We start from the raw sequence: 228,611 nt of genomic DNA, 5'->3' as shown, positions 1-228,611 counted from the left end.
TGACCCGTTTTACCCGTTACCGCTCTGAAAACTCAGTGCTCAACGATGAGCGACTTGGCCGAGAAACTTCTTTTACAGGCGATAAGCCGTGGTTGTCATCACCTTGGACATCATGCGCATCAAGGTTTTTACCGGAGGCGGCAAACCGGCTGCACCATGATTCTCGGCGGTACGACGATGTTCAATTTCGTCATCGCGCATTTTTTCTACAATGCGGCGCGAGCGATTATCGGTGGCAGGCAAGGACTGCAGATGACTTTCCAGATGCTCTTCAACCTGACGTTCAGTCTCGGCCATAAAACCCAGGTTATACGGCACCCCTGCCCGGCTGGCGAGCAAGCCCAGCGCAAAGGATCCGGCATACCACAAAGGGTTGAATACGCTGGGACGGCTGTCCAGTTCACGCAGCCGGTCATCGCACCAGGCCAGATGATCAACCTCTTCCTGCGCGGCTTGCAACAGCACTTCCGTCGCCTGCGGATCTTTACACAGCATGGCCTGGCTACGGTACAAGGCTTGGGCACAAATCTCGCCCACATGGTTCACACGCATCAAACCTGCCGCATGACGGGCTTCGTCCGCCGTGATCTCGGACACTTCCTTACCCGCGGGATTCGGGCGCGAAGCACGTGCGGAACGTCCCAATACTTCCAAAGCCCGATTCGTCTCGCTCAGAATCTGGTCAAAAAAGCTGTTGCGCCGGTACAGGCGATTATCGCTATTGGAAACGGTATGGCTCATGAGGACACCTGCAAAACAAAATGGATGGGTATTATTGCCGCAAAAAGGCGATCACGGCCTTGCTCTCGGACAAGAGCCAAAGCAATGGCAGCACACAAGCCATGATAACCAGCCCTATGCCGGCAATCTCTTGGTCGGACTGTAGGTAGAAATTACAGAGCCGAACCGGATTGTCGTAATACAGCAAACCCACAATGGCCATCATCCAACTGAAGTTGCCAAAGAAAAACAGGCGAAACACCAAGTGGGCACGTCGCCAGGACTCCATAAACAACATGCCCATCAGCACTAGACCAATATATTTGGCAGTGGCCATCGAAGGCGATACCAGAACATCATCCAGCGCCTTGGGAACCATCCAGTAAGCCGCAGCAAAACTGACCAGGATCAGGCCGGGCAAACCATATTCATTCATGGCGTAATAAGGGCGCAGCAAGGCCTTCATGGCAGGCGAACGGCCTACCCCCTGATAGCGCAATGCCAGTTGCAAGGCAACGCCCGAGAGCACCAGCAGCGGAATATGCACCAGCATGTGCAGACTCATGGATACCGTCAGGGGACGATCCCAAAAAGCAGCACACGCAAACAGCACGGCAGCCAGCAAGGCCAGCGCGCTACCTAAATAGGGACGTACCGTGGAGGGCGCAACAACACGTTTCAACGACATTACAGCCCCTCCGTCTTGTTCAGGTTCTCTAAGGCCCGTTTGGCGTAGGCCAGGGCCAGCATAGGCTCACCATAATCCACGATACGCCCCAGGCGCGGCTCGGGGCTGACGACGTGGTAGGCCGCGTTATGCTCGTACTCGTCAAAGGGGGCAGGAATCACGATGATGCCAAAATCATCCAGTACACGCTGGCGCTGGTCCCCCGGCATCATGGTGACAAACTGCCAGACGTCGGGATTGGCCTTCATGGTTTTGCTGTAACGGCGCAAGTGATCGGGCGAGTCGGTGGGATCGAAGCTGATGCTCAGCAGACGTATGCGATCCTGCAAACCTTCGTCCACAATGGCTTTTTGCAGTTGCTGATACTCCGAGCCCATCGCCAGACATAGCGTGACGCAGCGGGTATAGATGAAATTGACGATGGTGATGCGGCCATCATTTTGCAGCAGAGAACTTAGCTGGGTACTGCCCCCGGCTGGGAGCAGTACTTCGACATCGGATATCAGACGCGGCGAAGCGGCGACATCATTGCGACGGGCCGTCTCGGCGGTCAGGGCAGTGAACCCTTGTGTCAGATGAGCCAGAGCCCCAATACCCAGGGCAAAAACCAGGAGAATACTTATAAATAGTCTCATCGCTGGCCCATCATTTCAGTCCTACTGTTCCATGGGAGCCAAGTCGGCGTCCCCATTCCAAGGATCGGTTTTATCAGCTGTTTTTTCACGTTCGGCTTTGACAAAGGCCACGTCTACAGGATCGGCGCTATTGCCACCCAACTCTGTACGCAGGTAATTAACAACAGCCGTCATTTCCTCGTCGTTGAACTTCTCGCGGAACTCAGGCATTGCACCATTGTACTTATTACCCTTGACGGTAAGCTCACCGGTAATACCATGCAGCATGATCTGGACCAAAACTTCTGGCTTGCGCAGCACCCACTCGGAACCAACTAGTGGAGGGAACACGCCTGGAACACCTGCGCCCGTTGCCTGGTGACAGGCGGAACATTGGGCTACGAACAACTGCTGACCATCAACCGCGCCTTCAGGCAATTCGAAGTCGGCAACGATACGGTTGTCACCTACGGTTGAGTCATGGCTCAAGTCGCTGCTGAAAATATAGTAGATGCCCCACAGGAACAGACCCGCAATGATCAGCAGAACTACCCAAGGAATCGGCGCTGCATTTTCTTCCGGATCAGCATTCTCACGCAGCTGCGCGTCATATTTACGTTTGTCGCTCATTCTAATTCTCCGAGGCGCCCCGCCTTGCGGGGCGCGCTAGCTCAGCAATGCCTGTTTATTTGATAACGCTGGCTGGCGATACGGGATACGTACGATCCAGCGCCAACAGGTATTGAACCAGGTCCAGGGCCTCTTGCTTGGCCACAACCACCTTACCCTCAGGCGCAAATTCACCGGGTAGATTGACAACTTTATCGCCTTCCTCTGCCTTGTCCTTGAGCTCGAACATGAAGGGGTAAGAAGGCATATTGCTGCCAGGGGTGTAGGCGCGAGGCTGATACAAGTGACCCAGGTGCCAGTCCACGCTAGGCTGACGAGCACCAATATTGAGCAGGTCAGGACCGGTACGCATGGTGCCGAGCAAGTGAGGTGTGTCGTAGTAGTAGTCGCCTGCCACCGAGGCACGACCCCAGCCACGCTGGAAGTCGGGAGCCTGGTTTTGGCTGCGTGGCTGCTGCGAGTGACAGTAGACACAGCCCATATCGATATATTCCTGACGGCCGCGCAGTTCTACCTCGGTGTAAGGCTTGAGCCCTGGAGAGGGCTCCACCCTTTTCACCTGCAGATAAGGGACAACGACCAGAGCCGATGTGGCCAGGGCCAGCGTCACCATGGCGCCGCCCAATAGTTTGTATTCGCTTTCCATGACTAAATCATGCCTCCACTACATTGCGAGTTGCCGAGCGCTGGTGAAACAGGGCTGGACCAATACGACGGCTGCCATAGCGCAAAGCCATTGCCACAAAGTGGAAGGCAAACACAAGGTGACCCAAAGTCATCAAACCGCCACCAATCGAGCGCGACTTCAGGTAAGGCATCGTGACAAACACCGACTCCATGAAAGACTTAGCCGGATCAAGCATGGCCACACCTTGCAACCAGCCGCCAATGCTCAAACCGATGGCGTAAATGGAGAAACCAATCACGACCAGCCAGAAGTGCAGGGAGATCAGTTTGGGGTAAGGCCATTCCCAGGACATCACACGTGGCATCACATAGTAGATGGCGCCGAACATCACGATGGTAAAGAAGCCATACAAGCCGATATGGGCGTGGGCAACCGTGAAGTGCGTGAAGTGGGTAATCGTGTTGATGCTGCGCAGCGCTTCAAAAGAACCTTGAATGGAGCTGACGGTGTACATCATGCCACCCAGCACGATAAAGCGCAGAGTAGGCGAGTGAATCAGGGTACGGAAGTGCCCTTTCATGGTGTAGTGCTGGTTAATCGAGAACGCCAGCACAGGGATGATCATCATCATGCTTTGCACGATGGACAGCGTGATCATCCACTGCGGCACAGGACCACCGACCAGGTGGTGACCACCGACCTGACCGTAGAAAAATGCCAGGCCCCAGAAACCCACCAGAGACAGGTTGTAAGAGCTGATGGGCTGGCCAATGATCTTGGGCAGGAAGTAATACACCGTAGCCAGGGCCATCGGCGTGTAGAACAGACCCAGCACGTTGTGACCAAACCACCAGTTCATGGTTGCTTGCTCAACACCCACGTGCACGGCAGGCAGGTTACCGACCAGGAACAGGATGGGGAACCAGAACAGGGCTGCGCCCATGTACCACACCGACACATACAGGTGGTGAGCACGACGGTTTTGCAAGGTGAAGACCAAAGGCAAGGCAGCCAGAGCACCACCGATAACCATCAGGATATCAACCTGCCAGGGCATCTCCAGCCATTCCATACCGTCGGTGATACCCATTGCGATACATGTCAGACCGATAGCCAAGCCGATATTCCACAAGATCCCGCCCGTAATGGCATAACGCGCACCGATCAAAGGAGTCTTGAGCAAACGCGGCAACATCCACATGGCAACGCCGAAAGCGGCCATTGGCGCCCAGCCATACGCCACACCGTTCAGGTGCAGCGTACGCATGCGCCCGAAAGTCATCCAGGCGTGCTGCGTCAGAAATTCGGGATCGTGCAACTTGATCGAGCTGATCAAACCTGCCGTCGAGGCAAACAGCAGCCAAAAGACCGAACAGGCCAGCAAAATGAACGTGACCGAAGCGGTGGAGCGGTCAGCTTCAACGCGTTCTGCCAACTCAAGACTGAGCGCCTGACGGTCTTCAGCAGAAATCGTCTTGCGACCCATTTCTTCTTGAAGTGCCTGACGTTGTTCAGGGGTGGCGGAAGGGTCATCTACCTGCCCGATTTCGCCTTTGGAGAAGATCTCACGCGAGGCAGCGGGACTGTGGTCAAAGAAGTTACGTCGTAACGACCAGATGAAAACAAAGAGTCCTGTAACGGACAATATGAAAGCTAGTAGCAGTATTGAAACGGTATTCACAATGATCCAGGCCTGGTTAATGTGAAGCTGCCAAGCAGCTCGGCGGCACTTGACGCGTCGCAGATCGAAAGAGCATGGACGCAAAAAATCTGCGACTGCCTAGGTCGCGAGAGCCGTCATGTTAAAACACCCGTCTGTTACGTCTGAATAAAGCCCCCATTGAAAGCAGGGTTTATTGAGGCAGAACAAATACGAGCACGACATTTTTTGGTATACGGGCGACAGTCATTATAGGCGAGGGTAAACCCCTGTGACATATCTGTTTCAAAATGCCGTGTACCGAACAGCAGTTTATCCTAGGACAAATAACAAAACCAGTCCAAATCTTACAAAGAGCACCGTTCTGTTCTGATTTGTCTATATGGAATTTCTTATACGGGCACGGAACACACGCCACAAAATCGCAAGCAGCTGTAACAGAGTCAGCCCGTAGGCATCGCCCCACAGACTATCTACAGACGCTGCACGCAAGCGCGTCAAAAAGTACAATCAGCGCTATCTATCTACTGACGAGTCTTGGCTCGCACTGCAAACAAAGGAATTCTTATGGAATGCACAATCGACTGGGGCGGCAAAGACGGCATGTTGTTCCTTGCCCGTACCGGCAGCGGTCATGTGACGGCCATGGACGGTGCACCCGAAGGCGGCGGCAATAACCTGGCTCCCCGACCCATGGAAATGTTGCTGACCGGCGCGGGTGGCTGCGCGGCCTACGACGTGGTGCTGATTCTCAAACGCGGCCGTCACGCCATTACCGGCTGCCAAGTCAAGCTGACCGCCGAACGCGCCGACACCGATCCCAAAGTCTTTACCAAGATTCATTTCACCTTTGTGGTCACTGGCAAAGACTTGCCCCAGGCGGCCGTGGAACGTGCCGTACAACTGTCGCACGACAAATACTGCTCGGCTTCGGCCATGCTGGGCAAAACTGCCGAAATCACCTACTCCGTCGACATTCAGCAAGCCTGAGGCCACACACATGTCCCTTTATCCCTACGAAGACCTGCTGCGCCTGGTCTACACCCAAGGTACCCCCAAAGGGGATCGCACCGGCACCGGCACAAACTCGGTATTTGGTCACCAAATGCGCTTCGATCTGTCGCAGGGTTTTCCGCTGATCACCACCAAGAAGCTGCATACCCGCAGTATCTTTATTGAATTACTGTGGTTTTTACGCGGTGAGTCCAATGTACGCTGGCTCCAGGAACGCGGCGTATCCATCTGGGACGAATGGGCCGACGAGAACGGCAATCTGGGCCCGGTCTATGGGGTGCAATGGCGCTCCTGGCCTACGCCCGATGGTCGTCACATCGACCAGATCAGCCAGTTGGTGGAACAGATCCGCAAAAATCCCGATTCGCGTCGCCTGATCGTCTCGGCCTGGAACGTGGCCGATGTCGGCCAGATGGCCCTGCCTCCTTGCCACGCCCTGTTCCAGTTCTATGTCGCCGACGGCAAACTCTCCTGCCAGCTCTACCAGCGCAGTGCGGATATTTTCCTGGGAGTGCCCTTCAATATTGCCAGCTACGCCTTGCTGACCCACATGATGGCCCAGCAATGCGATCTGGAGGTAGGCGACTTCATCTGGACAGGCGGCGACTGCCACCTGTACTCCAACCACTTCGAGCAGGCCGAACTGCAGTTGTCACGTGAACCGCGACCCTACCCCAAGCTGACGATCAAACGCAAACCTGCCAGTCTGTTTGATTACGAGTACGAAGACTTCGAAATCACCGACTACGACCCACATCCCCATATCAAGGCGCCTGTTGCCGTATGAGTTCCAGCCCTATTATTCGTCTGGTCGTTGCCTATGCCGCTAATCGCTGCATAGGCAAGGATAACGACCTGCCCTGGCGTCTGCCTTCAGACTTGCAGCACTTCAAGCGCGTGACTATGGGTTTGCCCATCATCATGGGTCGCAAGACCTGGGAGTCGCTGGGCCGTCCCCTGCCCGGCCGCCCGAACCTGGTGATCAGCCGCAATGCGGATTACCAGGCAGAAGGCGCACAGGTATTCAGCAATCTAGACGACGCGCTGGCCGCCTGCCCTGGCTTCGACGCCGCTTGCGTGATTGGTGGCGAGCAGCTCTTCCGTCTGGCCCTGCCTATGGCGCAAGAGCTGATCGCAACCGAGATCAAGGCTGAGGTGGACGGCGACACCTTCTTTCCAGAGCTACCCGTTGGCCAATGGCAGGAAGTAGAACGTCTGCCCCAGCCCGAGGAAAATGGCTTCACTTACGACTATGTGACCTATCGCCGCCGTCGTTAGGAGCAAGAGCGACGCCGAAACCCCACCAATCTGGAGATCAATGGACACGGGAACTCAAGCCCACCCGTGGCTAAGTTTCAGGTTCTCTGACAGAAGTCAGGCACGTGTTTCAAGCAGCCATCTGCCCCGTCCCAAGCTCAGACTCGCAGGCTAGAACCACATAAAAGGCCTGAATCCGTGAAATCGGATTCAGGCCTTTTTGTACGATCAGCCCGACTGGAACAAGCAGGGCCAACACGCCTTCCTGTCAGATCAATATCTGAACTTACTCGGCCACAGCCGCATAGGCGGGGCCATCCAGCAAGCCTTGCAGATCGGCTGGATTGTCAGCCTTGAGCTTGAAAATCCAGGTATCAAACGGAGCTTCGTTGATCAGATGCGGGGCATCGGATAAGGCTTGGTTGAACTCCACCAGCTCGCCCGCCACAGGCGCATAAATATCCGAGGCCGCTTTCACCGACTCCACCACACCCGCCGTTGCACCCGCAGCCAAACGCGTACCTGGAGTGAAGTCACCCACAAATACCAAATCGCCCAACTGATCCTGAGCAAAATCGGTAATGCCAACCAGCACAATACCGTCCTCATCCTTGGCCCACTCATGGCTTACTACGTACTTTCTATCTCCTGGCAACTGCATATCGCCTCCCAGACTCACCAGCCCACAATCCTGTTAATGTCAGAAGCGACCGCAAAGACTGCGTCTTGCCGCTTCCACTCGCTTCCCTAGCTCTGACCTGCCTGCGCCTTCAGTGCGCGTGCACACGCTGCTGCAGACGCCCAGGCCCATTGGAAGTTATACCCACCCAGCCAACCGGTGACATCCACCGCTTCACCAATAAAGAACAGGCCAGGTACTTTACGTGCTTCCATGCTTTTCTGATTAAGCTCGCGTGTATCCACGCCACCGCTCATCACTTCCGCCTTTTTATAGCCTGCGGTGCCACTGGGTTTCAACTGCCAAGCGTTAATAACCTGCCCCACCGCACGCAATACGCGATCGGGCAGATCCGCCAGACGTTGTTGCCCCACGCCTTTGGGCAACAAGTCCGAGGTATCCAACCATTGCTCGACCAGACGGCGTGGCCACAAAGTGGACAAGACCGTGACCAGTTGCTGGCGGTTACCCGCCTTCAAATCCAATAACTGCTGCGCAATATCCTGACCGGGGGCCAGATCTACACTAATACTTTCACCCGATTGCCAGTAGCTGGAAATCTGCAAGATACCCGGCCCAGACAGGCCGCGGTGCGTGAACAGCAAATCTTCCAAAAAGGCTTGACGCTGCTTGCCCTGCCCTGTGCTGACTTCCACTTCCAAAGCCATACCGCTCAAGGCCGAAAAAGGTTTCCAATCCCGGCCATCAAAGGTCAAGGGAACCAAGGCCGGATGCGGTTCAATCACTTTCAAACCAAAGTGACGTGCCATACGCAAAGCGTAGTCCGTGGCACCGAGCTGCGGAATCGCCATGCCGCCTGTGGCAATCACCACCTGCAAAGCATTCAAATCGCCCTGGCTGGTACGCAGCACAAAACCTTCTTGCGTGCGGCCAATGGACTGCACCGAACAGGGCATGCGCCAGGATACCTGCCCTTTCAAACACTCCTGACGCAGCATCTGGATGATGGACTCGCTGGAATCATCACAGAACAACTGGCCTTTATGCTTTTCATGAAAACCGATGCGGTACTCTCGCACCAGTTGCAGAAAATCCTGGGGGGTATAGCCCGCCAAGGCGGAACGGCAAAAATGCGGATTCTTGGACAGGAAATTCTCTGGCGAAGTCCCCGTATTAGTGAAGTTGCAACGCCCTCCACCTGAAATACGGATTTTCTCGGCCAGCTTCTCAGCGTGATCAATCAATACCACTCGCAGACCACGCTGGCCTGCGATACTGGCAGCCATCATACCGGCCGCACCTGCGCCGATGACGGCAACATCAAAAAAAGGAATCACGCGGGTTTACTCGTTGGTTTCAGACTCAAGCACGCAATCTACGTAGTAGCGCGGCAGTCCATCGGGGCCAATATCCTGCGCCAGTCCATGCACATAGGTTTCAAAGCCAGGGAAGCGGGCATTGAACTCGCGCGCAAATTGCAGATATTCCACAATACGCGAGTTAAAGCGTTCGCCAGGAATCAGCAAAGGAATGCCGGGTGGGTAAGGCGTCAATAAAACACCCGTCACACGACCTTCCAGCTCGTCAATACCAACACGCTCAATGTCGCCATGCGCCATCTTGGCATAGGCGTCCGAGGGTTTCAGAGCGGGAATCATGTCGCTCAGGTAGACCTCGGTGGTCAGGCGGGCCAGATCGTACTTGCGGTAAGCCTGGTGAATCTGCTGACACAGGTCACGCAAGCCCATCCGCTCGTAGGTGGGCTGGGTTTTGCAAAAGTCCGGCAAAATACGCCACATGGGCTGGTTGCGGTCGTAATCATCCTTGAACTGTTGCAAGGCCGTCAGCAAGGTATTCCAGCGACCCTTGGTAATGCCAATGGTGAACAGAATAAAGAAGGAGTACAGGCCGGTTTTCTCGACCACCACGCCGTGCTCGGCCAGATACTTGGAAACCAGAGCCGCAGGAATACCCTGCTCGGCAAAGGTGCCGGAAATATCCAGGCCGGGAGTCACGACTGTGGCTTTGACCGGATCCAGCATGTTGAAGTTGGTCGACAACTTGCCAAAACCATGCCATTGCGCGTCAGAGCGCAAAATCCAGTCATCGCGCTCGCCTATGCCCTCTTCGGGCAGATTGTCCGGCCCCCAGACCTTGAACCACCAGTCGCTCTCGCCATATTCCTTGGAGACCTTGCGCATCGCACGACGGAAGTCCATGGCCTCGCAAATGCTTTCCTCAACCAGCGCGGTGCCACCGGGCGGCTCCATCATGGCCGCAGCCACATCACAGGACGCAATAATCGCGTACTGCGGGCTGGTGCTGGTATGCATCAGGTAGGCTTCGTTGAATACGTTGCGGTCCAAAGGGCGGTTTTCCGCATCCTGCACCGTAATTTGGGACGCCTGCGACAAACCAGCCAGCATTTTGTGCGTGGAATGCGTGGCGTAAATCATGGTGTCTTTGGTGCGTGGACGATCGGCACCAATAGCATGCATGTCGTGATAGAAGTCGTGGAAAGCCGCATGCGGCAACCAGGCTTCATCAAAGTGCAGCGTGGGGATCTTGGAATCCAGGGTTTCCTTGATCATTTCCACGTTGTAGATCACGCCATCGTAGGTACTTTGCGTTAGCGTCAGAATACGAGGTTTCTTGTTCCTGGCCTTGCTGGCAAAGGGGTTGGCCTCGATCTTGCGCGCAATGTTTTCTGGCAAGAACTCTTCTTGCGGGATAGGCCCAATAATGCCCAAGTGGTTGCGCGTGGGACGCAGAAAAACCGGGATAGCGCCCGTCATGGTGATGGCGTGCAGAATCGACTTATGGCAGTTGCGATCTACAACCACCACATCGTTATTGGCCACATTGGCGTGCCAGACAATCTTATTAGAGGTGGACGTGCCGTTGGTCACGAAAAAACAGTGATCGGCATGAAAGATACGGGCCGCGTTGCGCTCGGCATCGGCAACCGGGCCAGTGTGGTCCAGCAGTTGCCCCAGCTCGTCGACCGCATTACAGACATCGGCACGCAGCATATTTTCACCAAAGAACTGGTGGAACATCTGACCTACCGGGCTTTTCAGAAAAGCGACGCCACCCGAGTGCCCTGGACAGTGCCAGGAGTAGGAACCATCAGACGCGTATTTGACCAGTTCGCGGAAAAACGGCGGTGCCAGGCTTTCCAGATAGGAACGGGCCTCACGGATGATATGGCGCGCCACGAACTCGGGCGTGTCCTCGAACATATGAATAAAGCCGTGCAGCTCGCGCAGAATATCGTTGGGGATATGCTGCGAGGTGCGTGTCTCGCCATACAAATAAATAGGGATGTCCTCGTTGCGAAACCGCAGCTCACCAATAAAGGAGCGCAGGTTCTTGATCGCGTTGGCAACATCCTCCGGGGAATCCACATCGAATTCCTCATCATCAATCGACAAAATGAAGGCGCTCGCGCGGCTTTGCTGTTGCGCAAAAGAACTAAGGTCACCATAACTGGTGACCCCGAGAACCTCTACGCCTTCGGCCTCTATCGCCGAGGCCAGGGCTCGAATGCCCAGGCCCGACGTATTTTCGGAACGGTAGTCTTCGTCGATGATGACGATAGGAAAACGAAACTTCATCCAGAACTCCTAGGTACGGGGCAAGGTAACGCCCTGTTGACCCTGATATTTGCCGCCGCGGTCGCGGTACGACACTTCGCACACTTCATCGCTTTCAAAGAACAGCATCTGTGCGCACCCTTCACCGGCGTAAATCTTGGCTGGCAGCGGGGTGGTGTTGGAAAACTCCAAGGTGACATGGCCTTCCCACTCGGGTTCCAGCGGAGTCACGTTCACGATAATGCCGCAACGGGCATAGGTGCTTTTGCCCAGACACATGGTCAGCACACTGCGAGGAATACGGAAGTACTCAACCGTACGGGCCAGCGCAAAAGAATTGGGCGGAATAATGCACACATCACCGACGAAATCCACAAAGGACTTTTCATCGAAGGCCTTGGGGTCCACGATGGTCGAATTGATGTTGGTAAAAATCTTGAATTCGCTGGCACAACGCACATCGTAACCATAGCTGCTGGTGCCGTAGCTGACGATACGTTGTCCGTCTACATTGCGCACTTGGCCTGGCTCGAAAGGTTCGATCATGCCTTGGGCAGCAGCCCGCCGAATCCAACGGTCGCTTTTGATACTCATAAGAAATTAGCCGCCTTAAATCAGTAACCGGTTATTTTATCGTTTAGATACACACACAAGCCAATTGCGGCGCAAATATATCATTTGCACCACAATTGGCTGCCCGTTTGAAGCCGGGCAGCCTGCATCAATCTTTCGAGAACCAGCGGTAAATCAGGGCCAGACCGTTTACCGTACCCGCGCTGACTTCAGCGGTCAGGCCCCGCGCCAAGCGGTAGCTGGCCCGACCTACCGTGCCGGTATCGGCCATGGCCTGCTCCAGGCTGACCGAAAAATCGGCCGTTAACGCCTTGGTAATTGCAATGAACTTACGCTCTTCATTGCTGGTGCCACTGTTCAGGGATTTGACCACACTTTCGACTGGCAAGATGCTACCAGCACTACCCAGGTCGCCTGAGCGCATGGCCACCTCATCAATACCGAACTTGCGGTAAAAGGGCTCGCCGTCCCCTAGAAAAGAGGTGCCCACACTGAGCAACAAGGCCATATCGCCACCGGAGTCATCCGGGCCATGGCCCAACAAAAGCCAGGACAGCTTTTCAACTTCACTGACTTCCGGATAGGACACCAAATCGATTCGGGGTCTGCGCGCCGTGCCAACCACCTTAACACCTGCTTCTACCGCCAGCCCGGTACGCACGGCTTCAATATCCAGGATGGGCGAGGTGATGTCGCCCTGAAACGTCACCGTACCGCGCTTGAGCAAGAGCTTCTGCCCATACAGTTCGATACGACCACCACGAGTACGCAAGGCGCCAATGCCGGTTAACTTGCCACCGGCCATGGTGATCCGCAGATTGCCGACCAAGCCCGAGTTCACACCATAACCGGTCAGATAAAAGCGTCGGCCCAAATCCACATCAATGTCCATACTCATATCAGTGGCGGCCTGAGATGGCTCGGCAGCAGGCTCATCGCCAGCCCGCACAATCACCACGTCGCTATCTACCGTGGGAATGCCGCCCAACATATCCAGATTGAACCATCCTGCATCAGCCACTACCTTGCCGGTAATCGCAATACGAGGCAGCTCCATGTCCAGATTGATCTTGCCGGACATCATGGCGTAACGGTCAGAGCGTTGCAAAATGGGGAAACGGAAAATATCGACGCCAAATGCCCCTTGCTGAGTACTCAAGTTCCACTGCCCGGACACTGTCAGCTTGCCATCCTTGGCATCCGGACTCTCTTTCAGCCACGTAGCCGTACGCCACTCTTGCGGCTCTACCCGCAGACGGGCCGGGAAAGTCAGCGAATCCAAGCGGAAAATATCGCCATCAAAACTGGCATCCAACTGCCCGTCAATCAAACGGATACCGTCATCGAGACGAGTAAAGCGCAACTCGCGGCCCGTTACCGTGCCTCGGCTGGTCCAGGCCCATTTCGCGCCCACATCAATATTCACGTCCGCATTCAGACGGCCGCCCAATTCCATGGCATCCCCCAGGAAAAGGCGCGTCCAGCTCAGGTCATCAATATTGGCTTGAATGCTGACCGTTTTGCGATCGTTCTCGTCCAGGGTCAGCCCGTGAATGGGGGTTTGAGCCTTGGCAGTGACGTAGCCCATGTCCTTGGTACGCACATCCATCTGAGCATCCAGACGGCTGGTAGTACCCGAGGTAGGTTTCGCATCAATGACGATGCTCAGATCCTCCAGGCCCAGAGACATGGGAGGTTCGGCAAAAACCTGGACATCACCCGCGACACGATCCACACGCACTTGCCCAGCCAAGGCGCCATTGAACTTCAGGTCCCAACGGGCTTTGATATCAATTTCAGGCGGCTGGGTTTTCTTGTTCCTGGCAATCTTGACCCCGCCCCCTTTGGCTTTCTCCGAATCTTCCCGCACCCCCACCTTGCGCAACAAACGCGCAATGCGGGGTTCGGACAAGACCAGATCCAGCAATTCACCCCGGCTGGCCCACTGTCCCGGCTGATACGTGGATTCCTGATGACGCAGATTGATCCAAGGCTCGCTATCGACGGAGGTGCTCAAGGTAGCCGCACCCACGCGAACCGACCAGGGTTCCAGAGGTGGCTGGGCAGCGCGCACTGCGGCTGCACCACCCTCCATCGATGCCGCTTTGTCAGTTTGTGCCGCTCCGCTACCATCTGCCGCATTGACTACCGAGTCAGTACCCGCACCCTGTTGTACTTCGTCGACCGGCCTGGCTCCTTCATTCGCCAAAGCCGGGGCCGGAGCCACGCCAGGCTCTACCCCCGGCTGTTCTGCAGATGTCGCATCTGTCTTGGCAAGGGATTCTTTCCGCGCTGGCTCGGGTGCACGCAGTGCATCCGTAAAACGCAGTGGCATAGCCGACTGCAAACGCACAGCCAGACCTGCATGGTCAGCCTGCAAACGGCTTAGCTGGCCATCCCAGTAGGCTGCCTTGCCTTGATCGGCGAAATGCCAGCCGCCTTCCAAGGCCAGATCCGCTTGCGCGATGCCCTGGCCCAGCTGAGTACTGTCTTTGCCACCCAGATCGTATTGGCCTTGTAGCTGTAAGGTGTGGCGCGACACGTCGCCACGCAGTTGGCCTTGCGCCGATGCCACACCCAACTCCAGGCCGGGCCACAATTGTTCTGCTTTGGGCATCTTGACTTGCAAATCCAGCGCCGCCGTGCCGCTTATACCCAAATCGCCCTTTAAGAGCACCTGGTTATCGCCCACTTTCAAATCAGTCAGCACATCGCTCAAGTGCAGTTGACGCCACCAGGTCGGCTCACCCGGCTGCGCTGGTGCGGCCGCTTTCGCCTTGATCTGCCCAATCGCCGGTTGTTTGTTCCAACGGCTGCCTTGCAGCAGTTGAATATCGACATCCGCAGAAAGTATTTGTTCTTTATCCGCCAGCACCACATCAAACTTGCCCTGACTATTGAGCAAAGCGTCAGGCAAGACATCGCCTAATAATGCATGCAAGTCCAGCTTGTTGCTGCTGAACTGACCTTTGAAATGATCCTGAACGTGCACACCTTCCTGTGTGGCATCCCAGGCAAAGTCTGCATCCAGCAAGGACTCGTCTGGCAATTTCACGGCCAGCTTGGCCTGACGCACGGGTACGGAATCCAACGGGCTCAATTCTGCACTGGCGTCCAGGCTATAACCTTGACCATGCCCCTTAAGTAGCAAGGTGGCTTGTTCCAAAGAGCCATTCAAGGTGATTTGCGCATTGACCACACAATCAGGCAAAGGCTCGGGCTCAGGAACAGCAACCGGCTCCTGAATACGTTCTTCATCAACAAGACCTGCACTGCCCCCAGGTTCGGAGCTGATGACTCCGGCGACACTATGGGCATCTACAGGCTGGTCGGCTGGCTGGCTGGCAGGAGTTTCATGACTCGGTGCGCTGGCCTCAGATTGACCTTGCTGTGTTGTCGCACTCTGTGCAGGTTCGGCACTTTGCTTTGCTGCCTTTTCCGACGTTTTTTCTGATGATTTTTCTGCTGCTTTATCTGCAGTCTGCTTGTCCGCTTGCGCAGCCGCGGGAGCTGCAGCAGCCTTGTCACTGGACTTGACCGTTTCAGCAGCGGCTGTTTGTCTGGACTGATCCACCACTACCTTCGCGGCAGGTTTGTCGGACTTCGATTGCTCTGCGTAAGCCGGCAAATACTGCTTCGCGCAAATGGGCGAATCCGCCGTCAAGCCACGGGCGATGATTTGTATATCGGCTCGCGCCGGATAAGGCGCTTCCAGACCGGCCAGCTCCACTTCGCCCTGAAAACCAGCGCGGATGGACTCATTGGCCACCATCAAATCGTAAAGGCGCAGCTGTGCGCTGTCGGAATCCACAGCCAGGGCCGAGGACAAATCCGCAATGGCTACCGGCAAGGGAGTGCCATCTTGCGTGAGCAAGAACTGGCCCAAGGCCAGCTTGTCCACGGCAATACTGATGGGCAGCTCAGGCATCTTGAAGGGTTCGTCAGATTTGGGCTCGTCCGAGGAGGTCAAGGCCACATCCACTTTATGGGCGCTTAATTCCACCACATGCAAACGGCGCTCCCAGAGCTCTTTCCAGTTGGCCTGCAAGCGCAAACGCTCGATATCGACATGGGTATCCGGCAAGCTCAGGACCAAGTGGTCGATACTCAGACCGTCCCAGATTGTTCCGCGCACGCCTTGTGCACTACCCTGCGCATACGGCAAGGCCGTGCGCAGCGCCCAACTGGTCCCGGCCTGACTGGCCAGCACCCAATACACAAAACCACACACAAGCAGCAGGGCCACCACCACAAAGGGGATGCCCCACAATGCAAAATATCGGAACCAGCGCCGAACCCAAGCCATTAAAATGCGATTCCCAAAGAAAAGCTCAAACGTAAACGTTTGTCCCGCTGACCATAGGCCAGATCAAGATTGAAGGGCCCGGCAGGGGTTCGGACCACCGCTCCCAAACCGTAACCCCAGGCCAAGTCCATATCACCAAAGCTGGACGCCGCATCGCCCACGTCCACAAAAGCACGCATGCCGTACATGCTGGTGAAAAAATGCGTGTACTCCACACTAGCAACCGCCATGGCCGGCGCGCCCACCACGGCGTCGCTGCGTTCAAGACCAATACTTTGATATTTATAGCCCCGGATACTGCGCGCGCCCCCAGTGCGATAACCGAAATCAGGCGGCGTCCGATCCGTCATCCCCCACACTTTGCCGACTTCCCCGCGTACGGACAAGACGTCCCGATCCCCAACCGGCCACCATTGTTGGAGTCGCAAATTGCTGCGGTAGAACCTTTCGCCCCGATCCAGCGTGACACCGGCACCGACACCAAAATCAATCAAATTGCCTTCACGCGGATCATATTTCTTGTCCACGTCCCGACGCAGCCATTGCCAGGTTGCAATCGCGGAAGGCGTTTCACGGGTGGGCAAACCAGAAATCTTGGTCTTGTCCCAGGCACCCAGCACACCCCATTCGGTTTCGTACTCCACCCGGCTATTGCCAGCAGCCTGCCGTTCCTGGCGCAGCTTCCAACCCAAGGCGGCACGTTCGGTGTCCAGGCCTTCAATGTCGGAGCGATCGTACAAAACCCCAAAACTGTTCTTGTAGCCACTAAGTGTGGGTGGCAAGTGAATGTCATAAAAAGCACGTTGGCGCTTTTTATCCACGCCGATACCGGCCTCGGACCAGATCGGCAGTCCAAACACAATGTTTTTACGGTAAAGGGCTTCAGCACGAACACCGTGATCGCTATCAAAGCCCAAAGAGCCGGTGAACTGGCGGGCCGGTGCCTCTGTGACCCGCACCCGCACGGGCAGCTCCACATCTCCGTCAGGAAGCTCTTTCTTTTTGCCGTCCCCTTCGTCCAGCGTGACAAAGGCACCCCGGAAAAACGTAGTGGCCGCCAAGGATTGCTGCCACTCGTCCAGCTTGTCCTGATCGTAAGGATCACCAGGGGTATAGCGCACGTAGCGATCCACCAGTGACTGGGGAACACGCTTCAGGCCGGTGGTTTCCAGAGGCCCCATGCGCACCCGCGGCCCACTATCCACTTTCAGGGACAGATCGGCCACCCCCTCATCAGCCAGTACCGTCGCCCGCGTGTCTATATAACGAGCGTAGTAAAAATCCTGACGCTGTACGCTTTCCAGCAAATCCGCCTTGGCCGACGACCAGACTGAATTTAAAAAAGGATCGTCCACTTTCAGGGGAAAACTGGCCTTGATCCCTTCCAGACGCACTTGGTATTCCGGTTCCTGGATCTTGCCTTTGAAGTCCAAGGCAATGTCGCGCACACGCGTGATTTCACCCGGCTGAATAATAATGTCCCAATATTCCCCGCTGGAATCTTCACCCACCTCCAGCGTAACCACAGAGTCAAAATAACCCTGAGTCTGCAAGGCGGAAACGGTCGCATCATGGGCCCGGCGCCGCAGGCGCGAAACCTCTCCCAAGTCCTGATCTTCCGCCAAACGCGTAATGGCACTGACCGCACGCTGAATTTCTTTCAACGCCTGGGGGGGCACGCCCCCCGGATCAATAATGACATCAGGAACGGAAGACTGAGCCCACACGGCAGGGCTCAGGACTATCGAGAACAACAGGCAAAAGCCGGATTTGCGCATACGTACTCAAAGAGGACGAGGAACAACCTTGGGGCGCTGCCCCGACGTGTCTGGAGGTAGTTGCGACACGTTAGCCGAAACGCGATTGGCAATCTCATGATAGAGCCGAGCCTCGGGGCTGTCTGCGCTGGCAATCACGGTAGGGGTACCGGAGTCGGTCTGAGCCCGAATGCTCATTGCCAGCGGCAAGGCACCCAGCCAAGGCACGTTGAATTGGCTGGCCATATCGCGGCCACCGTGTTGGCCAAAGACCGGGTCAGCGTGACCACAGTTCGAGCAAATGTGAACCGACATGTTCTCCACGATACCCAAGACTGGCACATTGACCTTCTGGAACATGTTCAAGCCACGCTTGGCATCGATCAGCGCCAGATCCTGCGGAGTGGTCACAATCACAGCGCCCGTCAACGGGACTTTCTGCGACAGGGTCAAGGCAATGTCGCCCGTGCCCGGAGGCATGTCGATGATCAGGTAATCCAGATTGTCCCAACGCGTTTGTGTAAGCAACTGTGTCAGCGCCTGGGTTGCCATCGGGCCGCGCCAGATCGCCGGAGCGTCCTCATCCAACAAGAAACCAATCGAGTTCGCTTGCAGACCGTGGCCAATCAGCGGCTCCATCATCTTGCCGTCTGCACTGCGCGGACGCTCGTGCAGGCCCAGCATGGTGGGCACGCTAGGGCCGTAAATATCCGCGTCCAGCAAACCGACACGCGCGCCTTGCATATGCAGGGCCAAGGCCAGGTTCACCGAGGTTGTACTCTTGCCTACACCGCCCTTGCCCGAGGACACCGCAATAATGTTGCGGATATTGGGCATGGGGCGCAAGCCTTCCTGCACGGCATGTATGCCGATGCGAGGACTCAAATGCAGCTTGGACAGGGTGGCACCCACGCCCGCCAAGGCTTGCTCGATACGTTCGCGCAGCTGCCCCTGAATGTCATAAGCCGTGTAGGGCAGATGCAAAGTCAGCTCAACCTGGTTCTGGTCAATGCTCAGTTCGCATCGACCCGCATCGACCGATAACTTCTTTAACGTGTTGGGATCGGTCACACTCGCCAGGGCTTGCAACACGCGCTCGGAACTCACTGTCATTTATCCAAAACCTTGATATAAAGAAACATCACCATACCTTTAAACCAGAAAATTAGCGGTTCAAGAGGAATTTTTTTACACTTATGATGTCATACTAACCCTATGAACACATTTAACCAGATTATCCGCACAGCCCTCTTTGTCTTGCTGACAATTTTCGGTGCAATCATGGCGTTTATCTTCATGGTTTCTACCGCTATTGCGATCGGCATTTTATACATTGTGGCGCGTATTAGTGGCCGTCCTTTCGGCGTCAAAGCCTATTGGGACCAGCGCCGCCGCCCTGCCGCTGCCAGCAAACAGTCGACTGCACCACGTTCGCGTGATGTTACCGACATCGAGATGCGCGAGATTCCTTAACAGTTCTTGACTGTGCGCCACGTCTTTGGCGAGCAGCAACGCTGATTAGGCATTGCCCCCGAACACCCTGAGTCGTCAAAGGCTCAGGGTGTATGCATTTGTATCATTCGCAATGGCCGATCAGCACTTTGCCCGTGGACATTCCTCTGTCTGGCGCAGCACAAGTGCGCAATAGACCGTAGAATCCTTGTTCCCTTTCTCTTTTATTTTGTTAAGTCATGTCACGAACGATATTTGTTACGACCGCCCTGCCGTATGCCAATGGCTCGTTTCACATCGGCCACATCATGGAATATATCCAGGCCGACATCTGGGTTCGGTCCATGCGAATGTCGGGACATACGGTACATTTTGTGTGTGCGGACGACGCCCATGGCGCCCCCATCATGCTCAAGGCAGAAAGCGCTGGCATTACCCCCGCCCAACTGGTGGACAAGATTGCGGCCGAACGCCCCACCTACCTGAACGGCTTTAACATCAAGTTCGACCACTGGCACCGTACGGACTCGCCTGACAACGTCGAGCTGGCCCAGGATATCTACCGTACGCTCAAAAGCGCCGGTTTCATCGATACACGCACCATCGAACAGTTCTATGACCCGGTCAAAGGCATGTTCCTGCCCGATCGTTACATCAAGGGCGAGTGCCCAAAGTGTCACGCCAAGGACCAGTACGGCGACAGCTGCGAGGTCTGTAGCGCGGTTTACGCCCCGACCGAGCTGATCGAACCCTACTCCACCCTGACCAATGCGCGTCCGGTGTTAAAGACCTCGGAACACTTCTTCTTCCGTCTGTCCGACCCGCGCTGCGTGGCCTTCCTGCAAGAGTGGACCACAGGCAAGAACGCCCAGGGCAAGCCACGTCTGCAATCGGAAGTGCTGGGCAAAACCCGCGAATGGCTGGGTACAGGCGAAGGGGCCGAAGCGTCCCTGAACGACTGGGATATTTCGCGCGACGAACCTTACTACGGCATTCCGATTCCCGATGCGCCCGGCAAGTACTTCTACGTCTGGCTGGACGCGCCTGTTGGTTACCTGGCTTCCTTGAAAGCCTACTGCACCAAGGCCGGTCTGGACTTTGATGCCTTGCTGGATCCGGAAGGCAGCACCGAGCAGGTGCACTTTATCGGCAAGGACATCGTGTACTTTCACGCCCTGTTCTGGCCGGCCATGCTGAAATTCTCCGGCCGTAAAGTGCCTGATGCACTGAACGTACACGGTTTCATCACGGTTAGCGGCGAAAAAATGTCCAAGAGCCGTGGCACAGGCATTTCACCCCTGCGCTACCTGGAACTGGGTATGGATGCCGAGTGGATGCGCTACTACATGGCCGCCAAGCTGAACTCGCACGTTGAGGACATGGACTTCAACCCTGACGACTTCATTGCCCGCGTCAACAGCGACCTGATTGGCAAATACGTCAACATCGCCAGCCGTGCCGCCAACTTCATCAGCAAGCATTTTGATGGCGAGCTGGCCTACCAGGGTGACACCTCCGAGCTGCAAAACCAGCTCAAGGAAGTCGCCGAGAAAGTCCGTGCCGATCTGGAAAGCCGCGAGTACGGCCGTGCTGTGCGCCAGATCATGGCTCAAGCCGACATCATCAACCAGGCTTTCGATACAGCCCAGCCCTGGGTCATGGCCAAAGGCATTGCAACTGCCGAGCAAGCCCAGAAAGATGCGCTGCAAGACATTTGCTCGCGCACCCTGGCTGGCTTCAAGGGCCTGTCTGTCATGCTGACCGCCATTTTGCCTACCCTGACCGATCGCGTTGCCCGCGAGCTATTCGGTCTGGATCGCAGCTTTGTCTGGGATGACGTGGCTGCCTTGCCTGATCACATCGCTCCATTCAAACACCTGATGCAGCGGGTAGACAGCGCCATGGTGGACGAACTGCTGGCCCCCCCGCCAGCCCCAGTCGTCCTGCCCGGTGGCGAAGCGATTGCCGACACCATCGACATCAAGGACTTCATCAAGGTTGATCTGCGCATTGCCAAGATCGTCAGCTGTGAAGCCGTAGAAGGGTCGGACAAGCTGCTGCGCCTGAGCCTGGATGCTGGCGAAGGTCGTTTGCGCCAAGTGTTCTCTGGCATCAAGTCGGCTTACCAACCCGACGACCTGATCGGCAAGCTGACGGTTCTGGTAGCTAACCTGGCTCCTCGCAAGATGCGTTTTGGTGTGTCCGAAGGGATGGTTCTGGCTGCCAGCCATGCTGATGACGCCGTGGACCAAGGTATCTATATTCTAGAGCCCTTCCCTGGCGCCCAGCCCGGCATGCGCATCAATTAAGACGCATTCCTGATACGCCCAAAAGCCTCGCTCAAAAGCGAGGCTTTTTTGTATCCACATATCAAAGAATAGGCTCAAAACAGCCTGCCAAGCCCCTTTCAGCACCCTACAGACCGGGAAAGTCGATACACTCTTTATCTTGAAACTGCTGTATTGATACACAGCCTGCCGCTTTGCTTGCAAGGACCGTTTGGCATGAAAAATACCCCCCCTTCTGATCTGGACCGGCACCGCGGCGCTCAACGCTCCACCTGGGTCAGCGTCCTTGTCAATATTGGTTTGAGCGTGCTGCAACTTGTGGTGGGCCTGTTTGCCCATTCTCAAGCCCTGATTGCCGACGCCATTCACTCTTTATCTGACCTGCTGTCGGACTTTGTAGTGCTGATTGCCAACCGCCATAGCCGCCAAGGCCCAGATGCAGACCACCCCTACGGTCACTTGCGCTACGAAACGGTCGCTACCTTGGCCATTGGAGGCCTTTTGCTGGCCGTGGGTGCCGGGATGTTGTGGAATGCCGTCTCTGCCTTGCGCGACCCCAGCAGCATCGAGGCTGTGCACCCCATTGCCTTGGCCATTGCCTTGACTGCGCTCTGTAGCAAAGAACTCCTGTTTCGCTACATGTTGCGTGTAGCAAAACGGTTACGCTCGACCATGCTGGCTGCCAATGCCTGGCATGCACGCTCGGATGCCGCATCCTCCTTGGTTGTCAGTGTCGGAGTCATGGCGAACTTGGCAGGCCTGCCCTTGGGCGACCCCTTGGCTGCCAGCATTGTGGGCTTGATGATTCTGCGCACGGGCTGGAAGTTTGCGATAGGCGCCTTCCACGATCTGACAGATAAAGCGGTCGATCAGGAAACGGAAGAGCGCATTGCCAAACTCTTGCGCGAGACGCCCGGCGTAGAAGGGATACACCAGTTACGCACCCGCAAGCTGGGCGACATGATCTGGGTAGAGGTAGACCTGGAAATGGATGGCAAGCTGACCATCAGTCAGGGACACGAGATTGCCGTGGCTGCACGGGCGCGTGTGATGGCCGAAGAACCCGTGCTGGATGTAATGACGCACTTTGATCCAGTCACGCCCAAGCACTAAAGCCTGACGCGTCTTTGTCACTCTCGCAGGCCGAACACCCAGGTATCAAACGCGGTGCTCACTCTCGGGAGCCAACATTTCTACCAGCACACGGGATAAGGCCGTCACCATCTCATTGGCGTGGGGCCTATGCAAAATCGCCAGCTCAAAAGCATCAATCCGGGGCAGGCCTTGTGCTTGCCCCAGCTCAATATGGTCGTCCCGCACAGCACGCCGTGGCAACAGGCTGATGCCCATCCCGTCTGCCACCGCTCCTTGAATGCCGCTCAAGCTGGAACTGGTAAAACTGATGCGCCAACGCCGCCCCAAGGACTCCACTGCACTGATAATCTCCTCACGGTAAACACCACGGCGTGGGAAAGTAACCAGGGGGATAGGGTCCAGATGAAAGACCGGATCGGTCGCGCTATCGACCCAGGCCGTCTGCTCGGGTAAACAGACCACCGCTTCGCGGGCATTATGACGCTGCTTGACCAGCACCAGATCCAGCTCACCCTGATCGTAGGCGGCCAGCAAATCGCTACTTAAACCGCTGCTGACTTCCAGCCGCACCTGCGGAAACTGCCGATTGAAACCCGCCAGGGCCCGCATGGTCTGGCCGTTAGTAAAATCCTCTGGCACACCCAGCCGTACCGAGATAGTCACCAACGAACCCGACAAGGCTTCTGACAACTGATGATTCAGGGCCAGCATCTGGCGGGCGTAACCCAGCAAGGTCTGCCCCGCTTCGGTCGTGCTGACTCCCCGGCTGGCCCGATCCAGCAGACGCAGTCCGGCCAGCTCTTCCAGACGTCGCACCTTCTGGCTGATCGTGGACTGGGTGGAATGCAAACGCGTCGCTGCTGCCGTAAAGCTGCCGCAATCGACCACCGTCAACAAGGCCAGCAACAGGTCCAGGTCGTACAAGGGCCGATTCAGGCTGGGACTGCTCGATAGTTGATGATCCATATCTTCAAAATCCTTCTGACATCACGCCTTTGGCCCAAGCAAAGTGCTGGCTATCGCCTGTGGATACTAGCTGTGCATCAAAGATGGCTCGTGAGGCCCCAAGCTACTGGGTGTGGGCACGGAGCGTAGATCAACCGCTGTTCCAAGACAGACGCGACATCAATGAGCATCAATATAGGTAGTAACACTGCTGCCTGCTTCGGCATTGGTATTAAAGCACTTGCAGCAGTTGTTGCTGTTGCTGTTGCTGTTGCTGTTGCTGTTGCTGCCAACAGGCTCCACAGCTCAATACATTCAAAAAACAAATACTAGAGATTTATACATTTAATTTGTAAATATCACCAGCAATCGTTACTGTGTATTGGTCCCGCGCATTACAACGACATCCCGCCTGTGCCTTTTGCCAACCGCCGGGATTGCGCCATGCCGTTCGACAGATTTTTCCTTACTGAATGTCAATGGGAATCAACATGTCCAAAGTCAATTACTACGCCCCTCCCGGTGGCCATCCTCCTCAGACTCAGTTGCTGACAGATCGCGCCATGTTCACCGAGGCCTATGCCGTGCTGCCCAAAGGCGTGCTGCAAGACATCGTGACCAGCTTCCTGCCCGGTTGGGAAAATACCCGCTTATGGGTATTGGCTCGTCCTCTGTCCGGCTTTGCCGAAACCTTCTCCCAATACATCATGGAAGTGGGTCCTCAAGGCGGCAGCAACAACCCTGAGTCCGATCCCGAAGCCGAAGGCGTGATTTTTGTCGTCAAGGGTCAATTGGAACTGGTTCTGGAAGGCACCAAGCACATCCTGGAAGAAGGCGGCTATGCCTTTATTCCTCCTTCCACCAACTGGACCTTGCACAACCGCACGGGCGAGTTGGCCAACTTCCACTGGATCCGCAAGCGTTATCAGCGTGTGGAAGGCCTGGAAGCACCTGAAGCCTTCGTGACTAACGAGAAAGACGTCACCCCCATGGTGATGCCCGACACCGAAGGCCGCTGGAGCACCACGCGCTTTACCGATATGTCCGATCTGCGTCACGACATGCACGTGAACATCGTGAACTTTGAACCCGGTGGCGTCATCCCCTTTGCTGAAACGCACGTCATGGAACACGGTCTGTACGTTCTGGAAGGTAAGGCCGTTTACCGTCTGAACCAGGACTGGGTTGAAGTGGAAGCTGGTGACTTCATGTGGCTGCGCGCCTTCTGCCCACAAGCGTGCTACGCGGGCGGCCCAAGCCGTTTCCGCTACTTGCTGTATAAAGATGTGAACCGTCATGCCAACCTGACTATTGGCGGCCATCGCTAATAGGACCCGAAACAAAACAGCCGCTGCCCGTCAGCGGCTGTTTTGCATTACCAACACGCCCAACCAGAACCCCCCCCCTTATGCCACCTGCACCCGCAGGCCTGCCACAAGGCACAAACACAGACTCTGGTTTCAAGGCTCATTCCCACCCTGCTTCTCTACAGGAGAAAAACATGAACGATAAACACTATCTGCTGCGCTCGATCCAGATTGCAGCAGAGAATGTCGCCCGTGGCGGCCAGCCTTTTGGTGCCGTGCTTGTGCGTGACGGCCAGGTTCTGGCCGAAGGGGTCAATGAGACCTACCTCGCCCACGACCCGACCGCCCATGCCGAGATCCAGGCACTGCGCCACGCCAGCCAGGCGGTAAAAAGCAGCCACCATGCAGGCAGCACCATGTATGCCAGTGGCATCCCCTGCCCCATGTGTATGGCCGCCATGATCGCCTCAGGCGTAGAGCGTGTGGTGTATTGCGCCGACGACGAACAAGGCGAACCCTTTGGCTGGTCCACCGAATCCTTCTACAAAAAAATGCAGCAGGATTTTGGCAAGCAGGGCGTGAAAATGGAACACCTGCCTTTGCCTGAAAAACGCCAAGTGTATGAAGCCTGGCAAGCCCGTTTTGGACAAGGCTCCCAGCAAGACTGAAAACGTCATTCAAAACCCTGCGATCAAGCAGGGTTCTACGTATTTACATAGACAGGCAGGTCAGAAAAGTTTATAAAACAGAGCAGTTATAGTAACGATTCTCATTTATTGAATCCCAAAGGAAATACATGATTGCGTCCCGCCCTGCCTCTTTAAAAATGATTGTTGCCTCCGTAATGGGGGCCTTGCTGCTCAGCGCATGCCAGACCGCACCGCAATCGCAACAAGTGGGCCAAACATCGTCTTTCAATGCAACTGCCCCTCAAGCACAAGTCACTTTCCGTCAGGACACCATTGAGGGTGCCTACGAGATTCTGGCCGCCAAGGACAGCAAGCAATTATTCGTTGCCGCCACCCCCTTGTTTGAAGACCGTGCGGCCGGCTTTCTGCATGTTCTGGACCAGGACACTCTGCGTGAGTCGCAGCGCATCCAATTGCCACGCCGTGCTTTCGCACTGGGCCTGAACCAGAAAACTCACACTCTGTACGTGGGTAACACTCTGGACGGCTCGCTGCTGGCGATCAACAGCCTGAACGGCACCGTCAAGCAACTGATTCAACTGGGCCAGAAAGAAGGCAAGGACGGCTGGGAACACACCCGTAAAGTCGTGATTGACGAACAGGACAACCGCATCTTCGTGACCAACCCCTCTGAAGGTGGCCGCGTATGGATTGTGGACGGTGCCCAAGGCCGCATCCTGCACAATATCGACAACGTTGGCCTGTGGCCTGCCGGCGCTGCCTACGATGCCAACACCAAACGCCTGTTCGTGGGCCACGGCGGCAAGGACGAAATTGCTGTCATCAACCCGGCTACAGGCACTATCGAACAGCGCTTCACGACAGGCGATGCGAAAAGTGACAAGCGGGAAGATTCTCGTCACTTCTTCGTGAACATCACCCTGAGCGCAGATGGCAAGAAACTGTTTGGAGCTGACGCCAACACCGGCAAGATTTACGTATTCGACACCACCTCCGGCAAAGTGGAAAACACGGTTGAAGTCGGCCTGGGGCTGCTGGATATCGTGTACAACGATGCCCGTAAAGAGCTGATCGCCACCAACCGTGGCGTGGATCGTCAAACGCCTGCCGGTACCGGCTCGATAACCATTCTGGATGCCAACACCCTGGCTGTGAAACACCGCATTAGCGCTCCTGTACACCCCAACAGCGTGACGCTGAGCGCTGACGGCCAGACCGCTTTTGTCACCATCAAGATTCCTCACGGTGACAAGAGCCCGCACTACCTGAAAGGTGCCAAAGACAGCGTTCTGCGTCTGAACCTCAACCAGCTCTAAGCCTCTGGCCTCAAGCCTGGACCCAAGCCGAGACTACCCACCAGGTAGCTCGGCTTTTTTGATGCCTGCCACTTTGGTCTGCCCAACCGACGCTACGGCATCTGTGCTTAGCGCTCAGGATAGTTGTGTCTGCCGCTCAAATCCAACGCCAAGACCCGCCAGGGCCGGCTCCGTCACGTTTCACGGCCATCTTCTCAATGTGGTCTGGGAGCAAGCAAAAAAGCGGATTGCTGTAACCGGCCACTTGCTCAATAGAATCAATTAGTGGCCTAGCACAACACCTGTTGTCCCCCAGCCCCGCCCTCCCCTTTCCCGCCTCCCGATGTGCCACGAACTGGCATTTCAGGAGCGTTTTCTATTGAAGACATCTCATGGTTCAGTTGAACGATTATCACCAGCCTATTGGCCCCTCGCTCCCTCATTGGCAAGCCCGCCCGCGACCCACCCGCTGTGTTTTGCACGGTAAGTACTGCCGACTGGAAGCAGTGAACCCGGAGCAACACGGCGACAGCCTGTACGAGGCCTACAGCAGCGCCAACGATGGCCGTGACTGGACCTACTTGTCCGTAGGGCCCTTTACCAGCCGAGGGCAATTCGATCAGCATCTGCATACCATCAGTCAGGCCGACAACGCCGTGCATTACGCCGTCGTAGAACAAGCCACAGGGCGGGCATTGGGCACCTTGTCCCTGATGCGGATTGACCCGCAAAACGGCTGCATTGAAGTGGGTTTTGTAGCCTGGTCACCCGCTCTGAAGCAAACCCGCATGGCCACCGAAGCCCACTATCTGTTGATGGCCTATGCCATTGACGGCTTGGGCTACCGCCGCTACGAATGGAAGTGCGATACGCACAATGCTCCTTCACAAGCGGCTGCACGACGACTGGGCTTTCGTTATGAAGGCATTTTCCGCCAAGCGATTGTCTACAAAGGGCGCTCACGCGATACAGCCTGGTTCTCGATTACCGACACAGAATGGCCTGCCCTGAAAGCAAATTTCCAGGCCTGGCTGGCACCCGAGAACTTTGATGAACAAGGCCGTCAAAAGCACCGCCTCGGGCAACAAGAGACGATTATCCCAGCCGGCTCTGGGGCCCGCCGCCTGAAGCAGATGCTGACCCTGCAAACCGAGCTGAATCACCTGATCGACCCCAACTGGCGAGTGGCCAAACAGGACTACTACCGGGCGATCTGGCTGGAGTGTGCAGAGCTGGCCAACTACCTGGATTGGAAGTGGTGGCAACACCGCGAACGCAATCTGCCGCAACTACAGCTAGAGCTTATCGACATCCTGCATTTTGGTCTGTGCGATGTATTGCGCGCCAACGACCTGCTGCGCGAGCAAGAGGCCGCCACCGCACTGGATCAGCTTGAGCAGGCCCCTGCAAACGCCAGCGACTCTGCAACCCTCATGACGGCGCTGGAACACTTTGCTTTGCGGGTGCTGCAGACGCGTCAGTTCGACTTCAGCAGCTTTGTTCAACTGGCCCGCCTCAGTGGTCTGACGCTGGACACGCTTTACCACTCCTACGCGGGCAAAAACGCCTTGAACCGCTTGCGTCAGCTACGCGGCTATCAGCATGGTCACTATCACAAACAGTGGGGTGACCAGCAGGACAACGAGCATCTGGCACGGCTGCAATCGCAACTGCCCGCCGAGCAGGACAACTACCCCGAACTGATCCTGCATGCCCTGCAAGACAGCTACAACTCGTTTTTCTCGGGAGGCACCCAGGCCCAGAACAGTGCCTCGCTACCACCTCCCCTTTCTTTACGTTGACAAAGGACTGTCCATGTACATCGACTGCGATTGTGCCACTAGTGTCTTTCTAGACTCGCCCAAGCCGGACTCCAATCCCGTGGAAAACCATGACACACGTCATCCACCTGATCCCCGGCCACAACCGCATAAGGTGCAACATCCCTGGTCCCGCTCTCGACGCCGCGAACGCTCTCGCTGGCGCCAAAGCTGAACCCGGCCCCGATTGTCTCCTAGCCCGGCACTCGAGCCGGGTTTGCATGGGTGACACCGTCTTGCAAGCAAATGGAATAGGAGCTATGAGCCACCGAACATAGCTCCTATTGATTTAAATCAAGACAATGAATCCCATCGTCGGCACAAGGATCGACGAGGCATACCAAAGGAGACAAATCACATGGATACCCCACTCAGAGACAAATCCTATTTTGATGAACGTGCCACCAAAGAGATGGCCTCTCATCTGCAGCACGTGCAACGCGACACCCGCGAAACCATGGCATTTGCCTGTCGCATCCTGGCCATGACCGAGCAGGAGGCCGGTCTGGCAGGCCAGATCAGTGTCCGTTCCGAACGCCCTGGTGCCTACTGGACCTTGCGCTTCGGTCTGGGTTTTGACGAAGCCACCCCTGAAGACTTCATTGAAGTTGACCGCGACTTAAATACCCTGAGCGGCCAAGGCATGGCCAACCCGGCCACCCGCTTTCATTTGTGGGTCTATGAGGCTCGCCCGGACGTCAACTCCATCATCCACACGCACTCGCCCTGGGCTACCGTGCTGGCCACCGCCCGTCAGCCTTTGGTGATTTCGCAAATGGACATGACTCCCCTGCACAATGACTGTGCCTTTTTGGGCGAATGGCCAGGTGTCCCCATTGCCGACCAGGAAGGCGTCATCATTTCCAAAGCTCTGGGCGACAAGCGGGCCATTATCCTGGCCCACCACGGTTATCTGACCGCAGGCCAAAGCTGTCAGGAAGCCACGTATCTGTCCGTGTATCTGGAGCGTGCTGCACGCCTGCAAGTGCGCGCACAGGCGGCCTTTGGCCCGCTTACCCCCGTGGACGACACCCTGGCAGCCGAAGCGCACGACTACCTGCTCAAGCCCTCCATTGTGAACGCGACCTTTGATTACTGGTCCCGTCAGACCCAAGGCATTGCGCCCTTAACTAAAACTCGCTGACGCCCACACTCAACACCCCGCTTCCACCAGGAGGTCGCTATGACGATGCCTAATCATGGACAGGCGCGTTCGTCGCGCCAGTACGTTACCGCTGGCCTGGCCAGCATGATGGGAACCACCATAGAGTGGTATGACTTTTTCCTGTACGGCACCGCTGCCGCACTGATTTTCAACAAGATCTTTTTCCCCGCCTTTGACCCGATTACGGGCACACTGGCGGCCTTTGCCACCTACTCCGTGGGCTTTTTTGCCCGTCCCTTGGGAGGATTTGTTTTCGGCCATTTCGGTGACAAGCTGGGCCGAAAATCCATGTTGTTGATCACGCTCTTTCTAATGGGGATTCCCACTATCCTGATCGGCCTGATCCCCTCTTATGAAAGCATTGGCTATTGGGCCGCCGTCCTGCTGGTCCTGATGCGTTTTCTGCAAGGCATTGCGGTAGGCGGCGAATGGGGCGGCGCCGTGCTCATGGCGGTTGAACATGCCCCGGAAGGCAAGAAAGGCTTTTTCGGCAGCTTGCCACAAACAGGCGTTGCCCCCGGTCTGATCCTGTCTTCTCTGGCCATGGGAGCGGTCGCCAGCTTGCCTGAAGAAGACATGCTCTCCTGGGGCTGGCGTCTCCCCTTTCTGGCCAGTGTTGTCTTGCTGCTGGTGGGCTGGTGGATACGCGCCAAAGTGGCCGAGTCACCTGACTTCGAGCAGATGAGCAAGAAAGGCAAACAAGTGGCGATTCCCGCCCTGGAAGTCCTGCGTCATTACCCGCGTGAAGTCCTGCTGGTCGTGGGGGGCCGTCTAGCTGAAGTGACCTGGTTCTATACCGTAGTGACCTTTGCCCTGGCCTATGCCACCACCACCTTGGGAGTTGATCGCGGCGTGATGCTCGATGCCACCGTCTGGGGAGCATTTGCCGCCCTGTTCACCATGCCTTTATTTGGCGTACTGGGAGACAGGATCGGCTTCAAATGGGTATTCATGGCCGGCACGGTCTGCATGCTGGCGTTCTCGTCCACCTTCTTTTCCATGTTGGGAAGCCTGGACTCCAACACCATTACCCTGGCTTTGGTGATTGCGATTGGCCTGGTCTACGCCGCACTGTATGGCCCGCAAGGGGGCCTGTTCTCCACGCAATTTCCACCTGAAGTGCGCTACAGCGGCATCTCCATTGCCGTGCAGGTATCCGGTGCCATCGGTGGCGGCCTGGCTCCCTTGGTGGCCACCTCCTTGCTGGCCTATGGCGATGGCCAACCCGACTACATCGTCTGGTATCTCAGCGTGCTGGGTCTGATCGCCTTTGCCAGTACCTGGTTCATGCACGGGCCGACGCATTTCTCCCTTCCCGCCTTATCCAGCCCAAAGGTACGCACATGAACAGGCCCGGCATTCACTACTACTTCTGGATGAATTCAGACTGGGCTTACCTGGGGGCCGACCGGCTGGAGGCGATCGCCCGCCAACAGGGCGTGCCGATCCACTACAAACCTGTGGACCTGCCTCAGATCTATGCCCGTACGGGCGGTGTTCTACTAGGACAGCGCTCGCCCGAACGGCAGGCTTATCGCATTACAGAGTTGCAGCGCTGGTGTCGCAAGCTGGACCTACACGTCAATCCCACACCACGCTTCATGTGCCCAGACGCCACGCTGGCCTCCCTCCTGGTGATCGCCATCAACCAGGCTGGCTTGCCGGTGCGGGATTTGTACAAAGCCATTTTGCGAGCGCAATGGTGCGAGGACCAGAATATTGCCGATCCCGTGCTACTGGCCGGGATCTTGCAAGCTCACCAATTAGATGCAGACTACTGGCTTGAACAAGCACCGCTGATGCAAGCGCAGTATCAAGCCCACACCGAAGAGGCCATTGCAGCCGGTGTCTTCGGTTCACCCTCCTATGTGTACCAGGGTGAGCTGTTCTGGGGTCAGGACAGGCTGGACATGCTGGACCAGGCCATCACCGGACACCCTGCACCAGCTTGAGCCAGGCTCCACACCAAGCCTGGGTATGGTGAAAGCAAGGGCGGGACAAGGAAAATAAACCTTGTCCCGCCCTTCTTGTTTTTTGCTTCGTCAACCGGCTCAGGCCCTGCCCCGGGCCCACCAAAATGATTTAACCGCCCTATACCAAACTCGCTCTAACAAGCATAACAATCTGTAAAAACTGAACGCCCAAACTAGATCAAAATCCAACAAAAAAACGGCAAATAAACGCCTTGCCTCGGGCCGTGCTTCCTGCACCTGCGAGTCATCATAAAAAGAGCTTCACACACTTCCCCGACAACATCTGTCCAGATGCACACTAATGCGGGCAAAACCACGGCAAACCTATCTGGACATGGTCTTTTGTTCAGAGGTAAAAGCCGTAGAATCACGCCTTTTCCTATCAGGAAAATTCACCGATACGCCAGCGTAGCATTCCGGATATTGGACTTTTTAGGTCCTGCTTACGGCACGGGTTTCGGGCTTTCGGCATGCCGCCTGCCAAAAATGAAATGCAATGAGCAATTTTGAAAATTTACTTTTCCCACTAATACAGAATGTTATGTCTGCCGTACGAATCATATCGATAGATTTTATCTATTCATTGAGTCTGTATTCTGAGGAAATTGGCTACTTGAGCAATGTCAGTAAAGGTAGCCGTCTTCATCAGAAGAAGGGCGCGGGGCTTTATATTGAACAAATACGCCACTATAAAGTATCAGCCAGATCAAAAAATCAGGATTCTGCTGATCTCCAATAACACTCGACAGCACGAACAACTTCTTCAGGCGCTGCTGGCTGGTGCGTTTCGAGTTTCTGTTGCTGCTGACGGAGTGCAAGGATATACCAAGGCCCAATTAACCCTGCCGGAACTTATCCTGGTGGATAAGCAATTGACAGGGATAGATGCTTTGTCCTTAACCCATATGCTCCAAGGATTAAAAGCCACAGCCCAAATCCCCCTCATCATTCTGGATTCGCGCATGGACGGCAGCAGTGAGGAATGCGTCACTTTTTTAAAAGCAGGGGCGGTGGACTACATTGGCAATCCATACGCCGTCGACGAGGTCAAAGAGCGTATCAACGTGCCTTTGCGTTGCCCAAAAAAAATATGGCCAGCCATGGTTTCAGGCAAGGTGCAAAGCCCGCAGCCCAGCACGACCGCTGAAACCAGCATGCTGATCCATGCCATTCAGAAAACGATAGAGGCCAACCTGGGCTCTCCACCCAGCCAAAAAGAACTGTGCGATATGTTCAAGATTTCACGGCGCAAAATCATGAATATATTTCAACGTAATTTTGGCTTGAGCGTCAGTAGCTACATCCGATTGCAACGTATGTATCGGGCCGAGTACTTGCTAAGAACCACAGCCTTGAAAATTGACGTCATTGCGACTGACTTAGGATTCTCCAGCCCGGCCAATTTCTCTACCGCATTCAAAACCTATGCGGGTGTAGCCCCTGGAAAGTTTCGACAAGCTATTGAAAGGAACAAACCCTATACGGATAACAAACCGTGTATGCGCTCCATGGGGCCACCTGTTTTTTCATCGGGCTGGTGTCCACCGTAGCGAGCAACAGGAAAAGAATCATTCCCACAGCAGGCTTGCCCCAAAACTCCATCAGAAAAATAAAACCGCTGGCTGACAACGCCTGAAAGAGGATAAAGGCCCTTGCCCTTCACACCTTCATCGTGGCCAGACGAGCAGGAATACGGCTCCAAACCACAAAGGGCCGCTTACGAACGAACCGTAGTTGCCACCTGAGGTTCAGGTGATAAAATTGTGGCTACTTGAATTGTTCAATTCAAAACAGATCCGGGACGACCTGGATCTGCTTTTTCAGCACAGGGACGGCCCTAGCTTTTAGCGGAGCATTCACAATGGCCTACCCTGCATCTCCCTCTCCTGAACTCATTACCCCTGTCACCTGGCTGCGTCTGCTCGGTTCCTGGTCTATGGTTGTCCTGTTCATGATTTTTGGCGGGCAATGGCTGGGAGATTCTTTGAACGGCACCACCGCGGCCATCGTCTTTCTGGCCCTGTTTGTGACCATTCTGGCCGCCTCCTTTGGGGTGGTGCGTGAAGCAGACCACCTGGCCCATCAACTGGGCGAGCCTTACGGCACCCTGATTCTGACTCTGTCCATTGTGCTGATCGAAGTCATCCTGATTGCTTCGGTACTGCTGGGACCGGGGGACTTCCCCAGCATTGGTCGGGACTCGATCTATGCCGTGATGATGATCATCCTGAACCTGATTATGGGCCTTTGTCTGATTGCCGGCGCCGCGCGCAATGGCGATCAGGAGTTCAACCGCCAAGGCACCCACACCTACTTGTCCATGATTGTGCTGCTGACCAGTGTGGGCCTGATTCTGCCCAACTACACCCGCAGTGCAGGCGAATTCAGCACAACCCAGGCCATCGGCATTTCGGTGCTCACGGGGCTGATTTATGCCATCTTTCTGTATCTGCAAATGGGCAGTCGCCGCCATGACTATGTACAACCCAATCAGGTGGTGCAGAGCGCTAAAGATAAGGCACCCACACCACGCGATCCTCAGGCGACCCGCGCCATGCTGATACGCAGCCTGGTGCTGATCGCCCTGATCCTGCCTATCGTCTTGCTGGCCCACGATCTGGCTATCGTGACGGACTACGGTATCGCTGCCTCGGGCGCCCCCGTCGCCGTCGGCGGTGTACTGATCGCGATTATCGTGTTCACCCCCGAGTCCATTACCGCCATCAAGGCAGCGATGAACAATGAGATGCAACGGGCCATCAACCTGTGCCTGGGCGCCTTTGTCTCTACCGTAGGACTAACGGTGCCAGTGGTGTTGATGATTGGCCTGATTACCGGCAAACAGGTGATCATGGGCATCAGCAATACAGAAACCGTTCTGTTTCTGATCACTGCCCTGCTCAGCATCTTGAGCTTTAGCGGCAAGCGAACCTCCCCCATTCAGGGTTATCTGCACCTGATGGTTTTCGTGGTGTTTGGGCTGCTGCTGTTTTACCCCTAACTGCTTTGCCTTGCTGCGTGACTCTGCGCTACAACGCACAGTCGCGCAGCAAGGTTTCCAACCAATCCGCAAACACCTGAAAACGGCGCGACAAGTGCTGGCGATGCAAGTACAACAAAGACATAGGCATAGGGGCTGCGCGATGCTCCGGCAACACCTCCAGCAACTCACCTGCCTGCAGGTGTGCCTGCACGTCATAGGCAGGAATCTGGATCAACCCCAAGCCGGACAAGCAACAAGCGATATACGCTTCGGCATTATTCACGGTCACGCGACCTGGTAAGTCCAACACCTGCCGCTTGTCCTGCTCCATCCATTCCCAAGGGGCGACGCGCTCACTGGTGGGCGAGGCGTAGCGCACCATTTGATGGTTCTCCAGATCCGCAGGCGTCTGAGGCATACCATAACGGGCAAGATAAGCGGGACTGGCTACATTGATCAAAGGCAGGCTGCCCATTTTTCTGGCGATCAAGCCCGAATCGCCTAAGGCGCCCACCCGCAGCACGCAATCCACCTGCTCCTCGATCAAATTCACCTCGCGGTCAGTCACGCCCAAATGCACATGGACATGCGGATAGCGCTCCAGAAACTGCGGCAAGGCAGGCGCCACAATCAAGCGGCCTACCCGCGCGGGCACATCCACCTTGATCGTGCCTATTGGCCCGACACTGACTTGGCGAAACAGGTTCTCGGTTTCCTGCACATCGGCAATCACGCGCAGGCAACGTTCATAAAACGCCGCGCCATCTTGCGTGACAGTCACTTTGCGCGTGGTGCGATTGAGCAAGCGAGCACCAACTCGGCCCTCCAGCTCCTGAATGGCCATCGACACCGAAGAGCGCGGCATACCCAAGGTATCGGCCGCGCGGGTGAAATTGGCACACTCCACGACCCGCGTAAAGATGCGAAACAGGTCAATGCGATCCATGGCCTTCTCCAGATAAGCAGCCGCAACTCGCAGCTTGAACTGCCAACCCGAGTCTGCTCAAGCAGCAACGATTATTGTTCGTTTTTTTTGACAAATGATGTCAGAAATAGGGGATTTAAACAATTTCAGCGACTTATATCATGAAAAAACGAAACGGCTTGCACGTCGCAGCCCACACTAGCAAGGAGTCATCATGGCAAAGCACAGCATCAAAGGTAAAACCGTTCTGATTGCAGGCGGAGCAAAGAATCTGGGTGGCCTGATCGCCCGCGACCTGGCAGAACAAGGCGCACGCGCCATTGCCATTCACTACAACAGCGACAGTTCCAAAGCAGAGGCCGACGCCACCGTCAAAGCCATCCAGGCAACTGGCGCACAAGCCGTCGCCTTCCAGGCTGACTTGCGCTTGGCCAGCGCCATGGAAAAACTGTTTAGCGATACCGTCGCCGCAATTGGCCGCCCCGATATCGCCATCAATACGGTCGGCAAGGTACTGAAAAAACCACTGACCGAGGTCAGCGAAGCCGAGTACGAGGAGATGAGCGACATCAACTCCAAAACTGCCTTTTTCTTCCTGAAAGAAGCCGGCAAGCACGTGCAGGACAATGGCAAAGTCTGCACCCTGGTGACGTCCCTGTTGGGGGCCTTCACCCCGTTTTACGCCGCGTATGCGGGCACCAAAGCGCCGGTAGAACACTACACTCGCGCCGCCGCCAAAGAATATGGCGCACGCGGTATTTCCGTCACGGCAGTGGGCCCTGGCCCCATGGATACGCCCTTCTTCTACCCCGCCGAGGGCGAGGACGCTGTGGCCTATCACAAGACGGCTGCCGCGCTGTCCCCCTACTCCAAGACCGGACTGACAGACATTGAAGATGTCGTGCCCTTTATTCGTCATCTGGTCAGCGACGGCTGGTGGATTACCGGCCAGACTATTCTGATCAACGGTGGCTACACCACCAAATAAGCCAATAAGAAGCAGACAAGGCAATGCTTGCGTCGAGTCCGCAAGATCACAGCTTCGGATTGGAATAATGGCGCTCTTTCGACACTTGCCTGCTGACTCCAAAAAGGAATTAGCAGGCAAGTGTGCCTTCCAGGCCGTCATCCCCGATTAGGCCCGAGGTCCCCGATACGGATTCTCGAAAATCTCTTCTACGGTCTGCCCGAACACAGCACTGATCTTGAAGGCCAGATCCAGGGACGGTGCATGTTTACCCGTTTCCAGCGCATTGACCGCCTGCCGGGACACGCCCAAGCGCTCTGCCAAATCGGCCTGCGTCCAATTCGCTTCAGCCCGCAATACACGCAATCGGTTTTTCATTTAATCGCTAGTCCGGACAAAGGGTGAAACCAGGGCAAACACAGCCCAAAAGAAGGGGTAAATCAACCAGGCGGGAATATGGGGCGCAGCGGCATAGGTTTCCCCAAAACCCCAGGCTGTCCACAAGGTCAGTGTCGCTCCCGAAGCCAGCACAAAGCACTTGGCCACAATCACCCGCACGAACTCATCGCTTTGCGCCATCAAACCCAAGGTGGCCCACACTTGTCCGGCAACCGGCAAGGCGACGGCAATGGCAATCAGCCAGCCAACAGGTCGACCAAGCAGGCTGTCGAACAGCCCCACAATGGTCAAGGCATTGACCAGGATATACACGCCCATAAAGAGCAAAGTGCGAATCAGATAGCGGCGGCCTGCTGATGGCGCAGAAGAGGAATTGCTGTTGGTGAGCATGTTTGAGCACCTGAATGTAAAGTAAACCTGACTTTATAGAAGTCAAAAATACCTGTCAATAAGTAAAGCAAACCTTACATATATTGAGTAAATCTGGCAGCAAAGACAAGGTCTGCATGCCGCACATTTCTTTCAATTCAGTCCCCAGCCCAGCACAAGCCACAACACAGACGCTGTGAACAGTCCACCATTCACAAGACCCGTTTTTACTTTTCTTGTGCCACAACAAGTTGCGCCAGCCGCTGAATGGAAAGCGGCGCGCAGCCTTCCGCATCATTGCTGATCGTCACATACGCCGCCTGCCCCGCCCCCGTAATTCCGCGAATCGTACGCGCCAATACCGTGCGGGTATGCAAGTCCTCGCTGACGATGGCATCGAAGGGGGTATGCTTTTTTTGAGCATCGGCGTAGCCGTAAGCACCAAACTCCCGGTTCAAATTCCAGCGGCACACCAAGGGGCCCGGCCACAAGGCGCGCAATACAGGCAACTGCTCCTCAATCGGCGGCATCTTGCCGTGCAAACCCAGACAAAACGTCGCGCCATTGACCTTGAGCGTATCGATAAGACTTTGGGTCAGCAGCTCCGGATCTCGGACTTCTACAGCAAGCACCACTTGTGACCCCTGAGGCAAAGCCTCACGCGCCGCCGCCAGCATCTGCCCCAACTTGTCGAACATCTCTGCCGGGCGATTCAACCAGCCCCAGGACAGTGGGCTTAACTGGAAGACCAGCACGCCCAGCTTGTCACGCAAACCCTCGAGCGCAGGCTGCACAAACTGCTCTACAGCCAAACGGATATCCAGAAAGTCAGGATTGGACTTGCGCACCTTGCCCTGCTCATCACGAACTTGAGCATCCGTAATCATGGACGGGCATTTCACAACGAAGCGGAAATCGTCATCCACCTGCGCGGCGTAGGCGGAATACTGCGTGACCGTCAAAGGACGCCAGAAGGTGCGATCGACACAGACTGTACGCATCAAAGGATGCTGGTGATAGGCCTGCAGGCCATGCTTAGAGAGGATATTCGACTCGTACTCGCCATCCCAGATCAAGCCCTCCCAACCGGGGTAAGACCAGGTGGAGACACCGAAACGCAGGGTTTCAGGAAGCTGGGCCGCCAGATCGCTTAGCTCCAGCGCGGAAGCAGCAAGGCTGACTTTGGTGATTTTGCGTCGGGAGGGAGCGGCGGGCTTTGAAGCGGGTGGCTGAGCAATGGCATCGCCGAAAAGATCTTCTTGCATGCTGGGTATAGTGCCATGGGAATGAAGTTAAGCAAATGCCGGCTCAAAATCCACCAGATCCGTACTTTGCATGCCTAACCCTTTGGCGACGCTGCGCCAACGACTGACAGCCTGAACAAGCTCCGCCCAGATTGCTTCTGCTTCCCCCACCGTTAACCTGAAGTATGGTGCCCCACAATATGCGCACTCGAACCCAGGTGCACCTCCAGGTCTGAGCGCTTGGCAGATCGTGTCGTCATCAGAAACCTTCCAACTTGTCAGGATCCACAGAGTCCGAATCATCTTGCGACTTGGCCCCCGCGGTTTGACCCGCTTTAATACGCCGTGGGCGCCTGACGCGCTGGGGTAACTGCTCACGCAGCAAGTCCATCCCCAAGGCATCATTTTCCATGGCCATGACTTTGGTCACATCATTCAAGCGTCCCAACACATGCAAAGCGCTTAAAAAGGTATGCAAGGCAGTACCGGCATTACCATCCTCCATACGCCGGACTGTGCTCAATGACGTACCGATACGCTGAGCCAAATCCTCTTGGCTTAATCGTCGCGTACGACGAGCAGCAGAGATATCCCGCCCCAGCCGCAGCAAGGCACGGTCTACAGGACGAGAGATGACACTACGAGGAGCGTTTTTATTCTCTGAATCAGTCATATTGATATCCATTCATATATGAACAAATATAAATCATAAAAACTCAAATATGAACATATATCAGATTTAGGCCAGAACCCATAAAACTCTCATATTTGAACTTTTAATTAACAGATATATTCAAATATGAACAATAAACACACAGTACATGCTTTCAGTAAAACTCTCCATACCCAAGTGGGTACAGCCGGAAACACCGAAAAGCAGGATCTCAAAATAAGAAGTCTTTCCAGCTCACTCTTGGGAGACAAAGTGAGTAACTGCGCATCAAGCTGACCCGGATTCCAAGCCGTAGCAAGAGCCATGATTCAACATTCCGATTTCGTCGACACGTCAATAAAACGTGTACCCAATTTCGATAAATAGCGACATGTATCAAGTTTCGCTTGAAGGATCAGCGGCTACCACCGTCTAAGAAGTAGAAATGCAGTAGTGTTGCAGGCCAACACACCCAGCTCCCGAGAGCAGCAAAGCCTGACTTGGGAAATCGTTGCAGAAAAACGGGGGAGTTGGAAACAAAGCAGAACTGGAGCGGGTGATGGGAATCGAACCCACGACGGATGCTTGGGAAGCATCAGTTTTACCATTAAACTACACCCGCCCTGATGGAGAAGTCTGCGTCAAAAGCAGACGATCCCGCGAATGGGGAAGCGAAAATTATAGCGCGATCTCCGGCTCATGCGTTGCCCCCACCCTATATTTTTCGCACGCCATCCCATGAATTCAGCGGCAAGACTCACTACAATAGAGCTTTCCCGCTTTTAGCTAATACGCGAGCCATTCCTGATGCCCGCGCCCCAACCATGACCACCAGCAACGAAAAACCATCCCTGCTCTCGCCCAATGTCGCGAACAGCAACTCCGGCGAGACCCATATCCGTAGCTTTGTTCATCGGCGCGCGCACATTACGCCCAGCCAGGAACAAGCCTTGGCGCGCCTCTTGCCTCTGTGGTCGATCAGCTACCGCGACAGCATTCTGAAACCGGAAACCGTGTTTGGCAACGACCATCCCCTGATTTTGGAAATCGGTTTTGGCATGGGTGAAACCACTCAGAAAATTGCTCAGGCCCGCCCCAACGACAACTTCCTAGGTGTGGAAGTGTTTAACGCCGGTGTCGGCGCCTTGCTCAAGCGTATTGATGACAACCAGATCAGCAATATCCGCATCATCCAGCATGACGCGGTGGAAGTGGTGCGCGACATGATCGCCCCTGCCTCGCTGGCCGGTATTCACATCTACTTCCCGGACCCCTGGCCAAAAAAGCGCCATCACAAGCGTCGTCTGGTGCAGTCTCCCTTTATCCAACTGCTGACCAGCCGTCTGAAACCCGGTGGCTACATTCACTGCGCGACCGACTGGGAAAACTACGCCGAACAAATGCTGGAAGTGCTGTCGGCCGAGCCCATGCTCAGCAACACGCAGGAAGGCTACGCACCCCGCCCCGACTTCCGTCCCCTAACCAAGTTCGAGAACCGTGGGCTGCGTCTGGGTCATGGCGTGTGGGATCTGATCTTCACCCGCAATGACACCCCGACCCCTGAACTGAACTGGCCCAAGAAAGAACAATGAGCGCTACCCTGTTCCCGCCTATAGAGCCTTACGCCCAAGGCACCTTGCACACCGAGGATGGGCATCATATCTACTGGGAATGCTGCGGCAACCCGGCAGGTAAACCGGCTATTTTCTTGCATGGTGGGCCGGGATCAGGATGTTCTACCGATCACCGCCGCTTGTTCGACCCGCAAAAATATAATGTGCTGCTGTTTGATCAGCGCGGTTGCGGGCGTTCCTACCCTCATGCCAGCCTGGAGAACAACACCACCTGGCATCTGGTTCAGGACATGGAGCGGCTGCGCCAGGAAAAGCTCAAAGCCGACAAGATGCTGGTCTTTGGCGGCTCCTGGGGTTCGACCCTGGCGCTGGCCTATGCCCAGACCCACCCCGAACACGTCAGTGAATTGATTGTGCGCGGTATCTTCATGGCCCGCCCTGAAGAGTTGCGCTGGTTTTATCAGGAAGGTGCCTCGCGCTTGTTCCCGGACATCTGGGAACAATATTTGGCCCCTATCCCCAAAGAAGAGCATGGTGACCTGATTACCGCCTATCACAAGCGTTTGACGGGCGATGACCCCGCTGTACAGCTACGCGCCGCACATGCCTGGTCGCAGTGGGAAAGCAATACGATCACGCTCTTGCCCAGCCAGAATCACCTGGATGCCAAATCCAGTGATAAAGCCGCCCTGGCCTTTGCGCGTATTGAAAACCACTACTTCATGAATCAGGGCTTTTTGGAGCCGGATCAGTTACTTAAAAACGCCCACCGCTTGCATGGCATTCCAGGCGTGATTGTGCAGGGACGCTATGATGTGTGCACTCCGGCGCATACAGCCTGGCAACTGCATCGCGCCTGGCCACAAGCAGAGTTTCACATGGTTGCAGACGCAGGCCACGCCTACGACGAACCCGGCATTCTGGCTCGGCTGCTGGCCGCCACCCAGAAATTTGCCATCTGAATCACTCGTCCGGCACTATCCGGACCATATCCAGAGACAAGAATGAACATTACCCTGAACGGCCAGAGCAAGACTCTGGCAAACTCCGACACGGTTGGCACACTGATTATCGAGCTGGGCTATGAGAACAAGCGCATTGCCGTAGAGCTGAACGGCGACATCGTGCCCAAAAGCCAGCACGCCAGTACCCCTATTCAAGAAGGCGACACCATCGAGATCGTGGTTGCCGTCGGTGGCGGCTGAGACTCACCCTTTAAAATGCACAATTGCTGACATTCGAGTACGGCTTTACGGCTAAAAATAAGGTCATAATGAACCGTCTCGCCTGCCATCACGCAGGTAGCAGCCATAGAACCCTAACTTCAGGAGCAAAGCGATGGGCGTATTCAGTTTTCTTAAAGATGTCGGCGAAAAACTCTTTGGTGCCAACGAAGCCAACGCAGCCACAGCAGACGAACTCCAGAAAGAACTGGCCAAACACCAACTTTCCGCCGACGGTCTGAATCTGGCGGTTGATGGCGACAAAGTCACGGTTAGCGGCCAAGCTGCCTCCACTGAACAAGCCGAAAAAATTGTGCTGGCTCTGGGTAACACCCTGGGGGTGTCTCAAGTCGACAACCAGCTCAGCGTTGCTCAGCCTTCCGCCGAAGCCACCATGTACACCGTACAGAAAGGCGACACACTGTGGAAAATTGCTGAAACCAATTACGGCAAGGCAAACGGTGCAAAATACACCGTTATCTTCGAAGCTAACCAACCCATGCTTAGCCATCCTGACAAAATCTACCCTGGTCAGGTACTACGTATTCCGGCGCTGTAATTCTCGCCTCTGCCGGCCATGATCCCTAGGTGCCAAACCTGTGGGATTACGGCCCAGCCAAAATGAAACGCCCGATGCAATGCATCGGGCGTTTTTTATTTACACAAAGATCTGCTGACAAAGCTGCATTAAGACTACATGGCAAACTTACTCGCAACGGGTTCCGTAAAAGTGCAGCGTGCCATCGCAAGGCAACAGACTCTCCAACTTGTCTCGCCCACTATTCCAAAACATCCCATTTCACTTTTTTTTGCCTTGGCTACTTTTCCTACAAAATACGATTAGCAAGCTAAGTATTTGATAAATAATAAATTTCAGACAAACCACGACATTTGTATAGTAAAGTTACTTTTATTCCATTTAGTAACCAATAGATCGACTTGAACTTTGAGATACCGGTACGAATAAAAGAACAAGAACGTAGCAAGCTCAGCCATACCCAGAATAAAAGCACATATATTGCTCAATACAGTCTCGCTGCCTTAATCAAGATTTATCGGTCTACTTCTATCAGCAACCGCCTTAATCAGGCCAGGAGATCGATTCATGCTTGTCAAAACATCGTCACGCGCTGTTGTTGCAACCGTAGTCATGCTTAGCAGCATGACGGCTTATGCCGGCCCCTTAGTGACGGTTACCTTCAAGAATCTGAGCGATAAAGATGCTCATCACACCATCATCTCTGTCAATGACTCCAACACTTACCTCTATGCATCTCCTAAACCTAAAGCAGTGGTGACTCCAGGTACGCAAGTTTTACACCGTCTATAGAGATGTCCCCCCTTCCTCCGGGCTTAAACCTCATACAGTAGACGCCACTCCCTCTGGAGGCGCAATTTGCACCGCCAACATTACATCCATTAATGCCGTCACCAAAGCCTGGAGCGTCGAATTCACGATGCGTTGATTGACCCTTGCTACGCTTCATCCCCAGTGGCGTAGCCCCCCTTCTCCACAGCACGCCACTATGAATACTCTGAATCAACTGAACCCAGTGCCTGAAGTGATCGCTAATTGGCCTGCGAATACCTCGTTGAAACAATCATCCCCTACACCGGACGCTCCGCCTGAAGCCGGGGTAAGTAAAACGAACAGCGTCAGCGTTTCCTCGCTTGCCCAACAGCTCAGTGAAGCAGCACAGCGATCTGCTGAACGGGAAGCCAATCTGACTCGTCAGGAGCTGGCCCAAAAAGGCCAGGCGCTTTTAAAGGTTTTTACAAGTGACAGCTACTATGACAACAAAAAAGTCCATGATGCGCAGGTCCCTGATACAGAGGACCCTGCACATCTAGCCAGGGCACGACAAGCCACTGCCTTTCTCAATGCCCCCAACAAACCCAACCCTTTCAAGGGCTTGAGCCAGGAACAACTAGCCCTGATTGCCTACGATGAAAGCAGCACCTTTACCGTGAATGAACGGCGTGCAGCCTGGATCGAATCCAATGCCCAAGACCAAGTCCAACGACGGATACTCTGCAAAAAAATGGAGGATGAGTACAACCGCACGGGAAAGGTCGCCAATACCTTGCTGGACGTCTACAAGCACTACCAATCTCTACCCAGTATAGAAAGAGCAGTACAGATTCCAGCCGCCTATGAAGATCAACTACTGGCCCGTATTAACGCAGGCGCAAACTTCCAAACCCGTCAGGAGCTATGGTTCCTGAATGCAGAGTTAGGTTGGAATCTTTCCTTGCCTGCACTGGGCACCTAAAGCGATCAGCATCATAGGCAAACAAAAAATCCAGCCCAAATAAACAGTCCCCCGAAGGTTGGATCTGAATCCAACTTTCGGGGGACTGTCCATGAAGCACGTTTGTCATCTGGTCAGCGTGTAATGCTACAGCCAGACTCCGTTCATCCGGGTCCAGAATCAACTTGCTGCTTAGCGAAAGCCCTTGAAGCCTTTACCAGCCAGACCTTTCAAGGCGCCCATACCGCCCAGGCCGCGCATCATTTTGGCCATGCCGCCTTTTTTCATCTGCTTCATCATGCCTTGCATTTGCTCGAACTGATTCAGCAGGCGGTTAACCTCTTGCACCGGCACACCCGAACCCGCCGCAATACGGCGCTTGCGCGAGGCCTTCAACAATTCAGGCTTGGCGCGCTCGGCTGGCGTCATGGAGTTCAAGATGCCTTCGGTACGACGCAATTGCTGCTCGGCTTGGCCGCCTTGCAACTGAGACGCCGCCTGGGAGAACTGCGCGGGCAGTTTTTCCAGCAGTGAACCCATATCACCCAGCTTCTTAACCTGCTGCAACTGGTCGCGGAAGTCGTTCAAATCGAACTTGTCGCCCGCCTTGATCTTGTCGGTAATCTTTTGCGCATCGGCAATGTCGATATTGCGCTGGGCTTGTTCAACCAGAGAAACAATGTCGCCCATACCCAGCACGCGCTGAGCCATACGCTCGGGGTGGAATGGTTCCAGACCGTCCAGCTTTTCCGACACACCCACAAACTTCAGCGGTTTGCCGGTGACATGGCGCACCGACAAGGCGGCACCACCACGGGCGTCACCGTCCAGCTTGGTCAACACCACACCGGTCAGCGGCAAGGCGTCTGCAAAGGCTTTGGCGACGTTCACCGCGTCCTGACCCTGCATGGCATCGACCACAAACAAAGTCTCGATGGGGTTCAGCAGGTCGTACAGAGCGCGAATCTCGCGCATCATTTCTTCATCAATACCCAGGCGACCGGCCGTGTCGACAATCAGCACATCAAAGTGGTGACGCTTGGCGTGGTCCAGGGCATTGCGGGCAATGTCGGCCGGTTTCTGGCTGGGATCGGAAGGCAGGAACTCGACGCCCACTTGGGCGGCAACGGTTTTCAACTGCTCGATAGCGGCGGGACGGTAAACGTCAGCACTGACCACCAGCACTTTTTTCTTGCCCGTTTTACGACCATGCTGAACATGACCGCCTTCACTTAACCACTTGGCCAGCTTACCGGTAGTGGTGGTTTTACCCGCCCCTTGCAAACCCGCCATCAGAATAATGGCCGGTGGCTGCGCCGCCAGGGACAACTCGCTGGCGTCATCGCCCAGGTCTGCCCCCATCAGATTGGTCAGTTCCTGGTGGACAACCCCCACCAGCGCCTGACCAGGATTCAAACTGTCGGCCACTTCAACGCCAAGTGCCTTTTCTTTGACCCGTGCAACAAAATCGCGCACGACAGGCAAGGCCACGTCCGCCTCCAACAGCGCCAGACGCACTTCCCTCAACATCTCCTGAGTATTGGATTCGGTCAGACGAGCCTGTCCGCGCATGGTTTTCACCACACGCGACATACGCTGGGTCAGATTTTCAAACATAGGACTGGGTTCGCTTAAACTAGGTTATCGTGTGGTCTACGAATAAGAATAAAATGGCCACTTGAGGTACGCCCCGTACCGTTTTTCAGGAAATCCGGGACTTATGTCTGCAAGTATTGTATTTCACTTGCTCGCCGCACTGGCGTACATCGTGCTGTCGATCTCGCTATGGCGTCCGTTGACTCGCGGCAGCACCCGAACCGTACTGAACGCCCCTAGCCGGGTGGCTTTGCTCTGCGCCATTATTGTGCACGGAGCGGGCCTATTGCTGACGATTGTACTGCCCCAAGGGCTGCATCTGAGCTGGGCACTGGCCCTGTCGGCGGCAATCTGGCTGGGCATGGTGGTGTTCTGGTTCCAAAGCCTGTATCTGCGTCTGGACGGCCTGTTGCTCATTCTACTGCCTGCGGCCACAATCGTCAGCCTGCTGGCCATGGCCTTTCCCAATGGCCATATCGTCCACCATGCAGGCAATGAATGGCTACGCATCCACTTGCTGATTGCACTGGTCGCCTACGGGCTGAGCACCGTGGCCGCCCTGCACGCCGTCTTGATGACAGCGCTGGACCGCCAGTTGCACCGCCCTATTTTGCATCAGGAACAACGTGGTTTATTCAGCCGGGTGCTGGACACCATGCCGCCCCTGCTGGTGCAGGAAGAACTGCTGTTTCGCCTGATCCGCGTCTCTTTTGTCATTCTGACCTTCACGATCCTGAGCGGTGCCGCCGTCTCCATGGCAATAGACGGTAAATTTTTACCCGCTGACCATAAAACTGTCTTTACTTTACTATCCTGGGTTACATTTGGTGGCTTACTATGGGGCCGGAAACAGTATGGATGGCGGGGTCGCGTTGCTTTGCGCTGGACCTTGGCCGGTTTTGCCTTCCTGCTGCTGGCCTATACAGGCAGCCACTTTGTACTGGACGTCATCTTGCAACGAGGGAAAATTGGGTAAAGTCTTATTCTGGGTTGTCGCTATCCTGGTGGCCATGATCATTGCCCGCATCGTGTCACAAAACAAGGCCCGCAAACGCAACCCACCCAACCCGACCATGCGCCCGCCACGCAAACCAGGCAAGGCAGAAGAGATGGTTCGTTGCGCGCACTGTGGCATTTTTCTACCTCGCTCCGAAGCCCTGATGAGCAATCATCACACTTGGTGCAGCCTGGAACACGCCAAGCGCGGCCCGCGCAGTTAAGCTCATGGCCCGCATGCACCACGCCTATGACCTGGACCGCCAGGGCTGGCTTAAACCCCATGCCAATGTCCTGCGTGCCTTGTCACCCAATCAGGATGACCGCCCCGAGGGCGACACCCCAACCCTGCTGGTGCTGCACAATATCAGCCTGCCACCGCAAGAATTTGGCGGGCCGTATATCCGGGATTTCTTCCAGAACAAGCTGGATATCAGTGCACACCCCTGGTTCGAGAACATCCGGGACCTGAAGGTTTCAGCCCACTTTCTGATCCAGCGTACCGGCCACATCATCCAGTTTGTCCCTACTACCCGCCGCGCCTGGCACGCAGGTGTGTCGCGTTTTAAAGACCGCGAACGCTGCAACGACTTCTCTATTGGTATCGAGCTGGAAGGCAGCGATTTCGAACCCTTTACTGAAGCGCAGTACCGGGAACTGTCCCGTTTGAGCCGCGCCTTGCGCATGCGCCATAACCTGAACGCAGTACGAGGCCACGAACATATCGCTCCAGGACGCAAGACAGATCCGGGGCCGTTCTTTGACTGGGAACGGGTAAAACGCGAGCACGGCTGGCCCAAAGAAACCTTGCCGGAACAAGAACTGGATCAGGGCCGATAAAGTACGTCGGGGCTGATATCGGCCAAAGCATTACAGCCGGTCAGTGCCATGGCCACTTCCAGCTCCGCCCGCAGAATATGCAATACATGGGCCACGCCAGCGGCTCCGGCAGTCGCCAAACCATAAATATAGGGACGGCCAATCATCACCGCCGTCGCCCCCAAAGCCAGAGCCTTGAGTACATCGGTACCGCGTCGAATACCGCCATCCATCAATACCGGCACCCTCTCCCCCACGACCTGACAAACCTGTGACAGGACGTCCACAGAGGCGGGAGCACCATCCAAAGTGCGCCCACCATGATTGGACACAACCATTCCGGCGACCCCTACATCAAGCGCTCGCTGAGCGTCACGGGGGCGCATGATTCCCTTGACCCAAACAGGCAAAGGACTGTGCTGCACCAGCCAGGCAAGATCATCCCAGGTGGGAGCACTATTTAATAGGCCACTGCCAAATAAAGGGCTGGTGCCTGCTGCACCTAAAACCGCCTGCTGCCTGGGAGCGCCCCGCAGATTCACGGCGTCCACACCCTCGGGCAAAGCAAACCCCGCACGCTGCTCCTGATTACGCAAGCCATTGACAGCAGCATCCACCGTCAACATCAAAGCGGCATAACCCGCTGCCTTGAGCCGTCCCAACAAATCCAACGTAAATGCGCGATCCGTTTGCCAATACCACTGTGCCCACAACGGGGCATGCGCCTGTGCGGCAATATCTTCAAAGGAATGACTGGCCTGCATGCTGATTACGCTGGTCGCGCCCATCGCACCCGCGCCCAGCACACTGGCCAATTCACCTTCAGGATGAGCCAAGCATTGATAAGCCACGGGCGCCAGAAGAATCGGGTAGTCCATAGACTGCCCTTGCAGTGTCAAACGGGTGGAAGGCTGATCAAACTCACCTAGAGCAGCAGGCCATAAACCCCAGCGCCCGAAGCTGGCCAGGTTGTCTTGCACAGTAAACTCATCGGCCGCCCCTGCACTGAAATACGCCCAGTCCTGTGCGCGCATACGCACACGGGCATAGGGTTCGTAATCCCTCAGGCAGGCAATCTGGGCCGGAATATTACTGAGCGGGGGCAGCCGTTCTTGGGACATGATCAATCAAGCTCCTGGCGATCAGACATCGCTCCATTCACGCAGCAAATTATGATAAATCCCCGTCAGGCGCGACAGCTCCTGGGCATCTGCGTTCTGCTTGGCCAGTTGCTGAATGCTCTGATCCAGCTCCCACAGCAGTTTGCGTTGATGCGCATGACGCACCATGCTTTGCGTCCAGAAAAACGAGGCATAGCGTGTTCCTTTAGTCACCGGCTGTACACGATGCAAACTGGTCCCCGGATACACCACCATATGCCCTGCAGGCAGTTTGATGGACTGTGTTCCGTATACATCTTCGATGATCAGCTCCCCGCCCTCGTATTCGTCGGGGTCGCTAAAAAACAAGGTTGTGGAGACATCAGTACGCAGACGCTGTCCCGTGCCAGGAATCGTAAAAATCGCGTTATCGATGTGGTTGCCGTACTCCCCGCCGCCTTCGTAACGGTTAAAACGTGGTGGCAACATACGCAGGGGCAAGGCAGCGGCAATAAAGCCGCTGTGCTGACCCAATACATGCATTAAAAACTCCCCCATCTGCCTGGCGACAGCTGTATCAAGAGGCAATTGCAGATTGCGTTTGCTGTGCTGGGCCAGATAACCCGCCGTCGTGCGCCCATCCTCCCACTGTGCCTGCTCCAGGGCCTGGCGACACTCATGCAACTGTTCAGCATTGAGCACATCGGGGATCGTAATCAGCATGGGTCACCTGCCAAAACAAAAGGAATACAAGGTAAAGCAAGAAACAGACAGGCCGCCCCAAAAGGCGGCCCATCTGAATTTACACGACAAAACGCAACTTACTCGAAGCGGTAAGAGGCATTGAACATGTAAGAGCGGCCTGGGCCAACGTTGGCAAAAAGGCCGACGTGGGAAGCATCATACATGCGCACATTGCTGATGTTGTTGACGTTGAACTGGAAAGATACGTTCTTGTTCAGGTCGTAGCGCGCCATTGCATCGTAGCGCCAGTAGGAAGGCAGCTTCAATTGATTGGCGTCATCCACAAAGCGTTTGCCCACAAACGTGGCACCTGCGCCCAAGGTCAGCTCGGGCATGACTTTGTAGGTCGTCCAGACGTTGAAGCTCTGCTTGGAGATGAACTTCATCTGCTTACCGTCAAAGACATTATTGCCGCTGCGGTATTTCTTGATCTTGGGGTCCAGATAGGTGTAACCCGCCCATACATTCCAGTTCGGGGTAATTGCACCGGCCGCACCCAACTCCAGGCCACGTACACGGTTGCTGCCGCTCAAGGACACATCGCCAGTCAAAGGATCGGTAGAACGAGCATCTTTCTTGTCGGTCTGGAAAATGGCCGCTGTCAAAGACAACTTCTCGTCGGCCACGTCCCACTTTGTCCCCAACTCCCAGCTGTAGCTGCGCTCGGGCTTCAGGTCACGAATAGCGGCGCCACCTGCCGGGCCATCTGCACCACCGGCCTGACCCAGGTTCTCCCCTGTCGGGTTGGAAGAGGTGCCATAGCTCAGGTAGATAGAACCATTGCGCGCTGGCTTATAGACCACACCCAACTGATAGTTCCACATATCATCTTTGCGGGACTCCTGGGTATTGTCGACCTCAAAACGATCAAATCGCACGCCACCATTGACCGACCATTGCTCATTAAACGCAATGGTGTCAAAGATATACGCCGAGCGTGTCTTGATATCGCCTGCTTTGGTTTTGGAGCCATAGTTCAAGGAATAGCTGTAGCTGCGATTGGGATTCGGATTATAAAAAGAGTCCGTATCCGAGCCAGGCGTGCCCGTGATGCTTCGGTTGTAGATATCCTCCTTGCTGAACTCAAGCCCGGCTACCACATCATGTTTCAAGGTACCCGTTGTAAACGTACCGTATACGTCGGTTTGGTTCAGCAGGGACTCCGAACTGCGCCAGCGCGCCCGATCCGATCTTGTGAACAGCAAGCCCTCCCCCTCACTGGCGCACGCACCACCCGAATTGGCCTTGCAATTGTCAAACGACGGTCTGGTCATCAAGTAATGATTCAAGGTCTTGCCATAGCGCGTCACGTTGCGAACTGTGAAACGCTCATTAAGGTCATGCTCAATCTGTGCCGTGGCGGTATCTGCCGTATATTCACGAAAATCGACCTGATGACGACCGTAGAAATTGTCTCGGTCTGCTTCCAAGGGGGTCACACGATCCGGATTGGCCGCGTTCCGGAAGGGAAAGCCCAGGTCCGGCATATCTTTGTTTTCAAGATGCGAATACGACAAGGTCACACGTGTGGGGGTACCCAAACCAAAAGCAATGGAAGGAGCGATCCCCCAACGGTCGATTGTCACGCCATCACGACCTGCGACGTCACCCCCCATGCGCATCAGGTTCAAGCGGATTGCACCTGTGTCCGAAAAAGCATAATTGCCGTCTGCCGTCAGACGATATTGGTCCGACGTCCCGTAACCTGCTTCCACCTGGAAAAAGTCTTTCAGCTTGGGAGACTTGGTCACCAGATTCAGGCTACCGCCAGTGCCGCCACGGCCTGTATACGCCGAGCTGGGGCCCTTCAAGACTTCAACCGATTCCAGGTTGAAGGTCTCGTGCGAGCCACGGGAGTAATCACGCACACCGTCAATAAAAATATCGGTACTGGCCTCATAACCACGGATAAAAGGACGATCTCCCACGGGAGTACCGCCTTCGCCCGAACCCAAAGTAATGCCGGGAGTGGTGCGCAACACGTCTTGCAGCGATGTCGCACCACGATCCTTGATCACCTCCTCTGGAATCACGGTGATAGAGCGCGGTGTGTTAAGCAAAGTCTCAGAGAACTTCACCGATTGCGCTTTATGGGCCTGAAAGCCCTCAATGCCATTGGCATCTTCCGAGCCTTGAACTTTGATCGACTGCAACTCGGTCACGCCTGGATTGGCGGTTTGAGCGATCACAGGACTCGTCAGGGCGGCAAACAGGGCAGCAGACAAGACCGTCTCGGCAAAGCGACGAGGCGGCACAGAGGAAACGAACGACATTACCAGCTCCATATGGTAGGTATCACTTTTTCAAGGCTGTGCGATCAAAGCAGGGTTGATCGCGCGCATTAGCGGTGTTTCGATGCCTGATAAGTGCTTTTAATAGGAACCGTAATATTAATCATTCCCATTCTTAAGTCTATCCAAATATTACGATTTCCTTAAATTCAACTCAAAACCAGCGGGTTTTGGCCCACAGTGTCGTGTGCATGCATCGTATTACGATCAATTCTCATTAAGATAGACAAAAACCAAAAAATCGCTTAACACCCCTTTCCCTTTAACTACGCCCTTCTTCCATCAATGGTCTGTCAACACGCACAAAAAAGGCCTCTATCGTACACATCACGATAGAGGCCTATGTATTGGCAACTGACTCCGCCTTCAGGCAGAGCCAGAAAGCTTCAGATTTACAGATTCAACAGCAAGCGATTCACACGTTTCACAAAGCTGGCGGGATCTTGCAAGGCGGCTCCCTCAGCCAGCATGGCTTGTTCCAGCAACAACTGGGCCCACTGTTCAAAGGCTTCATCGTCAGCGGCCTGAACCTTGGCGATCAAAGCATGCTCCGGGTTGATTTCCAGGATTGGCTTAACTTCAGGGGCTTCCTGGCCAGCGGCTTGCAGCATACGCAGCAAATGCGGGCTCAGTTCATTGGCATCGACCACCACACAAGCAGGGGAATCGACCAGACGGGCCGTAATACGCACTTCCTTGACCTTCTCGCCCAGCGTGGCTTGCAGACGCTCGACCAGCGGCTTGAAGGTTTCAGCCACTTCGGCTTGGTGTTTCTTTTCTTGCTCGTCTGCCAGCGAATCCAAGTCCAGACCGCCCTTGGCCACGGACACCAGTTGCTTGCCTTCAAATTCGCGCAGATAGGACAGCATCCACTCGTCCACGCGGTCGGACATCAGCAGCACTTCGATGCCTTTCTTGCGGAATACTTCCAGATGCGGGCTGTTCGATGCAGCAGCAAAGGTGTCAGCGGTGACGTAGTAAATCTTGTCCTGCCCTTCTTTCATGCGACCGATATAGTCGTTCAGGGACACGGTCTGGGCCGAGCCTTCCTGATGCGTGGACGCAAAGCGCAGCAAGGCTGCAATACGAGCCTGATTGCCCATGTCTTCGCCGGTGCCTTCTTTCAGCACCTGACCAAACTGGCCCCAGAACTCGGCGTATTGCTCGGGCTGGTTCTCGGCCAGATCTTCCAGCAAGGACAGAATGCGCTTGGCGCTGCCTTCACGGATGGCACGGACATCACGGCTTTCTTGCAGAATTTCACGCGAGACGTTCAGCGGCAGGTCAGCCGAATCGATCACGCCACGCACAAAGCGCAAGTAGGCGGGCAACAGTTGGTCGGCGTCATCCATGATGAACACACGCTTGACGTACAGCTTTACGCCACGGCGGGCATCGCGGTCCCACAGATCAAAAGGAGCTTGCTTGGGAACGAACAGGAGCTGGGTGTATTCGCTACGGCCTTCGACCCGGTTATGTGTCCAGGCCAAAGGGTTCTCGTAATCGTGAGCGATGTGCTTGTAGAACTCCTGGTACTGCTCGTCGGTAATTTCCGACTTGGAGCGTGTCCACAAGGCGCTGGCCTGGTTCACGCTTTCCCATTCGTCCTGCGTGACTTGTTGCTGCTTCTCTTCGTCCCACTCTTCCTTGCGCATTTGCACCGGCAAGGAGATGTGGTCGGAGTAGCGACGCAGCACGTTGCGCAAACGCCAGCCGTCCAGGAAATCGTCCTCGCCTTCACGCAGATGCAAGGTGATGGTGGTGCCGCGCTCGGCTTTTTCAGCGGCGGCAATGGTGAACTCGCCTTCGCCGGAGGATTCCCACAGCACCGCTTCCTGATCCTCACCGGCGCGACGTGTCAGCACGGACACCTTGTCAGCCACGATAAAGGAAGAGTAAAAGCCCACGCCAAACTGACCAATAAGCTGAGTATCTTTTTGCTTGTCGCCCGTCAGTTGGGAAAAGAACTCTTTGGTGCCCGAGCGGGCAATAGTGCCCAGGTTGGCAATTGCCTCGTCACGCGACATGCCAATGCCGTTGTCGGAAATGGTGATCGTGCGCTGTTCTTTATCGAACTCCACACGGATACGCATTTCCGGATCGCCTTCCAGCAAAGCTGGATTGTCGATGGCCTCGAAGCGCAGTTTGTCACAGGCATCCGACGCATTGGATACCAGCTCACGCAGGAAAATCTCCTTGTTGCTGTACAAGGAGTGAATCATCAAATGCAATAATTGTTTGACTTCAGCCTGAAAACCTAGGGTTTCGGACGTATTCGCAGTGTCAGTCTGGCTCATGGTGAAAAAGCAAAAAATGGGTTGATTGCCGCGCGCCAAAGCACGCCCTATTGCAAGCAGATAGGGACAGCCTGCGATATTTCAAGAGAGCGATCAGGCAGCAGGACCGGAGGTCAGGGCAATAACCCCGCTGATCATGACGGCACAGCCCAACAAACTCCAGATATTGGCCTTCTCGCGCAGCACGACCATGCCCAACAGCGTGCCTGCCATCATGGACATTTCACGAGCAGGGGCCACCATGGACAAGGGTGCTCCCAGCCTCAAGGCCTGCAAAACCAGAATGTAGGACATGGGCGAGAGCAGGCCCACGGCCGCCGCCAATTTCCAATAAGGTTTAAGTTTGACGAAACCATCGCGCCCACGCTTGGCGATAAAGGGGGCCAACATGCCCAGCCGCAGCACATTGCTGAACCAGTCCAGCAGAAACGGCGAGATCAACAAGACGGTAACGCCATAGGCATCCACCACGGTATAGGCGGCAATCAGAACCCCGGTCTGCATGCCCCAGCGCACCCCTGTCAATGCAGAGGGGCTGAAAAAACGTCGTAGGTGACCTTGTGTGGCAATGAGCAAAATCCCCATCACCACCAACAAAATACCGAGCACGCCCAAAGGCCGTACCGGTTCGCCCAGCAAGATGAAGGCACCAATAGACGAGAGCATGGGCCCGGTGCCCCGAGCGATGGGATACACCACCGATAGGTCTGCCACCTGATAGCCTTTTTGCAGACTTAGGCTATAGCCCATATGCAGCAAGGCGCTGAGCAGCAAACAGGTAATGGTTTCGCTGGTCCAAGGCATATTGCCTTGAGTGAAAACCACCCACAGCATGATGGGGAAGTAAAACAGGATGGCGAAAAAAGAGTAGGCAAATACGAAATGCGCTCCTGCCATCGCAGCCCGTTTTGAGAGCAGATTCCAACCCGCATGAATGAACGCAGCACACACCACCAACAACAACGCGGTCCAGGACATGAGGGCTTCCAGCAGCAAATAGCAAAAGAAAAACTATACGCGCCCTTCATGGGCGAGGCCAGCCAATCAAGCCGCCCGCAACGTCCTATGACAAATAAGAGACAGTAACGGGCAATTCAACCATCAAGGTATGATGTTCGGCACGTATTTTGATATGGAGCCAATCATGAGTACCTTGCTGTATGTTGATTTTCCTTACCCAGGCCCGTGGGGGTCAGAGATGAGCGACGCCATGCAAGAACTGGCGCAATCAATCAGCCTGGAACCGGGTCTGATCTGGAAAATCTGGACAGAAAACAAGGAACAATCCAAAGCAGGCGGGGTCTATCTGTTCAAGGACAAGTCCAGCGCGCAGGCGTATCTGGACATGCACAGCAAGCGGCTCAATAGCTTTGGCATCACCGGCATTGATGCACGCTTCTTTGATGTGAACCAGCCACTGACAGACATTAATTCTGGCCCCTTGTCGGCCAAGTAAAACACGGCCTGCAAACGTAGAAAAGGCCCCCACGCTACGCCTTCGGCTTGCTGCCCCCCAAGGGGGCGCGTTTTGCCTTGGGGCGGCCCGGCGGCAAAACAAGCCCCCACGCTGCGCCTTCGGCTTGCTGCCCCCCAAGGGGGTGCGTTTTGCCTTGGGGCGGCCCGGCGACAGAAAAGGCCCCCTCGCTGCGCCTTTGGCTTGCTGCCCCCCGAGGGGGTGCGTTTTGCCTTGGGGCGGCCCGGCGACAAAAAAAGCCCGCCTGCCAGTACGCGGGCGGGCCATCACACAGCGTGCTTACGCAGTCAGTTCAACAGCCTTGAAATCAACCGGGACTTCCAGCGCGTTATTGATGTAGTTGGTGAACAGGTTCAAGGCGGTCACACCGACCAGTTCCACCACTTCACCTTCAGAAAAACCGGCATCGCGCACGGCTTGCACATCGGCAGCCGACACTTGTCCACGCTGATCCACCAGCTTGAGCACAAACTTCAAGGCCGCTGCGGTACGTGGATCATCGGACTGACCACGCTGGGCCTGGGCCAGCGTCTCCGGGCTCAAGCCGGCATTGGCACCGAGCACGTTGTGGGCGGCCAGGCAGTATTCGCAACGATTGCGATCAGCAATGGCTACGGCCAATTGCTCACCTAATTTCGCACCCAGCTGGCCCCCGGCAAAAGCGCCGAAGGAGCCCCACATGCTGCGCAAGGCGGCGGGCGAATTGGACACCATACGGAACATGGCGGGCACGCTGCCACCAAACGCTTTTTGAATTTCCTGCAAAGCGGGCTGGCTGGCAGCGGGAGCTTGGGCAACGTCAGGCAAAGTAAGGCGGGACATGGTGATCTCCTGGTGAGGACGGCCAAGGTGGCCAAAAAGAAGCGAGTAGGCATAGTGTCTCGCCAAGAGCAGGATCATTGGATAAGATTAGTCTCGACAACTTACCTTTTCATCCAGACAAGGATGGTTTCATGAACCTGGATCGCCTCTCCCTTCTGCTGGAACAGTTCCGCGTTCGCGCCCATTTGTTCTACAACGGCTCTTTATGTGGGGTAACCCGCTTCTCGGCCCAGCCAGGGCGTGCCTTTTTGCACATTCTGCGACGCGGTCAGTTAAGCGTGCGCCACGACCCGCGTGATCCGGTGCCGGAAATCATGACGATTGATCGCCCCAGCCTGTTGTTTTATCCTCGCCCGCTGGAGCATGCCTTTTACGATCTACCTGAGGAGGGCTCGGACTTCACCTGCGCCACCCTGGATTTTGACGGGGGAGAGCATCACCCCTTGGCCCGCTCTCTGCCCGATCTGATTATTGTCCCGCTGGAAGAGGCCGCTGGTCTGGAGCAGGCACTGGACCTGCTCTTTGCGGAAACGGAGTCGGTACGCTGCGGCCATCGGCTGTTGGCGGACCGTCTGTTCGAGATTGTCTTGTTGCAATTGCTGCGTTGGCTGTTTGACCATCCTGATCGTTGCGAGATTCCCGTAGGTTTGTTTCGCGGCTTGTCGCACCCGCCTGTGGCGCGAGCTTTGCTGGCCATTCAGGCCGATCCGGGCCGGGACTGGACCGTGCAATCGTTGGCACAGGAAGCCAAGATGTCACGCAGCGCATTTGCCGTGCAGTTCAAGCATTGGGTCGGCGATACGCCAGCCGACTATCTGGCCCAATGGCGCCTGTCGCTTGCCTGTCAGCGGCTGGCCCAGGGCCAGTCCGCCAAACGCATTGCCCTGGATCTAGGCTATGCCAATCCCTCTGCCCTATCCCGTCTGTTTCGGCAGCGCACGGGCCAATCCATGCGGCAATGGCTGGCTGCCCGTCAATCAGCTTGAGCGATGCTGCTCCAGCACCGCCAGAAAATTCACCAAAGCCGGGTTGGTATTGTCCGAGACATAAGCACTCATTAGCTCGGCCGTAATATCGTCTGCGTCCAGCAAAGGCAGATACTCCAAGGTATCGGTACGCAAGCGCGCCAAGGACGCGGGCACAATCGCTGGAGCAATACCCGCTTCGACCATGACCAGCACCGTAGGCACCATGCTTTCCTGCGCAAAGCGCGGCAAGCAGCCCGAGCGCTGCAACATGCGCTGCTGCAGCAGATGAAAATAACGCGACTGCTGGCGTGAGTACGCCACCATTTCATAAGAAAAAGCCTGATGCAAGGTCAGTCCCTGGCTATGTTCCTGGGCACGTGGATCATCACGCCTGAGCACAAACATCATGGGTTCGGACTCCACCAACTGCGGGTTCAAGTCCGGCACAGCAAAGGAAGGCCGGATCATGGCCACATCCACCCGGCGCTCGTACAGGGCAGCGGGCATCTCGCTGGAATTCATCTCGTAGATCTGAATATCTACTTGGGGGAAGTCCTGGCGAAAGCGATACAGATGCTTGGACACGCCGGCATAGGCACTGCTGGGCGTCAGTGCAATACGCAACATGCCGGTTTCGCCTCTATGCACTTGCTGTACCGCCTGCAGCGTCTGCTCCAGCTCGTTGCCGATCAGGCGCAGGCGGCGCTGCAACTCCTGTCCGGCCGCCGTCAATTGCACCGTGCGCGTGGTGCGGATAAACAAGGTCGCCCCTATCTGTTCTTCCAGCCTGCGTATGGCCTGACTCAAGGGCGGTTGGGTCATGAACAAACGCTGAGCAGCACGGCCAAAATGCAGCTCCTCGGCCACCACCAAGAACATCTCGCTTAATTTGGAGTCCAGCATATGTCTGCCAATAAGGTTTAAAAATGAATTAATAATGACTATTTTTAATATTAGACAACATAATTAGCGCTTACTACCATCCATCCTGACACTTATCAAAAACAGGGCCATACTGCACGTCACTGCGAATATTGGCCCAACGCAGGAGATGAACATGACTGTATTCAAGCATCGCGCCCCCTTATTGAGTGGCCTGCTCACACTGACGTTGTTGGGTTCCGGTTCGGCCATGGCCGACGCGCCTTACCCGTCGCAAGCCATTACCTTTGTGGTGCCTTACGCTGCAGGTGGCAGCTCGGACACCCGTTCGCGCATGCTGGCTCAAAAAATGAGCGACAGCCTGGGGGTGACGATTGTGGTGGAAAACAAGCCCGGAGCCAGCGGCAATATCGGCACCAGCATGATTGCCCGCGCCAAGCCCAACGGCTACACCATCGGCCTGGGCAACTTTGGCCCCATGTCGGTGAACAAGGCGCTGTACGGCAGCAACCTGCCCTTCGATCCTGAACAGGATTTGCAACCCATCGCCCTGATCGAGCGCGGCGCCATGGCGCTGGGTGTGAACAGCAGCTCGCCCTACCAGTCCTTGGCCGATCTGGTGGCCGACGGCAAGCAAAACCCCAACAAACTGGACTACGCCTCGACCGGCGCAGGCGGTGCATCGCACTTGCTAACTGAACAATTCAAAGCCACCTCCGGCTTTGATGCCGTACACGTGCCTTACCGTGGTGGTGCTCCCGCATCGAACGATCTGCTGGCCGGTAATATTTCCTTCTATCTGGAGCTGGCCAGCTTGTTCCTGCCCCACATGCAAATCGACAACCCGCGCCTGCGCGTGCTGGGCGTGACCTCGCAAGAGCGTCTGAAAGCCATGCCGGACACCCCCACCTTCAAAGAACAAGGGGTGGACCTGGTGGCCTCGAACTGGTTTGGCGTGATTGCTCCCGCAGGGTTGCCCGCTGATGTGCTGGAAAAACTGAACACTGCTGTCAATGACGCCCTGAAAGATCCAGACTATCGTCAGATTGTGGAGTCCCAAGGTGCGCAAGTCGTAGGTGGCACGCCTGAAGAATTCACCGCTTTTGTGAAAGAAGAAACCAAACGCTGGACTGCACTGATCAAGGATCAGAACATCTCGATCCAGTAACCCTGCTTCTCCCTTATGACTGCCCCCCCTTCCTCTCTCGCTTTGCAGGACCAGTCCATCCAGGCCTGGTCCTGGTTGGCTGATCCGGCCACCTGTATCAGCACTGCCCCCGACGGCCCCTTGGCCGGCCTGACTTTCGGCGTAAAAGACGTGTTGGATGTCCAAGGCATGCCGACACGTTATGGTGCACATTTCCCCCATGCCTTGCCCGCAGAGCGCGATGCAGCTTGCGTCGCCTTGTTGCGCCAGGCCGGCGCCATTGCCATGGGCAAAACTGTCACCGCCGAATTTGCTTACGCCGCCCCCGGCCCCACCCGTAACCCGCTGAACCTGGACCATACGCCTGGCGGTTCTTCCAGTGGTTCAGCAGCAGCCGTAGCGGCCGGTATGGTGGATTTTGCATTGGGCACCCAAACGGGAGGCTCCATGATGCGCCCCGCTGCGTTTACCGGCATCCTGGGTTTCAAACCCAGCTTTGGCGCGGTGCATCGCAGCGGTCTGTTCTTGTTGTGCGACAGCCTGGACACCATTGGCTACTTCAGCCGGGACTTGTCTGTGCTACGCCGTGTCGCCTCGGTCTTGCAAGGGTTACCGAATAGTCGAGTCCCCAGCGCGCCACGTATCGGCGTGCTCGATGGCAAAGACCTGGGCCCGATTACCCCCGCTGCGCTGGCTGCCTTGGAACAGGGCTGCCAGCACCTGGAGCAACAAGGCGCCCGACTGGAACGTCTGCCTGCAGATGCGCAACTGAAAGAACTGCTGATCCTGCAAGGACAGATCATGGCGTATGAAATGGCCCGCAGCCTGCTGCCCGTCTGGCAAGCAAGCCCGGATGCCTTGCGGCCCGTTACGGTGCAAGCCATCAAGCAGGGCCTGGATCTGCCCCCGGCGGACTACCACGCCTGGCAAGCGCGCCGCCGTCAACTGCAACAGGAATGGCAGGATCGCTATGGGCATTTTGATGCCTTATTGACCCCGGCTGCTCCTGGGCCTGCGCCCTATGGGCTGGACAGTACCGGTTCTTCAGTTCTGAACCGCCCCTGGTCCTTGCTGGGCTGGCCTACCTTGAGCCTGCCCGCACCGGGACAAGACAGCCCGCTGCCTTTGGGTTTGCAACTGATCGGGCAAGCTCATCAAGATGGGGCATTGCTAGACCTTGCCTCACTGCTGTGCCCCGTCAAACAGGTCTGAAAAGCAATCGAGCCACTTACTCTGCAACACGCGGAAACAGAGTAAACAGCAACCAGAATCATTAACAAATATTTTAAATAACAACTATTTAGAGGTGTTTTGAGCTTTCTCAACTGGCCCTTGAATACAGGCTCCACAAACGACTAGGCAACGTATTACCCTGAATGAAGTGTTTTCAGTGCGCTGCGTCAGTACGTTCTTCACATCACGACCACGCAGCGCCCAGTTCTTTCAAACAATTCGGAACAGGCCATGCGTCGCCCTCTCTTATTGCTGCTCTCTGCCTTCTTTTTGATCTGGGCTGTTGAAGCCCTGTGGCTTGCCCCTTCGCCGCCTGGCGATACGCTGTGGGTAGTCCGACAAGAAGGCATGCTGCTGACCGGCATTCTGGCCTTGGGCACCATGACGGCCATCATGGTCCTGGCCCTGCGCCCCCGCCGTCTGGAGCCTTGGCTAGGGGGCATGGACAAAGCCTACAGACTGCATAAGTGGCTGGGCATCATCGCCATTTTGTTCAGCCTGGCCCATTGGCTCAGCAAGGAATCCAAAGGTCTGATTTCTGCGGCGATTGGCACGGGCGGCCGGCTGGCCAAAACTCCTGTTCCTGAATGGGTCAGCCTGTTCAAACCTTATGCCAAATCACTGGGCGAATGGACGTTTTACGCGCTGATTCTGATGCTGATCATCACGCTGGCGCGCCGTACGATTTCCTATAAGAAATGGTACAGCCTGCACCGCCTGATGCCCGTGGCCTATCTGATCCTGATCTTTCATGGTGTGGTGCTGACACCCCCTGCCTACTGGAGCGGCATAGGCGGCTGGGCACTGGCCATCACCATGGTGATCGGGACGGTAGCAGCCGGCATCCAACTGCTACGCAACCTGAGTTCGGCCTATCCACACACAGGCACCGTCATCTCCTGTACGTCACAAGGCGATGTGCTGGAGGTGCAATGCCGCATGGACCAGTCCTGGCCTGGGCACCAGGCCGGACAGTTCGCCTTTCTACGCTTGAAGGGGGAATCTGAAGCCCATCCGTTCACCTTGTCCGATGCCGATCAAGACAACCAGATTGTGCGCTTTCATATCAAGCAACTGGGCGACTGGACACGCGAATTGCCCGAGCGTTTGCATATCGGCCAAAACATCGAGCTCGATGGCCCCTATGGCCGCTTTACTCAGCCGGAAGGTGACGACAACGGTATCTATATCTGGGTCGGTGCCGGTGTAGGCGCCACGCCCTTTCTGTCCTGGTTAAGCCAGGAGCACAAAGAAGGTCATGCTCCCTACGCCTATCTGCAATATGCCTGTCAGCATGGCTATGATCCGCTGGCGCAAGCGTTGAGCAAAGCCGCCAAGGAACACCCGGATGTGGATCTTGAAATTTATGCCGATGGCCGTCGTTGGTCACCCAAAGAGGTCATGCAACACTATCACGCCGACAAGCCCATGCATATCTGGTTCTGTGGGCCGGCGGCCATGGGCAGGCAATTGAAGCGCGAACTCAAGCAGACCTTACCGGCGAAATCCTGGACTTTGCACAAAGAACACTTCCAGTTCCGCTAAGTCTTTGCTGATCCAAAAACTGGCCCTGCTTCGATTAAGGAGCAGGGCCAGTTCTGTTGATGACTGTCTACATCCAGGAAACACCGCTCTGAGACCGCTACCGGTTCTGGTTCAGCTTCTCTGAATGCCGCGTAAACACACAGCACCGCTCTACCACGCTATTTATACGGGTGAGGGAGCTTCGCCCCAAGCATGGACACAAAAAGAGTCACCAGATTGTCTTCCAGGGCTGCCCACTGCTCAGCGGTTTCCAGACCCATATTATCGACTGCGCCGTGCATGCCCTGGTAGATCACCCAGGCGGTCAAATCCACATCCGCCACAGACCAGACTCCGGCGTTTTGCCCTTCGCTCAGGATCCGGTGCAGTGGCTCGGTCACCACGTTGCGCTCACCCTGGTAATTGCTGCGTATATGGTCTGAAAACACCAAATCATGCATGTCCAGCGTGTCTCTATACCCCTGTACCGAGGCCCGAATCCAACAGGTCAGACGCTGCACCCAATCATCTTCCGGGGCCTGCTCCAACGCCCCTTGCACCCGGTCATGAAACTGCTGGATGAACTGCTCGCGCAAGGCGGCCAGGATCTCCTGTTTGGAACTGAAATAGTGATAGAACAAGCCCTTGGACATGCCGGCCCGCAACACAATTTCATCGACTGGCGTGGCATCAAACCCCTGTTGCAGAAACAAGGCGGCGGCCGCCTCCAATAAATCTCGGCGACGAACTTCAGAGGGTTGGGTACGAGGTGTTTTAGCGGCGGTCATGGGCGTCAAGGTATCAGAAAAAACCCGACAATGTGCTTGGTCGGAGCTTACCGCGTTATTTTAGCCAGCCTGTTTATTTTTCATTGACTGACAGTCAGTCAATATTTTATAGTCGTCGATAATAATTCTCATTTATCAGATGTTATGACTCGCCGACTTGCTCTAACCATCGCCATTTACCTGGGGACCTTCATGGTTACCCTGGACATCAGCATCGTCAATCTTGCCTTGCCCCGCATGCAGCAAGCCCTGCAAACCGATATGGCCGGGCTGCAGTGGATTGTGGATGCGTATGCGCTGTGTCTGTCCGCCTTCATGCTGTCCGCCGGCCTGCTGGGGGATCGCTACGGACGCAAGAAAAGCTGGCTGCTGGGCGTGCTGGCCTTCACCGTCGGCTCCATGATGTGCGCCTTGGCCGGTTCATTGAGCGCCCTGCTTTGGGGCCGCATCGTGCAAGGCATGGCGGGGGCTTTGCTTATTCCCGGTGCCTTGTCCATCCTGACACACGCCTTTCCGGACACGGCCCAGCGTGCCCGGGTGATTGGCGGCTGGTCCTCCTTCAGCGCACTGGCCCTGGTGCTGGGCCCGATTCTGGGCGGTGTGCTGGTTGATGTGGCCGACTGGCCTGCGATCTTCAGCCTGAACCTGCCACTGGGTCTGCTGACCTTGGGCTTGGGCCTGTGGGGCATTCAGGAATCGGCCAACCCCGAACACGCGGCCTTCGACCCGATCGGCCAGTTGCTAAGCGTTATCTGGCTCGGTTCCCTGACCTACGGCCTGATCAGCGCGGGTGAACAAGGCTGGCACGCCACCGAGACGCTACGCTCCCTGGGCGTGGCCGCGGTCACTTTCGTGACGTTTATCTATGCCCAAACCCGCGTCGCCCGCCCCTTGCTGCCGTTAAGCCTGTTTCGGGACTACCGCTTCAGCACCGCCAATATCGCCTCCTTTGTGCTGGGTTTTGCCGCTTATAGCAATGTGTTTTTCCTGTCTCTGTTCTTCCAGAACGCCTTAGGCTGGAGCGCAACCCAAACCGGCTGGGGGCTGGCCCCGCAGTTCATCAGCATGGCCGTGCTGGCCTCCCGTTTCGGTGCCTTAAGCCAACGCTTTGGCTTGAAGCTGATCCTGACTACGGGTTTTGGCCTGATGGCAGCCGGTTCCTGGTTCATGATGTTGTTGCAACCTGGCACTTCCTACTGGATGGCGGGTGTCGCTTTGGCCGTACTGGGCATAGGCATGGGCTTGTCTGTTCCGGCATGCAGTACCTTGGTCATGAATCTGGTGCCGCGTGAGCGTTCCGGCATGGCATCGGCCACTACCAACGCCATCCGCCAAACCGGCATGACCTTGGGCGTTGCCCTGCTGGCGTCCTTGATGAGCCAGGGCGCCGTCAGCTCTTTGTCCAGCCGCCTTGATCCGGTCAATCCCCTGCTGGAGCAGGCTCAGCACATCATTAGCTCCGGTCAGGTAAATCTGCCTGCCTCGGCCGATCCCGTGTTCTGGATGCACGCCATCCAGCACGCCTGGGCGGACGGCTTCCACCGCGTCATGTTCTGGGCCGGATTGCTGGCCGTCTTCAGTCTGGTTCTGCTGCTGCGTCTGCGTTTGCCTCGTGTGCAGGCAGCGCCTGCCGCTGCGGTGGAACTGCATTAAGCCCAGCTATGACAGACTGGATTTACAATATCGCATGGACAAATTACGACTGGATAAATGGCTCTGGGCAGCGCGCTTTTACAAGACGCGCAGCCTGGCTTCTGAGGAGATCACCAAAGGACGGGTTTTGCTGAATCAGCAAAGCACCAAGCCTGCCCGCGAAGTCTCCATTGGTGATGTGATTACCCTGCGCAAAGAAACACCGGCCATGGAAGTTCACGTCACCGCATTGAGCGGCGTGCGTGGCCCAGCCCCGGTTGCGCGCCAGTTGTATCAGGAAACGGAAGAAAGCAGCACACGGCGCGCCCAGGCCGCCGAACAACGCCGTCTGGCCCCCGAGCCTGCACTGGATTTTGATGCGGGGCGTCCGACCAAAAAAGATCGTCGTCAAATGCAGTTGCTGCGAGGTAAATAGACCGCTCGCTGCGCATACTTCGCACGACTGAAAAAGCCCTGCCACGCTGTCCTGCTTGGCAGGGCTTTTTTGTGAACCGCTCTTTTGGCGCGTCTATCAACCGCGTTTCACAACGATCTGGACAGGAAGTAAAACCAACCACTGTTTGCCTTTTCCCCGCTGGTCTTCCGACCTACTCAACAAGCCCCTGTGCTGCTGCTAAACAGCGTACAAAGCGTCTGCTTTCCGTCCTCCAAAAGATTTTCTGATCCTGCAAGCCCTCCCCCGAGAAGCTAGCCACGCGCTCCAGAAATTCGTTTTGATATATCAGATCACGAGTATATATATCAATTAAATCAAGGGTTTACACCATTGATTGCGCTTGCGACAAAAAGCTATAAATCTAAAACAATTACATGCAAACGCATTCAAAAAAGTGTGAGGAGACAGGAAAATGAAGATCACGGCCGTACGCGCCATTCCCTTGAACGTGCCTTTTCAGTTCGATAGCGCGGGCATCAAAAAACCCACGAATCTAGCCATCTGTCATGTCGAAATCGAGACCGATGAAGGCATCACCGGCTATGGACTGAGTGCCATTACAGAGGAGCACCCCGTTGCCAGCACCATCAACGATATTCTGGCCAGCGACCTGATCGGGCAAGACCCCTTGAACACCGAGCGCCTGTGGGACCGCATGTACTGGAACGTGTGCCCTCGGGGCCAGACAGGTTATGCCATGCACGCCATCTCGGCACTGGACATCGCTTTATGGGACATCAAGGGCAAAGCCTTGGGTTTGCCAGTGTGGAAACTGCTGGGCGGTGCTCGTGAAAAAGTCCCCGCCTACGCAACCTTCGGTTTTGCTTTCCTGGGCGAAGAAGAGTTGGTCAAGGTCGCTCGAGGCTGCGTGGATCAAGGCTTTCAGGGTTTGAAAATGGTAGTAGGCCATCATGGTCTGCAACGTCGCGACGAACCGCGTCCCCTGGCCGAGCTGATTCGTCAGGACATGCGCCGCATGAGTCTGGTACGCGAGGCCATTCCCGCCGACATGTCGCTATACATCGACGGCAACTGCAGCCTGGACTATGTGCATGCCAAAGCCATCGCCCGTCATGCCCGCGATCTGGACGTCGGTTTTTTTGAAGAACCCATTACCCAGAACGACACGGGCCGCCTGCGTGAACTGCGCCAAAGCACAGGCATCACCATTGCCGCTGGCCAGAACGAAGGCCAGTCCTATCGCTTCCGTGATCTGCTGATGCAGCAAGCCGTGGACATTCTGCAACCCAACGTGCTGATTTCCGGCGGCTTCACCCAGTCCCGCAAGATCTTCGCCCTGGCAGAGAGCTTCAACGCTTCGGTCGCCAATGGCGGGGCTTTCCCCTCCCACAACGGTCACCTGCACTGCGGCCTGTTAAATGGCGGCGATGTGGAATGGCACCTGGCCGCCAGCGCCATGATGGCCGAGATCTACACCGGCCTGCCCCAGCCCGAACAAGGCTGGCTGCGCATGCCTGACGCCCCCGGCCTGGGGCTGACACCACGACACGATCAAATCGACAAGCTGCGCAGCAACCCCGGCAGCCTGGGCTCTGGCAAAGGCTGAAACCAACAACTACCGAGGAGGTAAAAAAACATGAAACCCTGGTCCCGTGTTGTACTTGCCCTCAGTTTTATCTTTGCTGCCGCGCCCCAAAGCTGGGCAGCGCCCCCCGCTTGGGCCGAGCGCCCGGTGCGGCTGATCGTCCCCTCTGCCGCAGGCGGTTCGGGCGATACCCTGGCTCGTCCCCTGGCCGAAGCCTTGGGCACTGAAATAGATCAAACCGTGGTTGTAGAAAATAAAGGAGGCGTAGGCGGCGTGCTGGGTGCCAGCATGGTGGCCAACTCCAGCCCCGCAGACAATCAGCTTTTGTTTGGTGCCGTGCATCACATGATTGCACCTGCCGTGTTGAAAAACTTTCCCTACGACACCCGCAAAGACCTGAAAGCCGTCACCCTGATTGCCGCCATGCCCAATGTGCTGGTGGTGAACGCCAATTCACCCTATCGCAGCGTAGACGACCTGCTGGCCGCCGCCAAACAAGGGGCTGGCGTGAACTATGGCACCAGCGGCGTGGCCACCATGCTGCATCTGATGGCGGGCAAGCTGGAAAAGAGATCCGGCACCACCATGACCGCCGTGCATTACAAAGGCAGCGGTCCGGCAGTCATGGCGCTGATCAGTGGCGATCAGGTGGACTTTATGTTCGAGACCATGCCATCTGCGGTGGCGCAGATACGCAATGGCCGCTTGCGCGCCTTGGCGGTTTCCAGCCCCGAACGTGCTCCTGCCCTGCCGGATGTGCCGACCCTGAAGGAGCTGGGCATGGATGAAATCAGCGCCCAGACCTGGTACGGGATTTTCATGCAAGGAGATGTGCCGGATGCCACCGTGCAAAGCGTGGCAGACAGCATCCACCGTGCCTTGAATACCGACAAGATCAAGGAAATCTGGGAAGGAAACGGCGCGACACTGGTCACCAATAGCCCCGCCGAATTCACGATCTATGTGGATCAGCAGTTGAACTATTGGGCCGACTCGGTCAGTGATCTGGGGCTGAGCAACTTCTAACTCTACAAGCGTCAATTCGCTTTAAGGGCTGCCACTGGCAGCCCTTTTTCTTGAGCCTGTCCTGCCCCTCCTACTTCGCGTTATGCTGTGGCACCATCTACAGCGAACCCTAGCCATGTCCAGCCTGTTCCACCCCTTTGAAGGGCTTGCCGCCCAACTCTTACCCCACAGCAGCACCAGTCACAACGACGGCTCTCACGACCAATCGCACTTGCAACGGGTCTGGAAGAACGTCTGTGCGATTCAGGAAAAAGAAGGTGGGGATCTGCGGATTTTGCTGGCCGCAACGGTGCTGCACGATTGCGTTGCAGTGGAGAAAAGCTCGCCTTTGCGCTCTCGTGCATCCACCCTGTCGGCCGAACAAGCGCAGCATATTCTGGGGGCGATGGGCTGGTCCCAGCAAGACTGTGAAGCCGTCGGTCAAGCGATCCAAAGCCACAGTTTTTCAGCGAACATAGCGCCAGCCAGCCTGGAAGCCCGCATCTTGCAGGACGCAGACCGCCTGGATGCCATTGGTGCTTTAGGGATAGCTCGCTGCTTCTACACAGCGGGACGAATGGGATCCAGCTTGTATGAGCCGGAAGATCCACAAGCAGAACATCGCCCTCTGGATGACAAGCGCTACGCGCTGGATCACTTCCCGGCCAAGTTACTCAAACTGGCCGAGGGGTTTCAGACAAAGCGCGGCCAGGAAATCGCGCGTGAACGACATGAACGAATGGAGCGGTTTGTAGAGGAAATGCTGGGGGAGCTGTAAGCCCTAGCTTCTTTCACAACTCCGTATATTTCTTGTTCGTCCCCCGCACCTTATCGGCGGGGTATTTCTGGGCGTTTTTCACCAGCTTGTTGGTGACAGCCTCATTCATATCCACCCCCAGAACGAAGGCCAGACGGCTCAGGTAGATCTGCACGTCAGCCAGCTCATCGCGCACGGCTTGGGCGGTTTTCGGATCGTTACCAACCTCGCGGGACTGGTCTTCTGTCAGCCATTGGAAGATTTCAATCAACTCGCCCACTTCGTTGGTCAGGGCCATGGCCAGATTTTTGGGGCTATGGAATTGGTCCCACTCACGCTCGCGCGCAAACTGGGCAACGGCCTCGTTCAGGCCAGTCAAATTCATCAGGGGGCGTTTTGAGTCTGTCATTCGGTACGTCACTTAAAAAATCTCAATCCAGCGACAGACTCACACAAGGGCTGTGGGATGGCAAGTCTGTTTACGATCTCGCCGCCGCTTTCAGGCTCATCATCAGGCGGTCCAGTGCATTGGCAAACTCGCGCCGGTCAGCCTGGCTAAAGGGGGCCGGGCCTCCGATATCCACGCCGGTGCTGCGCAGTTCTTCCATCATGTCGCGCATGGCCAGCCGCTCGCCGATGCTGTTGGCATCCAGACGTTCCCCCCTGGGGGTCAGGACCAGAGCGTTGCGCTCCAATACCTGTGCGGCCAGGGGAATGTCGGCAGTAATCACCAGGTCTCCGACGCTGGCATGCTGGACGATGTAATCGTCTGCCACGTCAAAGCCCCGAGCCACCTGCACCGCCCGCAGCCAGGGCGATGGCGGGGTACGTAACATCTGGTTGGCCACCAAGATCACGTGGCGGCTCCAACGTTGCCCGGCACGGTAAAGAATTTCTTTGATAACCACCGGACAGGCATCGGCATCGACCCAAATCTGCATGGATTACAGGTCCAGGGCTTGGGCCAGCAGGCGGTCAATCACTTCATGGGTCGATACGCCTTGCTCGGCAGCACGAGCCCGCACGGCATCAATAACAGGTTGAGTCAGCTTCACGGGAAAGGACACCAAACCAGCAGCCTGATCCAGGCGACGCTGTTCGCGCCGATCAGCTGCCGCAGAATCACCAGCAAAGCGTTGTGGCGTACCCGCTTTTTTTACATTGCTCAGCAGTTTGACGGCGCTGAGTTTTTCCATATCGGTGCGTTTCATGGGTTTTCTTTATAAGAATGGGCTGGTTCGCTCAAGGTAAGCGAACAATACGGCAACAAGACCGTTAGCCAGTATGGCTGGCATACTGCGCAGCTTGCGGGAAAATGTCCAGGTTTTTTATGTATACGCCCTGATAATCAACGTATTAGCTTTTGTAAGCAGGCCTGTTTCACCAGGAAAGAGACAAAAAAGCAGCCTCTTTATCGGGTGCCACGTCAGTTTTAAGGGCTACTCAATGCTTGTCTGGCCCGTCAGCCTCAGAAACCGACAAGTCCGGCTCCTAATCAATAGCCACCAGTTACCAGAGCCCAGCATGCACAAAAAAACCCGCCGAGGCGGGTTTTTATTGGCCTGATCGTATCAGTCCTGACGTGCAGTCACTTCTACCAGGTGGTAGCCGAACTGAGTCTTGACGGGGCCTTGCACAACGCCAACGGGGGCGCTGAACACAACCTGATCGAACTCGGGCACCATTTGGCCACGGCCAAATGTTCCCAGCTCGCCGCCCATGCGGGCCGATGGGCAGCTGGAATTTTCCTTGGCCACCTGAGCAAAGTCAGAACCACCTTCGATCGCGGTTTTCAATTCGTTCGCTTTCTCTTCGGTGCTGACCAGAATGTGGCGTGCGGAGGCTTGTGCCATGGTGTACTCCTTTTTTAGAAAATCGTTTGAGCTTAACCCAGAACCATGCCGGAAGCGAAGCCCCCGGCCCTGGTTCTACACCTGCTGTTTCAATTTCAGGCTTAGGCAGCTTTCTTGCGCTTGGCCGCAGCAATGCCATGACCCAAAACAACGATCAGCAAGGCACCCGCCACTTCCGCAGCCAACTTGACCGTGGTGCTGGGCTCACCGAAGTACTCGATGTATTTAACATCTGTCACCAGCATGCCACCTGCAATCCAACCCAGCAAAGCGGCACCCAATGTCACAACCATAGGGAAACGGTCGATCAGTTTCAGCACCAAGGTGCTGCCCCAGATAATAATAGGCACACTCACGACCAGACCAAAGACAACCAGACCGATCTGATGATCCGGATCTGCAGTTTGAGCCGCACCCGCAATCGCGATCACATTGTCCAGACTCATTACAAAGTCGGCAATAATGATGGTCTTGATGGCTTTCCACAAGGTGGCACCACCCTCAACATTGCCGTGCCCATCTTCTTCAGGAATCAAGAGCTTGACGCCGATCCAGACCAGCAGCAAGGCACCGACCACTTTCAGATACGGTACGGCCAGCAAAGTCAGGGCAAAGGCAATCAGGACAACACGCAAGCCAATTGCACCGGCTGTGCCCCACAAAATACCTTTCACGCGCTGTTGGGCAGGCAAATTACGGCAAGCCAATGCAATAACCACGGCGTTATCGCCCCCCAGCAATATATCGATCAAAATGATCTGAAATACTGCCGCCCAACTTATCGTCTGCAAAAACTCCATCATAGGTAAGACCGCCTTTTTATATTGTTTGATTGAACGCTGACGACCATCTTGCAGAACTGTACAACGAAAAAATGACGGGCGTTGTACAAAACAAAAATGGCCTGATCCATTAAGGACACAGGCCATCTCTTTGTGGAGGATGCACCTTGCCCGTTAATGGCAAGGTCTTGCTTGCAACCCTGAGATTGCCCGGGCACCGGGAATACGTGAAAAACACAAATTACCGTGATGACGATGCGCCGGAAAGTAAGCTACTCCCCCTGATAGTTCGCAAGTATAACGATCTTGCGTGAAACAACAAAGCTTTTCGCCGGACATGGCGTTTTTTCGAGGCAAGTTCCGGATCGACGTTGCACGCTCGCCTCACGCTCTGGTCGATCTGATTGGCCGCTACGACTTCAGCAAGCAGTTGACAGCCACCTTGAACATCAACAATCTGTTCAACCGCAAATATCTGAGCGCACTGGATCAGACCTTCTACACCGGCTACTACGGTGCACCGCGTAATGCCATGCTGAACCTGCGTTACTCCTTCTAAGCAGCGCAGGGCCAGGTCGTAAAAACGGCTCCCGATCTCTGGATTGCCTCCAGGAATCGGGAGCCGCGCTCAACAAGGCCACCCTGTTATTGCACAGCCGGGATCAAAGGCATTTCAAGGCGCTTAAATCGCCCGTGTACGGAAAGCGCAGCTCTTCATAAGCGAAGGGCTGAAAGTGCACGGTCAGGCCGTCTGCATTGGGTAAGATCACCGCATAGCTGGCCGGCTCAAACGTGGACGTGGCCGCCCCTTCTCGTTCCAGATCCAGCTCGTGCTGGTGATTGGTGCCGCTGACCGTCACAAAATGCAGCCCATTCCACACGCCGCTGGCGCAGCGATGCACATGGCCGGAGAACAAATGCACGGGTGCGGGATGCGCTTTCAACACAGGCAAGAGCTCCGGCGCATTGCTCAAACGCAGCCAATCCATGGACGGGTACTGCAGGGCCGGCAAAGGATGGTGCGAAAACAGCATCACCGGCCCACTATGCGCGGCCAGTTCCTGCTGCAACCACTCCAGACGACGTGTACACAAATAGCCGTTGGTGTAGCCATCCTCCAAAGTATCCAGATAAATCAGACGCCAATCCCCCCTGGTGTCGGCATGCTGCACAAAGCCGGGCAAATCGGTTGCGGCCTGTGGAAACACGCTGTGAAACGCGCTGCGGCTGTCGTGGTTGCCCATCAACAAACGCACAGGTGGAATCAAGTCCTGCAGGCCTTCGCGCAGGCGCTCATAAGCACGTGGATGACCGGCATGGGTCAGGTCACCGGTCAGCACACACAAGTCTGCATCAGCATGATGGCGGTTCACGTGCTGCACACAGCGACGCAAGCGATCCAGAGGGTCCGAGCCAAACAACAGGCCATCGGGCGGGGTAATGTGCAGATCCGAAAACTGGATGATCTTCATCAGAATTCCTTAACGAATGCCGGCGCGTAAAAAGGCCTGCATGAACTGCTTTTGAAACAGCAGAAAGCCCAGCAACAGCGGCAAGATAGTCATTAATGTGGCGGCACTGATCAGAGAGATGCTGACACCACTTTCCGGTGCGCCAAACAGGGATAAACCCACTGTCAACGGCCGGGTGTGGTCAGAGCTGCTGATCACCAAGGGCCATAGAAAATTGTTCCAGTGCGTGGACACCGACACCAGGGCATAAGCCAGGTACACAGGCTTGACCAGCGGCACATAAACACGCCAGAGCACACCCAGACGGCTGCATCCTTCCAGACGTGCCGCGTCCTCCAGCTCACGCGGCACTTGTTTGAAAGCCTGACGCAACAAGAACACACCAAAGGCACTGGCCATATAGGGCACACCCATGCCCCAGACCGTGTCCGTCCAGCCCAGCAAGGCCACCATGCGGTAGTTTTCGACAATCAGCACTTCAGGCAGGATGAACAACTGCAAAAGCAGCAGCATGAACAGAAACTGGCTGCCAAAGAAACGAAAGCGGGCAAAGGCGTACGCGGCCAAGGTACACAGTACAAATTGACCGACCAGAATGGTCACGACCAGTACCGTGGTGTTGAAGATGTAGCGCAGCCAGGGCGCACGGTCCCAGGCGGCGGCAAAGTTATCCAAAGTCCAGCCTGCGCTCCAGTCAAAACTCAAGGCGGCGGACGGGTCACGAAACGCAGCCCAGCACGCGTACAGCAAGGGAGCAATCCACAGCAAGGCCAAAGCGTGCGCCCCCACTGTGTCCAAAGATGGCAAACGCAGCGGGCGGCCAGGAGCAGTCAAAACGGTGTCCATGTTCATCATTGGTAATGCACGCGTCGTTCAGCGTAGCGGAATTGAAAAATAGCGACGGCGCCCAGCCCCAGCAAGAGCACAACCGTCAGCACGGCGGCGCTAGGCGTATCCATATAGGCAAAGGCGGTTTCCCAAATCCAGTACAGCATCAGCTTGGAGGCGTTATTGGGGCCACCTTTGGTCAAGATAAACAGGTGATCAACCAGCTTGACCGAGTTGATCAGCGCATTGATCAAAATGAACAAGGTTGTCGGTGCCAGCAAGGGCAGGAGTACGCGACGGCCATACTGCCAGCGCGTCGCCCCTTCCAGGCGGGCAGCATCACGCAGTTCGGGCGGAATGGTTTGCAAGGCCGCCAGATAAAAGATCATGAAAAAACCGGCCTCTTTCCAGATCGTCACCACCATGACTGCCCCCAAGGCGGTTTGAGGCTGGCCCAACCAATTGGTGGCGCCACCGCCAAACAGCTTGGCAATCTGGTCCAACAAACCCAGATCCGGCGTGTAGAAAAACAGCCATAGGTTCGCAGCGGCAATCATGGGCAACATGGTGGGCGTGAAATACGCGCAGCGCACCCAGGCCCGCATACTCATGGCCCGGTTGGCCCACAAGGCCATCAGCAAGGCCAGTGCCATGGATACCGGGATCACAATGGCGGCGTACCAAAGATTGTTCTTCAAAACCAACCAAAAGGTCGGGTCTGCCAGCATGGCATCGTAGTTATCCATGCCCACAAACTGGGCGGGACGACGAGCCGTACCTTTGCTCAACAGGCTGGACCAGAACGTGTGCAGCGCCGGGATAAAGGCAAACACGCTTAGCAGCACAAACAGCGGCGTCAACAAGAGGTAAGCAAATACCCACTCTTTACGCAGCACACGTAATGGTTCAGCCATTCCTGCACCTGCTTAGTTGAAAGGACGCAGCAGACGGTCTGCGGCAGTCTGGGCTTGATCCAACGCGTCCTTGGGCGTTTTGGCATTGGTCAACACGGCTTGCACGGCATTGGACAGCAGCTCACGAACCCGTGCTGTCTCGTAAGTGGCAAACTCGGGCGAGGCCACAGCCAGTTGATCACGGGCGACCAGTGCCTGCGGGAAGGTCTTGGCGTATTCGACCAAGGCCGGCGTTTCATAAGCGGCGGGGCTGACACCCACATAGCCCGTGGCCATGGACCACTTGGCAGCACGCTCGGGGGCCGTCATCCAGCGCACAAAATCCAGAGCCGCTTTTTTCTGCTCGTCGTTAGCGCCCTTGAACAGGTAGAAGTTGCCACCGCCAGTAGGCGAAGCGGCTTTTTCCTTGGCAGGCAGCATGGCAACGCCAAAGTCGAACTTGGCTTCATTCTTGACGGCTGTCAGGTTGCCCGTGGTGTGCCACATCATGGCCGTCTTGCCCTGAACAAAAGCCTGACGCAGCGTGCCCCATTCGATGGTGCCGGTGGGGCTGACTTTGTGCTTGTAGGCCAGGTCATGGAAGAACTGCAAGGCTTCTACCGACTTGGGGTCATTGAAATAGACCTGAGTGCCTTCTTCATTCATCAACTGACGGCCATTTTGCAAGGCCATGGCCTGGAACATCCAGTAGGGGTAGCCGGTCGAGGGGATCATCAAACCGTGGTGCTGATCGTTGGTCAGCTTCTGGGCGGTTTGCACCAACTCGTCCCAGGTTTTAGGTGCTTGATCAGGATTCAGGCCCGCTGCGCGGAACATGTCCTTGTTATAGAACATGACGATGGTAGAGCGCTGGAACGGAATGCCCCAGACCTTGCCTTCCAAGGTGCCATTGGCCATCAAGGCAGGGTAAAAGCTTTTCAGCCAATCCTGGCTGGAGGCGTCCTGGGCCACATCGCTAAAGGCTTCAACCAGACCTTGTTCCACCAGATCATGGGTGTCCAGTGCGCCCAATACAGACAACTGCACCGGCTCGCCTGCGCGCAGGGCCGACAAGGCGCGCACACGGGTTTCATCGTAGTTGCCGGAGTACACGGCCTTGACCGTGACTTCCGGATTTTGGGCCTGGTAGTCCTTGATCATGCCATCGACCACATCGGTCAATGGACCACCCACGGCAATGGGGTAATACATGGTCAATTCCACTGCGCTATGGGCAGTAGCGCCCAGGCTCATCAACAAGGCGCTGGAGGTAGCAAGCAAACAATTCTTCAACATGGGTAGACTCGCAGTACGTTTAGGGAAGAACAGCAACAGGAGCAGCAGTCAGAGCATCCGCAGACGGTGTCGGCAGGCGAGCCCCGCTGTCCTGGTTAAAGTAAAAAGCGTGAACGGGATTCCAGCTCAAACCACAGCGAGCGCCCGCCTGGACGCTGCGGCTGTGCGGCGCGCGCACGATCAGGGTATGGCCGTCATCAAGCTGCACATACACATAGGCATCAGCCCCCTGAAACTCCTGATGCACTACGGTGGCGGCCACATGCTGTTCGCCCGCTTCGTGCAAATTCAGGTTTTCGGGGCGCACGCCCACCAGCACACGATGTGGCTGGTCGTACTGACGACGCGACGGCCACAGTTCCACGGGAACATGGTCGCTGTGAATCATCATCATGGGCGGGCTGCCAATAAAACCGGCGGTAAAGACACTATTGGGCTGGCCGTACAAATCCTGGGCACTGCCCTGCTGCTCGATATTTCCAGCATTGAGCAACACCACGTGATCAGCCATGCCCATGGCTTCGGTCTGGTCGTGGGTAACGTAGACCACGGTCAAACCCAGACGCTGCTGCAAGGAACGGATTTCATGGCGTACGGTATGGCGCAGCTTGGCATCCAGGTTCGAGAGTGGTTCGTCCATCAAACAGATGCGATGACCCGACACGATGCTGCGTGCCAGCGCCACACGTTGCCGCTGTCCGCCCGAGAGCTGACCCGGCTTGCGCTCTTCCAGCCCCTCCAGATTGGTCAAGGCCAAGGCTTCGCGCAGACGCTCTTTTTGTTGTTGACGATCGGCACGCCGTACTTTCAGACCGAACAAGATGTTGTCGGCCACATTCAGATGCGGGAACAAGGCGTAGGACTGGAACACCATGCTCAGGCCACGCTTGGCAGGCTCCATATAGGTGGCATCCTGACCATTGATCAAGAGACGACCCTGATCGGGTGTTTCCAACCCAGCAATGATGCGCAGCAAAGTGGATTTTCCGCAGCCCGACGGCCCCAGCAAGGCCGTGAACTTGCCTTCCTGAATGGACAGATCCATCTGCTTGAGCACGGCCTGCTCACCCCAGGCTTTGCCTATGCCTTGCAACTCGATAGCGGCGCGACTCATGCCTGCACCTCATCGGCAATCACCACCTGAACGCGCGCCGGAATCTGCTCGCGGTAAGGCTCGGGAATAGGCTGGTCACTGACCAGAATATCGACATCATCCAAAGAGCCGCTACGCACAGGCGCACGACGGCCAAACTTGGTGTGATCCAGCACCAGGATCCGCACCCGGCAATTACCGCGCAGGGCTTTGTGGCAATCGGACTCGGCCATATCAAAGTCCAGCAAGGCACCGTCCGAATCAAAGCCCCCTACCCCGGACACGCCAAAGTCGGCCTTGAAGCTGTTGAACAGGCGCTCGGCACCGGGGCCCAGAATTTCAGGATTGGGTTGACGCAGCTCACCGCCTGTCAGCACCACGCGGTGACTCATATTGTGAGACAGGGCCAAGGCCGCGCTGATGTTATTGGTGACCACGGTTAAGTCACGATGATCGGCCAGCGCCAAGGCAACTTGTTCAGGAGTGGTGCCAAAACCCAGCAGCAGACTGGCACCGGGAGGAATCAGTTGGGCAACCGCTCGCCCGATACGGGCCTTGGCTTGCAAATGGGTAATGCGTCGCGTCTGAAAAGGCGCATTGCGCTCGACCACGTTCAGCTCGGCACCACCATGACGGCGGCGCACCAGATCGGCTTCATACAAGTGGTTCAGGTCGCGCCGTATGGTCTGGGGTGTCACCCCGAAATGTGCGGCCAAGCCATCGACTGACACGGCCCCTTGGGCGGCCAGCAAATCCACAATAATGCTTTGCCTGACAGATAGGTTCATAACACGGCATCTAGGTTTCGTTTGAATACCCGGCAGTGTAAGAACGCGACGTTACGACTCGGTGACGCTCAGATGAAAGTTTTATGACGCCAAAATGTTCATATGAACATTTTGGCGTCTGAACCGGGCAGCCAGGCTGCCCGGATGTCTTGCCTGCAAACGGCCTTACTCCATACCCTGCAGCAAGGCGCCCATTAACAACTCCGGACCATGACCATGATCCGTCGAACCCGCCTCATGAGCCTGATGCTGCCACTCATTCAAAAAGCGGGAAATCATCTCTCCAGTCTGTAACTGGCTAAGCCGTTCGCCCTCTGAGGCTGCGCCCTGCTCATAGATCAGTTTGCCTCGCTTGATCGTCTGAATGACCTCCAGGGTCGACAACTGCTCGGGATCAACCGCTGTCGGATCCTGAGACAGAACCACAAAGTCCGCCAACTTACCCGGCTCAATCGAGCCTTTCTCCTTTTCCTCAAAATGCTGGTACGCCGGCCAGATCGTCATGGCTTTCAGTGCCGTTGGCACATCCACCCGCTGATCCGGGCCCAGGATGTCTCCGGATCGGGAACGACGCGTGACCGTGGCTGACAACACACGCATCGAATTCGGAAAGGCCACCGGGGCATCATGATGCGAAGAGAACATCAGGCCATGCTCGCGCACCCAGCCAGTGGGAGAAATATTATCGGCATTGACCGGCCCCACCGTGCGGTCACGGTGCCAGTCCCCCCAGTAAAAGGTGTGCATGGGAAACAAGGACGGAAACACATCCAGCTCGGCAATGGTAGCCACCTGATCCCGACGCAAGAACTGCCCATGAATCAGTACTGCGCGACGATCCTGCGGGCCGTATTTCTCGCGTGCGGTTTTAATTGCCGCCAGCAGCAGATCTGATGCTCCCTCGCCATTGGAGTGCGTCAGAATCTGTATTCCATTCTTAAACGCCCAATCCACCGATTCAAACACCTGATCAGGCGTTGCGGCCACGTAGCCCCGATAATCGGCACGGTAACCGGCAGGCGGGTTGTAGTAAGGACGATCACGATAGGCGGTAAAGCCTTGTGGCGAGCCATCAATGGTCAACTTGGCACCGGCCACCCGAAATCCGTCGGTGTACTCCCGCGATGCGTTGCGTAGAATAAAATCCCGATCCTGCAAGATATCCACATACGTGGCGACATCAATATCAATCTTGCCGGCCTTGGCTGCCGCTTGCATCAAAGGAACGATGCTGGAGGTTGCCCGCCCTTCCTGCCCGGTTGTATACCCATAGCGTTTGAGCAGATCGGTTCCGGCCACAAACAAAGCCTGAGCCTGCTCTGGCGTGAGCTTGCCCATCTGACTGGCCACCCCGGAGAAAAACGCCATTTCCTCCAGCACCCCATTCGGTTGCTGACTGCCCTCTTCCCGACGGATCACGCCACCCTCCGGATTAGGGGTCTGGGCCGTAATACCCGCCATTTCAAGTGCCTTGCTGTTCAACACCCCAATATGACTGGACTGGTGAATGATGACGATGGGCAATGACTCAGAGACCGCATCCAGATCATGACGGGTGGGATGCCGCTGCTCCGCCAACTGGGCATCGTCGTAGCCAAAACCCAGAATCAGCCCGACTTGCCGGGTCTGGCTTTGTTCATCAAGCCACTGCTTCAGCGTTTCCTGCAAACTCTTGATGTCTTTCACTTGGCCGTCGGGGGCCGCCAACAAATTGGCTGACATGGCTTGCACGCCAATCATGAACGCATGCCCATGCGCATCAACAAAACCCGGCAGCAATGCCTTGCCTTGCAAGTCAATCGTATCCGTCCCGGTGCCTTTGTAAGCCTGCATCGCCTGCAGTGTGCCTACATCCAGAATACGGCCATCTTTGATCGCCACCGCCTCTGCGGTCGGCTGATGATCGTTCATCGTCAGCACCGGCCCCCCCATCCAGATTTGATCAGCGACTTGCGCCGACCAGACCGGTGCACTCAGCAAGACGCTCCCGGCTAGGACATGTACTTTCAATCTGCGTTTGAACGACATGCGCTCCCCTTTTTTGCTTAGCAAAAGTTGTCGATTCTTTTAATTTGCCACAAAAAGCTACATACCGTCCTGCTTTATCTTCACGCAGCGACACATTCGATAGGCATCGAACACCCGCAATAAACCATCTGTTGCCATGACCCATTGCCTGAACAAGGTCACCCTAGAAAGCCTTCTCGCCCTCCCTCAAAGCGCAATACGGCCATGCCTTCACAACTGAACCATGAACGTATCAAACTCACGTAAAAAGGCCTGAGCGCGGTGCAATACCGGACTCAGGCCTTCGGACCTTGATATTCAAACGGCCCAAGCTCTTGAGATCAGTTCAACAGCAAGGGGGTATGAAACCAGTACAACCATTAAGGAGTTCGGATCCGTGTCCGCACCATGTAAGCCCCGATCAGGATCAGCAAAAACGGCACTCCAAACAACAGGGTGTAATGGAAGATATCGATGAACCAGGTCGTCACCAAAATCGCCACAATGCCAATCAGACCCAACAAGGTGCCAATCGGATAGGCGGGCATACGAAAGCGTAGTTGCACACCATCCTGAGCCACACGACGGCGAAAGAACAGATGGGTCAGGAAAATCATGCCCCAGGTGAACAAGGCGCCAAACATGGACAAGGCAATCATCACCGGAAAGGCAGTTTCCGGATTGTAGGCATACACCACTGCAGCCACAGCCACACCGCTGGCCGACAAGGCCAGCGCATTCAAAGGCACACCATTGCGAGCCACTTTACCCAGCGCCGCAGGCGCATCACCGGCACGCGACAGGCTGAACATCATGCGGGTCGAAATGTAGAGCATGCTGTTCATGGCCGACAAGGCCGCAATGATCACGATGAAGTTCAAGATGCTGTCGGCATAAGGGATGCCCACGGACTGCATCACCGTAATGAAAGGACTGGTGGTGCCCTCTGCAACCAGCACCTGCCAAGGCACCAGCATCACGATCAGAGACAAGGACAGCAGGTAGAAAATGATCAAGCGCCAGATCGTGGCCTTGAAGGCCTGACGCACGGCTTGCTCGGGGTTTTCGGCCTCACCCGCCGCCACGGCAATCATCTCGATACTCAGATAACTGAAGATAGAAATAATCACACCCACCCACACCCCATACCAGCCATTGGGCATGAAGCCACCCTGGCCGAACAGGTTTTCCTGCACCTGCGCGGGCTTGTAATAACCCGTCAACATGCCGATGGCCAGCACGATGAACGCAATAATCGCAAACACCTTGATCAGGGCAAACCAATACTCCACCGAGCCAAACGCCTTGACGCTGTAAGCATTGACCGCGATCAGCACAGCCGAGAAAAAGACGATCCAGATCCAGGGCGAGACGTCCGGGAACCAGAACTTCATGTAGTCCGCCACCGCCGTTACCTCGGTGCCCACCGCCAGAACAATGCAGGCCCAATAGCTATAGCGCACCAGAAACCCGGCCAGCGGATGAATGTAGAACTCCGCATAGGCCCCAAAGGAACCCGATGTGGGATGTTCCACGGTCATCTCGGCCAGGCAACCCATCAGGACCAGCGCGATAAAGCCGCCAATCACATAGCTCAACACCACACCGGGACCGGCAAAACCAATAGCAAATTTGCTGCCCAGGAACAAGCCGGTACCAATAGCGCCCCCGATCGCAATCATGCTCATTTGGCGGGCGCTCAGTTTTTTATGCAGCCCGGCTTCGCGCGATTGAATTTGCTCAAATCGACTCATGTCTCCTCCTTATAATTATTTTTCTGTCGTTGTCATCAAGTCACCTTGGAGCGTGTTTTGTAAGCCGGCTTGTCCCATTCCTTATTCGCAAACACGGCCTTGATGTGTTGCACGGCCTGCCAGATATCCACAAACGACAAATACAAAGGCGTGATTCCAAAGCGCATGACTTCGGGCTCGCGGTAGTCCCCAATCACGCCACGGGCGATCAGGGCCTGGATGGCGGCATAGCCTTGCTCGTGCGCAAAGCTGACATGGCTGCCACGGTAGTGATGATCACGTGGGGTCACCAGACGCAGGCCAAACTCGGCACATTCCTGTTCCACCAGAGCGATGAACAAGTCTGTCAGGGCCAGGGATTTACGGCGCACGGCTTGTAAATCGGTTTGCAGGAACACATCCACACCACAAGCGACCAGGCTCAAGGACACAATGGGCTGAGTCCCGCACAAAAAGCGCTCGATACCATTGGCCGCTTCGTACGAAGGGCTCATCGCAAAGGGGTGCTTATGCCCCCACCAGCCAGACAGAGGCTGACTGATCTGGCTCATCAGCTCAGGGCTCACCCACAGCAGGGCCGGTGCGCCCGGACCGGCATTCAGGTACTTGTAGGTGCAGCCAATGGCAAAGTCCGAACCGCTGTCTTTAAGCTCGATCGGCAAGGCGCCCGCAGAGTGGCACAAGTCCCAGATCACCAGACCCTGGTGCTCGTGCACCAGCCGGTTGGTCGCCTGCATATCGTGCAGGTAACCCGTGCGGTAGTTCACGTGGGACAGCACGACCACGGCTGTTTCAGCATTGACCGCGGCTTGCAGCTCTGCCGGCTCATCAATCAGCTCCAGCCTATAGTCTTTGCCGAAGAAGGCGTTAAACCCTTCAATGATGTACAGATCGGTAGGGAAAGAGTCGCGCTCGGCCAGAATCACTTTCTTTTCCGGATGGCGTTCTTTTTGCAAATTGACGGCGGCAGCCAGCACCTTGAACAGGTTCACGGAGGTGCTGTCGCTCACGATGGTTTCGCCTTGACCGGCACCAATCAGGGGCGACATCTGGTCGCCCAGACGCACCGGCAAGGTCCACCAGCCTGCCTTGTTCCAGCTATTGATCAGGTCGGTGCGCCATTCCTGGCCAATCACTTCCTGGGCGCGCTCCATGGCATGCCGGGGCATGGCCCCCAGGGAGTTTCCATCCAAATAAATCGTATTGGGCGGCAGGTCAAATTTGGCCTTAAAGGCAGCCAACTCATCGGCTTGATCCCACTGCTCACATTGCGGCAAAGTAATCATGTTCATGCTCCTCGATTCTGCTTTTTACGTCATTTAGTCTAGCATCGAGGCTCTGGCGAATTATTCCAAATCAATCAGGATTATGCTTAAATCTGGAAGAAAATTCGATTCTAAAAACATATAAACATAGATAATTCTAAAACATGAGACTAGACGAGACAGACTTGAAAATCCTGCGCCTTTTGCAGGGCAACGGCAGGCTTAGCAACCAGGAGCTGGCTGACCTGATCGCCCTTTCTCCGTCCTCCTGCCATCGGCGGGTAAAGATTCTGGAGCAAGAGGGCTTGATCGAGAGCTACAGCGCCAATCTCAGTGCGAGCAAGCTGGGTTTTGCCATTGAGGCCTTTGTGGAAGTCAATATTGCGCAGCTCAACGAGAGCGAACATCAGTACCTGAGCAAGGCATTAGCCAACATGGATGAAGTGCTGCATGCCTACATCGTGACCGGGCAGGCGAACTACATGCTGCATATCCGCACGCGCAACTTCGAGACCTTCTCTAATTTTGTGGTCCACAAGCTCAACACGCTGCGCGGCGTCACCAAAATCCATTCACAGATTGTGCTGTCTTGCATCAAGGCCAAAGGGCAGCATTTGCCTGTGTAAACCGCAGTACCGACAAGGTCTGGGTTGGCACCAGCACCGGATTTCAGATGTAGTTCAATTTGAAGCGTCGTTTGAAATGCTCGCTGCGCCACCAGCCCTTGCCACTTTGCACCGGCTTGCCATCGGTATCGAACAAGTCGATACGCTGCACGATCACGGCCTGGTTTTCCTTGATCCACAACTGCTTGGCCATCTCCGCCGACGCATTGGCCATACTGATCTCCTCTTGGGCATGCTGGATGGGCACAGCCAGCACGCAGGTCAACATCTCCACCATGGTGCGTGTTTCCAGTTCCTGCACCAGGATGCGTTCGCCGATCGAGCGCAGCAAGTAGTTTTCCGCCCAATACAAAGGAACAGCCGACTTGTAGCGCACCGCCTGCAGCTTGTAGACCGGTTCATCGGACGCAAAGAACTCGGCAATCTCGGCAGGGGGGGCCACCAAGGACCAGTTGGCAATACGGGTGGTAGTGTCTTTGCCCAGTTGCACCAGATCATTGATGGAGCCTAACTCCCAGGAGCCCGTCTGTTTGCGCTCCAGCACAAAAGTGCCACGGCTGGCAAAGCGTTCAATCAAACCGTTGCGCGTCAGTATCGCCAGACCTTGGCGAACCGTAATTCGGCTGACGCCAAACATTTCGCCCAACTCCGCTTCGGTCGGCAAGCGGTCCCCCGGTTTCAGACGACCGTTCTGGATATAACGGGTCAGCTTGTCGGCAAGCTGTTCATAAAGTGGCTTTGTACTCACTGTCTTATCTCGTTCTTATAGATGGCAAGGCGTTGCTGCTTGGCTCCCGATGCACTGCGTTCAGCAAGCATCAGGCCCGTTGCTTGGCGGCCCGCAAGCAACATCGTTTACGCCCGCTCCAAGAGCCCCTTGATCAAGAACATTTCAGCCTCATGCACACAAGAGATTTGCTCCCACGCGGCATCGCTCTGCGTTGCCAGCCTCCAGGTCAACAGGCTCACCACACATTTGTCCGCGCCCAGTTTAAGGACCTCTCCCGGAATCACACGCGACATGTTCCGAAACTGCATGCTTTCCTTGCTGGTGCCGACGTCGTAATCAACCTGGAAACGCTCGGTATCTACATTCAGACGCACATACGTGTCCTGACCGTTAAAGACCGATGTGCCCTTGAACAGACCCGGCTCCACCTCAGTGCGATTGGCACTGCCCCAGGCCCACTGACCTTGCTGGATGCCATCGGACATGATGGCAAACGCGATTGGCGCGGACCGCTCAACCAGGATGCTGCTGGAATGACAATGTGGATCTTTCATTTACTGTCTCCTGTGGTGTTTGACTATTGTTATGACAATAGAGGCATTGTCATGCCAATACTGACGTGAAGCCAGACGGGAAAACACGTAGGTACTCACTCACTCGTCCTGGGTAGCCCAAAAAACCACTCACTTTCCCGAAGGACAATCAGCGGTTGTAGAAGCAGGCGACACCTCAGGTCGGCAGAAGAACACCATCTGGCGCCCCAATTAATTGGGCGACACCCATTTCTGGGTAACGGCATGCAGCCCCCATGCAAGCGCAGGACAGGATATTGCTCTGCGATCAAGCCCAGCAAAGGCATTAACTCGGCAGGTTTCCCTGACTTACCCCCATTAATTGGTCAGACCATTCAATAAAGAAAAAACCAATTAGTCTTAAATTATTAGGGTAAACACTGAGATTCAAGCCAATAAACCCGTGGATACAATGCGCTCTACCCTTGACGATCTCAAGAAATGGTCAGACCAATCTACTGACCTTCAGGTTCGCTTGCGTTACAAGCGCCTCCCCTTTGCTCCTGCGGAGATAGAACAAACATGCAACAAGCGTGGCTGCAGCAATACGATCCCACCGGCAATATCTGGCTGTCGGCACTGATCGCCCTTATTCCAATCATCTTTTTTTTCCTGGCCCTGACCAAGTTGCGCATGAAGGGCTATCTGGCGGGCACGATTACGGTGCTGCTGGCTCTGGGCGTTGCCCTGTTCTTCTACCGCATGCCGGTTTCTGCGGCGCTGGCCTCGGTGGTCTATGGCTTTTTCTATGGTCTGTGGCCCATTGCCTGGATCATTGTGGCCGCCGTTTTCCTGTACAAGATCTCGGTCAAGACTGGCCAATTCGACGTGATTCGTGCCTCCATCCTGTCCGTCACACCTGACCAGCGTCTACAGCTGATTCTGGTCGGTTTTTGCTTTGGCGCGTTCCTGGAAGGGGCGGCCGGTTTTGGTGCACCCGTTGCCATCACCGCGGCCTTGCTGGCAGGTTTGGGTTTCCGCCCCTTGTACGCTGCCGGTCTGTGCCTGATTGCGAACACCGCTCCGGTTGCTTTCGGTGCCATGGGTATTCCTATCATTGTGGCCGGTCAGGTATCGGGTATTGATCCCTTTGAAATCGGCCAGATGGCCGGTCGCCAGCTACCTTTCATGACTATCATCGTGCTGTTCTGGCTGATGGCCATCATGGACGGCTGGCGCGGCATCAAGGAAACCTGGCCTGCGGTGCTGGTCGGTGGTGGCTCCTTTGCGATTGTGCAGTTCCTGACGGCCAACTACATTGGCCCCGAACTGCCGGACATTACCTCGGCCCTGGTTTCCCTGGTCGTGCTGACCTTGTTCCTGAAAGTGTGGCAACCCAAACGCATCTTCCGTTTTGAGACGCAAGAAGGCACGGCCCCCCAGAACAAGACTGCCGAACAGGCCCCTGCAGCATTGACCACAGGCCGCATCCTCAAAGCCTGGTCGCCCTTCATCATCCTGACTGCCATGGTCACGATCTGGAGTGTGCAGCCCTTCAAAGTGCTGTTTGCCGCCAACGGCCCGCTGGCTTCGACCATCGTGAACATTCCCGTGCCCTTCCTGCACAATCTGGTCGAAAAAGCACCACCCGTGGTCGCCTCGGCCACACCCTATGGCGCGGTCTACGCCTTTAACTGGCTGTCTGCTACCGGCACTGCCATTCTGATTGCCGCCTTGCTCACGATTATCTTCTTGCGCATGAAGCCCGCAAAAGCGGTCGAGACCTTGGGTGAAACCTTCAAGGAGCTGGCTGTACCTATCTATTCGATCGGTATGGTGCTGGCCTTCGCCTTTATCGCCAACTATTCGGGCCTGTCTGCCACCCTGGCACTGGCCCTGGCCCACACGGGCAAAGCCTTCACCTTCTTCTCGCCGTTTCTGGGCTGGATCGGTGTATTCCTGACCGGTTCCGACACGTCTGCCAACGCCTTGTTTGGTGCCTTGCAGGCAACCACGGCGCAGCAGTTGGGCCTACCTGAAGTGCTGATGGTGGCCGCCAATACCACTGGGGGCGTCACCGGCAAGATGATCTCGCCCCAATCCATTGCCATTGCCTGCGCCGCCGTGGGACTGGCTGGTAAAGAATCCGATCTGTTCCGTTTTACCGTCAAGCACAGCCTGGTCTTTGCTGTCCTTGTCGGCCTGCTGACGACCTTGCAAGCCTATGTGTTACCTTGGATGATCCCCTAAGGGCCCGCCCTCATCCTTTATCAGCAAGGTGCACAGACTCGCGCCTTGCTGATTTCTCTTTTCGCTACTTTCAAGAACTATGCGCCTCTCTGATCACGTCGCCCAACAACTACTGGCGCTGATTCAATCCAGCGATTTCAAGGCAGGGCAACGTCTGCCCGCCGAGCGTACGCTGGCAGCCCAATTGAACGTGTCGCGTGCTTCGCTGCGCGAGGCCATTCAGCAACTGAACACCCAAGGCATTTTGCGCAGTCAGGTTGGCTCAGGCACCTACCTGACTTCCCAAACGTCTCAATGGACGCAGCGTTCTGTAGACCCGCTGGCCGCCTTGATGCTGTCCGATCCCCAGTACCGCTACGATGTGCTGGAAGCACGCATTGCTCTGGAAAGCAGCACCACCTGGCACGCCGCCCTGCGCGCCTCCCCCGACGACAAAGACAAGATCCTGCAGTGCTTCGAGCAAATGATTCGCTACCAGCAAAGTGGTGACACCGAGCAATCTGCCCGGGCCGATGCCCAGTTTCACCTGGCCGTTGCCGAAGCCTCCCACAACCTGGTGCTGGTTCAAGTCATGCGAGGACTGTTCGACCTGGTGCTCAGCAGTGTGACCCAGAACCGGGACATCATCATGTTTGTGCACGACTCGCCCGAAACCATCACACATCTGACCGCGCAGCACGAGGCCCTGGTCAAAGCCATTATTGATGGCGATGCGGCCCGTGCTCGCCACGTTGTCAATGAACACCTTGGTTACGTACGCAACACCCTTATTCAGGCCGACGAAGATCTTGCTCGCCGCGAACGAGCCGCGCGCTTGCAGACACTGCCCTCGACCTTAACGGACTCCGCCCTGCCATGATTATTTCCTCCTCGACCGACTACCGGCGTGCCGCCCAAAAACGACTGCCTCCTTTCCTGTTCCACTACATTGACGGCGGTGCCTACGCCGAGCACACCCTGCGCCGCAATGTGGATGATCTGGCCAATGTCGCCCTGCGCCAGCGTGTGCTGAAAGACATGAGCCAGTTGGATACCAGCATTGAACTGTTTGGTGAAAAGCTGTCCATGCCGGTGGCCCTGTCCCCGGTGGGTCTGACCGGCATGTATGCGCGTCGAGGCGAAGTACAAGCGGCCCAGGCGGCCGATGCACACGGCATTCCCTTTACCATGTCCAGCGTGTCGGTCTGCCCGATCGAGGAGGTGGCCCCACGACTGACACGGCCCATGTGGTTTCAGTTGTATGTGCTCAAAGACCGTGGCTTCATGCGCAATGCGCTGGAACGGGCGCAAGCCGCTGGCTGCAGCACTCTGGTCTTTACCGTGGACATGCCCGTACCCGGCGCACGTTACCGTGATGCCCATTCAGGCATGAGCGGCCCGAACGCCGCCCTGCGCCGCTACGCACAGGCCGTCATGCACCCGCGCTGGGCCTGGGATGTGGGTCTACTGGGCCGTCCGCATGATCTGGGCAATATCTCGCGCTACTTGGGCAAGCCGACGGGCCTGGCCGACTATATGGGCTATCTGGGTGCGAACTTCGACCCTTCCATTTCCTGGAAAGACCTGGAATGGATACGCGAATTCTGGAAAGGTCCCATGGTCATCAAAGGCATTCTGGACCCCGATGACGCGCGCGATGCAGTACGTTTTGGTGCCGATGGCATCATCGTCTCGAACCACGGTGGCCGCCAGTTGGATGGCGTCCTGTCCTCGGCCCGCGCCCTGCCCGCCATTGCCGATGCCGTCAAAGGCCAGATCAAGATTCTGGCGGACTCTGGTGTACGCAGCGGGCTGGACGTGGTGCGCATGATTGCCCTGGGTGCCGATGCTGCCATGCTGGGCCGCGCCTACATCTATGCACTGGCCGCCGCCGGACAATCCGGCGTCGATCACCTGCTTGGCCTGATTGAAAAAGAAATTCGGGTCGCCATGACGCTGACCAGTGTCAGCAGTATTTCCCAGATCAGCTCTGACCTGCTTGTACAGGAGTCTTGACCATGTCAGTTTCCACCGGCGCTGCGGATTTGTTGCAGCAATTGCGCGCTATTGTCGGCAACCCCCACGTCCTGACGGACGACCGCAGCACGCGTCGTTACCGCAAGGGCCACCGTACGGGTGAAGGCAAGGTGTTGGCCGTAGTGCGGCCTGGAACGCTGCTGGAACAATGGCGCAGCCTGCAAGCCGCTGTCGCTGCCGATTGCATCGTGATCATGCAAGCGGCCAATACCGGACTGACGGGCGGCTCCACCCCCGACGGTGACGACTACGACCGTGACATCGTGCTGATGAACACCATGCGCCTACAAGGCATACAGGTCATTAACGATGGCGAGCAGGTTGTCTGCCTACCCGGTGCCACGCTCGATCGTCTGGAACAGACCCTGGCCCCGCTGGAGCGTGAACCCCATTCGGTGATTGGCTCCTCGTGTATCGGTGCGTCTGTGCTGGGCGGTGTTTGCAACAACTCCGGCGGTGCACTGGTGCGACGCGGCCCGGCCTACACGGAATTGACGTTGTACGCGCAAGTGCTGGACGATGGCACCTTGCAACTGGTCAATCACCTGGGCATCCATCTGGGGGATACCCCGGAAGAAATTCTGAGCCGCCTAGAACAAGGCAAGTACAGTGTCGCGGACATCATCAACGACCCGGAACGCAAGGCCAGCGACCCACGCTACGCCGAAGCTGTGCGCGATGTGGATGCCCAGACCCCAGCCCGTTTCAATGCCGACCCTTCACGCCTTTACGAAGCCTCCGGCTCGGCCGGCAAGCTGTGCATTTTTGCCGTACGTCTGGATACCTTCCCCAAAGAGGCCAGTACCGTTTTCTACATCGGCACCAACGACCCGGACGAGCTGACTGCCGTACGTCGCCACCTGCTGACGGACCTGCCCCGCCTGCCTATTGCGGGCGAGTACATCCATCGCACCGCCTACGATATTGGCGAACAATACGGCAAAGACACCTTCTTGCTGATCGACCGTTTTGGTACGGCCAAAGTGCCGTCCGCCTTCGCTATGAAAAGCCGTATCGATGGTTTTTTTGAACGCTTTGGCTGGCGCGGCGTCACCGATCGCGTGATCCAGGCAATCATGAACCGCCTGCCCAGCCACCTGCCGCCGCGTATGCGTGAATGGCGTGATCGCTTCGAGCACCACCTGCTGCTGCGCGTCTCCAACGACACCGCCCAGGCCACGCGCGAATTTCTAAGTCAGCAATTTGAAGGCAGCCAGCAAGGTGCCTATTTTGAGTGCGATGCAGAAGAAGGCCGCAAAGCCTTTCTGCACCGCTTTGCCATTGCCGGTGCCGCCATCCGCTACCGTGAGTCGCACCCCGACAGCGTGGAAGATATTGTGGCGCTGGACATTGCCTTGCGCCGCAACGACAAGGAATGGGTGGAGCAACTGCCGGACGATATGGAAAAAGACATCGTCCACAAACTCTACTACGGCCACTTCCTGTGCCACGTGTTCCACCAGGACTACATCGTCAAAAAAGGCGTGGTTCCTCTGGATATGGAACACCGCATGTGGAAGCTGCTGGATGAACGCCGTGCCGAGTACCCGGCCGAGCACAATGTGGGCCACCTGTATATCGCCAAACCTGCCCTGGCCGGGTTTTACCGCGAGCTGGACCCGACCAACACCTTCAACCCCGGTATCGGCCACACTTCGCGTCGCAAGTGGTGGACAGTTTGCTGCGGCGGCAAGCACGACTAAAGACCGCCTTTTCTTGAAGGCACCCACAGGCTGCCAGCCACTCTTTTTCTTGTCCTGCAGCCTGTCTCTTTCATGCCCCCTTCGTTGAGACCCGCAAGTCGCTGGCCTGCCCAACGGGCAAGCCTTACTCACTACACGGTAACCGTCACTGTGGCGGGAGCAGGAATAACGGTTGGCTGACCGAACTCGGTCGAAACCAAGTTTCTATTCCAAGCAACACAGCAGATGGATATCTTCCGGGTCCAGCTCAAACAAACGGGCATCAGGCTCTGGCGCGATTTCAAAACCATGCGCCCTATAGAAATCCACCGTATTCACTGAAGGCGTGGCCGAGGCATAGACCGCCTTCGCACCCCATTCCACAGCCTGTTTCTTGGCCTGATCCAGCAGCCATACGCCCATGCCCTGCCCTCGCAAGGACTGGCTGACATGCAGAAAGAAAAGTTGACGCCAATCGCCTTGTGGCCCTAGGGGCAAGCTGTCCAGACCCACAGCAGCCAGCAAAGTCTTCCCCTTGAATACGCCCATGAACCAGGCGCCACGATGAAAGGCGTCCTCATGTTCAGGGTGATATTTTTCCGGGTCGCCCTCCGGCCAGCCGCGCAGATCAATATCAGCCGCTTGCTTGTGCAACACGCCATTACGCAGCTCGTACAAACCGTCGATTCGCTCGCTACGGTCTATGGACCACAGCAGGTTCAGTTCGGATTCTTGAAGGGGACGAAACGCGCAGCCGTCAGGCAGAGAAAGAGAGGAGTCAGGCACAGTATTCAATGCAGATGATGGGATAAAACAAGAGTTAAAACGCATAAGGCTCGATAGTAAACAATCGCCACAGGCGCTGCTATGCAGACATGGCCTACTCAAGGCGTAAAAAACACATTCACATGCAGGTTCTGCACCTTCACTCCGCGTTTGAGCACCATACCGACAGCCTCATCCACCATGGAGGGTGACCCTGCCACATACACCTTCCAGCCATTCAGATCAGGCAGGTCCTGGCCCACCGCATCAGTCACCATGCCCCTTCGGTACGGTGCCACCGGCATCCCCGATAACACAGGCGTAAAGCTCAGATTGGGGTAACGTTCTTGCAAGGCTTTGAACTCGTCTTCGCAGTACAAGTCCCGCCGCTCCCGCACCCCAAAATACACATGAATAGGCTGGCTCATGCCCCAGCCCAAGGCCGTCTCTACAATCGACTGGATCGGTGCCAGGCCTGTTCCACCGGCAATACAAAGCATCGGCCCGCCATAGCCATCGCGCAGATAGGATGAGCCTAGCGGCACCGTCAGGCTGACCGGCTCACCTTGCTGCAAGACCGTATGCACATAGGCCGAAGCCACCCCACGCGGCACGCGGCGCACGTAAAAATCCAGCTCTGGCGCCCCCGGAGGATTGGCCATGGAATAACTACGCACCGGAGCCTGTCCAAACTTGATATCCGCGTACTGCCCCGCAAAGAAAATCAACGGTTCCTGACCATCCAAACGTATTCGCACCAGCCGGATATCGTGGGTCAGATCCTTGATACAGGACACGGTGCCCGTCAGTTCCCGGGACGGGATCAAGCCCCGAACATCATCGGTCCCTATCCAGCCCACCGTCACATCGGTTTGGGGAACCGCTCTACAGGCCAGAATCAGGCCCCTGGCCTTTTGTTCCTCGGTCAGCGCAAAGCGGGAGTACGCCATCATCTCCACCTGCCCCTTGACCAGGCGCGTCTTACAGCCCCCGCATACCCCTGTCTTGCAGCCGTGAGGGTAAGAGATCCCGTGCTCCAGGGCAGCCTGCAAAATGGTTTGATGATCCTGTGCCTGAATGTGCTCTTGTCTCTGCTGGATAAGAATAGTTTTGCCAGCCATGCTTGCCTCTCCTCGCTCCTTTCGGGCCATAGTGCTGCACTCTTGCTCGCGAAGCAATCAGAAGTCATAAGCCGGTGCGCGGACCAACTTATCGATTCCGACGAGCCCGCTCCTGCACCACATTACTTTCCAGCACTAAAGCCGCCCGGCTGCTAATCCGGTCCAGCATGCTGCTCAGGGCCGCCATTTCTGCGGCACTCAGGTCCTGAAAGATCTCCTCGTTCAAGGAGGCCACAATCGGCATGACCTCCTTGTAACGCTGCATACCCAACTCCGTTACCGAGACATGCACCACACGCGTGTCTTTGGTATCGCGCGTGCGCTTTAACAAGCCCTTTTCACACAGAGAGCTGACCGCCCGGGAACAGCGTGCCGTATCCAGCGATACGGCCTCAGCCAAGGCCGTGCCCGTCAAGGCGGGGTGCATGCTGGCGATAGCCAGAATGCGCCATTCACGGCGCGTGATATTGAAGCGCCCCTCGCACAAGCGAATAAAAATCGGGTTGCCTGCTGACCAGGCCCGATACAACTGGAACATCATCATGGCCGGAAGCGTAGGAGCCGGAACGGCGCTTGCCGGGGTAGAAGAAGACGGGGAGGGGCTGACCATAGAAGGACCTTTAGCCTTAAAGATACTTGATTAGAACAAGTATCAGCCCCCTTGGTAAGCTGCGGTAAAAACTGATGGAAATCAAAAAAAGGAGACAAATCATGACCAAGAACCGCCTTCGCGCCACGCTAACAAGCTGTCTGCTGTCAGGGCTGTTGTTCACTGGCTTATCCCATGCGGCCACCCCCATTGAAAACCTGACCGTCGTTGTCCCTTATGCCCCCGGAGGCGCCTCTGATCGAGCTGCCCGCATTGTGTCAGACAGCCTGCACCAAAAACTTGGCATTCCCGTGGTGGTCGAGAACAAAACCGGCGCGGGGGGCCGAATTGCCGCCCAGTATGTCAAAAATACAGCAGCAGACAAGAATGTGCTGATCCTGGCCAATCCCGCCATCATGGTGGTCGCCCCCCTGGTTTTCAACGACATCCCGTACAAGCCCGACAGCGACTTTCAAGCGGTTTCCATGGTGACCGAATACGGCTTTGGGGTGGCTGTATCGGCAGACAGCGACATTAAAACCATGGATCAACTGATCACCTGGGCCAAAGCGCATCCCGGTGCTTTCAATATCGGTGTTCCTGCCACCGGCAGCCTGCCCCACTTCTTTGGCCTGATGCTGTCCCAGCAAATTGGCTCCAAGGGCGAGATTATTGGCTACCGTGGCTCGGCCCCTGTGATTACCGACCTGATCGGCGGCATTTTGCCCGTGGCTATTGATACGCTGGATGTGCTGACCGCCCAACACCAAGGCAAACGCATCCGCATTCTGGCTACCTCCGGCAGCGAGCGTGAAACCGCCCTGCCAGACGTCCCCACCCTAAAGCAGTCGGGTGTTGAGCTGGAAGCCTCGGGCTGGAATGCTTTCTTCGCCCCCGCCTCCATGCCTGCCGACAAAGTGACCCAACTGGGCGAAGCGATCAAGGCAGTCACCAGCGCCCCGGCCCTGCAAGAGACACTGCTGAAAAATGAATTGATCCCTGTGTCTGCCAATGCAGAAGAAACCCGCGTCCGCATCGAACAATTCCGCCAACAATGGGCACCCGTTATTCAAGCCTCCGGCTTTAAAGTCACGCAATAAACCAGCAACACAAACAACATGACACAACGCAAGAACGTCCTGTTCATCATGGCCGATCAGCTACGCGCTGATCACCTGGCCTGCTACGGGCACCCTCATATTCGTACCCCCCATCTGGATGCACTGGCTGCCAAAGGGGTGCGCTTTGATCGCGCTTTCGTTAACTCCGGCGTTTGCGGCCCATCGCGCATGAGCTACTACACAGGCCGCTATCCTTCTACTCATGGTGCCACCTGGAACCGCGTGCCCTTGTCGGTAGGCGAGGTCACCATGGGCGAGTACTTGCGCGCCGGTGGGCACAAGCTGGTGCTGGCGGGTAAAACCCATATCATGGTTGACCACAAAGGGCTGGAGCGATTGGCACTAGACGGCGGCAGCGAGCTGGCCCGCCTGCTGAAAACAGGTGGCTTTGAGGAAATAGACCGCTACGACGGCCATCACGAACCGGGCGAAGAAAGCGGCTACCCGGCCTACCTGCGACGTCATGGCTACCAGTCCGATGACCCATGGACAGACTTTGTCATCTCCGCACGCGGCCCTGATGGAGAGGCCGTCAGCGGCTGGCATATGCGCAATGCCCGCTACCCCTCTCTGGTGGAAGAAAAGCACTCGGAAACGGCCTATATGACGGATCAGGCCCTGTCCTTCATGGAGCGCATGGGGGACGAACCCTGGGTCCTGCACCTGAGCTACGTCAAACCCCATTGGCCCTATATTGCCCCCGCGCCCTACCACGATATGTACAGCGCAGATCAATGCCTGCCCGTGGTCCGCAACGAGGCCGAACTTAGCAACGCGCACCCTGTGCTAGAAGCCTACCGCCAGCAAGAAGAATGCGTCAGCTTTGCCAGTGACACCTGCGTGGAGACCGTCCGCCCCGCCTACCAGGGGCTGATCACCCAATTGGACGACCACCTGGGTCGCTTGTTCGACTTCATGTCCCGCAATGGCCTGATGGACAACACCCTGATCATCTTCACCGCCGATCACGGGGACTTCCTGGGCGATCATTGGCTGGGCGAGAAAGAGCTGTTCTACGACACCGTGCAGCGCGTGCCTTTCATCGTCTACGACCCGTCTCCGGAAGCGGACGCCACGCGTGGAACCGTCGATGACAGAATGGTCGAAGCCGTGGATGTACTGCCCACCATGCTCTCCTGGCTGGGCCTGCCACCGGCCCCGCACCGCATTGAGGGACGAGACCTGCTGCCCCTGCTGCACGGTGCCCAGCCCCCGTGGCGCGACTGCGTGTTTTCCGAACTGGACTACAGCTATCGACTGGCGCGCGTGCTACGTGACAAATCACCGTCCAATGCCAGAGCCTGGTCCCTGCGCAGCGACCGTTGGCGTTATGTGTATTGGCTGGACGAGCCCGAGCAGCTTTACGATCTGCATGCAGACCCAGAACAGTTCAACGACCTGGGCCAATCTGCCGAGCATGAGCACATACGGGAGGAATGCCGGGAACGCTTGCTGCAATGGTTTACCAGCCTGAAACGCCGTACTACCGTGACCGAAGAAGAAGTCGAACGCGGCACCAATGCGTATAAAAAGGCAGGGGTGTTTTTTGGGCAGTGGTAAAGCCTAGAAGCTTGCTTGGCTTGGCGCTGTCAGCCTGAAGTCTGAAAGCGCCAAGCCACCGTCTTTCTACAGGTCAAGAGCAAGCAACCAGGAGCCGCTATCGTCAAAGGACAGAGATCCCCCAGGCTCCCAACCCCGCCAAAAGCACCACCACGACAGGGGGCACCTGCCCTACCGTCAGCAAACCGAACAAAAGCAAAGCCAGCGCAACATCTGCCCGACTGTGAATGGCACTGGTCCACACCGGGTCATACAGAGCCACACCCAGAATGCCGACCACACCTGCATTCACACCGGCCATCGCCGTCCGCATCCCTGCCCTATGCCGCAAACCCTGCCAAAAAGGCAAAACACCAATCAGAATCAAGACCGCCGGTATAAAAATCACCACCAATAAAACCAGTCCACCCAGCCATCCGTGCAAGGGCCCTTGAGCCATCGCCCCGATATACGCCGCAAAGGTAAACAAGGGTCCCGGTACCGCTTGAGCTGCACCGTAACCCACCATCAAATCCGCATTGCTGACCACCCCGCTCGGCACCACCGAGGCCTGCAATAAAGGCAACACTACATGCCCGCCCCCAAACACCAAGGCCCCGGAGCGATACACGCCTTCCAGCAACTGCGCCGTAGACGAACCCGTCGCCGCTGCCCAAACAAGCAAGGCAATCAGCAGACCCGCAAACAGCAGCAAAGCCACTATCCCCACCTTGCGCGACACCGGATACGCATGAGCCTGCGCCGCACCTGCCTGAATGACATCCAACCTCCACCAAGCCAGCAGACCCGTGATCACAATTGCGGCCACCTGCCCAAACGCAGAGGGCAGCAAAAGACTCAACAAAGCCGCCAGAATCGCCAAGGCCGCTCTGGCGCGATCAGGACATAAAGAGCGAGCCATCCCCAGCACCGCCTGCGCCACAATCGCAACGGCCACAACCTTGAGGCCATGCACCCAAGCAGACTCGGCAACCCCCTGGAACCCGGCCAAACTCAAGGCAAACAGAATCAACACCATCGCCGAAGGCAAGGTAAAACCCGTCCAGGCAGCCAGTAAACCCAGCCAGCCCGCACGCCCCAAACCAATCGCCATCCCCACCTGACTGCTGGCCGGCCCCGGCAAGAACTGACACAGGGCGACCAGATCCGAATAACTGCGATCATCCAGCCAGCGACGACGCTCCACAAACTCCGCACGGAAATAGCCCAGATGCGCGATCGGCCCACCAAATGAGCTCAGGCCCAGTTTCAGGAAGGCCCAAAAGACCTCCAGAGGCTTGCCTTGTTGAATCGCCGCCTGCTGCGCTAAAGGCGTATTCCTAGAACCATTCATCGCTGTTAGCCCCCCCCGAAAGTCGTCAAATGCACTGACACATTGCGCCTGAGTCTACTTGTCTTTTGTTATAGCTATGCGAGGCTGCTGGCCCTATTAAGATTTATGCTTAATCATCGCATCTCCGTCATCGTTTTCAGTTGTATGTGCAACTATCGAATCGGTTGCCCAAAAGAATAGCGGTATGCCATGAACCTTGAAGAGGTGCACAAAGGGCCGCACGTTCAAACCCCGCTCTCTTGGCCAATAAGCATACATAAGATCAAAAACTCACAAGACACAGCTTTATAAACAGTTGTCCTTTATATGATCCCAAGTAAAATTTACAGAATATTTAAACAACAAAACCGGGTTGCTTTTGTATGCCTACATTGAGTGATTTAACTGCCAAAGGCTTTGAGATCCTTTTCGTCTCCCACGCCCGCTCAATTCTCGAAGGCGAATTTGGGGAGACCCTAGAAGAACTGGCATCCGTGCTAAATGCACTGGAGCTGCCGATCACGGAGATCATCGGTAGTGGTGGTGGCGAGAGCAAATTCACACAGCGGATGCGTCGCGAGTTGGCTGCGCTTGGCTGGACAAAACATAATTTTGAGATAGCCAAAGTCGTGGATGGGGTCCAGAAAGAGTCGACGTCACACGAAGTAGATCATGTGCGACGAGTTGATGGCGTCGGGGTCCTAGCGTGCGAGATCGAATGGAACAACAAAGATCCCTTCTTTGACCGTGACCTTGAAAACTTTAAGCGGCTTCATGCTGAAGGTGCGATCAGTGTAGGAGTTATCATCACCCGGGGGAGTTCGCTGCAAAGAGCGCTGTGGCAAGCTGTACATCGCTTCGCAACAGATAGAGACATCAGGAGCTACGATGACCTGGAGACACACGGATACACCCCCACTCCCAAACAAAGAAACAATGTCCTCAAGAGAGTAGAACGTCCCAGAGACCCAATCCCCTTCGTAGACGCATGGACTGACAACTTCGTTTCAAACAAATACGGTATGGCTACTACCCATTGGGACAAACTAATTCATCGGGTGGATAGAGGTGTAGGAAATCCATGCCCCCTCTTACTAATCGGTCTTCCAGATAAAATTATTCAGTTCGATTCCGCTCCAGTAGAGGAGTTGGACGAAGATGATGTAAGCGTCGACCCGACGGTCCAAGAGGACGGATGACAACTGATCTGTAGAACCTAAGCCGATATGTACCAGTAGGCTGATCAGCTAGTATTTTACTAAAGGCTCTTTATAGACACTCGGGTATAGCTGATCGATATATAGATATCCTTGTTGTCAATAAAAAGGCTCGCAAGCCAGCTACTCCGACTATATCACTTATGATATGTGACTCGAAGAAGGAGCGGCCGCAAGGTTGACATATAGGCCTGGAGAATAAAGCTACATCGTCTATTACACGGAAAATTCTGGCAAATGGTTTGAAATCAAACAGCTAGCCAAATACTCAACGCATTAGCACCTATCTCAGTTTGGAGCTGGTCAACTGCTAACGCCGACCTTAGTACGATGGGGACAAGCCATGGCAACAAGAGTGCGGATTGTAGAATAGACTCGTCATTCCCTACAGAATCATGAATTGATAGCTCAGAGAGAGCCACTCCAAGGAACAAGCAAACGAGAAAACCGTCTAGACGAAGCCTCGGACATCGTTGACAGATTACCAACCATAAGACAACTGGGATTCTTTTTGAATCCTAAAGTTAAGTGAATCACAACGAATGGGAAAGAAGGTATTCGCCCGATATCGTTTGACGTTTGAGAGGTGCAAGTCCGAGACCCTCTGCCGCAGTTCTTCGGAGCGACATTGCATATGCCCCACAAGAAACACCATTCGCCACGATGCCCTCGGCCCGCAACCAAACGGCGCAATGATACTGACAACGCGGTAGATCCAAATCAAAATTAAGCAGCTTGGAACACAAGGGCCTCACAAGCCCAAGTCATTCTCGCAGACCATAACCAACATCATTCAAGTATCAGCAGTATAAGCAACTCCATCGTCGGCATTCGCAGCAGAATGATTCGCATATGTCGGCCAGGTAGGACAATAGCTGCTGTCTGCCTGGTTACCCCAAATCGCCCAACCTTCCCGTTCACCACGTGCAAATAGCTCCAAGAATGGTCCCGGGCTGCACGAAGTAATCAATTCATATTGCTCATCCGGCTTACGGCTGTGCTCACGCTTACGGGTCGAAATCATATTGACCTGTGTCCGTCCCGGCTGCAAGGTTCGAGCGTTCTTACCGCGCACACCAAAAAGCAACAACTCCGTCACATTACGGAAATAGAAACCTACACCGCGACCATCCGGTCCCCCATCCTTGCGAATCTTTTGCCAAACGATGTTGGACTTGTAGTTGAACCCCCACGCCTTCATAACCTCAAGCCCCTCTGGAAGCAATGCGTTAGGCACCCATAGGTACAGGTGAGCAGTATCTTCTGCTGCAGCCGACACAGGAAGATCCTTGATTTCGGCAAGGGTCATCGTTTCGTAACGGGTCAATCGACGATGTTCAGGCGCAATTTTTCCAGTCCGATTCTGAAACTGCCATGGCGGATCAGCCAATATGGTCTTGAACTTCCGACCAGCAATGTACTGGGCGAAGTCCTGAGAAGCGGTAACGTCACCCTGATTGGTTGAGTCTTTCATATTTATACTGCTTAAAAAATGACGCCACGTTTGGCAAACTCGGCTTCCAATGCCTGAACGATGATTGCTTGAATGCTTGATCTTTCATCAAGACTCAGTTCATGCAACTTCCTCCACCTGCCACGAGGCAGACGAAAGCTTGTTTGCACTAGCTCTTCCTGATCCTTCACCTGCTTTCGGGTTTTAGCGGTCTTGCCGGTTCGACTTGTCGTTCGCTCTGCCGGTGAGCTCTGCATATCTAATCCCTCTGCTACCAAGTTAGCTTGGTACCAAATTCTACAGCACTTGAGGCCGAACATGTTAACTGCCGATCCTAACGCGGCTCCCCCACTGTCCATCCGACAACTGCAACGCCACACTCTCAATCATAAAAAGAGCGAGATACGTTCGACATTCGCTAAACTTGTTTTTGCGAAGACCCTACCTAACGGCAGCAATGCAAATATCCCAATCGCTTCTATTCCAGGGGGCCTGGGCCTGGTGATCTGGGCCGTCAAACAAGCCCAAGAAGCTCATGTCTGGGCAGGGCCGCAGAGCCATGCTCCCGAAAGTCGTAAGAGTCGTGAGCTGCTCAACTTGACGCGTCGCTATTAATTAGGAGCTCAGTGCAGTACAGAAAGAGAACCTGGATCAGCAGTTTGCTCAAGAGCCGGTGCTTCGGATGCAACACTTCGCCAAGCGGCAGCTCAATGGCTTCTTGACGCCCAAGAGACCGATGCGCAGGCGAGCCCAGAAGAGGATGACCTAGTTCCTGGCATTAAACAAACAGTTCGACTAGAGCCCACTCGTACCTGGGCCGAAACGCCCCGATCGTGACTAGAGCCGATCGCACGGATGTGAAGCTTCACCCAATCTAAGGCATCACCAAAGGCTTCCACACAGAATGGAAAGGCTCTCGCGTCGTGCGTATTGATTCTGGAATTTTGAGAATTGCCGCATGCGAGTCTTAGCTCAGTGCGGTTGGAACGGTGTGATCAATCGCGTCTAGTGAATGTCTATCCCCGTTTATGGGCTAGAACTTATGAACACTAGGGATTTTTGAGTGGTGCCCGGGGCCGGAATCGAACCGGCACGCCTTGCGGCGGGGGATTTTGAGTCCCCTGCGTCTACCAATTTCACCACCCGGGCTAGGTATGGCAACCTGGGAATCCAGGCTTGGAAGGAAAGATTAGTATTATACGCAGATTACTGGAGGTTTTGGCAAGTGCTACTGCAATTTTTTTAAATTTAGCCGGGGCGCGAACAGATTGCCGTCTAAAACCTGCCTGAAATCGCGTTTTCTGCCTGCTTTGTCACAACTGCTTAAGCAATAACAGGCCGTTCTAAGTGGGCAGAAAGCACGCTCATTGCTGCCCCTGCTCCAGCCAGAACCTCAAATAAAAAACAGGCCAGGTACATTGCCCTGGCCTGTTCTATTTCTTGCTTTGTATTCGGGGGTTAGTCCCCTGCTACTGCCTGTCCGTTACGAATCCACTCGCGCCAGATGGCGACCAGCAAGGCCATCAGAACCGGGCCGATGAACAAGCCTACGATGCCCATTGTTTGCACACCGCCCACCAAGCCAAAGAAGGTTGGAAGGAATGGCAGTTTTACCGGGCCGCCGACCAGTCGTGGTCGAAGGGTTTTATCAACGATGAACAGCTCGATAGCGCCCCACAGGAATAGGCTGACGCCTGCAACCAGGTGACCAGAACCTATCAAATACAAAGACACCATTGTGAATGACAGAGGGGCACCCCCTGGGATCAGCGCCATGAAGCCGGTAATCACACCCAGCAGAACGGGCGATGGAACACCTGCAATCCAATAAGCAATCCCCAGGACAACACCCTCGCCCAAGGCGATCAGGCCCATCCCGGTGACGGTGGAGTTAACCGTAGCTGGCACAACGCGGGAGAATCGCTGCCAGCGGCCTGGCAAGATTCGCTCGCCCACAATGTCCAATTGCACCAGCAAGCGGTCGCCATCCTTGAAGATGAAAAACAGCGTGATCAGCATGAACAGCACGGTCAGTAGCAGGTGGAATACGTTGCCGGTCGCGGACAAGACCATGCGGTAAATATTGCCCAGATGCTGGCCGCTGACCATCTCGACCAGTTCACCCAGCGCGTGGGGTTCACCCAGATAAAGCTGCCAATAGTCTGTCAGGCGTTCGCCCACTAAGGGCATGGCCTTAATCCACTCCGGGGTGGGTGTGCCGTATCGGTTGGCGGCTAGCGCCCAGGTGATGAAGCTGCTGGCTTCCTGAATGGCAAAGGACAGGGCTAGTGATAAAGGCACCACCAGCACCACGATCACGACAAGCAGTGCCAGTGTGGCCGCCAGGGCATGGCGGCCATTGCAGCGTACGACCAGTCGTTTATAAAGGGGCCAGCCGGCCAGTCCTATGATCAGCGCAGCCAGAACAGGGACCAGAAATCCCTTCAAGAAGTAAACGCCTGCGGCCAGCAAAAGCAGTAATAGCCAGCGGGCAATTAAAAATGCGGGTAAGACGGGTTGCATAAACGATGGAGACCCTCGTGTCTATTGGGTGGGCATGGGTCGGTGCCCGAAAGTTTTTTGACAATAGCATGATCATCGCCCAAGGAATACCCGTTTCTAAGCGCAAACCGGGCAAGTTGTTGAGCCCAGAAAATCAGCACTCTACAAAACGGGGAAGGGCACTAGACCGTGGCCATCCAGAACACGGGTTCTGGTTCGGCGCCCTGTTACTTGCCATTTCAACAGAACTCGGCATGTCAGGGCGTTTATATCTTACGCCCTTCTGCTGGCGGATACCGCTAGCGTGCTCCGTCCAGATCCGCTTGAACCTCACCCACAGGTAAACCCCAGTTTTTTTTAATTTTCACATACGTAAAATATTTTTCTCACACAGGAAATTAAAACATGGAAAAACCATCTTGGATTGTTAGCCCGGACGATGTGCTGCCCTACTCGCCGGCCAACCACACGGGCACGGTTAATCGTCGTTTGATCAGCCAGGCCAATGTGGGTGCCAAGCATGTAGAAGTGCTGTTGGGCGTCATTGAAAAAGATCAGGGCGCCCTACCCCATGCGCACCCTGGTATTGAGCAGGTCTGCTATCTGCTCAGCGGTACAGCCGATGTTGAAGTTGATGGCGAGCGCGGCCAAATGAAAGCTGGCGAGTGCTGTTACTTGCCCCCCGACAAAAAGCATGTCTTTACCGTTACCAGTGACGAGCCAGCCCGACTGCTGGTGATTTACTCCCCCCCTTACGAAGAGCATCCCGACCGGGTCATTCGCTGACCCAGGCGCGTTTGCCAGCTTGGCTCACCGTACCAAGCCCATCCACCACAAGGAGACACCCATGACTTTCAAGAAAAAAAACCGTTTGCTATCCCTGCCCGCACGTCTCAAGACTATTCTGGCCGGCAGTGCGGCCATGCTGCTGCTAACCGGCAATGCCTTGGCTCAATACCCTGATCGCCCCATTACGCTGATCGTGCCTTTTCCGGCCGGCTCCGGCACCGATGCCGTAGGCCGGATTTTTGCAGAAGAGATTGGCAAACGAGTCGGGCAAACCATCATTGTGGAAAACCGCCCCGGAGCCAATGCCACCATTGCGGCCAACTACGTCAAACGTGCCGCCCCCGATGGCTACACCTTGTTTGTGACCACCAACACCTCGCATTCAGCCGCACCGTGGTTAATGAAGAACGTCCCCTACGACCCGGTAAAGGATTTCACTCCGATTGCTCGTGGTGGCAACCTGCCGTTTATTCTGGTTACCAATCCAGAACGGCCCTACAGCACGGTCGAACAAATGCTGCAGTATGCCAAGGACAACCCCGGCCAAATTACCTACGCCTCGGGCAATAGCACCGGTATCGTGGCAGGTGGCACACTGGATTTCCAGACAGGCATGAAGGCCTTGCACGTTCCCTATAAAGGCACACCTCAAGCATTAACCGATCTGGTGGCCGGACAGGTGGATTTCATGTTTACCGATGTCACCTCCGGGCTGCCTTTTATCAATAGCGGCCGCCTCAAGGCCCTGGCCGTTTCCACGGCCAAACGCAGCGCCTTGCTGCCTGATCTGCCTGCGATGGAGGAGGTTGGTTTATCGGACTTTGATATCACCTCCTGGAATGGTTTTTTCGGTCCGGCAGGCATGGACCCGGAACGAGTTCAATTGCTCAACCGCAGCATTAATGAGGTCATTCAGGACGACGCCGTACGCCAGCGATTGGCTCAATTGGGGTTCGATGCCTTCAGTGGCCCGCCTGAAGAGTTTGCCCAATTTGTTCAAGAGCAATACACGCTGTGGGGCAAATTAATTACCGACGCCAAACTTGGCCCTCAATAGTTGCCCAGGCGCCTGCTATGACAGAACACAAGAAGGACAATGTAGGGCCATTAAGCGGTATCCGCATTCTGGATCTCAGCTCGGTAGTGATGGGACCCTTTGCCACCCAGATCCTGGCGGATCTGGGGGCCGACGTGATCAAGGTGGAGTCCCCCAGCGGGGACACCATGCGGGCCGTCGGCCCGATGCGCAACGCGGCGATGGGGGCCTTGTTTCTGCACCTGAACCGCAATAAACGATCTGTGGTGCTGGATTTAAAAACCCCAGCCGGTCAAAAAGCCTGCCTGCAACTGATCCAAGAATCGGATGTGCTGCTCTACAATCTACGCCCGGCCGCCATGGCACGTCTGGGCCTGGATTACGAGCGCGTTGCCGCGGCCAACCCAGCCATTGTGTATGTCGGCGCCTACGGCTTCGGGGAAGATGGCCCCTACGCGGGGCGCCCCGCCTACGATGACTTGATCCAGGGCATGACGGGACTAGGCCATCTCTATCAGCAGCAATCTGGTGATGTCCCCCGCTACACACCTTTGACATTATGCGACCGCACCGTGGGTCTGCATGTGGCCGTAGCGGTGCTGGCCGGTGTCATTGAGGCTCGCCAAAGTGGCCAAGGCCAGGCCATTGAAATCCCCATGTTCGAGGCAATGGCGCATTTTGTATTGGGTGACCACTTGGGCGGCCATTCTTTTAAACCAGCACTAGGTTCCACCGGCTATGCCCGTCTGCTGGCCAAAGAGCGCAAGCCCTATCAAACCAGTGACGGCTTTCTGGTGCTGTTGATCTATAACGACAAGCATTGGACCAACTTTTTTTCCCTGATCGGCCAGCCCGAACTGCAACAGGACCCACGTTTCAGCTCGCACTCGGCCCGTGCCATGCATATTGGCGAGGTCTATGATTTTGTGGCCTCGCAGATCAAGCAAAAGAACACGGCATATTGGCTCCACGCCTTGCACCAGGTCGACATCCCGGCCGCCCCTTTGTACTCCATCGAACAACTGATCGATGACGAGCATCTACAAGCGGTCAAACATCTACAGCATATGGATCACCCGACCGAGGGGCCTATCTGCACCCCCTCTCCCTTGGGCAAGTATTCGCGCACCCCGCTCAGCATTCGACACCATGCACCCAGTCTGGGCGAACACACGGCCCAGGTTCTGGCAGAGCTGGGCTACAGCGAACAAGACATACAAGCCATGCTGGCCAGCGTCCCCCCCTCACCCCGAGAACAGATCGTATGAATATCGAATTAAGCGAAGATCAACGCGCCTTGGTCCAGGCTATTGAAGCCGTTTGCCAGCAGTTTGATGACGAATACTGGCTGGCCCGTGACCAGGACGGCGTCTACCCCCATGACTTTCATCAAGCCTTGGCAGATGGGGGGTGGTTGGGCATTGCCATGCCAGAGCACTACGGCGGAGCGGGCCTGGGCATGATGGAAGCGGCCTTGATGATGCACACCATCTCGCGCACAGGCGCCGGGTTTTCGGGTGCCTCTGCCGTGCATATGAATATTTTTGGTCTGAATCCGGTCGTGGTGTTTGGCAACGACGAGCAGCGTGCTCGCTTTCTGCCGCCCTTAATTCAAGGCAAGGACAAAGCCTGCTTTGGCGTCACCGAACCCAACTCCGGACTGGATACCAGCAAGCTGGAAACCCGTGCCGTTTTGCAGGGTGATCACTATCAGGTCCATGGGCGCAAAATCTGGATTTCCACGGCACAAGTGGCCAACAAAATCCTGCTACTGGCCCGCACGACCCCGCTATCAGAAGTCAAAAAACCAACGGATGGCTTATCACTGTTCTACACAGACCTGGATCGCAGCACCATCGAAGTGCGTCATATCGACAAGATGGGGCGCAACGCAGTGGACTCCAACATGCTGTTTATCGACGGGCTGCGCATCCCTGTCGAGGATCGCATCGGCGAGGAAGGCAAGGGCTTTGGCTATTTGTTGCACGGGCTCAATCCTGAACGGATTCTGATCGCCTCCGAGGCCATTGGCTTGGGTAGAGCCGCTCTGGAAAAAGCCACCCTCTATGCCAAAGAACGGCACGTGTTTGGGCGGCCAATCGGACAGAACCAAGGCATACAACACCCGCTGGCTCAAGCCTGGATGCAACTGGAAGCCGCCGATCTGGTCACTTTGAAGGCGGCGGCTTTGTATGATGCAGGCAAGCCTTGCGGGGAGTACGCCAACGCTGCCAAATACCTGGCCGCCGAAGCCGGTTTCCAGTCCTGTCAGACTGCAATTCAAACCCTGGGAGGCATGGGGTATGCCAAGGAATACCATGTAGAACGCTATCTGCGTGAAAGCTTTATTCCGCGACTGGCTCCCGTCAGCCCGCAGTTAATCATGTGCTATATCGCGGAAAAAGTGCTGGGACTGCCCAAGTCCTATTGAGCCGCCTGCTAGGCCTCTTCAATAAAACGGCAGGCTACACGCAGGCGCTCCGCGTAACTTTGCAGGTTCTGTTCAATACGATAAACAGGACCTGCAATCGAAATGGCATACACCCCGCCCGAGATCCGTATCGGCCAGGCAATACCGCCCACATCGGACATGGACTCACCCATATTGCCGTACCAGCCGCGCTGCGCGGCAGTCTCCAGGTCAGCATTCAAACTGTCCAGGCTGGTCAAGGTCTTGCTGGTAAAGGCTTCCAAAGGCCCATCACCCAAAAGCTGGGAACGCTCTTGAGGTGTCATCTGGGACAGCAAGGCTTTACCAATGGAGTTGGCATGCACGTGGCGCTGGGTGCCCGCCACCGCCACATAGCGAATGGGGTGCGGGGAAGAAATTACCTCCACATAGACCACTTTCTTATCCAAATCCAGCTTGCCGAACACCACGGTTTCCTGCGTGGTGTCGCGCAATTCTTCCAGGCTGGGGCGGACTTTTTCCAGTATCGGGTCTGCTTGAGAAATGCGCTGGGCCATCGCCAGCAAACGGCCCGTCGGGTAATAACCTTGCCGACGTCCCGTCTCGTAGATATAGCCCTGCCGAGACAAGGTACGCAGCAAAGCCAGGCAACTGGACACAGGCGCATCCAGCAAGCGAGCCATTTCAGAAAGTGCCAATGGCCGCGTCTCGCGTGCAAACAGCTCGATGATCTCAATGACGCGCAACGCCGTTTTGACATTGCTCTCGGCAGGTTTGGCGCTCATGGTCAGGGCGCCACCGGTAACGCACGTTTATGGGCCGAAGCACGGAAAGTCTTGATGATTATCTGCGCAGCTTCATCCTCAATGACCTTGCCCTCCAGGAAATCATCAATCTGATCGTAGCTGACACCAAAAGCGTCTTCGTCAGGCTTCAAAGGAGTCAGGCTTTCCAGATCAGCGGTGGGAACTTTGAACACCAGGGCATCGGATGCGCCCATTGCAGTCGCCAGGGCGCGCACGCGTCGTTTATTCAAGCCCGCCAAGGGGGTAATATCAGCCGCGCCATCACCGAACTTGGTGAAAAAACCCATCAAGGCTTCAGCAGCGTGGTCGGTGCCAACCACCAAGCCCCCATTCGCCCCTGCAATCGCATACTGCGCCACCATACGCTGACGGGCTTTGATATTCCCCATCAGGAAATCCTGTTGCGCCGCGTCGCGGAACGTCAGGCCGCCGGCCAGCAGTTGATCCATCATGGCATCAGAGGCGGGCTTGACGTTAACAACCAGAATCTGGTCGGGATTGATGACCTTCAGGCCATCTTGGGCGTCTTTCTCATCAGCCTGTTCACCATAAGGCAAACGCACCGCGATAAATTGCGCCGAATGACCTTGCGCGCGTGCCTGCTCGACGGCTCGCTGCGCAAGACACCCGGTTGTCAGGGAGTCCACGCCACCGCTAATGCCCAAAACCAGGCTGCGGCAACCAGTACGCAACAAATAATCACTTAAAAAGCGGACGCGATGTTCGATTTCTTGCTGAACATCAAAATGATCCTTTACGTCCAATTCCACACGGATACTGGCTTGCAAAGCGCGTTGATCATCAGTCATGGCGCAGGCTCTCTACACAAAGTGAACAATAATCCGATTGTAAGGGACGGGCACAGTTGTGGGATATGGGATCCTTATTTATAAAAAATGGATTCTGTATATAATCGTCGATCAAGAAAAACGAATTCGCCCTTACTGAGACAAGCCCTGTTACCTGCCGATGAGATCCTCAACCGAAATCGCAGACGAAATCCTTAGACGTATTCAGTCCGGCCACTACCGGCCCGGCGACTCCCTGAGTCAATACGAGCTTGCCGAGGAGTTTCAGACCAGCCGCACCCCTGTTCGGGAAGCCTTGCGCTTTCTGGAGGCGCGCCGTGTCACGTCACTGACCAAGACCGGGCGCACAATTGTGGCTATCCCTTCTGCCAAATCAATCCGCGAAGCGTTTCAGATTCGAGCCGAGCTGGAAGGTTTGGCGGCGCAACTGGCAGTGGACTGGATCAAGGACTCGGACCTGGAGGTCTTGATGCAGCATCAATCCGACTATGCCCGCACCTTGCGAACACGTGTACGCAGTGAAGAAGGATCGGAATGGTTGCAGCACAACCGCTCTTTTCATGACCTGATTACGATCACCAGTCACAACGAACGCCTGCACGAGCTGATTCAGGAGCTCCAAAACGATAGTGTCTCCAGTGCCTTGAGTTTCGCCTCCAAAATGCCGCCGCGCCTGATGGAAGAAAATATTCTGGAGCACGAGGCTATTATCGCTGCGCTGGCCGATCGCAATGGCACCGCCGCCCGAGAAGCGATGACCGAGCACGTTGCCAAGACCATGAATCTGGTACTGGACTGGCTGCCAGAGCGCTAAAAAAAAACGGTGTCACCCGCAAGGAGAGGTGACACCGCACAATCAAGGTGCTTGGCAATTTCCCAGACAAAACCACCCGATTGCTAAAACCGCAGCCTGCGCACTTGCAGGCAATCCTCGACCCGTTGGGCAAGGTCTACCAACCATTCATCCTGATACAGCCCCGCCACCATCTGCAGCCCCACGGGCAAGCCAGAGGCGCTGACTCCAGCCGGCAAGGAAATGGCGGGCTGCCGCGTCAAATTAAAGGGATAGGTATAGGGATTCCAATCCAGCCAATTTTGCGAAGCGGCGTTGGCCGGAGCGTCACGGCCCGCTTCAAAAGGCAATATCGGAACGGTAGGCGTCAAAACCAGATCAAACTGCGCAAAATGCCTAAGCATGGCCTCCCCCAGCTTCTGTCTGCCTATCAAAGCCTGGTAATAGTCCGACAAGCTGTTCGTCTCGCCCTTGCTGGCAACCTGGCGCAAACCTTTATCCACCAAAGGGCGCTGCTCAGCAGCGACCTGATTCACCAGCCAGGCGGTACCGGCTTCCCAATGTGCGGTAATCAGCTCTTTCGCACCGGTCAGGGGTAGCTCGGTCAAAACAATATGCGCCCCCTGTTCTTGCAACTTGTCCGCCGCCGCCTGGATGATAGCCCTGACCTCGGGGCTGCATTGTTGATCCAGATGCAGGCCAATACGCAGGCCCTGCAATGTATCGGCAGAAGGCCGCACATGACGCGGCAAGGGCACCGAATTCCAGTCGCGTGGATCGGCTTGCATCATGACGTCCAGCAAGCGTTTCAGGTCCGCCACAGATCGGGCCATAGGGCCGACATTGGATAAAGTCAGTAGCGGTCCGGCAGGCCAGGCGGGTACGCCTCCAAACGTGGCTTTCATGCCGGTAACACCGCAAAAGCTGGCGGGAATCCGGGTGGAGCCACCCCCGTCAGTGCCGATCTGCAACGTCCCCATACCCGCCGCCAATGCCGTGGCTGCACCGCCGCTGCTACCCCCGCTGGTTAAACTGAAATCCCAAATATTGCGCGTGACTCCCGTCAAAGGGCTGTCTGCCGTCCCCTTCCAGCCAAACTCCGAGGTCGTCGTTTTTCCGACCAGGACGGCACCGGCCTCACGCATCCGTGCCACCGCTGGCGCATCATCCTGGGCGGCATCGGTGATCCGTGCTGCGCTTGAGCCATAGCCTGTAGGAAGTCCACGCACCAACAGCAAATCCTTAACGCCGTAGGGTATGCCATCCAAAGGACCTCGTGCAGTACCGGCCATCCAGCGCGCTTCAGACTGGGCCGCTTCATGCAAGGTCAAGGCTCGGTCCAGATAACAGTAGGCATTCAGAAGAGGATTCCAGCGGTCGACCGCATCCAGCGTTGCCCGTGCCACGTCCACTGGAGACACCTGCTTGCTTTGGTACAGGCGGTACAGTTCGTCAACGCTGGCGTAGATCAGATCCCTGGGACTTGACAATGCCATACCCACGCGGCTCTCCGGCTTGTCGATAGATTCGGACGTGTGCGAGCCAGACATCATGCTGAAGCCTCCATTAAACGAACCAGCACCAAAGAGATATCAGGCACATACGCCAAAATGAGCAGAACAATGATGGCCGTGATCACAAAGGGCATGACACCTCGCACCACAACTTCGTAAGGCTGACCAGATACAGAAACCGTTGTGAACAGATTCAAACCAAAAGGCGGTGTAAAGAAACCCACCACCAAATTGACGCAGAACACCACGCCCAAATGGATAGGATCCACCCCCAATGCAATACCGATAGGAACCAGAATCGGGGCCAGAATGACAATACTGGCTGCCACATCCATCACACAACCGACCAGCAGCAAGAACACCACCAGCAAGGCCAGATACACAAACTGCGTATCCAGCAACGGGGTCAGTTCCGTCACCATCAACATGGGAATACGTGCCGAGGCCAGAATCCAGCCAAAAATACCGGCTACGCCCAGGATAATCCCGACCATGGAGGCGGTATCCACTGAGCTTTTCATGGCCTGCCACAAGGTGCTGAGGGTGAACTGCCGATAACACACCCCCAGCACCAAACTGAACACCACACCTACGGCGGCGGCCTCGGTTGGCGTGAATACACCGCCATAAATACCACCCAAAATCACTACGGGCATCATCAAGGACGGAATCGCCCTTAATGCAACCAGCACCATTTCTTGTGGGGTATAGGCGCGTGCGGCAGTTTTGGGCACCTTCAGTTTTCTGGTCAACAGTGCATGAGTCAGCATGAAAGCCAGGGCCATCAACAAACCCGGCAGAATATTGGCTACAAACAGCTTGGGTATAGAAACATTGACGGTTGCGCCATACAGAATCAAGGCAATGCTGGGTGGAATGATATTGCCCAAGGCACCGGACGAGGCTGTTATCCCGGCAGCCAAGGAAGCCGGATACCTCTGCGCGATCATCGCGGGCATCATGATGGCACCAATCGCCGCCACGGTAGCCGGCGCCGAGCCGGTCAAGGCACCAAACATGGCACACGCAATCACCGTCACGTAACCCAATGCGCCATGCACCCGCCCGACCAGCATGTCGACCAAATCAATCAAACGCTTGGACAGGCCCGCTTTCTCCATCAAGTTTCCCATCAGGATAAACAGGGGTACCGCCAGCAGGGGAAAGGAATCCAGCCCCGCCATCACGCGCTGCGGCACAACAATCAACGGCCTCATGCCGGTCAAGAGCAGGAACAGTACGCTGCATAACAGCAGAGCAAAAGCGATAGGAATACCGGCGATGAACAGCGTGAACATCAAGCTAAAGAGCAGGAGAGCTTCTTGCATTTACACGCCCTCCAACTCGCAAGCAGGCCGGTCCCGATACCCGTCCAGCAAGGCATTCACACACTGCACGGCGATGATGGCACCGCCCACCGGCAAAGCTGCATACACATAGGCCATGGAGATGCGCAGGGCAGGACTGAGTTGCTGATAAACGATAGCAATCAGTTGCACGCCCTGCACCAGCAAGACCAGCGCACACGCCAGCATGGCGATCTGCACCATGCCGTTGTGAACGCGGCGGGCTTTGCCCTTCAGGCGCATGACCAGCAGGTCAATCACCGCATGGCCATTGCTTTTAACCAGCACCGCAGTACCCAGCATAATCATCCAGATAAAGCTGTGTCGTGTGATTTCCTCAATCCACGGTGGCGAGTACCCCATAAAATAACGCCCGGCTACCTGCACAGAAGCCGCCAGCACAATCAGCCCCAAAAACACCGCTCCAAAAATTCTGCATAGCGTATCCAGGCCGGTACTGACTCTATCGGCCCAATCGAGCAAAGAGTGTTTCATGATGGATGTCCGCCGAGGATTATTGAGACAGTGCCAGCGCACGGGCAACCAGATCGGGATCAATCACCGTTCTGTATTTTTCATAAATAGGTGCAACCGCTTTGCGAAACTGTGCCCTATCCACATCCGCATTGATCGACACGCCCGCATCCAGCAGTTTTTTCTCAACCTGCGCTTCGCTCTGAATCAGGAACTGGCGCTGCTCCTGCACCGCTTGCGTGGCCGCCTGTTGAAAGATCGCTTTTTCATCGGCAGACAAGGTATCCCAGACCCGTCCGGAAATCACAAGAGGAATTGCGTTATAGACGTGCTCTGTTCTGGACAAATAGGGAGCCGCTTCATAAAAGCGACTGGTATGAAAAAGCGCCGTTGGGTTCTCTGCACCATCAATCGTCTTTTGTTGCAGACCGGTAAATAGCTCCGGATACGCCATCGGGGTGACATTGACACCCAAGGCCCGCCAGGTATCCACATAAATGGGGCTTTCCGGCGTACGCACTTTCATCCCGCTTAAATCCGACAAGCTACGGATGGCCTGCTTGGAGTTGTACAGATTACGGAAACCGCCATGGCCCCAGCCCAGAATTTTCAAGCCCGATTTTTCCAGATCAGCCTCAATCGGATCCGTGAAGCTGGAATCCAGGGTTTTGAATGCAGTCTGGTAGTCCTTGAACAGATAAGGCAGGTCTATCACCATCGCTTTTTTCTCGAAGGAGCCTAGTGTGAAACTGGCCAGCAGGCTCATATCCACCGTACCCAACTGCATACCCTCGGCCACATCGCGCTCGCCGCCCAACTGGGCACCGCCCAGCACTTGCACCTTGATTCCACCCTTAGTTTGCTCCTCCACCCGCTTGGCAAAGTTCGTTGCCAAGTAGTGGTACATATCTTCGCTCTGTTCTACCGAAACGTGGGCAAGCTGTAGCGTTCGTGGGCCCTGGCTGTCATTGTGTGCCGTGTCGCCCGATCCACCTTTGCCACATGCGCTCAGCGCACCCAGCATCACCAGAGCCGCGATCCCCACTTGTGTCATCCGTTTCATTATTAGTCCCCCTGCATCCTGTGGTATTGAATTTCTGTTCAGTTCTATTCGTTTTCCAAGCCAGCCCTGATCGGGCTTTTTTTGCTTGTTGATGCTGCCCACGCATTCCGGCATGAGCAGCTTTCCTGTGGCTCGCTATCCAAGCGGCACCGCTTACACCGCTCTGGATTCTTCCTCTAGGGAACGGCGGGTTTTCATATTGAAGCGGCCTTCATAAATAGCCGGTTGGCGGGTCGTTGGCCCCATGTACTGCACATACAGAATCTCGCCATCTTCCAAAGTGGTCAGTGCATGCTCAAAGTGCGGATCGGGGTGAAACACCATCGTGCCTTCGCCATACACCACACCATTGATCTCGAACTTGCCGGCCAGGATGTACCAGATCTGGGCAAAGTAATGGCTGTGCAAAGGGTGGCCAGACCCCTTCAAGTACTTCACCACCCCGGCGTTGGGAACGGTAGGGTCGTCCTTGGTGGGGTGAAACATCATCTTGGTGAACTGCCCTTCGTAGCGCAGATTGTCCCAGTCCAGATCGTCCCGATGTTTGACCGTCATTTCCCGGTGAGCCGCTGTCAAAGGGCCACCTATCCCTCCCGGATTAAGAATCGGAGCCAAGGTAATTGGATCTATTTCACTCATCACTTCCTCCTTAAAAAACCAAATTAACAAAACGGGATCCCATTTTGGATAAAACGGATTCTATCAGGACGATAGGGATGGAATATTCGTATTTACCCGATACGTTTGTTCCGGACATAAAAAAACCCCACCTGCCAAAGGCAGATGGGGTTTTGACGAACTGGGCTAGTGCTTAGCGATCCAACTGTGACACGTCGCGCACGGCACCTCGGTCAGCCGACGTCGCCAAAGCGGCATAGGCTTTCAGGGCTTGGGACACAACGCGCTCGCGGTTCACGGGCTTCCAGGCCTTGGAACCACGCGATTGCATTTCCGCACGGCGCGCCGCCAATTCTTCATCGCTGATCGCCAAGTGGATACGACGGTTGGGGATGTCGATCTCGATGGTGTCGCCATCTTGTACCAAGGCGATGTTGCCACCTTCAGCCGCTTCGGGCGAAGCGTGACCGATCACCAAACCAGACGAGCCGCCGGAGAAGCGACCATCAGTAAACAAGGCCGAGCTTTTGCCCAGGCCCATGGATTTCAGGTAGGAGGTGGGGTACAGCATCTCTTGCATACCCGGGCCACCTTTGGGGCCTTCGTAGCGAATGATGACCACATCGCCCGCCTTGACCACGCCGTCCAGAATGGCGGCGACAGAATCGTCCTGGCTTTCGTAAACGCGAGCGGTGCCGGTGAAGGTCAGAATGCTTTCGTCCACGCCAGCGGTTTTAACGATACAACCGTTGATGGCCAAGTTGCCGTACAGCACAGCCAAACCACCGTCTTGTGAGTAAGCATTCGCCTTGTCGCGGATACAGCCTTTAGCACGGTCGCTATCCAGATCCTGATAGTAACGGTCTTGGCTGAACGCCACTTGAGTAGGAATACCGCCGGGGGCCGCGCGATAGAAGTCGCTAATCGCTTTAACGTTGTCACCCTTGATGTCCCAACGCTTGATCGCTTCACGCAAGGTGCCACTGTGTACGTTGCCTACATCCAGGTTCAACAAGTTGGCACGGCCCAGCTCGGCCAAAATCGCCATGATGCCGCCCGCGCGGTGCACATCTTCCATGTGGAATTCGGGGGTAGCGGGGGCCACTTTGCACAGGCAAGGCACGCGGCGCGAAATCTTGTCGATATCGGCCATCGTAAATTCCACACCGGCTTCCTGGGCTGCCGCCAGCAAGTGCAGCACGGTGTTGGTGGAACCGCCCATGGCCACATCCAGGGTCATGGCGTTTTCAAAAGCCTGGAAGGTGGCGATATTACGTGGCAGAACGGAGTCGTCGTCTTGCTCGTAGTAGCGTTTGGCCAGATCCACGATCAGGCTGCCAGCACGCTCGAACAAGCCTTGGCGACGCGCGTGGGTGGCAACAATAGTGCCATTGCCGGGCAGGGACAGGCCCAGCGCCTCGGTCAGGCAGTTCATGGAGTTGGCAGTAAACATGCCCGAACAGGAACCACAGGTAGGGCAAGCGCTACGCTCAACCGCTTCAGCCTGCTCATCGGTCACGTTAGGGTCAGCGGCTTGAATCATGGCATCCACCAGATCCAGCTTCTGCACCACGGTTTTGCCGTCTGGCGAATAGACCTTGCCCGCTTCCATCGGCCCACCCGACACAAACACCACAGGAATGTTCAGGCGCATGGCGGCCATCAACATACCGGGGGTGATTTTGTCGCAGTTGGAGATACACACCATGGCATCCGCACAGTGGGCATTGACCATGTATTCCACCGAGTCGGCGATCAGCTCGCGCGAAGGCAGGGAGTACAGCATGCCGCCGTGGCCCATCGCAATACCGTCGTCCACCGCAATGGTGTTGAACTCTTTCGCCACACCGCCGACCGCTTCAATTTGACGGGCAACCAGTTGGCCCATGTCTTTCAGGTGTACGTGACCCGGTACGAATTGCGTAAAGGAGTTCACCACCGCAATGATCGGTTTGGAGAAATCCTCGTCTTTCATACCGGTGGCGCGCCACAGGGCACGCGCGCCGGCCATATTACGACCGTGGGTCGAGGTACGGGAGCGATATTGGGGCATGACTACTCTCTGAACAGGAAAATTATGTAAAGATACCTATCATAAACGTCCCAAGGCGCTTTGTGCGCGTCAAGATCGGGCAGGCGTCTTACCGTCGGGCGGCTACCGATCTGGCACCCCGAATCCTTTGCAGCAAAACCCCTTAGTTCACAGGAGATATCTTATGCCGCAGGCCGTGCCTGACCTTTCCAACCTGCTCAGACAGGACATCCGCTTTCTGGGCAAGGCCCTGGGAGAGGTGATTCGTGATAGCGAGGGAAAGGCGACCTTCACGCTGATTGAAGCCCTGCGCCGGGCTGCTGTCAGTTTCAGACGTGAACACGATCCGCAACAAGCACGGATTCTGGAAAAAGACATTCCCAAGCTGAACGATGCACAAGCCCGCTCCGTGGCCCGTGCCTTTGCCTACTTTTTGCACCTGTCCAATATTGCCGAGGACCGCGACCAGAACCGTCGCCGCGAAGAGCAGGACCCCGAGCAATTGCTGGGCAGCCTGCAACACGCTATTCAGACCTTGATGGATCAGGGCCTGAGCGCCAAGAAAATTCGCCGCTATTTGCAAGAAGCGTGTGTGATGCCGGTGCTGACGGCCCACCCTACCGAGGTCCAGCGCCAAAGTACGCTGGCCGTGCATATGGCCATTGCCGATGAGCTAAACGGTCTGGATCACAAGGCCAGCGCCACACAATCGGCCCGCACCCAGGAAAAGCTGACCGGTCTGGTGTCCCTGCTGTGGCAAACCCGCATGCTGCGCGATCACAAGCTGACCGTGATGGACGAGATCGACAATGCGTTGGCCTATTACGGGTCCACTTTTCTGCCTACGATTCCCCAGCTCTACCACGACCTGGACCGCTTGCTGGAGCCCGGCAAGAAAAGCCTGCTGGATCAGAAAACCCGCGCTTTGCCCGCCTTTTTGCGCATGGGCAGCTGGATTGGCGGTGACCGCGACGGCAACCCCAATGTAGGCCCTGAAACGGTTGAGCAAGCCGTGCTGCGTCAATCGACACGCGCGCTGCAACACTATCTGGAGCAGATTCGTTTGCTGGGTACGGAAATCTCCGTATCGGACGCATTGAACCGCGTCAGCAAAGACCTGGCGGCCTTGTCCGCCAGCAGCCAGGACCCCTCGCCACACCGCGTAGACGAGCCTTATCGCCGCAGCTTTATTCATCTATACGCCCGTATGGCAGCCACGGCGCAAACCTTGCTGGGCCGTGATCTGGCCGATCGCCCCACTTACACCGCCCCGCCCTACACCAGCCCACAAGAGTTCAAGGCTGATCTGCAAATCATTGCCGATTCCCTGGCAGAGAACAAAGGTGGTGCCATTGCGGGCCTGCGCTTGAATGAATTGATTCAAGCCGTAGAGGTTTTTGGCTTCCACCTGGCTACCTTGGATCTGCGCCAAAGCTCGGACGTACACGAGCGCGTGCTGGACGAGTTGTTCCGTGTGGCGGGCACACTGTACAAAGACGAACCCGTCAATTACCGCCAGTTGTCCGAAGAAGACCGCATCACATTGCTGCGCTCGGAGTTGCGTCACCATCGCCCCCTGGTTTCACCCTGGTATCGCTACTCGGAAGAAACCGAGAAAGAGCTGTCTATTCTGCGCAAAGCCGCCGACTGCCGTCGCCGCTTTGGTGCGCGTGCGCTGGAGCAAACCATTGTGTCGCACACCGAAACACTTAGCGACTTGCTGGAAGTGCTGGTGCTGCAACAGGAAACCGGCCTGATCGTGCCCAACTCCAACGAGCCGGAGCACCAAGGTCTGATGGTCGTGCCCTTGTTCGAGACCATCCCTGACTTGGAGCGTGGCCCGCAAATCATGCAGGAATGGCTGGACATGCCTGAAATCCGCCAGCGTGTGCGTCACGCCCAAAACAGCGTACAGGAAGTAATGCTGGGCTACTCGGACAGTAACAAGGACGGTGGCTATCTGACCTCCAACTGGACGCTGTACCGTGCTGAACGTGAATTTGCACAGGTGTTCTCGCGCCGTAAAGTACGTCTGCGTCTGTTCCATGGCCGTGGCGGCTCGGTAGGCCGAGGCGGTGGCTCCAGTTTCGACGCCATTCTGGCGCAACCTCCCGGCACCGTGAACGGACAGATTCGTCTGACCGAGCAAGGCGAGATGATTCAAGGCCGCTACAAAGATGCGGACGTGGGTCGCTGGCATCTGGAGCTATTTGTCGCCGCCACGCTGGAAGCCAGCCTGGGTTCACGCAAAGGCTCGCCCAATGACGACGAACACCTGGCAGCCTACGGTGAGGCCATGGCCTGGATGTCCGAGCAGGCACACCAAAGTTATCGCCAGTTGGTCTACGGGACGCCAAACTTTGACCAGTACTTCTTCCAGTCCACCCCTATCAAGGAAATTGCCGGCCTGAATATCGGCTCGCGTCCCTCGTCACGCAAGGCGACACAAAGCATTGAAGACCTGCGTGCCATCCCCTGGAGTTTTTCCTGGGCGCAATGTCGTCTGCCTATTCCAGGCTGGTACGGCATGGGCACGGCCTTGAACCGCTATCTGGAATCAGGGCTGCCCAACGACGGCCTGAACCGCAAAAAACGCTTGGCCCAACTGCAAACCATGGCGCGTGACTGGGCTTTCTTCCGTACCCTGCTGTCCAATATGGAACAGGTACTGGCCAAGACCGATCTGGATATCGGCCTGAAATACGCCGGCCTGGTCGAAGACGAGGAACTACGCGAAGGCATCTTCACGCAAATCCGGAACGAATTCGAGCTGACACACCGACTGTTCCGTGAAATTACCGGCCACGAGCTGCTGGCACACGATCAGGCCTTGCAAGATGCCCTGGCCGAACGCTTTGCCTACATTGACCCGCTGAACCACTTGCAGGTGGAGCTGCTGCGCCGCCATCGCCGTCAAGGTGACAAAGCCAGCAAACCGACTCGCAGCGGTGTCAACAAGCAGCACGTCATTCACCTGACAATCAACGGTATTGCAGCTGGCCTGCGTAACTCGGGCTAACGCAAAACCATAAAAAGCTTGTCCTTTAATTACTTTTATACATAAGCTAATTTCCAAAAGAAGTTAGGAGAGTACAATAAGCCATTACTACGCTTTTTGAAAAAGGCGTGATCCCCACCGGGGTCACGCCATCTGGCTTATGGCACTCGCAATTATTCTAGGAATTCTGACTGGCCTGTCGCTGGGTCTGACAGGCGCGGGGGGCGGCATTTTGGCCGTGCCCGCTCTGGTGCTGGGCATGGGTTACACCATGACGGCGGCCACGCCTGTGGCCTTGCTGGCGGTGGGTGCAGCCGCCCTGGTAGGCGCACTGGATGGTTTATACAAACATATCGTGCGCTATCGGGCCGCCCTATTTATGGCCGTCACGGGCGCTTTGGTGACGTCCTTGGGGGTACGCATCAGCCATGCCTTGCCGGAAAAAGTACTGGTGACCTTGTTTGTCGTCATCATGCTGTGGATTGCCACCAAGATGCTGCGCCGTCCTACGGACACAGTACCTACCCGTACACCCTGTTGCCTGAATCCAGAAACCGGCCGCCTGCGCTGGACACCAGTGGGCACAGCCACCCTGGCCTCCATCGGAGCGGTAGCGGGTTTATTTTCAGGCATGTTGGGCGTGGGCGGCGGCTTTCTGATCGTACCTGCCTTAAAGCGTTTCAGCGACCTGTCCATGCACAGCATTGTGGCCACATCACTGATGCTGATCGCCTTGATTTCCTTAAGTGCCTCGGCCATGAGCCTGGCACACGGGGCGGTGATTCCCGTGAGCGGCTGGGTATTTGTGACCGCAGCGATGGTTGGAATGGTAATAGGCCGAAAACTGGCCCCTCATATCCCTCCCCTACGTTTGCAACAAGGCTTCAGCATTCTGACCGTTGTTGTGGCCCTGTCCATGCTGGCACGCACTTATCTGTTTTAAGCCGAAATGCGGCACGCACAATCCCGCTCCAACAACATCGGATACCTCGTTGAGCCAAGCACAGCACTTGGCTCAAAACTGAACACGCTTTATTCGCAGATACTGCCACCACCGTCCTGCGGGTTCAGGCGGTAATCGCTGAAAGAGCCACCTTCACGCGGGCGCACCGCCACAATGCGCTGAACAATATGGTCCGGATCAGCCCGGAAACCATGCTCATACGCCACGATATCCAGCTCTGCACACCAACGCAGCAACTCCCCTGCTTGCAATAGAAAATCCGGGTTACGCGGCGTGTTGTACTGCTCGTTGCCCACCCCAAAGGTTTCGTAAACCAGCACCCCGCCCGGCTCCAGGCTTTCCAGCAAGGTAGGCATCAAGGGACGCCACAAATACTTGGTCACCACCAGGGCATTGAACTTGCGCCCGGCAAAAGGCCAGGGACCGTTTTCAATATCAGCCTGGATGATTTCCCCATAAGGTGATGTCGCTGCCACGGCTTCCGGATCCCGATCCACGCCAATCACGGTATTGCCGCGCTCGGCCAACCAGCGGGCATTGCGCCCCCGGCCACAGGCCACATCCAGGACCGTGCCCGGATTCGGAATCAAATGGGCCCAAGCCTGTAACCAGGCGCTGGCCTGTCCCCTGTCGTTCATCCCCACCCCTTTGCTAAACAGACAAAACGCTCATGGTAACGCAGCAGTGAGCAAGCTCAAGCACGCCACTGGCCTGGGCTACAATTGGCCCCGGTTCCACGCTATTTTTTGAGGGTGTATGAAAGTTCTGCTGCAAAAACCCATATTGCTGATGGCCGTTCTGTGCCTGCCTTTATGGTTTATCTACGGCAACTTCATCCTGGCCGCTGCCACCAGCATCCTGATCGGGATGCTGGTGGGCATGATCCGCACCCTGCATCAAGTGACTGAGGCCAAAAAAGCCAGCGCCAAGAGCGCCACCCCGGCTTCTTCCGAGACACCTAACGACGAGCCCAACTGACGCCATGAACGTACTGTCTGCCCCTGCCTTGCCACACGGTTTACCTCCCCTGTCAGACGAGCTGAAAAAACATGTCGCGCAGGTCAACCATTACTTGCTGGATCGCATTGAGGATGAAGGCGGTTTCTTGCCTTTCGATCAATGGATGCACCATGCTCTGTACGCCCCGCATCTGGGCTACTACAGCGGCGGCAGCACCAAGTTTGGCAGCACCCTTCCTACTGGTGACTTTACGACGGCACCTGAACTCTCTCCCCTGTTCGCCCAAACCTTGAGCCGCCAGGTGATGGAAGTGCTGGAAGGCAGCCAAACGCTGAACATTCTGGAATTTGGCGCGGGCAGTGGCACTTTGGCCCAAGCGCTGATTACCGAGCTGCGCCAGCAAGGTATCGAGCCGCAATACTCGATTCTGGAAGTGTCGCCTGACCTGCGTGTGCGTCAGCAAGAGCGTCTGGCGCCCCTGCAAGCGCAAGTGCAATGGCTGGACAGCACACCACACAGCTTCAAGGGCTGCGTGGTGGCCAATGAGGTTCTGGATGCCATGCCAACCAGCCTGTTCACTTTTGATGTGGAAGGCAAGGTGCTGGAAGTGGGTGTTATTGCGGCGGACGACAGCACAGCCCAAGGCCTACCGGCGCCTTTTTATCTGGCCACTCGCCCGGCACCCGAGCATCTGGCCACGCTGGTGGCCGAGCGTGTTCAAGCCCAGCCTTTTTACCTGTCGGAAATCAATCTGCAGGCCGAAGCCTGGGTGCGCGGCATAGGCTCTTGGCTGAAACGAGGTGCAGCAATTTTGATTGACTACGGTTTTCCGCAGCGCGAGTACTATCACCCGCAGCGTGACAAAGGCACCTTGATGTGCCACTTTCGACATTTTGCCCATGCCGAACCGCTGGTTCTGGCTGGCTTGCAGGACATCACCGCCCACGTGGATTTCACGGCCATGGCAGATGCCGCGTTGGAAGCCGGATTGGATGTGCTGGGCTACACCAGTCAGGCACGCTTTCTGATGAACTGTGGCATTACCAATTTCCTGGCCTCGCCACCAGAAGACCCATCACCCGCCGTCCAGCAGCAATGGGCGCAAACCATGAGTGCCGCCAACAAGCTGCTGTCCGAAGCAGAAATGGGGGAACTGTTCAAGGTAATGATCATTGGGCGTGATGTTTCTGCCCCTATGCTGGGCACGATGAGCGGAGACCGACGCGAACGTCTGTAAGTACATTGCCTGTTTCGGGCGACGGCCACGCTACAAAGGGAATTGTGCCGATCACCCTTCACCTTGCCTGGAAGGCAAGACAGCAAGCTGAATGGCCTATCCACTTCATAATCTAAAGCGGGAACCCGCACACGGCCTCAAACGAAGGAGCAAAAGATAAGCGGCCAATAGGCCGCTTATCTACTTTTGAGCTATCGGTAGCACACAAAACTAAACCGACTGCTCCAGGGCAGCCAATCTAGCCGCACGCACCGCTTCCCGAATTCTGCCGGGTTCAGCCTTGAACTGCGCGGCAACGGCACCGGCATCTACACTGGCCATGACTGCCCGCAATTGATCCCACTCACGCTCTGGAACCGCCCTCAGACAGGCCGCCGCACTGATCAACTGCATGAAACGCTCAGGCTTGCGCAAGGCATCCAGCGACTCCATGACTTGCAAGGCAGACTCCACGTCGGCACGAGGCTCCAGCAAAGCAGGGCTGGCCAACAGCACAGGCAATAAGCGAGCCTGATCCCGCCATTCCGAAGGAGCGCGAATCTGCTCCGCCACCTGCGCAGGTGCTTCCGAGAGATGGCACAGAACAGCAAAGCAGCTTGCCAGATCCAAGCGTCTGTCTTTGGCGATCTGTACTTGCTGACCTACCTGATCGTTGTAATTCAAGCTAGGCATGACACGCTCCAGCGCGCCCACTTCCCGTAGCACGTCGAACATGCGAGCGGGCTGCTTGGCAGACAAGCCTTTGCTTACTTCCAGATAGATGCGCTCGGGCACCAGTTCGTCCACTTCACCCTGCTCGACCAGTTCACGCGCCAGGGCCCAGGTCTCGTTGGCCACAGTGAACTCGGTAAAGCGGGCCGCAAACCGCGCCAGCCGCAGCAAGCGCACCGGGTCTTCGCTAAACGCCACGCCCACATGACGGAACAGCCGAGCCTGCAAATCCGCCAGACCATTCAAGGGGTCGTGCAAATTCCCCGCCGCATCCACGGCCATCGCATTAATGGTCAGATCACGGCGGCGTAAATCATCCGCCAAGCTCACGTCTGTACCGGTGTAAAAGGTAAAGCCCTTGTAGCCACGGCCAGACTTGCGCTCGGTGCGGGCCAGCGCAAACTCTTCTTTGCTATGAGGATTCAGAAAGACCGGGAAGTCACCGCCCACAGGCACAAAACCTCGGGCAGCCAATGCTTCGGGCCTGGCTCCCACAACAACCCAGTCCTTGTCGCCCGCAGGCAAACCCAGCAAGGCATCGCGCACCGCGCCACCCACCACATAGACCTGCAAACCTTCCAAAACAGGATCTGGCGGCCCCATCAGGGCCGCCAAGGCTGTTTGCTGTCTGTCATCAAGCATGGACGAATTCATCAAGGCGAAATCGTACCCAAACGCCCTTTCAGGGACTGCGGCCGACCACTGAACATCATGGAGTAGTAAGTCGCGTTAGAGAGCACATTCTTTACATACAAGCGTGTTTCGGTAAAAGGGATGGTTTCGGCAAAAATGGCCCCTTCAACCGATCCATTCAAACGCGAGCGCCACTGCCGGGGGCGACCTGGACCGGCGTTATAACCTGCCGACGCCAGCACCTGGGAGCCATCCAACTGTCCCAGCACGATGTTCAGGTAGTTGGTACCCAGCACCGTATTGACCTCGAATTCGTTCACACGAGACGGCGAGAAATCGTGCATATCAATCTTTTTGGCGACCCATTTGGCCGTTGCAGGCATCAGTTGCATCAAGCCCGACGCTCCGACACCCGAACGCGCATCGGTAATAAAGCGCGACTCCTGGCGGATCAGGCCATAGACCCAAGCCGGATCCAGATTGATGGACTGGGCCTGCTCGGTCACACGACCTTCAAAAGGAGCGATAAAGCGCTGGCTGAAATCAATCTCGTTCTTGGTCAACAAGGAGGTATTCACCACCCGGTCGTAAATATGCTGCTCACGGGCGAACTCGGCGGCGGCCCGCAACTGCCGGTCGTTCATGCCGCGCAAGGCAAAGTTCCACTCCGGTACGGCCTCTGGACGCCAGCCCAGCTTGAACAGTTCCACCGCGCGCAGCAAGCCCGCATTGGTACGCGCATCCTGCATATCCAAAGGCGTCAAAGGCTGTGGCTGAGGAGGCAAGGACGGGGTCAGACCCAATTCTTCTGTTGCCAACTGACCATAGAAGTTCAAATCACCCACAATGGACTGGAACTTGGCACGAGCCTGATCTGTGTGACCCAATGCCTGATGCGCACGCCCCGACCAATACACCCAGACTGGTTCAGCCTTTTGCGCATCGTTCATCTTGTCGATAGCGGCAGAGACATGCTTCCAGTCAATGGTGGCCTGGCGCAATTCGGCGCGCACTTGCCAGGCATTGTTGTAGTCCGTCATGGGAGTGCGGCCAGAACGTCGATACCATTTAGCCGCATCGTCCTCTACCCGCAAGGCACTGATCAGACCGAACTGGCCCCAGACCCAGTTCAAGTTTTCCTGAGGGATTTTGCCAGCCCAGGTACGGTCAATATACGCCGCTGCGACATCACGCTGACCACGGCCCAGACGGGACAAGGCCAAGGACACCAGCTCCGGATTGACCGAGCTGTTGTTTGCGTTGCGATCCAGCCACTTCTGCGGCGAGGCCATCAAAGCGGTGTAATCCTTCATTTGCGACGCCGTGAAGATAATCGCAGCCAGACGACGCGCCTGGGCTGTACGGTTACTTTCCAAGGCATCACGCATCAGGTCGCGGACTTGATTCTTGCTGACCACTTTACGGTCATACAACTGATCCAGTGCCGACCAGCAAGCCTGGCTGGGTGAGAAAGACGCCAACAAGTCCTGCACATCCACAGCTTGCCCTGCCGCATTCTGCGCCGAAGCCACTGCACATTTCACGGCCGAAGAGGGGGCGTAAACCGGAGCCAGCTCACGCACCAGCGCATAGTTGCCGCTACGTGCAGCCGCCACAATCCAGTCGGACTTCAAACGGTTTTCCAGGTATTCGTCTTGATTGCTGCTCAGGAACAAACGAACTTGCTCATCGGGCACGGGGGTGGTCGTATCTTGCAAAATCCGTCGCAAGCGCCAGTATTGGGCATAAGAGCCCAGGACAGGGTCATTGGCCGCAATCGGAGCCAAGGCATCCAGCGTCGACCAGCGCTTGGCCTGCATGGCATCACGAGCGTCAATCAAAGCCTGACGAGCAGTTGGCGGCACAGGCGGGACGCGGTCCCAGCGACGTACGGCCTCTTTGGCTGGCTGCAAGACAAGGGCTTGCTTGGCGACGACGGGATCCGGGGAATGAGTCTGGGCTTGAGGAGATTGAGACCCCGCACAGCCGACCAAACCCAGTGCAAACACCATCAAGGCGCTCAAGGACGGACGAGGCAGCGCGGGCACCATGCCCCAAGCTGGTGTTTTCTGGTACTTTAGCTGGTTGATACCCATAGTGACGGCCTTTAGAAAATCACCCATGATTCAGAACGTAGAGCATAACGCAGCCGCGCTGCGCACGCGACTAAAAGACCTGCGTGCAGGACAGCCTGCCATCGACACCAACCGGGGCGCTTTGCTGATCCGGGGCCGTCTGTTCACCTGGCTGGCCACCAATCGCAGCCGCCTGCGTGAACAAGGCCGTACCGAACCGACCACCATTGCCGCTTTCTGGCCTATGGCCGAAGAACCGGACCTGCGCCCCTTGCTGCTTCAATGGGTGGAAGAAGAAGGCATCAATGTCTGTCTGCCTGTAGTTAAAGAGGCCGATGCCCCATTGAGCTTTGTCGAATGGACACCCGAGACCAACATGGAGAAGGGACGCTACGGCATCGAAATCCCGATTTCCAACAAGACCCTGCAACCGGACATTGTCCTGGTCCCCACCCTGGGCTATACCCGCCAGGGCGATCGCCTGGGCTACGGCAAAGGATACTACGACCGGACTTTGGCGGCGCTGAAAGAACAGAACCACACGTTTACCAGCATTGGGATTGCCTGGGCCGTGGGCGACTTGTCGGGCCAGTCCTACCAGCCCGCCCCGCACGACCAACGCCTGGACAGTATTCTGACCGATAAAGGCTGGGCAGTGCCCGCGCCGGAACTGTAAATCTTCTTTCCTGGCAGCCCAGCGTTGGGGCACCGTGCTGTTCCGCCCGAGCGGCTCTGGCCCGCAGATACCGGACAATCGGCATGCGCTGGCCTTCGAATAAACGATCAGTTCTATCACGTCCCAGTAAAAAACCCGCCAATACCTTGGCGGGTTTTTGCTGAACACCAGCGGTGACTAACGCCAGGTCAGATTTGGCAAGATAGCCATGCTCGCGTCTGCCCCATTCAGGGTGTACATGTGAATACCCGGCGCCCCGCCATCGAGCAGATCCTGGCACAAGCGTGCCACCACATCGATCCCAAAAGCACGAATCGACGCGCGATCATCACCAAAGTCAGCCAGACGCAGACGAATCCAGCGTGGTACTTCTGCACCGCACATGGTCGAGAAACGCAGCAACTGGGACGAATTAGTAATGGGCATGATGCCCGGAGTGATCGGAATCGTAACGCCTTGGGCCTGGGCCCGTTCAACAAAGCTGAAGTAGGAGTCCGGGTTAAAGAAATACTGCGTGATCGCCCCGTGCGCCCCCGCATTGACCTTGTTCACAAAGTGAGCCAGATCATCCCCAAAACCTGTGGCCTGGGGGTGCATTTCAGGGTAAGCGGCCACTTCGATATGGAAGTGCTCGCCGTAGTTTTCACGAATGAAGGCCACCAGATCGCTGGCGTAGCGCAGCTCGCCTGCATCCCCCCCCATCCCCGAGGGCAAATCACCGCGCAGGGCCACGATACGTCGTATGCCCTGGTCGCGGTAATTGTCCAGCATCTCGCTAAGCTGTGCGGGTGCCGTACCAATGCATGACAGGTGCGGCGCCACATCAAAACCCAGTTTTTGCAGCAATGCCACCGCATCGACTGTGCCAGCCCGCGTGGAGCCACCGGCTCCAAACGTCATGCTGACATAGGCGGGGTTCAAGCCCATTAAGGTCTTGGCGGTACGCACCAGTTTTTCCTGCGCCGCGATGTCTCGCGGCGGGAAAAACTCCAGGCTCAAGGTTTGCTTGTTACTCATTTAATTAATAGTCCCGACAGCAGCCCGGAGACCAGACTGTAGACGATAGCCCCAATCACGGCCCACCAGAATCCCTCAACCTGGAAACCTTTGAGGATAGAGCCGGCAAACCAGAACACTAAAGCATTGAGCACCAACAGGAACAAACCCAAAGTCACAATGGTGATGGGCAAGGTCAGCACAATCAACAAGGGTTTGACCAGGGTATTGAGCAAGCCCAGTACCAGCGCAGCTATCAGGGCCGAGCCAAACGACGCCACGACAATGCCGGGCAGAATGTAGGCAACAACCAGCAAGGCAACAGCATTCAGGATCCAGACGAGTAGCAAAGTCATAATAGGGCTCCAAGAAGTGGCGTCCGAAGACGCCAGTGCGTTTTAGTAGCGGTAGTGCTCGGCCTTGAATGGTCCTTGCACAGGCACGTTGATGTAATCCGCCTGCGCCTGGGACAAGGTCGACAAATTCACACCCAATTTCTTCAAGTGCAAACGAGCGACTTTTTCGTCCAAGTGCTTGGGCAGTACATATACTTTACCCGTTTCATAGTGATCACCACGAGTGAACAGTTCAATTTGTGCAATGGTCTGGTTCGTGAACGAAGCCGACATCACAAACGAAGGGTGGCCAGTGGCGCAGCCCAGGTTCACCAGACGACCTTGAGCCAGCAAGATGATGCGCTTGCCGTCAGGGAAAATAACGTGATCAACCTGAGGTTTGATCTCTTCCCACTCCAGATCCTCAATGGAGGCCACGTCGATTTCGTTATCGAAGTGACCGATGTTGCACACGATCGCCTGGTCTTTCATACGCTCCATGTGCGAGCGGTCAATCACGTGGTAGTTGCCGGTAGCGGTCACGAAGATATCGGCTTTGTCAGCGGCTTCTTCCATGGTCACCACGCGGTAGCCTTCCATCGAGGCTTGCAGGGCGCAGATAGGGTCAATTTCAGTCACCCAAACCTGGGCACGCAAGGCAGCCAGTGCCTGGGCACAACCTTTACCCACGTCGCCAAAACCGCACACCACGGCGATCTTGCCAGCGACCATCACGTCGGTCGCGCGCTTGATACCATCGACCAGGGACTCGCGGCAGCCATACAGGTTATCGAACTTGGACTTGGTCACCGAATCGTTGACGTTGATGGCAGGGAAAGCCAGCTCACCTTTATTGGCCATCTGGTACAGACGGTGCACGCCGGTGGTGGTCTCTTCGGTCACGCCCTTGATTTGGGCCAGACGGGTGGAGTACCAGGTTTTGTCATTTTGCAAACGGGCACGGATGGAGGCGAACATGACGCGCTCTTCTTCGCTGCCGGGTTTGTCCAGAACGGACAGATCTTTTTCAGCACGGGCACCCAGGTGCAGCAACAAGGTTGCGTCGCCACCGTCGTCCAGAATCATGTTGGCCTGCTCACCGGGCCAGTCAAAAATGTCGTGAGCGTACTGCCAGTACTCTTCCAGGGTTTCGCCCTTGACGGCGAACACAGGCACGCCAGAGGCAGCAATAGCCGCAGCAGCGTGGTCTTGAGTGGAGAAGATGTTGCACGATGCCCAGCGCACTTCAGCGCCCAGGGCCGTCAGGGTTTCAATCAGAACCCCGGTTTGAATCGTCATGTGCAAACTGCCGGCAATGCGCGCGCCCTTCAAGGGCTGGGAGGCAGCAAATTCCTCGCGGGTGGCCATCAGGCCAGGCATTTCGGTCTCGGCAATGGTCAGCTCGCGGCGGCCCCATTCAGCCAAGGAAATATCGGCAATTTTGTAATCGGTAAAAGTCACAGTCGGGCTCCGTTATACGGCACGCAGACTGCACGGAGAGCAAATGAATTCTCACCAGCAGCCCGCCATGCAGGTCGTGGTGAGCGTCGTTCTCCAAGGTGGATACCACCTATCCATGCCCCGAGCCTGGCAAGACGAGTGTCTTGTCGCAACGCCCCTCGAGGATGGCAAATTAATGTGGGTGATTGTACCCGTTTGGATCGTCTTGGGAAGACGGCTCCAGGGGTAAAAATCATAATTTCTTCTTGCGAGACAGGCTTGGGCCTGCCTCTTGCAGCGTTGCGGGCAGCCGGCTTTCCGGCCCCGACAACGCTGTATCACTGTTGCAAAACGCCGCTCGCAAGCGGCCTTTGCACACTGCTTAGATAGCCTGACGCAACGCCTGGGCCTTGTCCGTGGCTTCCCAGCTGAACTCGGGCTCGCTGCGGCCAAAGTGACCGTAGGCAGCGGTCTTGGTGTAGATGGGACGCTGCAGATCCAGCATTTCGATGATGCCGCGTGGGCGCAGATCGAAATGTTGGCGCACCAGCTTGGCGATCTCGGTATCCGAAATCACGCCGGTGCCTTCGGTGTAGATGGTGATATTGATTGGCTCAGCCACACCAATGGCGTAGCTCAACTGCACCTGACACTGACGGGCCAGACCGGCTGCCACAATGTTCTTGGCCACGTAACGCGCCGCATAAGCAGCGGAACGATCCACTTTGGAGGGATCCTTGCCGGAGAACGCACCACCGCCGTGAGGGCATGCGCCACCGTAGGTGTCCACAATGATCTTGCGGCCAGTCAGACCACAATCGCCTTGAGGGCCACCAATCACGAACTTGCCAGTGGGGTTCACCAGGAAGCGGGTTTTTTCGGTCAGCAGGTCCGATGGGAAGCATGGACGAATGATGTGTTCGATCACGGCTTCGTGAATGTCTTTCTGGGACATTTCAGGAGCATGCTGCGTGGACAGAACCACGGTATCCACTTCGGTAGGACGGCCATCCACGTAGCGGAAGGTGACTTGAGATTTGGCGTCAGGACGCAACCAGGGCAGACGACCATCTTTACGCAGTTCGCTCTGACGCTGCACCAGGCGGTGGGCGTACCAGATAGGAGCCGGCATCAGATCAGGCGTTTCGTCGCAGGCGTAGCCAAACATCAGACCCTGGTCGCCAGCGCCTTGGTTCAGCAGCTCTTCAGGGCTGCGGTCCACGCCTTGGGCGATATCGGGTGATTGCTTGTCGTAGGCCACCAGCACAGCGCAAGACTTGTAGTCGATGCCGTAATCGCCATTGTCATAGCCAATGCGCTTGATGGTGTCACGGGCAACCTGGATGTAATCCACATTGGCGTGCGTGGTGATCTCGCCAGCCAGCACCACCAGCCCGGTATTGCACAAGGTCTCGGCAGCAACACGCGCCTGAGGGTCTTGCTCGAAAATAGCGTCCAGGATGGCGTCGGAAATCTGGTCGGCAACCTTGTCGGGATGGCCTTCAGAGACAGATTCGGAAGTAAAGAGAAAGTCGTTGTTGCTCACAGCGTAGCTTCCTTGAATAAGGGCTGATAATCAGCACGAGGTTGAACAAACTGCGTTGCACCTCGAAGCCAGCGATGTGGATACGATAGACGGGGCGCGACGCTTTAGCGGTTTATAGTGGGCAGCTCGCTGCCTGATCGCTCCGCAAGTTGTCGTTTAACTCAGCGATACAATCTATTTTAAGCGAAAATACATATTTGTTTCAGCAAAACTTCACACTAAAGGATTGCCTGGCCCATGCTAGTGGCTCTTTTGCGCTTGATGGCTCGCCTGCCCTTACCCGTCCTGCATGGCCTGGGTAGAGCCGTAGGCCGACTGATTTACGCCTTTCCCGGACGCTATCGCCGTCGTCTGCAAAGCCACTGTCGCCAAGCGGGCTACGATTCGCCCGCTTTCTTTCGGCAAGCTGCCGCAGAGACTGGCGCCATGATTATGGAAACCCCGCGCGTCTGGCTGTATCCACAAGCCTGTCTGGATCGCTGCACGATCGACAACCTGCCCCTGGTCCAGGAAACGCTGGCCGAAGGTCGCGGCATACTTTATCTGACCCCGCACCTGGGCTGTTTTGAAATGATCGCGCGCTATTTTTCCGGCGTGGATCCGATGACTGTCATGTTCCGCCCGCCTCGCCAAGCGTTTCTCGAACCCTTGATGGTCGAGTCCCGTGAGCTACCAGGCCTGCATGCCGTACCGGCCAATATCAAAGGCGTGCGCGAACTGGTCCGTGCTTTTCGCCGAGGCGAGTCAGTTGGCATGCTGCCCGATCAAGTCCCTAGTGGTGGCGATGGTGTATGGGCACCTTTTTTTGGCCGCCCCGCGTTGACCATGACGTTGGCCGGCAAACTGGCCCGTCAGTCCAATGTGCCCATCATCGTGACGGCCACCGAGCGTTTGCCCAAAGGTCGTGGTTTTCACATTCACACCCTGCGCCTGCCCGAGCCTTTGCCCGAGGACCCCACAGAGCTTGCCACCCTGATTAACGCATCCATGGAAATCATGATTCGGCGCTTTCCAACCCAGTATCTCTGGGCCTATAACCGCTACAAGATTCCGCATGACGCGCCCCCTTTGCCTGGCGATGCCACACCATGAGTTTTAATTCTTACCCGCTGCTCAAATCCGTTTTTACCTACTTTGGCCGTGCCTCGGTGCGCTCGCGCCAGCGTTGGGGTGCCGTGTTGGGCGCACTGGTGCATCGCTTTGCCTCCCGCCGCCGTCACATTGTTCGTACTAACCTGGATTTGTGCTTTCCCGACACACCCGAAAGCACCCGGCGCGAATGGGAAAAGCAGCACTTTCGCCTGCTGGCTCAATCCTATCTGGATCGGGGCCTGCTCTGGTTTGGTCTGCCCAGCACCATTCTGAACACGCTGCACCTGACGGGCGAAGAACACATTACCCAGGCGCTGGAACAGGGCCGCAAGGTCATGCTACTGGTGCCTCATTTCCTGGGTATGGATGCCGCTGGCACACGGCTGTCCATGTCCATCTCGCCTTTGGTCGCTTTTTACACACCGCAGCGCGATCCTCATGTAGATCGCCTGATGTATGAAGGCCGCAGCCGCTTTTCCTCGGTCCCGCTGATTTCCCGCAAAGACGGGATCCGTGGCCTGATGCGCGCGCTGCAAAAGGGCCAGCCAATTTATTACCTCCCTGATATGGACTTCGGCGCCAAGGGCTCGGCCTTTGTGCCCTTTTTCAATGTCCCGGCCGCCACCCTGCTGTCCACTGCCCAGATTGCCCGCAATCAGGATGCGCTGGTCATTCCCGTGATTTCCCGCTTGGATGCCCAGACGGGCCACTACCATATTCAGGTGCTCGAACCCATGACCGACTTTCCCGGCGAAGGCACTCTGGAAGAGGCCACCGAGCGCATGAATGCCCTGATCGAAAAATATGTGCGCGAGGACCCGCCGCAGTATTATTGGGTACATCGACGCTTCAAAACCCGCCCTGAAGGTCAACCTGGCATCTACTAGACCCATCATGCACAGTCCCACCGCCCCCCAGCCCGTTTCCTCCCTTTGGCGTTTCAGCAAAATGCACGGAGCGGGCAATGACTTTGTCATGCTCGACGGTGTGACGCAGCCTCTTGAACTGACACCGGAACGGGCCCGCGCCCTGGCAGATCGCCACTTCGGAATTGGTGCCGACCAGATCTTGCTGGTCGAGGCCGCCACCGACACAGAGGCCGACTTCCGCTATCGCATCTTCAATGCAGACGGCAGCGAGGTTGAACATTGCGGTAACGGTGCTCGTTGTTTTGTCCGCTTTGTACACGAACAAGGTCTGTCATCAGCCAACCCTTTACGGGCGCAGATCCGTACCGGCATCATCAGCCTGTATAACGACCCACAACGCGGCGTGGACGTCATGATGGGCACCACCCGCTTTGCGCCAGCCGATGTGGGTTTTGACCATACCGGACTGGAAACGCGCGACCAAGGCGACGACACCTTGTGGCTCTTGCCTGTGCCCGGTCAAGCGGCCCCCGTGGCCTTGTCGCTGGTCTCGATTTCCAACCCGCATGCCGTGCAGGTCGTGGACGATGTTAAGCAGGCTCCCGTTGCTACGGTAGGCCCCTTCATCGAATCCCACCCTCGTTTTGCTCACAAAGTGAACGCGGGTTTCATGCAGGTGATTGATCCCCACCACATCAAGCTGCGCGTCTACGAGCGCGGGGCCGGTGAAACTTTGGCCTGCGGTACAGGCGCGTGTGCGGCTGTGGTAGCGGGCATACGGCGGGGATTGCTCCAAAGCCCGGTTGTCGTTGATACTCGTGGAGGCAGTTTGCGCATTGAATGGGACGGGCAGGCGCTACGCATGAGCGGCCCGGCCCAAACTGTCTTTACCGGACAAGTCGATATCGATGCACTGTGTGCATCCTTAGCCAGAAAGGAAATCTTCTAGACATGGATACCCCCAACAGCCTTAGCGCCGTGGAAGTGGCCCAGTTTTTGAAAGCCAACCCTGATTTTTTCGACGCACACGCCGACGTTTTTGCCAAACTGATGGTGCCTCATCCACACCAAAGCCGCGCCATTTCCCTGGGCGAGCGCCAGATCATGTTACTGCGCGAGCGCGGCAAAAAAACCGAGCGTCAACTGGCTACGCTGGTCGCCAACGCCCGTGGCAATGAAAAGATTTCACGCCAACTGCATCAATGGAACTGCCAGATGCTAGCCGAGTCCGATCCCGACGCCCTTCCCGCCCTGATTTGCAGCAGCCTGGAGCGCATTTTTGAAATGCCCGTGGTGCGCCTGCACTGCTGGAACCCGGACGAAGTCCTGGCCGATGACGCACTGGCCAGTTGGGCTCACACCTTGATCACCCCCTATTGCGGGGCCCGACGCGAACAGGAATTTCTGGCCGATTTGCAACAAGACGCGCAATCGGTAGCCATCGTGCCTTTGAAATCCCCCGAATCAAACATCTTGTTTGGTCTGCTGGTTTTGGGCTCTCCCGAAGCCACGCGTTTTACTGCCGATATGGGTACGGATTTCCTGGAAGGCGTTGGTGAATTGTGCAGCGCCGCCCTGCAGCGCTTACACAAACCCAGCAGCGTTAATCAAAGCGAATGTCCGGCCTGAAGAAACAAGACCGCCCCCCCGCCGGGAAAAAGCCCAAAAAGCAGCCAGCCGCCTCCCCGGCCCTCAGCCCGGCCATGCAAAGCTGGCTGCATCAACTAAGCCACGAAAAACGCTATTCGGAACACACACTGAGTGCGTACCGCAATGACCTGCGCCATTTGCTGGCGCAGTACCCAGGCACCGACCCCGACACACTCAATCAAAGTCAGTTGCGACAAGCCGCCGCCCGTTTACATGCCCAAGGCCTGGCCCCACGCAGCCTGGCCCGCATTCTGGCGGCCTGGCGTGGCTACTATCAATCGCGCACCAAAGAACTAGGCTGGCCCTTGAACCCGGCTGCCAGTCTGAAAGCACCCCGGATAGGCCGCCCGTTGCCCAAGGCCTTGTCTGTGGACCAGACCCAGCAGCTACTGGACCGCTCTACGGCCCCGATTCAGGACGATCCGGTCAGTTGGCGCAATCAGGCCATGTTTGAATTGTTTTATTCCAGCGGGCTGCGTTTGGCTGAGCTGGTCAGCCTGGACACACACTATCACCAGGATCCGCAATACCAGTCTAAAAGCTGGTTACTGCTGGATGATCGTGAACTGGTGGTGAGCGGCAAAGGCGGCAAGACACGCCGCCTGCCGGTAGGCGAGAAAGCCTTGCATGCCTTGCAACAGTGGCTGCAAAAACGCCCGGCCCTGGCCTCATTGACGACCAGCGCCGATGCCAGTGCAGCACTGTTTCTGGGAGCCCGTGGAGCCCGTATTCACCCGCGTGTTGTGCAGCAAGAGCTGGAAAACTACGCCCGAGCCAGTGGCCTGCCTGTGCATGTACACCCGCACAGCCTGCGCCACAGCTTTGCCAGCCATTTGCTGCAATCGGCACAAGATTTACGGGCGGTGCAGGAACTATTGGGCCACACCAATATTTCCACGACCCAGATTTATACCCGTCTGGATTTCCAGCATCTGGCCCAGGCTTACGATCAGGCCCATCCTCGGGCACAACGCAAGAACCGGACCAGCGACAAAGCGGATGACTGACTCAGGGCTGTAAAGCCTTGATCAGTTGATCGGTATTCGAGCGCATCATGCCCAAATAGGTATCCACGCCGGATCCGGGCACACCCAAGGCGTCGGAATACAAGGTGCCGCCCACTTTCGCACCGGTTTCCCGAGCGACTTGCTCAACCAGTTTTGCGCTGACCGTGTTTTCGACAAAAATGGCCTGAATCTGCTCGCTGCGCGCTTGCTGGATGATCTGTGCAATATCGCGTGCCGAAGGCTCCGCCTGACTGGACACCCCCACCAAAGGAATAAAGCGGATGTTGTAGGCCTTGCCCATGTAGGAGAAGGCATCGTGCGAGGTAATGACCTTGCGCTTGTCTACTGGCACCGCTTGCAGGCGAGTCTTGATGGAGTCGTCCAGTTCCTGAATGCGCTGGGCATAATCCTTGGCACGGCCCTGGTAGTACTGGGCATTGGCCGGATCAGCTTGCTCAAGACCTTTGCTGATATTGCGAACATAAATCTGCGCCAGATCCAGACTTTGCCAGGCATGCGGATCCTGACTGCCATGCTGATGGCTGTGCTCATGGCCGCTGTGGTCTTTCTCGGGCGCGTGTTCATGATCCTGGGCGTGGTCATGCGCAGGCTCATGGTCGTGGTCGTGGTCGTGGTCGTGGTCGTGGTCGTGGTCGTGGTCGTGGTCAGCATGATCGTCAGCCCCGCCTTCAAACGCCAAAGGCGTAATGCCTTCCGTCGCCACGACCTGCGGGCCCTTATAGCCCGCCGCCTGCTGCAAGCGCGGCAGCCAGGATTCAAACTCCAGGCCATTGACCACCAGCAACTGCGCCTTGGCCAAGGTCTTCGCATCGCTGGGACGCGGCTCAAACGAGTGCGCATCCCCATTGGCAGGCACAATCGTGCTGGCCATGACCTTGTCGCCCCCAATCTCCTTGACCATATCGTTCAGGATCGAAAAACTGCTGACCACTCGCAAGGGTTCAGCCTGTACCGACAGGCTGGCCGCCAACAAACCCAGGGCCAACACCATGCGGCCTGAATACATGCCTCGCATTTTCATCAATCGTGCTCCAAGAGAGAGGCCATGCGCCGACGCCGTGCACGCCATTGGGAATAAGCACGCAGCAAACCGCCTTGGGGGCCAAAAGTGATAGAAAGAAAATAAAACGCGCCCGCCGCCAGGATAATCGCGGGCGAAGCCGGAACGTTGTAGTAATACGAGAACAGCAGCCCCAGATAGGCGCTGATCATGCCCAACAAGGCCGCCACCAACATTTGTCGACCTACGGAATACACCCAGAACCGGGCCGAGGCGGCGGGCAGCATCATGATCCCCACCACCATCAAAGTCCCCAAAACCTGGAAGCCAGCCACCAGCGTGATGACCAGCATGAACAAAAACAGCATGTGAACCACGGAGCCGCGCCCACCCTGGGTACGCAAAAAAATGGGATCCATGCACTCCAACACCAACGGTCGGAACACCAGAGCCAGAATAAGCAGCGTAATCGTTGTGCTGCCGGTAACCAGCAGCAAAGACGCATCATCCAACCCCAGCACCGTGCCAAACAGCACATGGATCAAATCCATATTGGAGCCACGCAACGAAACCAGCAGCACTCCCAGCCCCAGCGACACCAGATAGAAGGCCGCAAAACTGGCGTCCTCGCGTTGTGGTGTCAAACGAGCAACCAGCCCGGCCAGCAAAGCGACGACCAGGCCGGTAATCATGCCGCCTATGGCCATCGCACTTAAGGACAAGCCCGCCGTCAAAAAACCGACTGCCACACCAGGCAGGATGGCATGGGCCATCGCATCACCCATCAGGCTCATGCGGCGCAGTACCAGAAATACACCCAAGGGCCCTGCCGCTGCGGCCAAAGCAAAAGACCCGGCCAGCGCGCGCTTCATGAAACCGAAATCGATGAAGGGGCCAAACAGCACATCCATCAGCGCCATCATAGGTAGTCACCCGCACACAAATGGCGAGCCAGATGCAGGTTCTCCGGCGTCAGCACTGCTTCGGTTTGCCCCCAACCCACTACTTGCCCGGCAAGCAGCACGGTTTGCGGAAAACAGCTACGCACCATATCCAGATCATGCAGCACGGCCATCACGGTACGGCCCTGCTTGTGCCAGTCCAGAATCAGGTTCATCAATTCATCCGAGGTTGCGCGGTCTACCGCTGCAAAAGGCTCGTCCAGCAAGAGGATTTGGGCATCCTGCATGATCATGCGAGCAAACAAGGCGCGCTGTAATTGCCCACCCGACAAGGTACCAATGGAGCGACGCGCAAAATCAGCCAGCCCCACCTGCTCCAGCGCATGGCCAAGGCGTTCATGCTCTGCTTTGGGAAAGCCGCCCCAGGCGCCCACGCGCTTCCAGGCCCCCATGGCCACCAGATCATGCACCGTCACCGGAAAGCTTTTATCCAGATCGCCCATTTGCGGCAGCAAGGCCAACTGATCCAGAAAGCCACTATCGACAGCAATGCGCCCTTTCAGGGGATTGATCTGTCCGGTCAGCCCTTTGAGCAAGGTGGATTTACCGGCTCCGTTAGGCCCGACAATGGCGGTCAAGGAGCCTCGGGTAAAACAGCCGCTGATATCACGCAGGGCGATTTTGTCTTTCCAGCCCAGCGCCACATGATCCAGCTCGATCAAGGTTTGAGTGGAGGTCATACCCTTACCACGCACCCAATGCCCAGGCAGTTAGCAGCCACAGGGCTGCTGCCACGCACAAGGCGCCCAGTACGCGCTGCCCGGCCGAGGCCAGCAAAAGCGAACGGCGCGGCACCGGACTACGGGAAGTCGAGGAAAATTGAGAACAGGACATGAAACAGGGATAATGCGGCTAGATTGGGAATTTAATTTTCTCCAAAGATGTTATAACATAACAAACAGCCTATCAAGCGCCATGCCTGTACATATTCTTACGCCCAACGCTATTGAAGATCAGCTCGCTATCGCTGAACAGCTTTGTCTGGAACGCGGTAAACGGCTGACCTCCATTCGCCGTCAGGTACTGGAAATCCTGATTCAGGCTCAGCGCAGCTTGCGCGCCTACGAACTGCTGGATCTGGTTCGCGAATTTCAACCCGGCGCCAAACCCCCTACCGTTTACCGCGCCCTGGACTTTCTGACTGAAGAAGGGCTGATCCACCGCCTGGATGCCGTCAATGCCTGGACCGCCTGTGTCGATGCCGGTGGCCACCCCCACGACTTGCTGATTGTCTGCACTCAATGCGGCACCGTGGTGGAACTGTGCGCTCCGGACTTGAGCCAAAGGCTGGCTGACTGTGTGCGCGGAGCAGGCTTTGCCCTGTCCGGCCACGAGACCGAGTTGCGCGGCCTGTGCCAACGTTGCGTTGCCGCTAAAAACGAGCGAAAACCCTTATCTGCCCCCTAAAACGTGGTATTTTGCCGCCAATCGGTATATATTCCCCGATCTATTGGCAAACCTCTGTGAATTTTTACAGATCACCGTTTGCCCAACAGGCAAGGCTGTGATGTAATCGCACGTTGTTTTCGTGCGGAGCAGATGGGTGCAGGAAGCCGCGGTTGGTGCCGTGCCTTGTACCTTTCGCCCGCCACTGCGAGGCATGTTTATGAACGCGGCATCAGATCTGAACAACATGGTTCCAGTCACTGTGCTGACTGGTTTTCTGGGCGCTGGTAAAACCACGCTGCTCAAGCGCATCCTGAGCGAATATCACGGTCGACGCATTGCCGTCATCGAAAACGAGTTCGGGCCTGAAGGCATCGACAACGAATTGTTGGTGCAAGACTCCCAGGAAGAAATCGTCGAGCTGAGCAACGGTTGTGTGTGCTGCACCGTGCGCGGCGACCTGATGCGCACCCTGAACGATTTGCGCGTTCGCCGCCAAGCGGGCGAGCTGAAGTTTGAGCGTGTCATCATCGAGACCACCGGCATGGCTAACCCCGGCCCGGTCTGCCAGACCTTTTTCATGGACGATGATATTGCCGACTACTATCGGCTGGACGCGGTCATTACCGTCGTGGATGCCAAACACGGCATGGCCACGCTGGACCAACAAGAAGAAGCCCAAAAACAGGTTGGCTTTGCTGACCGCTTGCTGATCTCCAAAAAAGATCTGGTCAACGATGTAGATTACGAGGCCCTGCGTGCCCGCCTGATCCGCATCAACCCGCGAGCCACCATTACACCGGTTCACTTTGGTGAAACGGACATCAAGGATTTGCTGGAAGTCAGCGGTTTCAACCTGAACTCTATTCTGGACATTGATCCGCAATTTCTGGCAGAGCAACACCCCGATGCGGCGGACGGCCATGATCACCACCACGACCATGGCGATGACGGCGAGTGTGGTCCGAGCTGCGGACACGATCACCACCATCATCACCACGAGCACGCCGCTCACAATGACGAAATCGGGGCTTTCGTGTTCCGCTCGGACCGTCCTTTCGACCCCGAGCGACTCGAAGACTTCCTATCGGGAATTGTCCAGGTATTTGGACCAGATCTGATGCGCTATAAGGGCATTTTGTATCTGAAGGGCATCAATCGCCGTATGCTCTTTCAAGGCGTACACATGATGATGAGCGCCGAGCCTGGCAATGCCTGGCTGGCCAAAGATAAAAAAGGCACCAAGCTGGTCTTTATTGGCCGCAAATTGCCACAAGACATATTCACCCAGGGCCTGGAGAATTGCCTGGTTTGAATTAATAATTATTCAGTAAATGCGGAGCGATTGCGCGTGACGACAGTTACAGGCTCCCAGACGTCAACAAGAGGTAAGCATCATGGCAACTAAGTCACATGACAGTACTACAACCCTGCTGACCGAGCAGGAGCTTTTGGCGATGCCTGAGTCAGACTACATGAACGCCGCCCAGCTGGAGTTTTTCAAGCATCGCTTGCGCCAGCTAGAGCAAGACATTCTGGCCAATGCGGGCGCCACAACGGAAAACCTGCGTGAAACCCAGTTCGTTCCTGACCCGGCTGACCGTGCCACGATCGAAGAAGAACACGCTCTGGAGCTGCGCACCCGCGATCGTGAGCGCAAGCTGCTCAAGAAAGTGCAACAGTCCATCGCCCTGATCGATTCGGGCGAATACGGCTGGTGTGAGGAAACCGGCGAGCCCATCGGCCTGCCCCGTTTACTGGCACGTCCCACGGCCAACCTGTCTCTGGAAGCCCAGGAACGTCGCGAGAAGCGCCAAAAAATGTTTGGGGATTAAACCTCTGACACCCGCGTTTGAAGTACGTAAAACCCTCCCATAAGCAAATAGGCAATGGGAGGGTTTTTTACTTCCTGGACCACGAGTCGCTTGATAACAATGCACGTTATCGCCTGGCCTGCGTCGCCAGTCATCTCGATGGAAGAAAGAGAACCCAAGCGCCAGAACTGAACAAAAAACTGTTCGGCTACACCAACTGCATCAACAAATTTACAGGCTTGCATATTGATCCTTGAAATTTCCTGCTGGGCCCCCAAATGGGAACCTTAAAGGAAGGAAATCATGGAACAATTTCACGCCACTACTATTGTCTGTGTACGCCGCGGAGATCAGGTCGCCATTGGCGGCGATGGTCAGGTCACCCTGGGCAATGTTGTCATCAAGGGCACAGCCCGCAAGATTCGCCGTTTGTACAACGACAGCATCCTGGCCGGCTTTGCCGGTGCGACGGCCGACGCATTCACTTTGCAAGAGCGCTTTGAAGCGAAGCTGGAGAAGTACCAGGGCAACTTGCTGCGCGCTGCCGTCGAACTGACGCGCGATTGGCGCACCGACCGCGTTCTGCGCCGTCTGGAAGCCATGCTGCTGGTGGCGGACAAGGAACACACGCTGGTGCTGACCGGCAATGGCGATGTGCTCGAACCCGAGCATGGCTTGGCTGCCATTGGCTCGGGCGGCTCCTACGCACAATCTGCAGCGCTAGCGTTGCTGCAAAACACCGATATGGCTCCTGCCGAGATCGTTAAAAAGTCCCTGGAGATCGCAGGCGACCTGTGTATCTACACCAACCAGAACCATATCGTCGAAACACTCTGACAGCCGGATACCCCACCATGTCTACACCTAATATGACTCCCGGAGAAATCGTCTCCGAACTGGACAAGCATATCGTTGGCCAGGGCAAGGCCAAGCGTTCTGTCGCCGTGGCCCTGCGCAATCGCTGGCGCCGCCAGCAGGTTACCGAGCCTTTGCGCAGCGAAATCGTACCCAAGAACATTTTGATGATCGGCCCCACCGGCGTGGGTAAAACCGAAATCGCCCGCCGTCTGGCCAAACTGGCCAATGCGCCTTTCATCAAGGTCGAAGCCACCAAGTTCACAGAAGTGGGCTATGTAGGCCGCGACGTTGAAACCATCATCCGCGATCTGGTGGATATTTCGGTCAAGCAGACCCGCGAGATCGAAATGCGCCGTGTACGCACCCAGGCCGAGGAAGCCGCTGAAGACCGCATTCTGGACGTGCTGGTGCCCCCTTCGCGCGATGCCCACGGCCAGCCCCAACGTGAGGATAACTCCGCACGCCAGGTATTTCGCAAGCGCCTGCGTGAAGGCAAGCTGGACGATACCGAGATTGAAATCGAAATGGCCCAGGCCATGCCTCGCATGGAAATCATGGCCCCTCCCGGCATGGAAGAGATGACCGAGCAACTGCGTGGCATGTTCTCTGGTCTGGGACAGGAAAAAACCAAGGCTCGCAAGCTGACCGTCAAAGAAGCCTTCAAGCAACTGACCGAAGAAGAAGCGGCCCGTCGCGTCAATGAAGACGATTTGCGCACCGCTGCAGTGGCCAACGCCGAACAGAACGGCATTGTGTTCCTGGACGAAATCGATAAAATCACTGCCCGTGGCGAGAGCCAAGGCAGCGGTGGCGACGTGTCCCGCCAAGGTGTGCAACGCGATCTTCTGCCTTTGGTGGAAGGCACTAGTGTCACCACCAAATACGGTGTGGTGCGTACTGACCACATCCTGTTTATTGCGTCGGGTGCCTTTCACTTGTCGCGCCCATCCGATCTGATCCCTGAACTGCAAGGCCGTTTCCCTATCCGCGTGGAACTGGAATCGTTGAGCGCCCAGGATTTCGTACAGATTCTGTCGACCACCGATGCCTCCCTGACCAAGCAATACGCGGCTTTGCTGGGCACCGAAGACGTCAAACTGGATTTCCGTCCCGACGGCATTCAGCGTCTGGCCGAACTGGCTTTCGATGTCAACGAGCGCACCGAAAACATTGGTGCTCGCCGCTTGTACACGGTCATGGAAAAACTGCTGGAAGAGCTTTCCTACAGTGCTGGCAGCCACGGTGAACAAAGCGTGGTCATTGATGCAGACTACGTGAACAAACAGTTGCAGGAAACAGCGGCCAGCCAGGATCTGGCACGTTACGTGCTGTAAGTTCAGCACTAGACTCAAGGCTTATTCCGCTTGTTGTCGGACACGAAAAAGGGGCAGAAAAATCTGCCCCTTTTTCCATTCTTGTTCGGATAAGAACCAACACCGTACCAAGCAGACGACTGTACCAAGTTTTCAACAAGCTCTGGCTTGGCAAAACGAATCAGGCTTACTGATCGCCAGATCACCAAACAATTCCGCCGACCAGAGCATACTGATAGCTCCCCTGTATAAGACATAAAAAAACCGGGCGAACCCGGTTTTTCTCCACTTGCTGAATCCGCCTTATTTGCTGATCTTGGTGACCACGTAATCACCCCCATCGCGCTTGGCAGTAAATTTCACCTTGTCACCCGGTTTGATATCGGCCAGCAAGGCAGGATCAATTTTGTACACCAATGTCATGGCGGGTAGCTCTAGGTCGCTGATCTCAGCATGCTTGATGGTAATTTTGCCGGCCTCGGCGTCCAGTCGACGCACTTCACCGGACGCACTGGCTTCCTGAGCCTGGGCAACCACGACATATGCCGAGCCAGCCACCATACCCAAGGTCCCCAACGCCAAGGCCGTGCCTCGTTTCGTCCACGTCATTTTTCACTCCTGCAAATTGTGCAGAGCCAGACTATTAGCTCATAATGCCTACTTTCGGACGCCTGATGCGTCTGTTTCCGATCAAGCATAACGCTAAACCTTTGCAAAAGCATGAGTGAATTTATTAAAGGGTATGTGCTGCGTCCAGCCACCCCCGCCGATATTCCGACCATTTTGGGTCTGATGCGCGACATGGCCGCCTTTGAGAAACTGGAACATATTTTCAAGGCCAGCGCCGAGTCGCTGCGCAACAGTTTCTTCTCCGACGCCCCCAGCGCCTACTGCCTGGTGATCACGCCACAAGACCAGCCCAACACAGCAATCTCTTACATTATGTGGTTTTACAACTACTCCAGCTTTCTGGATCGCCGTGGCATCTATCTGGAGGATTTGTATATCGACCCCGCCCACCGCAAACACGGTCTGGGCGCTGCTGCCCTGCGTCATCTGGCTCAGTTGGCTGTCGCCCAGGGCTGTGGCCGCCTGGAGTGGGTGGTGCTGGACTGGAACCAAAACGCCATCGACTTCTACAAACATCAAGGCGCACAGGTACTGGATGACTGGCGCGTGGTGCGCGTCACGGGCGAGGCCTTGCTCAACATGGCCCAAGGCACTCCTGTTCCTGCTGAGATATAAAACCCATCATGTCCACACGACTTTCCATTATCAGCACCCGCACCGGCGACGACGGCACCACGGGTCTGGGTGATGGCAGCCGCCTGCCCAAAACCGCTCCCCTGATCCACGCTCTGGGAGATGTGGATGAACTGAACAGCCATATCGGTGTCTTGCGCAGCATGACGCTACCAGAGGATGTCGATACCTTGCTGTCCGACATCCAGCACGACTTGTTCGATATGGGGGCCGAATTGTGCATTCCTGGTCATCAGGTCATAGACAGCACGCATGTAGAACGTCTGGACCAGGCGATTAGTCATTACAACGAACCTTTGGGCATACTCCAAGAGTTTATTTTGCCTGGCGGCAGCCCGGCAGCGGCGCAAGCGCATGTGCTGCGTTGTGTAGCGCGTCGAGCAGAGCGCAGTGTTGTTGCGGTGCCCGCAGAGACACTGCCGCAGGACGGTCCGCGCTTGTACCTGAATCGCCTGTCGGATTTGTTGTTTGTATTGGCGCGTACCTTGAACCGTTACGCAGACCGCTCTGATGTGCTTTGGGAGCCCAAGCGCAACGCCCAGCACAAAGGCTGATTACCCACATCACGCCCGCCATGACCGCGACAAGAACAAGGCCCTGCTTGGCAGGGCCCTATTTTTTCAAACAAGGTCAATGCGGGTTGTGTCCGCAAACCTGAACACAGGCTGATCCGTAGGATCTTCGTACACCTGCCATTTCAAGGACAAGCTGCCTACCTGGATATCCACAGTCGCCAAGGTGTTTTCCCTGTCACTGTCGTCCGGGTCACAACGCCAGATCGGGAACCTTGCATGGTGCTGATCCGCCAGGACTTTTAAAGGATCAAGCTTGGCACCGGCTTGCGCCAACAACTCATCGCCTCGCTCCTGCCGCAGCTCGGACGAACGAGTCAGACGCTGTTCAAAGCATTGCATGGCCTCATGCACAGCATGGTTGGCATGCAAACGGTTTTGCTCAATCGTTTGCACGGACACGGCCTGGGCACTGAACTCCACGCTCAGCAAACGCGGATCACCTCGCTGGGCCAGACTCAGATGAAATGCACCGGAACGGGGGTGTTCCTGCAAAATGCTCACCGCCTGATCCAGATCGGGCTGATCGAGCATGGCACGGGTCAGAACCATGCGCGGCACGCCTGGGGCCACGTGGCGCGCCCGCACGTTATTGACCGTCATGGCCAGGCCTGCCTGTGTCACCGCAAAGCTGTGGCCCGGTAAAGAGGCGGGATACAGAAAGGAGACAAAGGACATACCACTATCGGGGATGAATTTAGCCACCCCGCAGTACCCGGCCAAGCCTGGATCGCCGTCCTCGTTATGCACCAGGCGGGGTTCCCCTTGATCAGGCATTTGCACGGTTGTGCAACCATCAGGCGCCATGGCCCATAAGTCGCCACGGCAATTCCACAAGAACACATCCTCAAATGGGAGCTCCAGGCCTAATGCCAGGCCCTGGAGCTCGGTCCATATTCGGGGAAAATAACGCTCGGTGTACTGGGCCAGCTGACTGGCTACAGCCGTTCCTTTTGATTGCATGATGCCCTGCCATGCTGTTGAGTTCAGCAAATAGGCATGCACTGCAGAGGCTCCGAAACGTCCCAAAGAATGGCCAATTTCTTTGGGACCACCACTTAACTCCAGATAGGACAACTTAGCCATTGCGTCTATTTCCAGTAGGCACCGGACTGGTGCAATTGATTTTCAAGCAACTCGATACCGCTTACCGCACGACTGCCCGCCTTGGCCAGAACCTGCTCCAGCAACACCTCCACCAGTGCCTGTGCAGCAACTAACGAAGGGAAAAAAGACGGACTGTCGGTTCCAAACAATAATGTGGCATCTGCCTGCTGCGCAATAGGGGCAAGCAAGCTGTCGCAAATCGCCAGAATGTGTGCATCTGCCCGCCGAGCAGCCTGATGCACCAGTACGGCTTCTTGCGAATACGGCGCAAAACCGAACAAAACCAATACATCGCCCTTTTGCAACGCCCGCACATCCATATCCAGGGTCCCTGACTCACCACGCAGCAAGACAATGGAGGGTCGAAACAAACGGTACTGATAATGAAAAGAAAAGGCAGGCGCAAAAGAGGCTCGAAACCCGGCCACAAAAACCCGCTTTGCCTTGGCAAGCAGGCTGACAGCCTGCGGAAGACGGGCTTCGTTCACCTCGCGCAACAGTGCCAGATTATCCATTTGCGCTGCCAGAACCTGTGCCTGGCGATCTTCTTTGTTTCGGTTACGAACCACCGCCCGAGCCTGATCGGCATAGCGGCGGGCACCCTGGCCATGCAGGGCCTGGGTGAAGACGGCCTTGAATTCTGCCCAACCGCCAAAGCCCAAAGACTGTGCAAAACGCAGCAAAGTGGCAGGCTGTACCTGTGCCTGGGCGGCCAACTGACGCATGGACAGCAAGGGCACCTGATCAGCGTGATCAAGCACATAACGTGCGCTTTGCTGGAACTGGGGCGACATGGCGGCAAACGCCGCTTGAATACGCTCCGTCAGGTTACTCAAGGAGTTCATGGGCCAACGCGCTTTTAAAGGGGACACCAAGTATATATCGGCCGCAAATGCTGCCAAGACGCAACAGTGCGATCTTTATCCATCTGTACCGACCACCCAATGATGATTTATTTGTTGAAAGTATTATTATATATTCAACATACGTTGAAAATATTTTGGGACTACTTTCTGGATCTGCGCCATGACACATGTTTTTCATCGCAACCCCAAGCACATGCTGCCCTATGCCGTTAAAGGGGATGGCATCCGCATTGTGGACAAGGAAGGCAAATCGTATATAGACGCCAGTGGCGGGGCGGCCGTGTCCTGCCTGGGCCATAGCCACCCTGCCGTCATTGCCGCCATCAAGCAGCAACTGGACCAGATTGCCTACGCCCATACCTCTTTTTTCAGCAGCCAGGCTGCCGAAGATCTGGCGGATTTTCTGACCAGCCGATCCCCTGGAGATCTGAATCACGCTTACTTTCTATCCGGCGGCTCTGAAGCAGTAGAGGCCAGCCTGAAACTGGCTCGACAATACTTTGTAGAAATTGGCCAGCCTGAGCGCCATATCTTCATCGCCCGCCGTCAGAGCTATCACGGCAATACGCTGGGTGCCTTGGCCATTGGTGGCAATGAATGGCGCCGCAAACCCTTTATACCGCTGCTGGCGCCAGCCCAGCACGTTTCCCCTTGCTATCCCTACCGCGATCAGCGCAGCGATGAAAGCGCCGAGCAATACGCGGACCGTCTGGCCCAGGAGCTGGATGACACGATTCAAAACCTGGGCCCCCAACATGTTGCTGCCTTTGTCGGCGAGACTGTGGTGGGAGCCACCGCCGGTGCCTTAGCCCCGGTAGGCGACTACTGGAAGAAAATCCGCCAGGTCTGCGACAAGCATGGTGTGCTCCTGATTCTGGACGAAGTCATGTCCGGCATGGGGCGCACCGGCTATCTGTTTGCCTGCGAAGAGGACGGCGTGGTGCCGGACATCATGGCTATTGCCAAGGGTCTGGGTGCGGGCTATCAGCCGATTGGGGCCATGCTGGCCAGTGACCGGATTTATCAAGCCATCCTGAATGGCTCGGGCTTTTTCCAGCACGGCCACACCTATATGGGCCACGCCACGGCCTGCGCCGGTGCGCTTGCCGTGCAGCAAGCCATTGAGCAGGACCAGTTGCTGGAAAACGTCCGCCAGCGTGGCGAACAATTACGCCAGGAACTGCATCAGGCATTGGACAGCCACCCCAATGTAGGCGATATACGCGGTCGAGGACTGTTTGTTGGCGTCGAGCTGGTACAAGACAAGGCCAGCAAGCAAGCCCTGGACCCAAGTCTGAAAACCCACGCCAAGATCAAACAACATGCATTTTCCCAAGGTCTGATGCTCTATCCTATGGGTGGCACGATAGATGGGGTGCATGGCGATCATATTTTGCTGGCGCCGCCCTTTATCTGTACCGAGTCCGACATTCAGGAAATCGTGAAACGTCTGACGCACACCATAGAGCACATCCTGCCCCGTTAAATCCCATCTTGCCGAGCAATGAGCGGACAGCCAGCATGGGCTGCCCTCCTCAGGAATGCCCCGCTGATCGTCCTGCGGCAAACCAGCCGCAAGAAGCACCGCCATACATAAAGGAGAACCATGGCCCGCCTACCTTATGCTGACCTGAACGCCCCCGAAGCCGCCCCATTGGTAGAACAAATCATTGCAGAGCGCGGCAGTGTCTTGCACCTGTACCAGATGCTGCTGCACAGCCCGCCCATTGCAAAAGGCTGGCTAAATCACCTGACGGGCATACGTCACAACAGCAGCCTGCCGGGTGATCTACGCGAGCTGGTCATCATGCGTGTAGCCTTGTTGAATCGTGCCCCTTACGAGGCCGATCAACATGCCCCTATCGCTCTGGCTGAAGGCCTGAGCCAGGCTCAACTCGATGCCCTGCCCGACTGGCAGAATTCGGATGCGTTCACGCCCATCCAGTGTGCGGTACTGGCCTACACCGATGCCATGACCTTGAAGGTGCAAGTGGAACCCGCCGTTTTTCAGGATGTACGTCAGTATTTCGATGAGCGCCTGACTGTCGAGCTGACCGCTACCATTGCTACCTACAATATGGTGTCGCGCTTTCTGGAAGCCTTGCACATCCACTCAGACGACTCGCGTTAAACCGGCACCCTAAGTACATTCGTCCTGCTGCCTCCCAAGCGCCCCGCCAGAAACTCCACAAACAAACGCAGTTTGGGAGGCAGATGGCGGGTGGGCGGATACAAGGCCCACAAGGCACCACAATATTGAGTGCGGAACTCCCAATCGGCCAGCACACGTACAATGCGCCCTTCCTGCTCGGGCTCTCTGGCCACAAAACAGGGCAAACTGCCTATCCCCAAGCCACGCTCGACCGCATCCAGACGCACACCCGTATGATTAGCCGCGTAACGCCCACTAACCGACACATTCAGCACCCGCCCTCCTTTATTGAAGCGCCAGCGTGAATCGCTGGGCGCCTCGCCCAGATAAATGCAGCTATGTTCGCGCAATTGCTGTGGATGCACGGGCAGGCTGTGCTCGGCCAGATAAGCGGGGCTGGCATACAAGCCATGTCGAATATCGGTCAGATGACGGCCCATCAAACCCGGTGGCGGCTGATCGGTGATTCGTATCGCCAGATCCAGTTGATCGTCGATCAGATCGGCGTAGCGATCATCCAGATTCATCAGGACATTCACCTTGGGATGCGCCGCCAAGAAGTCCGGCATATGAGGATGGATCAGAAAATGCCCCACTGCTTTGGGAACACTCAAGCGAATCTGCCCCTCTGGCTCGGTCTGGAACTGTCCCGAAATTTCCATCGCGGCCTGGGCGCAAGACAGCATGTCACGCGCATGCTCATAAATTGCCTGCCCACTATCACTTAAGCGCAATTTGCGTGTCGTGCGCTGCAGAACGCGCGTTCCCAGACCTTTCTCCAAACGCGCAATGGAACGGCTGACCGCCGACGGGGTATAGCCAAGCTGGCGAGAGGCTTCGGAAAAACTGCCTGTCTCCACCACTTTGACAAAAACCACCATGTCACTCATCAGGGAAGTGAGATTACTTGTGCTCATAGGGAATAAATCATTTCAATGAATTGCAATTACCAGGACTGCTGACAATGCCTACAATGCTTTAAAGCCAATCGACCGATAATAAAATGCAAGATAAATTATATTTGACCAGCCACAGCCTTACCTGCACAGCGGAAATCCTGGAGGGTTATCACTCCGAGAATGAACGCTACGCTGTCAGGCTGGATAAAACCTTATTTCACCCTCAAGGTGGTGGTCAGCCCTGTGACAAAGGCACGATAAATGGGAACGAGGTTCTGCACGTGGCGCAAAACCGCGATGGCCATGTCCTGCACTACCTGCACAAGTACCTGCCTTTGGGCCCAGTGGAACTACGTATCGACGGCAACCATAGACGGGAAAACGCTCGCTTACACACCGCAGGCCATATGATCGGTCATCTGCTGGAGCGCATTGGTTGGCAAGCGGTAAAGGCGCATCATTGGCCGGGCGAGTCGCGTGTCGTGTTTCGCAGCTCCGCAAATGCCCTGCCCCCACTTCTGGACGATTTATCGAACCACTGTGCCGAACAAATCCAACTGGCCCAAGCTATTTTCATCAGTTTCCAGGCTGGCCGACGCCAAGTTGCAATTGGCAATCTGGGTCAATACCCATGTGGCGGCACCCATGTTGAAAACACATCTGAATTGGCTGGATTGAAAATAATTCGCATCAAAAACAAAAAGGATGAACTTAGCGTTCACTATGAAATGATGACCGAATAAACAATAAAAACCAGGATAGTTGATTAGCACCGTCTATCAATGGGAAAAGACAAGAGCCTTTTAAAAACACCAAGAACATGAGGGATGTATTGAGAGGCTGAACGATTACAGATTGGACATATGCAGTCCCTGCAAATAGCGAGCTTCTGGCTACCCGACGTTCCCGCTGCATTGATGCGTCCACCTCACAAAAGCTGGGCGACGCTATCCTCGGTCAAAACGCCCTCGATCACTACCCGCCCAGCAACCCGCAAGGGCAACGTAACAATGGCCAAGCCGGAAGGGAGAGCTGCAGAGCATCTCGTCACCCCAAGCAAGGGCAACTTGCGCCTGAGCCCGTCTTGCCTTGTGGGATATCGCAGACCTGCCATGCCGCTGATTTTTTGGAGTGAATAGTGTTGCAAACCTATTGGCCAGAGTTCACTACTCTGGCGTTGATTCATTTTTTGGCCGTTATTGCCCCTGGGCCTGACTTTGCGGTCACCATCCGCCAAAGTGTGCGGCTGGGCCGCCAGGCCGGCATTGCCACCGCTATTGGCATCGGGGCGGGAATTTCCGTTCATGTGATCTACACCTTGTTGGGCGTAGGCGCTTTACTGCACTCCACCCCCTGGCTGATGAGCGTGGCCGAAATCTTGGGCGGCGCTTACCTGCTGTACATAGGCTGGGGATTTTTACGACAGGCCAACTCTCCCATGGAGGTAAGCCTAACCGAGTCCAGCAATGGCGAACCCGCTGCCGTCAGCGTGCGTCAGTCTCTGGCGCTGGGCTTTATGACCAATGCCACCAACCCCAAAGCCACCCTGTTCTTTCTGGCAGTATTTACATCAATAGTCAGTGCCAGCACCCCGCTCAGCACCCAAATGCTCTACGGCGTCTGGATGTGCCTGGTCAATGCGGGCTGGTTTATTGTCGTTAGTCTGATCTTCACCAATCCTCGCGTGCGCCAACGTTTCTTACGTATGGGAACCTGGTTTGAACGGATAACAGGCGTCTTGCTACTTGGTTTTTCACTGCGCCTGCTGGTGCATGCCGGGCAGCGTCTATTGATCTGAGCAGACAAAAGCCGAACAGGGTCAAAGATCGCAGCTTACCTTTGCACTCTGGCCTGCATAAGCGATAAATAGCAGCAAGCATGATTGCTCTAGCGCCATAAAAAAATCGCCCCGCCTTGTGAAAAGGCGGGGCGATTTTTCATTAGACCATGGACTGGCCCGTCTTACGGGCTCTGCGCCAATCCCGGATCAAGTTGCCAACCAGCAAGACTAAAATGATGGCCGACATGACAGGCCAGATCATAAAGTAAATCGTCATCAACATAAGATTCTCCTTTGCGTTTTTCTATCGTGAGTTCAAGCACGGGCCGAAGCCGGCTCGCCTTTCACTTCACGCTGTTTCTTGCCCGGTACGGGGGTCTCGTCGTAGTGGAAAGACTGCACGCGCTCGGCCAGGACGGAAAAATCAAAACGTTCCTGACTACGCAAACTGATGGCCACACAAACCACAGCGCTAACGCCGTAAGCCGTCAAGGACCCCAGCAAAACAATGTACTCACGCAGAAAACCAATGAAGTTGGGAAGCAAGATAGCGGTCGCAATCACACCAATCGCAATGGCAATACGGCTGCGGAAAAACGCAAAGGTCATCAAACCAGCAACAACACCACCGCCAATCGATGCAGTCACTTCGTAGAACAAGGCCACCACACCCTCGATGGGAATCAGCTCAAAGCGAACGATCGTAAACAGCACAACAGCGCACAACACCGACCAAGTAAACGCTTTGTTGGTAACACGATCCCAGTAAAAACTGACGATGACCGGGAACACAATCGCGCCCCACAAGGCACCGACAAACACCAGCATCACCAGAATATCCAGACGCAAACTGGCGAAGATCACCCCCACCATCGTGGCAACGACCATCGTGACACGGCCCCACCACAGCATACGAGCGGGTTGTGGACGGCCACGAGCAATGTTCTTGGCGTAAATATCCGTCATCACGATCGCTGACAAGGCGGCCAAGTCCGAGTCCGCTGTGGAAGACAAGGAGCCCACCACCAGAACGAAAAACAAGGCAATGCCAACGGGTGGCAGATACGTAGACGCCATCTGCGGGATGATGTTGTTCATATTGCCATTCACAGGCTGCAAGCCGGTGAACAAAGCCAGCAGACCCAACATACCCAAACCAATGACAACGGCACCGTAACCAATCGTGGCCGTCAGGAAAGTGGGCTTGATCAGATCCTCTCGCACTGCAAACAGGCGTTGGGCAATCGTCTGGTTACCAATCGCGTAAGCCAGTACCGCCACAAAGTACGGCGCACCTTGCTCCAAAATGGCCTTGGTCGAATAGAAGTTGGCTTGCTCGGAATCCAGACGCCACCAATTGGCCTGAATCATCTCTGTGCCACCAGCGTTAAAGAAAATCAGCGGAATAATGACGACGGCTGACAAAATCATGGCAACCAGTTGAGCAAAGTCCGTCATCACCGAGGCGCGAAAACCTGACCACAAGGTATAGGACAGCACTCCCAGACCCGCAATCAGCACACCTTGAATAAATGTCAGAGGGCTAAGGACCGAGACCAACGCACCCGCGGCGGTGAAGTTCACCATCAGGCTGATGCTACTGCCCACCACGTTGGAAATCGCCATAATCATCTGACTGGACGAGCCGTGCCGTGCGTGCAGCACCTCGGCCAGCGTATGTGCCTGCGGGGCAAGTTGGCGAAAACGTCGCCCAAAAGGGTAGATGAACAGAATCATCAAAGCACCCCATAGCCCGTAATGTAGAGGGCCTGATAGCCCATATTTAAAACCCGAGGTCGCGCTGGCATAAAAGGACGCGGCCCATATCCAGGTGGCAATCATGCTGGCCGCTGCAAGGCCAAAACCCACTGCACTGTTGGATACCATGTATCCATCCACGTTTTCTTTCTTTTGGCCAATCACGAGCGACATCAGAAATGTCGCACCATAAAAGCCAACCAGCAACAATATGGCCGTTGTGGTTGAAAGCGTAAAAAACTCCGCCTCTTGCATGTCTTTCCCTTTCTCTTCTGCGCGATGGCTGCTTGCAAAACAGCTCTCACTCGCATGCGTGCCGATTCCGCAGTAACGCGCTGGGCGGCACCGATCCCAAGATCAGAACCGAAACACCTGAACCGAACGCGCGCACACGCGCCTTCGCCCTTGGCCAGAGCCAAAGCGAAAAAAAGCAAGACACAGCGCAAAGTGCCTCACATTACGGCAAGTCTGCGGGCCTTACAGCAAATAAACATGGCCAGAGACAAGCCGCTCTGTTGCAGGCCGAAGTCGTGTGAGACCGTCGGCTGGTTGTTCCGCGACCCAAGGGTCGGGCAAGGTGTTTCGGGCTAAAGCCGGGTTGTTGTGCAACAACCTGTTGAAGAACGGACCGCCATTTTTTTATGCAATTTTGTCGCACCTGAACGGCCTGTTCGAGAAGCTGATTCAATGAACCAGAGCGACCAATTATACATATTTAAAATTTTAGGGTCTATATCATGCTGTTTCAGCATCGAAAAAGGGGGTTTCAGGCCTTTTCAATACACTCGTAGACCTCATCAGTACTCAAACTGGCACGTGCCAGTTCTTGGCAGGCAGCAGGCACTTTGCCTACAAAAGCGTAGCCCTCCCCTCGCACCGAGCGTATGGGCAGTTCCTCTCCGATCGCCGTTATTTTACGTTTCAAGCGACTGATCAAAACGTCCACAGAACGGGCAGTCGACTCCCGCCCTTCTTCCGGAGGAAACAAACGATCACGCTCTACGGTTTGCGGACTGACCGCAAAGAGAACCTGCACAATACGTCGCTCACCGCGCGTCAACAGGACCGAGTGACCGCGTGGCGTGAGCAAAGTCCAACCGTTCTCCATCAAGTCCCATCGTTGCAGATCCGGCTCCAACTCAGTTCTCTGAGGCAACAGCCCCGCACCGACGGGTTCTGCCAAATCAGTTCGCAAACTTTGCTGCAAGGCATAGCCGCGACGCCGCAAGGCCTGCACGCAAGCCACCACTTCCACCGGCAAAGCATCCTGGTCAAAGCAGGCATCAGCCCCAGCAAGCAACAAATGTCCTCGTTCCAGGCCAGCCATCTTGTCGCGCCGCACAACAAGGACACCTGCAGCAGGAAATTCCATGCGTAAACGATTGATATGCCAAAAAATCTTCTCTGCCTGACACACGAGAGCAAATACCATCTCCGCCCCGATTGAATGCGCTAAGGACAGGCATTGCTCTATCGTCTCTACCGTCTTTACCTTGACGCCCCACTGCTCCGACTCCAAGACGATCTGCTGCAAACTGGCCTTGTCGTTATGTAACAGAAACATTCGTTCTACCGTCATAGTCCTTACCCTTGTGGGCCCACACTAGGCAATTGATGTTTTTACCCTTGGACTGGCCGGTAAATTCGCCACTGGCTGCCTTGACCAGGAACGCGGCTATCAAGGAATCCATGTTGGGATCAGGATTCAGAGTCACTGGAACTGTCCCGCCCATTCGCTTTAGAGTAGTCTTGCGGACCGCAGTCAAAGAAACAGTCTCGCCAGAAATCAGATGGAAAAAGGGGGTACGGTGCCGCAAAGGCACGCCCTGCACCCATTCCAGCACAAGCCTGGCTGTCGCCAACGCCGCCGCAGCGGTATGTAGCACGCGTCTTGGGGTTTTCCGTAACTGCCATCAATGTTGTCGTTTTCTCGTTTCAAACCAACTTATAGATGCTGTTCACAATCTGTTCGCTTACAAAAAAAGTAGCCAAAATTTTTTCTGACCCTCTTGTATTGCACTGACATAACCAAGTTTTCGGGTGCAATACCCCCTCGCCTCGTCACGACGATAATTTGAATGTTTTCTCAAGAACCCTTTACCGAAATTTCATCCCTATTCGGTTTTTTTTATTTTCTTACCATTTTTTTATAATGGCTTTTGAATTCTTACAGAACCTGTTTGAATCACTGCAAAAAAACACCTTAATAAACCGTTTATTTCATTTTTGTTTTAAATATTAGGATTTTTGTGCTGTCGGTAAACCGAGGGAGACAGGCCGCTGTATCGACGAAATGCGGTGGAAAAATTGGCCGGATTTAGATAGCCAGACTCGGCCGCCACGTTAGTGATGGCCATATCGGTTTGCCTGAGCAAATGCATGGCATAACGCATGCGGCTGGAATACACAAAATCGCGCACCGTTAAACCACCACTCTCTTTAAAGAGCTCGTTCAAGCGGCGAGCGGTCGTCCCGAACCTCTCCGCCAGACTATCGACCGTCAAATAATCCGACAGATTGTCCCGCACGTGCTGCTGTACTGCATCGACCAGACAATGCTGAGCGGATGAACTAGAAAGACCCTTCCACCCCTTGTTAGCACTGCTTTCTTCCCTACTTCCTTCCATCTCCCTCAGGCCCAGATGCAGGCGAATACGCTCGATCACTAATTGCACATGGGTTTGGTACGCAATGAAATCGCGAGCGCCGCTACGTAAAGCCATGAGCTGACTATCCGCGCATAAAACCGCTGACAGGAACACCACCGGAATAGAAGCGGTTTGGGGATTGGCACGCAACATCCGCATAAAAGTGTCGCCCCGCAAACCAGGCAAGTGGTATTCACTCAACACACAATCAGGCTGCAAGGACTGGCAACGCGCCAAGCCCTGCTGTGCATCCAGCGCAAAACTAATACGAGCAAAACTAGTGCGTAACAAAGCCAGTAAATCGGCTATGCCGGCAGGTTCTGGAGCAATAAGCAAAATATGAGCTTCAGACGAGACATGCATAAGCAATCCACCTATGGGGACAAATAAGTTTGTTTTGTTCCAAGTCGACGCTAATTCTAATAATTAAAAACACTTCCAAATAATTCGCTTATTTACCCAGCCTTTATATTTCTATTTATTTCCATAAAAACAGTTACATTATTTCATTTCATTTCTTTCAAACCTAGTAAACTTCGCTTTTGAATGCAAAGATCCGAAAACAAAGCGCCATTACGTTCAAATATTTTTCTTTTGTTTCAAATGAGTAAATTAAGATTCAAAACAATACTCAAACACACAAACAGACAAATAAAAACCCCGCCGTAGCGGGGCTCATCAGTAAAGCAGGGCAAACCTCAAATCAACGATTATGCGTTGCTGGCATAGCCCGCCCGCGCCAGAACGCCCAACGGGCCGATCTGGCGTACCACATCAATTTGTTCGGGAGTACGCACATAAATGCAGCCGGCATAAGACAGAGCATTGACTGAAATACCGTCAACCAACTCCATGCTGCGCGGCACCACCAGCATCCATCCCTGGCCAGCCAACATATTATGTGGCGGTAACTGTCCGTCCTGCCCTGGCACCAAACCCAACTCATTGCACGCCAGGCGGTAAGAATTCAAAAGACTGTCACTCAAGGCGACCGGATCTCGGCTATCGGACAAGCGCACAAAACAATGCTCAAAAGCCAAGGCGGGGTGTTGATGCGCGCTGCCTGCAGCAGCCTGGGTGGGGAGTTTGTCAAGATAGAGAGCCAGCGAACCATTGCTGTCCGCCTGCGGAATCCATTGCGTATGTTTGTGACGCTGGCTGGCACCTGCCGGGCCACCGCCGTTGTAAAAGCCCAAACCATTCTGCAAGGCCAGAAAGTCCGCCAGAATTCGGAAATCAATATCGCGTAGCGGGCTGAGCTGTTCGGAAAACACCTTGTCGGCCAGCACCAAATGCAGATCACAGACAGCAAACTTGTTCAGCACAATATTGTGTGTGCTGCTGGCATCATCCACCGTCAAAGCGGGGGCTGGCGGCAAGAAAGGATTGAAGTTGGGGTCGCGCGGTCCACCTGGAATCGAGACGCTGGCAGCATCCTTGGCCGCCAGAGTAGATACCCAACGCACAAAAAATGTCAGCCCTTGATCCCGCATCAACTGCTCTTGAGCTTGCACGGGCAACAAATCACCACTGGCCAGCGCGGCCCGACTTAGTTGGTCCAGGCGTTGCAAAATTTCCTTGCTCACGTCGTCTCGCTCCTCATTTGAAGTTGTATAGTGACGCCTTATTGTAGGCAAGAGACGCGAATAAACGCGCATGCTGCCTAACGCAAATTTTCCACCACCTCTATCAGGAGTACTCCATGTCCGGTATTCGCCGTATTGCCAGCCCACTGCCACTGCCCTTCTCGCGTGCCACCATGGCTGGCGGTTTTTTGTTCTTGTCCGGCCAGATCCCCTATGACGCCCAAGGTGAAGTGGTACGTGGCTCCATCCAGGACCAGACCCACGCTGTGTTTGACCGCCTGATCGAAGGTCTGGCTCTGGCTGACGCCAGCTTGGCTGATGTGGTCAAAGCCACCGTCTGGCTGTCCGATATGGCCTTGTTTGCCGACTTCAATAAAGTCTATGCCGAGCGCTTTGGCGACACCTTGCCTACCCGCTCGCTGGTTGAAGCCAAACTGGCCAAAAGCGTGGACGTAGAAATTGAAGTTCAAGCCTGGCTGGGCGATCGCGCCTAAGCCGCTTTCAGACCGACGGGTCGTCACACAAATTCACGCTACCAGGCCTTGGATATGGCACACTGAATTCCTCTAGTCCAAGGAGAATTCTGATGCGTTTTTTTGCTTCGGCCCGTCACACTTTACTGGCTTGTTCTGTCTTAGGTCTGGGCACCAGCATCACCACCTACGCAGCCACGACTGACCAAGCCGCAGAACCGACTGCGATCAAACGCTTTCTGGGCGATTCGGACCTGCCTTTTTCCCGCGCCGTGCAAGCCGGGGACTTTCTGTTCCTGTCAGGACAAATCCCGCTGAACGCGAAAGGCGAGATCGTGCGCAGCAGTATTGAAGATCAGACCAATGCCACGCTGGACCGAATTGAAGAGACGCTGAAATTGGCCGGTGCAGACCTTAGCCATGTCGTCAAAGTGACGGTGTATCTATCTGATATGGCCTTGTACGATCAGTTCAACAAAACTTATAAAGAACGCCTGGGCAGCAACTTTCCGGCACGCTCGTTAGTACAGGCCAAACTGGTGGGTGGTGTGGACGTAGAAATCGACGTTCAGGCATGGACGGGCACTAAAACCAGGCCAGCCAAACATTGATACCGGCCCCTTGCCATAGCCGATCCCTTATAAGCGGCACGCTTACTGCCTGACTGTCTTGTATGGCACACTAGCACCCTTAGCCAGACCTTTTACCCGCGCCAGGCTTACCGCCTGGCGTTTTCGTTGCCTTTACGGACTCTCTCATGATCTACGCGATTACTGCCCTTTTCGCCTTTCAGTTAATCGGCGAAATTCTGGTGCAGACACTATCTTTGCCGCTGCCAGGGCCTTTGGCAGGCATGCTGCTTCTAGCTGCAGCCTTGCTGATTCGTGGCGGCGTACCGGCCTCGTTGGAGAGCACAGCCAGTGTCATGCTACAGAACCTGATGCTGCTATTTATCCCCGCCGTGACTGGCGTGATGTTGTATTTTGATCGAGTGGCCCAGGAGTGGCAGCCCTTTTTGATCGCCACCTTGGGCGGCACCGTCATCACCATGGTGGTCACAGCCTTGGTGCTCAATCGTCTGCTTAAAAACCACCAGGAAAAAGAGTAATGACGGACGGACTTTTTCAAATCTGGGTCTTTCTGTCCAGTTCGCCCCTGCTGTGGCTGACCTTGACCTGCTCGGTCTACGCAGGCTCGGTCTGGATGTACCGCAAATCAGGCAGTAGCCCGTTCTTGCTGCCGATTCTGGTCTCGGTTCTGGTAATTGTGTCCCTGCTCTTGCTGACCCGCACGCCCTACCCCGTCTATTTTGAAGGGGCCAAGTTCATTCACTTTCTGATTGGCCCTGCCACGGTTGCCCTGGCTGTGCCGCTCTACAGCCAGCTGCGTCAGTTGCGCAAGATCTGGAAGCCGCTAACCATTGCCCTGCTGATTGGCTCGGTGACCGCTATTTTCAGTACGGTGCTGATTGCCTGGGCCTTGGGTGGCTCATTTGAAACCATCATGTCGGTGGCACCGCGCTCGGCCACCATGCCAATTGCCATGGCTTTGGCAGAACAATTTGACGGGCAACCTTCCTTGGCGGCTGTCGCTGTTGCCATTACTGGGATCGCGGGCACCATTATGGCGCGCCCGCTGCTGAACGTGCTGCGAATTGATCGCCCCGAAGCCCGTGGCTTTGCTGTGGGCGTGACGGCACACGCCATCGGCACCGCCCGCGCCTTGCAGGTTCATGAAACGATTGGCGCGTTCTCTGCCATTGGCCTGAGTCTGAACGGGATCATGACCGCCGTGCTGGTGCCCTTTGTTCCTATTATCTTGCGCTGGTTAGGTGTGGCCTGAGCCAGGCGGGACAGTCTGGCTCTAGCGCCACTCGTCTCGATAGACGAAACGGGGCATCTGCCAATTGCGGTGCAAAGCCAGCATACGGAAACCCAGACCGATAATCATGGGGCCCAACAGGGTGACATACGGGTTCCAATCCAGATGCTGGGCACCCAAATACAAAGCGCCAGTCAGCATGGATACACTGGCATACATCTCCTTGCGTAGCAGCAAGGGGATGTCATTGCACAAGATGTCACGCAAGACGCCACCTGCACAACCGGTAATCATGCCGCTGAGCAGCACCACCGTAATCGGCAGCTTCATCTCCAGCGCAATCTGGCAGCCAATCACGGTAAAGACCACCAGCCCCATGGCGTCGAGCAGCAGGAACAGGCTGTGTAAGCGCCGCATGATAGGGGCGATCAAAGCCGTAAGGATAGCCGCACCTGCCGTAATCCACAGATATTCAGGATGCTGCACCCAGGTCAGCGGGTAATGCCCCAACAGCACGTCCCGCACCGAGCCGCCACCCAAAGCGGTGACACAAGCGATGGTGCACACACCCACCCAATCCATGTCGCGACGGCCTGCGGCCAGCGCCGCAGTCATGGCTTCGGCGGTGATGGCAATAATGTAGAGAACAAGTAAGAGCATGATATTTTTTAAGCATCAAGCTGTTGAAGAAGCCCCCGATAGCAACGCAGCATCAGCAAGCCAGGCACAGCAATAAAGACGGTACAAATAAAAAAGCCCGGCCAGCCCAGGGATTCGACCAGTACAGGTGTCAAAGGCCCAGCCAGATACGTACGCCCCACTGCCGACAAGGCCGACAGAAGTGCAAATTGAGTGGCGGAATAAGTCCGATTGCACAGGGCCATCAGCAAAGCGACAAAGGCTGCTGTGCCTAGACCGCCGCACAGATTTTCCAGACCGACCACCATGCCCATCAGCCACATGGATGGCGCGGTTTCAATCGCAATCCACCAATAACCCAGGTTGGAGACAGCCTGCAACACACCAAAGATCATCAAGGCCCGGTACAGACCCAGACGAGCCATGATTGCCCCGCCCATCAAGGCCCCAACCACCGTCGCCGCCAGACCAAACACCTTGTTGATCGTGCCAACCTCGGACAGCGTAAAACCGGCCGCACGAATCAAAAAGGTGGTGGACAAGGCACCGGCAAAGGCATCGCCCAGCTTGTAGAGCACGATCAGCGCCAGAATACTCCAGGCGCCAGGGCGCGAGAAAAAATCTGCCAACGGTGCCACGACCGCCTCAGACAAGCTACGGGGCGGACGGCTCTGTTCCTGTGGTTCTGGTGAAATCAAGGTCACCAGCGCGCACAGCGCCATGAAACCACCCATCAGAAAATAGGTATTGGACCAGCCCAACCAGCGATCCGCCAGAATCAAGGCCAGACCACCGGAGACGATCATGGCGATGCGGTAACCCATGACCTTGACCGCCGCCCCCGCCGCCCGCTCCTGCGCTTGCAGCACATCGGTGCAATAGGCATCGAAGGCAATGTCCTGCGTCGCTGACAAAAAAGCCACCCACACGGCCAGCAAGGCCAACGCAGTCAGGTTTACGGAAGGAGAAAACAAACCCATGGCCGCAATCGAGGCGGCCAGCAGCAATTGGGTCAACAATATCCAGCCACGCCTGCGCCCCATGAACGGTGGTGCATAGCGGTCAATCAGGGGGGCCCACAGAAACTTCAGCGTATAGGCCGAGCCGACCAGCGTCAGAAAACCGATCTCGGTCAGCGAAACATTTTCAACCGTCGCCCAGGCCTGCAAGGTGCCTGAAACCAGGGCCAGAGGCAGGCCGCTGGCAAACCCCAGAATCAGCAAAGGCAAGACTCGGGGACTGGTATAGACACGTGACACGTCAGGCCTTATTAGCGCTAAGCAGCAAGAAAATGGGGAGACTCGAAACGATACATGGCCAAAGTACTGCGCCAGCCCGGCAAAAAGCGCACCGTGTCGCGACCATTGAATGCGGCACGATCAAGAATACGTACCCCCACCGCCTGGGCCAGATCTTGAAAGTCTTTCATGGTGCACAAATGGATGTTGGGCGTGTTGTACCACTGGTAAGGCATTTCGCCGGTGACCGGCATGCGTCCGCGCAAAATGCTCCAGCCATGCGGCCAATAACCGAAGTTAGGAAACGAGACGATACCATACCGCGCCACCCGCGCCATCTCGCGCAGGATGTGCTCGGTATGGTGCATGGACTGTAAGGTTTTGGACAGCACAACGGTGTCAAACTGCTGATCGCTAAATAGCGCCAGACCCTCTTCCAAGTCCTGCTGAATGACATTGACGCCACGACGCACCGAAGCGATCACGAACTGGTCGTTCAGCTCTACGCCTGTGCCAACGACCTGGCGCGTATCGCGCAGATGCGCCAGCAAAGTGCCATCGTTACAGCCCAGATCCAGCACACGCGAACCTGGCTCAATCCACTGCGCAATGCGCAGCAAATCCGGTCTTAACATGACATCATCCACCTGTGTTTGCGGCTTAGTCATTCTGCCAGCACCCCTGTCGTGCGCGTGCGCGCAGGCAAGCCCAAATTAGCGGCGATCTGGTCATAGTATCCCTGCACAACGGCATGATAACGAGGGTCTTCCAGCAAAAAAGCGTCGTGCCCGTGCGGGGCATCGATTTCAGCATACGTTACCTGGCGCTGATTACGCAGCAGGGCCTGCACGATTTCACGCGAACGCTCGGGCGAGAAACGCCAGTCCGTGGTGAAGGACACCAGCAAGAACTTGGCCTGCACATTTTCCAGTGCCTTGACCAGGTCCCCCTGAGACTGGCGCGCAGGGTCAAAGTAATCCAGCGCACGAGTGATGATCAGGTAGGTATTGGCGTCAAAATAGCGCGAGAACTTCTCGCCTTGATAACGCAAATAGGATTCGACCTCGAATTCCACGCCGTAGTTGTAGTTGTATTCGCCACCTTGGGCTGGCGCACGCTGATTACGGCCAAATTTTTCGGCCATGGCCGTATCAGACAAATAGGTGATATGGCCCACCATGCGGGCAACGCCCAGACCTGCTTTAGGCACCACACCATGCTCGTAGTAATTCCCACCGTGAAACTGCGGGTCGGACAAAATGGCGCTGCGGGCCACTTCGTTAAAGGCAATGTTCTGGGCCGACAGGCGCGGGGTGCTGGCAATAACCACACAGTTCTCCACACGCTCGGGGCAACTGATGGCCCAGCTCAGGGCCTGCATGCCACCCAAGGAGCCCCCCATGACGGCAGCAAACTTGCGGATGCCAAAGTAATCGGCCAAGCGGGCCTGAGCACGAACCCAGTCTTCTACCGTCAGCACGGGAAACTCGGAGCCCCACGGTTTGCCAGTGGCAGGGTTGATACTGGACGGGCCGGTCGAGCCAAAGCAGGAGCCGATATTGTTGACGCCGATGACAAAGAAACGATCGGTATCCACTGCTTTGCCAGGGCCGACCATATTGTCCCACCAGCCTATGCTTTTAGGATCGTCGTCGTAATACCCGGCCACGTGGTGCGAGGCATTGAGGGCATGGCACACCAATACGGCATTGCTGCGTTCGTCGTTAAGGGTGCCATAGGTTTCGACTGCCAGCTCGTAGCTGGGCAGCACTTGCCCGCTGCGCAGATGCAGGGGTTCGTCAAAGGCGATGAGTTCGGCTTGTACGGGGCCCACGGAACCTTCGGGGATCAATCCGCAGGATGGGCTAAGGGCGCCAGTGTCGGCGCTAGGGACGGAATCAGTGGCCATCAGGACCTCTTTAGCTGGATTTATGGAGCGCCCGCAAGCGGATCAGGCAAATCGGCGCAAAACGTATAAGACAAAATTCTAGCATCGCTGCGGCGCGGCGTCCAAATCGACCAAGCTGGATCGATTCAGGACCCTGGGCAATGAACGCAGCCAAGAAAAGTCAATGCTTTGATTTACATCATTATTTTCATTCTCATCTGTCTGCCAGCTAAGCTAAATTTGAGTACATTGGCCCGACGTTTACCACGAATGCATGAGGAATGGCTTTACCGTGACGCATTTAACTTCACGCGAACAGTCCTGCCTGAACTGGGCTGCCCATGGCAAGACCAGTTGGGAAATCAGCATCATCCTGGGCATTACTGAGCGCACGATCAACTTTCACTTTCAAAACGCCTACGCCAAGCTTGGGGTCTACAGCCGCCAAGCGGCCATTACCCTGGCCTTGCAGCGGCGTCTGATCAGCGGCGACCCAGCTAGCGAGCTAAGCCGTCAAAGAAAACCTTTGCCTGAGCCGCATCCGGAGCCTTACCGGAATCCGTCATAACAAAGCCCTGCACTATCCAGCCTGGCTCCATACGGATCATGGCCTCCAGCCGCAAGGCGGCGCCCCCCACATCGCGCGTCATGAAAAACACCTGACCTGGTGGTGGCAGTTGTATCTGGCTTTTCTCACTGACCTGCCCATCCGGTATGAATTTCCCGCGCAAAGAGTCATGCAGTGCCTCGTACAAGCGCTGGCGGGCGGTCTCGTCCTGTTGCAGCTCCATTGGCAAAATCACATGACCCACGGTGTAGCTTTGTCCACCCGCCGTGGCGGTCGTCAGATAAAAATCCAGTTGATACTGCTCGAAATCCAGCAATCGGTGACTGGTAGTGGGCTTACCGGGCAACATGGCCGACAGGCCAGTGTGTTCAAGCTGAACCTTGCGCCAGTTAAACTCCGGACTGCAGGCGGCCAAAGTCAAGAAGGCCGCCAGTATCGCAATAATGCGCCTGATCATCATGGTGCTAATCCCGTATCCCGTTTCATGCTTTTCATCGGCTGGTTGAACAGCCGCCTTATACTCGCCCTGCCCGATACGCCTTTTGGCGCAACTTAACAAAGCAAGTGTGGTCGGACTACTATTTATAGACGGGGCCAGGCCCCTTTGAACAGTCCCGTATCTTGCACCCGATTTCGAAAGTGGGAAACACCACCATGAACACCAGCCACGAACGCCGCCTTGCCCTGCAACAGAATCCCGAGATTTTGCAGGGAATCTTGCGCGGCATCGAAAAAGAAGGACTGCGCGTCGATGCGCTGGGCCAATTGGCAGCGACCCCCCACCCCAAAGCCATTGGGTCGGCCCTGACCAACGGCCACATCACCACCGACTACGCCGAGGCCCTGCTGGAGCTGATTACTGAACCGCAAGCCCGAGTCGAGGACGTGCTGCAAGAGCTGACTGACATCCACACATTTGTGGCTGGCAAGCTGGATCAGGAAATGATCTGGAACCAGTCCATGCCTGCGCTGCTGCCTGCCGAAAAGGATATTGCCATTGCCTGGTACGGCACGTCCAACACGGGCATGCTCAAGCATGTGTACCGCCGTGGTCTGGCCGAGCGCTACGGCAAGCCCATGCAATGTATCGCCGGGGTGCATTACAACTTCTCTCTGCCAGATGGGATCTGGCCCTTGCTCAATGTCTGTGGCGACAATTTGCAAGACCAGCGCTCCAACGGCTATTTGGCGCTGATCCGCAACTTCACGCGCTACTCCTGGCTACTGATGTACTTGTTTGGCGCCTCGCCCGTACTGGATGCGAACTTCCTGCAAGGGCGCAGCAACAGTCTGGACAAGATCGACGAGGACACACTGACCATGCCCTGGGCGACCAGTCTGCGCATGAGCGATCTGGGCTATCACAACAAGGAAGCCCAGGCCGAGTTTCAGCTTTGCTACAACGACCTGGACACCTTTGTGATGCGCATGTATCACGCTGCCGTCACCCCTTGGCCGGATTACGAAAAGCTAGGCACCCACCGCAATGGCGAATGGATTCAGCTCAATACCCATATTCTGCAGATTGAAAACGAGTACTACTCCAGCATTCGCCCCAAGCGCACCACCCAGCGCAGCGAGCGTCCGGCCACCGCTCTGGCCCAGCGTGGTGTGGAATATATCGAGGTGCGCTGCCTGGATATCGACCCGGAATCGCCCACCGGCATTTCCGAGCAAACCTGCCGCTTTCTGGATACGTTCCTGCTGTTCTGTACCGTACAAGACAGCCCCTTCTTCCCGGATGGCGGTTACTGTCAGGACAGCAAGAACAACTTTGCGACCGTCGTACGTGAAGGCCGTCGCCCCGGCCTGATGCTGACCAATCAACAAAAGGAAAGCGTCAGCCTGCAAGACTGGGGCCATGAGATTCTGGAATCCCTGCTGCCTTACGCGCAAATGCTGGACCAGGCCCTCAATACCCACGGTCACACAGAAGCTGTGCAGGCCCAAATTCGCAAGCTGGACAACCCAGAGCTGACTCCTTCTGCCCAGTTGCTACACCATTTGCGTGAAACCGGCTTGAGTTTTCACGACTACGCATTGCAACGCAGCCGCGAGCATCACGAAACCTTGCTGGCCCATCCTTTGTCTGCCGACAAGCAAGCCGCCTTCGAGCAACAGGCTAAAGAGTCTCTGCAAGCCCAGATTGATATCGAAGCGCAAGATCAAGAGTCCTTTGAGGACTACGTCCATCGCTACGAACGCAACCTGATTCCTCCTGCGGTGGAGAACAGTTAAACCCCATCGTGATGCAATGCCGCCCGCAAGGGCGGTTTTTTTTTGCCGCCGGGCCGCCCCAAGGCAAAACCTCTCCCCGGGGGACAGCAAGCCGAAGTCGTCGCGAAGGTTTTTTTGTCGCCGGGCCGCCTCACGGCTCGGCGCCCCCGGCAAAAAGTCCTCCTAGGGCGGCAACAAGCCGAAGGCGTCGCGTGGGGGCTTTTCTTGACCGTCTTCTGCACACGAATGGGAGACCGGGCTCACATTGAGCCACACACCCGACACGCTCTTTTTTCCCCTTCCCTCAAAAAGTTTTTCCCTCTATTTTGAAAAGTTATTGTTATGTTATAACATCCGAAAATTAACAAACCGGAAGATGAGATGCGTTTCCAACCCCGTCCCTTGCCACTTGCCCTGGCGCTGCTTTTGTTTGCCTCTGCCCAAGCCAATGAACTTGAAGAACCTGTCCCTGAGCTGGCCCCTATCCGAATCTCCGCCAGCCCCCTGGCCTTGCGACAAACCGAACTGGCCACCGCCAGCACGGTCCTGCAAGGCCCCAAACTGGATTTGCGCCGCAGCAGCACCTTGGGTGAATTGCTGGACGGTGAGGTCGGCATTCATGTAGACAGCTTCGGTAGCGGTGCCAGCCGCCCCGTCATTCGTGGTCAGACCGCGCCCCGCGTCAAAGTCCTGAGCGATGGCGCAGAGGTCATGGATGCGTCGGCCATCTCGCCCGATCACACCATCACGGTCGACACCTGGCAGGCAGACCGCATCGAGGTGCTACGCGGCCCATCAGCCCTGCTGTACGGCGGTGGTGCCATTGGCGGTGTCGTCAACGTATTGGATCGCAAAATCCCCACAGCCATCCCCGAAAAGGGGTTTGAAGGTTCGGTGCGCACTCAGGGTTCCACCGCTGACCGTGGCAGAATCGGCGCAGTGGAAATGACAGCAGGCGAAGGCAATATCGCCTTGCACGTCGAAGGTGCCTCACACCGCAGCCGCGACTATCGTGTCCCCAACTGGACCGACAGCCGTGTCAAGGACTCGGACTCCAGCACAGATACTGGCAGCATCGGTCTGTCCTTTATTGGCGACCGTGGCTACATAGGCGCGGCGTACTCTTACCGCGAGGGCAGCTACGGCCTACCCGGTCACAGCCATGAATATGAGGACTGCCACCCACACGGTGCCACCCTGCATTGTGGCGGCCATGGTCATGACCACGGTCATGATCACGATCACGGACACGATCATGACCATGATCATTCAGCCACGGCTCACCTGCGCACCGAGCGTTTTGATATACGCGGCGAACTGCGTGATCCTTTACCCGGCTTCAAGCGTGCTCGCCTGCGCGCCGGGGCCACCGACTACCAGCACGTCGAAAAAGATGGGGATATAACGGGCACCCGCTTTACCAATCGCGGCTACGACACCCGCCTGGAGCTGGAACACAATCCTTGGGGGCCGTTTGAGGGCGTTATCGGCCTGCAAACCAGCCAGTCTGATTTTGCTTCCCGCGACGGCACGGAAAACTTCATCCCGCCCACCCGGACTCGCAGCCAGGGCTTGTTCCTGCTCGAAAGCGTGAACTGGGACGACTGGCGTCTGGAACTGGGCGCTCGTCAGGAATGGCAAACCGTCACACCCGACTCGCAAACCCTGGAGCGCCGCAAAGGCACGGCCACCTCCTTCTCCTTGGGCACCGTCTGGGACTTTGCCCCTGAATACGCCGCCAGCCTGTCCATCTCCCGCTCGCAACGTCTGCCCACGGCTCAGGAACTGTTCGCCAAAGGCGTACACTTTGCCACGCTCAGCTATGAGCGCGGTGATCCTAACCTGGATCGTGAGACCAGCCATACTGTCGATCTGGGCCTGCAAAAACACCTGGGCGATCTGCGCTTTGATTTGCGTACCTTCTACACCCGCAGCTCGAACTATATTTATGGCCGCAGCCTGGACCGTCACGAAGACTTCCAGCTGATTCAATACAGCCAGGACAAAGCTCAATTCTGGGGCCTGGAAGCCGAGGCCTCCTACCCGGTCACGTCCTGGGCCTCGCTGAGCGTCTATGGCGATCTGGTGCGCGGTAAACTGCAAGATCCCGGCCGCAACCTGCCCCGCATGCCTGCCGCCCGCCTGGGTATTCGCACGGATGTGAACTGGCAGAACTGGTCCGGTTTTGTGGGTTACACCCATACCTTCGCCCAAAATCGCGTGGCTGAACATGAAGAAGGATCGCCCTCCTTCGGTTTGCTCAGCATGGGTTTAAGCTACCGCCTGCATATGGACCAAAACACCTACACCCTGTATCTGAGAGGAAATAACTTGCTGAACAAGTTGGCCTACCGCCATACCTCCTTTATTGCCCGTCAGGCCCCCTTGATGGGACGCAACATCCTGGCCGGGATACAGGTGGAATTTTGAGCAAGACTGCCCTACACACCGGTAGCCGTCTCTACCAGATCGTGGCCGACATGCAGGGCGAGCGCCCCTGGGGCAACGTTCTGGATGCCGGCACCGGCAAGGGCTCGTTGCGCTGGCTGCTGACACTGGACACCGAACGCTGGACGGCCATTACGGCCTCACCAGGCATGGCCGAGCAAGTAACACAAGAGCTGGGGGATCAGAAACGTCCCGAGGACCGCCTTCTGGTGGGCAACTGGAGCGACCCGGAGTTTCTGCAAGGCGAACGCTTTGACACGGTTCTGGCGGATTATCTGCTCGGTGCCATAGACGGCTTTGCCCCCTACACCCAGGACCAGTTGTTCAGCCGCCTGCGACCGCTTACCAGCCAGCGTCTCTATATTATTGGTCTGGAACCTTACGTGCCCTATAGCAGCACGGACCCGGCGGGCAAATTGATTGTGGAAATAGGCCGTTTACGCGATGCCTGCCTGCTGCTGGCCGGCGAGCGCCCGTATCGCGAATACCCGATGGACTGGGTACTGCGTCATTTGCGGCAATCCGGCTACCGTTGTGTAGATGCACAACGCTTTGGCATTCGTTACGGCGACAGCTTTATCCACGGTCAACTGGATATGTGTGACGGGCGCCTGCGCCGTCTGAAGGACCGTAATCTGGCCTTGGCCTTGTCCGAGCATGTCCAAACCTTGCGTAAGCAGGCCCTGGCCTTGAATCAGACCTTGGGAGGTCTGCGTCATGGTCATGACTATGTGATTTGTGCCGAAGCTATTTAAAACCAGAAAGCAACACAGGAAAAAGATAAAGGGGCCTTGTCAGCCCCTTTATTTTTTCCAATACACCACTGCTTCACACCGTGTCGCAGCAAGGCCCCCGAAGCACCGCCTGGTTCCCTATTCTTATCAGGCACTGCCCTGCTTGTTTCAAACATTATCCCTAGCTGATTGACCTGAGAACACCTTGCCCCGCCTCCAGGCAAAGGCTGAACACAACCATACAGATGAAATTAACCATTTTGTCCTAGGTCAAATGATCGAGATCAATAGTTAGCCAACCTCATCCGAGTTTTTCTTGGAACCGTATTTTGGCAAACAGCAGACACAAAAAAAGCAGCCATAGGCTGCTTGCATTACGACGCGTTATAACTGAAAACTCACACCAGACCTTGAAAAACAGCCCTAAAGGGCCGTATAAACAAGGAATTCTGGCGCGTCCGACAGGAATCGAACCTGTATCGAGGGCTTCGGAAACCCTAATTCTATCCATTGAACTACGGACGCCAAGCTGGCTATTGTAGCGCGAGTTTGGAGTTTTTTTCAGCATCTATCGGGCAATTATGAGTGTGCCAAATCAAGAGTCAGATACAAGAGCGATACACTCCGCTATAATCCATGGTTGCGCGATCTGGGTCGGTGGCTTGGTAGACACGTCCTTGCGCACACCCATTAGGTAGGCGCAAGCCTTTATTGGTGGCCGTCAAAGGCCCTCCCGTCATTTCTTGTACGAACTCGCAGGATCCGATAATGAGCAACACGGAACAAAAACCCGAAGAACACAACGAGGGTCACTCAGCCATGATCAAAACCCCTAAACAATTGCTTGTGACCGTGGCTCTGGCTTTCTTGGTGCCCATCGCGATTATTGTCATGCTGGTCAGCCTGGTTACCTCCACCATGGGTGCTGGTGCTGGCTCCGCTGCCCTTTCCCCTGAAGCCATTGCTGCCCGCATTCAGCCGGTTGCTGGTTTCAAACTGGTTGACGCCAATGCCGTCAAAGAGCTGAAAACTGGCCAGAAAGTATACGAAACCACCTGTACCGCCTGTCACGGCACCGGTGTGGCCGGTGCTCCCAAGTTTGGTGATCAGGCTGCCTGGGGCGAGCTGCTCAAACTGGGCCAGGACGAGCTGATCAAGAACGCCATTCACGGCATTCGAGGCATGCCTGCCAAGGGCGGCAACCCGTCACTGGACGATATCGAAGTGGCCCGTGCCGTTGTTTACATGGCCAACGCAGCTGGCGCTGACTTCAAAGAGCCCGAAGCGCCTGCCCCGGAAGGTGAGCAAGCCGAGGCCAAACCTGAAGCCGCCGCTGCTGCTGCAGATACCCAACCCGCCGAGGCCCCCGCTGCGGATGCCCCTGCCGCAACACAAACGGCTGCCGCTGACGACAGCAAAGTCGACCCGGCAGGCATCAAACTGTACGACACCATTTGCTTTGCCTGTCACGCTGCCGGTGTCGCCGGTGCGCCCAAGTTTGGGGATCAGGCTGCCTGGAAGCCCTATATCGAATCCGGTATGGACACTATGCTTCAAAAAGCGATCCACGGTGTTGGCGCCATGCCTCCACGCGGTGGTTCGCAAGCCTCTGACGACGAACTTCGCGCTGCTATCCAACACATGGTTAACGCCGCCAAGTAAGCATTGCATCAAGGCTCTGTCCTGGCACAGAGCCTGCAAATACAAAAAGCCCGATGAATACTCATCGGGCTTTTTCTTTGCCTGAACCTGTCGACAAAGAAGCGATACAGAAACAACCCCTTACACCAATAAAAAAGCCTGAGTCCGGTGTCATCCCGAACCCAGGCTTACTCATCGCCTTGTTGACGGCTCTGCCTCTAGAACGCTTTATAAAGCCTCATAACGCGTCCAGAAACGCAATCTGAGACGCTTACTGCGCCTTGCACTGCGCCAATGCCGTCAAGGACATGCCCAACTGCACACGGCGTTGCAACCAAGGGCTGGCGCGGTAGCGCATGTCGCCCGTCACGGCCTGCAAGGTATTGAGCACATCCAGCAAATCACGCGAACCAACGGCATCGCCCATGGACAGCGGACCATTGTGCGGGTAACCCAGACCCAGGCGCACGGCAGCGTCGATATCCGACGGTGTCGCAATCTGCTGCTGAGCGATATCGCTGGCAATGTTCACGATGGTGGCCACCAAACGCTGGGCCACAAAACCGGCGGAGTCCTCGATCACGCTGACAGCCGTACCATCGCTGGCCAACATGGCCCAGGCTTGATCGCGCCATTCTGGTGTGGTCGCCGCCGAGCACATCAGCACACGGCGACGGCCTTTTTCCAGACCAAACAAGGTATCCAGCGCCACGGTGCGTGCAGGGTCCAGGCCGTGCAGGGACACCAAAGTCGCCACGTCTTCACCGTAAGGCGTCAATAGAATCAGAGCATCGGCAGGTGGCTGGTCACCTTCCACCACGTTCACACCCAGTTCACTTAGCAATTGCAAAGCGCGAGCCTGGCCTTGCTCGTGGTAAGGCGAGACCCACACGGGCGCCAAAGAGGCCACAGCAGGAACGGCAGGCTCTTGAGGAACCTGCTTCTTACCATCTTCATACTTATAAAAGCCTTCACCATTCTTGCGGCCAAACAGCTTGCCCGCGTGACGCACTGCCGTGATGGGCGAAGGACGGAAGCGAGGCTCGTCATAGAACTGGCGGTAAATGGACTCCATCACCGGGTGAGACACATCCAGCGCGGTCAGATCCAGCAGCTCAAAGGGGCCCATGCGGAAACCAGCTTGTTCGCGCATGATGGCGTCGATCTGGTAGAAAGGTGCCACACATTCCTGGGCGATTTTCAGACCCTCGATATTCATGCCACGACCGGCATGATTCACGATAAAACCGGGCATGTCCTTGGCGCGCACAGGCGTGTGGCCCATATCACGCGACACTTGCATCAGGGCATCCCCCACTTCGGGCGATGTGCGCAAGCCATCAATAACCTCAACCACTTTCATCAGGGGCACGGGGTTGAAGAAGTGATAGCCAGCCACGCGTTCAGGGTGGCGGCAGGCTTGAGCAATGGCGGTAATGGACAGCGAGGACGTATTGGAGGCCAACACGCAATCGGCCGGCACGATCTCTTCCAACTGCTGCAGCAAGCCTTGCTTGACGTCCAGACGTTCCACAATGGCTTCCACTACCAGATCGGCAGGGGCCAAGGCTTGCAGATCGCTGGCGGTCTGCAAGCATGCTTTGGCCGCATCCACCTGTTCAGCCGTCATGCGGCCTTTTTCCTGCAAACGGCTCCAGACGGCGTGTACATCCGCCAAGGCCGCCTTGACCGAGTCTGCATTCAGGTCATAGAGCAAGACCTGCTTGCCAGCCTGGGCGGCAATCTGGGCAATGCCCCGCCCCATAGCGCCTGCGCCAACAATAGCGATGGTTTGTATCTGTTTCATGATTCACAACCTGATCGAAAAGCAATAAAAATTAAGCCTGTTCCACGGAGCCGGACACCAGGGCCTCTACCTTGTCGGGCGAGAGCTCCAGCACTCGCGCCAGGACCTCGCGGGTGTGCTCTCCCAGACGCGGGGGCGCACTGCGATACTGCACGGGCGTGGCCGACAAACGCAAAGGGCTGGCCACCGAAGGTACGCTCCCCCCCTGCCCGGTCGGCAAGTCCAGTCGCAAGCCGCGCGCCAGCACCTGTGGGTCCTGATAAACCTGTTCCATCGTATTGATGGGGCCGGCGGGTATACCCACGGCTTCCAGCGCCTGCAACCAGCTATCGCGGGACCGGCTCTGCATGACCTGCGCCAGCATGGGCACCAGTTCGTCCCGGTGCATGACACGTCCGGCATTGCGCGCAAAACGAGGGTCATCCGCCCACTCGGGATGGCCCAGCTCCTGCGCAAAACTGCGAAACTGGGTATCGTTGCCCACCGCCACAATCAAATGCCCGTCACTGGCCTCAAAGACCTGATAGGGCACCAGATTTTGATGAGCATTACCGGGCCGCTGTGGCGCCTGCCCGGTACACAAGTAATTCATGTTCTGATTGGCCATCATGGCTACCTGACAATCCAGCAAGGCAATATCCAGATGCTGGCCCAGACCACTGCGATGGCGCTCCACCACGGCCGCCAGTACAGCCACCGTGGCGTACATGCCTGTCATGACATCGGCCACAGCCACACCCGCTTTTTGTGGTTCGCCACCGGGCTCACCTGTCAGGGACATCAAGCCCCCAAGCCCCTGGATCATGAAGTCATATCCTGGCCGACTTGCATAGGGGCCCGTCTGGCCAAATCCGGTAATCGAACAGTAAATCAGGGCTGGGTTGATGGCTTGCAGACTTTCATAGTCCAGCCCGTACTTTTTCAAACCACCGACCTTGAAATTTTCCACCAGAATATCGCAGCGCCTGACCAGTTGCCGCACCACTTCTGCGCCTTGTGCAGTGCCTATATCCAGGGTGATGGACTCTTTATTGCGGTTGGCAGCCCCAAAATAGGCCGCATCTTCCGTGTCCGCTCTGTGACCATCCTGTAGATACGGTGGCCCCCAGCCACGGGTATCGTCTCCCGCGCCGGGACGCTCCACCTTGATGACTTCCGCCCCCAAGTCAGCCAGGTTTTGGGTACACCAGGGCCCAGCCAGTACGCGCGTCAAGTCCAGAACACGTAATCCCGCCAAGGGCGCTTTTCGTTCAGTCGTGGTCATAGCAAACAAAAATCCTTCAAGTCGCGTATTGTGCACTACGTCTTCTTAGTCCGGTCTATGGACAGAAAAAGTGCTCAAACCATGGTCATTTTCGGGCCCGGAGGAATTTGTGCAACGCACCAGGCCGGGCGACGATAAACCGTCCTAGAATAGGTGACGATAGATTATCAGCGGCAGATCTTCCTTGCAGGACCCCACCCCTTCAAGAGGCGGGGCACATCTTTCGATAATAGGAGACCGACCTTATGCCATCGGCATTAACGCAGCAGCTTTATCAATCTATGACCCTGCCTGTGATGGCAGCACCCATGTTCATTGTCTCGAACCCGGCCCTGGTGATTGCGCAATGCGCCAGCGGCATTATCGGTTCTGTCCCCGCCTTGAACGCCCGCCCCCAGGAAAAGCTCAAGGACTGGCTGGACGAGATCGACGACACCCTGGCCGAACTGCGCGAGCGCCATCCCGAGCGCCGTATTGCTCCCTACGCCATCAATCACATCATTCATCAGTCCAACGACCGCCTGGAACAGGACCTGCGGGTGTGCGCTGACCACAAGGTGCCACTGGTGATTACCAGCCTGCGCGCCCCACAGGATATTGTGCCGCATGTACACGCCTGGGGCGGCAAGGTTTTCCATGATGTCACCACCTTGCGTCACGCCGAAAAAGCCCTGGAAGCCGGTGTCGATGGCCTGATCGTGGTGGCTGCGGGTGCCGGCGGCCATGCCGGTACCTTGAGCCCCTTTGTGCTGGTCAACGAAATCCGTCAGATTTTTGATGGCCCAATTGCCCTGTCGGGTGCCATGAGCCGTGGCCGCGACATTCTGGCCGCCCAGGCCATGGGGGCCGACATGGCCTACATTGGCACGCGCTTCATTGCCAGTACCGAAGCCAATGCCTCGGACGATTACAAGAACATGATCGTCAAGGGCCGAGCCGCCGATATCGTCTACACCCCATTGTTTACGGGTATCCCCGGCAATTATCTAAAGGACAGTATCCGCGCTGCCGGTCTGGACCCAGACAAGCTCGATAGCGAGAAAGCGGCTGACACCGCCTTTGGCTCTGGTCTGAGCAAGGCTTGGCGCGATATCTGGGGCGCTGGCCAAGGCATTGGTGGCATTGACTCAATAGAGTCAACCGCCGACATCGTTGCTCGATTGCATCGTGAATATCAGGAAGCCAAAGCAGCGCTGCTGGCCTCCCCTTTTGCCTGAACGAGGAGCCTCCCATGATACGGACTCATGACGCAGGTCATTGGCTGGAAGTCATTCTGGATCGGCCGGAACGACGCAATGCCTTGACCAGCCCCATGTACGAAGAGTTGGCCGACATCATCGACCAGGCTGATCAGAACCAGAAATACCGTGCCCTGATTCTGACTGGTGCGGGCGAGCATTTCTGTGCCGGCAACGATATCTCCGAGCTGTCCAATGTGCGCAACAACGACATGCCGCCGCCGATCAAATTCCTGCGCAGTCTGGTCAAAGCCGACATCCCATTGATCGTGGCGGTAGAAGGCCATGCAGTAGGTATTGGCGTGACCTTGCTGCTGCATGCAGACTTTGTGTACGCGGCCCGTGACGCGCGTTTACGCATGCCCTTCACGGCACTGGGCCTGTGCCCGGAAGGTGCATCCAGCCATCTGCTGGCCCAGTATGTGGGGCCACGCCGTGCCAACGAATGGCTGCTGCTCTCGCAGGCGTTCAGTGCCGAGCAAGCCATGCAGGACGGTCTGCTCACCGAACTGACCGACCATGGCAATAGTCTGGAAGCGGCCCGTGCCTGCGCTCATGCGCTGTCCGAGCAGCCGCCCATTGCCTTGCGTACCAGCAAGCGTTTGCTCCGTGAACCCCAGCGCGAGGTTTTGCTGGAAGTCCTGGAACGTGAACGCAAGCTATTTTCCAAACTGCTGGAAGGCGACGAAGCCCTGCAAATTCTGGGACAAATGAGCCAGAACCGCAGCGACAAATAGCCGCTCTAGTGGCCTGATTTCTGCGCAAACCTACATGTGCAGCGATCTTGCCACACTGCACCCGGTTCAGACGGGTTATAAGGGGCCTGTGAGAGCAGGTCCCTAATTTTTTTTTGCCGTATTCGCAAAAAATTCTTGCGTACAAAAAAAAAATCGCTGTATTTTATTTTTTGCGCTGCAACAAATGCACCGCTTTAACACGTTCTTTGCGGATACGCCCATGACACACTCCTGTCCCCCCCAAGCGCAAGGCTTGTACCTTCCCGCTAATGAACACGACGCCTGCGGCGTCGGATTTATCGCACACATCAAAGGCCAGGCGAGCCACGCCATCATTACCCAAGGCCTCAAAATCCTGGAAAACCTCGATCACCGCGGCGCTGTAGGCGCAGACCCTTTGATGGGTGACGGTGCGGGCATTCTGATCCAGATCCCCGACCAGCTTTACCGCGAAGAAATGGCCGCCCAGGGCGTGACCCTGCCTCCCCCTGGCGAGTACGGCGTGGCCATGGTGTTTCTGCCCAAGGAAACAGCTTCCCGCCTGGCCTGTGAACAGGAGCTGGAGCGTGCCGTACGAGCCGAAGGCCAGCACATGCTGGGCTGGCGCGACGTGCCCGTAGACAGCACCATGCCCATGTCCCCCACCGTCAAGGCCAACGAGCCGGTCATTCGCCAGTTGTTCATTGGTCGTGGCCCGGATGTGATGGTGCCCGACGCGCTGGAACGCAAGCTGTATGTGATCCGCAAGACCGCCAGCCACGCTATCTACCGCATGGATCTGGCCCACGGACAGGAATACTTTGTGACTTCGGCCTCCGTGCGGACCATCGTCTACAAAGGTCTGCTGCTGGCGGACCAGGTAGGCCGCTACTACCGCGATCTGGCCGACCCGCGTGCCTGTTCGGCCCTGGCCCTGGTGCACCAGCGCTTTTCCACCAACACCTTCCCCGCCTGGCCTTTGGCCCACCCTTACCGTCTGATCGCCCACAACGGCGAGATCAACACCGTACAGGGCAACTTCAACTGGCTGCGCGCTCGTGAAGGTGCCATGGAATCGGCTGTGCTGGGCTCGGATCTGCAAAAACTCTACCCTATCGTGTACGAAGGCCAGTCCGATACGGCCACCTTCGACAACTGTCTGGAATTGCTGGTGATGGCCGGCTACTCCCTGCCTCACGCCATGATGATCATGATGCCCGAGGCCTGGGAACAGCACGCCGAGATGGACGAGAGCCGTCGCGCCTTTTACGAGTACTACGCAGCCCAGATGGAGCCCTGGGATGGCCCGGCTGCCATCGCCTTTACCGATGGCATTCAAATCGGTGCTCTGCTGGACCGTAACGGCTTGCGTCCGGCCCGCTATGTCATCACGGACGACGATATGATTGTGCTGGCCTCCGAGGCCGGTACTCTTCCTATTCCCGAGCACCGCATTGTCAAAAAATGGCGTCTGCAGCCCGGCAAGATGCTGCTGATCGACCTGGAGCAAGGCCGCATCATTGATGATGCCGAGATCAAGTCCCAACTGGCCAATACCCACCCCTACAAGCAGTGGATTGAACGCCTGCGCTTGCGCCTGGACTCCCTGCCCAGCGTGCCCGGCGTGCGTCCCCAATTGGCGACCCGTGACCTGCTGGATCACCAACAAGCCTTTGGCTGGACTCAGGAAGACATCAAAGTTGTGCTGCAGCCCATGGCCAGCAAAGGTGAAGAAGCAACCGGCTCCATGGGCAACGATGCGCCTTTGGCCGTGCTGTCCGACAAATCCAAACCCTTCTACAACTACTTTCGCCAGCTATTTGCTCAGGTCACCAACCCGCCGATCGACCCGATTCGCGAACAAATGGTGATGTCGCTGGTGTCCTTTATTGGCCCCAAACCCAATTTGCTGGACATCAACAACGTCAACCCACCACTGCGTCTGGAAGTGTCCCAGCCTGTGTTAAGCCCGGCTGACATGAACCAGATCCGGCGCATTGATGCCGCCAGCAATGACAAGTTCCGCAGCCAGGAACTGGACATCGTCTACCCTAGCTCCTGGGGACCGGAAGGCATTGAGGCCAGCGTGGCCGCCCTGTGCGCCCGTGCGGCGGATGCCGTACGCGATGGCTACAACATTCTGATCCTGACCGATCGCCGTTGCGATGCCGAGCATGTGGCCATCCCCGCCCTGCTGGCGACCTCGGCCATTCACCAACATCTGATCCGCAATGGTCTGCGTACCCGCACCGGTCTGGTCGTGGAAACCGGCTCGGCCCGCGAAGTGCATCACTTTGCGCTGCTGGGTGCATACGGTGCCGAAGCCATGCACCCCTGGCTGGCTTTTGAGAGCCTGCAACACCTGGCCCAGGACCCCATCAACCAGATTGATGCCTCCCTGGCAGAGAGCCACTACATCAAGGCCATCAACAAGGGCTTGTACAAGGTCATGTCCAAAATGGGCATCTCCACCTACATGTCCTACACCGGCGCACAGATTTTCGAGACCATCGGCCTGTCGCGCTCGCTGGTGGACAAGTACTTTGTGGGCACCGCCTGTCCGGTAGAAGGGATTGATATCTTCACCGTGGCTGAAGAGGCACTGCGCCAGCATCGCGCCGCCTACAGCAAAGATCCCGTTCTGGAGAACCATCTGGAAGCCGGTGGCGAATACGCAGTGCGTGTGCGTGGCGAAGAGCATATGTGGACGGCCGACTCCATTGCCAAGCTGCAACACGCCACCCGTAGCCAAAACTACAGCACCTACAAGGAATACGCTCAGCTCATCAACGAACAAAGCCGCCGTCATATGACCCTGCGCGGTTTGTTCGAGCTGCGTCTGGACCCGTCCAAGGCCATTGCCCTGGACGAAGTGGAACCCGCCAGCGAAATTGTCAAACGCTTTGCAACGGGCGCCATGTCGCTGGGTTCAATCTCGACTGAGGCCCATGCCGTACTGGCCGTGGCCATGAACCGGATTGGCGGCAAGTCCAATACCGGCGAAGGCGGCGAGGACGAGTTGCGCTATCAGCATGAAATGAAGCACGGTAAAAGCGGTATCCGCAAGGGTGACACCTTAGCCAGCGTCCTGGGCCAGGATCGCGTGTTTGCCAACATCGACCTGCAAGAGAACGACTCGCTGCGCTCCCGTATCAAGCAGGTTGCGTCCGGCCGCTTTGGCGTATCGGCTCAATACCTGTGCAGTGCCGATCAAATCCAGATCAAAATGGCACAAGGTGCCAAGCCCGGCGAAGGCGGCCAACTGCCCGGCCACAAAGTGTCCGAGTACATCGCCAAGCTGCGTTACTCCGTGCCCGGTGTGGGCCTGATTTCGCCCCCACCCCACCACGACATTTACTCCATCGAAGATTTGGCCCAGTTGATTCACGACCTGAAGAACGTGAACCCGCAGGCAGATATCTCCGTCAAGCTGGTGTCCAAGGTAGGTGTGGGCACCGTGGCTGCCGGTGTGGCCAAAGCCAAGGCCGATCACATTGTGATTGCCGGTCACGACGGCGGCACCGGTGCCTCGCCCCTGTCCTCCATCAAGCATGCCGGCACCCCATGGGAACTGGGCCTGGCTGAAACCCAGCAGACCCTGTTGCTGAACCGCTTGCGCAGCCGCATCCGCGTACAGGCCGACGGCCAGATGAAAACCGGCCGCGATGTCGTGATCGGCGCCTTGCTGGGCGCAGATGAGTTTGGCTTTGCTACCGCCCCGCTGGTCGTGGAAGGCTGCATCATGATGCGCAAATGCCATCTGAACACCTGTCCCGTTGGCGTTGCCACCCAGGATCCCGTGCTGCGCCGCAAGTTCAAGGGCAAGCCCGAGCACGTAGTGAACTACTTCTTCTTCGTTGCCGAAGAGGTGCGTGAGCTGATGGCCAAGCTGGGCGTGCGTCATTTTGACGATCTGATCGGTCGCAGCGACTGGCTGGATATGCGCAGTGGCATTGAGCACTGGAAAGCCCAGGGTCTGGACTTTTCACGCCTGCTGCACAAAGTTGATAACGACGAGTCGCCACGTCAGATCGCTACCCAGGATCATGACCTGGATCACACACTGGATCGTCAACTGATCGAGCGCAGCGCCGTCACCCTGAACCAGGGCACCCCGCTGTCTTTCATTACCCCCGTACGCAATCGCAACCGCAGCATCGGCGCCATGCTCTCGGGCGTATTCACCAAAAAATACGGTCATCAAGGTCTGCCTGACGACAGCCTGCACATTCAATGCAAAGGCACGGCAGGCCAAAGCTTTGGCGCTTTCCTGGCTCAGGGCATCACCCTGGACCTGGTGGGCGAAGCCAATGATTACGTGGGTAAAGGTTTGTCCGGTGGCCGCATTATCGTGCGCTCACCCAACGACTTCCGTGGCTACGGCCCGGACCACATCATCGTGGGCAATACCGTGCTTTATGGTGCCTTGGCAGGTTCCGCCTATTTCAACGGCGTGGCCGGTGAACGTTTTGCCGTACGGAACTCCGGAGCCAGTGCAGTCGTGGAAGGCGTAGGCGACCACGGTTGCGAATACATGACCGGCGGCACCGTCGTGGTGCTGGGTGAAATTGGCCGCAACTTTGCCGCTGGCATGTCCGGTGGCGTGGCCTATGTGTGGGATCCCCAACGTCGCCTGCAACTGCGCTGCAACCCTGGCATGGTGGATCTGGAGCCTGTGCTGAGCAAGGCCGAGCAAGAAATGAACAGCAGCATGGCGCAATGGCACAGCCGTACTGCCGGAGGCGAACGCCAGACCGACGAAGCCATCTTGCACACCCTGGTTCAGGAGCACTTCAAGGCCACGGGCAGCTTCCAGGCCCGCGAGCTCCTGAAAGACTGGGACAGCGCCCGCGCGCAATTCGTCAAAGTCATTCCACGCGAGTACCGCCGTGCACTGAGCGAATTGTGGCAAGGCCCGCAGGCAAGCAAGGCCGCACCCAAAAGCAGTAAAACCCGCCGTTCGGCTTCGGCCTGAACCCTTCCCATCACCATCAGGAAACGACACATCATGGGAAAGACGACTGGATTTCTTGAGTTTCAACGTCTGCAAGAGGCCGTAGAAGCTCCTTTAAAGCGGGTCAAGCACTGGAAAGAGTTTGTCCAGGTATTAAATGACGAGCAGGCCGGCCAACAGGCCGCCCGCTGCATGGACTGCGGCATCCCTTTCTGCCATAACGGTTGCCCGGTCAACAACATCATCCCCGACTGGAATGATCTGGTTTACCGCCAACAGTGGAAAGAAGCCCTGGACGTGCTGCACTCCACCAACAACTTTCCGGAAATTACCGGCCGCATCTGCCCCGCACCATGCGAGGCAGCCTGTACGTTGAACATCGACCGTGTACCCGTGGGCATCAAGTCCATCGAGCACGCAATTATCGATAAGGGCTGGGCAGAAGGCTGGGTAGTACCTCAAGTGCCCACCCACAAAACCGGCAAACGCGTGGCCGTGATCGGCTCCGGCCCTGCCGGCTTGGCCTGTGCTCAGCAATTGGCACGCGTCGGACACGACGTCACCGTGTACGAGAAAAGCGACCGCATTGGTGGCTTGATGCGCTACGGCATCCCCGACTTCAAGCTGGAAAAACATCTGTTGGATCGCCGTATCGCACAAATGCAGGCCGAGGGCGTGCAGTTTTGCCCCTCTACCTATATTGGCCAGGCACAAGACCAGGCCGCGCAGGAACCCGGGCTAAGCGTGTTATCACCTGACGAACTGGAACTACAGTTCGACGCCATCGTCCTGGCAGGCGGCTCTGAAACCCCCCGCCTGCTCGATACCCCCGGCAGCCAGTTGCAAGGCGTACACCCTGCCATGGACTTTCTGCGCATCCAGAATCAGCAAGTTGCCGGTTCACGAGGCACCCCCGCCATCAGCGCCCAAGGCAAACATGTCGTGGTGATTGGCGGTGGCGATACCGGCTCGGACTGCGTGGGCACCAGCACACGCCAAGGCGCAAAATCAGTGACCCAGTTTGAACTGATGCCCCGCCCGCCTGAGCAGGAAAACACGGAGCTGACCTGGCCCTACTGGCCCATGAAACTGCGCACCTCGTCCTCGCACGAAGAAGGCTGCGAACGCGACTGGGCGATCAACACGGTAGAGCTGGAAGGCAAGAACGGACAGGTCAAAGAACTGCGCGCCGTGCGCGTGGAATGGAAAACCGATCCAGCAACAGGCCGCATGAGCATGACACCCATTGCTGGCTCCGAAATGACCTTCCCTGCCGATCTGGTTCTACTGGCCATGGGCTTCACCGCCCCCGTTCGCCAAGTTCTGGAAGCCTTTGCCGTAGACGCCGATCAACGCGGCAACGTCGCCGCCAACACAGACGACTACCAAACCAGCCGGGCCAAAGTCTTTGCGGCCGGAGACATGCGACGCGGCCAGTCCCTGATCGTCTGGGCCATCCGCGAAGGCCGCCAGTGTGCCCGTTCCGTAGACGAGTTCTTGATGGGGAGCTCGACACTGCCCCGTTAAGTCCTCTTGGCAGTACCAGTAAGCAAACAGCCAGCCGCGATAAACGGCTGGCTGTTTGTCTTTGGGTGAACAAAGCAACTCATGGCCCTGGGTGCCTTTACAAGCTCTTATTCGCTATTGATCGCTGCTGTCTGCTGTCTGCTGTCTGCTGTCTGCTGTCTGCTGTCTGCTGTCTGCTGTCTGCTGTCTGCTGTCTGCTGTCTGCTGTCTGCAACTAGCCTACGGGCGGTCCCTCCACAAGCACCAGCCTTTTTTCCAATACTGAGACACAGCCAACAAACAACCAGAACGATTGGCTGTTGGCTACTGGCTACTGGCTACTGGCTACTGGCTTCCACCATTCTGAAGCCCTTGCTGGCGGGGGCTGCCGCAAGAAAGCCCCTCACCCTAAAACCCACTCACCTAACCAACTGATTCCAAAAAACATTTCCCAAAATTCTAGGGTTTTCCCTTAAAAGCTACAAACCACCCCACGACCTAGGGTTTTCCCTTGTTTTTAAACTAGGGAAAACCCTATAATGAGGATTCGTAACTTAGACCTTCACCTTAAAGGGACAGCAAATGTCTACCATGACCACTTACTCGCACTACATCCACTGGAGTGATGCTGTTGAGCGTGGGGTAATGCAGCATGCCCTGGAAAATGGTGAATCCGTGTCTTTAACTAGACTGACCAAAGCAGCGGCCAAACAAGTTTCCAAAGCCGCAAACGTGGTGTTCAACTACATGGTCGCACTGACCCAGGCCTTGAACGAAGCCCGCATTCGCGATTCGCGCATGTCGGCCAGCTACTGGTAAGCCACGCATCACCGTCGTAACGCTCAAGCAAAACACCGCTTGATGTTGAAAAGCCTGCTAAATCAGCAGGCTTTTGTTTTTTCTGCGTTTGCCAGTGTTGTCGACTATGCACGTTGCTGCTCAAACTACAGCCTGAACCTACCAGGCATAAGCACCTCAAAGCCTATCCCCCCTCTCCCCAAGATCAAGATGGGTCTGTGCAATAGATGCTCATCATCTCCTAAGCATGCAGACATAGAAAAGGCCAGCAAAAGCTGGCTTGCAGGCTTGCGCGACTTAAGAGCATGAACAAAGCCCCCAATCATCTGCAAGCCATGAAAACCGCTCAAGACTTGTTCAACAAGTTCTTCAGCATATCCAGCCGCTGCTTGGGACTTAAGGCCGCCTGCGCCGGATCCTCTTGAGCACCAGGGTCTTCGATCTTCATCTCATCAATAAAGCGCGACCGCTCCCGCACCAGGTTTTCGCGTGCGCGCCGGCGCTTCTTGCACCAGCTCAAGCGCAAGCTACGCTGAGCACGGGTAATACCCACGTACATCAAACGTCGTTCTTCCTGAATGCGCTGAGCCAGAATATCGGCCTCTTTATCCGGATCGATATCTTCGTCATCACGCCCGATGTGAGGCAGCAGCCCCTCTTCCACCCCCACCAAGAACACATGCGGATACTCCAGACCCTTGGAGGCATGAAGTGTGGACAATTTGACCGCATCCGGGTCTTCGTCCTCGCCACGCTCCAGCATGGTGATCAGGGCGACTCGCTGCACCAGATCATTCAAACTAAGCTCATCGTCCGCCGCTTTGGATTTCAGCCAGGTAATCAGCTCCAGCACGTTTTCCCAACGGGTCTGCGCGGGGCGTTCGTCGAACATATCGTAGAGATAGCGCTCGTAATCAATCGCCCGCAGCAGCTCATCCATCAATTCGCTGACAGCCGTTTCATGCCCTTCCTGATCGCTTTCTACCCGATCCGCCCGTTGCTGGATGCGCCCTATAAACTGCGCAAAAACACGTAAAGGCTCCAACTGACGCTCGGGCAGGCGATCCGTCAGTGCAATTTGGGGCACAGCCGAGAACAGGGACAGCTTCTGTTCTGCTGCAAACTGCCCCAACACCTGCAAGGTAGCCTGCCCAATACCACGCCTTGGCGTGGTGGCAGCACGAATAAATGCCGGATCATCATCATCGTTCGCAACGACACGCAAGTAAGACAGGATGTCGCGAATCTCGGCCTTGTCAAAAAAACTCTGCCCACCCGAGATGGTGTAGGGAATGCGAAGATTACGCAGGGCCTGCTCAAAAATACGGGCCTGATGGTTGCCCCGGTACAAAACAGCAAAGTCACGCCACTCGGCCTGACGCTCAAAGCGTTCTGCCGATATGCGCATGGCAACCGAGTCTGCCTCGTTTTGCTCATCGTCCGTCACATGAACCTGAATGGGCTCACCAAAACCCAGATCAGACCAGAGCTTTTTACCGAACACGACGGGGTTATTGCCAATAACGTTATTGGCGGCCTGCAAGATGCGCTGCACCGAGCGATAGTTCTGCTCCAGCTTGACGACTTTCAGGTCGGGATAATCTTTAGGCAACTGCGCCAGATTCTCCACGGTGGCACCCCGCCAGGCATAGATCGCCTGATCATCATCCCCCACCACCGTGAACATATTGCGCTGACCGGTCAAAGAACGCACCAACTGATACTGACAAAGATTGGTGTCCTGATACTCGTCCACCAACAGATACTGCACCCGGCGCTGCCAGCGCTCGCGCACGTCCTGATTGTCCTGCATCAATTGCGCCGGCAAACGAATCAAGTCGTCAAAGTCCACCGACTGATAGGCAATCAGGGTCGCCGCATAATCACGGTAAATACGCGCGGCTTCAATCTGGCTGGGCGAGTTCGCAGCACGCTCGGCCTCATCCGGCCCCATCAGGGCATTTTTCCACAAGGAAATCTCTTGCTGCACGGATCTCAGGCGCCCCTTATCCGTGGTGGCCAGCAACTCCTGAATGATTGCCAACGCATCGTTGGAGTCCAAAATGGAAAAGCGCGGCTTCAAACCCACGTGCTGAGCTTCCTCGCGCAACATGCGCAAGCCCAGAGAGTGGAAGGTGCTGACGGTCAGCCCTCGCAGCAGCTTGGGGTCCACCAAGGCGCGAATCCGCTCGTTCATTTCACGCGCAGCTTTATTGGTGAAGGTCAGCGCGACCACTTGCCGCCCCGTGTATCCGCATTCGCGCAGCAAATAGGCGATTTTCTGCGTGATCACGCGTGTCTTGCCACTGCCCGCTCCGGCCAATACCAGACAGGGGCCGTCCATATACAACACAGCCTGACGCTGCATGGCGTTCAGGTCAGTGGGGACGGTATGGCCTGGTGTAGTGACGGAGGTGGACATGGTGAAATCAGTGAATACTAGGCAAGAAAACGAGGTTCAACGCCAAACAACCAGCAGAACTAAACGTGACATCCCGGCCAAGCCGAGTATGGTTTGATGACAAGCGAAAGGCCAACACAGAGATACAGCGGAAACGAGGTACAAGAGCATGACAGCGGCAGGGCAACAACATCGCGCCACAGCCTCATCGCTTCCTGCCTCTTGGCTCATCGCTGCATAGCTGCATAGCTGCATAGCGCACAAGGATACACCCTGCGGTACCCAAGCTACTCCTACCGCCTCTGCACGCACATGAGCCTGTGGAATTTTAGATCTCGAGGGGGTCGACCTCGATCGTAATACGCACTTTATGCTGCTTGGCCAACTGCGCGACCTGCGGCCCCCAGTATCGTACAAAGGCCTGCAAGGCCGGGCGATGAGCGCTTTCCAACAACAGTTGAGCGCGCTCGACTTTGGCAACGCGCAACACGCGTAAAGGCACAGGATCGTACAGGAAAACCTGATCCGCGCCTGGAAATTCGTTCGGATAGTCTTCGGGCAAGCGTCGTGCCTGCGTCAGCAAGCGAATGGCATCGGCCAACTGCGGCGCTTCGGCCGACAGCAGCACTTGATAAGCAAAAGGCGGCAAACCCACCGACTCGCGCTCGTTCAAGGCGCTTTGGGCAAAGCCAATGTAATCGTGTTTGATCAGACTTTGATAAACAGCCTGCTCCGGGTAGCCCGTCTGGATGATGACATCCGCCCCTTCAGTATGACGGCCTGCTCGGCCTGCCACCTGCATCAGTTGCGCAAACAAGCGCTCGGGCGCACGGAAATCATGGGCAAACAAGGTGGCATCTGCATTCAACACGCCGACAACGCTCAAGCGCGTAAAGTCATGGCCTTTGGCCACCATCTGGGTGCCCACCATGATATCCACTTCACCTGCATGAACCTGCTCGAACAATTGCTGCGCACTGCCCTTCAAGCGGGTGCTGTCCGCATCAATACGCACCAGGCGAGCATTCGGAAACCGCTCACCCAAAAACTCTTCAATCCGCTGCGTACCCCGGCCCATGGGCTGCAGGTCCTGATCGCCACAATCCGGGCAAGCACGCGGCACAGGCGCTTGATAACCACAGTGATGACACTGCAAATTATGCTTGAAGCCATTTTGCCTATGCAGCACGGTGTAAACCGTGCAGCGCGGACATTGGGACAGCCAGCCGCAAGAGGCACAATGCAGCACAGGCGCGTAGCCACGTCGGTTAATAAAAACCAGCGACTGCTCGCCCCGATCCAGACACGCTTCCAGCGCATCCAGCAGTTGAGGAGAAAAACCCGAATCCAGCCGCAAATGACGGGTGTCGACCAGGCGCACTCGCGGCAAAGAGACCTCGCGGGCACGTTTGGGCAGGCTCAGCAGGCTATAGCGCCCTTGCCGGGCATGATTCCAGCTTTCCAGCGAAGGTGTGGCGGAGCCCAGCACCACCGGCACTTTCAGATCGTAGCCACGCCACACGGCCAGATCCCGAGCGGAGTAGCGCAAGCCATCTTGCTGCTTGTAAGAGGCATCGTGTTCCTCGTCCACAATAATCAGGCCCAGCTCGGGCATGGGCGTGAAGATGGACAGCCGTGTTCCCAGCAAAATGCGAGCCTGACCACTATTGACGCGCAGCCAGGAGCGCAGCCGCTCGCCTTCAGACAAGCCACTGTGCAGGACAGCCAGCACATCACCAGGCAGCACGCGCGCCAATCGTGCCCGCAAGACCTGCTCGAACTGAGGCGTCAGATTGATTTCGGGCACCATGAACAAAACCTGCCGACCAGCGGCCAACACGTGTTCCAGCACCCGCATATAGACTTCGGTTTTCCCGCTACCCGTTACGCCATGCAGCAATAGGCAGCTACCGGGTTTAGCCGCCACAATGCCATCAACCGCAGCCTGCTGTTCGGCATTGAGCACAGGCAGGACATCGCTGTCCACCGGCTCCACCTTCTTTTCCTTGCGCTTGGCCATGCGCAGTACCGGACCACCTGCGGAACGCTTGCCCAGATAGGCAGAAGGTTTACGCAAGGGCCCCGGCAGGGACGGCATCATGACCTCGCCCAAGGGACGGTGGTAATAGGTGGACGCAAAGCGCGCCATTCGCAACCAGTCTTCCGGAAAAGGAGGCAAGTCATCCAGCAGTTGATCAATCGACTTGACCTGCTCGGGCGGGTAGGAAGGTTGTTCCGGCAAGGCCACCACCACCCCTATCATCTGCCGCCGCCCAAAATGCACAATGACCCGCTGTCCGACCAGAACAGGTTCGTGGTGCTGATAATCAAACACCCCATCCAGGGGGACGTCCAAAGCCACATGCAGCCAGAAAGGTCCGGTGCTTGCCGATGCAGAAATAGCGTCAGGAGTGGCGGTCATGGATGGCGATTCGCAAAAGGGCTGGCCTGGCTGAAAGCCTGATAAGTCAAGAGCTTAACGGCCTGTGGATAACTTTGGGGAAAATGACATGAACAAAAAATACAAAGAAGCAAGCACAGATACAATTTAATTTTCAATGCCTCTGAAACAAGAATAAAACTCAGAGAAATCAAATAATTAAAACTGGCTATTAAAATTAAACCTTAAATATAAAGACCACAAACTTCTACCCATCTGTGTGCATAACTTTGCGCACAAGCTGCCATAGCCCGTGCGCAAAAACAATCAAACGCTGTGGTGACGACGGCTGTAGGAATGCACTTCATCGACCAGAATGCCTACGGCTTCCGGATCAGTGAAACGCGAAATACCGTGACCGAAGTTGAACACGTGACCGCCCTGACCCACGGGGCCAAAGTCGTCGATAACGCGGCGGGCTTCACGACGGATGGCCTCTTCGCCACCAAACATGGTCATGGGGTCCAGATTGCCTTGCAGGGCCAGCTTGTCACCGATACGCGTGCGTGCACGGGACAGGTTTACCGTCCAGTCCACACCCATGGCATCAGCACCACAGCCCGCGATATCTTCCAGCCACATGCCGCCACCCTTGGTAAAGACAATGACAGGGACACGCTTGCCGTCATGCTCGCGAATCAGGCCATCAACCACTTTACGGGTGTAGGCCAGGGAGAATTCCTGGAACAGGGAATCGGACAGTACACCACCCCAGCTATCGAACAACATGACCGCCTGTGCACCGGCACGAATCTGGTTGTTCAGGTATTCGCAGGTGGTTTGGGCATTGATTTCCAGCATGCGGTGCATCAGGTCTGGACGCTGATACATCATGCTTTTCACCAAACGGTAATCGTCCGAACCTTGACCTTCGACCATATAGCAGGCGATGGTCCAGGGGCTGCCGGCAAAGCCGATCAGCGGTACTTTGCCGTCCAGTTCCTTGCGGATCAGCGAGACAGCGTCGAACACGTATTGCAGCTTGGACATGTCCGGCGCTTGCAGCGCCATGACATCGGCCTCGTTGCGTACAGGACGGGCAAAACGCGGGCCTTCACCCGCCACGAAATCCAGACCCAGACCCATGGCATGCGGTACGGTCAGGATGTCCGAGAACAGAATAGCCGCATCCAGATCGAAACGACGCAGGGGCTGTAAGGTGACTTCACACGCAAATTCGGGATTCTGAGCCAGTTGCATGAAAGAGCCAGCCTGGGCTCGAGTGGCATTGTATTCAGGCAAATAACGCCCGGCCTGACGCATCAGCCAGATGGGGGTGTAAGGCACCGGTTCGCGCAACAGCGAACGCAGGAAAACATCGTTTTTTAATTGAGGTAAAGACACGGCAATCCCTATTGAAAAATGCCTGTTAATTTTAACCATCGTGTTCGTCGTCTGGGTTTGACGCGGATCGAAAGCGCGCTGCATCGATATGGTGTTTGCGCATCAGTGCCCAGAAAGCACGCCGGTGCTTTTGTGCGGAGCGGGCCGCCATGGCGATATTGCCGCTATGGCGATCAAGGGCGGCATGGATATAAGCCTGCTCGAAGCGGGCCACGATCCGTCCCTTGGCAACTTTGAAAGATTCCTGGCTGCTGGCGTAGCGCGAGGCTACCGCAGCGGCATAGGCTTCCAGCGTTGTCCCCTCCTGTTGCAAGATCGTTTGCGACAGGCGCTGCTCCGTTGGGCCGGGATGCAGGACCAGATCCTGGTTTTCCTGCACCCTATAGTGTATCCGACCGGACAGCCCCGGTTCATTCAAAGCGTGGGAGGCCGTCTGCAAACGATGCCGATTGATGCGGGCACGCAAATCGTCCAGGCACAAAGGCTCACGGACATAGTCGGCCAGCCCCAGTTCCAGAAGGTCTGTCAGGGCGGCGGCTTTGATGGCGGCACGTACCAGACCAAAGACCGGCACCGGCAAATGGCCCTGGGCCGCCGACAGAGCACGACGCACCTGAATCAGGGTAGAGGCCTCAACGGGAATCAGACAGGCGTCAAACCGCAGCAGCAAGGCAGCCGAACGGCGCAAAAACAAATAGTCCTGATCGGCATGGGCAGGCGGCGGAGCCTGCAAGGCGTGCAGTTGCAAACGCTCGCACGGCGGGATGATGGCCAGCACATTCTGGGCCCATGTTGGCTGGGCATGCAGCAAAGCGCAATCGAGGTGGAGACGCATAAGACTATCCTTGAGAAGCTAGGCGGGCCACACCGGCCGCCCCAGAATCATGAGCTTCTAGAATAGGAATCCGAGCGGTTTGCGATAAGTCGGATTTGCGTCTACGTAGCTGTACTTAATCGCCCAAAAGGCGGCTGCGACGCCATTCACTGGGTGATACGCCATAGCGTCGGCGAAAGGCGTGGCTGAACACGGCCGCATCGGAAAACCCCATTTGCCAGGCCAATTCACTGATCTGCCGGCCAGGTTTGCCATCGACCAGCAATTGACAGGCGCGCTCCAGGCGGGCGGCCATGATGTAGTCGGCGGGGGCTTGTCCGCACAGCTCGAACAGCTTATAGAGATAGCGGCGTGAAATACGAAACTGCAATGCCAGGGACTGTGCATTCAAACCGGTATCACCCAGATGATCCTGTACGTATTGCTGAATTTGCAGCAGTTGCCCACGCCGCACTTCGTCCAGGGCCGACTCGGTCGTCACCGGACGGCCATCGGCCAGGCTCAACGCCATCATGCGAATGACGGTTTGGGAAAGTTCGCTCAAGGCCGAGGGCGACAAGTGCCCGCGCTCCTGCAAGCCCAGACGCAGCATGTCCATGGCAATCCGGGCCGGACCGGTGGTGGCCGAGAACGACCGGGCTACGGCATCGCTTAACCAAGGCAGCCAAGGCAGCAGGCGCTCTTCCTCGAACTGCAAGACCAGAAAATGGGATTGATCCTGCACGGCTACTTCGTAAGGGCGGGTGGTGTCATAAATGCCCCACTGCCCAGCCTGCAAAATGCTGCTGCGATTGTTCTGCTCAATCTGGCTACTGCCACTGATTTGCAAGGTGACCTTGTACAGCGCCTGCTCGGAACGGTTGGCCAGGGCCTGGGTGCGGCGCACACGCTGCGCGCTGGTACACAGCTCCATCACATCGACCGAACCCATGCGGTCGGTTGCTGCCCGGTTAGAGAAGCCACGGCGCGAGTCCGGCTGGACTTCCAAGGGCACGAAGTACGCACACACCACTTCCTGCCAAGCAGCCAGGCTCTTGAAAGAAGCAGAGGGAGTGCGCAATAACATAGACATTGCCTGAGGGGCCCTTGCGGCCAACGCTATTGATCGGGGTAAGGAGCAGGATATGCCCCTTTTCTTATAGCCCTAAAAAATTCAAGCGTCTACGGTCGTTAACCCGCTATCTCAGCGCTCCATGGAGCCATACAGATAAGGAGCGGGCTCCAAACCCATGCTGTTCATCTTGACGGTTAACGCTGTACGCGCCTTGAGCACATCATCAAAACGGTGATGACGTGCCGCCCCTACCTCAGCCGAGGTAAAGGGCCGGTAATCGGGTGTCATTTCTTCGGGGCTGAATTTGGCCACAATCCAGTTCAGCACACGAGCCAGATCCGCATTATCCAGTTGCGACTGCGCAGCACCGGGAACCCGAATCATATAGTCCCGTCCCGCCGGCAAGCGGGTAAACAAGCCAATGGACTGGTTGAAGTCGGGGATTCCACGCTGCGTCAGGCCCTGACCATCGTAGCGATGGCAGCCAGCACATTGCAGCATATAGTCTTTAAAAGCCTGGGAGCTTTGCAAGTAGTCGCCCGTTCCGGTCATCTCTTCCTGGGCATGGGCCCAAGGCGTCAACGCCAGCAGTACGACGCCCAAACAGGCCAGGCGCAAAGATGTCCACACAGTGATGCCTCCTTAAGTGACCGGACGCCATCCTGGCCGCCCGGCACCTTATTCCAACCCTGAGGTCTGCCAAGAAGGAAGAGAACTGACATCCAATGGGCCGTTCTTCCCGCAACCCTGACAGCCTTGCGAGCCGTTTTTAGTTTTTAGCCAAACCCACCAATACCGACGTCGTGCAGTGGAAGGTACTGTTCTCGTTCGCCATGCACCAGTTCACATCATTGTGCAGGAAGAACTCGTAACCAGGACGCTCACGAGTCTGCGTATTGCACTGGCAGCGGCCGCAAGCGGTCTTGCCGCAGCAGTCGTGATAGCTGATCAAGTAGTCCTTGCCATCATGCGGGTTATGGCAAGTGCCAATCCACGAGATGGGCGACGGCGTCGAGCCCGGAGGGCACGTCGTGGTAGTGCCGCCGCAGCAAGAGCACAAGAAGCCGTCCACCGCGCAGTGACGCCAGTAGTCGCAGGAGTTCACCCCGTCTTCACTGGCCAGATCGGGATTCAGACTGATGTGATCGGCACCACTGCTACTGCTGCCACCACCACCGGCAGCGCGAGCCACGGGCAATACGGGCAGCACAAAGGCCGAACCGACCATTAATTTACCCACCGAGCGCAGCACGCTGCGACGCGAAGTCTTGTGGGCCACAGAACGGGAGAGGCTCTCCCCAAATTTATCCAGCCAACGCATTGACGTTCTCCTTTCGTGATACCTGCACTTGCTTCATGCCCGAGTCACCGGCCAAGTATTCCTGCGCCGACGCAACACCCAGGTCTTTAGCGGTAAACAGGCTTTCGAGCTGTTCACGCGAATTGACCAGACCCTTGCCGCGCACGATGCCGTTCTCGTCGATCAACACGGCATAAGGCAGTTTGCTGATCTGAAAACCCATGCCCAATTGCGTGGACAGGACGTAGGGGAAGCTGTCCAGTTGTGCTTTCTGGTAGAAAGCCAGATGCTCGGGCATCTCGCCATCACTGGCCAGCACAATATCGACCCACTGACCTTCCGCGCCCTGAATAGACTTCAAAATAGGCAAAAGCTTCTTGCACACCGGGCAAGTAGGCGACATGAAGAAAATCAACTGGCTACGCGGGCCAGCCACCCCTACGGTAAGGGCACGACCACGCAGGTCTTGCAGTTCCATGACGGGTGCGGCATCACCCACTTGCGGGCCTTTGTCCATGGTCAGGGCACCCATGGGGGCAACCCGTTCGTACAACACGCCAATCTGGCGCGACAGGGCAAGTACCAGCACCACCAGGGCCAGTACGATTACCCATAAAATGACGTTGGAAATCAGTAAAGCGGTCATTGAGGTCTCCTAAGAATTCTGCATTTTCTGGAATTTCAGATGGGATTCGATCAGTTGGTTAGCCGCGTAGTACAGGCCCAGCAAGGCCAAGGTGGCACCAAAAAAGGTCAAACCATCCACCCAGACCAGTTCGCGGGCACTGCTGATAGCCCAGTCACCGCTGGCCACGGCCAACGCAGCCAGCAAAGCATTGCGAGCCACCAGCCACCAGGACAAACCACCGGAGGACTCACCCAACCCCGAGCAACCACAATCGACATCGCGGCGGCCGCGCAGCAGGTTCATCACAATGCCACTGGTGGCGACCAACAGGACGAACAGGGCCAGAATCGCCCCCAGCGAACGGCTGGCTGGCCACAGCAGCAAAGGCGCACTCAAGGCCTCGGCAGCGACAAACAGCACACTGAATGGTCGTAACACCATTTCCGGCAGCAATCGATAACCGCCAACGGCTGCCTCGAACAGGCTGAAGTGACGCAATTTGTCCAGCGCCCCCAGCCCCATCAGCACGGCCAAGCAAGCCAGGCTGGCATAAGTCAGGACCGGGTCCATATCAGACACCCCCAACTGGGTGAAACTGAACTTGCAAGGACGCTTCTGCCGCACCTTCGATCGTGCGCAGCAACTTGGGTTCAGGCTGGCTGATGTCGTAGACGTTCACATTGCCACCGTCCAGCGTCAGCAGCAGATTGCGTTGCTGATCAATGGTCATGGACAAGGCATCACGTCCGGGGATACGGGCTAGGCGTTTCTTCGTCTTGGTATCCATGACCCAGATTTCGGCCGCAGGGAACTTGTGCGTGCCCTCTTTACCATCCGGGTGCATGAACACGTACATGCGGCCACTGGCACGATGCAGACCCACCAGGTTGTAGCCACCGGGCACCCAGTTCTTGGCCTTGTCCTCGTCATTTAACATGGACCAGGGACCATCCACCTTGACCTCGTCACCGCTGAAATCCGCACTGTAGACATTGCCGTAGTAGGACACGAAGTACGCCTTGTCCTTATCCAGAGCGGGCGCGATAAAAATCGGGTCGTCCTTCACAGAGAACATCTGCTTGCTGCGCGACTGGCTGGCCACCTTGCCGTCTTCGCCCAGATTGATCGTCAACAGGCCACCATCACCACAAATGGTCATGAAGCTGCGTGGACGGTTGGGCTGAGGGATCACGCTCCAGCAACCGGCTGCGGCGGTGACGTCTTCCACATAATCGCCCTTGGCCACGTCCACAATCCCGATAGAAGTCGCCGGCGAGGCGTTTTGCAGCACGATGAACTTGCCGTCCGTGGTCTGACGGAACAGGCCATCGTAGTTCAGACCTTGAACACGCTTGGGTGGCAAGGAAATTTCTTTTTCAAAGGTCAGCTTGTCGGCATCCCACACTTCCACCACGTCCGAGCGCTTTCCACGCGTAATGCGCTCGTGGTAGGTGGTCATGGTGTAGATTTTCTTGCCGTCGTTAGACAACTGCACGTGGCCGTTAAAGGCCGTGGGCACCATGCCCAGGAACTTGCCGTTGGTGTAGTCATAAACGTGTACACGGCTTTCGGTCAGGTGGTTGAACACCGAGTCCATGACATAGATGCGGTTTTCCTGGGGGGCAGACACGCTGTGCCCGCCAGTCAGGACCTCGCGCGGTTTATCCTGGGCTTGTGCTCCACCGGCCAGCACCATCAGCCCCAGCAATGCGGCGGCGGTCGTTAATGTAAATGTAGACTTCATTGGATGTCTCTCCTCATGGGCGTCCAGGCTGTCAGAACGCATAGGCATAACGGAATTGCAGGCCGCGCATGCGCGGGCCATTCTCGACTTTCAAATCATGGATGTACTGCAATTGCACCTGGTGAGCGTCAGTCAACTGGTGCGTGATCTCGGCGGCCAATTGATGGTTACGCGCCCGCGTCACCGTGGTTTGACCATTGACCCGCTCGCGCCCGCCCGTTTCGTAGCGATAGCGCATACCTACATACGTCTTTTCAGTCAGGTTGGTGGACACCAGGGCCATCAGACGAATTGCCGTGTCTTTTTTCAGGGTCTGACCGTAGTAGTTCTTGTTATTGCCAAAGAACTCGAACTCCGCCACACCTTCCACAAAAGAGGACTCGCCAAAGCCTTTCACAATCGCGAAGTCCTGAATCGTGCTCCAGCGGTTCTTGCCAGCAGACACATCCGCGTGCGAGCCGTGGTAGCGACCCGTCGGTGCAGTGATGAAAGGCTCCCAGGCAAACCAGAAACGGTTTTCCGGATCGTTGTGCAACCACACGGCAGCACCGGCAGTCACATCACCCATCCCTGTCATGCGATCACGGTCTTGCCCTGGAACATCCAGCGTGGTGCGAAAGCCGGGCACGATCAGTTCGTACTGCACCGTTTTTCCGGCCAGCTCACGAAAGTGCATCTGGCGGTAAACCATGCCTTGCACATTCAGCTTGGGGCTATCGCCAATGCGTGAACCCTGATCATAAAAACCATGCGACTTCAGGCCCATCATGTAGACGGCCACGATATTGGTGCCCACCGGAGCAGGTATCCAATCCCGGGCACTGGGGTCGCCCGCATGGGCCAGTCCGGCACTGACGCCGCTCAAAGCCAAGGCCAGCGCGGTTCGCTGCAAAATTGCATACATTATTGTTGTCTCCTCAAAGAGGCGCGAACGGTATCGTTATTGTGTTCGCGCCCTTGTACTGAACCTGATCAAGTCCTTGATCAGGTTCTTACTAGGCTGCCGGATAGGCCATGCAGACCGATTTGGTCTCCAGGTAAGCCTCTACCGCCGCACGCCCGTGTTCCCGACCCAGGCCAGACTGCTTGTAGCCACCAAAGGGCATGCTGGGGTCCAGCATGTTGTGGGTGTTGACCCACACCGTGCCCGCCTTGATACCGGCGGTCAGACGTTGCACCCGGGCCAGGTCCTGACTCCAGACGCTGGCACCCAGGCCAAAGTCTGTATCGTTGGCCAATGCCAATGCCTGCGCCTCGGTGTCAAACGGGGTCGCCACCACCACAGGGCCAAAGATTTCTTCACGCATGATGCGGGCATCAGGTGCCACGTCGGCAAACACGGTGGGACGTACGAAGTAGCCCTGCTCGGGGCGTGCGCCCTCGCCTGCCAACATGCGCCCGCCTTGCTGGCGACCCGCCTCAATGTAGTTCTGCACACGCTGCTGATGACGTGCCGAGATCAGCGGCGCAATCTGGGTAGACTGTTCAAAGCCCGAGCCCAATGTCATGGAGGACGCCAAGTCAGCGACACCCTGCACCACGCGCTCGTAAATGCCTTTTTGAACAAACAGACGCGAACCGGCGGTACACACCTGACCCTGGTTAAAGAAGATGGCGTTGGCCGCACCTTGAATGGCCATGTCCACATCGCAATCGTCCATGATGACCACGGGGGACTTGCCGCCCAGCTCCAGAGACATACGCTTCATATCGTTGATGGCTTGATGGCCAATCAACTTGCCCACTTCCGTGGAGCCGGTAAAGGAAATCTTGTTCACGTCGGGGTGAGCCGTCAACGCCGCACCCGTGCTTTCGCCACGGCCCGTGATCACGTTGATCACACCGGCGGGGAAACCGGCTTCCAGAGCCAGTTCGGCCAGACGAATGGCGGTCAGCGGAGTCTCTTCAGCAGGCTTCAGAACCACGGTGCAACCCGCTGCCATGGCAGGGGCGATTTTCCACACGGCCATCAGCAGCGGGAAGTTCCAGGGCACGATGGCGCCCACCACACCCACAGGCTCTTGACGGGTGTAAGCGTGGTAATTGATGCCGGGAGGAAAAGCGATAGAGGGCGACAGCAGTTCACCGCTGATCTTGGTTGCCCAGCCAGCCATGTAACGCAGCCATTGCGCGCTGGCGGCCACTTCCAGACCGTAGGAGAAGAACAGCAGTTTGCCGTTGTTCAGGGTTTCCAGACGAGCCAGCTCGTCGGCGTTGGCTTCGACCAGATCGGCCAAACGCAACAGCAGGCGCTCGCGTTGGGCGGGCAGCATCTTGCCCCATTCACCCTGTTCCAAAGCCTGGCGGGCGGCACGAACAGCAAGATCTACGCCTTGAGTACCGGCCTCGGGCTGGTGCGCAATCACCTGGCCCGTTGCGGGATCGTAGACTGGAATGGTGGGTCCTTGAGAATCACTGACGGGCTTGCCGTCAATAATCATGTGTTCGCGAATCGCGTTGCGCTCGGGTTGTACGTCTTGCCCCATAGTCTGTCTCCACACGGAATAGTTGATTCTTAACGAATCCAGTATAGGGACGAGGACAAGCCCGGACTTGTGATTCTGTGCACGGGGGCTTGTTGATTTGGGTACGGAGTGGACCCAGGCCTGCGCTAGAACAAATCCAACTGGGCGGGCATGCTCAGTTGAAAGTCTGCCTCACCGGTCAAATACACGCGGCGCTCAAAGTCCAGCAAGCTGGCTTTGCGGTGCAGGCCGGAGCTAAAGCCGGTCAACATGCCATTGGCACCCTGCACACGATGGCAAGGCACGATGATACTGATGGGGTTCAGGCCGCAAGCCTGGCCTACGGCACGCACCGCTTTGGGGCGGTCCAGATGTTCGGCCATTTGCCCGTAAGTCCAGGTTTGGCCGTAGGGAATCGTCAGCAAGGCCTGCCAGACCTGTTGCTGAAACTCGGTGCCTTGCAGGCTGAAGGGCAGATCAAACTGCTGCCGCTTGCCGGCAAAATACGCGTCCAACTGTTCCTGCACAGGTTCGGCCAACGCCGGTTCAGGGATCAAGCCGGCCAGTTGCTCGGGCGTCAGGCCATGCACAGTCTCTTCTTCGAAGTCCAGGCGCAGCAAAGCACCTTGAGCATCGACCAGCAAACGCATCGCCCCTAAAGGCGTATCAAAGCAGGCAGTACGCAGCCCGACATAAGCAAACATAGCAATCCCGATCCAAGGGCAGAATGCTTGATCATACTGCGCGACTCTAGCCACTTCAAAAACCCTGGCAACACCCAGACAGCTTTGGCTCTAGCGTCAAAGACAAACGACAAACGACAAACGACAAGCTCCAGATTACGCACGGCAATTTGTTGAGCGTGATATCCCGAGCAAGGTTCATGCTCCCATTAAGCGTCTGGCACTCAATAGTTAGTAGCTGGCTCCTACTTTTGTATCTCCCCACACCCACCGCTAACAGTTAAGAGCGACGATCAACACGCAAACCTCGACACCCTCAAGCCTCTAAGCATTTACAGCAGCCCAAAGAGCCACACACAGCCAGTCCAAAAAAGGAAGAATGCCTCATATTTATAGTCATTGTGAGCCGGTCTGGGCCGGGGGGCCGTCCTCTGGGCGATTCAGGCTTCTTGCCGCAGGCGGGCTTGCTATTCGGGGTACAAGCGCCCTGCTGTTTGAGCGAAATGCTTGTGCTTTGTCCTGCGGACAAGGCACTTTCGCGAGTTCAGGGCGCGCCCGAATAGCAAGCCTGACAAGGGCACCGGTGCGCAGCACCGGCAAGAAGCCAAGCCCGGAGGACGGCCCCCCGGCCCAGACCGGCGTTTTCACGAGGCACTATCTAAACATGCAGCCTCTTCGCACTCCTTGTCCCCTTTTCTCGCAAATCTCCTGCTCCGGACACAGCTCCGCTCTACAAGGGCCAAAGAAGAAGAAGACGAAGAAGAAGAAGAAGAAGAAGAAGCAAAAAAAACCGGGTAAACAACGCCGGGGCCCCCCAGACGCTACTTACCCGGCAAATCCAACAAATGCAGCAATTACTCAAGAACAGCAAGGTTTAAACGGTTTGCACGCCCTTGACGGACAAATCCAGGCCCACGCGGCGTACCACGGCCTCGAACTCGTCACGGCTGATGTGATCCAGCGCCGTGGCCGGATCGCGGGTGGCGTCGCAGGCAATGATCCCACGGCGCATATAGGAATATTTGCGCAACGCCAGCGCCACCAAGGGCTGGAATTCGTAGCGAATCAGCGAGCAATAACGGTCAAAGACACGGGCGGCTTCTTCTTGATCGCCCTGGCGATGCAGCTCATACACTTTCAACAGAATTTCCGGGAAGGAAAAGCCGGTAACCACACCATCGGCCCCCCGTTGCAGTTCCTCCAGAAAATGCATGCCGCCCAGGCCACTCAAGATAGGCAGTGCATCACCGGACAAGCCACGCACGGCGGTAATTTTCTGACCAACAGGCGGATCTTCAGAGTTCAAAATGGACACGCCCGCCTCGCCTTTCAGGCGCACGGCCAAGGCGGGGCTGATACGGGCGGCAAACAGTTCCGGGAAGTCATGAATCACCACCGGAATACGGATCACCTGCACGATCTGGCGGTAATAGGCCACCTGCATGTCCTCGTCGGCCCCGGCCAAGGGGGCCACAAAGATCGCATCCGCGCCCAGATCCTCGGCACTACGAGCCTGTTCCACGGCGGCGGCTGTGCCCAGAGCACGCACGCCCACCCAGACCGGCACCGCGCCCCGCACCGCGGCCACCACAGTTTCAATGACACGACGGCGCTCGAAGGTGCTGAGCTTATGCAGCTCGCCCATCACCCCCAAGATTGCCAGTCCGTGAATACCGGCTTCAAGCTGGAAATTCACCAGACTGACCAGGCTTTGCAAATCCAGCTCGCCACCCGGTTTGAAGGGGGTGGGGCAAATGGAAAAGACACCTTTATTTTTCATAGTTACGCTTAGGCTCAACGTGGAATGACAAACGGCTTTTGCATACGCGAAATCATGCGTACCAAGGGCCACAGAAGAAGGAAGTAAATCAGTGCAGCAGCTATCAGCGGTGTCTGGCTGTAGGTCTCGCCCTGCATGATCTGGGCAGAACGCAACAGCTCGGGCAAGGCCACGGCCGAGGCAATCGAGGTCTGCTTGATGGCTTCCAACGTGTTGCTGGCCAGATCCGGAATCACATTGCGCACACCCTGGGGCACGACCACATAGGCCATGGCCTGACGGGCATTCAGGCCAGTCGAGCGTGCCGCCTCGTTCTGGCCGGGCGAGACCGACTCCAGCCCAGCGCGGAAAATCTCCGCAAAATAGCCACTGCTGTTGAGCACCAGCGCCAGCACCGTGGCGGAAAATTCATTCAAGGGCAGGCCCAGGAACGGCAGGCCGTAGTAAATGAAGATCAGCAACACCAAAGGCGGGAAGGCACGAAAGAAATCCACATACAGCAAGATCAATCGGTTCAGCCAGCGATGCCGCTGATAGTGCAGGCAGGCAATAATCAGGCCCAGCAACGCGGCCAGCGGCACAATAATGACGGCGAGCTTGACCGTCAGCCACAGGCCCTGCATCAGCAACGGCCAACTGGCGGCAAGAATGGTCGGATTCAGAAACGTATCGATCAGTTCCATAGCGCATCACTCCTACGACTTGATCGCATAGCGCCGTTCCAGCACCCTCGTCAGATGAACGAAGGGGAAGAAAATCAGGCAGAACAAAATGGCCCCGGCCGTAAAGGCGGTGGGGTTGGCGATGTTGGACTGGATGTTGCTGGACACATTCAGCAGCTCGGGCACGGCGATGACTGAACCCAACGTGGTGCCTTTGGTAATCCCGATGGCACGATTGGTCAGCGGCGGAATCGCCAGGCGCACAGCCTGCGGCAAGATGATGGCAAACAGCGTCTGGCTGAAACCCATGCCGGTAGAGCGGCCCGCCTCCCATTGCCCTGTCGGCACCGCCGCAATGCCGGACCAGAAGATTTCTTCGGCAAAGGCAGACAGCACCAGGCTCAAGGCCAGCACGGTGGCCGGGATCGGTTCAATCACAATGCCTACTGAGGGCAAGGCAAAGAACACCAGCACAATAATGACCAACTGCGGAATCGCACGAAATACGTCCACATACAGCGTCATCAGAATATTGACGGGACGCCAGCCATAGCAGCGCAGCACGGCCAGACCCAGGCCCAGAACGGTGCCCAGAATCACGGTCATCACAGCCATTTGCAGCGTGACCCAAAAGCCCTGCATGATCTCGGGCAAATGGGGGCTGATCAGCGTCCAGTTAAAGAAGTAGTAAACAATCTGATCCATGGCCGACCTCAGTTCATGCGGCTCAGAAAATCCTGAATCCGCTTGTGACGCGGTTTACACAGAATTTCATCGGGGCTGCCCTGGTCCAGGATCACACCCTGGTCCATGAACACAATACGGTCCCCCACCTCGCGGGCAAACTGCATCTCGTGCGTGACAATCACCATGGTCATGCCCGCATCGCGGGTACGTTTCATGACGTTCAACACTTCACCGACCAGCTCGGGGTCCAGGCCCGAGGTAGGCTCGTCAAACAGCATGACTTTGGGTTCCAGCGCCAAAGCGCGGGCAATGCCCACACGCTGCTGCTGGCCACCGGACAACTGGCTGGGATAATGCTCGATACGTTCGGCCAGGCCCACTTGTTCCAGATGGTGGCGGGCCTGCTCTTCGGCCTGCGCCTTGGGTACTTTTTTCACCTTGCGCAGCGCGAGCATCACATTGCCCAGCGCCGTCATGTGCGGGTACAGGTGTATGCCTTGAAACACCATGCCTATGTTCTGACGCACCTGATTCAGGTCGGTGCGCGGACAAGTCACATCACTGTCTGCCACCACAATCGTGCCACTGGTAGGGGTCTCCAGACGGTTGATGCAGCGCAAGCAGGTACTTTTGCCCGAGCCCGAACCGCCAATCATCACCACGACTTCGCCGGTGCTGACGCTCAGGTCTATGCCTTTAAGAATTTCGGCTTGCCCAAACGACTTGCGCAAGCCCTGGATGCGGACAATTTCACTCATGGTCGCTCCTTGACCGCCTGCCCGACGGGCAGGCGGGGACCGGCCCCTGCAGGGCCGTATAGCTAGAGAAACAGCGCGATGGCGCTTTAAGGACGGGAGCAGTCGGGGGTGTGCTCGGTGGGCTCGTAACCAGGGTAGTCAGGCGCGCCATAACCGGGAAAAACGACTGTCATGGCGGTACCGGCATTGGGTTCCGTACCAAACCATTTCACATGCAGCTTCGATAGCGAGCCATCCTGCTTCATGCATTCCAGCACTTCATCTACACGGTTACGCAAGGCGGTGTCGTCTTTGCGAAAGGCAAAGGCATAGTTGGCCTCGGTGGTCATGTCGTAGACCGGGGCCAGAGCGGGGGTTTTTGTGGCGATGTAGCGGGCCAAAGGAGTTTCGGACATATTGGCAAAAGCACGACCAATGGCCACAGCCTGCACCGCATCCGTGTTCTTGTTAAAGCGCTGAATCTTGTAGCCGTACTTTTCCTGGTTCTCTTGCAACCAGCGATCCGAGAAACTACCGTTATTGACGGCAATGGTCTTGCCTTTCAGCTCTTCCAGCGCATTGACGGTGGCACCTTTTTTAGCCAGAAAGCTCAGGCCGCCTGCCATATACGGTTCGGCAAACAGCATTTGCTCGGCACGTTCCCGCGTGGTGTTGGTGGGGGCGGCCACCATGTCATAGCGGCTGGAAAACAAGCCTGCAAAAATAGCGGAAAACGGCGTATCGATGACCTCGACACCGTCATAACCCATGCGCTGGGCCACTTCCTGGGTCAGGTCGTTGGAAAAACCATCCATCTTGCCGTCGGTGCCACGCATGAAGAACGGCACCAGGCCCACGTCAGCCGCGACTTTGAACTTCTTGCCCTGATTGGGATTGTCTGCATGTGCTGGCAGGCTCAAGGCCAGGCCAGCGGCCACGGCAGCCAGCATCAAGCCAGCCTTGCGTCCCAAACGGGCACGTCCCAATCGGAACATATTGTGTTTGCGAGAAACAGCCGCAACCATCGCGGCGATAGTGTTTACGCCTTGCATAAGGTCTCCTTGCCATCATTTTCTGTTTGTAGTGCTTTAATTCTAGGGGTGGCAAAACCTTGATGTCATATGCTTTTTTATTAACTCTTCATAACACAGCGTTAAGCGAATTTCCGTGTCCCCTGTACACGGCGGACTCCACGAACACAGCTTGTTTTCCCGCCGGCCCGCCCTAAGGGTAAGTCCCCCCTTTGAAGAGGCAGTCAAACGACGGGACAGCGCGGGGGGCGGTATTGTTGAGTCACTCAGGCCCAGCCTGCCCGCATCCCTCGGGAGGCCGTGGAAATCACCACGTCCATGAAGTCGTGCGCCAATTGCGACACCGGCACGACATTGGAATGCAGCATGTGCAAGGGCATGGTGGTGCGCGGATTGATGGGGCGTACCACCACATCCGGCCAGACCCGGCCTGCCACGGCCAGTTCGTCCACAATCGCAATCCCGGCTCCGGCCTGCACCATGGCACAGGCAATATGCGTCAAACGCACTTCTACAGACAGTTGCGGCACACCCGGACGGTTACCAAATAGCTGCTGCACCATCTGCCCATAAGGCGTGTCATTGCCATAACCAATCAAGTCCAGCCCTTCCAGATCGCTGGCATCCAGCTCCTGCTTGTCAGCCAAGGGATGACTGGCGGGCAACACCGCCACCAGATGGTTTTCGTAGATGGATTGGGCATGCAGGCTGGGATGGGTCAGCGGCACAATGGCCACGCCCACTTCGGCCTGTTGGGTGACTAAAGCCTGAACCAGATCACTGGAGATCAGGGTGCGCACATACACCTTCACATCCGGGAATGCTTTGCGAAAACGCGTCACCGCCATGGGGATCAAGGTTTGCCCCAGGCTGGGGCTGACAGCAATGTGCAAGCTGCCGTGGCGCTTTTCGATCAGGTCGGTCGCCACCTCGTTAACCCGCTGCACACTGTTATGGACTTGCTCCACTTCCTGATAGAGCCGACGCGCCTCTGGCGTGGGGTACAGACGTCCCTTGATGCGCTCGAACAGCACCAGACCAATGCGTGATTCCGTATAGGAAAGCAGGCGACTGATGGCCGGTTGCGATACGTTGAGCAACTGTGCCGCCTTGCTGATAGAACCGGTCAGCATGATGGCGCGAAAGACCTCGATTTGACGAAGATTGAGCAGCATCCCTTAACGTAGCCTTATGTTTCGAGCACAAATAAGCATAAGACATTTTGATTTGCCCATGTTTCAATTTTTTCAAGCTGCCATCCCGCTGCACCTTGATCGCAACGGGCCCAAAGAGCGGCTTCATAACTACGACACGGAGACAAAATCATGCAAACCCTGCTTGCGCGCACCCTTGCGGTGCTGGGCTTGGGACTGGCCGCCGCTGCGCCCACCGCCCACGCCGCTGACAACGTCCATCTGATGCTGGACTTCATCCCCACCGGCGACTATGCCCCCTACTATTCGGGCATTGCCAATGGGATTTACGACAAACACGGCATAGACCTGAAGATCACCCGAGGCACCGGTTCGGGCGATACCGTTCTGAAAGTAGCCGGTGGCGCCGCCGATATTGGCCTGGCCGATATTTCTGCCATTCTGACCTCGCGCCAGAACAGCCAGACTCCCGTCAAGGCCATTGCGTCCACCTTCTCGCACTCGGCCCACTCCCTGTTTGTGCTCAAGGACTCGGGCATCACCAACTTCTCCGGCCTGGAGGGCAAGAAAATTGCCGTCTCGCCCGGCAACAGCCACAAGCTCTACTTTCCAATGGTGGCACGCAAAGCCAATACCGACCCCGACAAGATCCAATGGGTGACGGTAGACGGCTCCTCTATGGCCCCCTTGCTGATCAACGGCAAAGTGGACGCCGCTCCCTTCCTGGCCACCAACTACTACTACCAGAACAAGCAGGCCAAGCGTTTTGGCAAGGAAATCGTGGTGCTGCCCTTTAGCGAGCAGGGTTTCAACATCTACGCCCTGTCCGTTTTCACCACCGACAAGACCTTGGCTGAACGCCCACAAATGGTGCAGAACTTCCTGAACGCCACCATCGAAGCCTGGGAAGCCGCCCGCAAGGATCCGGACGCCGCCTGCCAGGCCCACGTCAAGGCCAATCCAGAAATTGATCTGGATGACTGCATGGGCAACCTGAACGCCGTGCTGGGCTATATCTACACCGATTTCAGTGCCCAGCACGGGGTAGGCAGTCTGGAAGAAGGCCGCATGAAAACCACCTACGAGGCCGTTGTTGAAGCTCAGAGCCTGGACCCGGCCTGGGACTACCACCAAGCCTACGACCCGCAGTTCATCGTCAAAGCCAACGGCACAGCCAAGCCCTGAGCTGAGCTGATTTTTGCGCGCGCACTGGCTTGGCCCAGGCGGGTCAGCGCGCGCCTAGGAGCGCATTGTGATACGCATTCAAGACGTGAACCTGATCTACGGTCGTCATACCGAGCGCGAGACTCAGGCACTGAAACAAATCAATCTGGACATCCAGGACAACGAAATCATTGCCATCGTCGGCGCCTCGGGCTGTGGCAAATCCACGCTGTTGCGCCTGATTGCAGGCTTGTTGATGCCCACCAGCGGCACGGTCAGCATTGATGATGAAATCGTTGCCCACCCTCGTCAGGACACCGGCATTGTGTTCCAGGCCCCGACCCTGGTGCCTTGGGCCAATATTCTGAACAACACCCTCTTGCCGTCCAGCATCATGGGGCGGCTGGACGATCAGGCTCGCAGCCGCGCCACACGCCTGCTGACCACCGCCGGTCTGGGCAATTTTCTGCACCATCACCCCAAGCAATTGTCCGGCGGCATGCAACAACGCGTAGCCATTTGCCGCGCGCTGGTACACAACCCCAAAGTGGTGCTGATGGATGAGCCTTTCGGCGCACTGGACGCGCTGACCCGCGAAACCATGACGCTGGAACTGCTGCGCCTTTGGTACGAAGACCCCAAAACCATTGTGTTTGTGACGCACTCGATTTCCGAAGCCGTCATGCTGGGCCACCGTATTGTGGTGATGTCGCCACGCCCCGGCCAGATTAGCGAAATTCTGGATGTAAACCTGCCCCGCGAACGCGACTTTTCCCTGGTGGGCACGCCGGAATTCACACGCTGTGCCGCCGCCGTGCGTGAACTTATTTTCCAACACGAGGTGGCTTGATGAGCGAGCAAACTCAAACCCTGGTCGCCGCGCCCGTGCGCAAGCGACGACTGCGCCTGCGCGATTTCAATGAAATTACCGTCCCGGCCATCACCCTGATTGCCGTGGTCATTCTGTGGGAACTGGCCAGCCGCCTGTTTGATATCCCTGAATACCTGGTGCCTGCCCCCTCGCGCATCTGGGCCGATTCCATGCAAATGAAAGAGGCCATGCTGATGCACACGCTGGTGTCCACGCGCACCATCATGCTGGGCTTTTTGCTGTCCATTGTGGTGAGCTTCCCGCTGGCCGTGCTGATTACCTACTCGCGTTTTTTCGAGCAGGCGATTTACCCGCTGCTGATTCTGACTCAGTCCATCCCCAAGGTGGCCCTGGCCCCGATTCTGGTGATTATCTTTGGACCTACTGAGCTGCCGCGTGTCGTGGTGACTTTTCTGGTCGCGTTTTTCCCGCTGGTGATCTCCATGACCGCTGGCCTGCTGGCCGCCCCGCCCGAGCTGATCGAGCTGGTCCGTGCCTGCCGTGCCACCCGTATGCAAGAGTTCTTCCGTATCCGTCTGCCCTTTGCCGTGCCCTTTATTTTCTCGGGCCTGAAGGTCGCCATCACCTTGTCCGTCGTCGGCGCGGTGGTGGGTGAGTTTGTAGCGGCCGACCAAGGCCTGGGCTACCTGATCACCACCTCCACCGCTTTCTTCAAGACGCCAGTGGCCTTTGGCGCCATGGCCATCTTGTCGGTGCTGGGTATTGTGTTCTTCCAGGTGATCTCTGCCGCCGAACGTATCCTGTTCCCTTGGGCAATCAAAGACAATCGGAGCGGATCATGACATCCCCTTATACGGTCATCCGTGGGGGCCTGGTGCTGGCTCACGCCCAGGCCAAAGCCGAGCTTTTGGACATTCTGATCAAGAATGGCGAGATCGAAGCCATGGGACCGCCCGGCCTGCCCGCCCCCTTTGACGCCACGGTAGTGCAAGCGGATGACCAACTGCTGCATCCCGGCCTGATCAACGCCCACACCCACGGCCACGGCACCTATGCCAAGGCCATGGGGGATCGCTGGTCACTGGAACTGTTGTTGACAGCAGGCCCCTGGATCAATGGCGACCGTCATCTGGAAGACAAGTACCTGAGCACGCAGCTAAACGCGGCAGAAATGCTGCTCAAAGGCTGTACCGCCAGCTACGACCTGTATTCTGAGGTCCCCGTCCCCACGGCGGAAGGCATGAATGCCGTCGCCCAGGCCTATGTGGATGCCGGTATGCGGGCCACCGTCGCCCCCATGATGGCGGACCTGTCCTTTTACCAATCCGTGCCCGGCCTGATCGACGCCCTACCGGAAGAACTGCAGAAGTTTGTGGCCCAACTGGCACCCCAGTCGTTTCGGGCCACGCTATCGGGTCTGACAGACTTTCTGGACCAGCAGCGCAACCCCGACCGCATTCGCGTGGCTTTGGCGCCAACCATTCCCATGCTGTGCTCGGACGAGTTCCTGCAAACCTGCGGTGAAATCAGCGCAGAACGCACTATCGGCCTGCACAGCCACGTTGGCGAGTCCTATGTGCAAGCCCTGACCGGCATGAAGCGTTATGGCACCACTATTGTTCAGCATCTGGACAAGCTGGGCCTGATCTCGCCCCGCTTCACCCTGGCGCACGCCATCTGGCTGGACGAACGCGATCTGGACATTCTGGCCTCGCGCGGCGCCATGGTGGCCCACAACCCCGGCAGCAATATGCGTTTAGGTAATGGGATTGCCGATGTAAACGCCATGCTGGAACGCGGTATTACCGTGGGTCTGGGCACGGACGGCTCGAACAGTGGCGATAACCAGAACATGTACGAAGCCATGCGTCTGGCCTCTTTCTCGTCCAAAGTGCGTGGCCCGGATACGGAACGCTGGGTCACAACCGAACAAGCGCTGCATGCAGCGACGGAGGGCAGTGCCCGCTGTCTGGGCATGGGCGAGCAGTTGGGACGTCTGGAACCGGGCCGCAAAGCCGACATCGTGTTTCTGGATCTGGGCCATATCAACTGGATTCCACATAACAACACGGTCAACCAATTAGTACATCTGGAAGACGGCCTGGCGCTGCGCCATGTGATGGTCGACGGCCAGTTTGCCGTGCGCGACCGACAGTTAACACAAGTGAATATGCCGCACCTGCGCCAGCAAGTGGAGCAGGCCCAGGAACGCATCACGCGCAACACCTATGACAAGCGTCACATCACGGAAAAACTGGCCAAGGCGGTGGGCTCTTTCTGCCTGTGCCTGGGCCATGACCGCTATCACGTACAGCGCTGGGCGCACTCCAAGCAAGACTTAACATGACGTTATGTTTTACCGATAAATAGGCATACGACATTCATGATTGAATTTGCTTCAATCATAGAAACGAACACGATTACGGACACGCGACATGCGCGGGCCCGAGCCATCCAAGGAGGAAAATAATGAGCGACTTCGATCTGGTAGTACGAGGAAATATTGTTGAGCGCGACCGCATCATCACGGACGGCTGGCTGGCCGTGCGTGAAGGTCGCGTAGCAGCCCGTGGCGTTGGCGCGGCCCCCTCGGCCCGCGAGCACGTAGATGCGCGTGGCATGTGGGTGATGCCCGGCGTGCTGGACGGCCAGGTGCACTCGGGCAGCCAGGCCAATCAGGAAGGGCTGGGCTGGGCCTCGCGTGCGGCCGCCGCCGGTGGCGTGACCACCATGGTGGAAATGCCTTACGACGATCCCGAACCCGTTGCCTCCCGTCCGCAACTGGACGACAAGATTGCCCGCATTGAAAGTGACTGCCACGTGGACGTGGCCTGCTACGGCACCCTGAACGACCAGCATGGTTTGGAAGCGGCGGCAGGCCTGATTGAAGGCGGCGTGTGCGGCTTCAAATTCTCTACCTTTGAAGCCAGCCCCAACCGCTTCCCGCGCGTGGAAGAAGACATCCTGATGGAAGCCTTCCGCCTGATCGCCCCCTCCGGCCTGGCTTGCGGTGTGCACAACCAGGACCAGGAACTGACTCGCAAGAACATCAAGCGCATGGTCGAAGCTGGTGATACGGGCTGGGACGCATTCTTGCGCGCCCACACACCGTTGATCGAAAACCTGGCCACCAGCGCTATTTACGAAATCGGTGCCCAGACCGGTGCCCGTGCCCACGCCGTGCACGTGTCCCTGTCGCGCGGTTTTGAAATCTGCAATATGTACCGTCAGGCAGGCCACAAGGCCTCGATTGAAACCTGCGTGCAGTACCTGATGCTGAACCACGAAGAGCACACCCGCCGCTTCGGTGCCAAGACCAAGCACTACCCACCGATTCGCCCCAAGGCGGAAATGGATCTGCTCTGGACCCACATTGCCAACGACGAATGTACCTTCGTGTCCTCCGACCACGTGAGCTGGGGCCTGGAGCGCAAGCAGTTTGACAATGTGTTCCAGAACTCCTCCGGTGGTCCTGGTCTGGAAACCCTGCTGCCCGCCTTCTGGACAGGCTGCGCCGAGCACGGCATTTCCCCCACCATGGTCGTCAAACAGTTGTGCTGGGGCCCTGCTCAACACTTTCTGCTGGAACACCGCAAGGGCTCGCTGAATGTAGGAGCAGACGCCGACATCGTGATCGTCAAACCCGAAACTTACCGCTTTGACCCGTCCAACAGCCTGTCCGCCGTGACCTGGAGCTCCTTCGAGGACCGCGAGTTCCAAGTACGTGTGCAAGCCACCTATGTGCGCGGCCAACTGGCCTGGGACGGCAAAACCGTGCGTAACGCGGCGGGCGACGGTCAGTTCATCCGTCCGCACAAAGCAGGCGAACTGTCATGAGTCTGGCCATGCCCTTGCTGAACCAGGAGCGTCTGTGGCACAGCACTCAGGAGCTGGCCGCGTTCACGCTACCCGACCAGCCCTGGACCCGTCGCGCCTTCTCGGATCTGTTTCTGCAATCGCGTCAGTGGTTGCTGAAACAGTTCGAGGAAGCGGGCCTGACAGTACGCGTGGATGCCGCCGGCAATCTGATCGGTCGCCGCGAAGGACGCAAGCCCGGTCTGGCACCGATTACGACCGGCTCGCACTGCGACACCGTGATGTATGGCGGGCGCTACGACGGCATTATCGGCGTGCTGGCCGGGCTGGAAGTCGCCCGTTGCCTGAACGAGCAGAACATCCAGCTAGACCACCCTTTTGAAGTGGTGGATTTTCTGTCTGAGGAACCTAGCGACTATGGCGTGTCCTGCGTAGGCAGCCGCGCCATGGGCGGAGTTCTGTCCGAGGCCATGCTGGCCGAACGCAATCCACAGGGCGAAACACTGGCACAAGGCATTGCCCGCATCGGTGGCCGCCCCCAGGAACTGGCCCAGGCCCGTCGTGCACCCGGTGATACTGCCGCTTTTGTCGAGTTGCATATCGAACAAGGGCCGGTGCTGGAATCGCGCAATCTGCCCATTGGTGTGGTCAGCAATATCGTGGGCATTTGCCGCCATCGCATCATCATCACGGGTCGTCCAGACCATGCTGGCACCACACCGATGGACATCCGCCGTGATGCCCTGGTCGGTGCCAGCCTGATCATCAATGCAGTGGACCGCAAGGCTCGCCGTGCGCTGGGTGGGCCAGACTATCTGGTCGCTACCATTGGCAACCTGAACCTGACGCCCAACGCCTCCAATGCCGTTCCCGGACGCGTAGAAATGATGGTGGAAGTGCGCAGCGACCGTCAGGAGCTGATGCAGAACTTCACCGAGGAACTGCTGGCCCAGCTGCGCCCGGAAATCGAGGCCATGGGCCTGGGTCTGGACGCGGCGCAAGTCAGCCTGGCCAAGCCCACAGACTGCACGCCCGATGTGATGAACATTATCGAGCAGGCCGCCAGTGCGTTGGGATACCAGAGCATGGTGATGCCAAGCGGAGCCGGTCACGATGCGGTTTACATGGCACCCAGCGGCCCCATGGGAATGATCTTCATTCCTTGCCTGAATGGTCGTAGCCATTGTCCCGAAGAATCCATTACTTCCGAACAGCTTCTGGACGGTACGCGGGTTCTGTATCAGACCGTTGTCATGTTAGACCAGAGCCTGGAGAGCTGACATGGACTGGTCCTGTGATCAGCTCAGCGAACGCGAACGCTACCGCTTGTTGGTCAACACCGTGTTGCCGCGCCCCATTGCCCTGGTCACGACCTGTGACCAGCAGGGGCGCGTGAACACGGCCCCTTTCAGCTTTTTCAATGTGATGGGTTCAGCGCCTGCCGTGCTGGCACTGGGCCTGGAAAACGATGCGCACTCTGCCGATGGCCTGAAGGACACCACCCGCAATATTCTGGCCACCGGCCAGTTTGTGGTGAACCTGATCAGTGCCAAGCTGGCACACGCCATGAATATCTGCGGCATTGCCTACCCGACCGGGCAGGCCGAGCATCTGCAAGCGGGCCTGGATCTGGCTCCCAGCGTGCAAGTGCAGCCGCCCCGTATCGCCCAATGCCCGGTGCAGTTTGAGTGCCGTTTGCACACCGCGCTGGACCTGGGCCCGCTACGCCATATCGTCATTGGTGAAATTCTGCATATGCACTGCGATAACACCATCCTGACGCCTGAAGGGCGCATTGATATAGACGCGTACGACCCGATCGGGCGCCTGCATGGTTCTGACTGGTATGTCGGCCTGCAGGGCCGCTTTCAGTCAGAAAAATTAAGACACCGAAACGGGCCACCGCCCACCCAAACATAACAACATCATGAACCGTCGCCCTCATATCTACGTTCTGAACCCCAATTCCAGCCAGATCGTAACGGACGGCCTGGACCGTGCTGTCCAGCCTTTGCGTCTGTCCGATGGCCCGGCTATTTCCTGCCTGCGCCTGCCCCAAGGACCGGCAGGTGTACAAAGCCAAACCGATATCGACACCTTGATTCCCCACCTGCGCGCCCAGGCCCTGAGCGTCAAAGAAGACGCCGCTGCCTATGTGGTGGCCTGCTTTAGCGACCCCGGCCTGTACACCTTGCGCGAAGCGGTCGATGTACCTGTACTGGGCATTGCCGAAACCGGCGTGCTGACCGCCTTGTCGCTGGGCCAACGCTTTGGCGTGCTGTCCATTTTGCAGACCTCCATTCCGCGTCACCTGCGTTACTTTGGCGCGATGGGTGTGACGGACCGTTTGGCAGCCGATCTGGCTATCAATATGGGCGTATCGGAACTGGCGGATGAGAAAAAAACCCTGCAACGCCTGACGGAAGTGGGCCTACGCCTGCGTGATGAGCACGGCGCCGACGTTGTGGTGCTGGGTTGTGCTGGTATGGCCAATCAGCGCGAGGCGTTGGAACAGGCTTTGGGCATTGCTGTCGTGGAGCCTACGCAGGCCACTGTTGCGGCTGCCTTGGGCCGTTGCTTGTTAGGCTGGTAAACCTTGATGAACGCCCCTCTGCAATCCGGCTGCCTGGCAACCGCACAGCGGCTGCTTCAGGCTCGCCAAGAGAACCGCCCCATCGAGGACTGGCCCGAATCGCTGCGCCCGGTGTCGTTTGATCAGGCTTATCGCGTTCAAGCCATGCAAATGGACGCCTTGGGCCCCCTAGGTGGCTGGAAAGTCGGCGCGGCCAATAGCGTAGCCCCGCCTACCTGCGCCCCCCTGCCCCAACGCTTTCGTTACGCCAGCCCCAATGCACCTGCCGGTGAAAGCCTGTCTTTGCGAGGCATAGAAGTGGAAATCGGCCTGATTCTGGGCCAGGACTTGCCACCCGGCCAGGCACCCTATTCCATGGAGCAAATCTGGCAGGCGATCAGCCAGGTTTGTGTGGCAGTCGAGATAGTGGAATCGCGTTTTGTGCAGCGTGACACCGTGGGTCGTCTATCCACCCTGGCCGACCTGGCCAGCCACGGTGCGCTGGTCCATCAGGCGCAAGGGATCGCCGCGCAGGATATGACACTGCTGCAACCTGAATGGGCGCGCCTGCAAGTGGGCCAACAGCCCGTGCTGCAAGGCCCGAACCAGAATCCGGCCGGCGAGCTGACACGGCTGCTGATCTGGCTGGCCAATCAGGGTAGCCACCATCTTGGCGGGCTGCAAAAGGGTCAGGTCATCATTACCGGCACGTGCCTGCCCATGCTGTATGCCGCTCCCGGCGACCAGATTCAGGCCGCCATTCAAGGGGTTGGTGAGCTGGACTTTATCTGTGCATAAAAGCACAAAGCCAGCGTCCAAAACGGCGCTGGCTTTGCCTGACAGAGCCTCTCATCAAGCAGCACAGGCTCTGCACTGCTATTGCAGGGAATGCCGTGTGCAAAGCCGATTTGCCAATAGTGACGGGCCTTGGGAGACAAAGACCCAAGCATCAGACCATGCGATACACATCAAGCCTGATATTGCAGATGAATCAGCGGATAAGGCCTGCCCTGATCGTCCACAGGCGAGCGACCAGTACGCTTGAAGCCCATTTTTTCGTAAAAGCCCACGGCTTGCCCATTCTGTTCATTCACATCGGTGGTCATGGTGGGATGCAGGCTCAAGCCGTGCAGCACCAAAGCCTTGCCAATACCCGTTCCCCGGCTGTCCGGGTCCACAAACAAGGCCTGCATATGGCCTTCGTCAATCAGCATGAAAGCCAGCGGGTAGTCGGCCTCGTCCACCGCCAACCACAAGCTGGCCTGGGGCAGAAAACCACAGACCAGTTCATCAATGTCCTGACGATCCTGAGCGGATAAAAAGTCGTGTGTAGCATCAACGGCCTTGCGCCAGATTTCAACAGCACGTTGCCCGTCCTCCGGGCGCGAATGGCGAATATTCATCATCTTTCCCTTTTAGGGGTTCATCTGGTTTTCACAGCAGGGGGATCACGCCTAACAACCACGCACTGGCTCTGCCTGGCCTGTACTGTCCGCCGAAACCGGCCGGGTTTCCAGAAAAAACAGACGCCGCAAATGCTGCTCGGCTTGTTCCGGGCTCAGTTGCGTGGACTGGGTCAGCAACATATTGGCTAGGCCGTCATACAAGGCGGACAGCCGCAACGCGGTACCTTCAGGATCGGGCGCTTGCCACAGTCCTTGTTCGGTCCCGAGTCTCAGGTAGGAAGCCAACTGTTCCAGCATCCGGCGTTGTACCCGTGTCATCACCACCGCCAGTGCCGCATCGGTTTTGGCCAGGTCGGCAGCCTCCAACCACAAGAACCAGTAAATGCGATTGTTCTGTTCAAAGGCACTGTTCAGGTAACTTTCCATCAAGGCCTGCGGTTCTTGCGAGGCTTGCGCCTCCTGATCCAGCAACTGGTCAAAAATCTCGCCCCAGGCATCGGCCCGTAATTCGGACCAACGAAAGTAATGGTTTAACAGCCCACGGCCAACCCCCGCCCGCTCGGTCACCATGCGGGTGGTCGCGGCACGTACCCCCACTTCCATCAAAATCTGGGCAGCGGCCTGTCGAATTCGCGTGGCACTGTCTTCTTTTTCACTCATCACCTGTCCCCTATTGACACATTGAGCAATCGCTCAATATTATGACATTGAACAAGCGCTCAAACAATAAGCACCTATGTCTTCGGCCTCTCGCAACTCCTCCATCGACCTGATTCGCACCGCTGCCCTGATTGGCATTTGTGTCGTGAACCTGCCCTATCTGGCACTGAGCGACAGTGACCCGATAAACATCTCCACCACCTATGACCATACCGCTGCCTTCCTGATCGAATTTCTGTTTCAGGGCAAATTTTTCCTATTGTTCTCGCTGATTTTTGGCTGGGGCATCGAAATCCAGGCACGCTCTGCCGAACGTGCTGGCGTTCCCCTGAGCCGCCGTTATTTTCGTCGCATGCTCGGCCTGGCCGTGCTGGGTTGCTTGCACGCAACCCTGGTATTTACTGGCGATATCCTGCTGCTTTACTCGGTGTTGGGTGTGCTGATCTGGCCGCTGCGCACGCTCTCTGCGCGTGGGCTGGTCAAGGTCGCCTTGCTGATGGTGCTGATAGAAATTATTAGTATTGGACTGATCGTTTACCTGCTCTCCAGTACAGAGGACATGGCCCCGGTTTACTCCCTGGGTGGAGCCTTCTCCGAAGCAACGTTGGCGCGCCTGAAAGAATGGCCGAATGCCTTCGCTTTCATGTTCCTGTATCAAGGCCCTTTGGCGTTCGGAGCCATGTTGCTGGGACTGGCTGCAGCCAAAAGCAATTTCTTTGCACATCGTAGTGCAGGACAACACAAGCTGGGACGCGCCCTGCCCTGGCTCTTGCCGCTGGCTTTGGCCATCAATTGTTTTAGCGCCCTGGTGGCCTACGAAACCAACCTGATGGGACTGATTGGCCTGCTCAGCATTGCGATAGGTGCCCCCATGCTGTCAGCCGTGTATCTCTATCTATTGCTACGCTGCGGGCAATGGTTCAGACTGCCCAATGTCTTGATTGAAGCAGGCCGCAATTCGCTGAGCGCCTATGTGACCCAAGGCATTTTGGCCGGGCTGATTTTTAGCAGCTATGGCCTGAATCTGTTTGATGTTTTTGGCAATGCCGCACTATTGCCAATCGCCATTGCACTGGCTCTGCTGGCCATGATTTTGACGGGCCTGATTGCCCAGCACTGGGGGCGCGGCCCGCTGGAAGCGGTGCTACGACGCATCACCTACGGTGCCCAAAAAATCAGATAGCACGCTGACACCCCCCCAAATCGTTTTTTGCTCTCTATTATGTGTACTGGAAATACGAGGACGGCAAAAATGAATTGCCACTACGCCACAATAAAATCAGGAGTGATGTCCCATGAGTAACAATGAAATCACTTGGTCCAATGGCCAATGGAGCGACACCAGCGCGCCTTTGATTGGCGCCACAGATCATGCTTTCTGGATGGCCACGACCGTATTTGACGGTGCCCGTTCCATCCACGGCCATACTCCGGATCTGGATCTGCACTGTGAGCGCCTGAACCGCTCGGCCATCACCCTGGGCATGGAACCCGTGATGACGCCCCAGCAAACCGTGGACCTGGTGCATGAGGGCCTGAAAAAACTATCCCACTCCACGGATTACTACATCAAGCTGCTGTATTTCGCGCCCGGCGGTTTCATCCAGCCCGATCCAGCCACCAGCCAATTGGCCATTCATATTTTTGAATCCCCCATGCCGGAAGACAGCGGCTTTAGCGCCACGTTCAGCGAATTCCTGCGCCCAGACCCCTCCATGGCTCCCACCGATGCCAAGGCGTCCTGCCTGTACCCCAACACCCAACGTATCTTGCGCGATGCCAGCGCACGGGGTTTTGACAACGCCATCGTGCTGGACTCCAAAGGCAAAGTGGCCGAGTTTGCCGTCGCCAACTTGTGGATTGTGCGTGACGGCGTCGTGCTCACACCCGAGCTGAACGGCACCTTTCTGAACGGCATTACCCGCCGCCGTGTCATGCAACTACTGCGCGACGATGGTCTTGACGTACGTGAAGTCAGCCTGACACCGCAAGACGTGCTGGATGCGGACGAGGTATTCAGTACCGGCAATTACGGCAAGGTCCTGCACTGCAATCGCATTGACGATCACCACTATGCGCACGGCCCGGTTGAGACCCGTGCTCGCGAGCTGTACATGGCTTATACCGAGCGCAACTAAGTCTCAAGAGGTAGCCAAGCGGCCACCTACATTACTGAAAAATAGGCAGTGCGCCCAATGAAAAACGGCTCATTATTGAGCCGTTTTTATTTTTATACGGCGGGAGAAACCGGGCTATCGCCCTGCCCCAAATCTGGCGCTTGGTCCCCTTCTGCTTGCGCTTGCGCCTGCTTCATCTGATTGAGCAGGCTATGCAGCATCTCGGTCGACAAGCCGTGCAGCACCAAGCGGTAGCCTGCTCGCAAGGTCGACATAGGCACCAAAGGATGGCCATTGTTGAGCAGAATCAGGTGCTCGGGCGCCTGCAGGATCTTGGCAGCATAAATCCCGATCGTCTCGTCCAACTGCAAGGAATTGGCCGCACGCCAGAAGTCATTATCGGTCAGCAACAACTGATACAAGGGCGTGAACAGTTCAATGGCGCTTTGCAGATCCATCTTGTTCAGCGGGCCTTGCGGCATGTCATCCAGCGCCAGGGGTATGGGCTGGATCATGGAAAAATCCACCCGCTCCGGCGGGCCGATTTCCTGATTATTGTCCCGCAAGGTCTGATTGAGCCGGATCACGAAATTGAACAGATTCAAATCGTGCTTCACAAAAGTGTGATCACGCAATTCGTCGATGTTCATGGGCGTGAGCGGCGAAGTCGGCACCTGGGTGGGCGAGTTGGCGGCGATAAAGGCCAGCACCTGTGAACCCAGATGGAAGTGGCGCAGAATCAGCCAGTTGGCCTGTGGCGAGACAAAACGCTTCAGGCCCCACACCAGAATGCGGTGCAGCAGGCCCGAGTGCGACCATTTGCGTGGCAAAAAGATTTTAACGACTTGAATCAGCACAATCATCAGGCGTGCCAATGGCCGCAAGAACGGCAGCAGATACTGACGCGATGAGGAACTGGAGTCGGTCAGCCAGGCCTGCTTGACCTCGTCAGGCAGGGGCGTGCTGCGATCCAGATACAAGGCCCGCCAGGGATTGGGATCCTGCGGGTCATGCGGTTTGCTTAAAAAATCCGGGATTTGATCCATGACTTAACACTCTTTCGCGTATTGGAACTGCATCAGGTACAGGGCGGCGGTGCGACGTGCGGTTTCAATAATAATCTGCTCGGCGCGGCCTGTTTCATCGCAATCCAGAGCCAATTCCACCGCCACCAGCCAACGGGCCAGGTGATGCTCGTCGTTCATGCCGTGATAGTGCAGGAAACGGTACATATTCGGTTCCAGCGACAGCGAGGATTTCAGCAGGGGCAACAAAGCGGGCACAATGCGTTGGCCTGTGCCTTCAATAATATAAATCGCCCCCAGCAAACCAATCGGGTCCTGACTGGCCGCCAAGGCATGCAGGTAAGAATTCAGAGCCTGACCACCGGGATTACGAGTCAGTTGCTCGATCTCGGTCGCGGTGCCACCCGCATATTGATAATCCTCGAACAGAATCTTGAAGTCGTCCTGCTCTTCGCCTGCGTGCAGACGAATCAGCTCGGCCAGCGGTGCGTAAGTGGGCGACAAGGAGTCGCAGGCTTCGCGCATCCACTTGGCCCCTTCACGCACTTGGGGAATCCAGTCTGCCATCCACTTTTGATAGTCCTGCATGCGAATCGAGCCATCATGCAGGCTGCGCAGCAAAGGCGTACGCCACACCTGGGAACGATAGTCATGCCAGATGGGGGCCAATTGCGTCAGCAAATCGCGCAAGCCTTGCGGGGCCGTGGCCGGATCGTGCGGGGGAGCAATATCCACCTGCTCGCAGGACGCAGCTACCGCTTGCTTGGCAGACGGGTAGGACACGGTTGGGGCCGGCGCATCGCAGGCTTCCACTTCCAGCAGCATGTAGGCCGTCATGAAGCGGCCCGACTCGGGCACGTAACACAGGATTTGCTCGCCGGGCGTCAAGGTCCGATCACGCATGAACTCGGCCAGCATGATCAGAATGGATGCGGCTCCTGTATTGCCGCGCCAGCGCAGATTGCTGTACCAACGTTCGGCCGGGATACCCAGGCCAGCCTGCTCCAGCAAATCGGCCACTACAGGCATGAATTTTTCGGACGAGTAATGGCACAGGAAGTGGCTGATGCGCTCGGGGTCGACCCAGCCATCGCGCACCAGCTTCACGTACTCGTGAATGCCGATGTCAAACAAGTGCGGCAGCAGTCGAATGTCCTGGCGCAGGGACAAGGCACCGGCCTGTTCAGCGTCGGCCCAGGAGTCGTAATCCAGATGGCTGCGCGTGGAGTCGCGGGCGGCACCTAGCTGCATGCAAACGGGGTAATCACCCGAGAAGGATTTTTGATGAATCCAGCGCAGACGCAAACGCACGCCGGGCTGGGTGGTAGGCAGCACCTGATCCTGGTGGCTAAGCAAAGCCGCACCGGCGCCATCGGACAGCATCCAGCGCAAAAAATGCGCGTCGAAGTCTGCCTGATAATCTTGTGATGCAAAACGCGAGCGGCGAAACAGGCGCGAAGGCATTTCGCTGGCCACCGCCATGCCATGGCGATGCGCCCCCAACTCGATACCTTGGGCAACCGTCTGCAAAGCCGTGACTCCTGCGGCGCAAATCCCGTGTACGGAATGCACTTCCAGCGGGGGGGCCGCCAGTTCCCCTTGAATCGCATTAGCAAAACCGGGCATCAGCAAATCCCCCCCTGATGAGCCGCTGGCCAGCAGGCCAATGTCGCTCATGCTCAAACCCGCCTGCTCCAGGCAACGGCGAATGGCATTGGCGGCCATAGCCGTATTGCTCCAACGCGTACTGCCATCTTCACCAATCGCGTAGTAGCGCTGTTGAATGCCGTTCTCGGCCAGAATGCGCTGCTTGATACGCCCCGAAATACGATTCAAGGGGGCAATAAAGTTATCCATGGCGGTGTTATCGACCGGCTCGCCGGGCATAAACCACTGGGCCTGATGGATAACAACGTGCTCAAAGGCCACGGGCATAGAAATACTCCTGATTACACGCAATCACGCCGACACTCTGTCTGGTCCACGGCGTTCAAGGATTGGCTGCGGTAGCGAGGCACAAACAGGCCCAGCACAAAAACACGCAGCATATAAGGCACCAGTCCCCCTTCGTTCAAGACGTCCGGGGTGCGGGCTCGGTATTCAGTGTCGTGCAGCCCGGTCAACTCGGACCAGTGCGTGCGCGGATGTTCATGGTGGGCCACATGCAGGCCGATATTAAAGAGCAAGGGGTTGACCAGGCCCTCGAAATTGCGGGCATAGGCCAACTGTTCGCCATGTCGACCCTCATGACTGCCGTCAGCATGGGCATGCTGCAGATAATTGGTGGTCAGCAGCCAGTGCAAACCATGCAACTGCGGCACGATGACGTACAAAAAACCTTTCCACGGGTCCAGCGCCAAGGCCAGCGTCCAGCTCGCCAGCCACACACCATACTGCGCCATGCAATAGGCCCAGACGCCCGGCCAATGCCGGCGCAAGCTGCCCAGCCAGCTAAAAATCGTGGGGTACAGCGCAGGCACAGCCTCAAAGGGGTGCATCAGCCAGCCCAACGTGTCGTTGGTGTCCCCCCGCCAGAAACGGTAGGTGCGGGCCACATCTTTTTCACCATGCTTGTAGCGATGGTGGTTGCGTCCATGCGCAGGCCAGAACACGCAAGCGGGGTGGCCTTGTACCAGAGTCAGCCAGAAATCCGTCAAGCGATTGGGGAGACGGCCGCGCCACATGCGCAAATGGTGATGATTGTGGTTGATAACGCCTATGCCCAGCGTCAGAAACAGCAGCACGCCGTACAGCATCCAGGAGAAACCGCCCCGCCACAGCGCGACCACCAGCACAGGGTAGGCAATCAGGTACAACAGGCTTTGCCAATCACGCGGGTGACGCAAACGCCAGGCAACACTCATCCGCGCGCCTCCTGGGGGCGATCGGGCAAGCGGGTGCCAAACAGGCGGTCCATAAAGCTGAATTGAAAGCCATAATTGCCGTTGTACTGCGCGTGATGGCGCTGGTGACGACGGCTGGCTGCCAGCCAGTTGCGGCTGGAGACATGGGGGAAAAAGTCGTAATTGGAGTGGCCGATGCTGTTGAAAAACAGGCTGAACAAAGGCACGGACAAGAGCGACCAAAAACTGAAATCATGCACCACCATGGGCAACAAGATCACATTGCCCAGCATGAGCGACTCCAGCGGGTGAAAACTGTAGGTAGAGAACGGCGTCACCACAACGGAAGAATGGTGCGGGCCATGATACCGGCGCAACCAACGGGTATGCAGGAGGCGGTGATTGATCCAGAAGTGCACATCGTTCCAGATCACCAGAGCCAGAATTTCCAGGGCAATACGGGTCGCGCTGGCATCGGGCGTCAAATGCGCCCAGCCCAGTTGCAAGAAGCCCCAGGGAAAAATCATGCCTGTGCCGAAGATCAGAATGGCCGTACCGGATTGCTTCAGTTCCCGGCACAGTTGCCCAGGGCGCAAAGGACGTGTGTCCAAGGGACGTCCCCACCCCAAGGCAGGACAAAGCCAACGCGTCAGCGCCAAAGTGCCCAATGCGAACAGCAAATAAATGCCGCCGAAAAACAATAAGCCCACGCCCATGACCTGCCAGACGTTCAAGGCCTGAAAAGCCTGCCCCATTCCACTCTCTACGTAACAAAGTGCGCTCATGCTAGCGCGCTCAGAACGATTACGTTTGTTAATTTGGTTACTAATTGCTCACATTTGGACTGCCCACCCTTGTGATACCACCGTGCGCCAGCCCAGATTAATCATAACGGGATTTCTCCAGAGCCTGATAGACTGAACGCGCCCTTCGGGGACACAGAACTTGATCAGGCACTTGTCTTGAACCTGCCCGCATACGATATACTGACTCGTCACCGACTTCCTTTAGACACTATGAGACGCTGGTTCGTCGTCGTCTTACTTCTTATCCTTCCCCTGCAGGCTTACAGCTCCCACTACCACGCAACCGTGCAAGGTGGTCAATCGGCTTTATTCGTTCAACACGAATCCGATGCAGCCGAGTCTGTGGAACATCGCGTCTCCTCCGGGAATCATCCCTTGCAGCAGCTCAGCGCCATTCTGGCGCATACGCCCATGCAACAGTACGCCGATCATGCAGACACGCCTTTGCCTTATCCGGTTCAGTCTTTTTGGCTGCATGCCTGGCCGACGGCTTGCCCAGCTTATTCCCTACCCACTATTTGCTGCGAATTCGCCCCCGAGCATCGCCCACCGCGCCTCTGATCTCTGAGGTGCCTGCGCGCACTGCTCTTTTGTTTTTTTGCACTTATTTATCTGTCTAACAGGACAACATCATGGAATGGCTACTCGATCCCAGCATCTGGGTCGGCTTATTAACGTTGGTGGTGCTGGAGATTGTTCTCGGCATCGACAACCTGATCTTTATCGCAATTCTGGCCGATAAGCTCCCTCCGCATCAGCGCGACCGTGCTCGCCTGATCGGTCTGTCTCTGGCGCTCATCATGCGCCTGGGTCTGCTTACCATCGTCTCCTGGCTGGTCACCCTGACTACGCCGCTGTTCTCTATCGGACCACTCAGCTTTTCAGGCCGGGACCTGATCTTGCTGCTGGGCGGTCTGTTCCTGCTGTTCAAAGCCACCAGCGAACTGCACGAACGCCTGGAAGGCGGCAGCCACCACGCCAGCACCAATAAGGCTTACGCCAGCTTTGGTGTGGTCGTGGCGCAAATTGTGGTCCTGGATGCCGTGTTCTCCCTGGATGCGGTCATTACCGCCGTGGGTATGGTGGACGAACTGCCCGTCATGATGACGGCCGTGATCATCTCCATCGCATTGATGATCTGGGCCTCCAAACCGCTCACCACCTTCGTGAACAACCATCCCACCGTGGTGGTACTGTGCCTGAGCTTTTTGCTGATGATTGGTCTGACACTGACCGCCGAAGGCCTGGGCTTCAAGATTCCCAAGGGCTATTTGTACGCGGCCATTGGTTTTTCTATTCTGATCGAGTTCTTCAACCAGATTGCCCACCGCAGCCTGCTGCGCTCACAATCGCGCCGCCCTTTGCGAGACCGTACGGCTGAAGCCGTGCTGCGCATGCTCAGCAACCGCAAGAATCAAGACAAGGACGACGGCGGTAGTGACGGCCAACTGGAACTCAATGAGCAGACTTTCCGCACCGAAGAACGCAATATGGTCAGCGGTGTGCTCAGTCTGGCAGAACGCCCGATCCGCTCCTTGATGACTCCTCGCCAGGAAATTACCTGGCTCAATATCGAGGACTCCACCGACACCTTGCGCCAGCAATTGCGCGCGACTCCGCACAGCTTCCTGCCGGTGTGTCAGGGCGATCTGGACCAGGTAGTGGGTGTGGCCCGCGCCAAGGACTTGCTGGCCGATCTGGACAACTACCCCGAGGTGAAAGTGTGGCCAGACTTGCGCGAACCCATCATCGTGCACGAGCACACGGATGTCCTTAGCGCGATTGCCATGCTCAAGCAGTCCAATGGCCAGTTCGTGCTGGTCACTGACGAGTACGGGGCAATTGAAGGTCTGCTGACCCCTATCGACATTCTCGAGGCCATTGCCGGTGAATTCCCCGACGAGGACGAACAGCCCGCCATTCAGCAAATTGGCCCCAATCTGTGGCAGGTGGACGGCAGCACCGACTTGCTCTTGCTGGCCCAGGCGGTAGAGGCAGACGATTTGCTCTTGAAAGACAGCAACTTCAACTCCGTAGCCGGCTTCTTGCTGGAGCGTCTGGACTCCCTACCTACGGTAAGGACCGTTGTTGAGGCCGAAGGCTTGCGCTTTGAGATCACCGAAGTCAGCCAGCGTCGTATTGCAACGGTACACGTCAGCCGTTTGCAAACACCCGCGCAGACACAAGAGTAAAGAAATGGCCCGCTTCACAGCGGGCCATTTTCAATCAGGCACGGCTCAAAAGAGCAATTCCACCCGGCAAACACATCACCTGTACGCCGTATACCTGCTGCAAGACCTCCAGCACCTCGGGCAAGTTATCCAGACTGACCGCAAAGCTGACCAATACAGAGCCCAACGTGGCGTCTCGCAAAATCAAATGTCCTGCCCAATAGCGGTTCAGCTCAGCCAGCACCTGTGACAAGGGCTGCTCATGAAAAGCCAATCGGCCCTGCCGCCAGGACGGCAAGTTCTCCGCTGCAACCGTCTGCACCGAACTGATGGCATGGCGTCCATACACCAACTGCTCTCCGGCCCCCAAACGATAGCCTTGCCCGCCAACGTCCACCTGCGCACTGCCGGACAAACAGGTCACCTGAGTTTGGCCATTCAGATAGCGAATATTGGTACGGCCATTAAAAGTCTGAATGGAGCCTACGCCAGCGAACACCGTAGCTACCGAGGCCGACCGCTCGGACTGACGCACCTCCACCTCTCCGTCCAGCAGAGCCACAACCCTGCCCAAATGCGGGTCGTCACTGACATTCAAACGACTGCGGGTATTCATATCCAGCCAAACATGGTCCATCAGTTGGACGCGCCGCTGCTCGCCTGCACCCGTGCGATAGTCAGCACGTAAATCGGCCAAGGAGGGCCACAGTTGCAGAGGGGGTTTGGCGAGCAAATACAGTCCACCCCCCACTAGCAAACCACCCAGCAAGGCACGGCGCAAAGGCTGATGACCGCGTTTTTTCATCAACTTGGCCTCGCGCAGCCATTGTTCACGGTCTTGAGGTGTGGCATCCCACATTTCGCGCGCGTGGGCGAAAGCGGCCGCATGAGACGGGCTGCGCCCACACCAACGACGCAACTCCCGAGCCTGACGAGAGGTCAGCGAGGACGTTTTCAGGCGGCTGACCCAGGCTCGTGCCTCCTTGTGCAAGGTGTCTTCATCCAGATTCACGGCATTAGCAGGGTTCATCAACAAATCAATTCAAAAAGCACGACACAAGGACTGAAAATCGCAATCCAAAACGTTTTGCCTATCCGTTTAAACGGATAAAAATTAAATTTCAAGGGCAAGCGTAAATTGTCGGAAACTGCAGGCCCTACCGTCAAGCCACAGGCAGTCATAAAGGGTAAAGTCCAGTGCTAACAGCACTGCATCATCTGCCGACGCAGCCAGGCATGGCCCGGGTCGGCATGGCGACGGCTATGCCAGACTTGCTGAAACAATACCGAGGGAATAGGCAGCGGCGGCTGGAAAAACACCAGTTCGGCCTGCTCGCGCAGATGCTCGGCACTGCGGCTGGACACTGTCAAAATCAGGTCCGTGCCAGCCAGTACTTGAGCGGCAGCACTCCAATGCGGCAAAGACAACACGATTTGCCGTTTAAGACCGCGTCGATTCAAGACATTGTCGACTTCACTTTCCCCTCCCGGACGCATGGCCAGCAGTACATGCGGGCGCTGTAACCATTCTGCCAAAGCGGGCGCTTGCCCCTCAGCCAGGCTGGCCCGATCCGCAATACAGATCAGGTGTTCCTCAAACAAGGTCTGCGCCTGCAGACTGGCCGGGATTTCCGAAAACACCCCCAGGGCCAGATCAATCTCGCCATCGTGCAACTGCGCCAACATGGCTTCCCGGCTGGCCTGGCTGACCGCCAAGCGAATCCCCGGCGCTTCTTGCCGTAGGCAGCGCATCAAGGGAGGCAAAACGATTTGTGCACCGTAATCCGACATGGCAAGACGGAATTCACGTTGTTCGCTGGCCGGGTCAAAACCGCCCGTATCCAGCAAACCATTTAATTGCTCTAAAGCCTGTTCCAGCGGGCGCTGCAATTGCAAGGCCAGCGCGGTTGGTTCCAAGCAGGAACCCCGACGTATCAGCAAAGGATCGTTGAACACTTGGCGCAGATGCGCCAAAGCATGACTGACGGCAGGCTGACTTTTATGCAAACGCCTGGCAGCCCGCGTCACATGCTGTTCGGTCAACAAGGCATGCAGGCTCAGCATTAAATTCAAGTCTATACGGCGTAGCTCATTCATAGAGCGAATAATGACTGTGCACACTATTAATTTCAATAAGAATTACGAATAGCTCAAGATAGAGCTTTGATTCTTAGGGAGATGCGCTTATGCCGGGTACCGTTTTATTCAGTATGTTGGTGGCTGTCTTTGCCGGATCGGCTGTGCCGTTTCAAGCCGCCAGCAATGCCGTTCTGGGTAAAGTCCTGGGGCATCCGCTCTGGGCAACACTGGTCTCACTCTGTATCAGTGCGGCGCTGGTGCTGCCAACAATCTGGCTGATGCGCGCCCCCGCTCCCCTGACTGCACAACTGGCACATGCCCCCTGGTGGGTATGGACAGGTGGTATTGGCGGGGTGATTTACATCAGCGCCGCCCTGATTCTGACGCCGCGCATGGGCGCGGCCAGCTTTATTGTCTGTGTGGTAGCCGGGCAAATGCTCAGCTCCATGCTGATCGACCACTACGGCTTGATGGGCCTGACCCCGCGCCCTGTCCATATGGGACGCATCGTGGGCGTGCTGCTGATTCTGGCCGGCATGGGCTTGGTGCAATGGTTTACGCCATCCGTGCCTGCAGCGGCTGAAAATGAAAGCGCCACTGCGGATCACAGTGGCGCTCAGCAAGGCAATCCAAGTCTTGCTCACCGTGCAGGCGCTAAAAGCAGCACCCGCTCTTGAGCCCGCTTAGGTGCAAGCCTTGGTCGATTTGGAGCGGAACTGGCTGCCCCACCAGAACCCGGCCGACAAGGCAGCCGCACACAACATGCCCAAGGCCAGCAACAGGCCGCTGTCGAACAACAGCGGAGCCACTACACCAGAAACAGTGGCAAACAAGAGCATTTGCCAGGCACTTTGTACCGAGGAAGCCAGACCGCGCATGGTGGGGAAGGTGCCCAAGGTCACCACCGTCATGCCTGGCAAGGCCATCGACATGCCAAAGGCGTACACAAAAATAGGCATCACCGCCCAAGGCACTTCAGCCTGGAACAGCAGGTTATACACGGTGTTAAAGGTTGCACCAGCCAGCATGATGGACAAGCCCAGACGAATCATGCGTGCCGGGGCCAATTTTTCGGCAAAGCGAGCATTCAGAATGGAGCCGCCCAACATACCCCCAATAAAGGGCAGGAACAGCCAGGCAAAGGCGGTTTCTGTCAGACCCAGCACACCAATCACAAAGCTGGCCGCTGACGAAATGTACAAGGCAAAACCACCAAAAGCGAACGCAATGGCCGAGATGGCCAGCACAAACCGGCCATTGCTCAAGGCGCGTGCATAATTGGCCAAAATGACCCACAGTTTCAAGGGCTGGCGCGATGCCACAGGCAAGGTTTCAGGTAGTTGTCGCCAACACAGCGCAATCAGGCCGATGCTCAGTACCGTCAGCATCCAGAACACGGAACGCCAGCCCGAATAGCTGCTTAAATAGCCTCCCATTACCGGAGCAAGAGCGGGCGCCAAACTGAACACCATGGTGATGTGGGCAAACAAGCGCTGGGCCTGCACCCCTTGTACACAGTCGCGCGCCAGGGCCTGACCGACGACCCGCCCCGCACCAGCCGAACAGCCCTGGATCAAACGGAAGAACAACAGCCAAGAAAAGCTAGGGGCCAGCGCCGAGCCCACGGACCCGATCAAGAACAGGATCAGGGAGGCCAGAATCACGGGACGCCGCCCGAAACTGTCGGACAACATGCCCCAGAACAGGCTCATGAAGGCAAAACCAAACAGATACAGACTTAAGGTCTGCTGAACCATTGACTGGTCAACGGAAAATTCAACACCGATGCGGTGAAATGACGGCAGATAGGCATCGGTAGCAAAAGGCCCCAGCATCGCCAACGCCGCCAACACCAAGGTCAGCTTGCGGTAATTCATAGATAGCTTTGGAAAACAGGAGGGCGCCAGAACTGGCGCAGGGATAGGGGCATGGTACCCCTTAACCGGACCGTACGGACATATCCGCACAAGGCGTAGTGTATCAAACGATATAAGCTGGATTAAGCCCGCCTGTTTCTGCTCTCGCTCGCTCGGTAAGGACTAAGACAACTCAGCGTCTGCCCGGCGACGGTGTCCCATAAGCCTCGCGGCTGGTCTGCCCAAAACCGCTTTGATGCAGCAGGCTGCGTTCAATAAAGCGGCTGACTTGAGAGCGCACTTCCGGCAACCACGGACCCTGGTCAAACACTTGCGGGAACTTCATGCTGAACCAGGCATAAAGGCTGATCTGCTTGCTCAACAATTCGGCATCTTCCAGACGGGAGGGGCTGGCAGATTTCAGCCAGGACGGAGCCGGTGGCAAGGCCATGGGGCGTTGTGCCACATAGGCGGACAGGCAACGCTTGAAGTAATCCAGCTCGGTATCTTTATCCACAGACACCGGCGCACACGCAAAGGTGAACTTCTCACGCAGATCCAGCTTGGGTGCCAGACGGTCTACACAAAAGCCCAGTTCAATAGCGTCTTTCAAGCCTGCTGTCTGGAATAAGGGGCTGTCAGAGGCCACTTTTTGCGCAAAATATTGGAGCACTGCGCCAATATTGTTGTTATCCAATAAAGACGCCAGCGCCTGCACGTGCTCAGGGCTGGGTGCAATAGGCAAGCGCAAATCCACGCTGGGGGCTTCGCTCTGCAATTGGGTGCGAATATGATTCAGGTCCTGCTTGTCCATCGCCCCCACATAGCCTTTGGGGTACAGACCGTAGCGGCCTGCCCGTCCGGCAATCTGGCGCACTTCCGTTGCGTTCAGGGCACGCATGGAGCGGCCATCGAACTTGTGCACCGTCGAGAACAAGACGCGGCGAATCGGCAGGTTCAAGCCCATGCCAATCGCATCGGTCGCCACCAGCACATCGGCCTCGCCTTGGGAAAAGCGTTCGGACTCGGTACGGCGCACTTCAGGAGCCAGCGCGCCGTAAATCGTGGCAACTTTCCAGCCTTGGGCGCGGTAACGGGCGCTTAGCGTCAATACGTCCTTACGGGTAAAGGCCACCACCGCATCGCCCTTGGACACGCCCTGAGCCTCGCGTTGACGGTCTTTACGACCTCGCCACGGCGCTTCCTGACGCCCTTGCTTGCCCGTCGCACGCGGCGGGTCTACCGGATAAGGCATGACTTCCAGCGGAGTTTTGCGTTC

General features: G+C 56.5%; 212 protein-coding genes, 3 tRNA genes, 1 pseudogene and 2 riboswitches (1 of these 218 only partly in view). Of the genes and pseudogenes, 99 read left to right on the top strand and 117 right to left on the bottom strand.

What is annotated here, in order from left to right; all coding sequences use genetic code 11:
- Positions 1 to 72 precede the first annotated feature (72 nt).
- Genes coq7 through LNA76_RS09770 form a run of 6 tightly spaced genes read right to left on the bottom strand, consistent with a single transcriptional unit; the run spans position 73 to position 4,961 of the window.
- The gene (gene coq7 / locus LNA76_RS09795; protein WP_094195579.1) at positions 73 to 741 is read right to left on the bottom strand and encodes a 2-polyprenyl-3-methyl-6-methoxy-1,4-benzoquinone monooxygenase; all 669 of its coding nucleotides are present in this window, start codon (positions 739 to 741) and stop codon (positions 73 to 75) included.
- Positions 742 to 772: 31 nt separating this feature from the next.
- The gene (locus LNA76_RS09790) at positions 773 to 1,408 is read right to left on the bottom strand and encodes a hypothetical protein (RefSeq protein ID WP_094195578.1); all 636 of its coding nucleotides are present in this window, start codon (positions 1,406 to 1,408) and stop codon (positions 773 to 775) included.
- Positions 1,408 to 2,043, bottom strand: coding sequence for an SCO family protein (locus LNA76_RS09785; protein WP_094195577.1), 636 nt, complete (start codon positions 2,041 to 2,043; stop codon positions 1,408 to 1,410). The genes LNA76_RS09790 and LNA76_RS09785 overlap by 1 nt, the downstream gene beginning before the upstream one ends.
- 21 nt (positions 2,044 to 2,064) lie before the next feature.
- The gene (locus tag LNA76_RS09780; protein ID WP_094195576.1) at positions 2,065 to 2,652 is read right to left on the bottom strand and encodes a c-type cytochrome; all 588 of its coding nucleotides are present in this window, start codon (positions 2,650 to 2,652) and stop codon (positions 2,065 to 2,067) included.
- Between the two features lie 55 nt (positions 2,653 to 2,707).
- Entirely contained in the window at positions 2,708 to 3,298 is a 591-nt protein-coding gene (locus LNA76_RS09775) for a cbb3-type cytochrome c oxidase subunit II (protein WP_094195575.1), read from the bottom strand.
- Positions 3,299 to 3,305: 7 nt separating this feature from the next.
- The gene (locus LNA76_RS09770; protein ID WP_094198253.1) at positions 3,306 to 4,961 is read right to left on the bottom strand and encodes a cbb3-type cytochrome c oxidase subunit I; all 1,656 of its coding nucleotides are present in this window, start codon (positions 4,959 to 4,961) and stop codon (positions 3,306 to 3,308) included.
- Positions 4,962 to 5,507: 546 nt separating this feature from the next.
- Here LNA76_RS09770 and LNA76_RS09765 point away from each other — a divergent pair.
- Genes LNA76_RS09765 through LNA76_RS09755 form a run of 3 tightly spaced genes read left to right on the top strand, consistent with a single transcriptional unit; the run spans position 5,508 to position 7,232 of the window.
- Entirely contained in the window at positions 5,508 to 5,930 is a 423-nt protein-coding gene (locus LNA76_RS09765) for an OsmC family protein (RefSeq protein ID WP_162496913.1), read from the top strand.
- Between the two features lie 10 nt (positions 5,931 to 5,940).
- Positions 5,941 to 6,741, top strand: coding sequence for a thymidylate synthase (locus LNA76_RS09760; RefSeq protein ID WP_094195574.1), 801 nt, complete (start codon positions 5,941 to 5,943; stop codon positions 6,739 to 6,741).
- Complete coding sequence (locus tag LNA76_RS09755) at positions 6,738 to 7,232, top strand: dihydrofolate reductase (RefSeq protein ID WP_230018998.1); 495 nt, start codon at positions 6,738 to 6,740, stop codon at positions 7,230 to 7,232. Before LNA76_RS09760 ends, LNA76_RS09755 begins: the two co-directional genes overlap by 4 nt.
- A 265-nt stretch (positions 7,233 to 7,497) precedes the next feature.
- On the opposite strand, the gene gcvH is transcribed toward LNA76_RS09755, so the two are convergent.
- The 7 genes from gcvH to apbC all read right to left on the bottom strand — a co-directional run bounded on the left by gcvH (position 7,498) and on the right by apbC (position 19,196).
- Positions 7,498 to 7,872: a glycine cleavage system protein GcvH gene (gene gcvH / locus LNA76_RS09750; RefSeq protein ID WP_086060363.1), complete on the bottom strand. Its 375-nt coding sequence runs from the start codon at positions 7,870 to 7,872 to the stop codon at positions 7,498 to 7,500.
- Positions 7,873 to 7,958: 86 nt separating this feature from the next.
- Entirely contained in the window at positions 7,959 to 9,188 is a 1,230-nt protein-coding gene (locus LNA76_RS09745) for an NAD(P)/FAD-dependent oxidoreductase (RefSeq protein WP_094195572.1), read from the bottom strand.
- Positions 9,189 to 9,194: 6 nt separating this feature from the next.
- Positions 9,195 to 11,468: an arginine/lysine/ornithine decarboxylase gene (locus LNA76_RS09740; protein ID WP_094195571.1), complete on the bottom strand. Its 2,274-nt coding sequence runs from the start codon at positions 11,466 to 11,468 to the stop codon at positions 9,195 to 9,197.
- A gap of 9 nt (positions 11,469 to 11,477) precedes the next feature.
- Positions 11,478 to 12,041: a dCTP deaminase gene (gene dcd / locus LNA76_RS09735; protein WP_094195570.1), complete on the bottom strand. Its 564-nt coding sequence runs from the start codon at positions 12,039 to 12,041 to the stop codon at positions 11,478 to 11,480.
- A gap of 127 nt (positions 12,042 to 12,168) precedes the next feature.
- Positions 12,169 to 13,476 carry a translocation/assembly module TamB domain-containing protein gene (locus tag LNA76_RS18050; RefSeq protein ID WP_442778983.1) on the bottom strand — a complete coding sequence of 436 codons (1,308 nt, stop codon included), beginning with the start codon at positions 13,474 to 13,476 and terminating at the stop codon, positions 12,169 to 12,171.
- 2,849 nt (positions 13,477 to 16,325) lie between these two features.
- Positions 16,326 to 18,104: an autotransporter assembly complex protein TamA gene (locus LNA76_RS09725; RefSeq protein ID WP_230018994.1), complete on the bottom strand. Its 1,779-nt coding sequence runs from the start codon at positions 18,102 to 18,104 to the stop codon at positions 16,326 to 16,328.
- A 6-nt stretch (positions 18,105 to 18,110) separates the two neighbouring features.
- Positions 18,111 to 19,196 (bottom strand): iron-sulfur cluster carrier protein ApbC, encoded by a 1,086-nt coding sequence (gene apbC, locus LNA76_RS09720; RefSeq protein WP_230018993.1) that lies wholly within the window; start codon positions 19,194 to 19,196, stop codon positions 18,111 to 18,113.
- A gap of 102 nt (positions 19,197 to 19,298) precedes the next feature.
- Here apbC and LNA76_RS09715 point away from each other — a divergent pair, with 102 nt between their 5' ends.
- The 3 genes from LNA76_RS09715 (at position 19,299) to LNA76_RS09705 (ending at position 22,936) form a co-directional block, all read left to right on the top strand.
- Entirely contained in the window at positions 19,299 to 19,556 is a 258-nt protein-coding gene (locus LNA76_RS09715) for a hypothetical protein (RefSeq protein ID WP_045930818.1), read from the top strand.
- A 218-nt stretch (positions 19,557 to 19,774) separates the two neighbouring features.
- Positions 19,775 to 21,844, top strand: a complete 2,070-nt coding sequence (gene metG / locus LNA76_RS09710; RefSeq protein ID WP_230018990.1) for a methionine--tRNA ligase — start codon at positions 19,775 to 19,777, stop codon at positions 21,842 to 21,844.
- Positions 21,845 to 22,039: 195 nt separating this feature from the next.
- Positions 22,040 to 22,936, top strand: a complete 897-nt coding sequence (locus LNA76_RS09705; RefSeq protein WP_094195564.1) for a cation diffusion facilitator family transporter — start codon at positions 22,040 to 22,042, stop codon at positions 22,934 to 22,936.
- Positions 22,937 to 22,981: 45 nt separating this feature from the next.
- Here the strand turns inward: LNA76_RS09705 and LNA76_RS09700 are convergent, their stop codons facing one another.
- Complete coding sequence (locus tag LNA76_RS09700) at positions 22,982 to 23,884, bottom strand: LysR family transcriptional regulator (RefSeq protein WP_094195563.1); 903 nt, start codon at positions 23,882 to 23,884, stop codon at positions 22,982 to 22,984.
- A 162-nt stretch (positions 23,885 to 24,046) separates the two neighbouring features.
- On the opposite strand from LNA76_RS09700, the gene LNA76_RS09695 reads away from it, so the two are divergent.
- The 10 genes from LNA76_RS09695 (at position 24,047) to LNA76_RS09650 (ending at position 35,074) form a co-directional block, all read left to right on the top strand.
- A complete protein-coding gene (locus tag LNA76_RS09695) occupies positions 24,047 to 24,196 on the top strand; it encodes a hypothetical protein (RefSeq protein WP_230018988.1) in 150 nt (49 codons plus the stop codon).
- Positions 24,197 to 24,354: 158 nt separating this feature from the next.
- Positions 24,355 to 25,191 carry a bifunctional allantoicase/(S)-ureidoglycine aminohydrolase gene (locus tag LNA76_RS09690; protein WP_094198251.1) on the top strand — a complete coding sequence of 279 codons (837 nt, stop codon included), beginning with the start codon at positions 24,355 to 24,357 and terminating at the stop codon, positions 25,189 to 25,191.
- Between the two features lie 173 nt (positions 25,192 to 25,364).
- The gene (locus LNA76_RS09685; RefSeq protein WP_094195562.1) at positions 25,365 to 25,838 is read left to right on the top strand and encodes a nucleoside deaminase; all 474 of its coding nucleotides are present in this window, start codon (positions 25,365 to 25,367) and stop codon (positions 25,836 to 25,838) included.
- A 128-nt stretch (positions 25,839 to 25,966) separates the two neighbouring features.
- Positions 25,967 to 27,136, top strand: a complete 1,170-nt coding sequence (locus tag LNA76_RS09680; protein ID WP_230018986.1) for a YncE family protein — start codon at positions 25,967 to 25,969, stop codon at positions 27,134 to 27,136.
- Positions 27,137 to 27,507: 371 nt separating this feature from the next.
- Positions 27,508 to 28,917 carry a GNAT family N-acetyltransferase gene (locus LNA76_RS09675; RefSeq protein WP_230018984.1) on the top strand — a complete coding sequence of 470 codons (1,410 nt, stop codon included), beginning with the start codon at positions 27,508 to 27,510 and terminating at the stop codon, positions 28,915 to 28,917.
- 376 nt (positions 28,918 to 29,293) lie between these two features.
- Entirely contained in the window at positions 29,294 to 30,079 is a 786-nt protein-coding gene (locus LNA76_RS09670; protein ID WP_094195559.1) for an aldolase, read from the top strand.
- 39 nt (positions 30,080 to 30,118) lie between these two features.
- Positions 30,119 to 31,447, top strand: a complete 1,329-nt coding sequence (locus LNA76_RS09665) for an MFS transporter (RefSeq protein ID WP_094195558.1) — start codon at positions 30,119 to 30,121, stop codon at positions 31,445 to 31,447.
- Entirely contained in the window at positions 31,444 to 32,052 is a 609-nt protein-coding gene (locus LNA76_RS09660; RefSeq protein ID WP_230018982.1) for a 2-hydroxychromene-2-carboxylate isomerase, read from the top strand. The genes LNA76_RS09665 and LNA76_RS09660 overlap by 4 nt, the downstream gene beginning before the upstream one ends.
- A gap of 692 nt (positions 32,053 to 32,744) precedes the next feature.
- Entirely contained in the window at positions 32,745 to 33,623 is an 879-nt protein-coding gene (locus tag LNA76_RS09655) for a response regulator transcription factor (protein WP_094198250.1), read from the top strand.
- A gap of 311 nt (positions 33,624 to 33,934) precedes the next feature.
- Positions 33,935 to 35,074, top strand: a complete 1,140-nt coding sequence (locus tag LNA76_RS09650) for a calcium:proton antiporter (RefSeq protein ID WP_230018980.1) — start codon at positions 33,935 to 33,937, stop codon at positions 35,072 to 35,074.
- A 28-nt stretch (positions 35,075 to 35,102) separates the two neighbouring features.
- On the opposite strand, the gene LNA76_RS09645 is transcribed toward LNA76_RS09650, so the two are convergent.
- On the bottom strand, positions 35,103 to 36,002 hold the full coding sequence (locus LNA76_RS09645) for a LysR family transcriptional regulator (RefSeq protein ID WP_230018978.1): 900 nt from the start codon (positions 36,000 to 36,002) through the stop codon (positions 35,103 to 35,105).
- 193 nt (positions 36,003 to 36,195) lie between these two features.
- On the opposite strand from LNA76_RS09645, the gene LNA76_RS09640 reads away from it, so the two are divergent.
- Positions 36,196 to 36,969, top strand: coding sequence for an SDR family oxidoreductase (locus LNA76_RS09640; RefSeq protein WP_094195554.1), 774 nt, complete (start codon positions 36,196 to 36,198; stop codon positions 36,967 to 36,969).
- Positions 36,970 to 37,116: 147 nt separating this feature from the next.
- Here LNA76_RS09640 and LNA76_RS09635 read toward each other — a convergent pair whose 3' ends face one another.
- From LNA76_RS09635 to LNA76_RS09615, 5 genes are all read right to left on the bottom strand, one after another.
- Positions 37,117 to 37,326, bottom strand: a complete 210-nt coding sequence (locus LNA76_RS09635) for a helix-turn-helix transcriptional regulator (protein WP_094195553.1) — start codon at positions 37,324 to 37,326, stop codon at positions 37,117 to 37,119.
- The gene (locus LNA76_RS09630) at positions 37,327 to 37,737 is read right to left on the bottom strand and encodes a hypothetical protein (RefSeq protein WP_230018976.1); all 411 of its coding nucleotides are present in this window, start codon (positions 37,735 to 37,737) and stop codon (positions 37,327 to 37,329) included.
- A gap of 206 nt (positions 37,738 to 37,943) precedes the next feature.
- Entirely contained in the window at positions 37,944 to 38,981 is a 1,038-nt protein-coding gene (locus LNA76_RS09625) for a DUF72 domain-containing protein (RefSeq protein WP_121738036.1), read from the bottom strand.
- A 238-nt stretch (positions 38,982 to 39,219) separates the two neighbouring features.
- Positions 39,220 to 39,633, bottom strand: coding sequence for a helix-turn-helix domain-containing protein (locus LNA76_RS09620; protein ID WP_125277114.1), 414 nt, complete (start codon positions 39,631 to 39,633; stop codon positions 39,220 to 39,222).
- 527 nt (positions 39,634 to 40,160) lie between these two features.
- Positions 40,161 to 40,234, bottom strand: a tRNA-Gly gene (locus tag LNA76_RS09615).
- 202 nt (positions 40,235 to 40,436) lie between these two features.
- Here LNA76_RS09615 and trmB point away from each other — a divergent pair.
- The 6 genes from trmB to LNA76_RS09585 all read left to right on the top strand — a co-directional run bounded on the left by trmB (position 40,437) and on the right by LNA76_RS09585 (position 44,682).
- On the top strand, positions 40,437 to 41,204 hold the full coding sequence (gene trmB, locus LNA76_RS09610; protein ID WP_094195550.1) for a tRNA (guanosine(46)-N7)-methyltransferase TrmB: 768 nt from the start codon (positions 40,437 to 40,439) through the stop codon (positions 41,202 to 41,204).
- On the top strand, positions 41,201 to 42,148 hold the full coding sequence (gene pip, locus LNA76_RS09605; protein ID WP_125277411.1) for a prolyl aminopeptidase: 948 nt from the start codon (positions 41,201 to 41,203) through the stop codon (positions 42,146 to 42,148). The genes trmB and pip overlap by 4 nt, the downstream gene beginning before the upstream one ends.
- A gap of 42 nt (positions 42,149 to 42,190) precedes the next feature.
- Positions 42,191 to 42,391, top strand: coding sequence for a sulfur carrier protein ThiS (thiS, locus tag LNA76_RS09600; RefSeq protein ID WP_094195548.1), 201 nt, complete (start codon positions 42,191 to 42,193; stop codon positions 42,389 to 42,391).
- 133 nt (positions 42,392 to 42,524) lie between these two features.
- Positions 42,525 to 42,968 (top strand): peptidoglycan-binding protein LysM, encoded by a 444-nt coding sequence (gene lysM / locus LNA76_RS09595; protein WP_094195547.1) that lies wholly within the window; start codon positions 42,525 to 42,527, stop codon positions 42,966 to 42,968.
- A 546-nt stretch (positions 42,969 to 43,514) separates the two neighbouring features.
- On the top strand, positions 43,515 to 43,739 hold the full coding sequence (locus LNA76_RS09590; protein ID WP_159063891.1) for a hypothetical protein: 225 nt from the start codon (positions 43,515 to 43,517) through the stop codon (positions 43,737 to 43,739).
- Positions 43,740 to 43,935: 196 nt separating this feature from the next.
- Positions 43,936 to 44,682, top strand: a complete 747-nt coding sequence (locus tag LNA76_RS09585) for a hypothetical protein (RefSeq protein ID WP_121737899.1) — start codon at positions 43,936 to 43,938, stop codon at positions 44,680 to 44,682.
- A gap of 171 nt (positions 44,683 to 44,853) precedes the next feature.
- Here LNA76_RS09585 and ffh read toward each other — a convergent pair whose 3' ends face one another.
- Positions 44,854 to 46,278 (bottom strand): signal recognition particle protein, encoded by a 1,425-nt coding sequence (gene ffh, locus LNA76_RS09580; protein WP_094195545.1) that lies wholly within the window; start codon positions 46,276 to 46,278, stop codon positions 44,854 to 44,856.
- Between the two features lie 103 nt (positions 46,279 to 46,381).
- Between ffh and LNA76_RS09575 the strand changes: the two genes are divergently transcribed.
- The 3 genes from LNA76_RS09575 to ampD are packed head-to-tail and all read left to right on the top strand — an operon-like array spanning position 46,382 to position 48,093.
- Positions 46,382 to 47,233 carry a cytochrome C assembly family protein gene (locus LNA76_RS09575; RefSeq protein WP_094195544.1) on the top strand — a complete coding sequence of 284 codons (852 nt, stop codon included), beginning with the start codon at positions 46,382 to 46,384 and terminating at the stop codon, positions 47,231 to 47,233.
- Positions 47,226 to 47,477, top strand: a complete 252-nt coding sequence (locus tag LNA76_RS09570; RefSeq protein WP_094195543.1) for a PP0621 family protein — start codon at positions 47,226 to 47,228, stop codon at positions 47,475 to 47,477. Before LNA76_RS09575 ends, LNA76_RS09570 begins: the two co-directional genes overlap by 8 nt.
- 4 nt (positions 47,478 to 47,481) lie before the next feature.
- Positions 47,482 to 48,093: a 1,6-anhydro-N-acetylmuramyl-L-alanine amidase AmpD gene (gene ampD, locus LNA76_RS09565; RefSeq protein ID WP_094195542.1), complete on the top strand. Its 612-nt coding sequence runs from the start codon at positions 47,482 to 47,484 to the stop codon at positions 48,091 to 48,093.
- On the opposite strand, the gene LNA76_RS09560 is transcribed toward ampD, so the two are convergent.
- From LNA76_RS09560 to LNA76_RS09540, 5 genes are all read right to left on the bottom strand, one after another.
- Positions 48,081 to 49,193 carry an alpha-hydroxy acid oxidase gene (locus tag LNA76_RS09560; RefSeq protein WP_230018975.1) on the bottom strand — a complete coding sequence of 371 codons (1,113 nt, stop codon included), beginning with the start codon at positions 49,191 to 49,193 and terminating at the stop codon, positions 48,081 to 48,083. The genes ampD and LNA76_RS09560 overlap by 13 nt on opposite strands.
- A 21-nt stretch (positions 49,194 to 49,214) precedes the next feature.
- Complete coding sequence (locus LNA76_RS09555) at positions 49,215 to 49,895, bottom strand: Fe2+-dependent dioxygenase (protein ID WP_230018974.1); 681 nt, start codon at positions 49,893 to 49,895, stop codon at positions 49,215 to 49,217.
- Between the two features lie 98 nt (positions 49,896 to 49,993).
- On the bottom strand, positions 49,994 to 52,189 hold the full coding sequence (locus LNA76_RS09550) for a TonB-dependent receptor (RefSeq protein WP_230018973.1): 2,196 nt from the start codon (positions 52,187 to 52,189) through the stop codon (positions 49,994 to 49,996).
- Positions 52,190 to 52,599: 410 nt separating this feature from the next.
- A complete protein-coding gene (gene htpG, locus LNA76_RS09545; RefSeq protein WP_094198249.1) occupies positions 52,600 to 54,504 on the bottom strand; it encodes a molecular chaperone HtpG in 1,905 nt (634 codons plus the stop codon).
- A 93-nt stretch (positions 54,505 to 54,597) separates the two neighbouring features.
- Entirely contained in the window at positions 54,598 to 55,482 is an 885-nt protein-coding gene (locus tag LNA76_RS09540; protein WP_094195538.1) for an EamA family transporter, read from the bottom strand.
- Positions 55,483 to 55,648: 166 nt separating this feature from the next.
- On the opposite strand from LNA76_RS09540, the gene LNA76_RS09535 reads away from it, so the two are divergent.
- Complete coding sequence (locus LNA76_RS09535) at positions 55,649 to 55,960, top strand: monooxygenase (protein ID WP_121737896.1); 312 nt, start codon at positions 55,649 to 55,651, stop codon at positions 55,958 to 55,960.
- 297 nt (positions 55,961 to 56,257) lie between these two features.
- On the opposite strand, the gene LNA76_RS09530 is transcribed toward LNA76_RS09535, so the two are convergent.
- Complete coding sequence (locus LNA76_RS09530) at positions 56,258 to 56,800, bottom strand: carboxymuconolactone decarboxylase family protein (RefSeq protein WP_094195536.1); 543 nt, start codon at positions 56,798 to 56,800, stop codon at positions 56,258 to 56,260.
- Between the two features lie 131 nt (positions 56,801 to 56,931).
- On the opposite strand from LNA76_RS09530, the gene LNA76_RS09525 reads away from it, so the two are divergent.
- Positions 56,932 to 57,786: an AraC family transcriptional regulator gene (locus LNA76_RS09525; protein ID WP_094195535.1), complete on the top strand. Its 855-nt coding sequence runs from the start codon at positions 56,932 to 56,934 to the stop codon at positions 57,784 to 57,786.
- Here the strand turns inward: LNA76_RS09525 and LNA76_RS09520 are convergent.
- Positions 57,778 to 58,671: a LysR substrate-binding domain-containing protein gene (locus LNA76_RS09520; RefSeq protein ID WP_108728166.1), complete on the bottom strand. Its 894-nt coding sequence runs from the start codon at positions 58,669 to 58,671 to the stop codon at positions 57,778 to 57,780. The two genes, LNA76_RS09525 and LNA76_RS09520, sit on opposite strands and share 9 nt — an antisense overlap.
- 154 nt (positions 58,672 to 58,825) lie before the next feature.
- Here LNA76_RS09520 and LNA76_RS09515 point away from each other — a divergent pair, with 154 nt between their 5' ends.
- The 3 genes from LNA76_RS09515 (at position 58,826) to LNA76_RS09505 (ending at position 62,575) form a co-directional block, all read left to right on the top strand.
- A complete protein-coding gene (locus LNA76_RS09515) occupies positions 58,826 to 59,818 on the top strand; it encodes a Bug family tripartite tricarboxylate transporter substrate binding protein (RefSeq protein ID WP_094195533.1) in 993 nt (330 codons plus the stop codon).
- A 15-nt stretch (positions 59,819 to 59,833) separates the two neighbouring features.
- Positions 59,834 to 61,009 (top strand): amidase, encoded by a 1,176-nt coding sequence (locus LNA76_RS09510; RefSeq protein WP_230018972.1) that lies wholly within the window; start codon positions 59,834 to 59,836, stop codon positions 61,007 to 61,009.
- Positions 61,010 to 61,261: 252 nt separating this feature from the next.
- Positions 61,262 to 62,575, top strand: coding sequence for a ferredoxin reductase family protein (locus tag LNA76_RS09505; RefSeq protein WP_108728168.1), 1,314 nt, complete (start codon positions 61,262 to 61,264; stop codon positions 62,573 to 62,575).
- A gap of 158 nt (positions 62,576 to 62,733) precedes the next feature.
- Here LNA76_RS09505 and LNA76_RS09500 read toward each other — a convergent pair whose 3' ends face one another.
- On the bottom strand, positions 62,734 to 63,342 hold the full coding sequence (locus LNA76_RS09500; RefSeq protein ID WP_094195530.1) for a TetR/AcrR family transcriptional regulator: 609 nt from the start codon (positions 63,340 to 63,342) through the stop codon (positions 62,734 to 62,736).
- Between the two features lie 144 nt (positions 63,343 to 63,486).
- On the opposite strand from LNA76_RS09500, the gene LNA76_RS09495 reads away from it, so the two are divergent.
- The 5 genes from LNA76_RS09495 to LNA76_RS09475 all read left to right on the top strand — a co-directional run bounded on the left by LNA76_RS09495 (position 63,487) and on the right by LNA76_RS09475 (position 68,760).
- Positions 63,487 to 64,995, top strand: coding sequence for a DHA2 family efflux MFS transporter permease subunit (locus tag LNA76_RS09495; protein WP_230018971.1), 1,509 nt, complete (start codon positions 63,487 to 63,489; stop codon positions 64,993 to 64,995).
- A 34-nt stretch (positions 64,996 to 65,029) separates the two neighbouring features.
- On the top strand, positions 65,030 to 65,410 hold the full coding sequence (locus LNA76_RS09490; RefSeq protein ID WP_026484973.1) for an RNA-binding S4 domain-containing protein: 381 nt from the start codon (positions 65,030 to 65,032) through the stop codon (positions 65,408 to 65,410).
- 433 nt (positions 65,411 to 65,843) lie between these two features.
- Positions 65,844 to 66,998 carry a mandelate racemase/muconate lactonizing enzyme family protein gene (locus LNA76_RS09485; RefSeq protein ID WP_125277402.1) on the top strand — a complete coding sequence of 385 codons (1,155 nt, stop codon included), beginning with the start codon at positions 65,844 to 65,846 and terminating at the stop codon, positions 66,996 to 66,998.
- Positions 66,999 to 67,028: 30 nt separating this feature from the next.
- Positions 67,029 to 68,003: a Bug family tripartite tricarboxylate transporter substrate binding protein gene (locus tag LNA76_RS09480; protein WP_230018970.1), complete on the top strand. Its 975-nt coding sequence runs from the start codon at positions 67,029 to 67,031 to the stop codon at positions 68,001 to 68,003.
- A gap of 115 nt (positions 68,004 to 68,118) precedes the next feature.
- Entirely contained in the window at positions 68,119 to 68,760 is a 642-nt protein-coding gene (locus tag LNA76_RS09475) for an HD domain-containing protein (protein ID WP_108728762.1), read from the top strand.
- Positions 68,761 to 68,773: 13 nt separating this feature from the next.
- Here the strand turns inward: LNA76_RS09475 and LNA76_RS09470 are convergent, their stop codons facing one another.
- The 5 genes and pseudogenes from LNA76_RS09470 to LNA76_RS09450 form a co-directional block, all read right to left on the bottom strand.
- The gene (locus tag LNA76_RS09470; protein ID WP_094195525.1) at positions 68,774 to 69,148 is read right to left on the bottom strand and encodes a nucleotide pyrophosphohydrolase; all 375 of its coding nucleotides are present in this window, start codon (positions 69,146 to 69,148) and stop codon (positions 68,774 to 68,776) included.
- A 70-nt stretch (positions 69,149 to 69,218) separates the two neighbouring features.
- Entirely contained in the window at positions 69,219 to 69,680 is a 462-nt protein-coding gene (locus tag LNA76_RS09465; protein WP_230018969.1) for a YaiI/YqxD family protein, read from the bottom strand.
- A gap of 3 nt (positions 69,681 to 69,683) precedes the next feature.
- Positions 69,684 to 69,950, bottom strand: coding sequence for a hypothetical protein (locus LNA76_RS09460; protein WP_121737888.1), 267 nt, complete (start codon positions 69,948 to 69,950; stop codon positions 69,684 to 69,686).
- A 360-nt stretch (positions 69,951 to 70,310) separates the two neighbouring features.
- Positions 70,311 to 70,595 (bottom strand): annotated as a pseudogene (locus tag LNA76_RS09455) (peptidylprolyl isomerase); the annotation flags it as partial.
- 98 nt (positions 70,596 to 70,693) lie between these two features.
- A complete protein-coding gene (locus tag LNA76_RS09450) occupies positions 70,694 to 71,395 on the bottom strand; it encodes a TerC family protein (protein WP_230018967.1) in 702 nt (233 codons plus the stop codon).
- 289 nt (positions 71,396 to 71,684) lie between these two features.
- On the opposite strand from LNA76_RS09450, the gene LNA76_RS09445 reads away from it, so the two are divergent.
- The gene (locus LNA76_RS09445) at positions 71,685 to 71,933 is read left to right on the top strand and encodes a TonB-dependent receptor (RefSeq protein ID WP_230018965.1); all 249 of its coding nucleotides are present in this window, start codon (positions 71,685 to 71,687) and stop codon (positions 71,931 to 71,933) included.
- Between the two features lie 103 nt (positions 71,934 to 72,036).
- Here the strand turns inward: LNA76_RS09445 and LNA76_RS09440 are convergent, their stop codons facing one another.
- The 9 genes from LNA76_RS09440 to kynU all read right to left on the bottom strand — a co-directional run bounded on the left by LNA76_RS09440 (position 72,037) and on the right by kynU (position 82,791).
- Positions 72,037 to 72,846, bottom strand: coding sequence for a phosphodiesterase (locus LNA76_RS09440; protein ID WP_230018963.1), 810 nt, complete (start codon positions 72,844 to 72,846; stop codon positions 72,037 to 72,039).
- A gap of 9 nt (positions 72,847 to 72,855) precedes the next feature.
- The gene (locus LNA76_RS09435; protein WP_094195519.1) at positions 72,856 to 73,698 is read right to left on the bottom strand and encodes a carbohydrate ABC transporter permease; all 843 of its coding nucleotides are present in this window, start codon (positions 73,696 to 73,698) and stop codon (positions 72,856 to 72,858) included.
- Complete coding sequence (locus LNA76_RS09430) at positions 73,698 to 74,588, bottom strand: carbohydrate ABC transporter permease (RefSeq protein WP_094195518.1); 891 nt, start codon at positions 74,586 to 74,588, stop codon at positions 73,698 to 73,700. The genes LNA76_RS09435 and LNA76_RS09430 overlap by 1 nt, the downstream gene beginning before the upstream one ends.
- Positions 74,589 to 74,600: 12 nt before the next feature.
- Positions 74,601 to 75,863: an ABC transporter substrate-binding protein gene (locus LNA76_RS09425; RefSeq protein WP_230018961.1), complete on the bottom strand. Its 1,263-nt coding sequence runs from the start codon at positions 75,861 to 75,863 to the stop codon at positions 74,601 to 74,603.
- 19 nt (positions 75,864 to 75,882) lie between these two features.
- Complete coding sequence (locus tag LNA76_RS09420) at positions 75,883 to 76,977, bottom strand: ABC transporter ATP-binding protein (RefSeq protein ID WP_230018960.1); 1,095 nt, start codon at positions 76,975 to 76,977, stop codon at positions 75,883 to 75,885.
- Complete coding sequence (locus LNA76_RS09415; RefSeq protein WP_094195515.1) at positions 76,974 to 77,744, bottom strand: DeoR/GlpR family DNA-binding transcription regulator; 771 nt, start codon at positions 77,742 to 77,744, stop codon at positions 76,974 to 76,976. The genes LNA76_RS09420 and LNA76_RS09415 overlap by 4 nt, the downstream gene beginning before the upstream one ends.
- A 165-nt stretch (positions 77,745 to 77,909) precedes the next feature.
- Positions 77,910 to 79,772 (bottom strand): amidohydrolase, encoded by a 1,863-nt coding sequence (locus LNA76_RS09410; RefSeq protein WP_230018958.1) that lies wholly within the window; start codon positions 79,770 to 79,772, stop codon positions 77,910 to 77,912.
- Positions 79,773 to 80,131: 359 nt separating this feature from the next.
- Entirely contained in the window at positions 80,132 to 81,505 is a 1,374-nt protein-coding gene (locus LNA76_RS09405) for an amino acid permease (RefSeq protein WP_230018957.1), read from the bottom strand.
- 35 nt (positions 81,506 to 81,540) lie between these two features.
- Entirely contained in the window at positions 81,541 to 82,791 is a 1,251-nt protein-coding gene (gene kynU, locus LNA76_RS09400; protein WP_230019182.1) for a kynureninase, read from the bottom strand.
- A gap of 143 nt (positions 82,792 to 82,934) precedes the next feature.
- Here kynU and LNA76_RS09395 point away from each other — a divergent pair, with 143 nt between their 5' ends.
- Complete coding sequence (locus LNA76_RS09395; RefSeq protein ID WP_094195511.1) at positions 82,935 to 83,396, top strand: Lrp/AsnC family transcriptional regulator; 462 nt, start codon at positions 82,935 to 82,937, stop codon at positions 83,394 to 83,396.
- Between the two features lie 43 nt (positions 83,397 to 83,439).
- Here the strand turns inward: LNA76_RS09395 and LNA76_RS09390 are convergent, their stop codons facing one another.
- A complete protein-coding gene (locus LNA76_RS09390) occupies positions 83,440 to 84,144 on the bottom strand; it encodes a GntR family transcriptional regulator (protein WP_230018956.1) in 705 nt (234 codons plus the stop codon).
- A gap of 107 nt (positions 84,145 to 84,251) precedes the next feature.
- Positions 84,252 to 84,680, bottom strand: a complete 429-nt coding sequence (locus LNA76_RS09385) for a hypothetical protein (protein WP_108728178.1) — start codon at positions 84,678 to 84,680, stop codon at positions 84,252 to 84,254.
- Between the two features lie 540 nt (positions 84,681 to 85,220).
- On the opposite strand from LNA76_RS09385, the gene lldP reads away from it, so the two are divergent.
- The 4 genes from lldP (at position 85,221) to dld (ending at position 90,607) form a co-directional block, all read left to right on the top strand.
- Positions 85,221 to 86,888 (top strand): L-lactate permease, encoded by a 1,668-nt coding sequence (lldP, locus tag LNA76_RS09380; RefSeq protein ID WP_230018955.1) that lies wholly within the window; start codon positions 85,221 to 85,223, stop codon positions 86,886 to 86,888.
- A 79-nt stretch (positions 86,889 to 86,967) separates the two neighbouring features.
- The gene (lldR, locus tag LNA76_RS09375; protein ID WP_108728179.1) at positions 86,968 to 87,747 is read left to right on the top strand and encodes a transcriptional regulator LldR; all 780 of its coding nucleotides are present in this window, start codon (positions 86,968 to 86,970) and stop codon (positions 87,745 to 87,747) included.
- On the top strand, positions 87,744 to 88,883 hold the full coding sequence (gene lldD / locus LNA76_RS09370) for an FMN-dependent L-lactate dehydrogenase LldD (protein ID WP_108728180.1): 1,140 nt from the start codon (positions 87,744 to 87,746) through the stop codon (positions 88,881 to 88,883). Before lldR ends, lldD begins: the two co-directional genes overlap by 4 nt.
- Before the next feature lie 2 nt (positions 88,884 to 88,885).
- Positions 88,886 to 90,607 (top strand): D-lactate dehydrogenase, encoded by a 1,722-nt coding sequence (dld, locus tag LNA76_RS09365; protein WP_094195505.1) that lies wholly within the window; start codon positions 88,886 to 88,888, stop codon positions 90,605 to 90,607.
- Between the two features lie 204 nt (positions 90,608 to 90,811).
- Here dld and LNA76_RS09360 read toward each other — a convergent pair whose 3' ends face one another.
- The 3 genes from LNA76_RS09360 to LNA76_RS09350 form a co-directional block, all read right to left on the bottom strand.
- Positions 90,812 to 91,372 (bottom strand): GNAT family N-acetyltransferase, encoded by a 561-nt coding sequence (locus LNA76_RS09360; RefSeq protein WP_230018954.1) that lies wholly within the window; start codon positions 91,370 to 91,372, stop codon positions 90,812 to 90,814.
- A 98-nt stretch (positions 91,373 to 91,470) separates the two neighbouring features.
- Positions 91,471 to 92,472 carry a 2Fe-2S iron-sulfur cluster-binding protein gene (locus tag LNA76_RS09355; RefSeq protein WP_230018953.1) on the bottom strand — a complete coding sequence of 334 codons (1,002 nt, stop codon included), beginning with the start codon at positions 92,470 to 92,472 and terminating at the stop codon, positions 91,471 to 91,473.
- A gap of 88 nt (positions 92,473 to 92,560) precedes the next feature.
- Entirely contained in the window at positions 92,561 to 93,082 is a 522-nt protein-coding gene (locus LNA76_RS09350; protein ID WP_230018952.1) for a MarR family winged helix-turn-helix transcriptional regulator, read from the bottom strand.
- 101 nt (positions 93,083 to 93,183) lie between these two features.
- Between LNA76_RS09350 and LNA76_RS09345 the strand changes: the two genes are divergently transcribed.
- On the top strand, positions 93,184 to 94,161 hold the full coding sequence (locus LNA76_RS09345) for a tripartite tricarboxylate transporter substrate-binding protein (RefSeq protein ID WP_230018950.1): 978 nt from the start codon (positions 93,184 to 93,186) through the stop codon (positions 94,159 to 94,161).
- Between the two features lie 18 nt (positions 94,162 to 94,179).
- Positions 94,180 to 95,742 (top strand): sulfatase-like hydrolase/transferase, encoded by a 1,563-nt coding sequence (locus LNA76_RS09340; protein ID WP_230018948.1) that lies wholly within the window; start codon positions 94,180 to 94,182, stop codon positions 95,740 to 95,742.
- Positions 95,743 to 95,845: 103 nt separating this feature from the next.
- Here the strand turns inward: LNA76_RS09340 and chrA are convergent, their stop codons facing one another.
- On the bottom strand, positions 95,846 to 97,075 hold the full coding sequence (gene chrA, locus LNA76_RS09335) for a chromate efflux transporter (RefSeq protein WP_230018945.1): 1,230 nt from the start codon (positions 97,073 to 97,075) through the stop codon (positions 95,846 to 95,848).
- 362 nt (positions 97,076 to 97,437) lie between these two features.
- Between chrA and LNA76_RS09330 the strand changes: the two genes are divergently transcribed.
- The gene (locus LNA76_RS09330; RefSeq protein ID WP_230018943.1) at positions 97,438 to 98,253 is read left to right on the top strand and encodes a BglII/BstYI family type II restriction endonuclease; all 816 of its coding nucleotides are present in this window, start codon (positions 97,438 to 97,440) and stop codon (positions 98,251 to 98,253) included.
- 811 nt (positions 98,254 to 99,064) lie between these two features.
- On the opposite strand, the gene LNA76_RS09325 is transcribed toward LNA76_RS09330, so the two are convergent.
- From LNA76_RS09325 to LNA76_RS09315, 3 genes are all read right to left on the bottom strand, one after another.
- Positions 99,065 to 99,745: an MT-A70 family methyltransferase gene (locus tag LNA76_RS09325; protein ID WP_230018942.1), complete on the bottom strand. Its 681-nt coding sequence runs from the start codon at positions 99,743 to 99,745 to the stop codon at positions 99,065 to 99,067.
- Positions 99,746 to 100,788: 1,043 nt separating this feature from the next.
- A tRNA-Leu gene (locus LNA76_RS09320) sits at positions 100,789 to 100,873 on the bottom strand.
- Between the two features lie 309 nt (positions 100,874 to 101,182).
- Complete coding sequence (locus LNA76_RS09315) at positions 101,183 to 102,247, bottom strand: AI-2E family transporter (RefSeq protein ID WP_094195494.1); 1,065 nt, start codon at positions 102,245 to 102,247, stop codon at positions 101,183 to 101,185.
- Between the two features lie 384 nt (positions 102,248 to 102,631).
- Here LNA76_RS09315 and LNA76_RS09310 point away from each other — a divergent pair, with 384 nt between their 5' ends.
- The 4 genes from LNA76_RS09310 (at position 102,632) to LNA76_RS09295 (ending at position 106,482) form a co-directional block, all read left to right on the top strand.
- The gene (locus tag LNA76_RS09310) at positions 102,632 to 103,012 is read left to right on the top strand and encodes a cupin domain-containing protein (protein ID WP_094195493.1); all 381 of its coding nucleotides are present in this window, start codon (positions 102,632 to 102,634) and stop codon (positions 103,010 to 103,012) included.
- A 61-nt stretch (positions 103,013 to 103,073) separates the two neighbouring features.
- Entirely contained in the window at positions 103,074 to 104,072 is a 999-nt protein-coding gene (locus tag LNA76_RS09305; RefSeq protein ID WP_406846425.1) for a Bug family tripartite tricarboxylate transporter substrate binding protein, read from the top strand.
- A 17-nt stretch (positions 104,073 to 104,089) separates the two neighbouring features.
- On the top strand, positions 104,090 to 105,319 hold the full coding sequence (locus LNA76_RS09300) for a CaiB/BaiF CoA transferase family protein (RefSeq protein ID WP_094195492.1): 1,230 nt from the start codon (positions 104,090 to 104,092) through the stop codon (positions 105,317 to 105,319).
- Positions 105,316 to 106,482: an acyl-CoA dehydrogenase family protein gene (locus LNA76_RS09295; RefSeq protein ID WP_125277377.1), complete on the top strand. Its 1,167-nt coding sequence runs from the start codon at positions 105,316 to 105,318 to the stop codon at positions 106,480 to 106,482. The genes LNA76_RS09300 and LNA76_RS09295 overlap by 4 nt, the downstream gene beginning before the upstream one ends.
- A gap of 8 nt (positions 106,483 to 106,490) precedes the next feature.
- Here LNA76_RS09295 and LNA76_RS09290 read toward each other — a convergent pair whose 3' ends face one another.
- Positions 106,491 to 107,246, bottom strand: a complete 756-nt coding sequence (locus LNA76_RS09290; RefSeq protein ID WP_094195490.1) for an IclR family transcriptional regulator — start codon at positions 107,244 to 107,246, stop codon at positions 106,491 to 106,493.
- Between the two features lie 2 nt (positions 107,247 to 107,248).
- Positions 107,249 to 108,076 (bottom strand): ammonia-dependent NAD(+) synthetase, encoded by an 828-nt coding sequence (nadE, locus tag LNA76_RS09285; protein ID WP_230018940.1) that lies wholly within the window; start codon positions 108,074 to 108,076, stop codon positions 107,249 to 107,251.
- A gap of 160 nt (positions 108,077 to 108,236) precedes the next feature.
- Here nadE and LNA76_RS09280 point away from each other — a divergent pair, with 160 nt between their 5' ends.
- Positions 108,237 to 108,890, top strand: a complete 654-nt coding sequence (locus tag LNA76_RS09280) for a GntR family transcriptional regulator (RefSeq protein WP_086059780.1) — start codon at positions 108,237 to 108,239, stop codon at positions 108,888 to 108,890.
- 83 nt (positions 108,891 to 108,973) lie between these two features.
- On the opposite strand, the gene LNA76_RS09275 is transcribed toward LNA76_RS09280, so the two are convergent.
- The 6 genes from LNA76_RS09275 to ilvD all read right to left on the bottom strand — a co-directional run bounded on the left by LNA76_RS09275 (position 108,974) and on the right by ilvD (position 115,937).
- On the bottom strand, positions 108,974 to 110,422 hold the full coding sequence (locus LNA76_RS09275) for an amidase (protein WP_230018939.1): 1,449 nt from the start codon (positions 110,420 to 110,422) through the stop codon (positions 108,974 to 108,976).
- Positions 110,419 to 111,711 (bottom strand): TRAP transporter large permease, encoded by a 1,293-nt coding sequence (locus LNA76_RS09270; protein WP_094195488.1) that lies wholly within the window; start codon positions 111,709 to 111,711, stop codon positions 110,419 to 110,421. Before LNA76_RS09270 ends, LNA76_RS09275 begins: the two co-directional genes overlap by 4 nt.
- Positions 111,712 to 112,224 (bottom strand): TRAP transporter small permease, encoded by a 513-nt coding sequence (locus LNA76_RS09265; RefSeq protein WP_230018936.1) that lies wholly within the window; start codon positions 112,222 to 112,224, stop codon positions 111,712 to 111,714. It lies immediately after the preceding gene.
- Between the two features lie 19 nt (positions 112,225 to 112,243).
- Positions 112,244 to 113,266: a TRAP transporter substrate-binding protein gene (locus LNA76_RS09260; RefSeq protein WP_230018934.1), complete on the bottom strand. Its 1,023-nt coding sequence runs from the start codon at positions 113,264 to 113,266 to the stop codon at positions 112,244 to 112,246.
- Between the two features lie 153 nt (positions 113,267 to 113,419).
- Positions 113,420 to 113,905 (bottom strand): cupin domain-containing protein, encoded by a 486-nt coding sequence (locus LNA76_RS09255; RefSeq protein WP_094195485.1) that lies wholly within the window; start codon positions 113,903 to 113,905, stop codon positions 113,420 to 113,422.
- A 172-nt stretch (positions 113,906 to 114,077) separates the two neighbouring features.
- Positions 114,078 to 115,937: a dihydroxy-acid dehydratase gene (ilvD, locus tag LNA76_RS09250; RefSeq protein WP_094195484.1), complete on the bottom strand. Its 1,860-nt coding sequence runs from the start codon at positions 115,935 to 115,937 to the stop codon at positions 114,078 to 114,080.
- Positions 115,938 to 116,100: 163 nt separating this feature from the next.
- On the opposite strand from ilvD, the gene ppc reads away from it, so the two are divergent.
- Entirely contained in the window at positions 116,101 to 118,935 is a 2,835-nt protein-coding gene (ppc, locus tag LNA76_RS09245) for a phosphoenolpyruvate carboxylase (protein WP_230018932.1), read from the top strand.
- A 139-nt stretch (positions 118,936 to 119,074) separates the two neighbouring features.
- Positions 119,075 to 119,857, top strand: a complete 783-nt coding sequence (locus tag LNA76_RS09240; RefSeq protein WP_230018930.1) for a sulfite exporter TauE/SafE family protein — start codon at positions 119,075 to 119,077, stop codon at positions 119,855 to 119,857.
- A gap of 89 nt (positions 119,858 to 119,946) precedes the next feature.
- On the opposite strand, the gene LNA76_RS09235 is transcribed toward LNA76_RS09240, so the two are convergent.
- The gene (locus LNA76_RS09235) at positions 119,947 to 120,516 is read right to left on the bottom strand and encodes a class I SAM-dependent methyltransferase (protein ID WP_230018928.1); all 570 of its coding nucleotides are present in this window, start codon (positions 120,514 to 120,516) and stop codon (positions 119,947 to 119,949) included.
- A gap of 118 nt (positions 120,517 to 120,634) precedes the next feature.
- Here LNA76_RS09235 and LNA76_RS09230 point away from each other — a divergent pair, with 118 nt between their 5' ends.
- Both LNA76_RS09230 and LNA76_RS09225 read left to right on the top strand, forming a co-directional pair.
- Positions 120,635 to 120,856, top strand: a complete 222-nt coding sequence (locus tag LNA76_RS09230; protein WP_121737825.1) for a hypothetical protein — start codon at positions 120,635 to 120,637, stop codon at positions 120,854 to 120,856.
- 4 nt (positions 120,857 to 120,860) lie between these two features.
- Positions 120,861 to 122,075 (top strand): class I SAM-dependent methyltransferase, encoded by a 1,215-nt coding sequence (locus tag LNA76_RS09225; protein ID WP_230018926.1) that lies wholly within the window; start codon positions 120,861 to 120,863, stop codon positions 122,073 to 122,075.
- Positions 122,076 to 122,285: 210 nt separating this feature from the next.
- Here the strand turns inward: LNA76_RS09225 and LNA76_RS09220 are convergent, their stop codons facing one another.
- Both LNA76_RS09220 and LNA76_RS09215 read right to left on the bottom strand, forming a co-directional pair.
- Positions 122,286 to 123,428 (bottom strand): tRNA CCA-pyrophosphorylase, encoded by a 1,143-nt coding sequence (locus LNA76_RS09220; RefSeq protein WP_230018924.1) that lies wholly within the window; start codon positions 123,426 to 123,428, stop codon positions 122,286 to 122,288.
- Between the two features lie 11 nt (positions 123,429 to 123,439).
- Positions 123,440 to 125,542 carry a lytic transglycosylase domain-containing protein gene (locus tag LNA76_RS09215; protein ID WP_230018922.1) on the bottom strand — a complete coding sequence of 701 codons (2,103 nt, stop codon included), beginning with the start codon at positions 125,540 to 125,542 and terminating at the stop codon, positions 123,440 to 123,442.
- Here LNA76_RS09215 and LNA76_RS09210 point away from each other — a divergent pair.
- Positions 125,541 to 126,170: a 5-formyltetrahydrofolate cyclo-ligase gene (locus tag LNA76_RS09210; RefSeq protein WP_094195478.1), complete on the top strand. Its 630-nt coding sequence runs from the start codon at positions 125,541 to 125,543 to the stop codon at positions 126,168 to 126,170. The two genes, LNA76_RS09215 and LNA76_RS09210, sit on opposite strands and share 2 nt — an antisense overlap.
- A gap of 177 nt (positions 126,171 to 126,347) precedes the next feature.
- Here LNA76_RS09210 and metF read toward each other — a convergent pair whose 3' ends face one another.
- The 4 genes from metF to metK form a co-directional block, all read right to left on the bottom strand.
- The gene (gene metF / locus LNA76_RS09205; protein ID WP_108728208.1) at positions 126,348 to 127,187 is read right to left on the bottom strand and encodes a methylenetetrahydrofolate reductase [NAD(P)H]; all 840 of its coding nucleotides are present in this window, start codon (positions 127,185 to 127,187) and stop codon (positions 126,348 to 126,350) included.
- A complete protein-coding gene (locus LNA76_RS09200; RefSeq protein WP_094195476.1) occupies positions 127,184 to 127,522 on the bottom strand; it encodes a phage holin family protein in 339 nt (112 codons plus the stop codon). The genes metF and LNA76_RS09200 overlap by 4 nt, the downstream gene beginning before the upstream one ends.
- Positions 127,523 to 127,564: 42 nt before the next feature.
- On the bottom strand, positions 127,565 to 128,962 hold the full coding sequence (ahcY, locus tag LNA76_RS09195; protein ID WP_094195475.1) for an adenosylhomocysteinase: 1,398 nt from the start codon (positions 128,960 to 128,962) through the stop codon (positions 127,565 to 127,567).
- Between the two features lie 74 nt (positions 128,963 to 129,036).
- Positions 129,037 to 129,128: riboswitch (S-adenosyl-L-homocysteine riboswitch) on the bottom strand.
- A gap of 195 nt (positions 129,129 to 129,323) precedes the next feature.
- Positions 129,324 to 130,487, bottom strand: coding sequence for a methionine adenosyltransferase (gene metK, locus LNA76_RS09190; RefSeq protein ID WP_108728209.1), 1,164 nt, complete (start codon positions 130,485 to 130,487; stop codon positions 129,324 to 129,326).
- 237 nt (positions 130,488 to 130,724) lie between these two features.
- On the opposite strand from metK, the gene LNA76_RS09185 reads away from it, so the two are divergent.
- Genes LNA76_RS09185 through LNA76_RS09165 form a run of 5 tightly spaced genes read left to right on the top strand, consistent with a single transcriptional unit; the run spans position 130,725 to position 135,105 of the window.
- The gene (locus tag LNA76_RS09185) at positions 130,725 to 131,579 is read left to right on the top strand and encodes a lysophospholipid acyltransferase family protein (protein ID WP_094195473.1); all 855 of its coding nucleotides are present in this window, start codon (positions 130,725 to 130,727) and stop codon (positions 131,577 to 131,579) included.
- Positions 131,576 to 132,466, top strand: a complete 891-nt coding sequence (locus LNA76_RS09180) for a lysophospholipid acyltransferase family protein (RefSeq protein ID WP_094195472.1) — start codon at positions 131,576 to 131,578, stop codon at positions 132,464 to 132,466. Before LNA76_RS09185 ends, LNA76_RS09180 begins: the two co-directional genes overlap by 4 nt.
- Before the next feature lie 7 nt (positions 132,467 to 132,473).
- Entirely contained in the window at positions 132,474 to 133,397 is a 924-nt protein-coding gene (gene dapF, locus LNA76_RS09175) for a diaminopimelate epimerase (RefSeq protein ID WP_230018920.1), read from the top strand.
- Between the two features lie 2 nt (positions 133,398 to 133,399).
- On the top strand, positions 133,400 to 134,077 hold the full coding sequence (locus tag LNA76_RS09170; RefSeq protein ID WP_094195470.1) for a DUF484 family protein: 678 nt from the start codon (positions 133,400 to 133,402) through the stop codon (positions 134,075 to 134,077).
- A complete protein-coding gene (locus LNA76_RS09165; protein ID WP_395029188.1) occupies positions 134,065 to 135,105 on the top strand; it encodes a tyrosine recombinase XerC in 1,041 nt (346 codons plus the stop codon). The genes LNA76_RS09170 and LNA76_RS09165 overlap by 13 nt, the downstream gene beginning before the upstream one ends.
- A 1-nt stretch (position 135,106) precedes the next feature.
- Here the strand turns inward: LNA76_RS09165 and LNA76_RS09160 are convergent, their stop codons facing one another.
- From LNA76_RS09160 to LNA76_RS09145, 4 genes are read right to left on the bottom strand one after another with little or no spacing between them, the layout of a single operon-like run.
- Positions 135,107 to 136,147: a metal ABC transporter substrate-binding protein gene (locus tag LNA76_RS09160; protein ID WP_230019180.1), complete on the bottom strand. Its 1,041-nt coding sequence runs from the start codon at positions 136,145 to 136,147 to the stop codon at positions 135,107 to 135,109.
- Positions 136,147 to 137,046 carry a metal ABC transporter permease gene (locus LNA76_RS09155; RefSeq protein WP_094198243.1) on the bottom strand — a complete coding sequence of 300 codons (900 nt, stop codon included), beginning with the start codon at positions 137,044 to 137,046 and terminating at the stop codon, positions 136,147 to 136,149. The genes LNA76_RS09160 and LNA76_RS09155 overlap by 1 nt, the downstream gene beginning before the upstream one ends.
- Complete coding sequence (locus tag LNA76_RS09150) at positions 137,046 to 137,768, bottom strand: metal ABC transporter ATP-binding protein (RefSeq protein WP_094195467.1); 723 nt, start codon at positions 137,766 to 137,768, stop codon at positions 137,046 to 137,048. The genes LNA76_RS09155 and LNA76_RS09150 overlap by 1 nt, the downstream gene beginning before the upstream one ends.
- A gap of 4 nt (positions 137,769 to 137,772) precedes the next feature.
- A complete protein-coding gene (locus LNA76_RS09145) occupies positions 137,773 to 137,922 on the bottom strand; it encodes a hypothetical protein (RefSeq protein WP_162988085.1) in 150 nt (49 codons plus the stop codon).
- Positions 137,923 to 138,003: 81 nt separating this feature from the next.
- Between LNA76_RS09145 and LNA76_RS09140 the strand changes: the two genes are divergently transcribed.
- The 5 genes from LNA76_RS09140 to hslU all read left to right on the top strand — a co-directional run bounded on the left by LNA76_RS09140 (position 138,004) and on the right by hslU (position 142,480).
- On the top strand, positions 138,004 to 138,495 hold the full coding sequence (locus LNA76_RS09140; RefSeq protein WP_094195466.1) for a Fur family transcriptional regulator: 492 nt from the start codon (positions 138,004 to 138,006) through the stop codon (positions 138,493 to 138,495).
- 199 nt (positions 138,496 to 138,694) lie between these two features.
- Complete coding sequence (locus LNA76_RS09135) at positions 138,695 to 139,789, top strand: CobW family GTP-binding protein (RefSeq protein WP_094198242.1); 1,095 nt, start codon at positions 138,695 to 138,697, stop codon at positions 139,787 to 139,789.
- A gap of 82 nt (positions 139,790 to 139,871) precedes the next feature.
- Positions 139,872 to 140,309 (top strand): RNA polymerase-binding protein DksA, encoded by a 438-nt coding sequence (gene dksA / locus LNA76_RS09130; protein WP_026484112.1) that lies wholly within the window; start codon positions 139,872 to 139,874, stop codon positions 140,307 to 140,309.
- A 282-nt stretch (positions 140,310 to 140,591) separates the two neighbouring features.
- Positions 140,592 to 141,125, top strand: a complete 534-nt coding sequence (gene hslV / locus LNA76_RS09125; protein WP_094195464.1) for an ATP-dependent protease subunit HslV — start codon at positions 140,592 to 140,594, stop codon at positions 141,123 to 141,125.
- 17 nt (positions 141,126 to 141,142) lie between these two features.
- The gene (hslU, locus tag LNA76_RS09120; protein ID WP_094195463.1) at positions 141,143 to 142,480 is read left to right on the top strand and encodes an ATP-dependent protease ATPase subunit HslU; all 1,338 of its coding nucleotides are present in this window, start codon (positions 141,143 to 141,145) and stop codon (positions 142,478 to 142,480) included.
- 282 nt (positions 142,481 to 142,762) lie between these two features.
- Here hslU and LNA76_RS09115 read toward each other — a convergent pair whose 3' ends face one another.
- A complete protein-coding gene (locus tag LNA76_RS09115; RefSeq protein WP_230019179.1) occupies positions 142,763 to 143,020 on the bottom strand; it encodes a copper-binding protein in 258 nt (85 codons plus the stop codon).
- 159 nt (positions 143,021 to 143,179) lie between these two features.
- On the opposite strand from LNA76_RS09115, the gene LNA76_RS09110 reads away from it, so the two are divergent.
- Together LNA76_RS09110 and LNA76_RS09105 are read left to right on the top strand one after the other, a co-directional pair.
- Positions 143,180 to 143,704 carry a GNAT family N-acetyltransferase gene (locus LNA76_RS09110; protein WP_094195461.1) on the top strand — a complete coding sequence of 175 codons (525 nt, stop codon included), beginning with the start codon at positions 143,180 to 143,182 and terminating at the stop codon, positions 143,702 to 143,704.
- Between the two features lie 8 nt (positions 143,705 to 143,712).
- The gene (locus LNA76_RS09105; RefSeq protein WP_108728216.1) at positions 143,713 to 144,276 is read left to right on the top strand and encodes a cob(I)yrinic acid a,c-diamide adenosyltransferase; all 564 of its coding nucleotides are present in this window, start codon (positions 143,713 to 143,715) and stop codon (positions 144,274 to 144,276) included.
- Between the two features lie 66 nt (positions 144,277 to 144,342).
- On the opposite strand, the gene LNA76_RS09100 is transcribed toward LNA76_RS09105, so the two are convergent.
- The gene (locus LNA76_RS09100; RefSeq protein ID WP_230018918.1) at positions 144,343 to 145,380 is read right to left on the bottom strand and encodes a C45 family autoproteolytic acyltransferase/hydolase; all 1,038 of its coding nucleotides are present in this window, start codon (positions 145,378 to 145,380) and stop codon (positions 144,343 to 144,345) included.
- A 5-nt stretch (positions 145,381 to 145,385) separates the two neighbouring features.
- Entirely contained in the window at positions 145,386 to 146,246 is an 861-nt protein-coding gene (locus LNA76_RS09095) for a MurR/RpiR family transcriptional regulator (protein ID WP_094198241.1), read from the bottom strand.
- A 181-nt stretch (positions 146,247 to 146,427) separates the two neighbouring features.
- Here LNA76_RS09095 and LNA76_RS09090 point away from each other — a divergent pair, with 181 nt between their 5' ends.
- Positions 146,428 to 147,753 carry an aspartate aminotransferase family protein gene (locus tag LNA76_RS09090; RefSeq protein ID WP_230018917.1) on the top strand — a complete coding sequence of 442 codons (1,326 nt, stop codon included), beginning with the start codon at positions 146,428 to 146,430 and terminating at the stop codon, positions 147,751 to 147,753.
- A 120-nt stretch (positions 147,754 to 147,873) separates the two neighbouring features.
- Complete coding sequence (locus LNA76_RS09085) at positions 147,874 to 148,398, top strand: carboxymuconolactone decarboxylase family protein (protein ID WP_230018915.1); 525 nt, start codon at positions 147,874 to 147,876, stop codon at positions 148,396 to 148,398.
- On the opposite strand, the gene LNA76_RS09080 is transcribed toward LNA76_RS09085, so the two are convergent.
- Positions 148,395 to 149,336 carry a LysR family transcriptional regulator gene (locus tag LNA76_RS09080; RefSeq protein ID WP_125277370.1) on the bottom strand — a complete coding sequence of 314 codons (942 nt, stop codon included), beginning with the start codon at positions 149,334 to 149,336 and terminating at the stop codon, positions 148,395 to 148,397. The genes LNA76_RS09085 and LNA76_RS09080 overlap by 4 nt on opposite strands.
- A gap of 86 nt (positions 149,337 to 149,422) precedes the next feature.
- Between LNA76_RS09080 and LNA76_RS09075 the strand changes: the two genes are divergently transcribed.
- A complete protein-coding gene (locus LNA76_RS09075) occupies positions 149,423 to 150,061 on the top strand; it encodes a threonine--tRNA ligase (protein ID WP_125277369.1) in 639 nt (212 codons plus the stop codon).
- Between the two features lie 395 nt (positions 150,062 to 150,456).
- Entirely contained in the window at positions 150,457 to 151,116 is a 660-nt protein-coding gene (locus LNA76_RS09070; RefSeq protein WP_321267539.1) for a LysE family translocator, read from the top strand.
- A 142-nt stretch (positions 151,117 to 151,258) separates the two neighbouring features.
- Here the strand turns inward: LNA76_RS09070 and LNA76_RS09065 are convergent, their stop codons facing one another.
- The 5 genes from LNA76_RS09065 to LNA76_RS09045 form a co-directional block, all read right to left on the bottom strand.
- Positions 151,259 to 151,381 carry a putative transporter small subunit gene (locus LNA76_RS09065; RefSeq protein WP_094195454.1) on the bottom strand — a complete coding sequence of 41 codons (123 nt, stop codon included), beginning with the start codon at positions 151,379 to 151,381 and terminating at the stop codon, positions 151,259 to 151,261.
- 32 nt (positions 151,382 to 151,413) lie between these two features.
- Positions 151,414 to 153,111 carry a sodium:solute symporter family protein gene (locus LNA76_RS09060; RefSeq protein ID WP_125277368.1) on the bottom strand — a complete coding sequence of 566 codons (1,698 nt, stop codon included), beginning with the start codon at positions 153,109 to 153,111 and terminating at the stop codon, positions 151,414 to 151,416.
- 511 nt (positions 153,112 to 153,622) lie between these two features.
- Positions 153,623 to 154,435 carry a winged helix-turn-helix domain-containing protein gene (locus LNA76_RS09055; protein ID WP_230018913.1) on the bottom strand — a complete coding sequence of 271 codons (813 nt, stop codon included), beginning with the start codon at positions 154,433 to 154,435 and terminating at the stop codon, positions 153,623 to 153,625.
- A gap of 652 nt (positions 154,436 to 155,087) precedes the next feature.
- Positions 155,088 to 155,867, bottom strand: a complete 780-nt coding sequence (locus LNA76_RS09050) for a response regulator transcription factor (protein ID WP_108728223.1) — start codon at positions 155,865 to 155,867, stop codon at positions 155,088 to 155,090.
- Between the two features lie 347 nt (positions 155,868 to 156,214).
- A complete protein-coding gene (locus tag LNA76_RS09045) occupies positions 156,215 to 157,090 on the bottom strand; it encodes an ATP adenylyltransferase family protein (protein ID WP_125277365.1) in 876 nt (291 codons plus the stop codon).
- A gap of 116 nt (positions 157,091 to 157,206) precedes the next feature.
- Between LNA76_RS09045 and LNA76_RS09040 the strand changes: the two genes are divergently transcribed.
- From LNA76_RS09040 to LNA76_RS09025, 4 genes are all read left to right on the top strand, one after another.
- The gene (locus tag LNA76_RS09040; RefSeq protein ID WP_230018911.1) at positions 157,207 to 157,584 is read left to right on the top strand and encodes a RidA family protein; all 378 of its coding nucleotides are present in this window, start codon (positions 157,207 to 157,209) and stop codon (positions 157,582 to 157,584) included.
- Between the two features lie 92 nt (positions 157,585 to 157,676).
- On the top strand, positions 157,677 to 158,174 hold the full coding sequence (locus LNA76_RS09035; RefSeq protein WP_108728226.1) for a RidA family protein: 498 nt from the start codon (positions 157,677 to 157,679) through the stop codon (positions 158,172 to 158,174).
- A gap of 146 nt (positions 158,175 to 158,320) precedes the next feature.
- On the top strand, positions 158,321 to 158,671 hold the full coding sequence (locus LNA76_RS09030) for a CidA/LrgA family protein (protein WP_108728227.1): 351 nt from the start codon (positions 158,321 to 158,323) through the stop codon (positions 158,669 to 158,671).
- On the top strand, positions 158,671 to 159,405 hold the full coding sequence (locus LNA76_RS09025) for an LrgB family protein (RefSeq protein ID WP_121737795.1): 735 nt from the start codon (positions 158,671 to 158,673) through the stop codon (positions 159,403 to 159,405). Before LNA76_RS09030 ends, LNA76_RS09025 begins: the two co-directional genes overlap by 1 nt.
- Before the next feature lie 21 nt (positions 159,406 to 159,426).
- Here LNA76_RS09025 and LNA76_RS09020 read toward each other — a convergent pair whose 3' ends face one another.
- The 4 genes from LNA76_RS09020 to metX all read right to left on the bottom strand — a co-directional run bounded on the left by LNA76_RS09020 (position 159,427) and on the right by metX (position 163,170).
- On the bottom strand, positions 159,427 to 160,044 hold the full coding sequence (locus tag LNA76_RS09020) for a trimeric intracellular cation channel family protein (RefSeq protein ID WP_094195444.1): 618 nt from the start codon (positions 160,042 to 160,044) through the stop codon (positions 159,427 to 159,429).
- Between the two features lie 8 nt (positions 160,045 to 160,052).
- A complete protein-coding gene (locus LNA76_RS09015) occupies positions 160,053 to 161,282 on the bottom strand; it encodes a muropeptide transporter (protein WP_108728229.1) in 1,230 nt (409 codons plus the stop codon).
- A 17-nt stretch (positions 161,283 to 161,299) separates the two neighbouring features.
- A complete protein-coding gene (gene metW / locus LNA76_RS09010; protein ID WP_094195442.1) occupies positions 161,300 to 161,929 on the bottom strand; it encodes a methionine biosynthesis protein MetW in 630 nt (209 codons plus the stop codon).
- Positions 161,926 to 163,170 (bottom strand): homoserine O-succinyltransferase MetX, encoded by a 1,245-nt coding sequence (gene metX, locus LNA76_RS09005; RefSeq protein ID WP_125277363.1) that lies wholly within the window; start codon positions 163,168 to 163,170, stop codon positions 161,926 to 161,928. The genes metW and metX overlap by 4 nt, the downstream gene beginning before the upstream one ends.
- Positions 163,160 to 163,238, bottom strand: a riboswitch (SAM riboswitch). (Overlaps the previous gene by 11 nt.)
- Positions 163,239 to 163,441: 203 nt before the next feature.
- Between metX and LNA76_RS17965 the strand changes: the two genes are divergently transcribed.
- A complete protein-coding gene (locus LNA76_RS17965) occupies positions 163,442 to 163,717 on the top strand; it encodes a response regulator transcription factor (protein ID WP_094198239.1) in 276 nt (91 codons plus the stop codon).
- Here LNA76_RS17965 and LNA76_RS08995 read toward each other — a convergent pair.
- Positions 163,647 to 164,177 carry a hypothetical protein gene (locus LNA76_RS08995; RefSeq protein WP_230018909.1) on the bottom strand — a complete coding sequence of 177 codons (531 nt, stop codon included), beginning with the start codon at positions 164,175 to 164,177 and terminating at the stop codon, positions 163,647 to 163,649. The two genes, LNA76_RS17965 and LNA76_RS08995, sit on opposite strands and share 71 nt — an antisense overlap.
- A gap of 194 nt (positions 164,178 to 164,371) precedes the next feature.
- Between LNA76_RS08995 and gshA the strand changes: the two genes are divergently transcribed.
- The 3 genes from gshA to LNA76_RS08975 all read left to right on the top strand — a co-directional run bounded on the left by gshA (position 164,372) and on the right by LNA76_RS08975 (position 169,137).
- On the top strand, positions 164,372 to 165,955 hold the full coding sequence (gene gshA, locus LNA76_RS08990; protein ID WP_230018907.1) for a glutamate--cysteine ligase: 1,584 nt from the start codon (positions 164,372 to 164,374) through the stop codon (positions 165,953 to 165,955).
- Between the two features lie 360 nt (positions 165,956 to 166,315).
- Positions 166,316 to 168,364 (top strand): TonB-dependent receptor domain-containing protein, encoded by a 2,049-nt coding sequence (locus tag LNA76_RS08980; protein ID WP_268253682.1) that lies wholly within the window; start codon positions 166,316 to 166,318, stop codon positions 168,362 to 168,364.
- Positions 168,361 to 169,137 carry a class I SAM-dependent methyltransferase gene (locus LNA76_RS08975; protein ID WP_094195437.1) on the top strand — a complete coding sequence of 259 codons (777 nt, stop codon included), beginning with the start codon at positions 168,361 to 168,363 and terminating at the stop codon, positions 169,135 to 169,137. Before LNA76_RS08980 ends, LNA76_RS08975 begins: the two co-directional genes overlap by 4 nt.
- Positions 169,138 to 169,566: 429 nt before the next feature.
- Here LNA76_RS08975 and LNA76_RS08970 read toward each other — a convergent pair.
- Positions 169,567 to 169,641, bottom strand: a tRNA-Arg gene (locus LNA76_RS08970).
- 243 nt (positions 169,642 to 169,884) lie between these two features.
- Here LNA76_RS08970 and LNA76_RS08965 point away from each other — a divergent pair.
- Positions 169,885 to 170,778: a c-type cytochrome gene (locus LNA76_RS08965; protein ID WP_230018905.1), complete on the top strand. Its 894-nt coding sequence runs from the start codon at positions 169,885 to 169,887 to the stop codon at positions 170,776 to 170,778.
- Between the two features lie 250 nt (positions 170,779 to 171,028).
- Here the strand turns inward: LNA76_RS08965 and LNA76_RS08960 are convergent, their stop codons facing one another.
- Together LNA76_RS08960 and LNA76_RS08955 are read right to left on the bottom strand one after the other, a co-directional pair.
- On the bottom strand, positions 171,029 to 172,564 hold the full coding sequence (locus LNA76_RS08960; protein ID WP_230018903.1) for a 3-hydroxyacyl-CoA dehydrogenase: 1,536 nt from the start codon (positions 172,562 to 172,564) through the stop codon (positions 171,029 to 171,031).
- Between the two features lie 31 nt (positions 172,565 to 172,595).
- Positions 172,596 to 173,828 carry a CaiB/BaiF CoA transferase family protein gene (locus LNA76_RS08955; RefSeq protein ID WP_094195434.1) on the bottom strand — a complete coding sequence of 411 codons (1,233 nt, stop codon included), beginning with the start codon at positions 173,826 to 173,828 and terminating at the stop codon, positions 172,596 to 172,598.
- Between the two features lie 245 nt (positions 173,829 to 174,073).
- Between LNA76_RS08955 and LNA76_RS08950 the strand changes: the two genes are divergently transcribed.
- The 5 genes from LNA76_RS08950 to LNA76_RS08930 all read left to right on the top strand — a co-directional run bounded on the left by LNA76_RS08950 (position 174,074) and on the right by LNA76_RS08930 (position 183,061).
- Positions 174,074 to 175,045: an NAD(P)H-dependent flavin oxidoreductase gene (locus tag LNA76_RS08950; protein WP_125277356.1), complete on the top strand. Its 972-nt coding sequence runs from the start codon at positions 174,074 to 174,076 to the stop codon at positions 175,043 to 175,045.
- A 14-nt stretch (positions 175,046 to 175,059) separates the two neighbouring features.
- Positions 175,060 to 175,803 (top strand): enoyl-CoA hydratase/isomerase family protein, encoded by a 744-nt coding sequence (locus LNA76_RS08945; RefSeq protein WP_108728238.1) that lies wholly within the window; start codon positions 175,060 to 175,062, stop codon positions 175,801 to 175,803.
- 220 nt (positions 175,804 to 176,023) lie between these two features.
- Positions 176,024 to 180,757: a glutamate synthase-related protein gene (locus LNA76_RS08940; protein ID WP_230018901.1), complete on the top strand. Its 4,734-nt coding sequence runs from the start codon at positions 176,024 to 176,026 to the stop codon at positions 180,755 to 180,757.
- A 33-nt stretch (positions 180,758 to 180,790) separates the two neighbouring features.
- A complete protein-coding gene (locus LNA76_RS08935) occupies positions 180,791 to 182,263 on the top strand; it encodes a glutamate synthase subunit beta (RefSeq protein ID WP_094195430.1) in 1,473 nt (490 codons plus the stop codon).
- Positions 182,264 to 182,824: 561 nt separating this feature from the next.
- Positions 182,825 to 183,061, top strand: a complete 237-nt coding sequence (locus LNA76_RS08930; protein WP_230018900.1) for a hypothetical protein — start codon at positions 182,825 to 182,827, stop codon at positions 183,059 to 183,061.
- Between the two features lie 325 nt (positions 183,062 to 183,386).
- Here the strand turns inward: LNA76_RS08930 and LNA76_RS08925 are convergent, their stop codons facing one another.
- The 19 genes from LNA76_RS08925 to LNA76_RS08835 all read right to left on the bottom strand — a co-directional run bounded on the left by LNA76_RS08925 (position 183,387) and on the right by LNA76_RS08835 (position 204,006).
- Entirely contained in the window at positions 183,387 to 185,462 is a 2,076-nt protein-coding gene (locus LNA76_RS08925; protein ID WP_230018898.1) for a UvrD-helicase domain-containing protein, read from the bottom strand.
- Positions 185,463 to 185,769: 307 nt separating this feature from the next.
- Positions 185,770 to 187,863, bottom strand: coding sequence for a primosomal protein N' (locus LNA76_RS08920; protein WP_123050894.1), 2,094 nt, complete (start codon positions 187,861 to 187,863; stop codon positions 185,770 to 185,772).
- A 285-nt stretch (positions 187,864 to 188,148) separates the two neighbouring features.
- A complete protein-coding gene (gene hemE / locus LNA76_RS08915) occupies positions 188,149 to 189,225 on the bottom strand; it encodes a uroporphyrinogen decarboxylase (RefSeq protein ID WP_094195425.1) in 1,077 nt (358 codons plus the stop codon).
- Positions 189,226 to 189,256: 31 nt separating this feature from the next.
- Positions 189,257 to 190,060, bottom strand: a complete 804-nt coding sequence (locus LNA76_RS08910; RefSeq protein WP_094195424.1) for a hypothetical protein — start codon at positions 190,058 to 190,060, stop codon at positions 189,257 to 189,259.
- A gap of 115 nt (positions 190,061 to 190,175) precedes the next feature.
- Positions 190,176 to 191,126, bottom strand: a complete 951-nt coding sequence (locus LNA76_RS08905; protein WP_108728242.1) for a helix-turn-helix domain-containing protein — start codon at positions 191,124 to 191,126, stop codon at positions 190,176 to 190,178.
- Positions 191,127 to 191,243: 117 nt separating this feature from the next.
- On the bottom strand, positions 191,244 to 191,744 hold the full coding sequence (locus LNA76_RS08900) for a cytochrome C (protein ID WP_108728243.1): 501 nt from the start codon (positions 191,742 to 191,744) through the stop codon (positions 191,244 to 191,246).
- Positions 191,745 to 191,883: 139 nt separating this feature from the next.
- Complete coding sequence (locus tag LNA76_RS08895; protein WP_230018895.1) at positions 191,884 to 192,435, bottom strand: methylamine dehydrogenase light chain; 552 nt, start codon at positions 192,433 to 192,435, stop codon at positions 191,884 to 191,886.
- Positions 192,419 to 193,060, bottom strand: coding sequence for a methylamine dehydrogenase accessory protein MauD (mauD, locus tag LNA76_RS08890; RefSeq protein ID WP_094195420.1), 642 nt, complete (start codon positions 193,058 to 193,060; stop codon positions 192,419 to 192,421). Before mauD ends, LNA76_RS08895 begins: the two co-directional genes overlap by 17 nt.
- Before the next feature lie 9 nt (positions 193,061 to 193,069).
- Positions 193,070 to 193,612: a MauE/DoxX family redox-associated membrane protein gene (locus LNA76_RS08885; protein ID WP_108728245.1), complete on the bottom strand. Its 543-nt coding sequence runs from the start codon at positions 193,610 to 193,612 to the stop codon at positions 193,070 to 193,072.
- A 1-nt stretch (position 193,613) separates the two neighbouring features.
- Positions 193,614 to 194,786: an amine dehydrogenase large subunit gene (locus tag LNA76_RS08880; protein WP_125277354.1), complete on the bottom strand. Its 1,173-nt coding sequence runs from the start codon at positions 194,784 to 194,786 to the stop codon at positions 193,614 to 193,616.
- A gap of 31 nt (positions 194,787 to 194,817) precedes the next feature.
- Entirely contained in the window at positions 194,818 to 195,690 is an 873-nt protein-coding gene (locus LNA76_RS08875) for a transporter (protein ID WP_108728247.1), read from the bottom strand.
- A 91-nt stretch (positions 195,691 to 195,781) separates the two neighbouring features.
- Positions 195,782 to 197,272, bottom strand: a complete 1,491-nt coding sequence (locus LNA76_RS08870; RefSeq protein ID WP_123050890.1) for an aldehyde dehydrogenase family protein — start codon at positions 197,270 to 197,272, stop codon at positions 195,782 to 195,784.
- Positions 197,273 to 197,397: 125 nt separating this feature from the next.
- Entirely contained in the window at positions 197,398 to 197,955 is a 558-nt protein-coding gene (locus tag LNA76_RS08865; protein ID WP_230018894.1) for a methylated-DNA--[protein]-cysteine S-methyltransferase, read from the bottom strand.
- An 853-nt stretch (positions 197,956 to 198,808) separates the two neighbouring features.
- Positions 198,809 to 199,714 carry a dihydrodipicolinate synthase family protein gene (locus LNA76_RS08860; RefSeq protein WP_125277351.1) on the bottom strand — a complete coding sequence of 302 codons (906 nt, stop codon included), beginning with the start codon at positions 199,712 to 199,714 and terminating at the stop codon, positions 198,809 to 198,811.
- 14 nt (positions 199,715 to 199,728) lie between these two features.
- Positions 199,729 to 200,397, bottom strand: a complete 669-nt coding sequence (locus LNA76_RS08855) for an amino acid ABC transporter permease (RefSeq protein ID WP_094195413.1) — start codon at positions 200,395 to 200,397, stop codon at positions 199,729 to 199,731.
- Between the two features lie 12 nt (positions 200,398 to 200,409).
- Entirely contained in the window at positions 200,410 to 201,081 is a 672-nt protein-coding gene (locus tag LNA76_RS08850; protein ID WP_108728251.1) for an amino acid ABC transporter permease, read from the bottom strand.
- An 8-nt stretch (positions 201,082 to 201,089) separates the two neighbouring features.
- Entirely contained in the window at positions 201,090 to 201,821 is a 732-nt protein-coding gene (locus LNA76_RS08845; RefSeq protein ID WP_108728252.1) for an amino acid ABC transporter ATP-binding protein, read from the bottom strand.
- Between the two features lie 86 nt (positions 201,822 to 201,907).
- Positions 201,908 to 202,852, bottom strand: coding sequence for a substrate-binding periplasmic protein (locus LNA76_RS08840; protein WP_108728253.1), 945 nt, complete (start codon positions 202,850 to 202,852; stop codon positions 201,908 to 201,910).
- Between the two features lie 245 nt (positions 202,853 to 203,097).
- Entirely contained in the window at positions 203,098 to 204,006 is a 909-nt protein-coding gene (locus tag LNA76_RS08835) for a LysR substrate-binding domain-containing protein (RefSeq protein WP_094195409.1), read from the bottom strand.
- 150 nt (positions 204,007 to 204,156) lie between these two features.
- Between LNA76_RS08835 and LNA76_RS08830 the strand changes: the two genes are divergently transcribed.
- From LNA76_RS08830 to LNA76_RS08790, 9 genes are all read left to right on the top strand, one after another.
- Positions 204,157 to 205,170 carry an ABC transporter substrate-binding protein gene (locus LNA76_RS08830; protein WP_094195408.1) on the top strand — a complete coding sequence of 338 codons (1,014 nt, stop codon included), beginning with the start codon at positions 204,157 to 204,159 and terminating at the stop codon, positions 205,168 to 205,170.
- A gap of 67 nt (positions 205,171 to 205,237) precedes the next feature.
- Positions 205,238 to 205,999 carry an ABC transporter ATP-binding protein gene (locus tag LNA76_RS08825; protein ID WP_094195407.1) on the top strand — a complete coding sequence of 254 codons (762 nt, stop codon included), beginning with the start codon at positions 205,238 to 205,240 and terminating at the stop codon, positions 205,997 to 205,999.
- Positions 205,999 to 206,823 carry an ABC transporter permease gene (locus LNA76_RS08820; protein WP_094195406.1) on the top strand — a complete coding sequence of 275 codons (825 nt, stop codon included), beginning with the start codon at positions 205,999 to 206,001 and terminating at the stop codon, positions 206,821 to 206,823. Before LNA76_RS08825 ends, LNA76_RS08820 begins: the two co-directional genes overlap by 1 nt.
- Complete coding sequence (locus LNA76_RS08815; protein WP_230018892.1) at positions 206,820 to 208,328, top strand: amidohydrolase family protein; 1,509 nt, start codon at positions 206,820 to 206,822, stop codon at positions 208,326 to 208,328. Before LNA76_RS08820 ends, LNA76_RS08815 begins: the two co-directional genes overlap by 4 nt.
- Before the next feature lie 122 nt (positions 208,329 to 208,450).
- Positions 208,451 to 209,818 carry a dihydroorotase gene (locus LNA76_RS08810; protein ID WP_123050885.1) on the top strand — a complete coding sequence of 456 codons (1,368 nt, stop codon included), beginning with the start codon at positions 208,451 to 208,453 and terminating at the stop codon, positions 209,816 to 209,818.
- Entirely contained in the window at positions 209,815 to 211,077 is a 1,263-nt protein-coding gene (locus LNA76_RS08805; protein ID WP_230018890.1) for a Zn-dependent hydrolase, read from the top strand. The genes LNA76_RS08810 and LNA76_RS08805 overlap by 4 nt, the downstream gene beginning before the upstream one ends.
- 1 nt (position 211,078) lies before the next feature.
- Positions 211,079 to 211,717: a flavin reductase family protein gene (locus LNA76_RS08800; protein WP_230018888.1), complete on the top strand. Its 639-nt coding sequence runs from the start codon at positions 211,079 to 211,081 to the stop codon at positions 211,715 to 211,717.
- 7 nt (positions 211,718 to 211,724) lie between these two features.
- The gene (locus LNA76_RS08795; protein WP_230018887.1) at positions 211,725 to 212,390 is read left to right on the top strand and encodes an aspartate/glutamate racemase family protein; all 666 of its coding nucleotides are present in this window, start codon (positions 211,725 to 211,727) and stop codon (positions 212,388 to 212,390) included.
- A gap of 6 nt (positions 212,391 to 212,396) precedes the next feature.
- Positions 212,397 to 213,167 (top strand): fumarylacetoacetate hydrolase family protein, encoded by a 771-nt coding sequence (locus LNA76_RS08790; protein ID WP_230018885.1) that lies wholly within the window; start codon positions 212,397 to 212,399, stop codon positions 213,165 to 213,167.
- Positions 213,168 to 213,337: 170 nt separating this feature from the next.
- Here the strand turns inward: LNA76_RS08790 and LNA76_RS08785 are convergent, their stop codons facing one another.
- Together LNA76_RS08785 and LNA76_RS08780 are read right to left on the bottom strand one after the other, a co-directional pair.
- The gene (locus tag LNA76_RS08785) at positions 213,338 to 213,775 is read right to left on the bottom strand and encodes an acetyltransferase (protein ID WP_108728261.1); all 438 of its coding nucleotides are present in this window, start codon (positions 213,773 to 213,775) and stop codon (positions 213,338 to 213,340) included.
- A gap of 48 nt (positions 213,776 to 213,823) precedes the next feature.
- Positions 213,824 to 214,435 (bottom strand): TetR/AcrR family transcriptional regulator, encoded by a 612-nt coding sequence (locus LNA76_RS08780; protein ID WP_230018883.1) that lies wholly within the window; start codon positions 214,433 to 214,435, stop codon positions 213,824 to 213,826.
- Positions 214,436 to 214,511: 76 nt separating this feature from the next.
- Between LNA76_RS08780 and LNA76_RS08775 the strand changes: the two genes are divergently transcribed.
- Together LNA76_RS08775 and LNA76_RS08770 are read left to right on the top strand one after the other, a co-directional pair.
- Positions 214,512 to 215,618, top strand: a complete 1,107-nt coding sequence (locus LNA76_RS08775) for a DUF418 domain-containing protein (protein ID WP_230018881.1) — start codon at positions 214,512 to 214,514, stop codon at positions 215,616 to 215,618.
- Between the two features lie 112 nt (positions 215,619 to 215,730).
- Positions 215,731 to 216,573 carry a branched-chain amino acid aminotransferase gene (locus LNA76_RS08770; RefSeq protein ID WP_094195396.1) on the top strand — a complete coding sequence of 281 codons (843 nt, stop codon included), beginning with the start codon at positions 215,731 to 215,733 and terminating at the stop codon, positions 216,571 to 216,573.
- Positions 216,574 to 216,665: 92 nt separating this feature from the next.
- Here the strand turns inward: LNA76_RS08770 and LNA76_RS08765 are convergent, their stop codons facing one another.
- The 4 genes from LNA76_RS08765 to LNA76_RS08750 are packed head-to-tail and all read right to left on the bottom strand — an operon-like array spanning position 216,666 to position 221,175.
- Positions 216,666 to 217,598 (bottom strand): DUF6999 family protein, encoded by a 933-nt coding sequence (locus LNA76_RS08765; RefSeq protein ID WP_230018880.1) that lies wholly within the window; start codon positions 217,596 to 217,598, stop codon positions 216,666 to 216,668.
- Between the two features lie 3 nt (positions 217,599 to 217,601).
- Positions 217,602 to 219,512: a beta-ketoacyl-ACP synthase III gene (locus tag LNA76_RS08760; protein WP_094195394.1), complete on the bottom strand. Its 1,911-nt coding sequence runs from the start codon at positions 219,510 to 219,512 to the stop codon at positions 217,602 to 217,604.
- A gap of 14 nt (positions 219,513 to 219,526) precedes the next feature.
- Positions 219,527 to 220,441: a fatty acid desaturase gene (locus tag LNA76_RS08755; RefSeq protein WP_094195393.1), complete on the bottom strand. Its 915-nt coding sequence runs from the start codon at positions 220,439 to 220,441 to the stop codon at positions 219,527 to 219,529.
- Positions 220,438 to 221,175: a sterol desaturase family protein gene (locus LNA76_RS08750; protein ID WP_230019177.1), complete on the bottom strand. Its 738-nt coding sequence runs from the start codon at positions 221,173 to 221,175 to the stop codon at positions 220,438 to 220,440. Before LNA76_RS08750 ends, LNA76_RS08755 begins: the two co-directional genes overlap by 4 nt.
- A 261-nt stretch (positions 221,176 to 221,436) precedes the next feature.
- On the opposite strand from LNA76_RS08750, the gene LNA76_RS08745 reads away from it, so the two are divergent.
- A complete protein-coding gene (locus tag LNA76_RS08745) occupies positions 221,437 to 221,787 on the top strand; it encodes a hypothetical protein (RefSeq protein ID WP_159063888.1) in 351 nt (116 codons plus the stop codon).
- Between the two features lie 71 nt (positions 221,788 to 221,858).
- Positions 221,859 to 223,418: a TerC family protein gene (locus tag LNA76_RS08740; RefSeq protein ID WP_094195391.1), complete on the top strand. Its 1,560-nt coding sequence runs from the start codon at positions 221,859 to 221,861 to the stop codon at positions 223,416 to 223,418.
- Positions 223,419 to 223,452: 34 nt separating this feature from the next.
- Here LNA76_RS08740 and LNA76_RS08735 read toward each other — a convergent pair whose 3' ends face one another.
- Positions 223,453 to 224,427: a FecR family protein gene (locus LNA76_RS08735; RefSeq protein WP_230018878.1), complete on the bottom strand. Its 975-nt coding sequence runs from the start codon at positions 224,425 to 224,427 to the stop codon at positions 223,453 to 223,455.
- A 170-nt stretch (positions 224,428 to 224,597) separates the two neighbouring features.
- Entirely contained in the window at positions 224,598 to 225,494 is an 897-nt protein-coding gene (locus tag LNA76_RS08730) for a LysR family transcriptional regulator (RefSeq protein ID WP_230018876.1), read from the bottom strand.
- An 89-nt stretch (positions 225,495 to 225,583) separates the two neighbouring features.
- Here LNA76_RS08730 and LNA76_RS08725 point away from each other — a divergent pair, with 89 nt between their 5' ends.
- Complete coding sequence (locus tag LNA76_RS08725; protein ID WP_125277333.1) at positions 225,584 to 226,153, top strand: DMT family transporter; 570 nt, start codon at positions 225,584 to 225,586, stop codon at positions 226,151 to 226,153.
- 6 nt (positions 226,154 to 226,159) lie between these two features.
- On the opposite strand, the gene LNA76_RS08720 is transcribed toward LNA76_RS08725, so the two are convergent.
- The gene (locus LNA76_RS08720; RefSeq protein WP_094195387.1) at positions 226,160 to 227,353 is read right to left on the bottom strand and encodes a multidrug effflux MFS transporter; all 1,194 of its coding nucleotides are present in this window, start codon (positions 227,351 to 227,353) and stop codon (positions 226,160 to 226,162) included.
- A gap of 172 nt (positions 227,354 to 227,525) precedes the next feature.
- Positions 227,526 to 228,611: the final stretch of an SUV3 family DEAD/DEAH box RNA helicase gene (locus LNA76_RS08715; RefSeq protein ID WP_230018875.1), read on the bottom strand. Its footprint extends 2,115 nt past the window's final position; only the last 1,086 of its 3,201 coding nucleotides appear in the window; its start codon lies beyond the right edge, outside the window — the gene reads right to left on this strand; its stop codon occupies positions 227,526 to 227,528.

The organism is Alcaligenes sp. MMA (genome assembly GCF_020907215.1).
Classification (GTDB): domain Bacteria; phylum Pseudomonadota; class Gammaproteobacteria; order Burkholderiales; family Burkholderiaceae_B; genus Alcaligenes; species Alcaligenes aquatilis.
This window is presented reverse-complemented; position numbering and strand designations above follow the sequence as displayed.

What these genes read in the sequence shown, in the direction of transcription:
- LNA76_RS09115 (WP_230019179.1), bottom strand. Translation starts at nt 143,020, where the DNA reads ATGGTGGCTGGCTCGGCATATGTCGTGGTTGCCCAGGCTCAGGAAGCC.
- LNA76_RS18050 (WP_442778983.1), bottom strand. Translation starts at nt 13,476, where the DNA reads ATGGAATTGGGCGGCCGTCTGAATGCGGACGTGAATATTGATGTGGGC.
- LNA76_RS09395 (WP_094195511.1), top strand. Translation starts at nt 82,935, where the DNA reads ATGAGACTAGACGAGACAGACTTGAAAATCCTGCGCCTTTTGCAGGGC.
- LNA76_RS09435 (WP_094195519.1), bottom strand. Translation starts at nt 73,698, where the DNA reads ATGAACATGGACACCGTTTTGACTGCTCCTGGCCGCCCGCTGCGTTTG.
- dcd (WP_094195570.1), bottom strand. Translation starts at nt 12,041, where the DNA reads ATGAGTATCAAAAGCGACCGTTGGATTCGGCGGGCTGCTGCCCAAGGC.
- LNA76_RS09040 (WP_230018911.1), top strand. Translation starts at nt 157,207, where the DNA reads ATGTCCGGTATTCGCCGTATTGCCAGCCCACTGCCACTGCCCTTCTCG.
- LNA76_RS08945 (WP_108728238.1), top strand. Translation starts at nt 175,060, where the DNA reads ATGATACGGACTCATGACGCAGGTCATTGGCTGGAAGTCATTCTGGAT.
- LNA76_RS09625 (WP_121738036.1), bottom strand. Translation starts at nt 38,981, where the DNA reads ATGCAAGAAGATCTTTTCGGCGATGCCATTGCTCAGCCACCCGCTTCA.
- chrA (WP_230018945.1), bottom strand. Translation starts at nt 97,075, where the DNA reads ATGAATGGTTCTAGGAATACGCCTTTAGCGCAGCAGGCGGCGATTCAA.
- LNA76_RS08850 (WP_108728251.1), bottom strand. Translation starts at nt 201,081, where the DNA reads ATGGATCAGATTGTTTACTACTTCTTTAACTGGACGCTGATCAGCCCC.
- LNA76_RS09505 (WP_108728168.1), top strand. Translation starts at nt 61,262, where the DNA reads ATGCGTCGCCCTCTCTTATTGCTGCTCTCTGCCTTCTTTTTGATCTGG.
- LNA76_RS09645 (WP_230018978.1), bottom strand. Translation starts at nt 36,002, where the DNA reads ATGGATCGCATTGACCTGTTTCGCATCTTTACGCGGGTCGTGGAGTGT.
- gcvH (WP_086060363.1), bottom strand. Translation starts at nt 7,872, where the DNA reads ATGCAGTTGCCAGGAGATAGAAAGTACGTAGTAAGCCATGAGTGGGCC.
- LNA76_RS08995 (WP_230018909.1), bottom strand. Translation starts at nt 164,177, where the DNA reads ATGATGATCAGGCGCATTATTGCGATACTGGCGGCCTTCTTGACTTTG.
- LNA76_RS09305 (WP_406846425.1), top strand. Translation starts at nt 103,074, where the DNA reads ATGACTTTCAAGAAAAAAAACCGTTTGCTATCCCTGCCCGCACGTCTC.
- LNA76_RS09090 (WP_230018917.1), top strand. Translation starts at nt 146,428, where the DNA reads ATGACACATGTTTTTCATCGCAACCCCAAGCACATGCTGCCCTATGCC.
- LNA76_RS09150 (WP_094195467.1), bottom strand. Translation starts at nt 137,768, where the DNA reads ATGACCTCCACTCAAACCTTGATCGAGCTGGATCATGTGGCGCTGGGC.
- mauD (WP_094195420.1), bottom strand. Translation starts at nt 193,060, where the DNA reads ATGACCGCTTTACTGATTTCCAACGTCATTTTATGGGTAATCGTACTG.
- LNA76_RS08770 (WP_094195396.1), top strand. Translation starts at nt 215,731, where the DNA reads ATGAGTAACAATGAAATCACTTGGTCCAATGGCCAATGGAGCGACACC.
- LNA76_RS08820 (WP_094195406.1), top strand. Translation starts at nt 205,999, where the DNA reads ATGAGCGAGCAAACTCAAACCCTGGTCGCCGCGCCCGTGCGCAAGCGA.
- LNA76_RS09555 (WP_230018974.1), bottom strand. Translation starts at nt 49,895, where the DNA reads ATGCTGATTACGATCCCCGATGTGCTCAATGCTGAACAGTTGCATGAG.
- LNA76_RS09405 (WP_230018957.1), bottom strand. Translation starts at nt 81,505, where the DNA reads ATGAGTCGATTTGAGCAAATTCAATCGCGCGAAGCCGGGCTGCATAAA.
- LNA76_RS08760 (WP_094195394.1), bottom strand. Translation starts at nt 219,512, where the DNA reads ATGCCCGTGGCCTTTGAGCACGTTGTTATCCATCAGGCCCAGTGGTTT.
- dapF (WP_230018920.1), top strand. Translation starts at nt 132,474, where the DNA reads ATGCACAGTCCCACCGCCCCCCAGCCCGTTTCCTCCCTTTGGCGTTTC.
- LNA76_RS09650 (WP_230018980.1), top strand. Translation starts at nt 33,935, where the DNA reads ATGGCCTACCCTGCATCTCCCTCTCCTGAACTCATTACCCCTGTCACC.
- LNA76_RS09690 (WP_094198251.1), top strand. Translation starts at nt 24,355, where the DNA reads ATGTCCAAAGTCAATTACTACGCCCCTCCCGGTGGCCATCCTCCTCAG.
- LNA76_RS09475 (WP_108728762.1), top strand. Translation starts at nt 68,119, where the DNA reads ATGTCCAGCCTGTTCCACCCCTTTGAAGGGCTTGCCGCCCAACTCTTA.
- LNA76_RS09495 (WP_230018971.1), top strand. Translation starts at nt 63,487, where the DNA reads ATGACTCGCCGACTTGCTCTAACCATCGCCATTTACCTGGGGACCTTC.
- LNA76_RS09560 (WP_230018975.1), bottom strand. Translation starts at nt 49,193, where the DNA reads ATGTCCCAAGAACGGCTGCCCCCGCTCAGTAATATTCCGGCCCAGATT.
- LNA76_RS09085 (WP_230018915.1), top strand. Translation starts at nt 147,874, where the DNA reads ATGGCCCGCCTACCTTATGCTGACCTGAACGCCCCCGAAGCCGCCCCA.
- LNA76_RS09315 (WP_094195494.1), bottom strand. Translation starts at nt 102,247, where the DNA reads ATGCAACCCGTCTTACCCGCATTTTTAATTGCCCGCTGGCTATTACTG.
- LNA76_RS09780 (WP_094195576.1), bottom strand. Translation starts at nt 2,652, where the DNA reads ATGAGCGACAAACGTAAATATGACGCGCAGCTGCGTGAGAATGCTGAT.
- LNA76_RS09530 (WP_094195536.1), bottom strand. Translation starts at nt 56,800, where the DNA reads ATGTCCCGCCTTACTTTGCCTGACGTTGCCCAAGCTCCCGCTGCCAGC.
- LNA76_RS09200 (WP_094195476.1), bottom strand. Translation starts at nt 127,522, where the DNA reads ATGACTTTGCTACTCGTCTGGATCCTGAATGCTGTTGCCTTGCTGGTT.
- LNA76_RS08940 (WP_230018901.1), top strand. Translation starts at nt 176,024, where the DNA reads ATGACACACTCCTGTCCCCCCCAAGCGCAAGGCTTGTACCTTCCCGCT.
- LNA76_RS09480 (WP_230018970.1), top strand. Translation starts at nt 67,029, where the DNA reads ATGAAACCCTGGTCCCGTGTTGTACTTGCCCTCAGTTTTATCTTTGCT.
- LNA76_RS09675 (WP_230018984.1), top strand. Translation starts at nt 27,508, where the DNA reads ATGGTTCAGTTGAACGATTATCACCAGCCTATTGGCCCCTCGCTCCCT.
- LNA76_RS09640 (WP_094195554.1), top strand. Translation starts at nt 36,196, where the DNA reads ATGGCAAAGCACAGCATCAAAGGTAAAACCGTTCTGATTGCAGGCGGA.
- LNA76_RS09525 (WP_094195535.1), top strand. Translation starts at nt 56,932, where the DNA reads ATGAACCTGGATCGCCTCTCCCTTCTGCTGGAACAGTTCCGCGTTCGC.
- LNA76_RS08730 (WP_230018876.1), bottom strand. Translation starts at nt 225,494, where the DNA reads ATGAATGAGCTACGCCGTATAGACTTGAATTTAATGCTGAGCCTGCAT.
- LNA76_RS09760 (WP_094195574.1), top strand. Translation starts at nt 5,941, where the DNA reads ATGTCCCTTTATCCCTACGAAGACCTGCTGCGCCTGGTCTACACCCAA.
- lldR (WP_108728179.1), top strand. Translation starts at nt 86,968, where the DNA reads ATGCGCCTCTCTGATCACGTCGCCCAACAACTACTGGCGCTGATTCAA.
- LNA76_RS09300 (WP_094195492.1), top strand. Translation starts at nt 104,090, where the DNA reads ATGACAGAACACAAGAAGGACAATGTAGGGCCATTAAGCGGTATCCGC.
- LNA76_RS08775 (WP_230018881.1), top strand. Translation starts at nt 214,512, where the DNA reads ATGTCTTCGGCCTCTCGCAACTCCTCCATCGACCTGATTCGCACCGCT.
- LNA76_RS08765 (WP_230018880.1), bottom strand. Translation starts at nt 217,598, where the DNA reads ATGGATCAAATCCCGGATTTTTTAAGCAAACCGCATGACCCGCAGGAT.
- LNA76_RS09105 (WP_108728216.1), top strand. Translation starts at nt 143,713, where the DNA reads ATGTCCACACGACTTTCCATTATCAGCACCCGCACCGGCGACGACGGC.
- LNA76_RS09440 (WP_230018963.1), bottom strand. Translation starts at nt 72,846, where the DNA reads ATGAAGATCATCCAGTTTTCGGATCTGCACATTACCCCGCCCGATGGC.
- ampD (WP_094195542.1), top strand. Translation starts at nt 47,482, where the DNA reads ATGGCCCGCATGCACCACGCCTATGACCTGGACCGCCAGGGCTGGCTT.
- LNA76_RS09680 (WP_230018986.1), top strand. Translation starts at nt 25,967, where the DNA reads ATGATTGCGTCCCGCCCTGCCTCTTTAAAAATGATTGTTGCCTCCGTA.
- LNA76_RS08750 (WP_230019177.1), bottom strand. Translation starts at nt 221,175, where the DNA reads ATGGGGCAGGCTTTTCAGGCCTTGAACGTCTGGCAGGTCATGGGCGTG.
- LNA76_RS09520 (WP_108728166.1), bottom strand. Translation starts at nt 58,671, where the DNA reads ATGCTGGACTCCAAATTAAGCGAGATGTTCTTGGTGGTGGCCGAGGAG.
- LNA76_RS09215 (WP_230018922.1), bottom strand. Translation starts at nt 125,542, where the DNA reads ATGGGTGATTTTCTAAAGGCCGTCACTATGGGTATCAACCAGCTAAAG.
- LNA76_RS09280 (WP_086059780.1), top strand. Translation starts at nt 108,237, where the DNA reads ATGAGATCCTCAACCGAAATCGCAGACGAAATCCTTAGACGTATTCAG.
- LNA76_RS08800 (WP_230018888.1), top strand. Translation starts at nt 211,079, where the DNA reads ATGGACTGGTCCTGTGATCAGCTCAGCGAACGCGAACGCTACCGCTTG.
- pip (WP_125277411.1), top strand. Translation starts at nt 41,201, where the DNA reads ATGAGCGCTACCCTGTTCCCGCCTATAGAGCCTTACGCCCAAGGCACC.
- LNA76_RS09755 (WP_230018998.1), top strand. Translation starts at nt 6,738, where the DNA reads ATGAGTTCCAGCCCTATTATTCGTCTGGTCGTTGCCTATGCCGCTAAT.
- LNA76_RS09140 (WP_094195466.1), top strand. Translation starts at nt 138,004, where the DNA reads ATGCCTGTACATATTCTTACGCCCAACGCTATTGAAGATCAGCTCGCT.
- ppc (WP_230018932.1), top strand. Translation starts at nt 116,101, where the DNA reads ATGCCGCAGGCCGTGCCTGACCTTTCCAACCTGCTCAGACAGGACATC.
- LNA76_RS09765 (WP_162496913.1), top strand. Translation starts at nt 5,508, where the DNA reads ATGGAATGCACAATCGACTGGGGCGGCAAAGACGGCATGTTGTTCCTT.
- metG (WP_230018990.1), top strand. Translation starts at nt 19,775, where the DNA reads ATGTCACGAACGATATTTGTTACGACCGCCCTGCCGTATGCCAATGGC.
- LNA76_RS08920 (WP_123050894.1), bottom strand. Translation starts at nt 187,863, where the DNA reads ATGACCGCCACTCCTGACGCTATTTCTGCATCGGCAAGCACCGGACCT.
- LNA76_RS08815 (WP_230018892.1), top strand. Translation starts at nt 206,820, where the DNA reads ATGACATCCCCTTATACGGTCATCCGTGGGGGCCTGGTGCTGGCTCAC.
- dld (WP_094195505.1), top strand. Translation starts at nt 88,886, where the DNA reads ATGTCAGTTTCCACCGGCGCTGCGGATTTGTTGCAGCAATTGCGCGCT.
- dksA (WP_026484112.1), top strand. Translation starts at nt 139,872, where the DNA reads ATGGCAACTAAGTCACATGACAGTACTACAACCCTGCTGACCGAGCAG.
- LNA76_RS09185 (WP_094195473.1), top strand. Translation starts at nt 130,725, where the DNA reads ATGCTAGTGGCTCTTTTGCGCTTGATGGCTCGCCTGCCCTTACCCGTC.
- LNA76_RS09220 (WP_230018924.1), bottom strand. Translation starts at nt 123,428, where the DNA reads ATGCTTGATGACAGACAGCAAACAGCCTTGGCGGCCCTGATGGGGCCG.
- LNA76_RS09310 (WP_094195493.1), top strand. Translation starts at nt 102,632, where the DNA reads ATGGAAAAACCATCTTGGATTGTTAGCCCGGACGATGTGCTGCCCTAC.
- LNA76_RS09355 (WP_230018953.1), bottom strand. Translation starts at nt 92,472, where the DNA reads ATGGCTGGCAAAACTATTCTTATCCAGCAGAGACAAGAGCACATTCAG.
- LNA76_RS09110 (WP_094195461.1), top strand. Translation starts at nt 143,180, where the DNA reads ATGAGTGAATTTATTAAAGGGTATGTGCTGCGTCCAGCCACCCCCGCC.
- LNA76_RS09790 (WP_094195578.1), bottom strand. Translation starts at nt 1,408, where the DNA reads ATGTCGTTGAAACGTGTTGTTGCGCCCTCCACGGTACGTCCCTATTTA.
- LNA76_RS08875 (WP_108728247.1), bottom strand. Translation starts at nt 195,690, where the DNA reads ATGTATGCAATTTTGCAGCGAACCGCGCTGGCCTTGGCTTTGAGCGGC.
- metF (WP_108728208.1), bottom strand. Translation starts at nt 127,187, where the DNA reads ATGAGTAACAAGCAAACCTTGAGCCTGGAGTTTTTCCCGCCGCGAGAC.
- LNA76_RS09030 (WP_108728227.1), top strand. Translation starts at nt 158,321, where the DNA reads ATGATCTACGCGATTACTGCCCTTTTCGCCTTTCAGTTAATCGGCGAA.
- lldP (WP_230018955.1), top strand. Translation starts at nt 85,221, where the DNA reads ATGCAACAAGCGTGGCTGCAGCAATACGATCCCACCGGCAATATCTGG.
- LNA76_RS08845 (WP_108728252.1), bottom strand. Translation starts at nt 201,821, where the DNA reads ATGAGTGAAATTGTCCGCATCCAGGGCTTGCGCAAGTCGTTTGGGCAA.
- LNA76_RS08905 (WP_108728242.1), bottom strand. Translation starts at nt 191,126, where the DNA reads ATGTTATTGCGCACTCCCTCTGCTTCTTTCAAGAGCCTGGCTGCTTGG.
- LNA76_RS09095 (WP_094198241.1), bottom strand. Translation starts at nt 146,246, where the DNA reads ATGAACTCCTTGAGTAACCTGACGGAGCGTATTCAAGCGGCGTTTGCC.
- LNA76_RS09035 (WP_108728226.1), top strand. Translation starts at nt 157,677, where the DNA reads ATGCGTTTTTTTGCTTCGGCCCGTCACACTTTACTGGCTTGTTCTGTC.
- kynU (WP_230019182.1), bottom strand. Translation starts at nt 82,791, where the DNA reads ATGATTACTTTGCCGCAATGTGAGCAGTGGGATCAAGCCGATGAGTTG.
- LNA76_RS09540 (WP_094195538.1), bottom strand. Translation starts at nt 55,482, where the DNA reads ATGTCCTGGACCGCGTTGTTGTTGGTGGTGTGTGCTGCGTTCATTCAT.
- LNA76_RS08880 (WP_125277354.1), bottom strand. Translation starts at nt 194,786, where the DNA reads ATGAAGTCTACATTTACATTAACGACCGCCGCCGCATTGCTGGGGCTG.
- metX (WP_125277363.1), bottom strand. Translation starts at nt 163,170, where the DNA reads ATGGCCACTGATTCCGTCCCTAGCGCCGACACTGGCGCCCTTAGCCCA.
- LNA76_RS09230 (WP_121737825.1), top strand. Translation starts at nt 120,635, where the DNA reads ATGAAAGTTCTGCTGCAAAAACCCATATTGCTGATGGCCGTTCTGTGC.
- LNA76_RS09585 (WP_121737899.1), top strand. Translation starts at nt 43,936, where the DNA reads ATGAATACTCTGAATCAACTGAACCCAGTGCCTGAAGTGATCGCTAAT.
- LNA76_RS09785 (WP_094195577.1), bottom strand. Translation starts at nt 2,043, where the DNA reads ATGAGACTATTTATAAGTATTCTCCTGGTTTTTGCCCTGGGTATTGGG.
- LNA76_RS09240 (WP_230018930.1), top strand. Translation starts at nt 119,075, where the DNA reads ATGGCACTCGCAATTATTCTAGGAATTCTGACTGGCCTGTCGCTGGGT.
- LNA76_RS09670 (WP_094195559.1), top strand. Translation starts at nt 29,294, where the DNA reads ATGGATACCCCACTCAGAGACAAATCCTATTTTGATGAACGTGCCACC.
- LNA76_RS09460 (WP_121737888.1), bottom strand. Translation starts at nt 69,950, where the DNA reads ATGAAACGCACCGATATGGAAAAACTCAGCGCCGTCAAACTGCTGAGC.
- LNA76_RS09500 (WP_094195530.1), bottom strand. Translation starts at nt 63,342, where the DNA reads ATGACCGCCGCTAAAACACCTCGTACCCAACCCTCTGAAGTTCGTCGC.
- LNA76_RS09160 (WP_230019180.1), bottom strand. Translation starts at nt 136,147, where the DNA reads ATGAAAATGCGAGGCATGTATTCAGGCCGCATGGTGTTGGCCCTGGGT.
- thiS (WP_094195548.1), top strand. Translation starts at nt 42,191, where the DNA reads ATGAACATTACCCTGAACGGCCAGAGCAAGACTCTGGCAAACTCCGAC.
- LNA76_RS08950 (WP_125277356.1), top strand. Translation starts at nt 174,074, where the DNA reads ATGCCATCGGCATTAACGCAGCAGCTTTATCAATCTATGACCCTGCCT.
- LNA76_RS08910 (WP_094195424.1), bottom strand. Translation starts at nt 190,060, where the DNA reads ATGCGTCTCCACCTCGATTGCGCTTTGCTGCATGCCCAGCCAACATGG.
- LNA76_RS08855 (WP_094195413.1), bottom strand. Translation starts at nt 200,397, where the DNA reads ATGGAACTGATCGATACGTTTCTGAATCCGACCATTCTTGCCGCCAGT.
- LNA76_RS09420 (WP_230018960.1), bottom strand. Translation starts at nt 76,977, where the DNA reads ATGAGTCGCGCCGCTATCGAGTTGCAAGGCATAGGCAAAGCCTGGGGT.
- LNA76_RS09025 (WP_121737795.1), top strand. Translation starts at nt 158,671, where the DNA reads ATGACGGACGGACTTTTTCAAATCTGGGTCTTTCTGTCCAGTTCGCCC.
- LNA76_RS08780 (WP_230018883.1), bottom strand. Translation starts at nt 214,435, where the DNA reads ATGAGTGAAAAAGAAGACAGTGCCACGCGAATTCGACAGGCCGCTGCC.
- LNA76_RS09705 (WP_094195564.1), top strand. Translation starts at nt 22,040, where the DNA reads ATGAAAAATACCCCCCCTTCTGATCTGGACCGGCACCGCGGCGCTCAA.
- metW (WP_094195442.1), bottom strand. Translation starts at nt 161,929, where the DNA reads ATGACTAAGCCGCAAACACAGGTGGATGATGTCATGTTAAGACCGGAT.
- LNA76_RS08835 (WP_094195409.1), bottom strand. Translation starts at nt 204,006, where the DNA reads ATGCTGCTCAATCTTCGTCAAATCGAGGTCTTTCGCGCCATCATGCTG.
- LNA76_RS08965 (WP_230018905.1), top strand. Translation starts at nt 169,885, where the DNA reads ATGAGCAACACGGAACAAAAACCCGAAGAACACAACGAGGGTCACTCA.
- LNA76_RS09385 (WP_108728178.1), bottom strand. Translation starts at nt 84,680, where the DNA reads ATGAAAGATCCACATTGTCATTCCAGCAGCATCCTGGTTGAGCGGTCC.
- LNA76_RS09235 (WP_230018928.1), bottom strand. Translation starts at nt 120,516, where the DNA reads ATGAACGACAGGGGACAGGCCAGCGCCTGGTTACAGGCTTGGGCCCAT.
- lysM (WP_094195547.1), top strand. Translation starts at nt 42,525, where the DNA reads ATGGGCGTATTCAGTTTTCTTAAAGATGTCGGCGAAAAACTCTTTGGT.
- LNA76_RS09020 (WP_094195444.1), bottom strand. Translation starts at nt 160,044, where the DNA reads ATGCTCTTACTTGTTCTCTACATTATTGCCATCACCGCCGAAGCCATG.
- LNA76_RS09055 (WP_230018913.1), bottom strand. Translation starts at nt 154,435, where the DNA reads ATGACGGTAGAACGAATGTTTCTGTTACATAACGACAAGGCCAGTTTG.
- LNA76_RS09210 (WP_094195478.1), top strand. Translation starts at nt 125,541, where the DNA reads ATGATTCAGAACGTAGAGCATAACGCAGCCGCGCTGCGCACGCGACTA.
- LNA76_RS09415 (WP_094195515.1), bottom strand. Translation starts at nt 77,744, where the DNA reads ATGAACCTATCTGTCAGGCAAAGCATTATTGTGGATTTGCTGGCCGCC.
- LNA76_RS08870 (WP_123050890.1), bottom strand. Translation starts at nt 197,272, where the DNA reads ATGGGGCAAGACGTACAACCCGAGCGCAACGCGATTCGCGAACACATG.
- LNA76_RS09180 (WP_094195472.1), top strand. Translation starts at nt 131,576, where the DNA reads ATGAGTTTTAATTCTTACCCGCTGCTCAAATCCGTTTTTACCTACTTT.
- LNA76_RS08840 (WP_108728253.1), bottom strand. Translation starts at nt 202,852, where the DNA reads ATGCAAGGCGTAAACACTATCGCCGCGATGGTTGCGGCTGTTTCTCGC.
- LNA76_RS09740 (WP_094195571.1), bottom strand. Translation starts at nt 11,468, where the DNA reads ATGAAGTTTCGTTTTCCTATCGTCATCATCGACGAAGACTACCGTTCC.
- hslV (WP_094195464.1), top strand. Translation starts at nt 140,592, where the DNA reads ATGGAACAATTTCACGCCACTACTATTGTCTGTGTACGCCGCGGAGAT.
- LNA76_RS09490 (WP_026484973.1), top strand. Translation starts at nt 65,030, where the DNA reads ATGGACAAATTACGACTGGATAAATGGCTCTGGGCAGCGCGCTTTTAC.
- LNA76_RS09725 (WP_230018994.1), bottom strand. Translation starts at nt 18,104, where the DNA reads ATGCGCAAATCCGGCTTTTGCCTGTTGTTCTCGATAGTCCTGAGCCCT.
- LNA76_RS09155 (WP_094198243.1), bottom strand. Translation starts at nt 137,046, where the DNA reads ATGGCGCTGATGGATGTGCTGTTTGGCCCCTTCATCGATTTCGGTTTC.
- LNA76_RS09695 (WP_230018988.1), top strand. Translation starts at nt 24,047, where the DNA reads ATGAGCATCAATATAGGTAGTAACACTGCTGCCTGCTTCGGCATTGGT.
- LNA76_RS09080 (WP_125277370.1), bottom strand. Translation starts at nt 149,336, where the DNA reads ATGAGCACAAGTAATCTCACTTCCCTGATGAGTGACATGGTGGTTTTT.
- apbC (WP_230018993.1), bottom strand. Translation starts at nt 19,196, where the DNA reads ATGACAGTGAGTTCCGAGCGCGTGTTGCAAGCCCTGGCGAGTGTGACC.
- LNA76_RS08810 (WP_123050885.1), top strand. Translation starts at nt 208,451, where the DNA reads ATGAGCGACTTCGATCTGGTAGTACGAGGAAATATTGTTGAGCGCGAC.
- LNA76_RS09225 (WP_230018926.1), top strand. Translation starts at nt 120,861, where the DNA reads ATGAACGTACTGTCTGCCCCTGCCTTGCCACACGGTTTACCTCCCCTG.
- LNA76_RS09550 (WP_230018973.1), bottom strand. Translation starts at nt 52,189, where the DNA reads ATGTCGTTCGTTTCCTCTGTGCCGCCTCGTCGCTTTGCCGAGACGGTC.
- LNA76_RS09700 (WP_094195563.1), bottom strand. Translation starts at nt 23,884, where the DNA reads ATGGATCATCAACTATCGAGCAGTCCCAGCCTGAATCGGCCCTTGTAC.
- LNA76_RS09685 (WP_094195562.1), top strand. Translation starts at nt 25,365, where the DNA reads ATGAACGATAAACACTATCTGCTGCGCTCGATCCAGATTGCAGCAGAG.
- LNA76_RS08720 (WP_094195387.1), bottom strand. Translation starts at nt 227,353, where the DNA reads ATGAATTACCGCAAGCTGACCTTGGTGTTGGCGGCGTTGGCGATGCTG.
- LNA76_RS09715 (WP_045930818.1), top strand. Translation starts at nt 19,299, where the DNA reads ATGAACACATTTAACCAGATTATCCGCACAGCCCTCTTTGTCTTGCTG.
- LNA76_RS09350 (WP_230018952.1), bottom strand. Translation starts at nt 93,082, where the DNA reads ATGGTCAGCCCCTCCCCGTCTTCTTCTACCCCGGCAAGCGCCGTTCCG.
- LNA76_RS09135 (WP_094198242.1), top strand. Translation starts at nt 138,695, where the DNA reads ATGAACGCGGCATCAGATCTGAACAACATGGTTCCAGTCACTGTGCTG.
- LNA76_RS08980 (WP_268253682.1), top strand. Translation starts at nt 166,316, where the DNA reads ATGCGTTTCCAACCCCGTCCCTTGCCACTTGCCCTGGCGCTGCTTTTG.
- LNA76_RS08745 (WP_159063888.1), top strand. Translation starts at nt 221,437, where the DNA reads ATGAGACGCTGGTTCGTCGTCGTCTTACTTCTTATCCTTCCCCTGCAG.
- LNA76_RS09270 (WP_094195488.1), bottom strand. Translation starts at nt 111,711, where the DNA reads ATGCAAGAAGCTCTCCTGCTCTTTAGCTTGATGTTCACGCTGTTCATC.
- LNA76_RS08790 (WP_230018885.1), top strand. Translation starts at nt 212,397, where the DNA reads ATGAACGCCCCTCTGCAATCCGGCTGCCTGGCAACCGCACAGCGGCTG.
- LNA76_RS09255 (WP_094195485.1), bottom strand. Translation starts at nt 113,905, where the DNA reads ATGAGTGAAATAGATCCAATTACCTTGGCTCCGATTCTTAATCCGGGA.
- LNA76_RS09100 (WP_230018918.1), bottom strand. Translation starts at nt 145,380, where the DNA reads ATGGCTAAGTTGTCCTATCTGGAGTTAAGTGGTGGTCCCAAAGAAATT.
- LNA76_RS09575 (WP_094195544.1), top strand. Translation starts at nt 46,382, where the DNA reads ATGTCTGCAAGTATTGTATTTCACTTGCTCGCCGCACTGGCGTACATC.
- LNA76_RS09450 (WP_230018967.1), bottom strand. Translation starts at nt 71,395, where the DNA reads ATGATGGAGTTTTTGCAGACGATAAGTTGGGCGGCAGTATTTCAGATC.
- gshA (WP_230018907.1), top strand. Translation starts at nt 164,372, where the DNA reads ATGAACACCAGCCACGAACGCCGCCTTGCCCTGCAACAGAATCCCGAG.
- ffh (WP_094195545.1), bottom strand. Translation starts at nt 46,278, where the DNA reads ATGTTTGAAAATCTGACCCAGCGTATGTCGCGTGTGGTGAAAACCATG.
- LNA76_RS08795 (WP_230018887.1), top strand. Translation starts at nt 211,725, where the DNA reads ATGAACCGTCGCCCTCATATCTACGTTCTGAACCCCAATTCCAGCCAG.
- LNA76_RS09340 (WP_230018948.1), top strand. Translation starts at nt 94,180, where the DNA reads ATGACACAACGCAAGAACGTCCTGTTCATCATGGCCGATCAGCTACGC.
- LNA76_RS09260 (WP_230018934.1), bottom strand. Translation starts at nt 113,266, where the DNA reads ATGAAACGGATGACACAAGTGGGGATCGCGGCTCTGGTGATGCTGGGT.
- LNA76_RS08805 (WP_230018890.1), top strand. Translation starts at nt 209,815, where the DNA reads ATGAGTCTGGCCATGCCCTTGCTGAACCAGGAGCGTCTGTGGCACAGC.
- LNA76_RS09665 (WP_094195558.1), top strand. Translation starts at nt 30,119, where the DNA reads ATGACGATGCCTAATCATGGACAGGCGCGTTCGTCGCGCCAGTACGTT.
- nadE (WP_230018940.1), bottom strand. Translation starts at nt 108,076, where the DNA reads ATGACTGATGATCAACGCGCTTTGCAAGCCAGTATCCGTGTGGAATTG.
- LNA76_RS09165 (WP_395029188.1), top strand. Translation starts at nt 134,065, where the DNA reads ATGTCCGGCCTGAAGAAACAAGACCGCCCCCCCGCCGGGAAAAAGCCC.
- LNA76_RS09345 (WP_230018950.1), top strand. Translation starts at nt 93,184, where the DNA reads ATGACCAAGAACCGCCTTCGCGCCACGCTAACAAGCTGTCTGCTGTCA.
- LNA76_RS08935 (WP_094195430.1), top strand. Translation starts at nt 180,791, where the DNA reads ATGGGAAAGACGACTGGATTTCTTGAGTTTCAACGTCTGCAAGAGGCC.
- LNA76_RS09425 (WP_230018961.1), bottom strand. Translation starts at nt 75,863, where the DNA reads ATGTTGAAGAATTGTTTGCTTGCTACCTCCAGCGCCTTGTTGATGAGC.
- hslU (WP_094195463.1), top strand. Translation starts at nt 141,143, where the DNA reads ATGTCTACACCTAATATGACTCCCGGAGAAATCGTCTCCGAACTGGAC.
- LNA76_RS09275 (WP_230018939.1), bottom strand. Translation starts at nt 110,422, where the DNA reads ATGATGTCTGGCTCGCACACGTCCGAATCTATCGACAAGCCGGAGAGC.
- LNA76_RS09515 (WP_094195533.1), top strand. Translation starts at nt 58,826, where the DNA reads ATGACTGTATTCAAGCATCGCGCCCCCTTATTGAGTGGCCTGCTCACA.
- LNA76_RS08755 (WP_094195393.1), bottom strand. Translation starts at nt 220,441, where the DNA reads ATGAGTGTTGCCTGGCGTTTGCGTCACCCGCGTGATTGGCAAAGCCTG.
- LNA76_RS09430 (WP_094195518.1), bottom strand. Translation starts at nt 74,588, where the DNA reads ATGGCTGAACCATTACGTGTGCTGCGTAAAGAGTGGGTATTTGCTTAC.
- LNA76_RS09325 (WP_230018942.1), bottom strand. Translation starts at nt 99,745, where the DNA reads ATGAAAGACTCAACCAATCAGGGTGACGTTACCGCTTCTCAGGACTTC.
- LNA76_RS09630 (WP_230018976.1), bottom strand. Translation starts at nt 37,737, where the DNA reads ATGCTCACCAACAGCAATTCCTCTTCTGCGCCATCAGCAGGCCGCCGC.
- LNA76_RS09485 (WP_125277402.1), top strand. Translation starts at nt 65,844, where the DNA reads ATGAAGATCACGGCCGTACGCGCCATTCCCTTGAACGTGCCTTTTCAG.
- LNA76_RS08860 (WP_125277351.1), bottom strand. Translation starts at nt 199,714, where the DNA reads ATGAAAAATAAAGGTGTCTTTTCCATTTGCCCCACCCCCTTCAAACCG.
- LNA76_RS08960 (WP_230018903.1), bottom strand. Translation starts at nt 172,564, where the DNA reads ATGAAACAGATACAAACCATCGCTATTGTTGGCGCAGGCGCTATGGGG.
- LNA76_RS09535 (WP_121737896.1), top strand. Translation starts at nt 55,649, where the DNA reads ATGAGTACCTTGCTGTATGTTGATTTTCCTTACCCAGGCCCGTGGGGG.
- LNA76_RS08830 (WP_094195408.1), top strand. Translation starts at nt 204,157, where the DNA reads ATGCAAACCCTGCTTGCGCGCACCCTTGCGGTGCTGGGCTTGGGACTG.
- LNA76_RS09145 (WP_162988085.1), bottom strand. Translation starts at nt 137,922, where the DNA reads ATGTCCTGTTCTCAATTTTCCTCGACTTCCCGTAGTCCGGTGCCGCGC.
- LNA76_RS09620 (WP_125277114.1), bottom strand. Translation starts at nt 39,633, where the DNA reads ATGACTGATTCAGAGAATAAAAACGCTCCTCGTAGTGTCATCTCTCGT.
- LNA76_RS09465 (WP_230018969.1), bottom strand. Translation starts at nt 69,680, where the DNA reads ATGCAGATTTGGGTCGATGCCGATGCCTGTCCGGTGGTTATCAAAGAA.
- htpG (WP_094198249.1), bottom strand. Translation starts at nt 54,504, where the DNA reads ATGAGCCAGACTGACACTGCGAATACGTCCGAAACCCTAGGTTTTCAG.
- LNA76_RS08925 (WP_230018898.1), bottom strand. Translation starts at nt 185,462, where the DNA reads ATGTCCACCTCCGTCACTACACCAGGCCATACCGTCCCCACTGACCTG.
- LNA76_RS09265 (WP_230018936.1), bottom strand. Translation starts at nt 112,224, where the DNA reads ATGAAACACTCTTTGCTCGATTGGGCCGATAGAGTCAGTACCGGCCTG.
- LNA76_RS08725 (WP_125277333.1), top strand. Translation starts at nt 225,584, where the DNA reads ATGCCGGGTACCGTTTTATTCAGTATGTTGGTGGCTGTCTTTGCCGGA.
- LNA76_RS09075 (WP_125277369.1), top strand. Translation starts at nt 149,423, where the DNA reads ATGCAAGATAAATTATATTTGACCAGCCACAGCCTTACCTGCACAGCG.
- LNA76_RS09510 (WP_230018972.1), top strand. Translation starts at nt 59,834, where the DNA reads ATGACTGCCCCCCCTTCCTCTCTCGCTTTGCAGGACCAGTCCATCCAG.
- LNA76_RS08955 (WP_094195434.1), bottom strand. Translation starts at nt 173,828, where the DNA reads ATGACCACGACTGAACGAAAAGCGCCCTTGGCGGGATTACGTGTTCTG.
- ilvD (WP_094195484.1), bottom strand. Translation starts at nt 115,937, where the DNA reads ATGCCCCAATATCGCTCCCGTACCTCGACCCACGGTCGTAATATGGCC.
- LNA76_RS08865 (WP_230018894.1), bottom strand. Translation starts at nt 197,955, where the DNA reads ATGTTTGCTTATGTCGGGCTGCGTACTGCCTGCTTTGATACGCCTTTA.
- LNA76_RS09775 (WP_094195575.1), bottom strand. Translation starts at nt 3,298, where the DNA reads ATGGAAAGCGAATACAAACTATTGGGCGGCGCCATGGTGACGCTGGCC.
- LNA76_RS09065 (WP_094195454.1), bottom strand. Translation starts at nt 151,381, where the DNA reads ATGTTGATGACGATTTACTTTATGATCTGGCCTGTCATGTCGGCCATC.
- LNA76_RS08735 (WP_230018878.1), bottom strand. Translation starts at nt 224,427, where the DNA reads ATGAACCCTGCTAATGCCGTGAATCTGGATGAAGACACCTTGCACAAG.
- LNA76_RS09635 (WP_094195553.1), bottom strand. Translation starts at nt 37,326, where the DNA reads ATGAAAAACCGATTGCGTGTATTGCGGGCTGAAGCGAATTGGACGCAG.
- LNA76_RS08785 (WP_108728261.1), bottom strand. Translation starts at nt 213,775, where the DNA reads ATGATGAATATTCGCCATTCGCGCCCGGAGGACGGGCAACGTGCTGTT.
- LNA76_RS09050 (WP_108728223.1), bottom strand. Translation starts at nt 155,867, where the DNA reads ATGCATGTCTCGTCTGAAGCTCATATTTTGCTTATTGCTCCAGAACCT.
- LNA76_RS09330 (WP_230018943.1), top strand. Translation starts at nt 97,438, where the DNA reads ATGCCTACATTGAGTGATTTAACTGCCAAAGGCTTTGAGATCCTTTTC.
- LNA76_RS09060 (WP_125277368.1), bottom strand. Translation starts at nt 153,111, where the DNA reads ATGCAAGAGGCGGAGTTTTTTACGCTTTCAACCACAACGGCCATATTG.
- trmB (WP_094195550.1), top strand. Translation starts at nt 40,437, where the DNA reads ATGACCACCAGCAACGAAAAACCATCCCTGCTCTCGCCCAATGTCGCG.
- LNA76_RS09470 (WP_094195525.1), bottom strand. Translation starts at nt 69,148, where the DNA reads ATGACAGACTCAAAACGCCCCCTGATGAATTTGACTGGCCTGAACGAG.
- LNA76_RS08740 (WP_094195391.1), top strand. Translation starts at nt 221,859, where the DNA reads ATGGAATGGCTACTCGATCCCAGCATCTGGGTCGGCTTATTAACGTTG.
- lldD (WP_108728180.1), top strand. Translation starts at nt 87,744, where the DNA reads ATGATTATTTCCTCCTCGACCGACTACCGGCGTGCCGCCCAAAAACGA.
- LNA76_RS09295 (WP_125277377.1), top strand. Translation starts at nt 105,316, where the DNA reads ATGAATATCGAATTAAGCGAAGATCAACGCGCCTTGGTCCAGGCTATT.
- coq7 (WP_094195579.1), bottom strand. Translation starts at nt 741, where the DNA reads ATGAGCCATACCGTTTCCAATAGCGATAATCGCCTGTACCGGCGCAAC.
- LNA76_RS09170 (WP_094195470.1), top strand. Translation starts at nt 133,400, where the DNA reads ATGGATACCCCCAACAGCCTTAGCGCCGTGGAAGTGGCCCAGTTTTTG.
- LNA76_RS08895 (WP_230018895.1), bottom strand. Translation starts at nt 192,435, where the DNA reads ATGCGTTGGCTGGATAAATTTGGGGAGAGCCTCTCCCGTTCTGTGGCC.
- LNA76_RS09290 (WP_094195490.1), bottom strand. Translation starts at nt 107,246, where the DNA reads ATGAGCGCCAAACCTGCCGAGAGCAATGTCAAAACGGCGTTGCGCGTC.
- LNA76_RS08885 (WP_108728245.1), bottom strand. Translation starts at nt 193,612, where the DNA reads ATGGACCCGGTCCTGACTTATGCCAGCCTGGCTTGCTTGGCCGTGCTG.
- LNA76_RS09410 (WP_230018958.1), bottom strand. Translation starts at nt 79,772, where the DNA reads ATGTCGTTCAAACGCAGATTGAAAGTACATGTCCTAGCCGGGAGCGTC.
- LNA76_RS09660 (WP_230018982.1), top strand. Translation starts at nt 31,444, where the DNA reads ATGAACAGGCCCGGCATTCACTACTACTTCTGGATGAATTCAGACTGG.
- LNA76_RS09590 (WP_159063891.1), top strand. Translation starts at nt 43,515, where the DNA reads ATGCTTGTCAAAACATCGTCACGCGCTGTTGTTGCAACCGTAGTCATG.
- LNA76_RS08930 (WP_230018900.1), top strand. Translation starts at nt 182,825, where the DNA reads ATGTCTACCATGACCACTTACTCGCACTACATCCACTGGAGTGATGCT.